Annotated in this window: 199 protein-coding genes, 2 tRNA genes, 3 rRNA genes, 3 pseudogenes and 1 riboswitch (1 of these 208 cut by a window edge); of the genes and pseudogenes, 112 read left to right on the top strand and 95 right to left on the bottom strand. The window is 72.0% G+C overall.

Annotated features, from left to right (window positions below; translation table 11 throughout):
• Positions 1 to 222: the 3' portion of an acyl-CoA thioesterase gene (locus V1258_RS12530; RefSeq protein WP_329749994.1), read on the top strand. Its footprint begins 294 nt before the window's first position; 222 of the gene's 516 nt are visible here — the last part of the coding sequence; its start codon lies off the left edge, out of view; it ends in the stop codon at positions 220 to 222.
• A 55-nt stretch (positions 223 to 277) separates the two neighbouring features.
• Here V1258_RS12530 and V1258_RS12525 read toward each other — a convergent pair whose 3' ends face one another.
• The 6 genes from V1258_RS12525 to V1258_RS12500 form a co-directional block, all read right to left on the bottom strand.
• Positions 278 to 721, bottom strand: coding sequence for a globin (locus V1258_RS12525; RefSeq protein WP_329749993.1), 444 nt, complete (start codon positions 719 to 721; stop codon positions 278 to 280).
• Positions 722 to 810: 89 nt separating this feature from the next.
• Positions 811 to 1,752 (bottom strand): mechanosensitive ion channel family protein, encoded by a 942-nt coding sequence (locus V1258_RS12520; RefSeq protein ID WP_329749992.1) that lies wholly within the window; start codon positions 1,750 to 1,752, stop codon positions 811 to 813.
• A gap of 104 nt (positions 1,753 to 1,856) precedes the next feature.
• Positions 1,857 to 4,406 carry an aminopeptidase N gene (pepN, locus tag V1258_RS12515; RefSeq protein ID WP_329749991.1) on the bottom strand — a complete coding sequence of 850 codons (2,550 nt, stop codon included), beginning with the start codon at positions 4,404 to 4,406 and terminating at the stop codon, positions 1,857 to 1,859.
• Positions 4,407 to 4,473: 67 nt separating this feature from the next.
• Positions 4,474 to 5,127, bottom strand: a complete 654-nt coding sequence (locus tag V1258_RS12510) for a DUF402 domain-containing protein (RefSeq protein ID WP_329749990.1) — start codon at positions 5,125 to 5,127, stop codon at positions 4,474 to 4,476.
• A gap of 177 nt (positions 5,128 to 5,304) precedes the next feature.
• Positions 5,305 to 6,399, bottom strand: a complete 1,095-nt coding sequence (locus V1258_RS12505) for a fatty acid desaturase family protein (protein ID WP_329749989.1) — start codon at positions 6,397 to 6,399, stop codon at positions 5,305 to 5,307.
• 63 nt (positions 6,400 to 6,462) lie between these two features.
• Positions 6,463 to 8,274 (bottom strand): sensor histidine kinase, encoded by a 1,812-nt coding sequence (locus tag V1258_RS12500; protein WP_329749988.1) that lies wholly within the window; start codon positions 8,272 to 8,274, stop codon positions 6,463 to 6,465.
• Between the two features lie 38 nt (positions 8,275 to 8,312).
• Between V1258_RS12500 and V1258_RS12495 the strand changes: the two genes are divergently transcribed.
• Positions 8,313 to 8,993: a response regulator transcription factor gene (locus tag V1258_RS12495; RefSeq protein WP_329749987.1), complete on the top strand. Its 681-nt coding sequence runs from the start codon at positions 8,313 to 8,315 to the stop codon at positions 8,991 to 8,993.
• Between the two features lie 9 nt (positions 8,994 to 9,002).
• On the opposite strand, the gene V1258_RS12490 is transcribed toward V1258_RS12495, so the two are convergent.
• The gene (locus V1258_RS12490) at positions 9,003 to 10,346 is read right to left on the bottom strand and encodes a serine/threonine-protein kinase (RefSeq protein WP_329749986.1); all 1,344 of its coding nucleotides are present in this window, start codon (positions 10,344 to 10,346) and stop codon (positions 9,003 to 9,005) included.
• A 177-nt stretch (positions 10,347 to 10,523) separates the two neighbouring features.
• Between V1258_RS12490 and V1258_RS12485 the strand changes: the two genes are divergently transcribed.
• Positions 10,524 to 11,723, top strand: a complete 1,200-nt coding sequence (locus tag V1258_RS12485; protein ID WP_329749985.1) for a hypothetical protein — start codon at positions 10,524 to 10,526, stop codon at positions 11,721 to 11,723.
• Between the two features lie 32 nt (positions 11,724 to 11,755).
• On the opposite strand, the gene V1258_RS12480 is transcribed toward V1258_RS12485, so the two are convergent.
• From V1258_RS12480 to V1258_RS12470, 3 genes and pseudogenes are all read right to left on the bottom strand, one after another.
• Complete coding sequence (locus V1258_RS12480; protein ID WP_329750018.1) at positions 11,756 to 13,636, bottom strand: ABC transporter ATP-binding protein; 1,881 nt, start codon at positions 13,634 to 13,636, stop codon at positions 11,756 to 11,758.
• Positions 13,633 to 14,334, bottom strand: coding sequence for an ABC transporter ATP-binding protein (locus tag V1258_RS12475; RefSeq protein ID WP_329750017.1), 702 nt, complete (start codon positions 14,332 to 14,334; stop codon positions 13,633 to 13,635). Before V1258_RS12475 ends, V1258_RS12480 begins: the two co-directional genes overlap by 4 nt.
• Positions 14,335 to 14,797: 463 nt before the next feature.
• Positions 14,798 to 15,469, bottom strand: a pseudogene (locus V1258_RS12470) (ABC transporter transmembrane domain-containing protein); the annotation flags it as partial.
• A 223-nt stretch (positions 15,470 to 15,692) separates the two neighbouring features.
• Between V1258_RS12470 and V1258_RS12465 the strand changes: the two are divergent.
• The 5 genes from V1258_RS12465 (at position 15,693) to V1258_RS12445 (ending at position 19,541) form a co-directional block, all read left to right on the top strand.
• Positions 15,693 to 16,310, top strand: coding sequence for a mycothiol-dependent nitroreductase Rv2466c family protein (locus tag V1258_RS12465; RefSeq protein WP_329749984.1), 618 nt, complete (start codon positions 15,693 to 15,695; stop codon positions 16,308 to 16,310).
• Positions 16,311 to 16,406: 96 nt separating this feature from the next.
• Positions 16,407 to 16,877 carry a ribose-5-phosphate isomerase gene (locus V1258_RS12460; protein ID WP_329749983.1) on the top strand — a complete coding sequence of 157 codons (471 nt, stop codon included), beginning with the start codon at positions 16,407 to 16,409 and terminating at the stop codon, positions 16,875 to 16,877.
• Positions 16,877 to 17,950, top strand: a complete 1,074-nt coding sequence (locus V1258_RS12455; RefSeq protein WP_329749982.1) for an Fpg/Nei family DNA glycosylase — start codon at positions 16,877 to 16,879, stop codon at positions 17,948 to 17,950. Before V1258_RS12460 ends, V1258_RS12455 begins: the two co-directional genes overlap by 1 nt.
• The gene (locus tag V1258_RS12450) at positions 17,947 to 18,999 is read left to right on the top strand and encodes an alpha/beta fold hydrolase (protein WP_329749981.1); all 1,053 of its coding nucleotides are present in this window, start codon (positions 17,947 to 17,949) and stop codon (positions 18,997 to 18,999) included. Before V1258_RS12455 ends, V1258_RS12450 begins: the two co-directional genes overlap by 4 nt.
• Before the next feature lie 5 nt (positions 19,000 to 19,004).
• On the top strand, positions 19,005 to 19,541 hold the full coding sequence (locus V1258_RS12445) for a GNAT family N-acetyltransferase (protein WP_329749980.1): 537 nt from the start codon (positions 19,005 to 19,007) through the stop codon (positions 19,539 to 19,541).
• Between the two features lie 15 nt (positions 19,542 to 19,556).
• Here V1258_RS12445 and V1258_RS12440 read toward each other — a convergent pair whose 3' ends face one another.
• The 6 genes from V1258_RS12440 to V1258_RS12415 form a co-directional block, all read right to left on the bottom strand.
• Positions 19,557 to 19,991 (bottom strand): ankyrin repeat domain-containing protein, encoded by a 435-nt coding sequence (locus V1258_RS12440; protein ID WP_329749979.1) that lies wholly within the window; start codon positions 19,989 to 19,991, stop codon positions 19,557 to 19,559.
• Positions 19,992 to 20,032: 41 nt separating this feature from the next.
• Positions 20,033 to 22,240, bottom strand: coding sequence for an ATP-binding cassette domain-containing protein (locus tag V1258_RS12435; protein WP_329749978.1), 2,208 nt, complete (start codon positions 22,238 to 22,240; stop codon positions 20,033 to 20,035).
• A 7-nt stretch (positions 22,241 to 22,247) separates the two neighbouring features.
• Positions 22,248 to 22,841 carry an ECF transporter S component gene (locus V1258_RS12430; RefSeq protein ID WP_329749977.1) on the bottom strand — a complete coding sequence of 198 codons (594 nt, stop codon included), beginning with the start codon at positions 22,839 to 22,841 and terminating at the stop codon, positions 22,248 to 22,250.
• A gap of 46 nt (positions 22,842 to 22,887) precedes the next feature.
• A riboswitch (TPP riboswitch) is annotated at positions 22,888 to 22,993 on the bottom strand.
• A 34-nt stretch (positions 22,994 to 23,027) separates the two neighbouring features.
• Positions 23,028 to 23,594 (bottom strand): hypothetical protein, encoded by a 567-nt coding sequence (locus tag V1258_RS12425; protein WP_329749976.1) that lies wholly within the window; start codon positions 23,592 to 23,594, stop codon positions 23,028 to 23,030.
• Positions 23,591 to 25,636 carry a M13 family metallopeptidase gene (locus tag V1258_RS12420; protein ID WP_442878621.1) on the bottom strand — a complete coding sequence of 682 codons (2,046 nt, stop codon included), beginning with the start codon at positions 25,634 to 25,636 and terminating at the stop codon, positions 23,591 to 23,593. The genes V1258_RS12425 and V1258_RS12420 overlap by 4 nt, the downstream gene beginning before the upstream one ends.
• A 172-nt stretch (positions 25,637 to 25,808) precedes the next feature.
• Positions 25,809 to 26,630 (bottom strand): hypothetical protein, encoded by an 822-nt coding sequence (locus tag V1258_RS12415; RefSeq protein ID WP_329749975.1) that lies wholly within the window; start codon positions 26,628 to 26,630, stop codon positions 25,809 to 25,811.
• 84 nt (positions 26,631 to 26,714) lie between these two features.
• On the opposite strand from V1258_RS12415, the gene V1258_RS12410 reads away from it, so the two are divergent.
• Both V1258_RS12410 and V1258_RS12405 read left to right on the top strand, forming a co-directional pair.
• Positions 26,715 to 27,794, top strand: coding sequence for an ADP-ribosylglycohydrolase family protein (locus V1258_RS12410; protein WP_329749974.1), 1,080 nt, complete (start codon positions 26,715 to 26,717; stop codon positions 27,792 to 27,794).
• Entirely contained in the window at positions 27,791 to 28,507 is a 717-nt protein-coding gene (locus V1258_RS12405) for an endonuclease/exonuclease/phosphatase family protein (RefSeq protein ID WP_329744897.1), read from the top strand. The genes V1258_RS12410 and V1258_RS12405 overlap by 4 nt, the downstream gene beginning before the upstream one ends.
• Positions 28,508 to 28,543: 36 nt before the next feature.
• Here the strand turns inward: V1258_RS12405 and V1258_RS12400 are convergent, their stop codons facing one another.
• A complete protein-coding gene (locus V1258_RS12400) occupies positions 28,544 to 29,338 on the bottom strand; it encodes a PIG-L family deacetylase (protein ID WP_329749973.1) in 795 nt (264 codons plus the stop codon).
• Positions 29,335 to 30,549, bottom strand: coding sequence for a glycosyltransferase (locus V1258_RS12395; protein WP_329749972.1), 1,215 nt, complete (start codon positions 30,547 to 30,549; stop codon positions 29,335 to 29,337). The genes V1258_RS12400 and V1258_RS12395 overlap by 4 nt, the downstream gene beginning before the upstream one ends.
• A gap of 150 nt (positions 30,550 to 30,699) precedes the next feature.
• Between V1258_RS12395 and V1258_RS12390 the strand changes: the two genes are divergently transcribed.
• On the top strand, positions 30,700 to 31,299 hold the full coding sequence (locus V1258_RS12390) for a class I SAM-dependent methyltransferase (protein WP_329749971.1): 600 nt from the start codon (positions 30,700 to 30,702) through the stop codon (positions 31,297 to 31,299).
• Positions 31,300 to 31,320: 21 nt separating this feature from the next.
• On the opposite strand, the gene V1258_RS12385 is transcribed toward V1258_RS12390, so the two are convergent.
• From V1258_RS12385 to V1258_RS12375, 3 genes are all read right to left on the bottom strand, one after another.
• Positions 31,321 to 31,962, bottom strand: a complete 642-nt coding sequence (locus V1258_RS12385; protein ID WP_329749970.1) for a response regulator transcription factor — start codon at positions 31,960 to 31,962, stop codon at positions 31,321 to 31,323.
• Complete coding sequence (locus tag V1258_RS12380; protein WP_329749969.1) at positions 31,950 to 33,287, bottom strand: sensor histidine kinase; 1,338 nt, start codon at positions 33,285 to 33,287, stop codon at positions 31,950 to 31,952. The genes V1258_RS12385 and V1258_RS12380 overlap by 13 nt, the downstream gene beginning before the upstream one ends.
• Before the next feature lie 90 nt (positions 33,288 to 33,377).
• Complete coding sequence (locus V1258_RS12375; RefSeq protein WP_329749968.1) at positions 33,378 to 33,734, bottom strand: hypothetical protein; 357 nt, start codon at positions 33,732 to 33,734, stop codon at positions 33,378 to 33,380.
• A gap of 165 nt (positions 33,735 to 33,899) precedes the next feature.
• Here V1258_RS12375 and V1258_RS12370 point away from each other — a divergent pair, with 165 nt between their 5' ends.
• The gene (locus V1258_RS12370; RefSeq protein WP_329749967.1) at positions 33,900 to 34,319 is read left to right on the top strand and encodes a VOC family protein; all 420 of its coding nucleotides are present in this window, start codon (positions 33,900 to 33,902) and stop codon (positions 34,317 to 34,319) included.
• Between the two features lie 20 nt (positions 34,320 to 34,339).
• On the opposite strand, the gene V1258_RS12365 is transcribed toward V1258_RS12370, so the two are convergent.
• Both V1258_RS12365 and V1258_RS12360 read right to left on the bottom strand, forming a co-directional pair.
• The gene (locus tag V1258_RS12365) at positions 34,340 to 35,095 is read right to left on the bottom strand and encodes a phosphotransferase (RefSeq protein ID WP_329749966.1); all 756 of its coding nucleotides are present in this window, start codon (positions 35,093 to 35,095) and stop codon (positions 34,340 to 34,342) included.
• Positions 35,096 to 35,181: 86 nt separating this feature from the next.
• Entirely contained in the window at positions 35,182 to 36,030 is an 849-nt protein-coding gene (locus V1258_RS12360) for a spermidine synthase (protein ID WP_329749965.1), read from the bottom strand.
• Between the two features lie 72 nt (positions 36,031 to 36,102).
• Between V1258_RS12360 and V1258_RS12355 the strand changes: the two genes are divergently transcribed.
• The 5 genes from V1258_RS12355 to V1258_RS12335 all read left to right on the top strand — a co-directional run bounded on the left by V1258_RS12355 (position 36,103) and on the right by V1258_RS12335 (position 39,775).
• A complete protein-coding gene (locus V1258_RS12355; RefSeq protein WP_329749964.1) occupies positions 36,103 to 36,585 on the top strand; it encodes a GNAT family N-acetyltransferase in 483 nt (160 codons plus the stop codon).
• A 149-nt stretch (positions 36,586 to 36,734) separates the two neighbouring features.
• The gene (locus V1258_RS12350; protein WP_329749963.1) at positions 36,735 to 37,019 is read left to right on the top strand and encodes an FmdB family zinc ribbon protein; all 285 of its coding nucleotides are present in this window, start codon (positions 36,735 to 36,737) and stop codon (positions 37,017 to 37,019) included.
• A gap of 58 nt (positions 37,020 to 37,077) precedes the next feature.
• Positions 37,078 to 38,334, top strand: coding sequence for a formamidase (fmdA, locus tag V1258_RS12345; protein WP_329749962.1), 1,257 nt, complete (start codon positions 37,078 to 37,080; stop codon positions 38,332 to 38,334).
• Between the two features lie 155 nt (positions 38,335 to 38,489).
• Positions 38,490 to 39,056 carry an AAA family ATPase gene (locus tag V1258_RS12340; protein ID WP_329749961.1) on the top strand — a complete coding sequence of 189 codons (567 nt, stop codon included), beginning with the start codon at positions 38,490 to 38,492 and terminating at the stop codon, positions 39,054 to 39,056.
• Complete coding sequence (locus V1258_RS12335; RefSeq protein ID WP_329749960.1) at positions 39,053 to 39,775, top strand: DNA alkylation repair protein; 723 nt, start codon at positions 39,053 to 39,055, stop codon at positions 39,773 to 39,775. The genes V1258_RS12340 and V1258_RS12335 overlap by 4 nt, the downstream gene beginning before the upstream one ends.
• A 4-nt stretch (positions 39,776 to 39,779) precedes the next feature.
• Here V1258_RS12335 and V1258_RS12330 read toward each other — a convergent pair whose 3' ends face one another.
• The 6 genes from V1258_RS12330 to V1258_RS12305 all read right to left on the bottom strand — a co-directional run bounded on the left by V1258_RS12330 (position 39,780) and on the right by V1258_RS12305 (position 46,532).
• Positions 39,780 to 40,796 carry an endonuclease/exonuclease/phosphatase family protein gene (locus V1258_RS12330; RefSeq protein ID WP_329749959.1) on the bottom strand — a complete coding sequence of 339 codons (1,017 nt, stop codon included), beginning with the start codon at positions 40,794 to 40,796 and terminating at the stop codon, positions 39,780 to 39,782.
• Entirely contained in the window at positions 40,793 to 41,230 is a 438-nt protein-coding gene (locus V1258_RS12325) for an MmcQ/YjbR family DNA-binding protein (protein ID WP_329749958.1), read from the bottom strand. Before V1258_RS12325 ends, V1258_RS12330 begins: the two co-directional genes overlap by 4 nt.
• A 12-nt stretch (positions 41,231 to 41,242) precedes the next feature.
• On the bottom strand, positions 41,243 to 42,013 hold the full coding sequence (locus V1258_RS12320; protein WP_329749957.1) for a hypothetical protein: 771 nt from the start codon (positions 42,011 to 42,013) through the stop codon (positions 41,243 to 41,245).
• 510 nt (positions 42,014 to 42,523) lie between these two features.
• The gene (locus V1258_RS12315; RefSeq protein WP_329744912.1) at positions 42,524 to 42,835 is read right to left on the bottom strand and encodes a putative quinol monooxygenase; all 312 of its coding nucleotides are present in this window, start codon (positions 42,833 to 42,835) and stop codon (positions 42,524 to 42,526) included.
• A gap of 7 nt (positions 42,836 to 42,842) precedes the next feature.
• Entirely contained in the window at positions 42,843 to 43,391 is a 549-nt protein-coding gene (locus V1258_RS12310) for a type 1 glutamine amidotransferase domain-containing protein (RefSeq protein WP_329749956.1), read from the bottom strand.
• A 462-nt stretch (positions 43,392 to 43,853) separates the two neighbouring features.
• On the bottom strand, positions 43,854 to 46,532 hold the full coding sequence (locus tag V1258_RS12305; RefSeq protein WP_329749955.1) for an excinuclease ABC subunit UvrA: 2,679 nt from the start codon (positions 46,530 to 46,532) through the stop codon (positions 43,854 to 43,856).
• 224 nt (positions 46,533 to 46,756) lie between these two features.
• Between V1258_RS12305 and V1258_RS12300 the strand changes: the two genes are divergently transcribed.
• Positions 46,757 to 47,950: an alcohol dehydrogenase catalytic domain-containing protein gene (locus V1258_RS12300; protein WP_329749954.1), complete on the top strand. Its 1,194-nt coding sequence runs from the start codon at positions 46,757 to 46,759 to the stop codon at positions 47,948 to 47,950.
• A 206-nt stretch (positions 47,951 to 48,156) separates the two neighbouring features.
• On the opposite strand, the gene hxlA is transcribed toward V1258_RS12300, so the two are convergent.
• Together hxlA and hxlB are read right to left on the bottom strand one after the other, a co-directional pair.
• The gene (gene hxlA / locus V1258_RS12295) at positions 48,157 to 48,780 is read right to left on the bottom strand and encodes a 3-hexulose-6-phosphate synthase (RefSeq protein WP_329749953.1); all 624 of its coding nucleotides are present in this window, start codon (positions 48,778 to 48,780) and stop codon (positions 48,157 to 48,159) included.
• A 54-nt stretch (positions 48,781 to 48,834) separates the two neighbouring features.
• Positions 48,835 to 49,407, bottom strand: coding sequence for a 6-phospho-3-hexuloisomerase (gene hxlB, locus V1258_RS12290; RefSeq protein ID WP_329749952.1), 573 nt, complete (start codon positions 49,405 to 49,407; stop codon positions 48,835 to 48,837).
• Positions 49,408 to 49,499: 92 nt separating this feature from the next.
• Here hxlB and V1258_RS12285 point away from each other — a divergent pair, with 92 nt between their 5' ends.
• The gene (locus V1258_RS12285; RefSeq protein WP_329749951.1) at positions 49,500 to 50,351 is read left to right on the top strand and encodes a helix-turn-helix transcriptional regulator; all 852 of its coding nucleotides are present in this window, start codon (positions 49,500 to 49,502) and stop codon (positions 50,349 to 50,351) included.
• Positions 50,352 to 50,560: 209 nt separating this feature from the next.
• Here V1258_RS12285 and nhaA read toward each other — a convergent pair whose 3' ends face one another.
• Positions 50,561 to 52,405 carry a Na+/H+ antiporter NhaA gene (gene nhaA / locus V1258_RS12280; RefSeq protein ID WP_329749950.1) on the bottom strand — a complete coding sequence of 615 codons (1,845 nt, stop codon included), beginning with the start codon at positions 52,403 to 52,405 and terminating at the stop codon, positions 50,561 to 50,563.
• 622 nt (positions 52,406 to 53,027) lie between these two features.
• On the opposite strand from nhaA, the gene dnaK reads away from it, so the two are divergent.
• From dnaK to V1258_RS12260, 4 genes are all read left to right on the top strand, one after another.
• Positions 53,028 to 54,881 carry a molecular chaperone DnaK gene (dnaK, locus tag V1258_RS12275; protein WP_329749949.1) on the top strand — a complete coding sequence of 618 codons (1,854 nt, stop codon included), beginning with the start codon at positions 53,028 to 53,030 and terminating at the stop codon, positions 54,879 to 54,881.
• Positions 54,881 to 55,558 (top strand): nucleotide exchange factor GrpE, encoded by a 678-nt coding sequence (locus V1258_RS12270; RefSeq protein WP_329749948.1) that lies wholly within the window; start codon positions 54,881 to 54,883, stop codon positions 55,556 to 55,558. The genes dnaK and V1258_RS12270 overlap by 1 nt, the downstream gene beginning before the upstream one ends.
• Before the next feature lie 97 nt (positions 55,559 to 55,655).
• On the top strand, positions 55,656 to 56,675 hold the full coding sequence (locus V1258_RS12265; RefSeq protein ID WP_329749947.1) for a DnaJ C-terminal domain-containing protein: 1,020 nt from the start codon (positions 55,656 to 55,658) through the stop codon (positions 56,673 to 56,675).
• 79 nt (positions 56,676 to 56,754) lie between these two features.
• Positions 56,755 to 57,192, top strand: a complete 438-nt coding sequence (locus tag V1258_RS12260; protein WP_329749946.1) for a heat shock protein transcriptional repressor HspR — start codon at positions 56,755 to 56,757, stop codon at positions 57,190 to 57,192.
• Here V1258_RS12260 and V1258_RS12255 read toward each other — a convergent pair.
• The 3 genes from V1258_RS12255 to V1258_RS12245 are packed head-to-tail and all read right to left on the bottom strand — an operon-like array spanning position 57,110 to position 60,534.
• Positions 57,110 to 58,369, bottom strand: a complete 1,260-nt coding sequence (locus V1258_RS12255) for a glycosyltransferase (protein WP_329749945.1) — start codon at positions 58,367 to 58,369, stop codon at positions 57,110 to 57,112. The genes V1258_RS12260 and V1258_RS12255 overlap by 83 nt on opposite strands.
• Before the next feature lie 27 nt (positions 58,370 to 58,396).
• Complete coding sequence (locus V1258_RS12250) at positions 58,397 to 59,125, bottom strand: TVP38/TMEM64 family protein (RefSeq protein WP_329749944.1); 729 nt, start codon at positions 59,123 to 59,125, stop codon at positions 58,397 to 58,399.
• A complete protein-coding gene (locus tag V1258_RS12245; RefSeq protein WP_329744926.1) occupies positions 59,122 to 60,534 on the bottom strand; it encodes a glycosyltransferase family 4 protein in 1,413 nt (470 codons plus the stop codon). The genes V1258_RS12250 and V1258_RS12245 overlap by 4 nt, the downstream gene beginning before the upstream one ends.
• Before the next feature lie 264 nt (positions 60,535 to 60,798).
• Between V1258_RS12245 and V1258_RS12240 the strand changes: the two genes are divergently transcribed.
• Together V1258_RS12240 and V1258_RS12235 are read left to right on the top strand one after the other, a co-directional pair.
• Positions 60,799 to 62,106, top strand: coding sequence for a carboxylate--amine ligase (locus tag V1258_RS12240; protein ID WP_329749943.1), 1,308 nt, complete (start codon positions 60,799 to 60,801; stop codon positions 62,104 to 62,106).
• A 32-nt stretch (positions 62,107 to 62,138) separates the two neighbouring features.
• A complete protein-coding gene (locus V1258_RS12235) occupies positions 62,139 to 62,924 on the top strand; it encodes an aspartate/glutamate racemase family protein (RefSeq protein WP_329749942.1) in 786 nt (261 codons plus the stop codon).
• Positions 62,925 to 62,931: 7 nt separating this feature from the next.
• On the opposite strand, the gene V1258_RS12230 is transcribed toward V1258_RS12235, so the two are convergent.
• From V1258_RS12230 to V1258_RS12205, 6 genes are all read right to left on the bottom strand, one after another.
• A complete protein-coding gene (locus V1258_RS12230; protein WP_329749941.1) occupies positions 62,932 to 64,200 on the bottom strand; it encodes a carboxylate--amine ligase in 1,269 nt (422 codons plus the stop codon).
• 192 nt (positions 64,201 to 64,392) lie between these two features.
• On the bottom strand, positions 64,393 to 66,078 hold the full coding sequence (locus tag V1258_RS12225; protein WP_329749940.1) for a glycoside hydrolase family 13 protein: 1,686 nt from the start codon (positions 66,076 to 66,078) through the stop codon (positions 64,393 to 64,395).
• 74 nt (positions 66,079 to 66,152) lie between these two features.
• Entirely contained in the window at positions 66,153 to 68,153 is a 2,001-nt protein-coding gene (locus V1258_RS12220) for a glycoside hydrolase family 13 protein (RefSeq protein WP_329749939.1), read from the bottom strand.
• 8 nt (positions 68,154 to 68,161) lie between these two features.
• A complete protein-coding gene (locus V1258_RS12215; protein ID WP_329749938.1) occupies positions 68,162 to 69,061 on the bottom strand; it encodes a sugar ABC transporter permease in 900 nt (299 codons plus the stop codon).
• Between the two features lie 14 nt (positions 69,062 to 69,075).
• Positions 69,076 to 70,656: an ABC transporter permease subunit gene (locus tag V1258_RS12210; protein WP_329749937.1), complete on the bottom strand. Its 1,581-nt coding sequence runs from the start codon at positions 70,654 to 70,656 to the stop codon at positions 69,076 to 69,078.
• Between the two features lie 283 nt (positions 70,657 to 70,939).
• Positions 70,940 to 72,229 carry a sugar ABC transporter substrate-binding protein gene (locus V1258_RS12205; RefSeq protein ID WP_329749936.1) on the bottom strand — a complete coding sequence of 430 codons (1,290 nt, stop codon included), beginning with the start codon at positions 72,227 to 72,229 and terminating at the stop codon, positions 70,940 to 70,942.
• 160 nt (positions 72,230 to 72,389) lie between these two features.
• On the opposite strand from V1258_RS12205, the gene V1258_RS12200 reads away from it, so the two are divergent.
• Complete coding sequence (locus tag V1258_RS12200) at positions 72,390 to 73,409, top strand: LacI family DNA-binding transcriptional regulator (RefSeq protein ID WP_329749935.1); 1,020 nt, start codon at positions 72,390 to 72,392, stop codon at positions 73,407 to 73,409.
• The gene (trpS, locus tag V1258_RS12195) at positions 73,406 to 74,482 is read left to right on the top strand and encodes a tryptophan--tRNA ligase (protein ID WP_329749934.1); all 1,077 of its coding nucleotides are present in this window, start codon (positions 73,406 to 73,408) and stop codon (positions 74,480 to 74,482) included. The genes V1258_RS12200 and trpS overlap by 4 nt, the downstream gene beginning before the upstream one ends.
• A gap of 27 nt (positions 74,483 to 74,509) precedes the next feature.
• Here trpS and V1258_RS12190 read toward each other — a convergent pair whose 3' ends face one another.
• Together V1258_RS12190 and V1258_RS15255 are read right to left on the bottom strand one after the other, a co-directional pair.
• Complete coding sequence (locus tag V1258_RS12190; RefSeq protein WP_329750015.1) at positions 74,510 to 75,589, bottom strand: DUF5129 domain-containing protein; 1,080 nt, start codon at positions 75,587 to 75,589, stop codon at positions 74,510 to 74,512.
• Positions 75,562 to 76,074 (bottom strand): annotated as a pseudogene (locus V1258_RS15255) (DUF5129 domain-containing protein); the annotation flags it as partial. The pseudogene V1258_RS15255 and the gene V1258_RS12190, both read right to left, overlap by 28 nt.
• Positions 76,075 to 76,386: 312 nt before the next feature.
• On the opposite strand from V1258_RS15255, the gene cysK reads away from it, so the two are divergent.
• Together cysK and epsC are read left to right on the top strand one after the other, a co-directional pair.
• Positions 76,387 to 77,316 carry a cysteine synthase A gene (gene cysK / locus V1258_RS12180; RefSeq protein WP_329749933.1) on the top strand — a complete coding sequence of 310 codons (930 nt, stop codon included), beginning with the start codon at positions 76,387 to 76,389 and terminating at the stop codon, positions 77,314 to 77,316.
• A gap of 65 nt (positions 77,317 to 77,381) precedes the next feature.
• Entirely contained in the window at positions 77,382 to 77,942 is a 561-nt protein-coding gene (gene epsC, locus V1258_RS12175; RefSeq protein WP_329750014.1) for a serine O-acetyltransferase, read from the top strand.
• 8 nt (positions 77,943 to 77,950) lie between these two features.
• Here the strand turns inward: epsC and V1258_RS12170 are convergent, their stop codons facing one another.
• Genes V1258_RS12170 through V1258_RS12160 form a run of 3 tightly spaced genes read right to left on the bottom strand, consistent with a single transcriptional unit; the run spans position 77,951 to position 80,188 of the window.
• Positions 77,951 to 78,733 (bottom strand): SIR2 family NAD-dependent protein deacylase, encoded by a 783-nt coding sequence (locus V1258_RS12170; protein ID WP_329749932.1) that lies wholly within the window; start codon positions 78,731 to 78,733, stop codon positions 77,951 to 77,953.
• Complete coding sequence (locus V1258_RS12165; protein ID WP_329749931.1) at positions 78,730 to 79,569, bottom strand: aldo/keto reductase; 840 nt, start codon at positions 79,567 to 79,569, stop codon at positions 78,730 to 78,732. The genes V1258_RS12170 and V1258_RS12165 overlap by 4 nt, the downstream gene beginning before the upstream one ends.
• Before the next feature lie 43 nt (positions 79,570 to 79,612).
• Entirely contained in the window at positions 79,613 to 80,188 is a 576-nt protein-coding gene (locus V1258_RS12160; protein WP_329744940.1) for a GNAT family N-acetyltransferase, read from the bottom strand.
• A gap of 210 nt (positions 80,189 to 80,398) precedes the next feature.
• Between V1258_RS12160 and gcvT the strand changes: the two genes are divergently transcribed.
• From gcvT to V1258_RS12125, 7 genes are all read left to right on the top strand, one after another.
• Positions 80,399 to 81,529: a glycine cleavage system aminomethyltransferase GcvT gene (gcvT, locus tag V1258_RS12155; RefSeq protein WP_329749930.1), complete on the top strand. Its 1,131-nt coding sequence runs from the start codon at positions 80,399 to 80,401 to the stop codon at positions 81,527 to 81,529.
• A 58-nt stretch (positions 81,530 to 81,587) separates the two neighbouring features.
• Positions 81,588 to 81,959: a glycine cleavage system protein GcvH gene (gene gcvH, locus V1258_RS12150; RefSeq protein WP_329749929.1), complete on the top strand. Its 372-nt coding sequence runs from the start codon at positions 81,588 to 81,590 to the stop codon at positions 81,957 to 81,959.
• Positions 81,960 to 82,078: 119 nt separating this feature from the next.
• On the top strand, positions 82,079 to 85,039 hold the full coding sequence (gene gcvP, locus V1258_RS12145; RefSeq protein WP_329749928.1) for an aminomethyl-transferring glycine dehydrogenase: 2,961 nt from the start codon (positions 82,079 to 82,081) through the stop codon (positions 85,037 to 85,039).
• A 96-nt stretch (positions 85,040 to 85,135) separates the two neighbouring features.
• Positions 85,136 to 86,347: a cobalamin-independent methionine synthase II family protein gene (locus V1258_RS12140; protein ID WP_329749927.1), complete on the top strand. Its 1,212-nt coding sequence runs from the start codon at positions 85,136 to 85,138 to the stop codon at positions 86,345 to 86,347.
• Between the two features lie 135 nt (positions 86,348 to 86,482).
• A complete protein-coding gene (locus tag V1258_RS12135; RefSeq protein ID WP_329749926.1) occupies positions 86,483 to 87,628 on the top strand; it encodes a glycosyltransferase family 4 protein in 1,146 nt (381 codons plus the stop codon).
• 198 nt (positions 87,629 to 87,826) lie between these two features.
• Complete coding sequence (locus V1258_RS12130) at positions 87,827 to 88,576, top strand: gamma-glutamyl-gamma-aminobutyrate hydrolase family protein (RefSeq protein WP_329749925.1); 750 nt, start codon at positions 87,827 to 87,829, stop codon at positions 88,574 to 88,576.
• A gap of 65 nt (positions 88,577 to 88,641) precedes the next feature.
• Positions 88,642 to 88,884 carry a hypothetical protein gene (locus V1258_RS12125; protein ID WP_329744947.1) on the top strand — a complete coding sequence of 81 codons (243 nt, stop codon included), beginning with the start codon at positions 88,642 to 88,644 and terminating at the stop codon, positions 88,882 to 88,884.
• A 142-nt stretch (positions 88,885 to 89,026) separates the two neighbouring features.
• Here V1258_RS12125 and deoD read toward each other — a convergent pair whose 3' ends face one another.
• A complete protein-coding gene (gene deoD, locus V1258_RS12120) occupies positions 89,027 to 89,752 on the bottom strand; it encodes a purine-nucleoside phosphorylase (RefSeq protein ID WP_329749924.1) in 726 nt (241 codons plus the stop codon).
• Positions 89,753 to 89,837: 85 nt separating this feature from the next.
• On the opposite strand from deoD, the gene V1258_RS12115 reads away from it, so the two are divergent.
• Positions 89,838 to 91,172 (top strand): MFS transporter, encoded by a 1,335-nt coding sequence (locus V1258_RS12115; protein WP_329749923.1) that lies wholly within the window; start codon positions 89,838 to 89,840, stop codon positions 91,170 to 91,172.
• A gap of 94 nt (positions 91,173 to 91,266) precedes the next feature.
• Here the strand turns inward: V1258_RS12115 and V1258_RS12110 are convergent, their stop codons facing one another.
• Together V1258_RS12110 and V1258_RS12105 are read right to left on the bottom strand one after the other, a co-directional pair.
• A complete protein-coding gene (locus tag V1258_RS12110; protein ID WP_329749922.1) occupies positions 91,267 to 91,902 on the bottom strand; it encodes an L-threonylcarbamoyladenylate synthase in 636 nt (211 codons plus the stop codon).
• A gap of 103 nt (positions 91,903 to 92,005) precedes the next feature.
• Complete coding sequence (locus V1258_RS12105; RefSeq protein WP_329749921.1) at positions 92,006 to 92,371, bottom strand: DUF952 domain-containing protein; 366 nt, start codon at positions 92,369 to 92,371, stop codon at positions 92,006 to 92,008.
• 24 nt (positions 92,372 to 92,395) lie between these two features.
• Between V1258_RS12105 and V1258_RS12100 the strand changes: the two genes are divergently transcribed.
• The 4 genes from V1258_RS12100 to V1258_RS12085 are packed head-to-tail and all read left to right on the top strand — an operon-like array spanning position 92,396 to position 95,179.
• The gene (locus tag V1258_RS12100; RefSeq protein WP_329749920.1) at positions 92,396 to 92,755 is read left to right on the top strand and encodes a GNAT family N-acetyltransferase; all 360 of its coding nucleotides are present in this window, start codon (positions 92,396 to 92,398) and stop codon (positions 92,753 to 92,755) included.
• The gene (locus V1258_RS12095; protein ID WP_329749919.1) at positions 92,752 to 93,246 is read left to right on the top strand and encodes a low molecular weight protein-tyrosine-phosphatase; all 495 of its coding nucleotides are present in this window, start codon (positions 92,752 to 92,754) and stop codon (positions 93,244 to 93,246) included. Before V1258_RS12100 ends, V1258_RS12095 begins: the two co-directional genes overlap by 4 nt.
• Positions 93,243 to 94,712: an amidase gene (locus V1258_RS12090; RefSeq protein ID WP_329749918.1), complete on the top strand. Its 1,470-nt coding sequence runs from the start codon at positions 93,243 to 93,245 to the stop codon at positions 94,710 to 94,712. The genes V1258_RS12095 and V1258_RS12090 overlap by 4 nt, the downstream gene beginning before the upstream one ends.
• Entirely contained in the window at positions 94,709 to 95,179 is a 471-nt protein-coding gene (locus V1258_RS12085; RefSeq protein ID WP_329749917.1) for an RNA-binding S4 domain-containing protein, read from the top strand. Before V1258_RS12090 ends, V1258_RS12085 begins: the two co-directional genes overlap by 4 nt.
• A 66-nt stretch (positions 95,180 to 95,245) precedes the next feature.
• On the opposite strand, the gene V1258_RS12080 is transcribed toward V1258_RS12085, so the two are convergent.
• Positions 95,246 to 96,709: a PrsW family intramembrane metalloprotease gene (locus V1258_RS12080; protein WP_329749916.1), complete on the bottom strand. Its 1,464-nt coding sequence runs from the start codon at positions 96,707 to 96,709 to the stop codon at positions 95,246 to 95,248.
• Between the two features lie 269 nt (positions 96,710 to 96,978).
• Between V1258_RS12080 and V1258_RS12075 the strand changes: the two genes are divergently transcribed.
• Positions 96,979 to 99,651 carry an ATP-dependent Clp protease ATP-binding subunit gene (locus tag V1258_RS12075; RefSeq protein ID WP_329749915.1) on the top strand — a complete coding sequence of 891 codons (2,673 nt, stop codon included), beginning with the start codon at positions 96,979 to 96,981 and terminating at the stop codon, positions 99,649 to 99,651.
• 34 nt (positions 99,652 to 99,685) lie between these two features.
• On the opposite strand, the gene V1258_RS12070 is transcribed toward V1258_RS12075, so the two are convergent.
• From V1258_RS12070 to panD, 7 genes are all read right to left on the bottom strand, one after another.
• Positions 99,686 to 100,867 (bottom strand): WXG100 family type VII secretion target, encoded by a 1,182-nt coding sequence (locus tag V1258_RS12070; RefSeq protein WP_329749914.1) that lies wholly within the window; start codon positions 100,865 to 100,867, stop codon positions 99,686 to 99,688.
• Between the two features lie 203 nt (positions 100,868 to 101,070).
• Positions 101,071 to 103,992: a leucine--tRNA ligase gene (leuS, locus tag V1258_RS12065; protein ID WP_329749913.1), complete on the bottom strand. Its 2,922-nt coding sequence runs from the start codon at positions 103,990 to 103,992 to the stop codon at positions 101,071 to 101,073.
• A gap of 267 nt (positions 103,993 to 104,259) precedes the next feature.
• On the bottom strand, positions 104,260 to 105,675 hold the full coding sequence (locus V1258_RS12060; protein ID WP_329749912.1) for an extracellular solute-binding protein: 1,416 nt from the start codon (positions 105,673 to 105,675) through the stop codon (positions 104,260 to 104,262).
• On the bottom strand, positions 105,672 to 106,595 hold the full coding sequence (locus V1258_RS12055) for a carbohydrate ABC transporter permease (protein WP_329749911.1): 924 nt from the start codon (positions 106,593 to 106,595) through the stop codon (positions 105,672 to 105,674). Before V1258_RS12055 ends, V1258_RS12060 begins: the two co-directional genes overlap by 4 nt.
• Before the next feature lie 13 nt (positions 106,596 to 106,608).
• Positions 106,609 to 107,622, bottom strand: a complete 1,014-nt coding sequence (locus V1258_RS12050; RefSeq protein ID WP_329749910.1) for a carbohydrate ABC transporter permease — start codon at positions 107,620 to 107,622, stop codon at positions 106,609 to 106,611.
• Positions 107,623 to 107,819: 197 nt separating this feature from the next.
• Complete coding sequence (locus V1258_RS12045; protein ID WP_329749909.1) at positions 107,820 to 108,746, bottom strand: AEC family transporter; 927 nt, start codon at positions 108,744 to 108,746, stop codon at positions 107,820 to 107,822.
• Between the two features lie 104 nt (positions 108,747 to 108,850).
• Positions 108,851 to 109,276, bottom strand: coding sequence for an aspartate 1-decarboxylase (panD, locus tag V1258_RS12040; protein ID WP_329749908.1), 426 nt, complete (start codon positions 109,274 to 109,276; stop codon positions 108,851 to 108,853).
• Positions 109,277 to 109,345: 69 nt separating this feature from the next.
• On the opposite strand from panD, the gene V1258_RS12035 reads away from it, so the two are divergent.
• Together V1258_RS12035 and V1258_RS12030 are read left to right on the top strand one after the other, a co-directional pair.
• Positions 109,346 to 110,998: a DEAD/DEAH box helicase gene (locus V1258_RS12035; protein WP_329749907.1), complete on the top strand. Its 1,653-nt coding sequence runs from the start codon at positions 109,346 to 109,348 to the stop codon at positions 110,996 to 110,998.
• Positions 110,995 to 112,398, top strand: a complete 1,404-nt coding sequence (locus V1258_RS12030) for an L-serine ammonia-lyase (RefSeq protein WP_329749906.1) — start codon at positions 110,995 to 110,997, stop codon at positions 112,396 to 112,398. Before V1258_RS12035 ends, V1258_RS12030 begins: the two co-directional genes overlap by 4 nt.
• Here V1258_RS12030 and V1258_RS12025 read toward each other — a convergent pair.
• From V1258_RS12025 to V1258_RS12015, 3 genes are read right to left on the bottom strand one after another with little or no spacing between them, the layout of a single operon-like run.
• Complete coding sequence (locus V1258_RS12025; protein ID WP_329749905.1) at positions 112,379 to 113,500, bottom strand: AMP-binding protein; 1,122 nt, start codon at positions 113,498 to 113,500, stop codon at positions 112,379 to 112,381. The two genes, V1258_RS12030 and V1258_RS12025, sit on opposite strands and share 20 nt — an antisense overlap.
• The gene (locus V1258_RS12020) at positions 113,497 to 114,303 is read right to left on the bottom strand and encodes an SDR family NAD(P)-dependent oxidoreductase (protein WP_329749904.1); all 807 of its coding nucleotides are present in this window, start codon (positions 114,301 to 114,303) and stop codon (positions 113,497 to 113,499) included. Before V1258_RS12020 ends, V1258_RS12025 begins: the two co-directional genes overlap by 4 nt.
• The gene (locus V1258_RS12015; protein ID WP_329749903.1) at positions 114,300 to 115,406 is read right to left on the bottom strand and encodes an NADH:flavin oxidoreductase/NADH oxidase; all 1,107 of its coding nucleotides are present in this window, start codon (positions 115,404 to 115,406) and stop codon (positions 114,300 to 114,302) included. Before V1258_RS12015 ends, V1258_RS12020 begins: the two co-directional genes overlap by 4 nt.
• A gap of 138 nt (positions 115,407 to 115,544) precedes the next feature.
• On the opposite strand from V1258_RS12015, the gene acs reads away from it, so the two are divergent.
• Positions 115,545 to 117,521: an acetate--CoA ligase gene (gene acs / locus V1258_RS12010; protein WP_329749902.1), complete on the top strand. Its 1,977-nt coding sequence runs from the start codon at positions 115,545 to 115,547 to the stop codon at positions 117,519 to 117,521.
• Positions 117,522 to 117,689: 168 nt separating this feature from the next.
• Here acs and V1258_RS12005 read toward each other — a convergent pair whose 3' ends face one another.
• The 3 genes from V1258_RS12005 to V1258_RS11995 are packed head-to-tail and all read right to left on the bottom strand — an operon-like array spanning position 117,690 to position 120,702.
• Positions 117,690 to 118,628 carry a DUF4097 family beta strand repeat-containing protein gene (locus V1258_RS12005; protein ID WP_329749901.1) on the bottom strand — a complete coding sequence of 313 codons (939 nt, stop codon included), beginning with the start codon at positions 118,626 to 118,628 and terminating at the stop codon, positions 117,690 to 117,692.
• Positions 118,628 to 119,281, bottom strand: a complete 654-nt coding sequence (locus V1258_RS12000) for a response regulator transcription factor (RefSeq protein WP_329749900.1) — start codon at positions 119,279 to 119,281, stop codon at positions 118,628 to 118,630. The genes V1258_RS12005 and V1258_RS12000 overlap by 1 nt, the downstream gene beginning before the upstream one ends.
• Positions 119,278 to 120,702 carry a sensor histidine kinase gene (locus tag V1258_RS11995; RefSeq protein ID WP_329749899.1) on the bottom strand — a complete coding sequence of 475 codons (1,425 nt, stop codon included), beginning with the start codon at positions 120,700 to 120,702 and terminating at the stop codon, positions 119,278 to 119,280. The genes V1258_RS12000 and V1258_RS11995 overlap by 4 nt, the downstream gene beginning before the upstream one ends.
• A gap of 97 nt (positions 120,703 to 120,799) precedes the next feature.
• On the opposite strand from V1258_RS11995, the gene V1258_RS11990 reads away from it, so the two are divergent.
• The 4 genes from V1258_RS11990 to rlmB all read left to right on the top strand — a co-directional run bounded on the left by V1258_RS11990 (position 120,800) and on the right by rlmB (position 124,910).
• Positions 120,800 to 121,906, top strand: a complete 1,107-nt coding sequence (locus V1258_RS11990; protein ID WP_329749898.1) for a LacI family DNA-binding transcriptional regulator — start codon at positions 120,800 to 120,802, stop codon at positions 121,904 to 121,906.
• 85 nt (positions 121,907 to 121,991) lie between these two features.
• Positions 121,992 to 122,474, top strand: coding sequence for a phage holin family protein (locus V1258_RS11985; protein WP_329749897.1), 483 nt, complete (start codon positions 121,992 to 121,994; stop codon positions 122,472 to 122,474).
• A 29-nt stretch (positions 122,475 to 122,503) separates the two neighbouring features.
• Positions 122,504 to 123,943, top strand: coding sequence for a cysteine--tRNA ligase (gene cysS / locus V1258_RS11980; RefSeq protein WP_329749896.1), 1,440 nt, complete (start codon positions 122,504 to 122,506; stop codon positions 123,941 to 123,943).
• Positions 123,944 to 123,956: 13 nt separating this feature from the next.
• Positions 123,957 to 124,910 carry a 23S rRNA (guanosine(2251)-2'-O)-methyltransferase RlmB gene (gene rlmB, locus V1258_RS11975; RefSeq protein ID WP_329749895.1) on the top strand — a complete coding sequence of 318 codons (954 nt, stop codon included), beginning with the start codon at positions 123,957 to 123,959 and terminating at the stop codon, positions 124,908 to 124,910.
• Positions 124,911 to 124,939: 29 nt separating this feature from the next.
• Here the strand turns inward: rlmB and yczE are convergent, their stop codons facing one another.
• The 3 genes and pseudogenes from yczE to V1258_RS11960 all read right to left on the bottom strand — a co-directional run.
• Positions 124,940 to 125,677: a membrane protein YczE gene (gene yczE / locus V1258_RS11970; protein ID WP_329749894.1), complete on the bottom strand. Its 738-nt coding sequence runs from the start codon at positions 125,675 to 125,677 to the stop codon at positions 124,940 to 124,942.
• A 10-nt stretch (positions 125,678 to 125,687) separates the two neighbouring features.
• Entirely contained in the window at positions 125,688 to 126,929 is a 1,242-nt protein-coding gene (locus tag V1258_RS11965) for a DUF4032 domain-containing protein (RefSeq protein WP_329749893.1), read from the bottom strand.
• Positions 126,930 to 127,065: 136 nt separating this feature from the next.
• Positions 127,066 to 128,148: pseudogene (locus tag V1258_RS11960) on the bottom strand (ABC transporter ATP-binding protein); the annotation flags it as partial.
• 173 nt (positions 128,149 to 128,321) lie between these two features.
• Here V1258_RS11960 and V1258_RS11955 point away from each other — a divergent pair.
• The gene (locus tag V1258_RS11955; protein WP_329749892.1) at positions 128,322 to 129,017 is read left to right on the top strand and encodes a peptide deformylase; all 696 of its coding nucleotides are present in this window, start codon (positions 128,322 to 128,324) and stop codon (positions 129,015 to 129,017) included.
• Between the two features lie 55 nt (positions 129,018 to 129,072).
• Positions 129,073 to 129,813, top strand: a complete 741-nt coding sequence (locus tag V1258_RS11950) for a hypothetical protein (RefSeq protein WP_329744981.1) — start codon at positions 129,073 to 129,075, stop codon at positions 129,811 to 129,813.
• Between the two features lie 133 nt (positions 129,814 to 129,946).
• Here V1258_RS11950 and V1258_RS11945 read toward each other — a convergent pair whose 3' ends face one another.
• Positions 129,947 to 130,459 carry an inorganic diphosphatase gene (locus tag V1258_RS11945; protein WP_329744982.1) on the bottom strand — a complete coding sequence of 171 codons (513 nt, stop codon included), beginning with the start codon at positions 130,457 to 130,459 and terminating at the stop codon, positions 129,947 to 129,949.
• A 67-nt stretch (positions 130,460 to 130,526) separates the two neighbouring features.
• On the opposite strand from V1258_RS11945, the gene V1258_RS11940 reads away from it, so the two are divergent.
• The 15 genes from V1258_RS11940 to V1258_RS11870 all read left to right on the top strand — a co-directional run bounded on the left by V1258_RS11940 (position 130,527) and on the right by V1258_RS11870 (position 144,924).
• Positions 130,527 to 131,936, top strand: coding sequence for a D-alanyl-D-alanine carboxypeptidase/D-alanyl-D-alanine-endopeptidase (locus V1258_RS11940; protein ID WP_329749891.1), 1,410 nt, complete (start codon positions 130,527 to 130,529; stop codon positions 131,934 to 131,936).
• Positions 131,936 to 133,030 carry a tRNA lysidine(34) synthetase TilS gene (gene tilS, locus V1258_RS11935; protein WP_329749890.1) on the top strand — a complete coding sequence of 365 codons (1,095 nt, stop codon included), beginning with the start codon at positions 131,936 to 131,938 and terminating at the stop codon, positions 133,028 to 133,030. The genes V1258_RS11940 and tilS overlap by 1 nt, the downstream gene beginning before the upstream one ends.
• Before the next feature lie 41 nt (positions 133,031 to 133,071).
• Entirely contained in the window at positions 133,072 to 133,626 is a 555-nt protein-coding gene (gene hpt / locus V1258_RS11930) for a hypoxanthine phosphoribosyltransferase (RefSeq protein ID WP_329744985.1), read from the top strand.
• Between the two features lie 2 nt (positions 133,627 to 133,628).
• Entirely contained in the window at positions 133,629 to 135,698 is a 2,070-nt protein-coding gene (ftsH, locus tag V1258_RS11925) for an ATP-dependent zinc metalloprotease FtsH (RefSeq protein WP_329749889.1), read from the top strand.
• Position 135,699: 1 nt separating this feature from the next.
• On the top strand, positions 135,700 to 136,269 hold the full coding sequence (gene folE, locus V1258_RS11920; RefSeq protein WP_329744987.1) for a GTP cyclohydrolase I FolE: 570 nt from the start codon (positions 135,700 to 135,702) through the stop codon (positions 136,267 to 136,269).
• Between the two features lies 1 nt (position 136,270).
• Entirely contained in the window at positions 136,271 to 137,131 is an 861-nt protein-coding gene (folP, locus tag V1258_RS11915; RefSeq protein WP_329749888.1) for a dihydropteroate synthase, read from the top strand.
• Positions 137,128 to 138,051 carry a 2-amino-4-hydroxy-6-hydroxymethyldihydropteridine diphosphokinase gene (folK, locus tag V1258_RS11910; RefSeq protein WP_329749887.1) on the top strand — a complete coding sequence of 308 codons (924 nt, stop codon included), beginning with the start codon at positions 137,128 to 137,130 and terminating at the stop codon, positions 138,049 to 138,051. Before folP ends, folK begins: the two co-directional genes overlap by 4 nt.
• Positions 138,048 to 138,557, top strand: a complete 510-nt coding sequence (locus V1258_RS11905; protein WP_329749886.1) for a DUF3180 domain-containing protein — start codon at positions 138,048 to 138,050, stop codon at positions 138,555 to 138,557. The genes folK and V1258_RS11905 overlap by 4 nt, the downstream gene beginning before the upstream one ends.
• 134 nt (positions 138,558 to 138,691) lie before the next feature.
• Entirely contained in the window at positions 138,692 to 139,363 is a 672-nt protein-coding gene (locus V1258_RS11900) for a PH domain-containing protein (protein WP_329749885.1), read from the top strand.
• Positions 139,360 to 140,979 (top strand): PH domain-containing protein, encoded by a 1,620-nt coding sequence (locus V1258_RS11895; protein ID WP_329749884.1) that lies wholly within the window; start codon positions 139,360 to 139,362, stop codon positions 140,977 to 140,979. The genes V1258_RS11900 and V1258_RS11895 overlap by 4 nt, the downstream gene beginning before the upstream one ends.
• Entirely contained in the window at positions 140,976 to 141,878 is a 903-nt protein-coding gene (locus V1258_RS11890; protein WP_329749883.1) for a Rossmann-like and DUF2520 domain-containing protein, read from the top strand. Before V1258_RS11895 ends, V1258_RS11890 begins: the two co-directional genes overlap by 4 nt.
• Complete coding sequence (gene panC / locus V1258_RS11885) at positions 141,875 to 142,738, top strand: pantoate--beta-alanine ligase (protein ID WP_329749882.1); 864 nt, start codon at positions 141,875 to 141,877, stop codon at positions 142,736 to 142,738. Before V1258_RS11890 ends, panC begins: the two co-directional genes overlap by 4 nt.
• A 43-nt stretch (positions 142,739 to 142,781) precedes the next feature.
• The gene (lysS, locus tag V1258_RS11880) at positions 142,782 to 144,290 is read left to right on the top strand and encodes a lysine--tRNA ligase (RefSeq protein WP_329749881.1); all 1,509 of its coding nucleotides are present in this window, start codon (positions 142,782 to 142,784) and stop codon (positions 144,288 to 144,290) included.
• 1 nt (position 144,291) lies between these two features.
• Positions 144,292 to 144,495 (top strand): hypothetical protein, encoded by a 204-nt coding sequence (locus tag V1258_RS11875; RefSeq protein WP_329744996.1) that lies wholly within the window; start codon positions 144,292 to 144,294, stop codon positions 144,493 to 144,495.
• A gap of 90 nt (positions 144,496 to 144,585) precedes the next feature.
• Positions 144,586 to 144,924 carry a histone-like nucleoid-structuring protein Lsr2 gene (locus V1258_RS11870; RefSeq protein WP_329744997.1) on the top strand — a complete coding sequence of 113 codons (339 nt, stop codon included), beginning with the start codon at positions 144,586 to 144,588 and terminating at the stop codon, positions 144,922 to 144,924.
• 116 nt (positions 144,925 to 145,040) lie between these two features.
• On the opposite strand, the gene V1258_RS11865 is transcribed toward V1258_RS11870, so the two are convergent.
• The 6 genes from V1258_RS11865 to V1258_RS11840 form a co-directional block, all read right to left on the bottom strand.
• Positions 145,041 to 145,997, bottom strand: a complete 957-nt coding sequence (locus V1258_RS11865) for an aldose 1-epimerase family protein (protein ID WP_329749880.1) — start codon at positions 145,995 to 145,997, stop codon at positions 145,041 to 145,043.
• Positions 145,994 to 146,770, bottom strand: coding sequence for a LutC/YkgG family protein (locus tag V1258_RS11860; RefSeq protein ID WP_329749879.1), 777 nt, complete (start codon positions 146,768 to 146,770; stop codon positions 145,994 to 145,996). Before V1258_RS11860 ends, V1258_RS11865 begins: the two co-directional genes overlap by 4 nt.
• Positions 146,767 to 148,356: a lactate utilization protein B gene (locus V1258_RS11855; RefSeq protein ID WP_329749878.1), complete on the bottom strand. Its 1,590-nt coding sequence runs from the start codon at positions 148,354 to 148,356 to the stop codon at positions 146,767 to 146,769. The genes V1258_RS11860 and V1258_RS11855 overlap by 4 nt, the downstream gene beginning before the upstream one ends.
• Before the next feature lie 49 nt (positions 148,357 to 148,405).
• A complete protein-coding gene (locus V1258_RS11850) occupies positions 148,406 to 149,200 on the bottom strand; it encodes a (Fe-S)-binding protein (RefSeq protein ID WP_329749877.1) in 795 nt (264 codons plus the stop codon).
• Positions 149,201 to 149,240: 40 nt separating this feature from the next.
• Positions 149,241 to 150,725 (bottom strand): malate:quinone oxidoreductase, encoded by a 1,485-nt coding sequence (locus V1258_RS11845; protein ID WP_329749876.1) that lies wholly within the window; start codon positions 150,723 to 150,725, stop codon positions 149,241 to 149,243.
• A gap of 84 nt (positions 150,726 to 150,809) precedes the next feature.
• Positions 150,810 to 151,538, bottom strand: a complete 729-nt coding sequence (locus tag V1258_RS11840; RefSeq protein WP_329749875.1) for a DUF624 domain-containing protein — start codon at positions 151,536 to 151,538, stop codon at positions 150,810 to 150,812.
• Between the two features lie 81 nt (positions 151,539 to 151,619).
• Between V1258_RS11840 and V1258_RS11835 the strand changes: the two genes are divergently transcribed.
• The gene (locus V1258_RS11835; protein WP_329749874.1) at positions 151,620 to 152,906 is read left to right on the top strand and encodes an alpha-L-fucosidase; all 1,287 of its coding nucleotides are present in this window, start codon (positions 151,620 to 151,622) and stop codon (positions 152,904 to 152,906) included.
• An 87-nt stretch (positions 152,907 to 152,993) separates the two neighbouring features.
• On the opposite strand, the gene V1258_RS11830 is transcribed toward V1258_RS11835, so the two are convergent.
• The 4 genes from V1258_RS11830 to V1258_RS11815 all read right to left on the bottom strand — a co-directional run bounded on the left by V1258_RS11830 (position 152,994) and on the right by V1258_RS11815 (position 158,648).
• Positions 152,994 to 154,742 (bottom strand): extracellular solute-binding protein, encoded by a 1,749-nt coding sequence (locus V1258_RS11830; RefSeq protein ID WP_329749873.1) that lies wholly within the window; start codon positions 154,740 to 154,742, stop codon positions 152,994 to 152,996.
• A gap of 58 nt (positions 154,743 to 154,800) precedes the next feature.
• Entirely contained in the window at positions 154,801 to 156,612 is a 1,812-nt protein-coding gene (locus tag V1258_RS11825) for an extracellular solute-binding protein (RefSeq protein WP_329749872.1), read from the bottom strand.
• 67 nt (positions 156,613 to 156,679) lie between these two features.
• On the bottom strand, positions 156,680 to 157,696 hold the full coding sequence (locus tag V1258_RS11820; RefSeq protein ID WP_329749871.1) for an ABC transporter permease: 1,017 nt from the start codon (positions 157,694 to 157,696) through the stop codon (positions 156,680 to 156,682).
• A gap of 7 nt (positions 157,697 to 157,703) precedes the next feature.
• On the bottom strand, positions 157,704 to 158,648 hold the full coding sequence (locus V1258_RS11815; RefSeq protein WP_329749870.1) for a carbohydrate ABC transporter permease: 945 nt from the start codon (positions 158,646 to 158,648) through the stop codon (positions 157,704 to 157,706).
• Positions 158,649 to 158,933: 285 nt separating this feature from the next.
• Between V1258_RS11815 and V1258_RS11810 the strand changes: the two genes are divergently transcribed.
• The 4 genes from V1258_RS11810 to V1258_RS11795 are packed head-to-tail and all read left to right on the top strand — an operon-like array spanning position 158,934 to position 163,371.
• Positions 158,934 to 160,256: an enolase C-terminal domain-like protein gene (locus tag V1258_RS11810; protein WP_329749869.1), complete on the top strand. Its 1,323-nt coding sequence runs from the start codon at positions 158,934 to 158,936 to the stop codon at positions 160,254 to 160,256.
• Positions 160,240 to 161,544 carry an alpha-L-fucosidase gene (locus tag V1258_RS11805; protein WP_329749868.1) on the top strand — a complete coding sequence of 435 codons (1,305 nt, stop codon included), beginning with the start codon at positions 160,240 to 160,242 and terminating at the stop codon, positions 161,542 to 161,544. Before V1258_RS11810 ends, V1258_RS11805 begins: the two co-directional genes overlap by 17 nt.
• A complete protein-coding gene (locus tag V1258_RS11800; protein WP_329749867.1) occupies positions 161,541 to 162,476 on the top strand; it encodes an aldo/keto reductase in 936 nt (311 codons plus the stop codon). Before V1258_RS11805 ends, V1258_RS11800 begins: the two co-directional genes overlap by 4 nt.
• Complete coding sequence (locus V1258_RS11795) at positions 162,469 to 163,371, top strand: amidohydrolase family protein (RefSeq protein WP_329749866.1); 903 nt, start codon at positions 162,469 to 162,471, stop codon at positions 163,369 to 163,371. The genes V1258_RS11800 and V1258_RS11795 overlap by 8 nt, the downstream gene beginning before the upstream one ends.
• A 55-nt stretch (positions 163,372 to 163,426) precedes the next feature.
• Here the strand turns inward: V1258_RS11795 and V1258_RS11790 are convergent, their stop codons facing one another.
• The gene (locus tag V1258_RS11790) at positions 163,427 to 164,119 is read right to left on the bottom strand and encodes a FadR/GntR family transcriptional regulator (protein WP_329749865.1); all 693 of its coding nucleotides are present in this window, start codon (positions 164,117 to 164,119) and stop codon (positions 163,427 to 163,429) included.
• A gap of 158 nt (positions 164,120 to 164,277) precedes the next feature.
• Positions 164,278 to 164,517: a DUF6458 family protein gene (locus V1258_RS11785; RefSeq protein WP_329745014.1), complete on the bottom strand. Its 240-nt coding sequence runs from the start codon at positions 164,515 to 164,517 to the stop codon at positions 164,278 to 164,280.
• 211 nt (positions 164,518 to 164,728) lie between these two features.
• Between V1258_RS11785 and V1258_RS11780 the strand changes: the two genes are divergently transcribed.
• The 3 genes from V1258_RS11780 to V1258_RS11770 all read left to right on the top strand — a co-directional run bounded on the left by V1258_RS11780 (position 164,729) and on the right by V1258_RS11770 (position 168,900).
• Complete coding sequence (locus V1258_RS11780; protein WP_329749864.1) at positions 164,729 to 167,311, top strand: ATP-dependent Clp protease ATP-binding subunit; 2,583 nt, start codon at positions 164,729 to 164,731, stop codon at positions 167,309 to 167,311.
• A gap of 174 nt (positions 167,312 to 167,485) precedes the next feature.
• A complete protein-coding gene (locus V1258_RS11775; protein ID WP_329749863.1) occupies positions 167,486 to 168,388 on the top strand; it encodes a DedA family protein in 903 nt (300 codons plus the stop codon).
• Positions 168,385 to 168,900: an amino-acid N-acetyltransferase gene (locus V1258_RS11770; RefSeq protein WP_329749862.1), complete on the top strand. Its 516-nt coding sequence runs from the start codon at positions 168,385 to 168,387 to the stop codon at positions 168,898 to 168,900. Before V1258_RS11775 ends, V1258_RS11770 begins: the two co-directional genes overlap by 4 nt.
• 19 nt (positions 168,901 to 168,919) lie before the next feature.
• Here V1258_RS11770 and V1258_RS11765 read toward each other — a convergent pair whose 3' ends face one another.
• The 5 genes from V1258_RS11765 to V1258_RS11745 form a co-directional block, all read right to left on the bottom strand.
• Complete coding sequence (locus tag V1258_RS11765) at positions 168,920 to 169,861, bottom strand: A/G-specific adenine glycosylase (RefSeq protein WP_442878617.1); 942 nt, start codon at positions 169,859 to 169,861, stop codon at positions 168,920 to 168,922.
• Positions 169,862 to 169,951: 90 nt separating this feature from the next.
• Positions 169,952 to 170,359, bottom strand: a complete 408-nt coding sequence (mscL, locus tag V1258_RS11760; RefSeq protein ID WP_329749860.1) for a large conductance mechanosensitive channel protein MscL — start codon at positions 170,357 to 170,359, stop codon at positions 169,952 to 169,954.
• 60 nt (positions 170,360 to 170,419) lie between these two features.
• Positions 170,420 to 171,058, bottom strand: a complete 639-nt coding sequence (locus tag V1258_RS11755) for an SAF domain-containing protein (RefSeq protein ID WP_329749859.1) — start codon at positions 171,056 to 171,058, stop codon at positions 170,420 to 170,422.
• Between the two features lie 85 nt (positions 171,059 to 171,143).
• Positions 171,144 to 171,470: an FmdB family zinc ribbon protein gene (locus V1258_RS11750; protein ID WP_329749858.1), complete on the bottom strand. Its 327-nt coding sequence runs from the start codon at positions 171,468 to 171,470 to the stop codon at positions 171,144 to 171,146.
• A gap of 83 nt (positions 171,471 to 171,553) precedes the next feature.
• Positions 171,554 to 172,288: a 5-formyltetrahydrofolate cyclo-ligase gene (locus tag V1258_RS11745; RefSeq protein ID WP_329749857.1), complete on the bottom strand. Its 735-nt coding sequence runs from the start codon at positions 172,286 to 172,288 to the stop codon at positions 171,554 to 171,556.
• A gap of 63 nt (positions 172,289 to 172,351) precedes the next feature.
• On the opposite strand from V1258_RS11745, the gene V1258_RS11740 reads away from it, so the two are divergent.
• The 7 genes from V1258_RS11740 to V1258_RS11710 all read left to right on the top strand — a co-directional run bounded on the left by V1258_RS11740 (position 172,352) and on the right by V1258_RS11710 (position 179,256).
• Complete coding sequence (locus V1258_RS11740; protein WP_329749856.1) at positions 172,352 to 172,978, top strand: GNAT family N-acetyltransferase; 627 nt, start codon at positions 172,352 to 172,354, stop codon at positions 172,976 to 172,978.
• 36 nt (positions 172,979 to 173,014) lie between these two features.
• Positions 173,015 to 173,959, top strand: a complete 945-nt coding sequence (locus V1258_RS11735; protein WP_329749855.1) for a hypothetical protein — start codon at positions 173,015 to 173,017, stop codon at positions 173,957 to 173,959.
• Position 173,960: 1 nt separating this feature from the next.
• Entirely contained in the window at positions 173,961 to 175,181 is a 1,221-nt protein-coding gene (locus V1258_RS11730) for an alanine racemase (RefSeq protein WP_329749854.1), read from the top strand.
• Positions 175,182 to 175,220: 39 nt separating this feature from the next.
• Positions 175,221 to 176,549: a D-arabinono-1,4-lactone oxidase gene (locus V1258_RS11725; RefSeq protein ID WP_329749853.1), complete on the top strand. Its 1,329-nt coding sequence runs from the start codon at positions 175,221 to 175,223 to the stop codon at positions 176,547 to 176,549.
• Positions 176,550 to 176,573: 24 nt separating this feature from the next.
• A complete protein-coding gene (locus V1258_RS11720; RefSeq protein ID WP_329749852.1) occupies positions 176,574 to 177,476 on the top strand; it encodes an inositol monophosphatase family protein in 903 nt (300 codons plus the stop codon).
• A 77-nt stretch (positions 177,477 to 177,553) separates the two neighbouring features.
• Positions 177,554 to 177,626: transfer RNA gene (locus tag V1258_RS11715), tRNA-Ala, on the top strand.
• Between the two features lie 121 nt (positions 177,627 to 177,747).
• The gene (locus V1258_RS11710; RefSeq protein WP_329749851.1) at positions 177,748 to 179,256 is read left to right on the top strand and encodes an Hsp70 family protein; all 1,509 of its coding nucleotides are present in this window, start codon (positions 177,748 to 177,750) and stop codon (positions 179,254 to 179,256) included.
• A gap of 106 nt (positions 179,257 to 179,362) precedes the next feature.
• On the opposite strand, the gene V1258_RS11705 is transcribed toward V1258_RS11710, so the two are convergent.
• Together V1258_RS11705 and V1258_RS11700 are read right to left on the bottom strand one after the other, a co-directional pair.
• Positions 179,363 to 180,487 (bottom strand): Gfo/Idh/MocA family protein, encoded by a 1,125-nt coding sequence (locus V1258_RS11705; RefSeq protein ID WP_329749850.1) that lies wholly within the window; start codon positions 180,485 to 180,487, stop codon positions 179,363 to 179,365.
• Positions 180,484 to 181,308 carry a sugar phosphate isomerase/epimerase family protein gene (locus V1258_RS11700; RefSeq protein ID WP_329749849.1) on the bottom strand — a complete coding sequence of 275 codons (825 nt, stop codon included), beginning with the start codon at positions 181,306 to 181,308 and terminating at the stop codon, positions 180,484 to 180,486. The genes V1258_RS11705 and V1258_RS11700 overlap by 4 nt, the downstream gene beginning before the upstream one ends.
• Positions 181,309 to 181,425: 117 nt before the next feature.
• Between V1258_RS11700 and V1258_RS11695 the strand changes: the two genes are divergently transcribed.
• The 3 genes from V1258_RS11695 to V1258_RS11685 all read left to right on the top strand — a co-directional run bounded on the left by V1258_RS11695 (position 181,426) and on the right by V1258_RS11685 (position 183,738).
• Positions 181,426 to 182,151: a TetR/AcrR family transcriptional regulator gene (locus tag V1258_RS11695; protein WP_329749848.1), complete on the top strand. Its 726-nt coding sequence runs from the start codon at positions 181,426 to 181,428 to the stop codon at positions 182,149 to 182,151.
• Positions 182,152 to 182,257: 106 nt separating this feature from the next.
• Positions 182,258 to 182,971, top strand: a complete 714-nt coding sequence (locus V1258_RS11690) for an alpha/beta fold hydrolase (RefSeq protein WP_329749847.1) — start codon at positions 182,258 to 182,260, stop codon at positions 182,969 to 182,971.
• Positions 182,968 to 183,738, top strand: a complete 771-nt coding sequence (locus tag V1258_RS11685; RefSeq protein WP_329749846.1) for an alpha/beta fold hydrolase — start codon at positions 182,968 to 182,970, stop codon at positions 183,736 to 183,738. The genes V1258_RS11690 and V1258_RS11685 overlap by 4 nt, the downstream gene beginning before the upstream one ends.
• A gap of 27 nt (positions 183,739 to 183,765) precedes the next feature.
• Here the strand turns inward: V1258_RS11685 and V1258_RS11680 are convergent, their stop codons facing one another.
• Positions 183,766 to 184,179 (bottom strand): hypothetical protein, encoded by a 414-nt coding sequence (locus tag V1258_RS11680; RefSeq protein WP_329749845.1) that lies wholly within the window; start codon positions 184,177 to 184,179, stop codon positions 183,766 to 183,768.
• A gap of 151 nt (positions 184,180 to 184,330) precedes the next feature.
• On the opposite strand from V1258_RS11680, the gene V1258_RS11675 reads away from it, so the two are divergent.
• The 4 genes from V1258_RS11675 to V1258_RS11660 all read left to right on the top strand — a co-directional run bounded on the left by V1258_RS11675 (position 184,331) and on the right by V1258_RS11660 (position 187,373).
• Complete coding sequence (locus tag V1258_RS11675) at positions 184,331 to 185,401, top strand: hypothetical protein (RefSeq protein ID WP_329749844.1); 1,071 nt, start codon at positions 184,331 to 184,333, stop codon at positions 185,399 to 185,401.
• Positions 185,402 to 185,480: 79 nt separating this feature from the next.
• A complete protein-coding gene (locus V1258_RS11670) occupies positions 185,481 to 186,296 on the top strand; it encodes a hypothetical protein (RefSeq protein WP_329749843.1) in 816 nt (271 codons plus the stop codon).
• Between the two features lie 26 nt (positions 186,297 to 186,322).
• Complete coding sequence (locus tag V1258_RS11665; protein ID WP_329749842.1) at positions 186,323 to 186,868, top strand: LysR substrate-binding domain-containing protein; 546 nt, start codon at positions 186,323 to 186,325, stop codon at positions 186,866 to 186,868.
• 31 nt (positions 186,869 to 186,899) lie between these two features.
• Positions 186,900 to 187,373 carry an S-ribosylhomocysteine lyase gene (locus tag V1258_RS11660; protein WP_329749841.1) on the top strand — a complete coding sequence of 158 codons (474 nt, stop codon included), beginning with the start codon at positions 186,900 to 186,902 and terminating at the stop codon, positions 187,371 to 187,373.
• 70 nt (positions 187,374 to 187,443) lie between these two features.
• Here V1258_RS11660 and malQ read toward each other — a convergent pair whose 3' ends face one another.
• Both malQ and V1258_RS11650 read right to left on the bottom strand, forming a co-directional pair.
• On the bottom strand, positions 187,444 to 189,591 hold the full coding sequence (gene malQ / locus V1258_RS11655; protein ID WP_329749840.1) for a 4-alpha-glucanotransferase: 2,148 nt from the start codon (positions 189,589 to 189,591) through the stop codon (positions 187,444 to 187,446).
• A gap of 56 nt (positions 189,592 to 189,647) precedes the next feature.
• The gene (locus V1258_RS11650; protein ID WP_329749839.1) at positions 189,648 to 191,258 is read right to left on the bottom strand and encodes a dolichyl-phosphate-mannose--protein mannosyltransferase; all 1,611 of its coding nucleotides are present in this window, start codon (positions 191,256 to 191,258) and stop codon (positions 189,648 to 189,650) included.
• Positions 191,259 to 191,301: 43 nt separating this feature from the next.
• On the opposite strand from V1258_RS11650, the gene rsmI reads away from it, so the two are divergent.
• Positions 191,302 to 192,144 (top strand): 16S rRNA (cytidine(1402)-2'-O)-methyltransferase, encoded by an 843-nt coding sequence (gene rsmI, locus V1258_RS11645; RefSeq protein WP_329749838.1) that lies wholly within the window; start codon positions 191,302 to 191,304, stop codon positions 192,142 to 192,144.
• A 95-nt stretch (positions 192,145 to 192,239) separates the two neighbouring features.
• Here rsmI and rpmF read toward each other — a convergent pair whose 3' ends face one another.
• On the bottom strand, positions 192,240 to 192,410 hold the full coding sequence (gene rpmF / locus V1258_RS11640) for a 50S ribosomal protein L32 (protein WP_329745042.1): 171 nt from the start codon (positions 192,408 to 192,410) through the stop codon (positions 192,240 to 192,242).
• 240 nt (positions 192,411 to 192,650) lie between these two features.
• On the opposite strand from rpmF, the gene V1258_RS11635 reads away from it, so the two are divergent.
• From V1258_RS11635 to V1258_RS11620, 4 genes are all read left to right on the top strand, one after another.
• On the top strand, positions 192,651 to 193,652 hold the full coding sequence (locus V1258_RS11635; protein ID WP_329749837.1) for a TatD family hydrolase: 1,002 nt from the start codon (positions 192,651 to 192,653) through the stop codon (positions 193,650 to 193,652).
• Entirely contained in the window at positions 193,649 to 194,572 is a 924-nt protein-coding gene (gene rsmA / locus V1258_RS11630) for a 16S rRNA (adenine(1518)-N(6)/adenine(1519)-N(6))-dimethyltransferase RsmA (RefSeq protein ID WP_329749836.1), read from the top strand. The genes V1258_RS11635 and rsmA overlap by 4 nt, the downstream gene beginning before the upstream one ends.
• Positions 194,569 to 195,570: a 4-(cytidine 5'-diphospho)-2-C-methyl-D-erythritol kinase gene (locus V1258_RS11625; protein WP_329749835.1), complete on the top strand. Its 1,002-nt coding sequence runs from the start codon at positions 194,569 to 194,571 to the stop codon at positions 195,568 to 195,570. The genes rsmA and V1258_RS11625 overlap by 4 nt, the downstream gene beginning before the upstream one ends.
• 369 nt (positions 195,571 to 195,939) lie before the next feature.
• A complete protein-coding gene (locus V1258_RS11620; protein WP_329749834.1) occupies positions 195,940 to 197,532 on the top strand; it encodes an HNH endonuclease signature motif containing protein in 1,593 nt (530 codons plus the stop codon).
• Between the two features lie 41 nt (positions 197,533 to 197,573).
• Here the strand turns inward: V1258_RS11620 and V1258_RS11615 are convergent, their stop codons facing one another.
• From V1258_RS11615 to V1258_RS11605, 3 genes are all read right to left on the bottom strand, one after another.
• Complete coding sequence (locus tag V1258_RS11615; RefSeq protein ID WP_329749833.1) at positions 197,574 to 199,442, bottom strand: ABC-F family ATP-binding cassette domain-containing protein; 1,869 nt, start codon at positions 199,440 to 199,442, stop codon at positions 197,574 to 197,576.
• An 89-nt stretch (positions 199,443 to 199,531) separates the two neighbouring features.
• Complete coding sequence (locus V1258_RS11610) at positions 199,532 to 200,053, bottom strand: MarR family winged helix-turn-helix transcriptional regulator (RefSeq protein ID WP_329749832.1); 522 nt, start codon at positions 200,051 to 200,053, stop codon at positions 199,532 to 199,534.
• Positions 200,054 to 200,076: 23 nt separating this feature from the next.
• Entirely contained in the window at positions 200,077 to 200,736 is a 660-nt protein-coding gene (locus V1258_RS11605; RefSeq protein ID WP_329745049.1) for a TetR/AcrR family transcriptional regulator, read from the bottom strand.
• A 211-nt stretch (positions 200,737 to 200,947) separates the two neighbouring features.
• On the opposite strand from V1258_RS11605, the gene V1258_RS11600 reads away from it, so the two are divergent.
• From V1258_RS11600 to V1258_RS11590, 3 genes are all read left to right on the top strand, one after another.
• Positions 200,948 to 201,019 (top strand) — tRNA-Gln (locus V1258_RS11600).
• Between the two features lie 60 nt (positions 201,020 to 201,079).
• Positions 201,080 to 202,567, top strand: coding sequence for a bifunctional UDP-N-acetylglucosamine diphosphorylase/glucosamine-1-phosphate N-acetyltransferase GlmU (gene glmU / locus V1258_RS11595; RefSeq protein WP_329749831.1), 1,488 nt, complete (start codon positions 201,080 to 201,082; stop codon positions 202,565 to 202,567).
• Positions 202,564 to 203,544, top strand: coding sequence for a ribose-phosphate diphosphokinase (locus V1258_RS11590; RefSeq protein ID WP_329745051.1), 981 nt, complete (start codon positions 202,564 to 202,566; stop codon positions 203,542 to 203,544). The genes glmU and V1258_RS11590 overlap by 4 nt, the downstream gene beginning before the upstream one ends.
• Positions 203,545 to 203,701: 157 nt before the next feature.
• On the opposite strand, the gene V1258_RS11585 is transcribed toward V1258_RS11590, so the two are convergent.
• The gene (locus V1258_RS11585) at positions 203,702 to 204,259 is read right to left on the bottom strand and encodes a hypothetical protein (RefSeq protein ID WP_329749830.1); all 558 of its coding nucleotides are present in this window, start codon (positions 204,257 to 204,259) and stop codon (positions 203,702 to 203,704) included.
• 391 nt (positions 204,260 to 204,650) lie between these two features.
• Between V1258_RS11585 and V1258_RS11580 the strand changes: the two genes are divergently transcribed.
• The 12 genes from V1258_RS11580 to V1258_RS11525 all read left to right on the top strand — a co-directional run bounded on the left by V1258_RS11580 (position 204,651) and on the right by V1258_RS11525 (position 218,424).
• Positions 204,651 to 205,271, top strand: coding sequence for a 50S ribosomal protein L25/general stress protein Ctc (locus V1258_RS11580; RefSeq protein ID WP_329749829.1), 621 nt, complete (start codon positions 204,651 to 204,653; stop codon positions 205,269 to 205,271).
• A 116-nt stretch (positions 205,272 to 205,387) separates the two neighbouring features.
• Positions 205,388 to 206,002: an aminoacyl-tRNA hydrolase gene (gene pth, locus V1258_RS11575; RefSeq protein WP_329749828.1), complete on the top strand. Its 615-nt coding sequence runs from the start codon at positions 205,388 to 205,390 to the stop codon at positions 206,000 to 206,002.
• Entirely contained in the window at positions 205,999 to 209,628 is a 3,630-nt protein-coding gene (mfd, locus tag V1258_RS11570; protein ID WP_329749827.1) for a transcription-repair coupling factor, read from the top strand. Before pth ends, mfd begins: the two co-directional genes overlap by 4 nt.
• Positions 209,629 to 209,637: 9 nt before the next feature.
• Entirely contained in the window at positions 209,638 to 210,468 is an 831-nt protein-coding gene (locus tag V1258_RS11565) for a MazG nucleotide pyrophosphohydrolase domain-containing protein (protein ID WP_329749826.1), read from the top strand.
• Positions 210,469 to 210,534: 66 nt separating this feature from the next.
• A complete protein-coding gene (eno, locus tag V1258_RS11560) occupies positions 210,535 to 211,818 on the top strand; it encodes a phosphopyruvate hydratase (RefSeq protein ID WP_329749825.1) in 1,284 nt (427 codons plus the stop codon).
• A 29-nt stretch (positions 211,819 to 211,847) separates the two neighbouring features.
• Complete coding sequence (locus V1258_RS11555; protein ID WP_329749824.1) at positions 211,848 to 212,519, top strand: FtsB family cell division protein; 672 nt, start codon at positions 211,848 to 211,850, stop codon at positions 212,517 to 212,519.
• Positions 212,516 to 213,046, top strand: coding sequence for a DUF501 domain-containing protein (locus tag V1258_RS11550; RefSeq protein ID WP_329749823.1), 531 nt, complete (start codon positions 212,516 to 212,518; stop codon positions 213,044 to 213,046). The genes V1258_RS11555 and V1258_RS11550 overlap by 4 nt, the downstream gene beginning before the upstream one ends.
• Complete coding sequence (locus tag V1258_RS11545) at positions 213,043 to 213,996, top strand: Ppx/GppA phosphatase family protein (RefSeq protein ID WP_329749822.1); 954 nt, start codon at positions 213,043 to 213,045, stop codon at positions 213,994 to 213,996. The genes V1258_RS11550 and V1258_RS11545 overlap by 4 nt, the downstream gene beginning before the upstream one ends.
• Before the next feature lie 97 nt (positions 213,997 to 214,093).
• The gene (locus tag V1258_RS11540; RefSeq protein WP_329745061.1) at positions 214,094 to 215,467 is read left to right on the top strand and encodes an NAD(P)/FAD-dependent oxidoreductase; all 1,374 of its coding nucleotides are present in this window, start codon (positions 214,094 to 214,096) and stop codon (positions 215,465 to 215,467) included.
• Between the two features lie 209 nt (positions 215,468 to 215,676).
• A complete protein-coding gene (nagB, locus tag V1258_RS11535; RefSeq protein WP_329749821.1) occupies positions 215,677 to 216,432 on the top strand; it encodes a glucosamine-6-phosphate deaminase in 756 nt (251 codons plus the stop codon).
• Positions 216,433 to 216,484: 52 nt separating this feature from the next.
• Positions 216,485 to 217,987 carry an NCS2 family permease gene (locus tag V1258_RS11530; protein WP_329749820.1) on the top strand — a complete coding sequence of 501 codons (1,503 nt, stop codon included), beginning with the start codon at positions 216,485 to 216,487 and terminating at the stop codon, positions 217,985 to 217,987.
• Positions 217,984 to 218,424 (top strand): MarR family winged helix-turn-helix transcriptional regulator, encoded by a 441-nt coding sequence (locus V1258_RS11525; RefSeq protein WP_329749819.1) that lies wholly within the window; start codon positions 217,984 to 217,986, stop codon positions 218,422 to 218,424. Before V1258_RS11530 ends, V1258_RS11525 begins: the two co-directional genes overlap by 4 nt.
• Positions 218,425 to 218,515: 91 nt before the next feature.
• On the opposite strand, the gene serC is transcribed toward V1258_RS11525, so the two are convergent.
• Positions 218,516 to 219,673 (bottom strand): phosphoserine transaminase, encoded by a 1,158-nt coding sequence (gene serC / locus V1258_RS11520; protein WP_329749818.1) that lies wholly within the window; start codon positions 219,671 to 219,673, stop codon positions 218,516 to 218,518.
• A gap of 131 nt (positions 219,674 to 219,804) precedes the next feature.
• Here serC and V1258_RS11515 point away from each other — a divergent pair, with 131 nt between their 5' ends.
• The 4 genes from V1258_RS11515 to rrf all read left to right on the top strand — a co-directional run bounded on the left by V1258_RS11515 (position 219,805) and on the right by rrf (position 226,214).
• Positions 219,805 to 220,518 (top strand): ubiquinone/menaquinone biosynthesis methyltransferase, encoded by a 714-nt coding sequence (locus tag V1258_RS11515; RefSeq protein WP_329749817.1) that lies wholly within the window; start codon positions 219,805 to 219,807, stop codon positions 220,516 to 220,518.
• Positions 220,519 to 221,039: 521 nt separating this feature from the next.
• Positions 221,040 to 222,558 (top strand): 16S ribosomal RNA (locus V1258_RS11510).
• Between the two features lie 367 nt (positions 222,559 to 222,925).
• Positions 222,926 to 225,985: ribosomal RNA gene (locus V1258_RS11505) — 23S ribosomal RNA — on the top strand.
• 112 nt (positions 225,986 to 226,097) lie between these two features.
• Positions 226,098 to 226,214 (top strand): 5S ribosomal RNA (gene rrf / locus V1258_RS11500).
• The 16S, 23S and 5S rRNA genes sit together here, the layout of an rRNA operon.
• Positions 226,215 to 226,249 lie beyond the last annotated feature (35 nt).

Genomic DNA, 226,249 nt, shown 5'->3' with positions numbered 1-226,249 from the left:
GCCGTGGTGCGCCTGTGGATCTCCCGCCTCGGCGGGGCGTCGATCGCGGTCGACTACCTCGTGCTCACCCGCGACGATCCGGGCGGCACCTCGCCCTACGCGCGGGCCCGCACCGTCGTGGTGATGGTCGACGCGGTCAGCGGCCGGCCGGTGCGGCTCGATGCGGACTCTCGCGAACGCCTCGCGCCCTTCACCGGCGAGGGGCTCGTCTTCCGCGACTGAGCGCGGCATGAGCGGCCGCCGGCCCGGTGGCCGAGGGAGTCGAGCCCCCGACGGGTCAGGAGAGCTGATCGGGGACGGTCTGACCCGCCATCGGCGCCCGGCCGCCGTCGACCGTGTTGACCAGGGAGTGCGCGGCCCGTTCGAGGTAGTCCCACAGGGTCTCGCGATGCAGGGGCGCGAGCTCGAGGGAGTCGACCGCGTCGCGCATGTGCCCGAGCCACGCGTCGCGGGCCGTGGGGGAGACGGGGAAGACCCCGTGGCGGATCCGCAGCCGGGGGTGGCCGCGCTCGGCGCCGTAGGTCTTCGGACCGCCCCAGTACTGGGCGAGGAAGGTCGCCAGGCGGTGCTTCGCCCCGGTGAGGTCCTCCTCGGGGTACATCGGCCGCAGCAGCGGATCCTCCGCGACGCCCGCGTAGAAGCGGTCCACGAGGGCGAGGAAGGTGGGCTCGCCGCCCACCGCCTCGTAGAAGCTGATCTGTGCTGCGGGATCTCCGGTCATGGGGGTCCTCCGGGACTCTGGGGTGACGATGCGGGACGAGATGACACGAAACGGGACGGGACGATACGGGTCGGGGCGGGTGGAAGCGATCAGGCGGGCTTGACGGCGTCCACGAAGCGGGGCACCGCGAAGGCGATGTCGGCGCTCGCGAAGGCGGTGCGGATCCGGCCGCGCAGCTCCCGCTCGAGCGCCCACTGCTCGCCGGGGGCGGTCTGGATGATCACCCGGCGCTGGTAGCGGGTGCCGTCCACGCCCAGCATGCCGGAGACGTCTGCGGGGCCCAGGATCACGGGCTTCCACGTCTCGTCGGCCGCGAGCTCGGCGGTGACCTGCTCGAGCACGGCGGTGACCTGCTCGTCGTCGGCGCCGGCGTCGATGTCCAGGGTGACCACGGCGTTGGAGAAGCCGCGGGACCGGTTGCCGATGCGGATGATCTCGCCGTTGCGGACCGTCCACAGGGCGCCGTCGATGCCGCGCACCTGCGTGACGCGCAGGTTGATCCCCTCGACGGTGCCCTCGGCGTACTCGAGATCCACGTAGTCGCCGACCGCGACGATGTCCTCGAAGAGCATCACGATGCCCGCGACGACGTCCTTGATGATGGTCTGCGCGCCGATGCCGGCGGCGAGGCCGATCACGCCGAGCGAGGCGATGACCGGGGCGATGTTGACGCCCAGCTCCGACAGGACCATCACCAGGGCGACCGCCCAGATCACCATCCGGGCCACGTTGATCGCGACGTTCGAGAGGGTCTCGGCGCGCTGCTCCCGACGGGCCTGCGCGGCCTTCTGCGCACGGGCGTCGCGCCGGACGACGGCGCCGGTCACCGAGGACAGCTTCGTCGACGAGTCCGCCATGGTGCGGAAGAAGCGGCGCAGCAGCCATGCCACGACGCCGCTGATGATGGCCGCGGCGACCAGCACCACGACGATCCGCACGCCGCTGGTGAGCAGCCAGCGCAGCAGCGAGTCCATGACGTTCAGCGCCTCGTCGGCGCTCGGGGCGGAGAGCAGCGGGGTCAGATCAGGCATGCCGCCACGGTAACGTCCGCCCCTGGCCGCTGTCCGTGACGGAGGCCCGCCCCGGCGCCGTGCGACTGCTCACGATGCGGGGCGGGCCTGCGGGGTGCGGGTGCTCAGTCGCGGTCGGCGGCGCGGACCCGCTCCTGACGGGCGACGGTGTCGCGGCCCTCGACGACGATGCGGCGCAGGCCGAAGGGCGCGTCCTCGTTCTCCTCGAGCCACGAGTCGGCGTCGTCCAGCACCGTCTGACCGCCGAACTCGGAGGGGAAGTAGCCCTGCGCGAGCCGGTTCGCGATCTCGTTGCTGCGCTCCGCCCAGATCTGGCGCAGCGCCGCGAAGTAGCGCCGACGGTACGGCGCGACCAGCGACTCGTCGGCCGTGCGACGGAAGCCGAGCACGACGGCCGTGACCGACTCGTTGGCGAGCTCGTCCTGCTCCATCGTGGTCCGCCACGCCTCGGCCTTCGCCGCGGCGGTCGGGCGGGCGGCCCGCGCCGTGAGGGCGGACTTGCGGCCCGACTGCGTGTCGTCGGTCGCGAGGACCGCGTCGATCCCCGCGTCGTCGAGGCCGCCGAGGGCCGTGAGCGCGATGACGAGCTTCCAGCGCAGGTCGGTATCGATGCTGCGGCCGGGGAGGGTGCGCTCGCCGGCGAGCAGACCGGCGAGGATCTCCCGGTGCGGGTCGGTGCTCGCGAGGCGCGCGAACGCCTCGAGGCACTGCAGCTGCGTGTCGGACCCGGCCTCGGCCTGTTCCGTGAGCTCCCACAGGGCGGACGCCGCGGCGGCGGTGCGCTCGGCGCGGTCCGCCGCGGCGGCGTACGGGCCGGCGACGGACTCGAGCTGCTGCAGCAGGGTGCGGATCACGGAGGAGGACTGCTCGCCCGTGAGGTTCGCGAGCACGAGCTGCTGGAAGCGGCGGCTCGGCAGCTCGCCGTCGCGCACCATGTCCCAGGCGGCGGACCACAGCAGGGTGCGGGCCAGCGGGTCCGCGAGGTCGCGCAGGTGCTCCATCGCGACGGTGAGGGACGCGGGATCCAGGCGCACCTTCGCGTAGGCGAGGTCGCCGTCGTTCACGAGCCACAGGTCGGCGCGCTTCCCGACGAGGGCGGGCACCTCCGTGAGGGCGCCGTCGACGTCGAGCTCGACGCTCTCGGTGCGCTCGAGCCGGCCGCCCGTGAGCGAGAAGCCGCCCACCTGCAGGCGGTGCGGGCGCAGGGTGGGGTGCTCCGCGGGGGCGGTCTGCGCGATCGCGAAGCGGGTGAGGGTGCCGTCGGCGTCCTGCTCGAGGACGGGGGAGAGGGTGTTCACCCCGGCGGTCTGCAGCCACAGCGCCGACCAGGAGGTGAGGTCGCGGCCGGAGGTCGCCTCGAGCTCGACGAGCAGATCGCGCAGCTCGGTGTTGCCCCACGCGTGCTTCGCGAAGTAGGCGCGGACGCCCGCGAAGAACTCCTCGCGGCCCACATAGGCGACGAGCTGGCGCAGCACCGAGGCGCCCTTGGCGTAGGTGATGCCGTCGAAGTTCGTCTCGACCGCCTCGAGGTCGACCATGTCGGCGACGATCGGGTGGGTCGAGGGCAGCTGGTCCTGGCGGTAGGCCCAGCCCTTCTCGGAGACGGCGAAGGTGGTCCAGGAGTCGGTCCAGTCGGTCGCCTCGGCCGAGGCGAGGGTCGAGGCGTACTCGGCGAAGGACTCGTTCAGCCACAGGTCGTCCCACCAGCGCATCGTGACGAGGTCGCCGAACCACATGTGCGCGAGCTCGTGCAGGATCGTGAGGTCGCGCCGCTCGCGGATCGCGTCGGACACCTCGGAGCGGAACACGTAGGACTCGACGTAGGTGACGGCGCCGGGGTTCTCCATCGCGCCCATGTTGTACTCCGGCACGAACACCTGGTCGTACTTGCGGAACGGGAAGTCCTGGTCGAAGGCCTCCTCGTAGAACTCGATGCCGCGACGGGTCACGTCGATGACGTAGTCCGCGTCGACGTGCTCGGCGAGCGAGGCGCGGGCGAAGACGCCCATCGGGATGGTGCGCCCGTCGCGGGTGGTGACTGCGCCCTCGCCGCCGCGGTAGTCGCCGGCGATGAGCGCGACCAGATAGGTGGACATCCGCTCCGTGGGATCGAAGGCCCAGGTCGCGGTGTCCTCGGCGCCGGGCGTCGGGACGGGGGTGGGGGCGTTGGAGATCACCCGCCAGTGGGCGGGGGCGGTCACGGTCAGCGCGAAGGTCGCCTTGAGGTCGGGCTGCTCGAAGCAGGCGAACATGCGCCGCGCGTCGGAGACCTCGAACTGGGTGTAGAGGTACACCTCCTCGTCGACCGGGTCCACGAAGCGGTGCAGGCCCTCGCCGGTGTTCATGTAGCGCCCCTCGGCGAGGATGCGCACGGTGTTCTCGCCCTCGCGCACGGCCGGCAGGTGCACCCGGGCGCCGTCGAAGCGGGAGGCGGGGTCCTCGAGCAGCTCGCCGTTGAGCTCGATCTCGGTCACCTCCTCGGCGATCAGGTCGAGGAAGGTCTCCTCGGTGGACGAGGAGCGGAAGCGGAGCGTGGTCTCGGTGAGGAAGGTCCGCTCGTCGGTGGTGAGGTCCAGGCGGATCTCGTAGGAGTCGGTGCTGAGGAACGAGGCGCGGCTGCGGGCCTCGTCGCGGGTGAGGTTCTCGGAGGACATGGTGACCATCCTGCCACTGACCGGGGGGTCACCTGGGGCCGTCGGAGCGGACTCCCGGCCCTCGAGCTCACCGCCGGGTGAGGTCCAGCTCCCAGGTGTAGTGCTCGGGGAGGGTGGGCAGGGGCCAGGACGGGTCCGGGAAGAAGTACTCGTAGCCGGCGGAGAAGGGGTAGGCCCAGTCGGCGATGTGCCGCTCGGCGAGGCGACCCGCCTCGCGGATCCCCGAGACCTCCTCGGCGGAGAAGTAGCCGGTGCGCTCGGCGCCCTCGAGCTCGTCCTCGTCCTTGTAGTGCCAGTCCCGGCGGGGCAGCACCACGAGGTCCAGCACGAGGTCGCGGGTGCGGATGCCCTCCTCGGTGCGCTCGTAGGGCGTCTCGAGGTTCACGTAGTAGCAGCCGAGCGAGCCGTCGTCCTTGTAGAACAGCCACACCGAGTACGGGGTGTCGGGCAGGCCGATCATGAGGATGCCGTTGCCGGTCCACAGCTGCTTGGACTGCACGCGGGGGGCGGTGAACATGCCCTCGTCGCCGGCGCGGCGCAACGCCGCCCCGGACTGCAGCACGGGCAGCAGCACCTCGGTGCCGGGGGCGATCCACACCACCACGCCGCGGTCGTCGTCGAGCACGACGGTGCCGGGGCGCACGGTGCGCGTGGGGTGCTGAGGGGTGTAGTAGGTCCAGGTCACCTGGTCGCCGGGCGACCAGCGCGGGGTGGAAGACATGGTGGGGGTCCCGGCCGGATCGGCCTCCACGGACGCCCCGTACCGACCGGCCACCGGGCCGGGGCTGCGCTGCCCGTGAAGGGGTAGGCGTATGGGGCGACCATACCGCCTCCCGGGGAGCGGGGCGTCAGGCGCGCCGGTCCCGGTGCCGCGGACGCGCCGCTCGGACGGACCGGTTCAGGCCCGTCGCAGCTGGGCCGCGACCGGGCAGTCCATCGGGTCGGCGTAGCCGAGCCCCACCCGGTTGAGGTACTTGATGACGATGATGTAGGAGCGAAGCAGGGACGTCTCGGTGTAGACGATGCCCTTCTCGGCGCAGAACTCCTTGACCAGTGGCCGCACCTTGCGCAGATGTCCGGACGGCATGCGCGGGAACAGGTGGTGCTCGATCTGCAGGTCGAGCCCGCCCATCGCCCAGGTCATCAGCCGCCCGCCGGTGATGTTGCGGGAGGTGAGCACCTGGCGGCGCAGGAAGTCGACCTCGAGATCCTCAGGCAGGATCGGCATGCCCTTGTGGTTCGGGGCGAAGGAGCCGCCCATGGTGATGCCGAAGACGGCCAGCTGCACCGCGAGGAAGCCCACCGCCCATCCCGGGGACATGGTCGCGAAGGCCAGCACGGGGAAGCCGAGGATCCGGATCCCGCAGAGCACCGCCTCGGCGAGGCGGTGCTTCATCCTGGTGTCGCGGACGACGCTGGAGATCGCCTCGTAGTGGAGCACGAAGGCGAACAGGCTCAGCAGGGGCAGGAAGGCCCATCCCTGGCGCTTCGCCAGCCAGGCCATGAACCCGGACCGGCCCTGCTCGTCGCCGGGGACGAACACGAGCACCCCGCCGGAGATGTCGCCGTCCTTGCCGATGGTGTTCGGGTGGGCGTGGTGCTTGCCGTGCTTGCGGTTCCACCAGGCGACGCTCAGGCCCACCACGAGGTTGCCGATGATCCGCGCGAACCACTGGTTGCGGCGGCCGGAGGCGAACACCTGCTGGTGCGCTCCGTCGTGCGCGAGGAAGGCGAACTGGGTGAAGAGCACGCCGAAGCCGGCGCCGAGCAGCAGCAGCCAGGGGGAGTCGGGGATCAGCGCCATGCCGGCGATCCCGGCGGCGAGGACCACGGTGAGCAGGGCGGTGCGCAGCACGTAGGTGCGCACGTCGCGCCCCATCAGGCCCGCGGCCTTCACCCGCTCGGTGAGCTCGAAGTAGTCGCGGTTGGCGGCGGCCCGGGGCCGGGAGGGGGTGCCGGGCGTCGGCTCCGGCAGCGTGTCGAGAGCGGTCATGGCCGCGACACTAAGGAGGTGGTCGCCCCGTGCGCGTCACCCGCGGGAGCGAAACTGCACCCCCTACCGGGGTAGGGGGTCGGCGATCGGGATCAGGGCCCGGACCGTGAAGCCGCCGTCCTCCCGCGGTCCCGCCGCGAAGGTGCCGCCGAGCGCCGCGACCCGCTGCCGCGCCCCGTCCAGTCCCAGCCCCGATCCCGGGATCGGGGCGTGATCGGCCCGCGGGGCGTCGTTGCCGACGTGGACCGCGAGCGCACCGTCCCCGGCGGTGACGCGCACCGTGATCGGGGCGCCCCGGGCATGGCGCAGCGCATTGGAGAGCGCCTCCTGCACCACGCGGAAGGCGGTCAGACCCACCGTCGGCGGGACCTCGACCGGGTCCAGCTCGGCGTCGATCCGCGCCCCTGTCGCCCGGCTCGCGTCGATCAGCTCCGGGAGGTCCGCGAGGCCCGGCTGGGGCAGGTCCTCGGGGCCCTCGTCGGTGCGCAGGGTCGCGAGCAGGGCGCGCATCTCGGCGAGGGCCTGACGGGAGGAGGCGGCGATGTCCTCGAACTCCTGCTCGGTGCGGGCGTCTAGACCGCCGAGGCGGAAGCGAGCGGTGCCCGCCTGCACCGTGATGACCGACATCGAGTGCGCGACCACGTCGTGCAGCTCGCGGGCGATGCGGTGGCGCTCCTCGAGCTCGATGCGGCGCCGCATCTCCTCCGCGGTGACGGTCTGCGCCTCCTCGACCCGCTCGCTGACCAGCACCAGCTGGCGGACCGTGAGGCCCAGCAGCACGACCGCTCCGCTGATCGCGACCTGCACCACGGCATTGGTCGAGACCTGCCGCAGCACCGGTCCCGGCAGTTCGACCGGCAGGGTCCCGACGAGGGCGAGGAGCGTGAGCACCGCCCCCGCCGACCACCCGGCGAGCGACCAGTACCAGCGGTGCAGCACGGCGAGGACCGCCAGCACGAGGCAGTGCGCGATCAGCGCCGTGACCGCCCAGGGCCACGGCTCGAGGGCCTGGGCGGGAGCGGTGACGAGCATCGTTCCCGCCGCCACGAGGACCGACAGGGCGAGCCCCTCGCGGGGTCGGCCGACGGCGACCAGCGGCGCCGCGGACGCCGCGACCGCGACGAGCATGGCGAGCGCCGGATGCACGTCGTACAGCGCGGCGGTGACCGGCCAGCCGACGGCCAGCAGCACGACCCCCAGGAAGGCCACCGTCATCCGGGTCCACGCCTCCTCGTGGAGGACCGTCGCCGGACCGGGGGCGGCGGAGCGAGGACCGGGGGCCGGACGGGAGCCGGGCTCCTCCCCACCCAGCAGCGGCACCGTCACCAGCACGTCGAGCCGGGCCAGCTGATGCACGACCGCGGGGAAGGAGAGGGCGAGGACGATCCCGAGGGCGAGCGCCACCGCCCACTGCCCGCCGAGCGGCAGGGGCGCGGCGGGCAGCGCCCGTCCCCAGGCCCAGAAGGTGAGCCCGCCGAGCGCCGCGCCCGCCCAGGCGACCGCCGCGCCCGCGGTAGCGGCCCGCACCGGCAGCGCGATCAGCGCCTCGAAGGCGAGGTCCAGCCAGCGTCGCGGATCCCCGAGCAGGGGCAGCAGTCCGCGCACCCCGCTGCCACGCGGCCGGTAGTCCGGCGGGGCCACCCGGATCCCCCAGCGCACCAGCCGGGCCCGGTCCCAGCCGGCGATCATGGCCGCGAGCCCGAGGGTGACGGGGAGCAGCACCACGCCGACCCACACCACCGCGAGAGCGGCGGAGACGGCGCCCAGGGGCAGCAGCATGATCGCGGCGAGCAGCGTCAGGCCGAGCCCGGTCATCACCAGGTCGAGGTCGTGGCCGAGGCGCCGCAGCGCCCGCCGATCAGGGACGAGAGCCATCGCAGGTCCCTCCCGGGGACCGGCGGTACCGTGTCGCCATGCCCCCCGCCTCCCCCTCCGAACTCCGCGTGCTGATCGTCGACGACCAGTCGATGATCCGGGCCGGCTTCGAGGCGCTCCTGGACGCGCAGGACGGCATCACCGTGGTGGGCACCGCGGGGGACGGAGCCGGGATCACCGAGGTGGTGCGCCGCACGCGGCCCGATGTGGTGCTCATGGACATCCGCATGCCCCACGTCGGCGGGCTCGACGCGACCCGGGCGGTGCTCGCCATGCCCGGCACGCCTCCGCGGATCATCATGCTGACCACCTTCGACGCCGACGAGTACGTGTTCGCCGCCCTGCGCGCGGGGGCCAGCGGCTTCCTGCTCAAGGATTCCACACCGGAGGAGCTGGTCCACGCGGTGCGGGTGGTGGCGGCGGGGGAGTCCCTGCTCGCTCCGCGCGTGACCCGCGCCCTGATCGAGGACTACGTCTCCCGCCCGGAGCCGGCGGTGCGCACCTCCCCGCGGCTCGCCGATCTCACCGAGCGCGAGCTCGAGGTGCTCCGCGGGGTCGCGCGCGGTCTCGCCAATCGGGAGATCGCCGCGGAGCTGGTGATGGCCGAGCAGACCGTGAAGAGCCACGTCTCGCGGATCCTCGCCAAGCTCGGCGCGCGGGATCGCACCCAGCTGGTGGTCACCGCCTACGAGACCGGCCTCGTTCGCCCCGGCGCCTGAGCGGCCTGGTCAGAAGGCGGCCCAGAGCAGGCCGCCCGAGCAAGTGAGCAGCGCGGCGGCGAGCAGCAGCAGACCGAGGCCCAGGCCACGGCGGGATCCCCGCGGGGTCCCGGCCGACGGCGGAGGACCGGCGGGAGCCGCCGACGGGCCGAGCGCCGGAGCCGACCATCCGGTGCCGGGCGCGGGAGAGCCAATCGCAGGTGCAGGTGCAGGTGCAGGTGCAGGTGCAGGTACCGGCGATCCTGCACCGGAGGACGGCGAGCCGATCGCGGGCGCGGGTGAGGCCGCCGGGGAGACCGCACCGAGTGCCGGGGGAGAGCCGAGCGGATCCCGCGGCGTGGGCCTGCGGACGAACAGCTCGGTGGGGGAGTCGGCGCCGGAGCTCGCGGTCGAGCGCGCCGTCAGCCGCTCGTGCAGCCCCGGCGCGAGGCCCGCGAGCGAGGCCGGCCCCTCGAGCGGCACCCCTCGGCGCCCGTCGGCCCCCTCGACCCGGTCCGGCACCGTGACCCGGGCCCCGGAGCGGGTGAGCGCCCAGTGCTCCGGGGGCGCCGAGAACTGCGGGATGGTCTCCCGCGCCTCCGCGGCGCTCGGGCGGTCGGCCGGATCGGCGCTCAGCATGGCGTGCAGCAGCGCGCCGAGCGGGCCCGCCGCCGGATCGGGACTGCCGGCGAGCGCAGCGTCGAGGCGAGCGGGCAGCTGCCCCGCCGTCGGACGTTCACGCGGTGCGGACGGGACGAGGGCCTCGAGCGCGCAGGCCGCGGCGGCCCAGACGTCCTGCGCGGTGGAGGTGGTCTGCCCGGCGATCGCCTCGGGGGCCTGGAAGCCGGGCGTGCCCTGGACCAGGCCCGTCTCCGTGAGGCGGATGTCGGAGGTGTGCAGGGCGATGCCGAAGTCGGCCAGCAGCAGGTGCGGGGCGGCCGCGCCGGTCGCGGCGAGGAGCAGGTTCGCGGGTTTCACGTCGCGATGCACCCAACCGGACTCGTGCAGCGCCGCGAGGGCGTCGAGCAGCTGGCGCAGCAGGTGCGCGACCAGGGCGGGGGAGAGCGGGCCGTGCTCCGCCGTCAGCGAGGCCAGGGTGCCGCCGTGGACGAGGGGCATCACCAGCACGATCGTGTCGTCCTCGGCGACCCAGGTGTACGGGGGCAGCAGATGCGGGTGCCGGCCCAGGTCCTGCGCGGTGCCGACGCTCTGCTCGCGCACGAACCGCAGCACCTCGGCGCCGTCGCGCTGCCGCATCACCTTCGCGGCGCAGATCGCGCCGTAGCGACGGTCGACCGCGCGCCACAGCGACCCTGAGGCGCCTCGGGCCAGGGGGTCGAGCAGCTCGATGCGGCCTGCGATGACATCGGACATGATGGGGCCATGCTAGGGCACCTCCTCCCCCTCCCGATCCGGTCCGCGCCGCCTCGTGGGGACCGCCGCGCGCCCGCAGGAGGACCCCCGCGGAGCGGACGCCTCGTCCTGGGCGGCGCGCTCGCCGTACTGCTCGCGACACTGGGCTCGCCGTCGGCGCTCGCTGACCCCGCGGCGGTGGACGAGGTGCCGGAGCACGCCTACCGGGTCGAGGGCACGGAGGTCTCGGGCGGGGCCTCGCTCGCCCAGGCCCCGGAGATCACCCCCGGCATCGTCCGCGACGTCCTCGAGGACGGCGCGACGGGCGACTCCGCCGTGGGCACCGCGAAGTACTACCGGATCGGGGTCGCCGACGGGCAGCGGGTGCATGCGGCGGCGACGATCGCCGCGCCGCCGTACGCGGACGGCCTGCCCGAGGAGCGGGAGTCGCTCGACGTCGACGTCGACCTCGTCACCGCGCAGGGGGCGGACTGCGTCGACGGCAGCACGCGCACCGCGGGGGAGACCTTCGACGGTGACGGCCCGCTCACCTCCGCCCGGGTCTCGGCCGAGGTCGGGCCCGACGGGTGCGCCGGCGAGGCCCTGTACCTGCGCGTCCAGCGCCTCGGCGCACGGGACGCCGAGCGTCCCCTGCCCGTCGAGATCCAGGTCGCGATCCAGCCGGCGGGCCTCGGCGGCGGAGCCCCCGCCGTCGAGGAGGAGATCGAAGACGACGGGGCCGCGCCCGTCGCTCCCGCCGACACCGAGCCGATCACGCCGGGCCGCTCCTTCGCGACCGCGACCCGCGTCGAGCCGGGCTCGACCGTGCTCGAGCTGCAGCCGGGGGAGACCGCGCTGCTCGCCGTCGACGTGCAGGAGGGCCAGCGGCTGCGCTGGCGCACCGAGGTGACGGCCCTGCCGTCCGAGGGCAGCGCCGACATCGGGCTGCGCGTCTTCGACGCGGTCCGCGGACTGGTCGCCGTGGACGGCGGGATGTGGACCGTGCACAGCACCGCGACCATCCACGGCGGCGGCATGGTCGCGCCCGTCGACCTCGGCAACCGCAGCTCGGAGACGGAGTCGATCCGCTCCGCCTGGCTCCCGGGGACCCACACGGTGCAGCTCCAGCGCCGGCAGCTCCCCGAGGGCGCCCCCGCCGAGGCGGCCGAGCCGGTGCGCCTGATCCTCACCCTCGAGGTCGAGGGCGAGGTCGCGGAGGACGCCGCCGAGGGCGATGTGCTCGAGCTCGGCGACGCCTCGCCGGCGACGCGCCGGGGCCCGCTCGGCGGGGACTGGACCGCCGGACGGATCGCCCTGCTGGCCGGGGCCGGGGTGCTCGGCGTCCTCGGCCTCGGGACCGGGCTCGCCGGCGTGCTCGTGCTGAGCCGCCGCCGCTGATCCTCGCGCCCGGCCGGTTCAGCCGGACCGGTTCAGCCGGACCAGGCCTCCCACAGGCGCGCGTACACGCCGCCGCGATCCACCAGCTCCTGGTGCGGGCCCTGCTCGACCACGCGGCCGCCCTCCATCACCAGGATCCGGTCGGCGACCATCGCCTGCGAGAGGCGGTGCGCGACGATGATCGTCGTGCGCCCGCGCGCCACCTCGAAGGCGGCGCGCTCGAGGGTGCGCGCCCCCGAGGAGCCCTCGTCGGCCGTGGCCTCGTCGAGCACCAGCACCGCGGGGTCCTGGAGCACGATCCGGGCGAGGGCCAGCTGCTGGGACTGCTCGGCGGTGAGCCGCTCGCCCTTCTCGCCCACCTCGGTCTCCAGCCCCTGCGGCAGCGCGAGGGCCCAGGTCTCGGCGTCGACCAGGCGCAGCGCCGCGCGCAGCTCCTGATCGGTGGCGTCGGGGCGGGCCAGGCGCAGGTCCTCCGCGAGGGTCCCGCGGAAGACGTGCACGTCCTGGCTGACGATGCTGGAGTGGCGGCGGATCGCCTCGAGATCGGCGCGGGCGAGGTCGGCCCCGCCATGGCGCACCCGGCCGTGGCGCGGCTCGAGGGTCCCGGCGATGATCGCCGCGAGGGTCGACTTGCCGGCGCCCGAGGCGCCCACGAGCGAGACGGTCTCGCCGTCGGCGATCGTGAGGTCGATCGGATGCAGGACGGTCCGCTCGCGCCCCTCCTCGTCGGTGCCGTAGGCGTGGGAGACGCCCTCCAGCCGGATCGAGCCGTCGGAGGGGACCTGCTCGCCGGGGGAGGCGGCGGGGTCGATCGACTCGATCACGCCGACCATGCGGGTGAGCGAGGCGGCCGCGGACTGCACGTCGTCGAGGCTGAAGATGAGGTTCATCATCGGCCACAGCAGCGAGATCAGGTACAGCGCGGCGGCCGTCACCAGGCCCACGGGGGCGCCCGAGACGTTGACCATCACGTAGCCGAGCACGAGCACCAGGGCGATCGCGATGTTCTCGGGCCACACCATCACCTTGACCAGCTTGGTCACCAGGGTCATGACGCGCATGCCGAGCACGACGGCGGTCTCGGAGAGCACCGCGACGTGGCGGGTCTCGCGCCGCTCGATGCCGTAGGCGTGCACGGTCGGGATGCCGTGGATCGCGGAGAGCAGGCCCTGGGCGCGGGCGCCCATCGCGACCCGCTCGCGGCGGTAGATGGGCGCCGTGCGGCGCAGGTACCAGACCCCCGCGCCGACGTACATCGGCACCACGACGACCACCAAGATCAGCAGCCACGGCGAGAGGGTCGCCATGCCGATCAGGGTCACGAGCACGTAGAAGCCCATCTGGATGATGTTGGGCACCACGTTGTTCACGGCGCGGGCGGTGACGTCCACGTCGTCGGCGACGCGCGAGAGGGCGTCGCCGATACCGGTGATCTCCATCGTCTGCGCCGGCAGGTCGAGGGCGCGGTCGATCACGTCCTCGCGCATCCCGGCGAGGACCCGCTGGCCGAGGCTCGACACGAGCGCCCAGCCGAGCGCGGCGAGGATCGCCTGCAGCACGCCGGCGAGCATGATCAGCCCGCCCTGGCGCCACAGGTCGCCGGACGTCGCGCCGGACTGCACCAGGTCGACGGCCCCGCCGATCAGGCGCGGCATCCAGGCCGCGGCCGCGGCACCCGCGATGACCACCAGCAGGGTCAGCACGGTCATCCCGCCGAAGCGGCGCAGCCGCGCGCCGACATGGCGCACGGAGGTGGGGACGTCGGCGATCGGCAGGATCTGGGCGTGCTCGTCGAGCTGACGGCGCGCGGTCGCGTCGACCGCGAGCAGCTCCTCGGGGGAGGCGTCCCAGTCGATCAGGGTCAGATCGGCCACCGGGGCGGGGGCCGACGGGGGCGTGCTCGAGCGGGTCATCGCTGCACCATCTCCCGGTAGTCGTCGCGGTCCATGAGGTCGAGGTGGTCGCCCTGCGCGGCGAGGCGGCCGCCGCGCACGTAGACCACCTCGTCGGCGGCGCGCAGGAGGGCCGGTGAGCGGGTGACCAGCAGGGTCGCCCGGTCTTCGTCCCGGCGCGCCGCGACGAGCGCCTCGGCGATGTGCTGCTCGGTCACGGCGTCCACCGCGGTGGTGGGGTCGTGGAGCACGAGCACCGGGGCGTCGGCCGCGACCGCCCGGGCGAGGGCGATGCGCTGGCGCTGGCCGCCGGAGAGGTTCGCGCCGCGGTCGAGGATGCGGGTGTCGTAGGACTCGGGCAGGATCCGCAGCAGGTCCTCGGCGCCCGCGGCGTGCAGGGCCCGCTCCTCCCAGCCCTCCTCGCTGCCCTCGGGCAGACGGGTCGCGAGCTGCTCGCGCAGGGTCCCGTCGAAGAGGTCCACCACGTGCGGCTCGACCAGCAGGTCCGCGCGGGTCGAGAAGCGGGTGCGGGTGGTGACCTCGAGGGAGGACCGCTCGGGATTCGTCGGATCGCCGAGGTGCACGCCCGTGCTCTCGCCCTTCCCGCCGACGGCGGCGATCACCGCGTCGGCGTCCCGCGGGTCGGCGCAGGCGAGCGCCACGATGCGGCCGTCGGGGACGGTGAGATCGAGCCTCGTCTGGGACGGAGAAACAAGCACGACAGACGGGGCGCCCTCTCTTGTCGGCGCGGACGAGCGCCACGATGCGTCCGTAGGGGAAGTTGAGATCGACCCTCGTCGTGGCCGGCACGCCGGCCACGACGTCGGCGCCGTCCTCATCGGCCCCGTCGGCCTCGCCCTCCGCAGCCGGCACCGCGCCGAGCGGGAGGCCCCGCAGGTGCAGGCCGCCCACCCCGGCGCGGCGCTCGCCGCGGCGGGCCTCGCCGCGATCGTCGCGGGCGCGGGCGAGGTGGTCGATGCTCAGCTCGGGGTCGTCGATGGTGCGGCCGAGGTCCGCCAGCAGGTCGCGCACGCGGCGGCCCGAGGTGGACATCGACGCCCACCACACGGGCAGGCCGGAGAGGCCCTGCAGCATGCCCATGTTGTTGCGGGCCACGCCGACGACGGCGATCAGGGTGCCGATGGTCATGTCGCCCGCGATCGTGCGCTGGGCGGCGATGATCACCACGGCCGCCATCATCGCGGCGGTGACCAGGGTCGTCAGGCCGCCCGCGACGCCGGAGAAGCGAGCGTTGACGAGCGCCGCGTCGAGCGCGATGCGGGAACGCCGGCGGTACTGGGCGCGGGCCCTCGACTGCACGCCGAGGCCCTGCAGCACGCGCAGGCCGTGCACCAGGTCGGTCGCCGTCGCGGCGGCGTCGGCGGCCTTGGACTGCTGGGCGTCGTAGCGGGCGGAGAGGATCGGCGAGATCACCCGGATCACGAGGACCATCACCAGGATCCCGACGAGGGTCGCCACGCCGAGCCAGGGATCGAGGATCGCGAGCCAGGCACCGGCGGCGAGCACCACGGCACCCGCGGGGAAGGCCCACGGCAGCATGTCCATGACGTCCGAGGCCTTGTCCGCGTCGGACGTCGCGATCGAGAGCACCTCGCCCGAGGGCCGCTGGATCGGCCGGGACCGGGGGTCCAGGACCGCACCGGTCACGGCGACGCGCAGACGGTGCCGCTCGAACATGCGCGCCTTCTGCGAGAGCGCGAACATGATCGTCCACGCCCAGGTGCTCAGCAGCCGCAGCACGAAGATGCCCGCGGCGCCGGCCAGCACCAGCGCCAGGTTCCCCCGGACGATGCCGGCGTCGATGATCAGGCCCACCAGCACGGGGACCAGCATGTCGACGCCCTCGACGAAGAAGGAGACGGCCATGATGCCGGGGATCCGGCGACGGTGACCGCGCACGATCGACCGCATCACCGAGGGGGCGTCGGAGCGGGAGGGCGCGGAGGCGGGGGAAGCGGAGGACACCAGAGAATCCAACCCCGGCGGACGGACCGGCGCAACGGGATTTGCGCGATGACAGAATGGAGCGCATCACCCCCGAACCCGAGGAGCCGAAATGACCGCCCGCCGTGTCGAGCTGTTCGTCGATCCCGCCTGCCCCTTCGCCTGGATGACCAGCCGCTGGCTGCAGCACGCCGCCCAGGTCCGCGAGGTGGAGCCGTTGTTCTCCGTCATGTCCCTCTACGTGCTCAACGAGGGCAACGACCTCGATCCCGACTACCGCGCCTCCACCAACCAGACCATCGGCGCCGCGCGCCTCGCGATCGAGATCCGCCGCACCGAGGGCGCCGAGGCCTTCTCCCGCTGGTACACCGCCTGGGGCGAGCGCTATCACGTGGGCGGGAACAAGGATCGTCGCGCCGTCGCCGTCGAGGCTCTCGCGGCCGCCGAGCTGCCCGCCTCGCTGATCGACGTCTACGAGGACGTCCCCGGCGACGAGACCGATCAGGCGCTGCGCGCCTCCCACCAGGACGCGATCTCCCGCGTCGGCAACGACGTGGGCACGCCGGTGATCTCCTTCGGCGAGGGCACCGCCTACTTCGGACCGGTCCTCTCCCCGGCTCCGAAGGGCGAAGACGCCGGCCGCCTGCTGGACGCGCTCGCGACCATGTCCGAGCTGTCGGGCTTCTACGAGCTCAAGCGCCAGCGCACCGGCGGCATCGACCTCTCCTGAGCCGAGCGGGCCGGCCGGCCCCGACCGGCCGTTCCAGCCCGCTCCCGCTCCGCCCCGCGACTTCTCCGACCCCGCTCCCGAAGGAACCCCCACCCCATGCGCGTGCACATCGGCACCGACCACGCCGGCTTCGAGCTCAAGAACCGCCTCGTCGCCAACCTGCAGAACAAGGGCCACGAAGTCACCGACCACGGTGCCCACGAGTACGACGCCCTCGACGACTACCCGCCCTTCTGCACCGCCGTCGGCGAGGCCGTCGTCGCGGACCCGTCGGCGCTCGGCATCGTCATCGGCGGCTCGGGCAACGGCGAGCAGATCGCTGCGAACAAGGTCGCCGGGGTGCGCGCGGCCCTCGTGTGGAATGAGGACACGGCGCGTCTCGCCCGGCAGCACAACGACGCCAACGTCATCTCGGTGGGCGCCCGCCAGCACGACGAGGAGGAGCTCGAGCACCTCATCGACGTCTTCCTCGCCGAGCCGTTCTCCGGCGAGGAGCGCCACCAGCGGCGCATCGAGCTGATGGCGCGCTACGAGCGGACCGGCGGGTACGAGGCGCCCGGCGCCTGATGCCCGAGGGACACACCGTCCATCGGCTCGCCGCAGCGCTGCGCCGCGGCTTCGGCGGGCGCCGCGTGCTGGCGTCCAGCCCGCAGGGGCGCTTCCCGGAGGCGGCGGCGCTCTCGGGCTGGACCCTGCTCGAGGCCGAGGCGGCCGGCAAGCACCTGCTGCTCCATCTCGCGCCGACGGCCGACGTGCCCCTCGGCGACGCCGTCATCCGGATCGTGCACGTCCATCTGGGCCTGTACGGCTCGTGGACCTTCGCCGGGGACCCCGGCTTCGCCACGGCCCACGCGATCGGCGCCCCGCGGCTGCGGATCGGCGAACGGGAGGAGGCACTCGCGGCAGACGGCTCGGCCGACGGCTCGGCGGACGGGGCGGCGGATGGGGCGGCCGACGATTCGTGGCGCCGCCTCGTGCCGCGCGAGACGGTGCGCCTGCGCCTGGTGGGCGAGCACGGGCTCGCCGACCTCACCGGGCCGACCGCGTGCGAGATCTACGACGCCGCGCAGCGCACCGCGCTCCTCGAGCGGCTCGGGCCGGACCCGCTCCGGACGGACGCGGACCCGGGCCGCTTCGTGGACCGGGTACTGCGCTCCCGCACCGCGATCGGCACCCAACTGATGGACCAGTCGGTGGTGGCCGGGATCGGCAACATCTACCGCGCCGAGCTGCTGTGGCGCGCCCGGCTCGACCCCTGGGTGCCCGGCCGGGAGCTCGGCCGCGGTCTGGTCGAGGGGCTCTGGGAGGACCTGGTGCCGCTGATCGCCTACGGCGCGCGGACCGGTCGCATCGTCACCACGCAGCCGGAGCACCGCGAGATCGAGGCGCAGATCCTCGAGCCCCGTCGGCGCACCCGGCAGAACGGGGACGAGGACCCGGACGTCATCCCGCGCGAGCAGTCCTTCTACGTCTACCACCGGCAGACCCTGCCCTGCCGGGTCTGCTCCACCGTCATCCGGAGCGCCGCGATGGCGGGCCGCACCGTGTACTGGTGCCCCCGCTGCCAGGGGATGCGCAGCCGTCGCGCCCCGTGGACCCGGCAGCATCCCGCCGCGCCCTGGGCGCTCGCTGCGCCGTGATCCCCCAGCCTGACCCTGCCCCGCTGCTCGGCACCGGCCGGCTCGCCGTCGGCGAGGGCCACGAGATCGCCGTCGAGACCTCCGGCAGCGAGGGCGGGGTCCCCGCCCTGTACCTCCACGGTGGCCCGGGCGGGCGGCTCACGCCCGGCTACCGGCGCAACGTCCCCGCCGAGCGCATCCGCCTCGTCGGCCTCTCGCAGCGCGGCGCGGGCGAGAGCACTCCGCCCGCCGGAGCCCCCGGGGCCGTGGACCTCGGCGCCCAGACCACCGGTCACCTGATCGCCGACCTCGAGGCGCTGCGCGAGCACCTCGGGATCGAGGCGTGGATCCTCCAGGGCGTCTCCTGGGGGTCGACCCTCGCGCTCGCCTACGCCCAGAGCCACCCCGACCGGGTGCTCGGCATCGTGCTGATGGCGGTGACCAGCACCTCCCGCGCCGAGGTCGACTGGATCACCGAGCAGGTCGGGGCGATCCACCCCGAGGTCTGGGACGAGCTGGCCGACCTCGCCGAGCACCGCACCGCCTATCGGCGCGGCGGGCCGCTGCGGCTGATCGAGGCCTACCGGCAGATGCTCACCGCCGCGGATCCCGCCCTCGTCGACGAGGCGGTGCGGGCCTGGACCGCCTGGGAGGACGAGCACATCCGCATCGGCACCGGCGCCACCGTGCGCTCGCACTCGGTCCCCGCCGACCAGTCCGTCACCGAGCAGGCCCGGGGCTTCGCGCGGCTGGTCGCCCACTACTGGGCCCATGACGGCTTCGTCGCCGATCACGCCGTGCCCTGGGGGGCCGAGCCCGGCTCCGGGCTGCTCGGCGGGATGCCCCGCATCGCGCACCTCCCGGCCGTGCTGATCCACGGGCGTCGCGACGTCTCGGGACCGCTGCGCACCGCCTGGGAGCTGCACCGCGCCTGGCCCGCCTCCCGTCTCGAGGTCGTCGAGGAGGAAGGGCATGGCGGCCCCGCGATGGTCGCGGCCTGGCGGCGGGCGATGGAGGAGATGATCACCCGGGTCGAGACCGCTGCGGGCGGTGACCGCTCAGTACAGTGAGCGGCATGTCCGATCCCGTGATCCATCCCGCGGCCTCCGCCGCCGATCCCGCGACCGGAGCGGTGCTGCGCCGCGCCCCCGTCCGCGAGATCGACCCCCGCACGCTCTACCTCCTCGCGAAGCTCCGCCAGGACGTCTTCTCGATCGAGCAGGGCGCCACCGATCCCGACCTCGACGGCCGCGACCTCGAGCCCACGACGATCCTGTTGTGGATCGAGGTGCCCGGCCCGGAGGCCGAGGCAGCCGGCCTCGAGCGAGAGCCCGCCGCGCACATCCGCATCATGCGCGAGGCCGACGGCACGTTGCGCATCGGCCGCCTCGCGGTGCGCGCCGCGAACCGCCGCGACGGGTTCGGCGGCCGCATCATGCGCGCCGCCCTCGACGTCACCCACGAGCTCGACCCGCGCGCCGAGGTGCACATCGACGCGCAGGCGTATCTCGAGCGGTGGTACCTGGGGATGGGCTACGAGAAGGCCGGCGAGATGTTCCTCGAGGCCGGGATCGAGCACGTGCCGATGGTGTACCGCCACCCGCAGGACTGACCGGGGGGCAGAGCGTCAGGCGGCGTCCGGGCCGCCCGCCTCATCGAGCAGCGCGACGATCTCGGCGCGCTCGAAGTAGCGGGCAGTCTCGCGCGCATCGGGCGTGCCGAGGCTCGGATCCGCGCCGGCCGCGAGCAGCGCCCGCGCCACGGCCGCATCGCCCTTGAACGCGGCGCCCGCGAGCGGGGACTGGCCGCGGTCGTTCAGCAGGTCGACATCCGCCCCGCGCGCCGCCAGCTCGGCGACGAGCTCTGCGTGCCCGTGGTAGGCGGCGAGCATCAGCGCCGAGTTCCCGGCGCCGTCGCGGAGGTTGACCGGAGCGCCCTGATCCACGAGGGACAGCAGGGTCGCCGCGTCGCCCTGCCGAGCGGCGTCCAGCATCGTGCGCGCCAGCTCGAGAACGGCCTCGTCCTCGGGGGTGGGGGTGGGGTTCAGCGTGTCATCGTCCATCGCCCCAGGCTACGGCCCTGCGGTCTGTCATGCGCGTCCGCTCAGCGCACCAGCAGCTCCGCCGCGGCCGGCCAGACGAGCAGCCACACGGCGAGGAGCAGGCCCAGCAGGTCGGCGCGGCCCAACGGGCTCGGCACCGACCAGGTGCGGTGCCGGGCCGTCGCGAAGCCGCGGGCATCCATCGCGAGCGCCTGCTGCTCGGCGCCGCGCAGGGTGTCGACCAGCAGCGACAGCGTCGCCCCGGCGAGCAGTCGCGGCGAGCGGGCGGTGCCGAGGCCCCGCAGGATCCGCGTGCGGACGATCAGGTGCCACTGCCGCTGCAGATGACCGACCCGCACGAGCGCCGCGACGGCGGCCGCGACCGGACGGCCGGGCCAGCGCAGCCGACCGCCTAGGGCGTCGCCGAGCGCGCTCGGATCCACGCTGCCGAGCGCGAGCACCCCCGGCGCGACGAACGTCGTCAGCCGCAGCGCCTCGGCGAGGCCCCGCCGCCAGCCCTCCGCGGAGAGTGCGGCCGCCTCGCCCAGCAGGGCCGTGGTCCAGGCGAGTCCCGCGGCGGCGAGCAGCACCGGCACGAGGCGCAGGAGACCGCCGCGGAGGCTGCGCACCGTGAGCGGGGCGAGCACCACGAGCGGCAGCAGGGCGAGGAGGCCGCCCTGCCAGGTGCTCACGGCGAACGACCCGATCGCGGCGAGGATCCCGATCAGGCACAGGGTCAGCGGGTTCAGGGCGTCGGCGGGGACGCGCCGCGGCGCGGGCGGACGGGCGGGCGCCGACGGGGCGGGCAGGTGGACGCGCGCGTCGGCCGCCGCGACGAGTGCCGGGTCATGCGTCGCGGCGAGCACGGCGCAGCCCTCGTCCGCCGCATGGTGCAGCAGGGCGAGCACGGCGCGGGAGCGGCCCGCGTCGAGGCCGACGGTCGGCTCGTCGAGCACGAGCAGCCGGGGCCGCTGGGCGAGGGCGGCGGCGAGGGCGAGCCGCCGCTGCTCCCCGCCGGAGAGCCGGTGCGGATGCACGTCGGCGAGCGGCGCGAGATCGGCGAGGCGCAGCAGCTCGCCCGCCCGCTCCGGATCCGCGAACGGGGACGCGGTCAGCTCCTCCCGCACCGTCGCGGCCACGACCCCGAGCGACGGGTCCTGGGGGACGGCCGCGATGCCGCCCGGTCCGGGCCGGTCGACGGCGCCCAGAGCGTCGGGCTCGTCGGGCGCGCGACGCGTCGGGGCGGTGCTTGGAGCGCGGGAGGGATCGAGGAGCAGGTCCAACAGGGTCGACTTCCCCGCGCCGCTCACTCCGGTCAGCACGGTCAGCTCGCCCGACCGGGCGACGAGGTCGACGGGGGTGCGCAGGCCCCGCGCGGGGACCCGCACCCCGCGCAGCGCCGCGACGACCTCGCCGCGGGACACCCCGGGCCGGGTCCCGGCGGTGGCCGACCCGTCGGCGGGATCCGGGGATCCCGCGGGCGGACGCGCCGACGGCGGCGGGACCTCGGCGCGCGGCAGCACGCCCGCCGCCTCGAGCACCTCGTGGTGCGTGGCGAGAACGGCGGCGGGGGAGCCGTCGGCGAGGATCCGGCCCTGCGCCCCGAGGACGACGAGGCGATCCACCCGGTCCGCCCAGGCGGCGACGTCGTGATCGGCGACGACGAGGGTCCGGCCGTCGGCGGCGCGCAGGATCTCGTCCCGCACCGCGGCGGCGGTCGCCGGGTCCAGCATGCTCGTCGGCTCGTCGAGCAGCAGCGCCCCCGGGTGCAGGGCGAGCGCCCCGGCGAGCGCGATCCGCTGCTGCTGCCCGCCCGAGCAGTCCAGGGGCGGGCGCCCCGCCTCGACGTCCACGCGGGCGGCCTCGAGCGCCGCGGCGACCCGCTCGTGGATCTCCTGCCGGGGCAGGGCCGCGTTCTCGGGACCGAACGCGGCATCGCGGGTGACGGTCGCGCCGACCATCGCCTGCGACGGGTTCTGCAGCAGCAGCCCCCGCTGCCCGGCGCGCTCGGCGGGCCCGGGGGCGGTGCCGGCGAGCTCGCCGTCCTCCGGGTCGAGGAGGCCGGCGAGGGCTCGCAGCACCGTCGACTTGCCGCTCCCGCTCGGCCCCGCGAGGAGGACCCGCTGCCCGGCGGGGATCCGCAGGGTCAGGCCGTCGAGCGTCGGGTCGGGCCGGGTCCACGGTCGCCAGCGGAGCTCGCGCAGCACGAGCTCCTCCGGCGCGGCGCCCTCCTCGGCCCCGAGGACGACGGCGGGGCGAGCGGTCGTCATGGCGTCATCATCTCGTCGGCGCCGCGGCGGGCCGGCGGGCGTGCTCCCGACCCGCGGCGAGGGAGTCCACGGCACCGGTGGCGACGAGGGCGCGGGTCGCGACCCAGCCGAGCGCCCCGGCGAGCAGCGCCCCCGAGATCAGGAAGAAGCCGAGCATGATCAGCGAGAACGACCAGCTCATCTCCTGGTAGTAGACGAGCTTCTCCCAGCCCCATTCGAGAGCCGCGCCGAGCACGCCGCCGAGCATCGCCACGGGGAGCGTGAAGCGGCGGTACCCGACGAGCAGGAAGGCCAGCTCCACGCCGCCTCCCTGCACGAGGCCCGAGATGGCCGTGCCCCAGCCCCACTGGGAGCCCAGCAGCATGGACAGCACCGCGGCGACCATCTCGGCGAGCAGCGCCGCACCCGGCTTGCGGACGATGAGCCCCGCGAGCACGGCCGGCAGCAGCCAGATCCCCGCGAGCAGCCCCTGCGCCGGCGCGAACGCCGAGGTGAGGGGGTCGATCAACGAGTACAGCAGTCCGTAGCCGATGAACGCGACCCCGAAGGCCGCGCCGATCAGGACGGTGACCAGCAGGTCGATGGTGCGATAACGGTTCATCACGTCTCCTTCCGATCCCGGAAGGGGCGTGCGGGACGCGGGGTCCCGCACGGAAATCCCGACTCCCTCCGCCGGTGTGACCCGGATCAGGTTCGAGGGTCTGCGCCTGCGCGCACTCTCAGCACCCCGGTGGTGCTCCCCTGTCAGTGGATGACCGACGGGCAGTCTACCGCGAGCCGGGGGTGCTCAGCGCCGCGCGCGGATCGCCTGCTCGATCGCCGCGGCGGTGGCCTCCACGTCGACGGGGGAGAGGAGGTAGTGATCGCCCTCGCGAGAGATGATCTCCACCTGGGTGCCCGAGCGGGTCACCAGCAGCCGGTACCGCGCCTGCACCTCCCCGAGGGTGTACACCTTCAACTTGCCGACGGGGCGCACCTGCTCGGGGGTCGCGGCCATCGCGCGGCCGCGTCGCCAGCCGAAGCCGCCGACGGTGACCCCGACGCTCGAGGACGGGACCTCCCGCAGCTGCACGGTGCGGAAGTCGGCCAGCGGCCACGGGGCGCGCGGCAGGAACCCGCCGAGGCTCACGGTCACGCCGTGGCCGTCGACGATGAAGCGCGTCCACTGGCCCATCCAGGTCCACAGGGCCAGCAGCGCGAAGACGGCGCCGGCGGCGACGGCCACCGGCATCGGCAGCTGGCCGGCGACGAGCACGACCGCCACGACCCCGGCGACCAGGGTCAGGGCGATGCGGGTCCAGCCCACCGAGGAGGGGCGGGTGGTGCCGACGTAGAAGGGCGCCTCCGGCCTCACCAGATCCGCACCCGGTCCTCGGGCGCGAGGTACATCCCGTCGCCCGCCACGGTGCCGAAGGCCTCGTGGAAGGCGTCCAGGTGCGAGGCGACCGTGTTGCAGCGGAACTCCATGGGGGCGTGCGGGTCGATCGCGAGGCGGCGGATCGCCTCCTGCTCCCGGCTCTTGCCGCGCCACACCGTCGCCCAGGACAGGAAGAGCCGCTGCAGACCCGTGAACCCGTCGAGCTCGGCCGCCGCCTCCTCCTCCGGGCGGGTCGCGAGATAGGCGGCCACGGCGATGGTGAGGCCGCCGAGGTCGCCGATGTTCTCCCCGATGGTCAGCCCGCCGTTGACGGTGCGGGAGTCGTCCAGATCGCGCGGGGAGAGGCCGTCGTACTGGGCGATGAGGCGGGCGGCACGGGCCTCGAAGGCCTCGCGGTCCTCCTCGGTCCACCAGGAGACCAGCGCGCCCGTGCCGTCGTACTTCGAGCCCTGGTCGTCGAAGCCGTGACCCACCTCGTGGCCGATCACGGCGCCGATCCCGCCGAAGTTCACCGCGTCGTCGGCCTCGGCGTCGAAGAAGGGCGGCTGCAGGATCGCCGCGGGGAAGACGATCTCGTTCGCCCCCGGGTTGTAGTACGCGTTGACCGTCTGCGGGGTCATGTGCCACTCGGTGGGGTCGACGGGACCGGAGAGCTTCGCGAAGTCGAACTCGGCGTCGAACCGGCGCACCGCGCGGACTGTGCCGACCAGGTCGCCGGGGACGATCTCGAGACCGGAGTAGTCCCGCCACACCTCGGGGTAGCCGATCTTGGTGGTAAAGGCGGAGAGCTTCTCGAGGGCCCGCTCGCGGGTCGCCGGGGTCATCCAGTCCAGGGTCGAGATCGAGCGGCGGTACGCGTCCAGGAGCGCCTCGACGAGCTGCTCCATGCGCTCCTTGTGCGCGGGCGGGAAGTGCCGTTCGACGTACTCGCGTCCCACGGCGAAGCCCACCGCGCCCTCGACGAGGCCCACGCCCCGCTTCCACCGCTCCCGCAGCTCCTGCGCGCCCGAGAGCACCGTGCCGGAGAAGGTGAAGTCCTCGTCGACCAGGGCGGCGGGCAGGTAGGGGGCGTAGGAGGAGACGGCGTGCAGCGCGAGCCAGCTGCGCAGCACCGCGAGATCCTCCCCGGCCAGCAGCTCGGCCGCGGCGGCGACGTACTCGGGCTGGCCGACGTTCACGACCTCGACGGCGCTCGCCGGCGCTCCGGTCCCCTCGAGATAGGCGTCCCAGGGGAAGGCGGGGGCGAGCTCGGTCCGGGCGGCGGCGTCCATCGGGTTCGCGGACTTCTCCCGGTCGCGCAGGCGCACCACGTCGACGTGGCAGGCGGCGAGCCGGGTCTCGAGCCCCCAGACGGCGTCCGCGAGGGCCTCGGCATCGCCCTCGACGAGGCCGGGCCGCCCCGGCAGCTCCGCGAGCCGGGCGAGGTTCGCCAGATGACCGCGGTAGGCCTCGCGGATCTCCGCGTAGTGCTCCTCGCGGTAGTACGACTCATCGGGCAGGCCCAGACCGCCCTGGTGCAGGCGCACCTGGTAGCGACTGGGATCGTGGTCATCGGTCCACACGTAGGCGAGCAGCGCGCTGGTCCCGGCATCGGGGGCGGCCATGGTGCGCACGATCGCGGGGAGGTCCGCCGCCCCGCCGATGGAGTCGAGCAGGGCGGTCAGCCCGCCGAGACCCGCCGCCTCGATCGCCTCGGTGTCCATGAAGAGGCGGTAGATCGCGCCGATCCGCTGGGCGTCGGTGGTGACGGGGGCCGCGGGGTCCAGGGCGTCCGCCGCCTCCTCCACGATCTCCCGCACCCGCTCCTCGGAGAGGTCCCGCAGCGCGTGGAAGGCGCCGTCGGTCGAGCGGTCGGCCGGGATCTCGTGGCGCGCCAGCCAGCCGCCGTTGACATGGCCGAACAGGTCGTCCTGGACCCGGATGCCGGTGTCGACCGAGGACAGGTCGAGGCCGGAGGGAGCAGGGACTGCGGGGTCAGCGGAGTCCATGGAGTTCACGGGCGGCGTCGCAGAGGTCATCATCGGCTCCTGGAGGTTCGGGGCGGGAAACGGTGCGGCGGGCCCGGCCGGGCCCGCCCTGGAGGGGGCGCCCTTTGGCGAGGGCCCAGGCAGTGAAGGGGCCGGTGGTGTCCCCGGAGGTTTGGGGGAAAAAAAAGGGAGGACAGACACGCCCTTCCCCGCCGCGGAGGGGTCACATCGGGGCGAGGCCCAGGGCGGCGAGGGCGAGGGTGAGCACGCCGATCGCGAGGGGGACGTAGGCCCACGGGGTGCGGGCGCGCTCGGCGGGCGGGCGGCGCTGCAGCACGAGGGTCGACAGGCCGGAGCCGACCGACAGCACGGCGGTGCCGATCACGAGCACGGGGGAGAGGATCACCAGCACGGTCGCACTGACCTGGAAGAGCACCACACCGAGCACGTCCAGCAGGCGCATGATCACGGTCGAGCGGGCGCCGACGCGCTGCGCGAGCAGGGTCCCGACCGCCTCCGTGGACCACTCCGAGGGTCGCGCGATGCGGCGCCGTGTGGTGACCGTCTGCACGGTGGCGAGGGCGAGCCACACCAGCGCCGCGCCGGCCCCGATCCAGATGCCGAGCTCGGCGCGGAAGTCCCCGGGCCACAGCACGAGGGCGAGGAGGACCGCGGCGACGCGCAGCAGCTCCTCGACGGCGCTGCGCACCGCGAGCAGACCGGGGTTCACGGCCAGCTGGCGGCGGGTGCGGGCGACGAAAAGGCTGGTCGCGACGAGCGAGGCGAGATGCGCGGCGCCCAGCAGGATGCCGATGAGCAGGGTCACCGGGCTGGTGGGCGCGAAGGGCAGGATCGCGAGCAGCAGCAGGACGCCGAGGAAGGGGATCAGCAGAGCCTGGATCGACAGGCCGCGGACGAGGTCCCGCACGAGGTCCGCGCCGGTGGGCGGATGGTCGTGACCGGTGTGGTCGTGGGGGTCGTCGCAGTGCGGGTCGGCGGCGGGGGCCGACGCGGGGGTCCCGAGGGCGTCGGGGGTCTCGGTCATGGAGCTCCTTCGATATCCCCTCCAGGGTACCGGGATCAGGCATCACCCCAGGAAGCGCGGGAGAGGTGTGGAACGATGTGGCTCGTGAGAACCGATGCAGCCAGGACCGACAGCAGCGGGCTCGACCCCCGACAGCGTCGGCGCGCCGTCGGGACGGTGGTCGCCGCGGCGACCGGCGACGCCCTCGGAGCGCCCTACGAGTTCCAGGCCCCGGTGCTGGACTCGGAGGACATCGACATGATCGGCGGCGGCATCCTCGGCTGGCAACCGGGGGAGTGGACCGACGACACCTCGATGGCGATCGTGGTCCTGGAGGCCGCCGCCGCCGCCTCGGACGGCCACGACCTGCGGGTCGAGTCCGCCCAGGACCACATCGCCCGGGAGTGGTACTCCTGGTCGCTCGGAACCCCCGACATCGGCACCCTGACCTCGACCGTCGTGCGCCGTGCCGCGGACCACGCACGAGCCGCGGGCCACTACGCGCCCCGTGCCGCCGACTTCCGGGCCGCGGCGCAGGCCGCCCACGAGGACCTCCCCGCGAACGCTGGCAACGGCTCGCTCATGCGCGTGCACGCGAGCGTGCTGCCCTACCTGCTCTCCCCGGACGAGGACCTCGCCGAGGCGATCGAGTTCGTGTGTCGTCTCACACATGTGCACGAGGACACCCTCGAGGCGTGCCTGCTGTGGGGCTTCGCCGTGCGACACGCGATCCTCACCGGCGAGCTCGACGTGCGCGTCGCCCTCCCGCAGCTGCCCGAGGAGCGCCGACAGCTCTGGGCGGAGCGGATCGAGGAGGCCGAGCGCGCGCATCCGGCGCACTTCCGCCGCAACGGCTGGGTGGTCGGCGCCTTCCAGGCGGCGTGGTCGGCGATCACCCTTGCCGGTCCCATCCCCGAGGGGAAGTTCGCCCAGCGCGAGATGCTCGTGCGCGCGCTCGACGCGGCGGCCCGCGCCGGCTACGACACCGACACCGTCACCTGCATCACCGGCTCCCTGGTGGGGGCGGCCCTCGGCGACAAGGCGGTCCCGCCCGAGTGGCGCCGGGTGCTCTTCGGCTGGCCCGGGTACGAGGTCGACGAGCTCGAGGGCCTCGTCGAGCGGGTGATCGCCCCGATGGTCGCCCCCGAGTCAGCGCCGGCAAGCGGCGAGGGGCGGGCGCGATGACCGGCCACGGCTGGGACCTGCGGATCATGGCCTGGAACCTCTGGGAGCTGCGCGGGGACCTCGTGGCCCTGATCGAGGCCGTCGAGGATCTCGCGCCCGACGTGCTGCTCGTGCAGGAGGCCCCGCGCTTCGTGCTGCCGACCCTGCGCCTGCAGTGGCTCGCCCGCCGACTGGACCGGCGGATCCTGGTGGGCGGGGGTGGGGGCCGGGGTCTCGCGATCCTCGCCACCGACGCCGTCGCCGCCCAGGTGATCCGGCGGGGCGCCCATCCCGTCGCGCAGACCCTCTCGGACCTGAACTCGACCTACCCGCGCGGTGTCGCAGCGGTACGGCTGTCCGTGCCGGGCGGCGGAGCGGTCGTGGTCTCCTCGATCCACTTCGCGCTGCAGCAGGACAACCGCCTCGCCCACGCCGAGCACGTCGCGGCTCTGGTGCGCGGGGCGGGCGCTCCGGTGATCATCGGCGGCGATCTCAACGAGACGGCCGACGGCGCGGCGCGCACGCTGCTGGAGCCGCTGCTGCACGACCCCGCCGCGCAGAGCGAGTGGACCTTCCCGGCGGCCCGTCCGCAGCGTCGAATCGACGCGGTGCTCACCACGCCGGACGTGCGGGTGCGCGCGGCGCGCGCCGTGACGGCCACGACCCGGGTCCCCGCCGAGCGCCTCGCCGGCGCCTCGGATCACCTGCCGACGCTCCTCGACGTCACCCTCTGAGCGGCGCGGTGGGCGCGGTGGACCTGGTCGCGGCGGTCAGCAGCGCACGCGCAGGCCGGTGAGCATCCGCACCGCGTCGTCCTGGCCGCCGACGTGACGGATCCGCAGCGTGCCGTCGCCCGACGGGTCCTCCCCGAGGACGGTGAACTGCGTGCGATAGGCCTCCGCCGCACGGCGCACCGACGCGGCGACCCCGGGGTGCTCCCTCCAGGAGAAGCCGGCGGCTCCCTCGTCGGCCGCGGACGGCTCCTCGCCGCTCGCGATCTCGAGCATCGGCAGCCCCGCTCGCGCGCAGGCGGCCGCGGTCACCCGGTGGGCGTGCACGTGATCGGGGTGCCCGTAGGTGCCGTCGTCGTCGTAGCCGATCACGACCTCGGGTCGTACGTGGTCGAGGAGGGCGAGGAGGTCCGCGACGGCGTCCTCCTCGGGGCGTCGGGTGAAGGCGTCCTCCCCGGAGCTCACGGCCGGGCCCGCGAGGCCCTCCCGGATCCAGCGCATCCCCGAATCGCGGTAGATCCGCGGGGCGGCCCCCGCGGCGAGGGCCGGGGCGGTGCCGAGCTGGTGCCGCTCGGGGATGCCGAGGGCGGAGGTCGCCGCGGCGATCTCGTCGTCCCGGATCTCGGCGAGGGGACGCGGATCGGCGGGGTCGACGGCGCCGGGCACGATCTCGCCCTCCTCGCCGCGGGTCGCGGTCAGCAGCACCACGCGCGTGCCGCGGGCGGCGAGGTCGGCGAGCAGCGCCCCGGTGGACAGGGTCTCGTCATCGGGGTGGGCGTGGACGACCAGCACCGTGCGCGCAGCGTCCAGCAGCGCCCAGGGATCGGTGCTCATGCCGTCCCCTCCGGGCGCACGAGCCCCTGGTACAGGGCGGAGAGCTGGGCGGCCGCGGCATCCCAGGTGCGGGTCGCCGCGAACTCGCGGGAGGCGGCGACGGCGCGCTCGTACCCCTCGGCGTCACCGAGCAGGGTCTCCACGGACTCCGCCCAGACGTCGGGGTCGCGGGACTCGAGGACCACACCGCCCGGCCCCACCGCCTCCTTGACGCCACCGGCGCAGGACCAGGCGAGCACCGGGGTGCCCGAGGCCTGCGCCTCGAGCGCGACGAGGCCGAAGGTCTCGGACCAGCTGGTCAGCAGCAGGGCGCCCGCGCAGCGCATCGACTCGGCGAGCCGGTCGCGGTCCAGCGAGCCGACGAACTCGACGCGATCGGCGATCCCCAGATCCGCGGCGAGGCGCTCGAGCTCGTCGCGGTAGTCGCGGAAGTCCTCCGAGACCCCACCGGCCAGCAGCAGCCGGGCGTCGAGGGCCGGGTCGAGGCGGGCGAGCACCTCGAGCGCCAGATCGGGGGCCTTGAGCGGCTGGAGCCGCGCCGTGAACAGCAGCGTCGGCCGCTCGCGCCGGGAGGACAGATCGGGGCAGGGCCGGAAACGCTCGACGTCGACGCCCGGGCGGACCACGCTGAGCCGCTCCCCGGGCACGCCGTAGCGCTCGGCGACCGTGCGCGCCTCGGCCTCGGAGACCGCGACCACGAGGTCCGAGGCGGCGGCGGTGAGACGCTCCCCGGGGATGCGGCCCGCAGACTCCGCCGGTTCCCCGGCGTCGAGGGTCGTTGAGCCGTCGGGCGCGGCGACCGAGTGGAAGGACTGCAGGTGCGGGAGCCCCAGCTCCTGCGCCACCGGCAGGGCGGCCACCCCGCTGAACCAGTGGTGGGAGTGGACGAGGTCATGGCCGCCGGCGCGGAGCGCCGCCTGCAGCGCCTCGCGGAACGGGGGGATCGCCTGCTCCATCGCGCTCTTCGCGAGCGGGGCGGCGGGGCCGGCGTCGAGATGGTGCAACCGCACCCCCGCGGCCACCTCGACGACGGCCGGGGCGTCGGGATCGCGGCGGCGGGTGAACAGGTCGACCGCGTGGCCCCGCCGCGCGAGGGCGAGGGACTGCTCGAGGACCACCACGTTCATGCCGCCGGCGTCCGCGCCGCCGGGCTCCTCGAGCGGCGAGGTGTGCAGGGAGATCGCGGCGATCCGCGCAGGAGCGTCAGGCATGGCAGTCATAGTAGGCGGCGCCGTCCGACCCGATGTCGGGAAGCCGTGCGATGGGGGTTCGCGACGGGTTGTGTTCGCCTATGACGAAAACGGGGCGTCCTGGGTCACGAGAAGTTGAATAAGGAATCACGGTGGGACAGCCTGGCAGGCATGGATACGGCGCAGAAGGTGGACTGGGCGGCGCTGAACGCCCACGCGGCGGGTCGTCCTGCGCGCCGCCTGGTCTCGAAAGCGATCGCGGCCGCGGGCGGCCAGCGCCATCCCGGGGTGGTGCTGGACCTCGGTGCCGGTGCCGGTGCCGACTCCCTGCAGTTCGCGCGGCACGGCTGGACCGTGCACGCCTACGACACCGATGACACCCTCGCCGCCCGGCTCGTCGAGAACGAGCGGATGTCCGGCTCGGTGCGCTTCCACCACGGGGACATCGCCGAGGTCGAGGAGTTCCCCGCCGCGCAGATCGTCTACTCGACGTACACGCTGTCCCTGCTGGGACCCGAGGCGCTCGCGGTCACCTGGCAGCGCCTCGTGGACGCCCTGCCCCGCGGCGGGGTGATGGCGGTGGACGTCTTCGGCGTCAATGACACCTGGGCGGACCGACCGGACATCGCGACCCTCCCACTCGAGCAGGTCGACGAGATGTTCCGCGACTTCCAGGTGATCGACCGCTCGATCCGCGACGAGGACGGCCGCTTCCTCGAGGACCGCAAGCACTGGCACGTCATCACGACGCTGGCGCGCAAGCTGCGCTGAGCCCGGCGTCGGGCCCGGTCCTCACCGCCCCAGGAGCGTCAGCACCGCGGTCACGCGGCGGTGCACCCCGGAGTCCTCGCTCAGCCCGGGCTTCGCGAAGAGGCGCTGGGTGTGCTTCTCGACCGCCCCGGTGCTGAGGAACAGACGCTGCGAGATGCCGGCGTTCGTGAGCCCCTCGCCCATCAGCTCGAGCACCTCCCGCTCGCGCGGGGTGAGGTCGTCGAGCGGGGTGCGCCGCCGGGAGGCGAGCACCTGGGCCACCACGTCGGGATCGATCGCGACACCGCCCGCGGCGACCCGCTCGATCGACTCGAGGAAGCCGCGCAGGTCGAACACGCGATCCTTGAGCAAGTAGCCGGTCGCCCGCTCCCCGGACTCGATCAGCTCCGTCGCGTAGCCGACCACGACGTACTGGCTGAGCAGCACGATCGGCGCCTCGGGCCAGCTGGCACGGATCTCCTGCGCGGCCCGCAGCCCCTCGTCGCTGTGCGACGGCGGCATCCGGATGTCGGAGATGACCAGGTCCGGCCGCAGGTCCAGCGCCTTCACGACCAGTTCGGTGCCGGTCGCGGCGGTGCCCACCACCTCGTGGTCGGCCTCCTCGAGCAGGAGGCGCAGCCCCTCGCGCAGCAGCGCGGAGTCGTCGGCGATCAGGACCCGCACGGGATCACCGCCTCGATCCGGGTGCCGTGCCCGGCGGGCGACCGGACGTCGAGGCGGCCTTCGAGCGAGGCGACCCGCCCAGCGAGCCCGGCGAGCCCGCCGCCGATGCGGAGCTCGGCCCCGCCGCGTCCGTCGTCCTGGATCCTCACGCGCACATCCTCCCCGATCCGCGCCACCTCCACCACGACCTCGGTGGCGCCGGAGTGCTTGGCGGCATTGGTCAGGGCTTCGGAGGCGACGTAGTAGAGGCCGATCTCGACGTGCTCGGGCAGATCGAGCTCGGGCACCTCGACCCGTGTGAGGAGGGGGGAGATCGCGGCGAGCTCCTGCAGCGCGGCGGGCAGCCCCCGGTCCACGAGGATCGGCGGGGCGATGCCGCGGGAGAGCCGACGCAGCTCGTCCAGGGTCGAGCCGAGCTGCTCGCGGGTCTCGCGCAGCACCTGCTGCGCTCGCTCCGGGTCCTTGGCGGCGAGCGCCTCGACGCGCGCCAGATCCATCGAGGCGCGCACCAGGCGCTGCTGGGGGCCGTCGTGCAGATCCCGCTCGAGCCGTCGCAGGGCATTCGACTCGGCGGAGCGGCCCGCCGCGCGCGACTCCTCGGCGCGCACCAGGAGCTGCTGCTCCTCGTAGCGGGAGCTCAGCAGGCCGCGGCCGACGCTGCGGTGCAGAGTAGCCAGGCCCCTCGTCACCGGGCCGACGGTGAGCAGGAAGAGCAGGCCTACGACGACCTGGAGCGTGATGTCGATGGTCAGTGCCAGGGGCCCGGTGAAGCCGAGCAGGTCCGCGAAGGCGCTGCGGTCGTCGGCGGGCAGCACGTTCTCGAGGATCAGGGTCGCGAGCGGTCCGCCGACGGTCCCGATCGCGCCGAGGACCCAGGCGAGCGCGAGGGGGAAGGTGATCAGCGAGAGGAGGAAGTTCACCAGCACCCACAGCGAGTCCAGCCAGCGCTGGGGGTCGGTGAGCGGGGTGACCGTCCGCCGCATCCAGCCGGCTCCGGCCGGTGACCGCTTCGGCAGCGGGGTCGGCAGGTGGTGACCGAGGACGACGGACTGCAGTGCCCGTTCGGCGCTCGCGAAGCCGCGGGCCACGAGCACGCCGCCCACCAGGATCGGCAGGCCGATCCACACCACCACGGTGCCGATGCCGGCCGCGAGCAGCGTGATCACGAGGGAGAAGCCGACGGCGCCGAGCACCACGGCGAGGAACGAGTAGGCGAGGAAGCGGCCGATCCGGGAGGCCCAGGGGCCCGGCGTCCACCGCGGGACGGGGCGCGCCGGCTGCGCGGCGGGGTCCGACGACGGGTGGGGGAGGGTCATCGAGGTCATGGCTCCACTCTGGTGCCGGACGGCTCCGGCCCCCATCCTGCCACCGGGCCGGGCGATGTCGGGCTGGCCCGACACCGGCAGGGCCGGTGGTCAGCGCGGCGCGGGGCGATCCTGCCGCTCAGCGCGGCCCAGCGCCGCCAGCACGGTCCGCACCACGGCGGGGAGGGTCGCCGGCTCGTGCAGGTGGGCGCCGTCGGCCGTGGGAGCGGCGACCACCCAGCGCGCCACCCCGCGACGCCGCATCCGCCCGATCTCGATGCTGCGCCCCGGGGCGAGGGGGATGAGCAGGGCGCCGCTCGGCGAGACCTGCAGGCGACGGTGCAGATCCGGGCGGCTCTCGAGCAGCAGCGTGCGGATCCGCTCCCGCTCCGCCTGCGGGGAGGCGGGGCCGGTGGTGGGCCGTTGGGGGAGGACGGGGCGTGCGGGGGAAGGACGCGTGCGCGACATGCTCGCACCCTAGGGAGGGGGTCCGACGCCCGAGGGGGCGGTCGGAGGGGTCGGTCTCCGACGCGCCGCCGGTCTCGCCGGATCCCTTCCGCGGAGGATCCGCCGGGCCTACGGTGATCTCCTCGGACCCTGCACCGTGCACGGTCCCTGCCCCGGGAGGCCGCCATGAGGCTGCGCTGGTACACCGTCGTCCTCGACAGCATCGACCCGACCGCCCAGGCCCGCTGGTGGGCGCAGGCGCTCGAGGGCGAGGTGGTCTTCGAGTCCGCCGAGGAGGCAGTGGTGATCCCCGGCGACCTCCCGCCCGAGATCCGGGAGCGGGAGTCGGTCCCTGCCGCGGAGTGGCATCGGACGCCGCCGGGGCTGTGCTTCGTCGCGGTGCCCGAGCGCAAGGCCGTGAAGAACCGGCTGCACCTCGATCTCGCCCCGCATCTCGAGGACGACCGGGAGGCGCAGATCGAGAGGCTGATTGCGCTCGGCGCTCGCCGGGTGGACGTGGGTCAGGACGAGGACGAGGTCACCTGGACCGTCCTCGCCGATCCCGAGGGCAACGAGTTCTGCGTCCTCTCCTCCCGGGACTCCTGACCCCTCCGGCCCGCTCGCGCTCAGCGTCGCAGCGCCCCGGCCCAGACCTCCCGGTGCCGGGCGACGTGTTCGGCCACGGCGCGCCAGTGCGCGCCGTGCCCGGTGGTGAACATCGTCCCCCACGGCTCGCGACCCTCGGCATGGGAGCGGCGCAGGAGCTCGTGCATCGCCGTGGTGCGCTCCGCCATCGCCGCCGGGAGCTCGGCGCGCAGCGCGGGGCCTGCGCCGTAGCCGTCGACCAGCGCGGCCAGGCGGGGCGCCGCCGAGTGGGGACTCTCCTCCACGTCGTTGAGGGTGAAGGCCTGGGCGGAATACGCGAGGTCCCACAGGCGCGTGCTCGGCGCCGCACCGTCCCAGTCGATGAACACCCAGCGCTCGCCGATCACCAGGTTCCAGGGGGCGAGATCCCCGTGGCACACCAGATCCGCGTCGGCCCCCGGCTGCGGGATCAGCGGGACCCAGCCCGGCTCCTCCGCGGGGCGGAACCCCTCGCAGGCGTCATGGATGGCGCGGATCATCGCCCCGACCCGGGTCAGCTCGCTCTCGGAGAGCCGCGGCACTCCCAGGGCGAGGGCGCCGGGGACGTACTCGAGGATCTGTCTGCCCCGCTCGTCCCGTCCGAGCGGTGCGGGGACGTCGATCCCTGCGGCCGCAACGGTGCGCAGGAGCTCGTGGACCGCGGGCGTGGCGTGCTCCCAGGGCTTGCGCACCGTCGCGCCGACGCGGACCACCCCGGTGGTCGCGTTCCCTCCCTCGAGCGGCTCCTCGTGCTCCATGGCGTCACCGTAGCGCGGGCGCTCGTCGGAGCCGGGCACAGCCTCTCCGCCCGCCGCGCAGCTCTGTCTCCTCGCGCCGCGGCTGATCAGGTGCGCGGGCGCCCCGCCCCGAAGGCGCGCTCGGTCTCCACAGGGTCCAGCACGGCCGCCGGATGAGGTCCCGCCGCGAGCCAGGCCGCACGCCACTCCTCCACCTCGGGGGAGGCGAGCGCCCCGCCCGCGAGCAGCACGACGTTGCCGTCGGCCGGGCGGCTCAGCAGCTGCGCGTCGGTGAGCGCCCACACCCCGGGCAGGCCCGCGCCCGCCGCCGCCTCCTCCAGCTCGCGCACCTGCGCCGCGAGGAAGCGCTGGCCGGCGTCGTCCCCGACGTTCACCAGCAGCAGACCGTCCGCATCCAAGTGCGCGAGCGCCTCGGCGTAGAACGCGGCGGTCGCCAGATGGGCGGGGGACTCCTCCCCGGAGAAGACGTCGAGCACGATCGCATCGAAGCGCCTGTCCGTCCGGGCGGCGAGCTCCTCCCGCGCGTCCCCGATCACGACCTCGAGATCGGTCCCCTCCGGCAGCGGCAGCGCCGCGGTGACGAGGCCGGGCAGCTCCCGCTCGATCTCGACCACCAGCTGCTCCGAGCCGGGCCGGGTCGCCTGCACGTACCGGACCAGGGTCAGCGCCCCGCCGCCGAGGTGCGCGATGCGCAGCGGCTCCCCGGCCGGCAGCACCGCGTCGAGCACGTTCCCCATCCGTCGCAGGTACTCGTGGACCAGGCGCGTCGGGTCCTCGAGATCCACATGAGACTGCTCCACCCCGCCGATCAGCAGGGCCCAGCCGCCCACGACCTCGTCGGCCACGATCCAGGCGGGCTGATCGGAGAAGGACAGCTGCGCCTGCCGCGGCGAGCCGGGGAAGAAGGGCGTGGCGGAGGACGGGGACGCGTTCATGAGGCCATTGTGCCGAGGACGGGTACCCGGAGCGCGTGCCCACCTCCTGGCGGGCGCGCGCACAATGGCGTGATGACCGCTCTGGACATCCTGGAACTCCCCACCGGCCCCGTCGCACTGCACCGCGCGCGCGAGGCGGACCTGCCCGAGATCGTCGCCCTGCTCGCCGATGACGTGCTGGGCCGGGAGCGGGAGGCCTCGGAGCTCGGCCCCTATCGCCGGGCCTTCGCGGCGATCGACCAGGATCCCGCGCATCTCCTGCTCGCGGCGCGCGACGAGGCGGGCGCGCTGCTCGCCACGCTCCAGTTGACCCTGCTGCCGTCCCTCTCCCGCGAAGGGGCGATGCGCCTCCAGATCGAGTCGGTGCGCGTGACCGCCGACGCGCGGGGGAGCGGCCTCGGGACCGCGCTGATGCAGTGGGTCCATCGCTGGGGGCGCGAGCACGGCGCCGCCCTCGCCCAGCTCACCACCGATGCCGCCCGCACGGACGCCCACCGCTTCTACACCCGGCTCGGGTACGCCCCGAGCCACCTCGGGTTCAAGCTCCCGCTCTGAGCCGGCTCCCGCCCAGCCCCTGCTCCGCGCCCGGCACCGGCCCGGTCCCCTCCGGCGACCGCCCGATCGCCCGAGACGTCGCGGAACCGCCGCGAGTTGCCTATGGTGGGGTCATCACGGCGAAGTGATGCAGGCGACAGGAGGGCCCGGTGCCGATCTACGAGTTCCGCTGCGAGAGCGCGCACGAGTACGAGAGGTCGGTGCCCATCAGCGCCCGCGACGAGTACCCCGTCTGCCCCGACTGCGGGGCGCCGGCCCGCCGGCGGATGAGCGCCCCGCGCCTCGGCCGCCTCGGCTCGACCGCCGGGACGCTGCTCGACTCCACGGCGAGGAGCGCCCACGAACCCGCCGTCGTCGACCGCGTCCCCGGCGCCCGCCCCGCCGCGACCCGCACCTCGACGGACCCGCGCCACGCGCGGTTGCCGCGTCCCTGAACGCGGCCCAGGACCCGGCGGGGCCGATCCGCGGACCCGTCGCTGTGGAAGGAGAAGCATGCCCCAGAACGTGTTCCCCCTCGACTCCGCGAAGCCCTTCACCGAGCAGAAGATCCTCGGTCACAACCGCTGGCACCCGGACATCCCGCCGGCCGTCAGCGTCAGGCCCGGCGACACCTTCCGCGTGGACTGCCGCGAATGGTTCGACGGGTACATCAAGAACGACGACTCCGCCGAGGACGTCGCCACCGCGCCTCTGAACACGGTCCACACCCTCTCCGGCCCCTTCCGCATCGAGGGGGCGAAGCCCGGCGACCTGCTGATCGTGGACATCCTCGACGTCGGCCCGATCCCGCAGGAGGACGACGGCCCGCTCGCGGGGCAGGGCTGGGGCTACACCGGCATCTTCGCCAAGCGCAACGGCGGCAGCTTCCTCACCGACCAGTTCCCCGACGCCTACAAGGCCGTGTGGGACTTCCGCGGTGAGAGGGCGACCTCCCGCCACGTCCCCGGCGTCGAGTTCACCGGCATGATCCACCCCGGCCTCATGGGCACCGCCCCCTCGCCGGAACTGCTGGGGAGGTGGAACTCCCGCGAGGCGGCGCTCATCGCGACCGACCCGGACCGCGTGCCGGCCCTCGCCCTGCCGCCCGAGCCGGACGGCGCGATCCTCGGCGGGGTCCCCGACGGCGAGTTCGACCGGGTCGCGGGGGAGGGCGCACGCACCGCTCCGCCGCGCGAGAACGGCGGCAACCAGGACATCAAGAACCTCACCCGCGGCACGAGGATCTTCTACCCGGTGTTCGTGGACGGGGCGAACTTCTCCGTCGGCGACCTGCACTTCAGCCAGGGTGACGGCGAGATCACCTTCTGCGGCGGCATCGAGATGGGCGGGTTCATCGACCTGCACGTCGACGTGATCCCCGGCGGGATGGAGAAGTACAACGTCGCCGAGAACGCGATCTTCATGCCGGGCGACACCGCGCCGCAGCACTCGCGGTGGCTGAGCTTCTCCGGCACCTCGGTCACCCTCGACGGCGAGCAGCGCTATCTCGACTCGCACCTCGCCTACCAGCGGGCGTGCCTGCACGCGATCGAGTACCTGACCACCTTCGGCTGGTCGGCCGAGCAGGCCTACCTCCTGCTCGGCGCCGCGCCGATCGAGGGACGCTTCTCGGGCGTGGTCGACATCCCCAACGCCTGCGCGACCGTCTACCTGCCGCTGGACATCTTCGACATCGACATCCGCCCCGGGGCGGGCGAGATGCCGAGGATCGATCCGGGCATCGGCGCGCCGCGCGCGAGCGTCGGCTGATCCCGAGGATCCGGCCGGCAGCGGCGGGCAGAGCACCGACCGACGAGCGACGGCGGGGGGGGGGGGGGGGGAGGCGGGACTAGCCACAAAGTGGTAAGCAAAGACCGGGGCGCGCCCCGGACCCGCCGCCACGGCCGCCGCGAGAGACTGCCGGGATGAACGCCCCCGTCCTCCTGTTGCTCAACGGCGCGCCCGGCAGCGGCAAGTCCACCCTCGCCGCGCTCCTCGCGGCGCGGCGTCCCCTCGCGCTCGCCCTCGACGTCGACCAGCTGAAGCACTCCCTCGGGGAGTGGGAGGAGGACCTCCCGGCCGCGGGCCTCCAGGCACGGCGCCTCGCGCTCGCCCTCGCCGGTCGACACCTCGCCGACGGGCACGACGTGCTGATCGGTCAGTACCTCGCGCGCACCGCGTTCCTCGACCAGCTCGAGGCGCTCGCCGAGGAGCACGGGGCGCGCTTCGTCGAGGCCGCGCTCGTGGCCGATCCGTCGACTCTCGCCGAGCGCCTGGCCGCTCGGCGGGCCGCGCCCGACCGGCCCGAGCAGGCCGCCAACGATCGTCACGTCGGACCGGCCGACGCCGCCGTCCACGCCACCGCGCTCGACAGCCTCCTCGCGGGCCGTCCCCGGGCGCATCGGCTCGAGGCGGCACGCCCCCGCGAGGAGCTGGTCACGGCGCTCAGCCGTATCCTGGATGCCCCCGAGATCCCGCAGGAGCACCCATGACCGCCGCCCCGCAGCGCACCGAGTCCGAGCTCGCCGCCGAGGTCGCCGCGCTCCACGAGGAACTCTCCGCGCTCGCCGACGACCGCATGCGCGCGGTCAACGCGAAGCACGGCGACGACCACGCCGTGAACCTCACGAAGCTCCGCGCGGTCGCGAAGCGGTTGAAGACCCAGCCCGATCTCGCCCGCGCCCTGTGGCAGACCCCCGCCGAGGACTCCACCCCGAAGCTGCTCGCCCTGCTGATCTCCCGGCCCACGCAGTACAGCGAGGCGGAACTCGATGCGATGCTGCGCGAGGCACCCACCCCGAAGGTCCACGAGTGGCTCGTCAGCTACCTCGGGAAGAAGAGCCCTCACCGCGAGGCGCTCCGTACGGCCTGGTTCGCCGACGCCGATCCCGTCGTCGCGAGCGCCGGCTGGGCGCTGACCAGCGACCGGGTGGCGAAAGCCCCCTCCGGCGAGGTGCCGGACGGCCTCGATCTCGACGCCCTCCTCGATCAGATCGAGGCGGAGATGAAGGACGCCCCCGAGCGCCTGCAGTGGGCGATGAACCAGTGCCTCGCCGAGATCGGCATCCACGATGCGACCCGCCGCGAGCGCGCCATCGCGATCGGCGAGCGGCTCGAGGTGCTGAAGGACTACCCGACCCCGCCGAACTGCACCTCGCCCTTCGCCCCGATCTGGATCGGCGAGATGGTGCGCCGCGCCGAGAGCGCCTGAACTGTCAGGAGACCGCGTCGGTCGCGGTGCCTCCGAGCGCCGGGGCAGCGCGAACCAGCAGCGCCCGGTGGTCGGTGCCCGGAACGGTCAGGTAGGTCGGCACCGGGCCCGAGACGCCCTCCCCGGCGAGCGCGTGGTCGATCCGCGCGAAGGGTGGCGCGGTGCGGCCGACGGGCCACGTCGGCTCCCACAGCCCCTCGCCCCGCCCGCGCCCTGCGACGGCGAGGCTGTGCAGGGAACCGTCGGCCGTCAGCTCCCGCATCGTGTGATGCTGCTCGATCGCGTTGAAGTCCCCGACCAGCAGCAAGTTCTTCTGCGCGAACGGCGCGACCATCTCGCCGACCGCGGCGGCATCCCGCGTCCAGGCCTCGGCGCCCATCTGCGGCGGCGCGGTGTGGATCACGCCGAGGTGCCAGAGGCTGCCGTCGACCGTGGTGGTGGCGAGGAGGTTGTCGAAAACGGTGCCCTCGGTGCTGGCGACCAGGTCGACCGGGGTGCGGGAGAGCAGCATGGTCCCGCCGGCTCCCTCCCGGGAGGTGCCGACGCGGTGCGGGAAGGCCTCGAACATCCCGGCCGCGGCCAGGCTCGCCTCGAAGTCCGGGGTGATCTCCTGGATCGCGACGGCGTCCACCCCCTGCCGGGAGAGGCCGCGGAGCTCCTCCACGTCCGCACTGCCGTACTCGACATTGAGCGAGAGCACGCTCAGCGTCCCCGGCGCCATGATCTCGGGGACGGCCTCCCGCTCCGGACCGGGCAGCATCGGCCAGGCGAGGGTCACGGCGAGCGCGAGGGTCGCCGACGCGCCGAGCAGCCGCCACCACGAGCGGAGCACGAGCACCAGGCCGAGGCAGGCGATCAGCAGCGGCACCCACAGCAGGGGGATGAAGCTCGACGCGGCGATGAGGTACTCGTGCCACGTGTGCACCACGGTGACCTGGCGAAGGACGAGCAGGGCCGTGGCGCCGAGCAGGCCCGGGATCAGGAGCACCCAGCCCGCTCCGCGGAGCGCGCGGCCGATCATGCCGCCGGCCCGTCGACCGGTGCGACGGGCCCGTCGGCCCGTGGGGAGCCGGGGTCGCCGGCGAGGAAGGTCTCCGGGTCCACCGGCCGACGCGCTCTCGGCAGCGTCTCCACCACCAGCAGGTACGAGTCGGTCACCAGCTCCCGCACGAACTCCTCGGTGAGCGTGCCGCCCGGGTTCAGCGTGATCCAGTGCCGCTTGTTCATGTGATAGCCGGGGGTGATCTCCGGATGGGTCGCGCGCAGCACCTCCGCATCGCGCGGCTCCGCCTTCAGCACCACGACGGGGATCTCCTGGACCGGGATGAGCAGGAGGAACACCTTCCCCAGCACCTTCGCGACGTCGACCTCGGGGCCGAAGGGCCGCTCGAAGCCGGCGGCGGGCAGCTCCAGCGCCCGGGCCCGGGCGATCTCCTGCAGGTCGACCCCGTCCATCCGCGTCCCCTCTCAGGCCTGTTGCTGGATGATCCCGATCTTCTGCCACACCTTACGGGCCATGTCCGAGGTCAGCGCCTCGATCCCCTCGACCGCGTCGAGCACGTCCCCGTCGGTGGTGTGCTCCGCGAACAGGGCCGCGCTCTTGCCCACGAGCGAGAGCATCTCGGTGCAGAAGTCGAGATAGCGGGTCAGCTCCGCGCGGTCGAGGTCCAGCCCGCCGTCCTCCCGGGAGCCCCGCTCGAGCCGCTCGGGCACCTTGGTGAGCTGGTGCATGTCGATCACGTGGGCCAGCGAGCGCAGTCGGTGCAGGATCCGCAGCACGCGCGCCCGCTCCATCCGCTCGGGGATCCGTAGCAGGAAGAACACCGCGATCCCGCCGAACACGAGGTCGTTGATGATCGTCTCGAGCAGCGGGAGCATGTCCAGCGGGCCCAGCACGTCGCGCTCCGCGAACAGGTCCACCGTCGCGAGCGCGACCGCACCACCGAGGAACAGCGCGACCGCGAGCATCGCGAGCCGTGAGAGCAGTCGGGCGAGCCGCACCCGTCGGCGGCTGATACCGGTGCCGGCGTTGATCTCGTCCACGAGCCCCACCACCTCCCGGCACACCTCCCACAGAGTGCGATCGGGGAAGCGGGTCATGATGCGGTGTTCGAGTGCCGCGGCCGAGCGGCGCACCGCCTGCCCGTCCAGGCGCTGGAAGCGGCTCGAGGAGGGCGGCTCGTCGGAGTGGTCTTCAGGGCGGGGCGCGGGGGCCGACGGGTCGGTGGTCGGAGACATGCAGCGAGGCTAAGGGATCCGACGGGAACGGGAGTGCGTCGACCCCGAGCCCACCTGGGGACCCCTCGAGCGCCCGCAGGTCCGCGCCGGGACCGTCGGCCTCGGCGACGGCCATCGAGCGCGCGCGGCGCCACGGAGGTAGCACTGTCCTGCCGCCCATCGAGGAGGGCCTGATGCGACAGCGGGGCGGCATGGCGGTCTGGGTGCCCCGCTGAGAGGACCATCGGCCGCCAGCGGGCAGCGCACCTCGCACGGTCCTGGATCGGGACGCCCCGGGTATCGGGGGGGGGGGGGAGGGGGGGGGGGGGGGGATGGGGGAAGGGGGCGACACATGGTACGACCCCGGTGCATGGCGGTTTGGTTGCCCGACTGAGAGGACCATCGGCCGCAAGCGGGCAGCGCACCTCGCACGGTCCTGGATCGGGACGCCCCGGGTATCGGCTCCACAGCCGTGGCCACGGCTGTGGAGCCGATCGGGGCCGCACCCCGGTGTCAATCCAGGCTGATGCTTTAGGCGGTCTCGCCGGGCAGCTTATACGCGATCACATCGACGTTCTGGATGCTCGGCTCGGTGCTGAACAGATCCGCTCCCTGCGCAGCGAGTGCCTGTCCGACGCCACCGGAGAGATGGGTCTGGCGAGCCTCGTCGTCGGGGAACACGTCGAAGATCCCGAAGGTCGATTCGTCGAACTGCAGCGCGAACCAGGCCCGCGTACCCTCCTCCTGCTCGACGATGGGGCGGGCGCCGCGGAGGAAGTCCGCGACGTCCTGCTCCTTCCCCGGCTTGGCGTGCACGACGACTGACAATGCAGTGTTGATCATGGTTTCCTCACTTGTCCTGGCTGAACAGCTCGACCATCGCGGCGTTGAAGGCCGGGAGATCCTCGGGCGAGCGGCTGGTGATCAGGTTCCCGTCGCGCGCCACCTCTTCGTCGACGACGTTCGCCCCGGCATTGCGCAGGTCGGTGCGGATGCTCGGGTACGAGGTCAGCGTCCGACCCTTCGCGACACCGGCCTCGATCAGAGTCCACGGTCCGTGGCAGATCGCGGCGACCGGCTTGTCGGCGACCACGATGTCGCGCACGAATCCGACGGCGTCGGTGTCCATGCGCAGCTGATCGGGGTTGACCGTACCGCCGGGAAGCAGCAGGGCGTCGTACTCATCGGCCGAGGCGGACTTCACCAGGGCATCGACCGAGAATGTCCCGGCCTCGTCCAGGTCGTTCTCGCGGGCCTTGATCTCGCCCTCGTGCAGCGAGAGCAGCACGGTCGTGGCCCCGGCGTCCTGAAGAGCCTGTCGCGGCTGCTCGAGCTCCACGCGCTCGACGCCGTCCGCGGCCAGGATCGCGATCCGCTTCCCTCGAAGTTCGTCTGCCATGTTCTGCTCCGTTCTGTGGGAGGTGACGGCCTGCCTGTACGGGCGGGCCGCACGCTGTCCGTACCGGGCAACGTGGTTCGGGTGCAGGACGACTCGCGTGCAGTCGTCGTTGCGCTCATCGGAGTGCCGGCGGGTGTCGGCTGCCGACTCTCGGGCCGGATCCCGGGAGACGGTGAAGAAACTTCGGCCCGGAGGTCGTCGCTGACGTTCCGCCATCGACGGTGGGCCTTCTTCGCCGGGGCCTGGCCGAATGTGAGCGCCTGACCCTTCGCCAGTGTAGACCTCGTACGTCAGGGGGCTCCGGGGCTCCGGGTTTCCGGGATGCCGGGGGCACGAGGGCGTCGACGCCGCAGCAGGACGTCCGGTCAGCGTCGTTCGAGGGTCACCGATCAGGTGACGCAGCCTGCTCGTCCGATGCGCTCCCTGCGCGAGGTCATCGCCCTCGTCGCAGCCGTACGACTCTCACATCCGGGAGGTGGCCTCCTGGAGCGCGGCCTCGAGGTACGGTGCCGACGCACCGGCTCCGGACGAGGCGACCTGCGCGGGCGTGCCCGAGGCGACCACCGTGCCGCCATCGTCCCCCGCCCCGGGTCCGAGGTCGATGACGTGGTCGGCCACGGCGACGATGCGCATGTCGAGCTCGACCGCGACGACGGTGTTGCCTGCGTCCACGAGGGTCTGGAGATGCGTCACGAGCCGGTCGGAATCGGCGCTGTGCAGCCCGGAGGTCGGCTCGTCCAGGACGTAGAGGGTGTCCCCGCGCTGGGATCGTTGGAGCTCGGAGGCGAGCTTCACCCGCTGCGCCTCACCTCCGGACAACTCGGTGGCCGGCTGCCCGAGACGGAGATACCCGAGGCCGACGTCGACCAGCGCCGCGAGTGACCGCATGATGTCGAACTCGCCGTGGAAGAAGTCGTGGGCCTCCTCGACGCTCATGGCGAGGATCTCCGCGATGTTGCGGCCGCGCCAGGCGATCTCCAACGTGCTGGACTGGTAGCGGGTGCCGTGGCAGTCAGGGCACTCGGTGTAGACCGAGGGGAGGAAGAGCAGCTCCACCATGACGGATCCTTCGCCCTTGCAGGTAGGGCAGCGTCCGCCGGTGACGTTGAAGGAGAATCTGCCCGCCTTGTACCCGCGAGCGCGAGCCTCGGGCGTCTCCGCGAACCTCCGCCTCACGTGGTCGAACAGTCCCGTATAGGTGGCGACGTTCGAGCGTGGGGTGCGACCGATGGGCTTCTGGTCGATGCTCACGACGCGGCGCACCCCGGCGACGTCGCCGCGGATCTCTCCCTCGAGCTCGTCGGGCTCGTCCGACAGCAGGAGCTCGTCCCCTTCGGCGGGGGCGGCGTCCTCCGCCTGGTCTGCTCGTCCCTGCCGTTCGCCGAGCAGCGCGGGCAGTGCCTGGCTGACCAGGCTGGACTTGCCTGATCCCGACACTCCGGTGACGGCGGTGAACACCCCGAGCGGGAAGGAGATCGACACGTCGCGCAGGTTGTTGCGCGTGACGTGCTCGAGCCTCAGCCATCCCTTCGGTTCGCGAGGCGTCCGGCGGGGCAGGCCGCTGCCCCCGAAGACATAGCCGCGGGTGACGGACTCCTCCACCTCGGCGAGCCCTTCGAAGGGCCCGCTGTAGACGACACGCCCGCCGCGCTCACCCGCGCCGGGCCCGATGTCGACCAGCCAGTCCGCGTGCCGCATCACATCGATCGAATGCTCCACCACGAACAGGCTGTTGCCCCGGCGCTTGAGCCCGTCGAGGATGCCGAGCAGGGCGCTGACGTCCTGCGGATGGAGACCCGCGGAGGGCTCATCGAGCACATAGACCACACCGAACAGCTCAGAGGTCAGCTGGGTCGCGAGCCGCAGTCGCTGCAGCTCGCCGCCGGAGAGGGTGGGGGTGGTGCGGCCCAGGGAGAGGTACGCCAGACCCAGATCGATGATCGGACGCATTCTGTTGACGAGCTCCGCGCCTAATCGCGCTGTCGCGGCCAGCTTCTCGACCGAGCGGTCAGGGGACATGCGCGCGTCCTCGACGGCCGCGGGGGCGGATCCTCCGGCGTCGATCCGCTTCCCGGCGTCGGGTCGGTCAGCCTGGCCACCTGTGCGGCCCGCCGACTCAGCCCCGTCGAGAGCGCCGGCAGCTCGCTCGACCGCCTGGTCGATCAGCGTCGAGAGCTCCGCGAGGGGCAGAGCGGAGAGATCTGCGATGTCGAGGCCGTCGAACGTCACGGACAGGGCCTCCGGCTTCAGCCGCTTCCCCTGGCAGGCGGGGCAGGGAGCAACCGAGAGGAATTCCGCCACGCGCCGCTTCATCGACTCGCTCTTGGTGTTCGCGAACGTGTCGAGCACGTACCGACGCGCGCCGACGAAGGTGCCCGAGTAGCTCGGTTCGACGCCCGCCGCGGTCGCGGCCCGGGCCTCGGAGAGTGTGAGCCGCGAGTGGACCGGGACATACGGCGTCTCGTCCGTGTAGAGGATCCAGTCCCGATCCTCCTTCGGCAGATCCTTCCAGGGCACATCGACGTCGTAGCCGAGCGCGACGAGGACATCGCGCAGCTGATGGCCGTGCCAGGCCGTCGGCCAGGAGGCGATGGCCCGCTCGCGGATCGTCAAGGAAGGGTCCGGCACCATCGTGTCCTCGGTGACCTCGTACACGCGGCCGATGCCGTGGCATTCCGGGCATGCGCCCTGCACCGTGTTGGCGGAGAAGTCCTCGGCGTAGAGCATCGGCTGATCTTCGGGGTAGTGGCCGGCCCGGGAGTAGAGCATGCGCACCAGCGAGGAGAGCGTGGTGATGCTGCCCACCGAGGACCGTGCGCTGCGACCTCCACGCTGCTGCTGAAGAGCGACGGCCGGCGGCATGCCCGTGATGGAGTCGACGTCCGGGACGCCGGCCTGGTCGATCAGGCGACGAGCGTAGGGAGCGACGGACTCGAGGTAGCGGCGCTGGGACTCCGCGAACAGGGTTCCGAAGGCCAGGGAGGACTTCCCCGAGCCCGAGACGCCGGTGAACACCACCAGCGCGTCACGAGGCACCGTCAGGTCGATGTCCTGGAGGTTGTGCTGGCGAGCGCCGAGAACCTGCACGTCGGGCTGAACGGGTGTGGAGTCCGACGATGCGGACCTGCGTGCTTCGACCATGCCGGCGACACTAGCAACGCGTTCCACCGATCGGTCGGTGCATGCCCCGGTCCTCCACGGTCCATCTGCCCGTGGCGCCTGTCGCCGCAGCCGCGGCGGGCAACTCGGTGGACGCGAGGTTCCGTCTGCCCTACGCTCGAAGAGAGCCGAGGTCACGGGCGACGGGCATCCGTATGACCGTGGCACTTCCGTGACCGGGCCATCCCCAACTGGAGGAGAACGTCATGGCAAGCAGCAACCGCGCCGTCGTGTTCCAGAACGTCAAGGACATGCGCGTCGAGTCCCTCGACTTCCCGAAGCTCGAGATGCCGAACGGTAAGAGCGCCCCGCACGGCGTCATCCTCAAGATCGTCGCCACCAACATCTGCGGTTCCGACCTGCACATCTACCGCGGGTCCTTCCCCGTCCCCCAGGGCATGGTGATGGGGCACGAGATGACCGGCGAGGTCATCGAGGTCGGCCCGGACGTCGAGTTCCTCTCCGAGGGCGACCTGGTCTCGGTCCCCTTCAACGTCGCCTGCGGCCGATGCCGGAACTGCCGCGCCCGCCACACCGAGGCGTGCGAGACCGTGAACCCCGACGCGGCCTGCGGCGCCTACGGGTTCAACCTGGGTGATTTCCAGGGCGGGCAGGCGGAGTACCTGTTCGTCCCCTACGCCGACTTCCAGCTGCTCCGCTTCCCGGACAAGGACCAGGCCATGGAGAAGATCCGTGACCTCGCCCTTCTGTCGGACATCCTGCCCACCGCGTTCCACGGCCTCATGGAGGCCGGGGCCAAGCCCGGATCAACCGTCTACATCGCCGGCGCCGGACCTGTGGGACGCTGCGGCGCCGCGGCGGCCCGTCTCCTGGGCGCTTCCTGCATCATCGTCGGTGACTACCATCAGGACCGGCTGGACCTGGTGAAGAACAACGGCTGCGAGACCATCGACCTGAACCAGGACGTGCCGCTGACCGACCAGATCGAGGCCATCCTCGGCGAACCCATGGTGGACTGCGCCGTCGACTACGTCGGCAACGAAGCCCACGGGATCGGCCGCGAGGCCGAGGACATGAACCCGGCCCACGCCATCAACCAGGTCATGGATGCCACCCGCGCAGGCGGTGCCACCGGCATCGTCGGCGTCTACGGCCCCGACCCGCTGGCCTCCTCCAAGGCCGAGCAGGAGGGCACCTTCTCGCTCGACTTCGGCAAGGCGTGGATCAAGTCGCCTCGGATCTCCGGCGGCCAGGCCCCGATCATGCACTACAACCGTGAGCTGATGATGTCGATCCTGTGGGACCGCATGCCGTACCTCAGCGACATGCTCAACACCCAGGTCATCAGCCTCGACGAGGCCCCCGACGCCTACGCGAAGTTCGATGCCGGTGCCTCGGAGAAGTTCATCATCGACCCGCATGGCATGATCCCCGCCTGATTCAGGGATGTCATACAGCCGGCCCGCGATCGTCGCTCCAGCGACGGCCGCGGGCCGGCTGCCCCCGCATCGGGGAGGAGGATCACGTGGCGGTCTGTGCGACGCCGTGATCGCCTGCGGCATCAGTCCACCGCATCCGGTGGGAGGGGGCAGGGTCCGCGCGTGCCGTTACCTGCTCCCTCTCCACGGGATGCGGTGGGTGGTGGTCACCTGATGGCGGAGCGGATGGCGGCGGCCGCGGCGGCGACGTCCGATGCGCTGTAGATGGCGCTGCCCGCGACGGCCACGTCTGCTCCCGCCTGCTGGACGTCTTCGACGGAGTCCGCGCTGACGCCGCCGGCGACGGAGAACGGGACCTCGGCGGCCTCGCCGGCGGCGAGCAGGGCGTCGAGGCTGTAGCCGTCCTCCGCCTGCTCGTCGAGGCCGGCGTGCATCTCCACGAACACGGCGCCGAGGGCGACGACCTCTCGGGCCCGTGCGGCCTTGTCGACCACACCGATCAGATCGACGACGATGCCCTTGCCGTGCTTGGTCGCCGCGGCGACCGCGCCGGCGATCGTGCTGTCACCGGCGACGCCGAGCACGGTGACCAGATCCGCTCCGGCAGAGAAGGCGATGTCAGCTTCCAGCTCTCCGGCATCCATGGTCTTGAGATCGGCGAAGACGGTCTTGTCGGGGTGGGCGGCCTTGACCGCCGTGATCGCCGCGAGGCCCTCGCTCTTGATCAGAGGGGTGCCGAGCTCGAGGATGTCGACGTAGGGGGCGGCCTTCGCGGCGAGGTCGAGGGCGGACTCGGTGGTCAGGGTGTCCATGGCGAACTGCAGTCGCATGTCAGGGTGTCTCTTTCTCGTGGGGGTGTCGATGATGGAAACGGGGAAGAACGGTCATTCGAGGTTGGCATGACGGGGCCAGAGCGCATCCGCACTCTGACCGCTCTTCTGCCACAGGACGTCGAAGAGAGCGTCGCCGACGAGGACGAGGAGCTGCTCGAAGAGGCTGCCGGCGTACTGGGCCGACTGCTGCTCGGACCGGTCTGTCTTCGTCGCCGCACGGATGACCAGGACGGCGTGGGACAGCTGAGCCAGCGGTGACTCGGGGTCGGTCGTGATGCCGATCACGCGGGCGCCGACGGATCGCGCCGTCTCAGCCGCGCTCACCACTCCCGAGGTCGTGCCGGAACCGCTGGCGGTCAGGAGCAGGTCGCCCTCTCCGATCGCCGGGGTCGTCGTCTCACCGACGACGTGGACCTGCAGCCCGAGGTGCATGAGGCGCATGGCCGTCATCCGCAGCGCGAGACCGGAGCGTCCGGCGCCGTGGACGAAGACCCGCCGGGCGTTGGCTGTCAGCTCGACGGCAGCCGCGATCGCGGGCGCGTCGGGCAGGGCAGCTGCCCCCTCGATCTCGTGGACGATCCGCGTCAGCGAATCCTGGATGCTTCGTTCTTCCATGCCGACCATCTTGGGCCGGTCTGCGGTGGTCCACTGCTGCCCGATGAGCGGAGCGCCCCGTTCGATCGGGTGGGCCTCCCAGGTCGGGCTAGAGTAGCGGAGTGAGCGACCTCCCGACCCCGCTGGAACGTGCCCGCTCCCTGTCGCGGGACCGTGCCCTGACCGAGCAGGCTGATCAACATGCGATCACCCTCGAATCGATCCTCGCCGTGCTCCGCTCCCGCCGACTCGCGGATGCGGCCGCGCGCAGGGAGGCCACGGAGATCGCCTCCTCCGCACTCATCCGTGCTCGTTCGATCCATGAGCAGCAGGAGAGCGTGCTCGAGCCGGTAGCCGAGGCATTCTCGCGCCTGCGCACCGAACTGCGTCCTCTGATCCGCTCCGGGCCGCTGCAGGTCCAGTTCGCAGAGCCTCCTGCGCGAGGACGGGCGCTGCCGGGCCCGGTCGCCCGGGAAGCCCGCGCCATCTCCCGCACAGCAGTGCTCTCGCTCATGGACCGCGCAGACGCTGCACGCGCCCGGATCGGCTGGGACTGCGATGGCCGCAACCTGCTGATGGAGGTCCGTGACGACGGGGGAATCGCGGTGACAGCGCACGACGACACACTGCGTCCGATCGTGGAGCGAGTGGCGGCGCTCGACGGAACCATGGACGTGGAGACGACCCCGGGATGGGGGACGACGCTGCGGATCGAGATCCCACTGGACCCACCCAGCGCAACGCTCACCGTGGAGGGCGCCGAGGAACTCACCGACCGAGAGAAGCAGGTGCTGCGCCTGGTCGCGACCGGGATCTCGAACCAGCGCATCGGCGACCAGCTCGGGATCACGGCCAACACCGTGAAGTACCACGTGGCCAACTTGCTGCGGAAATACGGCGCCCGCACGCGCGCCGAGCTCGCAAGCATCGCTCACTCCCATGATGCGCACTCTCCGAGCGCCGAGACTCGATAGCGGGCCTCGGTCCGGACGTCGGCAGCGGTGTCGCACCCACTGCGCTGCGAGCCTCATGGCCGTGACCTCGAGGAGCTGGTGGCCGGCGGTGAAGGCGATGCCGCACGCCGTCCAGGACCAGCCCGCGCCAAACCGGTGAACGCGCAGCTGTGACTGATACGCGCCGGCACGGCCCACGTCCCACCGTGTTCCGGGTTCGCGGATCGTCCTCAGGCCTTCGCCGCCTGGGTGCGGCCCCCGCGACGGCTGGATTCCAGCATCTCGGTCAGGGAGCGCGCGTCATAGCTGCCCACCATCCGACAACCATCGATGAAGAACGTCGGGGTCATCTTGGCGCCGCTCGCCTCCGCGCTCGCGATGTCCCGCTGCACCCTCGCAGCAACCTCGTCGCTGTCGAGATCCTTGATGAACGCCTCGACATCGAGGCCCAGCTCAGCCGCGTAGCCGATGAGATCCTCCCTCTCCAGCGCGTGCTGCCGAGTGAAGACGAAGTCGAGCCACGGCCAGAACATCTCCTGCTTCGCGGCCGCCTCGGCGGCCCGTGCGGCGAGGGGGCCGTGAGGATGGTGAGGCAGATGCCGCACGACGTAGCGCAGATCGTCACCGAAGCGCCCGTGAAGGTCTTCCCATGAGCCAGTGGCGTGCGCGCAGTACTCGCACTCGAAGTCCACGAACTCCACGAGGGTGAGCCGGGCGTCCTCCGGTCCGCGGATGTGATCCACCTCGGGGTCCACCGGGGAGTCGAGCGTCATCGGGAGATCCGCCGTCTCCTCTCCCCACCGACGGGCTGCGATCTTGAAGATCGACCAGCCCAGAACGGTGGCGAGCACCATCGCCACGAGCACGCCCAGCGTCGCCTGGCGCCCCAGATCCGAGGAGGAGTCGAAAGCGAGGCCGATGACCAGCAGCGACACGGTGAAACCGATGCCCGACAGCGCTGCCCCGCCGAACACGCTGCCCATTCCGACCCCCTCCGGCAGTCGGCCTGCGCCCATCCGAACGGCGAGGAGCGTCGCGATCCCGATTCCGAGGAGCTTGCCGAGCACGAGCCCCGCGATGACGCCCCACGTCACCGGCGAGCCCAGCGAGTCGGCCACCACCCCGCCGCGCAGGTCGATTCCGGCATTGGCCAGAGCGAAGATCGGCACGACCAGCAACGCCGTGGGGAGACGGAGGTACTCGTACAACCGCTCGTTGACCGACACGCCTTTGGACAGCCCCCGTCCGACGGCACGCGCCGAGGAAGCGCTCGGGGATTGCCAGAAGTCGCGGAACAGCTGCCGGGCGGCGACCACCTCCTGCCGCTGGGTCGGGTAGGCGGGGATCAGAAGGCCGGCGATCATGCCCGTCAGCGAGGCGTGGATGCCGGAGGACAGAGTCGCCAGCCACAGCACGATGACGATCCCGACGTACGGAGCGGCACTCCACTGTCGGGAACGGCCCACCAGCCACAGGGCGACGAGGCAGCCGAGAGCGACCAGCAGTGGGACGGGTCGGATCTCGTCGCTGTAGAACACCCCGATGATCGACACCGCAAGGAAGTCGTCGACCACCGTGAGGGTCAGGAGGAAGACGCGCAGCTGCCCGGAAAGCCGGGGGCCGACGATCGCGAGAGCACCGAGCATGAACGCCGTGTCCGTTCCGACGACCGCCCCCCAGCCGCGAAGCCCCTCGCCACCGGATGCGCCGACGACCAGGACGTATATCAGCGCGGGCAACGCCACACCCGCGACGCCCGCGATCGCCGCCAGACGGGCGCGACTGCTGTCCCGCAGAGCCCCGTGTGCGAACTCCTGGCGCACCTCGAGACCCACGACGAAGAAGAACACGACCATCAGTCCGTCGTTGATCCAGTGGTGCAGATCCAGGTGCAGGCCGAACGGGCCGACGTCGATCCCGACGCCCTGTTGCCACAGCTCGACATAGGAGTAGGACAGCGGTGAGTTCGCCCAGAGGAGAGCGAAGGCCGTGACGACGATGAGCAGGACGGCCGAGCCCGACTCCGTGCGGAGTCTTCCGGCTATTCCGCGCGCGGGCGAGGGTGAGTGGGGCACGGCGCGATTCTGCCTGAACGTGCTGGCCTGCGCGACTGAGTCGGCCCGGGTCCGATGCCGCTGCTGTTCGGGGCCGAGGGGGTGGACGGGCGGCCGTGGGAGATCGATCCCCAGCTGCGCGCGAGGTGCGTGCGGCTCGTGCAAGAGCTCCCGCGGGAGTTCCCCTCCCACTTCGCCGCAGCGGTCGCGACCGCTCGGCACGACGGCGTCCCGTGGGGCCCGCTCAGCCAGCGATCCTGGCGTTCGGCGACGTGATGAGAGGCGAGGGCTGCGCGGAGCTGCCGGGCCTGGAGGCGTCCGGCCCGTATCGCAGCCCGCACCGTCATCGATGCCCTGGGCGAAGACGAGAGCCGTGATCCGGACACGTCGCTGACAGATCGGAGAGATCACTGCCACCTCGTCGAGAACCTGTGGATGTGGCCTCCGTCACGATCAATCGCACCGGGAATGAACCTGATCGGATCAGAGTTGAGTCGGGTGTACTCAAGAACGGAGCTGCTGAGATTGACATCATCGATCTCGGGTTCTCTACTTGAGTCCGTACAGCTCAAGTCTCGTCGTCGGCCGTCGGCCGGTAGCGAAGATCCCGTGCGGCGAATCCGTCGCAGAAAGGCAGGCACCCATGTCCCGTGTCGTCGGAATCGATCTCGGCACCACCAACTCCGCCGTCGCCGTCCTCGAGGGCGGTCAGCCCACCGTCATCGCGAACGCCGAGGGCTCCCGCACCACCCCGTCGGTCGTCGCCTTCTCCAAGCAGGGCGAGGTCCTCGTCGGCGATGTCGCCAAGCGTCAGGCCGTCACCAACGTCGACCGCACCATCTCCTCCGTCAAGCGCCACATGGGCACCGACTGGAGCGTCGAGATCGACGGCAAGAAGTACACCGCGCAGGAGATCTCCGCGCGCACCCTCGGCAAGCTCAAGAAGGACGCCGAGTCCTACCTGGGCGAGACCGTGACCGACGCCGTCATCACCGTCCCCGCCTACTTCTCCGACTCGGAGCGCCAGGCCACCAAGGACGCCGGCACCATCGCGGGCCTCAACGTCCTGCGCATCATCAACGAGCCCACCGCCGCGGCCCTCGCCTACGGTCTCGAGAAGGGCAAGGACGACGAGCAGATCCTGGTCTTCGACCTCGGCGGCGGCACCTTCGACGTGTCCCTCCTCGAGGTGAGCAAGGACGAGGACGGCTCGACCATCCAGGTCCAGGCCACCGCGGGCGACAACCGGCTCGGCGGCGACGACTGGGACCAGAAGATCGTCGACTGGCTGATCACCCAGGTGAAGAACAAGGACGGCGTGGACCTCGGCAAGGACCGCATCGCCCTGCAGCGCCTCAAGGAGGCCGCCGAGCAGGCGAAGAAGGAGCTGTCCTCCTCGACCTCCACCTCGATCTCGCTGCAGTACCTGTCGATGACCGAGAACGGCCCGCTGCACCTCGACGAGAAGCTCACCCGCGCCCAGTTCGAGGACATGACCAAGGACCTCCTCGAGCGCACCAAGGCCCCGTTCCACCAAGTCATCAAGGACGCCGGCATCAAGGTCTCCGACATCGACCATGTGGTCCTCGTCGGCGGCTCGACCCGCATGCCCGCCGTGACCGAGGTCGTCAAGGAGCTCACCGGCGGCAAGGAGCCCAACAAGTCCGTGAACCCGGACGAGGTCGTCGCCGTCGGCGCCGCCCTCCAGGCCGCGGTCATCAAGGGCGAGCGCAAGGACGTCCTGCTCATGGACGTCACCCCGCTCTCCCTCGGCATCGAGACCAAGGGCGGCGTGATGACCAAGCTCATCGAGCGCAACGCCGCTATCCCGACCAAGACCTCCGAGGTGTTCTCGACCGCGGACGACAACCAGCCGTCCGTGGCGATCCAGGTCTTCCAGGGCGAGCGCCAGTTCACCCGCGACAACAAGCTCCTCGGCACCTTCGAGCTGACCGGCATCGCCCCGGCCCCCCGCGGCATCCCGCAGATCGAGGTCACCTTCGACATCGACTCCAACGGCATCGTGCACGTCACCGCGAAGGACCGCGGCACCGGCAACGAGCAGTCCATCCAGATCACCGGCGGCTCCGCGCTGTCCGACGAGGACATCGACCGCATGATCAAGGACGCCGAGGCGCACGCCGCCGAGGACGAGGAGCGCCGCAAGAACGCCGACGCCCGCAACACCCTCGAGCAGCTCGTCTACCAGGGCGAGAAGCTGCTCGCGGACAACGCGGACAAGATCTCGGACGGCGACAGGACCAAGGCCGAGGACGCCATCAAGGAGGCGAAGGACGAGCTGGCCAAGGAGGACGCGGAGACCGCGGACCTCGAGGCCAAGCGCGACTCGCTGAACGAGGCGCTCCAGGCCGTCGGCACCGCGATCTACTCCCAGGCCCAGGCCGAGGGTGCCCCCGAGGGCACCGAGGCGCCGTCGTCCGATGACGACGACGTGGTCGACGCCGAGATCGTGGACGAGGACGAGGAGAAGAAGTGATGACCGAGGACCAGAGCACTCCCGACGACGCGCAGCGCCCCGAGGGCGAGCCGCGGTTCTCGTTCACCGACAAGCGGAAGGTGAACCCGGAGGACGGCACGGTCCGTCCCTCCGGGGACGCCCCCGCCCCCGAGGTCCAGGGCGCCCAGGGACCCGCCGACCCGATCGACGCCGAGGCGGCCGAGCTCTTCGAGCAGGCCGCGCATGAGGGCGCGGGCACGTCGGCGCCCGCCGACGCGGGCCGCGTCGCCGAGCTCGAGGGCCAGGTCACTGCGCTCACCGAGCAGCTGCGCCGCGAGCAGGCCGAGTACGTCAACTCGCGCCGACGCATCGAGGCCTCCGCTGAGGCGGGCAAGGAGGCGGCGGCCGGCCGCGTCCTCAGCTCGCTGATCGGCGTCCTCGACGACATCGAGCTGGGCCGTCAGCACGGCGACATCGTCGAGGGCACGCCCTTCCACTCGATCGCGCAGAAGCTCCAGGAGGTCCTCGCCTCCCAGGGGCTGACCCGCTTCGGGGAGGTGGGGGAGGAGTTCGACCCCGCCCGCCACGAGGCGCTGATGCACGAGGACTCCGCGGAGGCGGAGACCACGACCATCACCCTGGTCATGCAGCCGGGCTACGCGCTGAAGGAGCGGATCCTCCGCCCCGCCCGCGTGGGCACCCGCGGCCCCGCCTGACCACCCCGGCGGGGCGGGCCGTCGTCCCCGACGGTCCCGCCCCGCCCCCGCACATCACCGCAGAAGCCCCTGATCCCTCCCCGGAAGGAGACGTCCCATGTCCCAACAGGACTGGCTCGAGAAGGACTTCTACGCGGTCCTCGGCGTCTCCAAGGACGCGACCGCGCAGGAGATCAAGAAGGCCTACCGCTCGCAGGCCAAGAAGCACCACCCCGACCGCCACCCCGACGACCCGTCGGCGGAGGAGCGCTTCAAGGAGATCGGCGAGGCGTACTCCGTCCTCTCCGACGCCGAGCAGCGCCAGCAGTACGACGCGATCCGCGCCATGGGCGCGGGCGGCGCCCGCTTCTCCGCAGGCGCCGGCGGGGCCGGCGGCGCGGGATTCGAGGACATCTTCTCCTCGATGTTCGGTGGCCAGGGCGGCTACTCGACCGCGGGTCCAGGCGGGCCCGCCCCCGACATCGACGACCTGCTGCGCATGTTCGGCGGCGGCGGCGGGGCGGGCGGGTTCGGCGGCTCCGGCGGCGGTTCCGGCTTCCCGACGGGCTTCGCCCCGAACGCGGCGTCCCAGAAGGGCCAGGACGTCTCCGCGCGCACACGCATCCCCTTCCGTGATGCCGCGCTCGGCGCCGAGGTGCGCCTGACCGTCGATGGCAAGCCCCTCACCGTCCGCATCCCCGCGGGCGTCCACGACGGGCAGAAGATCCGCCTGCGCGGCAAGGGACGCCCCGGCCCCGGCGGCGCCCCCGCCGGCGACCTGCTGCTCACCCTCGACGTCGAGCCGCACCCGCTGTGGACGATGGACGGCGCGAACCTGCGCCTCACCGTGCCGCTTCGCTTCGACGAGGCGGTGCTCGGCACGACCCTCACCGTGCCCCTGCTCGAGGGCGGCACCGTGAACCTCAAGGTCGCGCCCGGCACCCCGAGCGGCCGCACCCTGCGCGCCCGCGGCAAGGGCGTCCGCACCGCGAAGGCGACCGGCGACCTGCTCGTGACCGTCGAGGTCGCCGTCCCCGCGCACGTCGAGGGCGCGGCGCGGAAGGCCGTCGAGGACTTCCGCGACGCCCTCGGCGACGAGGACCCGCGCGCCGGCCTGCTGGAGACAGCCGCCCGCTGAGGCGCGTCGGCACCCGTCGGCCGTGGCCCGGAGAACCGCATCGACCCGCAGACCCGCACCGCACGGAAGGAGACGTCCCATGGTCACCCCGCACCGCCTCGACGAGCGGGCGCCGGTCTTCGTCATCTCCGTCGCCGCGGAGCTCTCCGGCATGCACCCGCAGACCCTCCGCCAGTACGACCGGATGGGCCTCGTCTCGCCGCAGCGCACCGCCGGGCGGGGCCGCCGCTACAGCTCCCGCGACATCGCGACGCTGCGCGAGGTGCAGCGCCTCTCCCAGGAGGAGGGCATCAACCTCGCGGGCATCAAGCGGATCCTCGAGCTGCAGGAGGAGGTCCGGGCGCTCGCCGCGCAGCTCGACGACGTGCGCGAGGCCCTCGAGTCCCTCAACCCGGCGCAGCGGCGGGTCTTCACCGCCGGCCGCGACGGGGAGATCAGCGCCCTGCGGCGAGGGGAGCGCCCGCGGCGTCCGGCCGGCGGAGCGCTGGTGCTGTGGCGGCCGAACCGCCGCCCCTGAGCCCGCCGCGCGGCCGACGATGCGGCTGCACCCCGGTCAGCAGGTAGATGTACCGCAGTCGCTGCGCGACCTGGCGCAGGTCGACCTCCTCGGCCGCGCGACGACCGGCTCCGGTGAGATCGGTGAGCCGCCCCGCGAGCAGGTCCTCGAGACGGGACGCGGCGCGGGCCGCGAAGTCCGGGTCGTCGCCGTCGACCTGATGGGTCAGCACCCCGTCGGGCATCCGGTCGCGGTACAGCTCGATGCCGCGCACCAGGGCAGGCACGCCGCAGGCGAGCGCCTCCCAGAGCACGATGCCTTCCGTCTCCTCCTTGGTCAGGAAGCAGAAGGCGTCCGCGCCGCAGTATGCCTCGCGGAGCTGGTCCGCCCGGAGGTAGCCGGGGAAGATCGCGTTCGACGGGGCAGTCGCGAGGGCCCGCTCGACCTCCGCCGTGAGCAGCCGCTCGTCCGTCCGGCCGTACCAGACGAAGGTCACCTCGGGCAGGCGCCGGGCCACCTCGACCCAGTCGAGGATCCCCTTGCGCACCAGCTGCATGCCGACGCTGATCACGACCTGCGCGTCAGGGGCGAGTCCGAGGCTCTCCCGCAGCCGGCCCCGCGCCGAGGGATCGGGGCGGAAGAAGGTCGTGTCCACGCCGTTGGAGAGCACGTGGATGGGGCGGGTGATCCCGTACTTCGGGGCGGACACGAGCGCCTTGGAGTAGTCGCTGGGCGTGATCACGGCGTCGCCCTGGCGGTACAGGTGGGCGATCCAGCGGCGGAAGGTGGGGGCCAGCGCGTTCGAGCCGGGGAAGGAGTCGCGGAAGTCGTCCTCCGTGGAGTGCGCCCACACGAGCACCGGCCGACGCCACAGCCGCGCCCAGCGGGCCAGCAGCGGCGTGTCCGGGAACGGGGTGTTCAGGTGCACCACGTCGAAGGGGCGCAGCGGATTGGTGACCACCACATGGCCCAGGGAGCGCACCACCGTCTCCTGATGGCGCATGGCGGCGCCGATCCCGGACTGGTGGGCGGCGCGGGCGAGACCGCGGGGCATCAGCACGCGCAGCGGCTCGTCCCCGCGCACGTCGCGACGGGGGTGGCGGCCGGGCAGCACGGTGTGCACCAGGCGGTCGGCCCAGCGCCGCAGCGGGTCGGGCGCAGGACGGGGGCGCCTCACGGCGCGGGATCTCATCAGCATCTCGGTCCTCCTCTCACCGGGGCGGTCTCACCAGGGCAGGAAGCGCAGCAGCAGTGCGCTGACGCCCAGTCCGTACGCGAGCAGGGCCCACGGCTTGCACAGCAGGATGATCGCCGCGTAGGTCCGCCAGCGCATCCGGGTGGTCCCGGCGATGTAGCAGAGCAGATCGTCGGGGGCGACGGGCAGCACGATGGCGGTCGCGAAAGCGCGGGTGAAGTGGCGGTTGCGGGTCCAGCCGAGGAACTTCTCGACCGTGCGGGCCGGGAAGATCCGCTCGATGAGGGCGAGGCCCACGTGCCGGCCGATCGCGAAGTTCAGCATCGAGCCCGCGCTCACCGCGATGTAGTTGTAGAGCGTCCCCTCGATCGGCCCGAAGAGCACCGGCCCCGCGATCACCAACAGGCCGCCGGGCACGATCGGGAAGACTACCGAGGCCGCGGAGACGAGCAGGAAGGCGGCAGGTCCCCAGGCTCCGAGCGAGTCGATGAAGGCCTGCAGGTTCTCGAGGGACTGCAGCACCCCGGCCTCGAGGCCCCACCAGACCAGCCCGATGCTGAGGGCGAGGCCGAGCAGCGGGGAGAGCCGGGCGGCGGTGCGCAAGGGATCGCGTCGCGGTCGATCCTGCATCGAGGCGGTGTCGGTCGCGGAGGTGACGGACGTCGGATCCGGCCCGGCGGATGCGGGGCGCTGGGGGCGGCGGGGCCGGGACAGCGGGACCGCCCTCCCGGGGGCGACGGGACGCTCGACGATGCTCATGCGACGGCCCTCGCCGGCAGGGCGAGCACGCGCGGGGAGCGGCGGGCGCGGGCCTGCTGGTAGACGTCCAGCACGGACCGGCCGAACTCGCGGGCACCGCAGGTGGCCCCCGCGTGCGCGACGGACTGCGCGGCCATCGCCGCGCGGGCGGGGCGATCGCTCACCAGGGCATCGAGGTGGCGCGTGAACTCCGCGGCGGTCTCGTACTGCCAGCCGGTGCGGCCGTCGAGCACGACGCTCGCGATCGACGGGTCCCGACGGCACAGCAGCGGCAAGCCGCAAGCGAGCGCCTCGATGAAGGTCAGGCCCTGGGTCTCGCTGAGAGAGGCGGAGACGAAGACGTCGCCGATCCGGTACCAGCGCTGCACCTCGCCCGGATCGACCACGCCCGTGAAGCGGACCCGGTCGGTGATGCCCAGCTGTTCCGCTCGCTCCTCGAGCTCTGCCCGGTACGGGCCGTCGCCGACGATCACCAGGACGGTGTCCGCGCGATCGGCCTCGGCGACCATGTCCAGCACCTCGTCGAGGTTCTTCTCCTTCGCCAGCCGGCACACGGAGACCAGCACCGTCGTGTCCGGGGCGATGCCGAGGTCGGCGCGGAGCCGGGCGGCGTCGGCGCGCTCGGCGGCGTCCTGTGCGGGGCGGAAGCGGTTCAGGTCCAGGCCTGTCGGGATCACGTGCACCGGTCGGCGCACCCCATAGCCGGAAAGCAGCCGGGCGACCTTCGCGGTGGGCACCACCACGGCATCGGTCCCCGCGAGCACCCGCCGCGAGAAGGAGGCGACGACCGCGCGTCCCATCGTGCGGCTCGGCGAGTAGTAATGGGTGTAGTCCTCGTAGATGGTGTGGTAGGTGTGCACTAGGGGGACGCCCAGGGTGCGGGCGATGCGCCGCGCCCAGACGTAGGTGGAGAACTCGCACTGGGAGTGGATCACGTCGGGCCGCCAGCGCAGGATGTCCCGCAGCACGCGGCGGCTCGCGGGCATGCCGATCCGGGCGCGGTCGTAGACCATCGCCGCGGAAACTGATCCGATGCGGTAGACGCCGGGCTCGCGCCGCGTGCGCAGACCCTGGGAGAGGGTCAGCACGCGCACGTCGCAGCCGAGCGCGATGAGCTCGCGGCGCAGGGTCGCGACGGAGGCGACGACGCCGTTGACGACCGGCTCCCACCAGTCGGTGGTCAGCAGCACCCGCAGCGGGCGGTGCTCGCCGCCGGGACGCTCGCCGGGGAGCCCCGGGCGGCCGACGAGGCGGTCGGCGGACGGGACGACGGGGCGCAGCGGGATCGCGGTCACGTCCCGAGCCTCGCACGGGCGGGGTCCGGTGGCGTCCTCCGAGCGGATGACCGCGATCAGACCCTGGTCTGATCTGTGGTCCTGTCCCGCGCCGGCGGCGTTCGTCGTGGTCATGCCTCGAGACTACGGTCGGCCCCGCGGGGCCTCGACGGGGCACGCCCGAGCCGTCGCGGAGATTTCCCCCCTTGTGCGCCCCCTGGACACCTGATAGAAGACCGGGAGCCGACTGGGACCTCGCGACGCGGCGGTCGCGCGCTCGCCGGGGCATCCACCGGAGCACGTGCCGGAGCGCTCGTCGGAGCGTTCGACGGAGCACACTCCGGCCCGTCCTCGCCCGGCCTCCCCGGTGCCCCCGGGCGCCGTCGATACACTGCCGCCATGCCTGACCAGAGCCCCAGCCCGCGCCGCGAGGCGTCCGCCGCCCGGCCGTTCACCCCGGTGATCGTGGGGGGCGACATCGGCGCGTACTCCCTCGCCCGCGCCTTCCACGAGGCCTACGGCCGGCGCAGCGTCGTCATCTCCCGCGCGGCCGGCTGGCACGTCGCGGACTCGGCGTTCATCACCAACGTCCCCTGTGCGGACCCCTTCGACCCCGCGGCGCTGGCGCCCGTGCTCGCCGAGGTCGCGAGTTCGCACCCGGAGGGAGCGCTGCTCCTGCTCGGCTCGGCCGATGCGACCGTCAAGGCCATCATCCGTGTGCGGGACGAGCTCGCCGCCCTCGGGGACCGCTGGATCGCTCCCTACGTGGACATGGACACCTTCCGGGCCGGCACGGAGAAGCAGAACTTCAGCGCCCTCTGCGAGGAGCTCGGCGTCGACCACCCCCTGACCCGGGTCGTCGACCTCGCCGAGGAGGTCGATCCCGCCCTCGAGGTGCCCTTCACTTATCCGGTGATCGCCAAGCCGGCGGAGGTCTCCGAGTGGAAGGACGTCGACTTCCCCGGCAAGCAGAAGGTGCACACGGTCGAGAGCCCGCAGGAGCTCGTCGCCCTGCTGCAGCGGATCCGCGCGGCGGGGTACCGCTCGAGCATCATCGTCCAGGACCGCATCCCGGGCGATGACCAGGAGATGCGCATCCTGACCTGCTACTGCGACGAGAACTCGGTGGTGCGCTTCGCGTCCTTCGGCCGCACCCTGCTCGAGGAGCACACGCCCGGTGCGATCGGGAACCCTGCCGCGATCCTCACCGACCACGACCCGCGCGCCGTCGAGCAGGCGCAGCGTCTGATCACCGCCCTGGGGTGGACCGGCTATGCGAACTTCGACCTCAAGCACGACCGCCGGGACGGCGCGACCAAGTTCTTCGAGCTCAACCCGCGGCTGGGCCGTTCCAACTACTACGTCACCGCGGGCGGCAACAACCCTGTCGAGTGGTACGTCCGTGACCTGCTCGAGCACTCGCTGCCCTCCGAGGGCCCAGGCTCCGGCGTGGGGGAGGACGGCATCCTGCAGCAGCAGCAGGAGGCGCTCTACACCGTCGTGCCCGTCGCCCTGGTGAAGAAGTACACCACCCAGCCGGACGCGAAGGAGCAGCTGCGCCGCGCCCTGCGCGCGGGCGGCGCCCGCAACCCGCTGATCTACCCCGCGGTCGAGAGGCACCCGAAGCGTCTCGCGTACACGGCCGCGGCGCTGCTCAACTACGTGCGCAAGTTCCGGCGGTACTACCGGCCGGAGCGGGTCTCGTGACCGCGGCGGTCCCCGAACCCGCGGAGAGTCCGATGTCGGAGCGGCTCGGCGGCCGACTGGATCCCGCCTCCTGGGGCGGGCCGACCGTCGGCGTGCTCGGCGGGCTGGGGCCCGCTGCGACCGCGGTCTTCCTCGACGTGCTCGTGCGGGCGACCGCCGCGGACACCGATCAGGACCACCTGGACCTGCTGGTCTCGCAGCATTCCTCGACCCCGGATCGCACCGCCTCGATCCTCGACCCCGCCGCCCCGGACCCCGGACCGGTGCTCGCCCGCGATGCGGCGATGCTCGCGCGCACCGGGGTGGAGATCCTGGTGCTGCCGTGCAACACGGCCCACCACTTCGTGAGCGAGGTCGAGCAGGCCGCGGCACGGACCGGCATCACCTTCGTGAACATCGTCGAGCGCACCGTGGCGACGGTCAGCGCGAGCCTCCCGGACCGCTCCCGGCCTGTGGCCGTCCTCGCGACCGCCGGGACGGTCCACGCGCGGGTCTATCAGGACGCGCTCGAGCGGACCGGGCTCGAGGCCCTGATCCCCGGGCCCGCGCTGCAGGCGGATCTCAACACCCTCATCTACGAGCAGGTCAAGGCCAATCGCCCGGTGGACCGGGACCTGTACGCCTCGTGCCTGGAGCGGGTCGCACAGCTCGGGGCGGGGGCCGCGGTGCTCGGCTGCACCGAGCTGTCCGTCATCCACGACCGCTTCCGGTCGGACCCGGTCGAGGTCGAGGGCCTCACGGTCCTCGACTCCCTCACCGAGCTCGCGACGGCCACCATCCGCGCCGCCGGCAAGCAGGTCGCCGCCGACTTCCGCTGAACGCGGCTCAGAACCCGTCGGCCGAGGGCTCCGGGTAGTGGCGGCGGAACTTCCGGATGTGGTTCAGCGGCACCGCGTACGAGTAGCCGCGCAGCCACAGCCCCTCCGCCCGGTACCGCCACGGGTTCACCGTGCGGGCGCGGGCGATGCGCTTGACCTGGGCGGCGAGCTGCGGATCGGTGATGTAGCGCAGCAGCAGGCGGAAGGGCACGATCGAGTACAGCACCTCGTCCAGGCCCACGCGCGGTTCGGGGTCGCGACCCTCGATCGCATCGGCCACCATCACCTCGGCGACGTTCGCACCGCCGCCGGTGACGTAGTAGCTGTTGCGGCCGATCCGCGGATTGATCTCGAGGAAGCGGGCGACCCCGTCGCGCGGGTCGACCTTGATGTCCGCATTGGCGAAGCCGACGTAGCCGACCTCGTCGAGGATCCGCCGCATCTGCGCGAACTGCTCCGGGAGGTCCTGCGTGATCATCGCCGCGGGACGGCCGAGCGCCTCCGGCGTGTGCTCCTCGAGCAGCACGCGGGCGCCGCCCATCAGGGTGATCGTGCCGGAGGCGGAGCGGTAGGCGGTCAGCGACAGCATCGAGGTGTCGTCGCCGGGGATCATCTCCTGCACCACGAAGCGGTTGCGGAAGCCCGCGGCGTGCAGCCGCGAGATCAGGTCGCGCAGCTCCTCGGCGCTGTGCAGCGGATAGATCTTCTTCTTGCCCGGCATCCTCACGTGCACGTGGGGCTCCGCCTGGGCGGGCTTGGCCACCACCGGGTAGTCGAACGGCAGCGCGGGCAGCTCGGGGAGGGTGCCGTCGCGGAAGTCGACCACCTCGGTCGCGGGGATGTCGATGCCCAGATCGGTGCACACCTCGGCGAAGGAGGCCTTGTCCGCGAGGCGCTCGACCACTTCGAGGGAGGGGTAGCGCAGCGCATAGTGCTGCGAGAGCACCTCGGCGTTGCGGGCCACGAACTCGACGTTCCCGTCGCTGTTGCACAGCAGCACGGCGGGCCGGCCGGCCGGGCGCGCCTGCGCGAGCTCCACGAGGCGGGCGACGCGCGCGGCGTCGTCGGCCCCCGCGGGGAGGTCCACGACGCGCGAGGTCACCGAGCGCCGCAGCGGCTCGGGCGCGTTCGCCGCGAGCACCGTGGCGACCGTGCCGTACGCCTCGTGGTACGCCCGGGTGAGGGCGTAGATGCCGAGCCCGGCGCCGATCGCGACGACGTCGAAGCCGGGATCGGAGGCGGCGCGGGCGGGCGCGGGTGCGGACGTGCCGGACATGCAGGGTCTCCTTCGCGGGACGGGCGCTGGAGCGGGAGGCGGGCCGAGGGCGACGGCGCGGGGCGAACGAGCCCGAGCGGGGCCTCACCGCAGCGGGCTCACGCTACCAGCCGCGCCGTGGCGCGCCCGCCCGCCACGCGCGAACGCGCCCGAGCTCCGTCCCGTGAGGGAGGGGCCCGTCCGCTCCACCCCTCAAGCGGTGCGGAGCCAGACGGCGGTGTCCGCCGGCAGCACGCCCCGGGCGACCCCGGGACCCGAGGCGACCAGCAGGGTCGCCGCGGCGAGAGGAGCGGGCAGCTCGACCGCCGCGTCGCCGGTGTTCACCAGCACCCACACGCTCCCGCGGCGCACCGCGAGGACGCCCTCCGGGAGGCCGTCCGGGAACTCGACGCCCTCGACATGGCGCCCCAGGCCCAGCTCCCCTCGTAGGCGCAGCGCGAGCCGGTACATCTCCAGCGTGGAGGTGGGATCGCCGGCCTGCACGTCCGCCGCGAGCTCGGCGAAGACCGCCGGCTGGGGCAGCCAGGAGGCGCCGGTGGGGGAGAAGCCGTAGGCAGGGGCGTCCTTCTCCCAGGGCAGCGGCACGCGGCACCCGTCGCGGCCCGGGACCCCGGCCCGGTGGTGCGAGGGGTCCTCGCGCAGCTCGTCGGGGATGTCGGCGACCTCGGGCAGACCCAGCTCCTCGCCCTGGTACAGGTAGGCGGAGCCGGGCAGGGCGAGCATCAGCAGGGTCGCCGCGCGGGCGCGCCGCCGGCCGAGCTCCGTGTCGGGGACCTCCTCGCGGGAGAGGCCCTCGCCGAAGCGGTGCTCCGGCGGGAAGCCGTAGCGGGTCGCGTGGCGGATCACGTCGTGGTTGGAGAGCACCCAGGTGGTGGGGGCGCCGACGGCATCGGCGAGCGCCAGCGGCTTCTCGATCGCGGCCCGCATCGTCGGAACGCCCCAGCGGGCCTGCAGGAATCCGAAGTTGAAGGACTGGTGCGCTTCCTCCGGGCCGATGTACAGCGGGAGGCGGTGCTCGGGGATCCACGCCTCGAGCACCATCATCCGATCTCCCGCGTAGGAGTCGACGATCGGCCGCCACTCGCGGTAGATGTCCAGCACCCCGTCGTTGTCGAAGTAGACCGGCACCTCGCCCTCGGGGATGTCGATGAGCCCCTCGGCGTTCACCGTCGCATCCGGCAGGCCCTCGGGCTTGACCATGCCGTGGGCCACGTCGACCCGGAAGCCGTCGGCCCCGCGGTCGAGCCAGAAGCGCAGCACTCCGCGGAACATCTCGTGCACGGCGGGATTGTCCCAGTTCCAGTCCGGCTGGGAGGTGTCGAAGATGTGCAGGTACCACTGGCCGGGGGTGCCGTCGGCCTCGGTCACGCGGGTCCAGGCCGGACCGTGGAAGATCGAGGTCCAGTTGTTCGGCGGCAGCTCGCCGTGCTCGCCGCGTCCCTCGCGGAAGACATACAGGTCCCGCTCGGGGGAGCCGGGGGCCGCCGCGAGCGCCTGCTGGAAGAGGACGTGCTCGCTCGAGGAGTGGTTCGGGACCAGGTCGACGACCACGCGCAGGCCGAGCTCGTGGGCGCGGGCGATCAGGGCGTCGGCGTCGGCGAGGCTGCCGAAGCGGGGGTCGACGTCGGTGTAGTCGGCGACGTCGTAGCCGCCGTCGTGCTGCGGGGAGGTGTAGAAAGGCGAGAGCCAGATCGCGTCCACCCCGAGATCGCGCAGGTACGGCAGGCGCGCCGTGACCCCGGGAAGGTCGCCCATGCCGTCGCCGTCCGAGTCGGCGAAGGAGCGGGGGTAGACCTGGTAAACCACGGCATCGCGCCACCACTCGGGGGCGCCGTGGGTCGCGGGGGCGCCGGTGAGGGCGGAGTCAAGCTGGGTCATGAGGGTCCTTCCGATGGTGCAGTGGTGCAGAGGTTCAATGGCAGTGGGAGTCGGCGTGGGCGGCCGGCGAGAGGTCAGGCCAGAGACGGCGTCGCGGCGCTGTGGCTGAGGCGGAACAGCGAGGCTCCTGCCTCGTCGGCGCGGAGACGCAGCTCCGGTGGTCCGGAGTCGACCTGAGAGGACGCCCCGCCGACGGAGCGCAGCACGTCCACAGCGCCGACGTCGGGGAGCGTGGAGAGATCCAGGGTGATCTCCTCGTGCGCGCTGCGGGCGAGATGGACGAGAACGTCCCCGTCGGGATGCGTGCGCAGCAGCACCAGGGCGTCGTGCCCGATGTGCAGCCAGCGCAGCCCACCGCGCCGGAGCGCGATCTCGGCACGCCGGAGACCGAGCAGCGCCTCCGTCTCCTCGAGCACCTCGAGATCGATCACCGACCCGTCGCGGTCCTCGATCGCAGTCCAGGGCATCGGGATGCGCGAATGCTCCCCGGTGAGCCCCTCCGCGCCGAGCTCATCGCCGGCGAACACCGTGGGCACACCCGGCAGCGCCGCGAGCGCGGCGAGTGCGGTGAGCTGGCGTTCGCGCGTCCCGACCACTGTGCGGGTGCGCGGGGTGTCATGGCTGGAGAGCTGGTTCTGGGAGTGGAGTCGGGAGGGCCAGGGCAGCTGCGCGTTGTACGAGCGAAGCGTCCGTGCCACGGAGGATCCCGGCAGCTTCGGCAGAGCCATCGGCAGACCCAGCCAGTTCAGGGTGCTCTCCGGGTCGGCGAGCCATGCCCACAGAGGCCGGGTGAAGCCGGTGTAGTTCATGGTCCCGTGCCAGCCATCACCGGCGAGATCGCCGCTCGCATCATGCCCGTGCTCCGCGACGAGCCAGGTCTCCCGCGCTGTTGCCGCAGCGGCGTCGCGCAGAGTCCCGCGGATCTCCCGGGCGACCTCGTGCGTGAGGTCGACCGCGCCGTGACGGCCGGTCATGTTCGCCACGTCGATCCGCCAGCCGTCGGCGTTGAAGGGCGGAGCGACATAGCGTCCCACGACGCTCTTCGGCCCCCGCGTCAGGCGGCTCCGCAGCTCGGCGGAGCGGAGGTCCAGCTTGGGCAGGGACGCCACATCGAGCCAGCTGACGTATCGGTGGGGGTGGTCCTCGAAGAGGTAGAAGCCTGCCTCGGGGGAGTCCGCGTCCGCGCAGGCGGTGCGGAACCACTCGTGGGTGTCTCCGGTGTGGTTGGTGGTGAGGTCCAGCACCAGGCGCATGCCGCGGGCATGGACCGCCTTGACCAGCCGCACGAGTGCCTCGTCGCCGCCGAGCAGAGGATCGACCTGGTCGAAGGTGGAAGCGTCGTAGCGGTGCACGGAACCGGCCGGGAACACCGGGGTGAGGTAGATCGTGTCCGCCCCGAGTCCGGCGATGTGATCCAGGCGCTCGATGATCCCGTCGAGGTCGCCCCCGTAGTACTGACGACCGGTGATCTCGCCGTGCGCCGCGGGTTCTTCATCCCATGCGCGCGGCAGAGCCCATTCGGGCAGTTCCGCAGGGGCGGGACGTCCGTCGGCATCGGTCGGTGACTGCGCGCTGCGCGCGAAGCGGTCCGGGAAGATCTGGTACACGATGGCGTCGGCCACCCACTCCGGTGCGGGCTCATGCGCCACCAGGCGGAAGTCCGTCACGTCCGACACGTCCCAGGGCACCAGTCCGGCTGCGGTGAGCCAGGCATAGGCCGGGACCGGTGCGCCGGACGCCGTGCGTGCACCCTCCTTCGCGAGCACGCAGAACCGGTAGGGGACCAGTGGGTTCGCGGCCACGAGCTCCGCTTCCCACCAGGCACCTGCGGGGTCCTCCGCGACGCGCTCCAGCTCCGCTGTGCGGATCTCGCCATCGATGATCCACCGCATCGCGAGGCCGCTCGCCGGATAGGCGGCGGGGACGTGCACTCGCACTCTTGCCAGGTCACCGAGGCGACGCGGGGCCAGAGGGAGGAAGGCGGGTCCGCTGTCGTGGTGCGGCTGCTCCAGCAGCGGCACCTCAGTGCCCTCGGCGAAGGACACTGGGGAGGTGGACGAGGAATGCAGCGGCATGGAGACGATCAACCCTTCACCGCGCCGGCGGTGGAGCCGCCCACGATGTAACGCTGCAGGAACTGGTACAGGATGATCACCGGGATCATGATCATCACGGATCCCGCCGCGAACACTCCGAGGTTGTTGGAGCGGTCGCCGAGCAGCATGCCGTACATGCCCACCGCGAGTGTCTTCTTGTCATCCGCAGTGAGGAAGATCGAGCCCAGCAGGAACTCGCTGAGCACGCCCACGAGGGCCAGCAGGACCGTCGTGGCGAGGATCGGGGTGAGCGTGGGCAGCAGGATCTTCGTGAAGACCTGCCAGTGCGTGCAGCCGTCGATCGTGGCAGCCTCGTCCAGTTCCTTCGGCACGGTGTCGAAGAACCCCTTGATGAGCCACACCTGGCCCAGCGAGCCGCCCAGCAGCACCACGATGTAGCCGGGCAGGGAGTTCAGCCCCAGGAACGGGATGATCTGGCCCAGGCCGGAGATCATCGTGTACACCGCGATCATCGCGAGGATCGCCGGGAACATCATCACCAGCAGCAGCGAGAGCAGGCCGATCCTGCGGCCGGAGAACCGGAAGCGGCTGAAGGCATAGGCTGCGAGGGTGGACAGGAAGACCTGCACCAGCGCGACGATCCCGCACACGATGATCGTGTTCAGGTACCACTGGAGGAAGGGGCCCCGAGCGCCGCTGATCAGCGTCTGGTAGTGGACGAGGCTGAAAGCGCGGGGGAGCAGCCCCGAGGAGGACACGGTCCCCAGCGGGTTCACCGACGCGGAGATGACGAAGAGGATCGGGAAGGCCGCGAAGGCCATCGCGGCGATGCCCACGAGGTGCCGCCAGCCGACCTCGGCCATCCAGCGGCGGAACGGCAGCCGGCGCGTCGTCACCGGAGTACGGGGTGCAGTGGAAGTGCTCATCTCGAAGTCCCCTCTCAGTTGACGTCTTCGAGGACGTTGGTGAATCGGAACTGGATCGCCGCGAGCACCCCGGTGAGGGCGAACAGAGCGACGGAGACTGCCGAGGCGAACCCGAAGTCCGCTCCCGAGCCGCCGAAGGCGATGCGGTAGATCATCGAGATCAGGATGTCGGTACCACCACGGGTGTATTCGCCCGGTAGGAAGGGCCCGCCCTCGGTGAGCAGCTGGATCGCATTGAAGTTGTTGAAGTTGAAGGCGAAGGACGCCACGAGCAGCGGGGCGACGGCCACGAGCAGGAGCGGGGTGACGACCTTGATCGTGGTCTGCAGTCGGCTCGCTCCATCCATGCGCGCCGCCTCCATGACGTCGCTCGGGATGGACTGCAGCGCGCCGGTGGAGACGATGAACATGTAGGGGAAGCCCATCCACAGGTTCGTCAGCAGCACGGCGGCCTTCGCCAGGGTGGGATCGCCCAGCCAGTTGAGATCCAGTCCCAGCGTCTCGTTGATCAGCCCGAAGTCGCGGTTGTAGAAGTTGGACCAGACCAGGAGCGAGATGAATCCGGGCACCGCGTACGGCATGAGGAGGACGGAGCGGTAGAGGCGGCGCCCGGCCAGCCGCTCGTCGTTGAGCACGAGTGCGAGAGCGAAGCCCACCACGAAGGTGAGGAGCACCGAGCCGAGCGCGAAGACCAGAGTCCACGCGAAGGCTGCGCCGAACTGCTTGGCGATGTTCGCGTTGGTGAACAGCCGCTCGTAGTTGTTCAGGCCGACGTTCTGAAGCCACGACTGGCTGAAGGCTCGCTCTCCATCGGCGTTGACGAAGTACTCGGTGTCACCGACCTTGCCGACGGTGAAGGTCTCACCCGTGCGGGAGTTGGTGAGGGTATCGGTGGCCTCGTCGTAGCTGAGCACGGTCGTGCCCTCGAAGGCCTGGTTCGCGCCCTGGATCTTGACCGCGGAGGAGTCGGTGATGGGCACTGCGAGCTGCTGGAGGGTGTCGTAAGCGGTGTTGATCTCGCGCGCGTCGAGGATCTCGTAGCCGCTGGCATCGGTGACGAAGCCGGAGGTGACGGTGACGTCCGAGGCAGGGATCTCCTCCAAAGGAAGATCTTCGGACCCGGTGTAGACGGTGCCCGTCTCAGGGTCGACCAGGAACAGGGTGAAGGGACCCTCGACCGGGTCTCCCTGGGTGGCGACGGAGAGGTTGTACCAGGTGGAGTCCTCCGTCTGCTGCACGGAGTTCGCGACGATCGAGTCGATCGCCTGCTCCTTGGTCCCGCGCGTTCCATCGCCGAAGTTCGTGAACGAGTAGCCCACCGTCAGGATGATCGGGGTGATCAGGAAGACCACCAGGAAGAAGGTGCCGGGGAAGAGGTACTTCCCGGGCACGAAGCGTCGGGTGGAGTACAGCAGGAAGATCGCGGCAGCGGCGAGGACGGTGACGCACAGCCACATCCACTGCTGGAGCTGGATCATCACCGGGATCGTGAAGGCGGCCACGGCGAGGACGGCGCCGAGGAACGCCACCCGTGCCAGCACTGCTGGGATCGTGGTGGTTCGCTCGCGGAGAGCGGGCGCATGGGTGGAGGACATGGCGTCGCTGCCTTTCGGGAGGACGTGCGCGCCGGAGCAGGCGCGGGATGAGAGCGGAGGGGGACGGGGTGCCGCGAGGGTGGGCTGTCGCAGGGCGCGAAGGAGGGGCGGGGGGGGGGGGGGGGGGGGGGGGGGACAACAACTCACCCGCCCCCCGTCCCACCTTCCTTCTTTCTGTCTTTCAGGGGGACGGGGTGCCGCGAGGGTGGGCTGTCGCAGGGCGCGAAGGAGGGGCGCGCGGGCCGGCGGGAGGTCGAGAACCCACCGGCCCGCGCGTCGCGGGTCAGCCGATCTGGCTGGTGATCTCCTCGCCGGCCGAAACCATGGTGGACTCGGGATCGGCGCCGCCGACGATGTTCGCCTGGGCCTGGCCGAGCGGCTGCCAGATGGCGGCCATCTCGGGGATCGAGGGCATCGGCTCGCCGCCCCCGGCGAGCTCCGCGATCTTGACGATCTCGGGGTAGTCCGCAGCGAGCTTGTCCTGCAGTGCGAGGTTCACCGGCGGCAGCTCGTTCTTCGGGAACATCTGCTCGACGATGTCGGGAGAGGAAGCGACGGCAGTGGCGAACTGCTGGGCGATCGCCGGGTTCTTGCCACCTGCCGCGACGTAGAAGGCGTTGACGCCTGCGAAGGGCACGGCCGGGTTGAGGCCTTCGAAGCCGGGCACCGCAGCCATGGTGAAGTCGATCTCGGCGGTGCGGATGTCCTCGAGCGCCCACGGGCCGGAGACCAGGTAAGCAGCCTTGCCGTCGGTGAACAGGGAGATCGCGTTGTCGCCCGAGATGGACGTGGAGAGCACACCCTGTTCACCGAGCTCCTTGATCTTCTCCCCGGCGACGATCGAGCCTTCCTGGCCGACACCCACGTCCGAGGGATCGAGGTTGCCCTCGGAGTCCCTGCCGAACAGGTAGCCGCCAGCAGAGGTGTAGAACGGCTCCATGTGGTAAGCGTCGCCCTGCTCGCCAACCGGCAGCGACAGCACATGCTCGGCGCCGCCAGCCTTCGCCGCCTCGACCATCTCCTCGACCGTGGCCGGCTCGGGGACATCGGTCAGGGCGTTGTTCGCGAACATCACGAGGGTCTCGACCGCGTAGGGGACGCCGTAGGTCTGGCTGTCGTAGGTCACGGCCTCGATGCCGATCGGCGCGATGTCGGTGGTGGCGTTGCCCGGCAGCTGGATGGGGGAGATCGAGCCGTTCTGCACGAGGTTCCCGATCCAGTCATGCGCGGCGACGATCATGTCCGGGCCGTTGCCGGCCTGGTTGGCGGTGACGAAGTTGCCCTGGAGGTCGTCGGCGACGATCTGCACGGCGACGGTGAAACCGTTGGCCTCGCCCCACGCGGCGGCCGGCTCCTCGAGGGACGCGGCCTTCACCTCGTCGGTCCAGATGACGAGGTCGGCGTCGGCGCGAGTGGGCGCCGCGCCGTCGGCCGCAGCGTCGCCGCCGGCGTCGGACGCGCCGGAGCCGGTGGTGCCCGAGTCGCCGGAGTCGGAGCCGCCGCACGCGGCGAGCATGGTGGTGGTGGCGGCGAGGCCGCTGAGGGCGAGGAAGCTCTTTCGACGGATCTGCACGTCTTCTCCTTTGAATCGTGGTCGTACTCGACCGGGGCAGGCCTGTGCCTGGTGGCGTCACTGTAGAACCGAACCGCCCGGATGTGCAAGAATACGCAAGATCTTGCAGATTACGATCCGGCAACGGCGAGGACGCCGCGGGTCAGGAAGGGGCGGCCTGATGGCGCGGCTCATCGATATCGCCCGTGAGGCCGGGGTCAGCGAGGCCACGGTCTCCCGCGTCCTGAACGGCAAGTCCAGGGTCAACGAGGCCACGCGCACCGCGGTCCTCGACGTCGCCCGGCGCCTCGGCCGCGTCGTGGAGCCCTCCGCCGTGGGGCACGGCCCCGTGGTCGGGCTGCTCGTGCCGGACCTCAGCAACCAGGTCTTCGCCGCCTGGGTCGAGCGCCTCGAGGCGGAGCTCTTCGAGCGCGGCGCCTCCACTCTCGTGGGCATCCGTGCCCGGACCGTGGAGCGCGAGCGAGAGATCTTGCAACGCTTCGTGCATGCCGGGGTCACCGCGGTCATCGTCGTCTCCGGCCACCACGCGCAGCAGAGCGCCCCGCTGGACCACTACCGCGAGGTGACCAGCGCCGGGATCCCACTCGTCCTCATCAACGGCGTGCAGCCGGACCTCGACGCCGCCTTCGTCTCCACCGACGACGAGCATGCCGTGGACATCGTCCTCGCCCACCTCCACGAGCTCGGCCACCGCCGCGTGGGCCTCGCCGTGGGCGATGAGCACACGTGGCCCGTGCGCGAGAAGCTGCGCGCCTTCGAGGCCGGCACCGCCCGTTGGGGCGAGGAGGGCCAGCCGGTCGCCTTCACCGACTTCTCCTATGCGGGCGGCTACGAGGCGGCGCGCGAGCTGTTGGACCGCGGCGTCACCGCGATCGTCTGCGGCTCCGACGTCATGGCCGTCGGCGCCTTCGAAGGAGTGCGCTCCCGCGGCCTCGAGGTCCCGCGCGATGTCTCGATCGTGGGCTACGACGACGTCTTCTGGGCCTCCCTCACCCACCCGGCGCTGACCACCGTGCGCCAGACCGTCCCCTCGATGGCCCGCGCCGCCGTGCGGACCGCCCTCGGCGGCGGGGAGGACAGCCGGCGCCCCGCCCGCACCGAGGTCGTCGTGCGGCCCCAGCTGATCGTGCGCGGCTCCACTGCGGCCGCCCCCGGCGCGGCCGCTAGCATGGACCGGTGACCGCTTCGAACACCCCTCGCACCAGCTACGACACCGCCCAGGAGCGCAGCGACGCGATCTGGGAGCAGATCGCGACCGATCCCTCGGGACTGCGCATGCTCACCGGTGACCGTCCCACCGGCGCCCTGCACATCGGGCACTACTTCGGCTCGCTGCGCAACCGCGTGCGCCTGCAGGAGGTCGGCGTGGAGACGTGGCTGATCGTCGCGGACTACCAGGTCATCACCGACCGCGAGGTCCTCGGGGACATTCGCGGCTCGGTGCGCGAGCTGCTCACCGACTATCTCGCGGCGGGCATCGACCCCGAGCGGGCCACGATCTTCACCCACTCCGCGGTGCCGGCGCTGAACCAGCTGATGCTGCCGTTCCTCTCGCTCGTCACGCAGCCCGAGCTCGAGCGGAACCCCACCGTGAAGGCCGAGCTGCAGGCCGCCGGCAAGACCGCCATGGGCGGGCTCATGCTCACCTACCCGGTGCACCAAGCCGCGGACATCCTGTTCTGCCACGGCAACCTCGTCCCGGTCGGCAAGGACCAGCTGCCCCACATCGAGCAGACCCGCGTCATCGCGCGACGCTTCAACGAGCGCTACGCCGGCGGGGAGGAGTTCTTCCCGCTGCCCGACGCCCTGCTCTCCGAGGCGCCGACGATCCTCGGCCTCGACGGTGCGGCGAAGATGAGCAAGTCCCTCGGCAACACCGTCATGCTGCGGATGACCCCCGACGAGACCCTCGCGAAGATCAAGAAGGCCAAGACGGACTCCGAGCGGCGGATCACCTTCGACCCCGAGGGCCGTCCCGAGGTCGCGAACCTGCTGACCATCGCCGGGCTGTGCACGGACCGCGACCCCGCGCAGATCGCCGAGGAGATCGGCGACGCCGGCTCCGGCACCCTGAAGATGCTCACCGCAGAGGCGCTCAACGAGCACCTCGCGCCGCTGCGGGCCCGTCGTGTGGAGATCGAGCAGAACCCCGATCACCTGTTCGCGGTCCTGCGCGCCGGCAACGAGCGGGCGAACGAGGCCGCCGAGGCGACCCTCGCGCGGGTCCGCGAGACCATGGGGATGGTCTACTGACCGCTCCCTGACGGCTGTCGCCCGCGCTCAGAAGCGGCTCGAGCTGCCCGCCCCGGAGAAACCGCCCGAGGAGCCCGCGGAGAAGCCGGAGACGCTCGAGCTCGCGTTCGACGGCGGGTTGCGGTGCTGCTGCAGGCTGCGGTCCGACGTGTGCTGCCAGCTGGAGTACCAGAGCACCGGGTTCAGGTGCCAGGGCTGGCCGGCGTACGCCGACGCCGAGCCGTCGAGGGCGTGCCGCCGTGCCCGCAGCGAGCGGTAGCGCCGCTGGCCGCGCGGGTTCTCCTCGGCGCGGGCGAGGAGCTCCTGCTCGGTGTCGTCCTGCGCGAGCCGGGAGATGCGGCTGCTCTGCAGCATTACGGTCGCGGCGGAGAGCTCGCGGGTGAGCGTGTCGAGGCGCTCGAGCGCCTCGTCCGGCGAGGTGCGCCGCTCCTCGAGGGTGGCGGTGAGCTCGCCGATCTCGGCGTCGGCCTGCCGCGCGAGGTCGTGCAGCGAGTCCGCCGCCTCCGTCTCCACCGCCGAGGCGGAGCGGTCGGTGAGCGGGGACTGCTCGAGCTCCGCGATCGCGTCGCGCAGCGGGGCGGTCTCGCGGTCCCACGCCTCGCGCCAGTCGCCGGTGCGGGTGAGCAGGTCCCGCGCCTCGACCACGAGGTCGTCGACGCGGTCGGCCTCGGAGACCGCCTCCTCGAGCGCGGTGGCCCGCGCGCGCTCGGCGCCCCGCAGCCCCCACGACCAGTGGCGGGCCGACCGGGAGGGGATCTCGGAGCGCACGGCGAGGGCGCGCTCGACGCTGTCCACGAACGTCCGGTGGTCCGCCTGCGCCGCCCGCGCGTACTCGGAGGCCTCCGGGAGGTCGCGGGCGGCCGCCTCGGTGCGCAGGCGTGCGCCCTCGATCTCGGCCAGGCGCGCGAGGGAGTCGTCGACCCGGCGCCGGGGGGGGGTGGGTGAGGAGGAGACGGAGGACGGGTCATGGTGACTTCGGAGGGGTAGGGGAGGGGGTTTTCGCCCTGTTGCCGGACGGCGCCGCGCAGGCCGAGCAGGGCGAGCGTGCCGGCGAGGGCCCCGGCACCGCCGAGCACGAACGCGACCAGGCTCGCCGGGTGCTGCCACCACGGGCGCAGCAGCAGCGTCGCGTACCGCTCGGCCCCGGCCTCGATCGCGCTCTCCCAGAACCGGGAGCGGGCCGGCTCCCGCATCGCGTCCTGCACGGACTCGAACTCGGAGTCGGTGAGCTTCACGTCCTCCCCGGCGTAGGTGCCGAGGAAGCGGTTCTCGGGATCGAGGGCGAGGATCATCGTTTCGTCGGCCCAGACGTCCCCGGAGTCGGCGATGAGGGAGGGGTCCTGGAGCCGGGCGTACTGGAGCACGGCGTCGTTCAGGGCGAGGTCGTCGGCGGGATCGAAGCCGTCGTCCGTCACGTCCACGACCAGCACGACGAGCCGCACGTCGGTGCGGAAGTCGGTGCCCTCGAGAGCCGTCTCGAGCCGCTCCTCGTCCAGGACGCCCGCGATGTCGCGAACGTCCACCTCCGTCGGCGGCTGGGCGTGGGCAGCGGGGCCGGCGAGCGCGCCGCCGAGTCCCAGCACCGCGAGCATGCCGAGCAGCATCAGCAGGAGCGGCGCCGCGGGCCGGACTCGGGGCACGGCCTCGTGCCCGTCGGCCCGTGCGGCGGGGGAGGACGGGGTCGTGCAGCGGGCATCGTCGAGGGCGAGCATGGCCCCGACCTTAGGGACTTCCCGGGCGGTCCGCCTCCGACCTGCGTCGATCCCGGGCGTGTCGATCGGCCGGTCGGCAGGATGGGGCTGGACGGTCCCGCGGAGGCACGGCGGGATCAGGTTATGATCGCGCCTAGCAGTGCTTTGCAGGGGCCGTGTGCCCACGGTCCTGTCTGAATCGAGGAGGAACCCATGCCCGTGTACGAGAACGTCTCCGAGCTCGTCGGCCGCACCCCGCTGGTCAAGCTCAACCGGCTCGGCGATGGTGTGAAGGCGACCGTGCTCGCCAAGCTCGAGTTCTACAACCCCGCCAACTCTGTCAAGGACCGCATCGGCGTGGCCATGATCGACGCCGCGGAGAAGTCCGGCGAGCTGCAGCCCGGCGGCACCATCGTCGAGGCCACCTCCGGCAACACCGGCATCGCACTCGCGATGATCGGCAGCTCCCGCGGCTACCAGGTCGTGCTGACCATGCCCGAGTCGATGTCCAAGGAGCGGCGGATGCTGCTGCGCGCCTACGGGGCCGAGCTCGTGCTCACCGAGGCCGCCAAGGGCATGAAGGGCGCGGTCGAGAAGGCCCAGGAGATCGCGGCCGAGCGCGGCGCGGTCCAGGTGCGCCAGTTCGACAACCCCGCCAACCGCGAGATCCACCGCCGCACCACCGCGGAGGAGATCTGGGCCGACACCGAGGGCGCGGTCGACGCGCTGGTCGCGGGCATCGGCACCGGCGGCACCATCTCCGGCGTCGGCCAGGTGCTCAAGGAGCGCAAGGGCGAGGTGAAGGTCTTCGCGGTCGAGCCCGAGGAGTCCGCGATCCTCAACGGCGGCGCCCCCGGCCCGCACAAGATCCAGGGCCTCGGCGCGAACTTCGTGCCCTCGATCCTGGACCGCGAGGTCTACGACGAGGTGCTCGACATCGACGCCGAGACCGCGATGGAGCGCGCCCGCTCCGTCGCCCGCACCGAGGGCCTGCTCGTCGGCATCTCCTCCGGCGCCGCGATCGAGGCCGCCGCCCGCGTCGGCTCCCGCGAGGAGTTCGCCGGGAAGACCATCGTGGTGATCGTGCCGTCCTTCGGCGAGCGTTACCTCTCCACCCCGCTGTTCGCGCAGTACGCGGACTGACCGGCCACGCCATGTCCCGTCTGCGCGAGGCGAGCTCGATGCCGGCTCGGCTGACCGACCGGGTGATGGGTGTCGTCGCGACGGTCCGGGAGGATCTCGCGGCGGCACACCGCCGGGACCCGGCGGCGACCGACGACCTGTCGATCCTGCTGACCTCCCCCGGCCTGCACGCCATCTGGACGCATCGCCTCGCGCATCGGCTCTGGGAACGGGGGGCGAGGCGCAGCGCGCTGATCCTCGCCCAGGGCGCCCGCTCGATCACCGGGGTGGAGATCCACCCCGGGGCGAGCATCGGCCGCCGCTTCTTCATCGATCACGGCATGGGCGTGGTCGTGGGGGAGACCGCCGAAGTCGGCGACGACGTCATGCTCTACCACGGCGTGACCCTCGGCGGTCGCTCCATGGAGCGGGTCAAGCGCCATCCCACCGTCGGCGACGGCGTGACCATCGGGGCGGGCGCCCGCGTGCTCGGTCCGATCCTCATCGGCTCCGGAGCCCAGGTGGGCGCGAACGCCGTCGTCGTCAAGGACGTGCCGGCCGGCGCGACGGCCGTCGGCATCCCCGCGACCGTGCGCAGCGGCGCCGCACACCCCGAGGAGAACGTCGACCCGGCGATCTGGATCTGACAGGCGGGTCAGAAGGGATCGAGGAACGAGGCCGACGAGCGCCCGTTCGCCGAGCGCTCCCAGTCCGGGAGCACCTCGTGGGCGTCCTCGGCGATCACGTGGTCGAAGGCGGCGCGCAGCGCACCGCCGGGCGGCGGGTCGATGTCGATCAGCACCGTCGTCGCCCCGTGGGCCCGGGCGAGCGGCGCGAGCTGCGCCGCGGGGAAGACGACCCCGCTCGTGCCGACGGCGACCAGCAGGTCCGCCCGCTCGGCCAGCCGCATCCCCAGCTCGAGGTCGGTCGCGGGCAGCATTTCGTCGAAGAGCACGACGTCGGGCCGGGTCCGCTCCCCGCAGCGCGGGCAGCTCCCGGGCACCCCGTGGTCCTCGGCGCGCGGGCCGTCCCCGGGGGTGAGCTGCGCCCGCCAGGTGCACTCCGCGCCGAGGCACACCGCGTGCAGGGCGCTGCCGTGCAGCTCGGCGACGATCTCGCTGCCCGCCGCCTGATGCAGGCCGTCGATGTTCTGCGTGATCACGGGCGCGCCCATCCGGGCGATCGCCCGATGGCCGGGCGTCGGCCCGTGAGCGGTGGCGATCCGGGCCATCCGGCCCCATACGCGCCACAGCTGCGGCAACGAGTCCGGCAGGTGCTCGGCATGCATCGCCCGCTCGGTCTCGGGCTCGAGGGCCCACAGACCCTGCGGGCCGCGGAAGGTCCCCAGGCCCGTGCGTGCGCTGAGCCCCGAGCCGGTGAGGAAGACGATCTCGCGGTGCTCCGGACCGGGGGCGAAGCGACCTCCCGGTCCGGTCACCACTCCTCGTGCTCCCGGGAATCCCAGGCGGCGTCCTCCCCGAGGTCCAGGCTCGCCAGCAGCGCGCGGTCCTCGTCGTCCAGGCGCACGTGATCCAGCGACGCGTTCTCGAGCTGGCGCTGGGCATCGCCCGACTTGGGGATCACGACGATGTCGCGGTCGATGGTCCAGCGCAGCGTGACCTGGGTGAGGGTCGCATCATGCTTCTGGGCGACCTTGCGCAGGGCGTACTGGGTGCCGAGCCCGTCGCGGCCGCCGAGCGGGCCCCAGGCCTCGGTGACGATGCCGTGCTCCTGGTGGAAGGCGACGGTGTCGTGGCGCGCGAGGGCGGGGGAGAGCTGGATCTGGTTGACCTCGGGCCACACGCCGGTCGCGTCGACCAGCTCCTGGATCTGCTCGGGGCGGAAGTTGGAGACGCCGATGTGCAGCGCCCGCCCCTCCTCCTTGAGATCGACCAGCGTGCGCCACGTGTCGAGCGCGAGGCCGCGCGACGGGTTCGGCCAGTGGATCAGGACGAGGGCGGCGCGCTCGAGGCCGAGGCGGCGCAGCGACTCGAGGTACCCCGTGCGTGCGGCCTCGCGACCCTGGTCGCCGCCGGCGATCTTCGTCGTCACGAGCACCTCGTCGACGTCCAGCCCGGAGAGCCGGATCGCCTCGCCGACCGCCGCCTCGTTGCCGTACTGCGCCGCGGTGTCCAGGAGCCGGTAGCCGGCGCCGAGGGCGGTCGCGATCCGCTGCGCGCCGTCGGGGCCCTTGAGCCCGCCCGTGCCGAAGCCGATCAGCGGGAACGCGCTGCCGTCGGCGAGCGTGGTGGTGGGGATGGTCAGCGCGGTCATGGGGTCCTCCGACGACGGGGGTGAGCGGACCCGGCCAGCCTACCTAGTGGGCGCGCGCGGGCGGCGGCGGGTCCTGCTCGGTCTGCAGGGAGTCGACGCGCTCGGGGAGCGGCTCCGCGAGGCTCCGCTCGAGCAGCAGCTGCTGCGTGCCGAACTCCTCGAGGCCCTTGCGGACGGTGAAGCCGAGCTTGCGCAGCAGGGCGACGCTGCGCTTGTTGCGGGTCTGGCTGACAGCGATGACGTGGTCGTCCTCGAGCGCCTCCCGCGCCCAGGCGAGCAGCGCGGCGCAGGCCTCCGCGGCATAGCCGCGGCCCGTCCACTCCGGCAGGAGGGCGTAGGAGAGCTCGAGCTCGCCGCGGTCGTAGTCCAGGGTGATGGATCCGATCATCCGGTCGTCGTCGAGGGTCGCGAGCACCCAGCGGCCCCAGGTCAGTCCCAGGGGCGAGAGCTCGAGCGCCTGGCGGGACGCGTAGTCGACGGTGCCGCCCAGGTACTCCCGCGTGACGGGGTCGGTCATCAACCGGATCATGGCCGCGCGGTCCGCCTCGCCCGGCGCTCGGATCGCCAGCCTCTCGCTGCGGATCTCGACCGGCCAGTCGGGGGTTCCTTCACGTGTCACGGGGACCACCGTACCCGTCCCGCGGCGCTCGGCCCGGGCCGTTCGGGTCGGTTGCCGGGTGTTCCGCGGGGAACCGGCGAGAGTGCCGCCCGACCTCGGGACGGGCGGTAGGGTGACCCTGCGGCACGAGGGCGTGCTGCGGCGCCCGAGGACTCGGGAGGCGCACGGTGCGGGGCGGGAGTCCGTCCCCGGTGAGGATGAAGGAGCACCATGGTCGAGGAGTCGCTGCGCAGCACGGCATTGGAGTCGGTCCACGAGGCGTCGGGGGCGACCTTCACGGACTTCGCGGGATGGCGGATGCCCGTCCGCTACGACTCGGATCTGCGCGAGCACGCCGCGGTCCGCGAGCGGGCCGGGATCTTCGACCTCAGCCACATGGGCGAGATCCACCTGCGCGGTCCGCAGGCCGGGGAGGCGCTCGACCACGCGCTCGCCGGGAAGATGTCCGCTATGGCCGTCGGCCGGGCGAAGTACTCGTTGATCCTCGCGGAGGACGGCGGCGTGATCGACGACGTCATCGCCTACCGCCTCGCGGAGGACCACTTCCTGGTGGTCGCCAACGCCTCCAACGCCGAGGTCGACGCCGGCGAGCTCATCGCCCGCGCCCACGGCTTCGACGTCGAGGTCGACGACGCCTCCGCAGCGACCGCGCTGATCGCCGTGCAGGGGCCGCTCAGCGAGGACATCCTGCTCGAGGCGCTCCTCGGTGACGAGGACGTCGCGGGGCTGACCGCCGAGGACCTCACCGCGCTGCGCTACTACCGCGTCCTCGAGGGCACTTACCGGGGCGAGCAGCTGCTCGTCGCCCGCACCGGCTACACCGGGGAGGACGGCTTCGAGCTGTACGTGCCCGCCGAGCTCGCCGTCCCGCTCTGGGAGCGCCTCGTCGCCGTCGGCGGCGAGCGGCTGACCCCCTGCGGCCTCGCCTGCCGCGACACCCTCCGCCTCGAGGCCGGCATGCCGCTGTACGGTCATGAGCTGGGCCGCGCGCTGAAGCCGGTCCAGGCCGGTCTCGGCAAGGTCGTCGCCCTCGCGTCGAAGGGCGACTTCGTGGGTCGTGCCGCCCTCGAGGGTGCGGACCACGGGGACCTGCCCGTGCTCGTCGGCCTCTCCGCCGAGGGCCGGCGCGCCGCTCGCGCCGACGCGGTGGTCCGCGACGCCGACGGCGCCGAGGTCGGGGTGATCACCTCGGGGGCGCTCTCGCCGACCCTCGGGCACCCGATCGCGATGGCCCTCGTCCGCCCCGACCTGACGGAGATCGGCACCGAGCTGATCGCCGACGTGCGCGGCAAGGACCTGCCGGTCCGCGTCGTCTCCCTGCCCTTCTACTCCCGCGCCTGACGCTCCGCGCCGGACGCACCCCTCCCCGAATCCCGATCCCCTGACGGAAGGACACCCCATGACCGCAGAGCTTCTGTACAGCAAGGACCACGAGTGGGTCCGCGTCGAGTCCGAGGGCGTCGCCCTCGTCGGCGTGACCGACTACGCCGCCGAGCAGCTCGGCGACGTCGTCTACGTCGACCTGCCCGAGGAGGGCGCCGAGGTCACCGCCGGCACCGAGATGGGCGAGATCGAGTCGACCAAGTCGGTCTCGGACCTCTTCTCCCCGCTCACTGGCTCGGTCACCGAGGTGAACCAGGCCGTGGTGGACACCCCCGAGCTGGTGAACTCCTCGCCCTTCGAGGACGGCTGGCTGATCCGCGTGAGCTTCGCGGAGCTGCCCGAGGATCTGCTGTCCGCCGAGGACTACCAGGCCTTCACCGCCTCCTGAGCCGGCCGGCGGCGGCCGCCCCGTGCGGCCGCCGCCGAGCGCGCTCGCCCGCGCCGCCGCGGCGCCCGTCGGCCCCGTCGCCACCCATCCGCTCTCGCACCACCCAGGGAAGCCCGTCCATGACCTCCTCGTCCGTGTTCGCCCACGACTCCTTCGTCTCCCGCCACGTCGGCACCGATCCCGAGGCGCAGCGGCGCATGCTCGAGGTGCTCGGCTACGAGAGCCTCGACGAGATGCTGCGGTCCGCCGTGCCCTCCACGATCCTGCTCGAGGAGGACGTCGACACCGACGTCCCCGCGGCCGTGACCGAGCCTGCCGCGCTCGCCGAGCTGCGCGCCCTCGCCGATCGCAACACGGTGCGCCGCTCGCTCATCGGGCTCGGCTACCACGGCACCCACACGCCGGCGGTGATCCAGCGCAACGTGCTCGAGAACCCCGCCTGGTATACGGCCTACACCCCGTACCAGCCGGAGATCTCGCAGGGCCGCCTCGAGGCGCTCCTGACCTTCCAGACGATGATCTGCGATCTCACCGGCATGGACGTCTCCAATGCGTCCACCCTCGACGAGGCGACCTCCGCCGCCGAGGCGCTGATGCTCGCCCGCCGCACCGCGAAGCGCAACGGCGACGTCTTCCTCGTCGACACCGACGCCCTGCCCGCCACCAAGGCGGTGCTCCAGGGCCGGGCCGACGGGCTCGGCATCACGCTGCGCGAGGTCGACTTCGCCCGCGACGGCGCCCCCGAGGGCGAGTACTTCGGGGCCCTGATCCAGTACCCCGGCGCCTCGGGCCGCGTGTGGGACCCGAGCGAGGTCATCGCTGCGGTGAAGTCCACCCGGGCCGTCGCGATCGTCGCCGCGGACCTGCTCGCCCTGACCCTGCTCGCCTCCCCGGGCTCCCTCGGCGCCGACGTCTCGGTCGGGACCTCCCAGCGCTTCGGCGTGCCGCTCGGCTTCGGCGGCCCCCACGCCGGCTTCGTCGCCGTCCGCAAGGGCCTCGAACGGCAGCTGCCGGGCCGTCTCGTCGGCGTCTCCCTGGACGCCGACGGCAACCCCGCCTTCCGCCTCTCGCTGCAGACCCGCGAGCAGCACATCCGCCGCGAGAAGGCCACCAGCTCGATCACCACCGCGCAGGTGCTACTCGCCGTGATGGCGGCGATGTACGCCGTCTACCACGGTCCCGAGGGCCTCACCCGGATCGGCCGACGGGTCGCGGATCGCACCACCGCCCTCGCCGACGTGCTGCGCCGCAGCGGCTACGAGCTGGTCTCGGACTCCTTCTTCGACGCCCTCGAACTGCGTGTGACCGGGCGCGCCCGGGAGATTGCCGCCGGTGTCGCGGAGGCCGGTTATCTCGTGCACGCCGTCGACGACGACCTGGTCCATCTCGCCCTGGACGAGACGATCACCCGTTCCGATCTCGAGGCCATCGCCGCCGCCTTCGCGCCCTACGCCCCGCAGCCCGGGGCCGAGCTCGCCGCCGAGCCCGCGGAAGGGGCCGACGGGGACGCCGGCGTCACCTCGGGTGCGGGCTGGGAGCGCCTGGTGCGCCAGGACGCGATCCTCCGCCACCCGGTGTTCTCCTCCTTCCGCTCGGAGACCGCGATGATGCGCTACCTGCGCCGCCTCTCGGACCGCGACTTCGCGCTCGATCGCGGCATGATCCCGCTGGGCTCCTGCACGATGAAGCTCAACGCCGCGACGGAGATGGCGGGCATCACCTGGGAGGCGTTCAACGGCGTCCATCCCTTCGCCCCGCGCGAGGACGTCGAGGGCTATCTCGAGCTGATCGGTCAGCTCGAGACCTGGCTGACCTCGCTCACCGGCTACGACACCGTCTCCCTCCAGCCCAACGCCGGCTCGCAGGGCGAGTACGCCGGCCTGCTCGCGATCCGCGCCTATCACGCCTCCCGCGGCGAGTCCGCCCGCGAGGTGTGCCTCGTGCCCTCCTCGGCGCACGGCACCAACGCCGCGAGCGCCGTCAACGCGGGTCTGCGCGTCGTGGTCGTCGACTCCGACGACCGCGGCAACATCGACCTCGACGACCTGAAGCAGAAGATCAAGGATCACGGCGACGAGCTCGCGGCGATCATGATCACCTACCCCTCGACGCACGGCGTGTACGAGGAGGAGGTGCGCACCGTGTGCCAGCTGGTGCACGACGCGGGCGGCCAGGTATACGTCGACGGCGCGAATCTCAACGCCCTGCTGCAGGTGGCGCGCCCCGGCGAGTTCGGCGGCGACGTCTCCCACCTGAACCTGCACAAGACCTTCTGCATCCCCCACGGCGGCGGCGGCCCCGGGGTCGGACCGGTCGCGGCCAAGGCGCATCTCGCGCCATTCCTGCCGGGCCACCCGGCGATCCAGGAGGAGGAGCACCAGGTCGTGGGGCAGGGCGCGATGGTCCACGGCGGCGCCCCCGTCTCCCAGGCACCCTACGGCTCCCCGTCGATCCTGCCGATCACCTGGACCTACATCCGGCTGATGGGCCCCGACGGGCTGCGCCATGCGACCGCCTCCGCGGTCCTCGCCGCGAACTACATGGCCCGCCGCCTCTCCGAGGCCTACGAGATCCTGTACACCGGCGAGAACGGCTTGGTCGCCCACGAGTGCATCGTGGACCTCCGCCCCTTCACCGCCCGCACCGGGATCACGGTCGACGACGTCGCCAAGCGGCTCATCGACTACGGCTTCCACGCCCCGACCATGTCGTTTCCGGTCGCCGGGACGCTCATGATCGAGCCGACGGAGTCCGAGGACCTCGCGGAGATCGACCGCTTCGTCGAGGCGATGCTGATGATCGCCAAGGAGGCCGACGAGGTGCTCGCCGGCACCTGGCCCGCCGACGACAACCCGCTCGTCAACGCCCCGCACACGGCAGCGTCGATCGCGACGGGGGAGTGGACCCACCCCTACTCCCGCGAGATCGCCGTCTACCCCGGCTCCTGGACCGCGCCGGAGGACGAGTCGGTGCACGACAGCGCGCAGATGAGGATCCAGTCGAAGTACTGGCCGCCGGTGCGCCGCATCGACCAGGCCTACGGCGATCGCAACCTGGTGCCCACCTGGCCGCTGGACTGAGCCCGCGCGGCGCCTCCTCGGCCCGGGGAGGCGCCGTGTGAACGGCTGTGGCGCCGCGATTCCCGCTCTCGAGGACCGGGCTCCTACTCTCGGGGCATGACCGACATCCTCACCACCCACGCCGGCTCCCTGCCCCGCAGCCCGGAACTGATCGCCGCGAACGCCGCCCGCCCCGTCGGCGAGGACGGCCTGACCCCCGCCCCCACTGACGAGTTTCGCGAGGTGCTGCGCCAGGCCGTCGTCGACGTCGTCGCGAAGCAGCGCGAGATCGGCATCTCGATCCCCAACGACGGCGAGTACGGGCACCTCATGGGCTCCGCCGTGAACTACGGCTCCTGGTGGTCGTACATCTTCGACCGCGTCAGCGGCCTCGAGATCACCGGCAGCGACATCTTCTCCTCCGAGCCGGTCCGCTCGAGCCCCGGGAACGTGCGCCTGACCACCTTCCCCGACCGCCGCGACTGGACGATCTTCGCCGACGCGTACCAGGACCCGACCTCCGGCATCACCGTCGGCTCCCAGCCGACCTTCCCGGCCGCGACCTCCCAGATCGCCTACTCGGAGACGGGCCGCGAGCTCGTCGCCCAGGACGTGGCGAACTTCCGCGCCGCCCTCGAGTCCGCCGGATACTCGGGCGGTTATCTCGCCGCGCTCTCCCCGGGCTCCGGCTCCCGCATCAACGACGACCACTACGGCGACGAGGACGCCTTCCTCGACGCCTGGGTCGAGGTGATGCGCCCCGAGTACGAGGCGATCGCCGCCGCGGGCCTCACCGTCCAGATCGACGACCCCTCCATCGCCGAGAACTGGGACCAGATCAACCCCGAGCCGTCCATCGCGGACTACGTCGAGTTCACCCGCAAGCGAGTCGACGCCGTCAATCGCGCGCTCGTGAACGTGCCGACCGAGCAGACCCGCTTCCACCTGTGCTGGGGCTCCTGGCACGGCCCGCACACGACCGACATCGAGTTCCGCCACATCGCGCCGTTGCTGCTCGAGATCGACGCGAAGTACTACTCCTTCGAGGCCGCGAACGTGCGCCACGAGCACGAATGGACCGTGTGGCAGGACCTCGAGCTGCCGGACGACAAGGTGATCGTGCCCGGCATCGTCTCCCACGCCACCAACGTCGTCGAGCACCCCGAGCTGGTCGCGCAGCGCCTCGAGCGCTTCGCCCGCATCGTCGGCCCGGAGCGCGTGATCGGCTCGACCGACTGCGGCCTCGGCGGGCGCATCCACCCGCAGATCGCGTGGGCGAAGCTCGCCTCTCTCGTCGAGGGCGCGGCGATCGCCTCGGCCCGCCTCTGAGCGGTCCCAGAACCCGTCGCGGAAGGGCTCGCCGAGCGCGGCACGACGGCCCGGTGGGCGAGAGTTCACCGGGCCGTCGACGACTCGTCACGGGGACGTGGTCCGCGGGCGCGGCCGACGGCGCATGATCGAGGCGTGAGGATCCTTGTCGTCGCCGAGTCCTTCCTGCCGCACATGAACGGAGTCACCAACTCGGTGCTCCGCGTCGTCGACCACTTCGCCGCCGCGGGCGACGATCTGTCGATCATCGCCCCCCAGTGGCCCCGCGCGGACAAGTTCCTGCGCACGGCCTGCGGGCGCAAGATCCGGGTGCGCCGCATCGCTTCCGCGCCCCTGCCCGGCTACGCCGAGGTGCGCATCGCGACGACGAGCGCCGGGACCCTGCGCCGTCGCATCGAGGACTTCCAGCCGGATGTGGTCCACCTCGCCTCGCCCACCATCCTCGGCGGGCGCGCCGTGGTCGCGGCGCAGAAGGTCGGGGTGCCGACGGTCGCCGTCTACCAGACCGACATCCCCGGCTACACCGCCCGCTACGGCATGCCCTTCCTCGAGGCCGCCTCTTGGCAGCTGCTGAAGGACGTCCACAACCGGGCAACCCTCAACCTCGCCCCGTCCACCGCCACCCGCGACCAGCTCGTCGCGCACGGCATCGAACGCGTCTCGCTGTGGCGCCGCGGCGTCGACACCTCGCTGTTCTCTCCCTCGCTGCGCAGCGAGAAGCTGCGGGCGAAGTACGCCGATGCCGACGAGAAGCTCGTCGTGTACGTCGGCCGGCTCGCCCCCGAGAAGCAGGTCGAGGACCTGCGGGTCATCCACGACATGCCCGGGGTGCGGCTGCTGATCGTCGGCGACGGCCCGGAGAAGGATGCTCTGCGCCGGGCCATGCCCCGGGCCCGCTTCGCCGGGTTCCGCTCCGGCACCGACCTCGCGACCCACCTCGCGAGCGCCGATCTGTTCATCCATCCGGGTGAGCTCGAGACCTTCGGGCAGACGATCCAGGAGGCCATGGCCTCGGGCCTGCCCGTCATCGCCCCCCGCCGCGGCGGCCCCGTCGACCTGGTCACCCCCAGCCGCACCGGCTGGCTCTACACCCCGGGCATGCTCGACGAGATGCGCGAGCATGCCGGGGACCTGCTCTTCGACGACGCCAAGCGCCGTGCCTTCGGGGAGGCCGCACTGGACTCCGTGCGCAAGCGCACCTGGCCGGTCCTCGCGGAGCAGCTGCGCGGCTACTACGGCCAGGCGATCGCGCAGCACGCCGCCGTGACCGCACCGAGCTGACCGCAGAGATTCGACCGCGCAGAGCCGGCCGCACCGAGCTGACCACCCAGAGCTGACTGCACAGAGCGGACCGCTCAGAACTGACTGCGTCCCGTCGTCACATTCCGCCACAGAGTTCGCCCGGATCGGCCCTGCCGGGGTGGACTGGGTCCCGTCGCCGTCACCGGGCGGCAGGGATCTCCGCGGAAAGGACCACTCATGGCGCAGCGCACCACCACCCGTCGCCCGCTCATCGGCGTGACTGCAGGGACCCGCACCATGATGTCCGGCGCCTGGGCGGGCCATGACGCCGTGGTGGTCACCGAGCACTACGTCCGCGCGCTGCGCGAGGCCGGGGCCCGCCCCGTCATCATCGCGCCGCAGGACGACTGGACCACCGAGGAGATCGCCGAGCTCGACGGCCTCGTGCTCACCGGCGGCACCGACCTGGACCCCGCGGTCTGGGGCGAGAACGCCCTGGAGACCGACATGACCCCGGACCCCGCGCGGGACGCCTTCGAGACCGCCCTGTACCGCACCGCCCGTGCGGCGGGCGTGCCGGTGCTCGGCATCTGCCGCGGCCTGCAGATCATCGTCGTCGCCGAGGGCGGCTCGCTGCACCGCCACCTCCCCGCGGACCTGCCGGCCCATCCCGTGACGGGGGAGCGGCCCACGGCCGTGACCACCGCCATCGAGGCCGCGAGCGATCTCGCGCTCGCCCTCGGAACGAGCGCGGAGGTCACCGCCTTCCACCACCAGGGGGTGCGCGAGGTCGCGGGGGATCTGCGCATCGTCGCGCGGCACGAGAGCGGTCTCCCGCTCGCCGTCGAGTCGGGATCCGGCTCGAGCGTGCTGGGCGTCCAGTGGCATCCGGAGATCGACGGTGCCGAGGGCCTCGCCGTGTTCGGCACCCTGCTCGCCGCGGTCCGCCATCGCGCCGCGTCGGACGAGGTGCCCGCCCTGGTCTAGGATGGTGCCCGTCGCCCGCGTCCCGGACCGGACGCGATCGAGAGCCGAAGCGGAGGACACAGCAGATGAGCAACGAGCAGGTCGACGCCACGAGCGAGGCCGCCGCGCCGCGTGCGCGCAACCAGACCTCAGCGGGCAACAGCCTGCCCCTGTCGGTGGTGCTGTTCGTGCTGCTCTTCGGGCTGTTCGTCGCCGGTCTCTACGTGATGGCGATGTTCACCCCGGTGACCTTCCTGGCGGGCCTCGGCATGTGCCTCGTCGCCCTCTTCATCACCTTCGACCTGGTGCCGCGCTTTCTCACGAAGTGAGCGCCGCCCGCAGCGCGCGGGCCCTCGAACACAGCACAGTGCCCGGCACCTGGAGGTGCCGGGCACTGTGCTGTCCGGAGCCGTAGCGGCAGGGGGCGGCCGGGGGCAGCCGGTCTCCCGTCCGTCCCGCCCGCTCCGCGGGTCAGCTGGAGGAGTTCGCGTCCAGGCGGACGATCGTCTCGAGCGCCACCTCGATCATGTCCTCGAAGGACTCCTGCCGCTCGAGGGAGCTGGTCTCCTCGCCGGTGGTCAGGTGGTCCGAGACGGTGCACAGGGCGAGCGCGCGGCGACCGAACTGCGCGGCGAGCGTGTACAGCGCGGCGGCCTCCATCTCCACCCCCAGGACGCCGTACCGCGCGAGGATCCCCGCGATCTCGGTGTCCGGGTTGTAGAACTGGTCCGAGGAGAACAGGCCGCCGGGGACCACCGGCAGCAGCCGCTCCTCGGCGACATCCGCCGCGAGGCGCAGCAGCTCGAAATCTGCGGCCGGCGCATAGGAGACGTGGCGGAAACGGGGCACGTTCATCGCCGAGTCGGTCGAGGCGGCGACGCCTAGGATCACGTCGCGCACCTTCACCCGCTCGGACAGGGCGCCGCAGGTGCCGACGCGGAGGATCGCCTGCACGTCGTAGTCGGAGAACAGCTCCTGGGCGTAGATGGCCATCGAGGGCTGGCCCATCCCGGAGCCCTGCGCGGAGATGCGCACTCCGGCGAAGGTGCCGGTGTAGCCCAGCATCCCCCGCACGTCGTTGTACTGGACGGGGTCCTCGAGGAAAGTCTCGGCGATCCACCGCGCACGGTAGGGGTCACCGGGAAGGAGCACGTACGGAGCGATCTGGTCGGGCGAGGCACCGATATGTGTCGACATGGCGCCAGCGTACGTCCGGGGCCGACGCAGGCGGCGCGGACGCACCGCATGTCGCGGCCCCGGGAGTCAGGCACAATGGCGTCTCGTGAACGCTCACTCCGCGCCGTCCCGTCGGCCCGCCCCGGTCCCCGCCGATGCGCGCCGCGCCCGCTGGGCCGTGTCCCTGCTGTTCCTGCTCAACGGGGCGTCGTTCTGCGCGATCCTGCCCCGCTACCCGGAACTGGTCGAGAGCATCGGGCTGAGCAACACCGCCTTCGGGCTCGCCGTGGGCATCGGCCCGATCGGTGGGCTCGTCGCCGGTCTCGCGGCCGCGCGCCTGATGCGTCGCTGGGGGAGCGCTTCGGTCGCGGTGATCGCGCAGGTGGTCGCCTCGACCAGCCATCTGCTGGTGTACGTCGCGAGCTCCTGGCTGTGGCTCGCGGGGGCGCTGATCATCGCCATGGCGGCCGACGCGATCACCGACATCTCGATGAACTCGCACGGCATGCGGGTCGAGCGTCGCTACCGCCGCTCGATCATGAACAGCTACCACGGCTGGTGGTCCCTCGGCGCGGTGGGCGGCGGCCTGTTCGGCTCCGCCGCCGCCCAGCTGGGGGTGGCGCTGTGGCTGCAAGGCCTGGTGGGCCTCGTGGTCTTCGGCGCCGCCGCGGTGGTCTCCCGGTGGTTCATGCTCGCCGGGGACGACGCGACCGAGCGGACTGCGCCGACTCCCGCTCCCGCCGGCGCGGTCGCGGGCCCCGCCCCGGGTTCCGCGGGGGAGGTGCCCGCGACGCCGGTCCCGGGCGGGATGCGGATCGCCGGGATGACGCTGCGCTCCCTCGGTCTGGTGTGCGCTCTGGGCATGATCCTGGTTTTCGCGGGCTCCACCGAGGACGCGGGCAGCACCTGGGGTGCGCTGTTCATGCTCGACACCTTCGAGGTGACGCCCTTCGCGGCCGGCCTCGCCTTCGTGGCGCTGCAGGGGGCGCAGACCATCGGGCGCTTCACCGGCGATGCCGTCGTGGATCGGCTCGGCGACCGCGCGACCGCTCGCCTCGGCGCGGCGGTGAGCGCCCTCGGCATGACGCTCGCCCTGCTGGTGCCCAGTCCGGCGACGGCGATCATCGGCTTCGCCGCCGCCGGCTGGGGCGTGGCGACGCTGTTCCCCGCCGCCTACCGGGCGGCCGATGACATGCCCGGGGTGCCCCAGGGCGTCGGCCTCACGGTCGTGGGCTGGTTCGCGCGCCTGGGCTTCTTCGTCTCGCCGCCGATCGTCGGTGCCCTCGCCGATGCGCTGACCCTCCGCTACGCCCTGTGGATGGTGCCGCTGTACGCGGTGGGGATCCTGGTGTTCTCGGGAGCCCTGTCGGGGCGGTTCGACCGTCACGGCACCGGGGCCGAGGCATCCGGGAGATCGGGGACCGCCGACGCCGAGCGCTGACGTCGACCGCCGAGCGCTGACGCCTCGGCTCATGCGGCCGAGCAACCGCTGCGACCCGGCCGAGGAGCCTCCGCGACCCGGCCGGCCGGCCGGCTCAGAAGCGGCTCGTGTCCCCGGCGCCCTCGCGCGCGATCACCAGCTCGCCGCCGGTGAGGTCCACGACGGTGGTCGGCTCGATGCCCACCTCGCCCGCGTCGATGATCGCGTCGACCTGGTCGCCGAGCAGGTCCTGCACCACCCAGCCCTCCGACGGCGGATCCTCCTGCCCCGGCAGCAGCAGCGTCGAGGAGACGATCGGCTCGCCGAGCGCCTCGACGAGCGCATGGGCGACCTTGTGGTCGGGGATGCGCACGCCGACCGTGTGCTTCTTGGGGTGGGCCATCTTCCGCGGCACCTCCTTGGTGGCCGGGAGGATGAAGGTGTAGGGGCCCGGGGTTGCGTTCTTGACCAGGCGGAAGGTGGGGTTGGAGACGATCACGAACTGCCCCAGCTGCGCGAAGTCGGCGCACACCAGGGTGAAGTGGTGGTCCTTGCCGACCTGCCGGATGCGGCGGATGCGCTCGAGACCCTCCAGCGCCCCGAGGGAGCAGCCCAGGGCGTAGCAGGAGTCGGTCGGGTAGGCGATCAGCCCGCCGTCGCGCAGGACGGCGACGGCCTGCTCGAGCAGGCGGGGCTGCGGGTCGACGGGATGGATGTCGAGGTACCGGGCGGAGCCGGAGGATCTGGCCATGCTCGATGCTACGTCGGCACGTCCTGCGGCGCGACGGGACCGGGACGGACGTCGAGGGAGCGTGGGTGCGCCGAGCGGGCACGCGCCGCGCGTCAGGGAACGCTCAGGCGACGACCACGAACTCGCGACCGATCCACTTCGTGCGGCGCAGGCGCAGCACGGCGCTGACCGGCAGCGGACCCTTGATATGCGGGTAGCCGCGACCGCGGCCGTCCTCGTCCGCCTCGATGTCCACGGCGACCCCGGCGGCCTCGACCCGCGCCACGTCGATCTCCAGGATCACGAGGTCCGCGGGGCGGTCCGGGTACACGCGCTTGGCGACCCCGGAGACCTGCTCCGGCCACGACGCATGGATGTAGCCGACCTCCGCGAGGTCGCGACCACGGGTCGCCTGGGTGTAGGTGCCCGCCCGTGCGGCCGCCTCCCAGGCGGCCAGCTCGGTGATGTGCCAGATCAGGGGCGCGGGCATGAGCGGCAGTGTACCGTGACCGGCATGGATGGGACCTCCCCGGCTCCGGGCGCGGTGCGCCTGCTCCACGACGACGACCGCGACCGGTACCAGGCGCTCGACGGCGAGGAGGTGGTGGCCGTCCTCTACTACGAGGACGAGCATCCGCCCGCGACCGCCCCCGCGGAGGGGAGCGCCCCGGATCCGGCGCCGCGCACGCTCCGTGACCTGCGCTCGACCGTCGTCACGCCGGCCCGCTCCGGCCGCGGTCTCGGCTCCGCCCTGGTGCGCTTCGCCCTCGACGACATCCGTGCGCAGGACCTCCGTGTCCGGGCCACCTGCTGGTTCGTGCACGGATGGATCGAGCGCCATCCCGAGTACGCCGACCTGCTGGAGACCCCGTGAGCTATCGCGTCCTCACCGTCTGCACCGGCAACATCTGCCGGTCCCCCATGGCGGAGTACGCCCTCCGTGCCGCCGCTCGGGAGGCGGGCCTCGAGGACCGGGTGGAGGTCGCCTCCGCGGGCACGACCGGCTGGGAGGAGGGCAATCCCGTCGATCCCCGGGCGGGAGCGCTGCTGGCCCGCCACGGGCTCGACGCCTCCGCCCACCGGGCCCGGGCGATCGATGCGCAGGAGCTCGCCGAGGCCGATCTGGTGCTCGCCCTGGACCATGACCACGTCGAGCCGCTGCGTCGCCTCGGTGGCGCGGACCTCGCGGGGCGCCTGCACATGGTGCGCGACTTCGCGCCCGCGCCTGTCGAGGACACCGGCATCCGCGACCCCTGGTACGGGGATGAGAGCGACTTCGAGACCGTCTGGGAGCAGATCCAGGAGTCCGTCCCCGGGATCCTCGACCGGATCCGGGAGGATCTCGGCGTCCGGGGCGCACGATGAGCGCGGAGTCTCTACCGGACGCCGACGCACCGCTCTCGGCCCTCGGCACCGCCGCCGCGCTGCGTCGCGGGGAGCTCGACGTGCGCGAGCTCGCCGAGGTCGCCCTCGAGCGGGCCCGCTCCGTCGGCGCGCGCGTGGGCGCCTTCGCCCATGTCCTCGAGGACCTCACCCGGCGCCAGGCCGAGGAGGTCGCCGCCCAGCTCGAGGACGCCCGTCGCCACGGCCGCCTCGAGGAGCTCGCGGCCGAGCGGCCGCTGCTCGGCGTCCCTCTGCCGATCAAGGACCTCTCCCGCATCGCGGGGGAGCCCTTCGAGGCCGGCAGCCTCGCCCTGCGCGGCACGGTCGCCGAGGTCACCGACGGCGTCGCCCAGCGGCTGCTCGACGCCGGCACCCTGACCGTCGGCAAGACCAGCACCCCCGAGTTCGGGATGCCCTGCTACACCGAGCCCGCCACCGGCGCCCCCGCGCGCACCCCCTGGGACCTGCGGCGCACCGCCGGGGGATCCAGCGGGGGAGCGGGCGCCGCCGTCGCCTCGGGCATCGTCCCGATCGCGCACGGTTCCGACGGGGGCGGCTCGGTCCGGATCCCGGCAGCCTGCTGCGGCGTGCTCGGTCTGAAGCCCTCGCGCGGCCTCGTCTCGCCCGGCCCCTACGGCACCGAGGGCATGGGGCTGGTGACCGACGGGATCCTCGCCCGCACCGTCGCCGACGTCGCCGCCGGACTCGACGTGATCGCCGCGCAGCTCCCGGGGGACGCCACCCCGCTCCGGGCGGAACCCGGCGGCTATCTCGCCGGGCTCGCCGGCCCGCTGCGCCCGCTGCGGATCGGGGTGCTGCGCGAGCCGCTCGCCGCCGAGACCGTGATCCATCCCGCCGCGCTGCGCGGCGTCGACCGCGCGGTGGGGCTGCTGCACGAGCTCGGCCACGAGCTGATCGAGGTGCCCGCCCCGTTCACCGCCGAGGAGTGGACCACGTTCATGCCCCTGTGGACCGTCGGCGCGGCGACCCTGCCGCTCGCCGCGGAGCAGGAGGCGCAGCTGCTCGAGCTGACCCGTTGGCTGCGGGAGCGCGGGCGGGCATACTCCGGGGCGGAGCTCGCCCTCGCCCACTCCGGGGTGCAGTCCCTCGCGCGCCGCACCGGGGAGGCCTTCGCCCCCTTCGACGTGATCCTCTCCCCGGCGCTCGCCGGACCGCCCGCCCTGCCCGAGACCCTGCAGCTGGACCGCGGCGAGGACGACTTCGACGCGCAGCGCGCGTTCACCCCGTTCACGAGCACCTGGAACATGACCGGCAGGGCCGCCCTCGCCGTGCCGCTGCACCGGGAGCGGATCGACGGGGTCGAGCTCCCGCTCGGGGTGCAGCTCGGGGCGACCCAAGCGGGCGATGACCTGCTCCTGCTGCGGCTCGCGGCCCAGCTCGAGGCCCATGATCCGTGGCCGCTCGTGCGCGAGCCCGTCGACGCATGACCGGGGACGGGACGACCTCCGAGGCGGCTTCCTCCCGGCCGCTGCCCCCACCCGGGGCGACAGGGCCGACGTCGGTGCGCCTGGACGTCTGGCTGTGGAGCGCCCGGCTGATGCCCACCCGCTCCGCGGCCACGGCCGCCTGCCGTGCCGGGCACGTGCGCCGGAACGGGGAGCCGGTCAAGGCCGCCCAGCGCATCGTCGTCGGGGACGAGCTGCGGATCCGCACCGCGGGCCGGGAGCGGATCGTGGTGGTCACGATGATCCTCGTCAAGCGGGTCGGGGCGCCCGTGGCCCGGACCGCCTACGTGGACCACAGCCCCGAGCCGCCCCCGCAGCTCGCCGCGGCGCCGCCCCGCCGGGACCGCGGCAGCGGGCGTCCCACCAAGCGCGAGCGTCGCGCCCTGGATCGGCTGCGCGGCCGCGACGAGCAGTTGCGCCTGCTCGAGGACGAGCCCGAGGACGCGTGAGGGCGGGCGCCCCGATCGGGATCCGTCGGATCCGCCCCGGAGGGCCCGCCCTCGTCGTCTGTGCGCTCAGCCGGAGTACGAGAGCAGCTCCTGGCGATTGGCGGTCAGGCGCTGCAGCAGCATCGACTCCGTCGAGACCACCTTCGGGTTCGCGCCGTCGGCCAGCAGCCGCTGACGGATCGAGGCGAGATCCGCGCTCTCGCGGATGAACCGCTTCATGACCTTGCGGGCGCCGATCTGGTCCGCCCAGCGCTTGCCCTCGCGGCGGCCCTTCCAGGTGGCGAGCATCGCCACCTCCTCATGGGTGAGCCAGCCCTGGTTCGCGTAGTCGCCCAGGCGCACCTTGGTCAGCCGCGATTCGTCCCAGATGAGCACGACGATGAAAATCAGCCAGATCAGCGAGAGCAGCATCTCGGCGCCGAACATCACCACGAGCAGCCCGAGGCCGCCGCCCATCGAGGCGAAGAAGTTCCAGGCGGCGTGCAGCAGCATGCCCGGGATAAGCGCGGGCAGGAACACCAGGAAGCCCGTGATCGTGCCCCACTTGCGGACCACGAAGCCCACGATCACGCCGGTCAGCGAGGTGTAGATGGCGTGGCCGAAGATGTTCAGGATGCCGCGCATCCCGAAGTTCATCAGCAGCCCGATCTCGCCTGCGGCCTCGAGCATGCGGGTGTAGTAGAGGATGTTCTCGGTGAAGGCGAAGCCCGCGCCGATCAGCGTCCCGTAGATCATGCCGTCGAGCGGGCCGTTGAAGTAGCGGCGGGCGAGGATCAGCAGCAGCAGCAGGCCCAGGCCCTTGGTGAGCTCCTCGACGATCGGCGCGCTGACCACGGCCCCGACCCAGTTCGCGAGCTCTCCGTTGCCCGTGACCGTGTAGACGATGGTGCTGTTCAGCGTGTTGAAGATGTAGCTCAGGCCCGCGGCGATCGCCGCGCCCCAGAAGACCGCGATGAGCAGCAGCGGGAACGGCTGGGGGTCCCAGCGGTCGGCCAGGAAGATCATGCCGCTGATCAGCACCAGTGAGATCAGGGCGAGGAAGGCGCTGATCGGCCACCAGATCGGGTTCGAGCTCGAGCCGGTGACGAACTGGAGGAAGAAGTACCCGAGCACCACGAGGGCCAGGAAGCCGAGCACGATGAGGGAGAGCCACACCACGATCGAGACGGCGGGCGGCTGGACGGGCGCCTGGGCGACCTCCTGGACGCGCCGGGTCTGCGTGGCCCAGGCGGACTGCGGCTGGGCCTGCTGCGGCCGCTGGATCTGCGCCGGGGCGTAGCGGGCGGCGGTCAGCCCGGAGGCGGGGCGCACGGAGGTGTCGTACGCACGCGGATTGCCGTAGTCGACGTAGCGGGGCTGGGACTGGAAGGACGGGGCGCCGGGGGCCGAGGAGGGCGCGCCGGGGCGCGGCCGCCCGTTGGGCATGTACTGGCCGCCCTGCGGCGGGTACGGGGACTGGGTCATGAGGGCCTCGGTTTCGACGTCGAGCAGGTCAGGGATCATCCCGGGGACGAGGTCGGCGTTGTGCACCCCCACACGACACGCACCGGGCTCCGATGCGATGCTACAGGCCGGGGGTGTCCCCTCCGCGATCCAGGGCACCCGGGACGGGTCCCGCGGTGGGCGGACGGCCGCCCGGACCGCCCCGCCCCGCCCCGCGAGATTCGCCAGGGTTGAGCGGAATAGACTCAACTCTGGAGTCGTTGCAGAGACCGTGGAGGCCACCGGGAGCGGCGGCATCCACCGCGGAGCGCTCGCCCGAGCCTCCGCGCCGCCCGTCCCGGACAGGAAGGAGCCCCGTGGAGTTCCAGTTCACCACCCGTTCCCAGGAGGCCGTCACCGCGGCCGCCCAGCAGGCCGCCGAGCTCGGCAATCCCCAGATCAGCTCCCTGCACCTGCTCGCGGCGCTGTGCGCGCAGGCCGACGGCATCGGCCGCGCCGCGCTCGAGGCCGTCGGTGTCGACCCCGAGCAGGTCCGTGCCCGGGCCGAGGCCGCGATCGCGGACCTCCCGCGGGTCAGCGGCGCCTCCGCCGCCTCGCCCACCTTCGTCGGCACCGGCTTCGACGCCCTCGAGGCCGCGCGCCACGAGGCCGACCGCGTCGGCCGCACCTATCTGTCCACCGAGCACCTGATGATCGGCATCGCGCTCGGCCGGGACGCCGCAGCCCGCCTGCTGACTTCGAGCGGCGCGAGCCCCGCCGCTCTCCGCGATGCCGTGACCCGACTGTCCCCAGGAGATGACCGCATGAACCAGATGGACTCCCAGAACCCCGAGGGCACCTTCCAGAGCCTCGAGAAGTTCGGCATCGACCTCACCGAGCAGGCCCGCGAGGGCCGCCTCGACCCGGTGATCGGCCGCGACGCCGAGATCCGCCGCGTGATCCAGGTGCTGAGCCGCCGCACCAAGAACAACCCCGTGCTGATCGGCGAGCCGGGCGTCGGCAAGACCGCCGTCGTCGAGGGGCTCGCCCAGCGGATCGTGGCCGGGGACGTCCCCGACTCGCTGCGCGGCAAGCGGCTGATCTCGCTCGACCTCTCCTCGATGGTCGCGGGATCCAAGTACCGCGGCGAGTTCGAGGAGCGGATGAAGGCGGTGCTCGACGAGATCCGCACCAGCAACGGCCAGATCATCACCTTCATCGACGAGCTGCACACCGTCGTCGGGGCCGGTGGCTCGGGCGACGGCGCGATGGACGCCGGCAACATGCTCAAGCCCATGCTCGCCCGCGGCGAGCTGCGCATGGTCGGCGCGACGACGCTCGACGAGTACCGCGAGAACATCGAGAAGGACCCCGCGCTCGAGCGCCGCTTCCAGCAGGTCTTCGTGGGGGAGCCGAGCGTCGAGGACACCATCACGATCCTGCGCGGGCTCAAGGACAAGTACGAGGCGCACCACAAGGTCTCGATCACCGATGCGGCGCTCGTCGCTGCGGCGACGCTGTCGAACCGCTACATCTCCGGTCGGCAGCTGCCGGACAAGGCGATCGACCTGGTCGACGAGGCCGCGTCCCGGCAGCGCATGGAGCTGGACTCCTCGCCGGAGCAGCTGGACATCCTGCGCCGCCAGGTGGACCGGCTGAAGATGGAGGAGCTCGCGCTCGCCGGCAGCGACGATCCCGGCAGCGTGGCGCAGCTCGAGTCCGTGCGCGCCCAGCTCGCCGATCGCACCGAGGCGATGACCGAGCTCTCGGCCCGCTGGGAGCGGGAGAAGGCCGGGCTGAACCTCGTGGGCGATCTCAAGGCGCAGCTCGAGCAGCTGCGCATGCAGGCCGACCGCGCCCAGCGCGAGGGCGACCTGACCGCCGCCTCGAAGATCCTCTACGGCGACATCCCCGCGCTCAAGGCGCAGCTCGTCGAGGCCGAGGAGGACGAGGCCGCGGGCGCCTCCGAGCAGTCGCGGCCGCTCGTCTCCGAGCGCGTGGGACCGGACGACATCGCCGACGTGGTCGGCAGCTGGACCGGCATCCCTGCCGGGCGGCTGCTGCAGGCCGAGAGCGAGAAGCTGCTCGAGATGGAGGACATCATCGGGCAGCGGCTGATCGGTCAGCGGCGCGCCGTCCAGGAGGTCTCCGACGCGGTGCGCCGGGCCCGGGCCGGAATCGCCGACCCGAACCGTCCCACCGGCTCCTTCCTGTTCCTAGGGCCGACGGGCGTGGGCAAGACCGAGCTCGCCAAGGCGCTCGCCGACTTCCTCTTCGACGACGAGCGGGCGATGGTCCGCATCGACATGTCGGAGTACGGCGAGAAGCACACCGTCTCCCGCCTGGTCGGAGCGCCCCCCGGGTACGTCGGCTACGACGAGGGCGGCCAGCTGACCGAGGCGGTCCGGCGCCGCCCCTACTCGGTGGTGCTGCTGGACGAGATCGAGAAGGCCCACCCCGATGTCTTCGACGTGCTGCTGCAGGTGCTCGACGACGGCCGCCTCACCGACGGCCAGGGGCGGACCGTGGACTTCCGCTCCTCGATCCTCATCCTGACCTCCAACCTCGGGGCGCATCTCCTGCAGGATCCGCAGCTCGGGGAGGCGGAGAAGCACGAGAAGGTGATGCAGGTGGTGCGGGCCTCCTTCAAGCCCGAGTTCCTCAACCGCCTGGACGACGTGGTGATGTTCGAGTCGCTCTCGCGCGAGCAGCTCTCCTCAATCGTCACGCTGCAGATCCAGGAGGTGGCCGGGCGGCTGAGCGATCGTCGGATCCGGCTCGAGGTCGACGGGGCGGCGACCGCCTGGCTCGCCGAGGCCGGCTTCGACCCGCTGTACGGGGCACGCCCCCTCAAGCGGCTCGTGCAGAAGGAGATCGGCGACGCCCTCGCCCGGCTCATCCTGCGCGGCGCCGTCCACGACGGCGAGTTGGTGAGGGTCACCGTCGCGGAGGACCGCGGCGGGCTGCGCCTCGACGTGGTCGGCGACGCCGAGCCGGAGGCGGGGAGCGCGGCTCCGTCCGCTCCGGAGGCCCCGGGCGACAGGGACTGACCCCCGCCGACCGACGCCCCGGCCGCGGTGCGGATCACCGGGGATCCCAGGGCATCCGCACCGCGGAGCGGCGTCGGTCGTACCAGGTCTCGGCATCGATCGCGGCCTGCCAGCGCGCCTCGTCCCGCTCGAGCCGTGCCATCTGGTTCTGCTCGAACTGCTCGAGGCGGGCGGCGGCCTCGGGGCTGAACGGCGCGATCCCCTCCCCGAGGTGCCCGCTCGCGCTCGCGACGGCCTCCACCGCCGAGGGGAGGGGATTCGCGGTCACGGTGTCCACCGCGATCTCCGCGTGGCGGAAGCCGCCCCGCTCGACCGCACGCACCACGCCCCCGAGGTCCCGGTCCCCGATCGCCGTGGAGACGTCCGCGGTGGTCTGGGAGACGTTGGCGATCCCGCGGTCCACCCCGTCGATGTACTGGGCGAGCATCGAGCGCTCGCCGAGGGCGGCGCCGCCGAGATCGTGCCCGATCTGCACCAGCGAGATGCCCCCGGTGTAGGCGCCGAGCCCCGCCTCCTCCATCCGATGACGGGCCGCGTCGTAGTACCCCTCTCCCGCCTCGTAGAACGTCGGCAGCGAGGCGACGTCGCCGACCACCGGGATCTTGCTCAGCCACAGACGGCGATCGGCCTCCGCCTCCTCGAGCCGGCTCCCGTCGGGGGCGAACGCCTCGCCCTCGGGGAGCTCGCCCGGACCGTAGGCGCCGTGCAGCGCCCCCGGGTCGAGGGGAGCGGCGAAGGGCCCGCCGATCAGGGGGCCGAGCGGCCCGTGCTCCGCCTCGTACTCCTGCACCCGGTCCTCGAGGTCGCGGAAGAGCCCGATCGGGTCGTGGTGGGCCATCGGGCCGCCGACCTCCGGCATGACGGGATCCGAGCCCGGGAGCGACGGCGGGATGCTCCCGCCCCGCGGCGGGAAACCGGCGCGCACCCCGGCGAGCGGGTCGCCGAGGCCGTCGGCGGCCGAGGCCCGCTCCTGCTCGGCGGCCTCCTCCCGGATCTGCGCACCCCTCTCGTCGAGCGCTCGGCAGGCGGCGAGGAGATCGCCGTCGACCTGGCCGAAGCGTGCCCGATGGGCCTCGGCGTCGGGGCCCTCCCAGCGGAGGGCGGCGGTGCGCTCGCGGAGGCGGTCGAACAGCTCGCGCAGCTGCTCGGCCCTCTCGAGGATGGTCTCGGCGAGCTCGTCCATGGCGGTGGGATCGGATCCCCAGATGCTGGTCATGTCGCGACCGTAGGAGCCGGGACCCCCGCACGTCCGCCCTCCTCCCGCCGTTGTGGATACCGGGGCAATGGGGAGGAACGGTTCCGCGCGCTCGGGGTTCCGCCCCGCCGACATGCCGCCGGGCCCGGGAACCCTCGGTCCCGGGCCCGGCCGGTCACCCGTCGCGGAGGACGGATTCTGCTGCGTCAGTGCCGGTCAACGACTCACACGACGATGTTGACGATCTTCGGCGCGCGCACGATGACCTTCCGCACCGTCTGCCCCGCGAGCAGCTCCTGGACCCGCGGCTCGGCCAGCACCAGCGCCTCGAGGTCCGACTCGGAGATCTCCGGATCGACTTCGACGCGGTGGCGCACCTTGCCCTTCACCTGCACCACGCAGGTGACCGCGTCGGCCTTCAGCAGCTCCGGGTCCGCGGTCGGGAAGGGCTCGCGCGAGATGCCGCCGTCGTGCCCGAGCCGGGACCACAGCTCCTCCGCGAGGTGCGGGGCGAGCGGCGCGACCATCAGCACGAGCGGCTCGATCGCCGCACGCGGCGAGACGCCCGCCTTGGTGAGGTGGTTGACCAGCTCGATCAGCTTCGCGATCGCCGTGTTGAACTGCATGCCGGCCATGTCCCGGCCCACCCCGTCGATCGCCCGATGGGTGGCCCGCAGGGTGTCGCGGTCCGCGGGATCCTCGGAGACCAGCAGCTCGCCGCTCTCCTCGTCGACCACGAGGCGCCACAGCCGCTGCAGGAAGCGCTGCGAGCCGACCACGGAGCGGGTCTCCCACGGACGGGACAGGTCCAGCGGGCCCATCGACATCTCGTAGACGCGCAGCGTGTCCGCCCCGTACTCCTCGTACATGTCGTCCGGGGTCACCGAGTTCTTCAGCGACTTGCCCATCTTCCCGTACTCCTGGGTGACCGGCTCGCCCCGGTAGGTGAAGGTGCCGTCCTCCTCCGCGACGACCTCCTCCGCGGGCACGTGCACCCCGCGGGAGTCGGTGTAGGCGAAGGCCTGGATGTAGCCCTGGTTGAACAGGCGGTGGAAGGGCTCCTGGCTCGAGACGTCACCGCGGTCGAAGAGCACCTTGTGCCAGAAGCGCGCGTACAGCAGGTGCAGCACGGCGTGCTCGACGCCGCCGACGTACAGGTCGACGCCGCCGACCGCGCCCTCGCCCTGCGGGCCGAGCCAGTACTCCTCGTTCTCGGGCCGCACCAGCACCTCGTCCTCGGTGGGGTCGATGTAGCGCAGGTGGTACCAGGAGGAGCCCGCCCACTGCGGCATCGTGTTGGTCTCGCGCAGGTAGGTCTTCGGGCCCTCGCCGAGGTCGAGCTCGACCTCCACCCAGTCCTCCGCACGGGACAGCGGGGTCTGCGGCTCGGTGTCGCGGTCCTCGGGGTCGAAGGTCTTCGGGGAGAAGTCCGCGACCTCCGGCAGGTCCACGGGCAGCAGCGACTCCGGCAGCGGGATCGGGGTCTGCGGATCCGCGGGGTCGTAGACGATCGGGAAGGGCTCGCCCCAGTAGCGCTGGCGCGAGAACAGCCAGTCGCGCAGGCGGTAGGTGGTCCGGGCCCGGCCGAAGCCGCGCTCGGTCGCGAAGGCGGTCGCCCGGGCCTTGGCCTCCTCCTTGCCGAGGCCGTTCAGGTCCAGATCGGCGGAGGCGGAGTTGATCTTCTCGCCGTCGCCGGTCCAGGCGCCGCCGGCGAAGTCCTCGGGCGGGCGCACGGTGCGGATGACCGGCAGCTCGAAGCGCTCGGCGAAGGCGAAGTCGCGCTCGTCCTCGGCGGGCACGGCCATGATCGCGCCGGTGCCGTAGCCGGTCAGCACGTAGTCGGCGGTGAACACCGGGACCTCGCGGCCGTCCATGGGGTTCACCGCGAACCAGCCGGTGAACACGCCGGTCTTCTCGCGGTCCTCGGCGGTGCGCTCCTCGGCGCCCAGCGCCGCGGCGCGCACCTGGTAGGCGGTGACGGCCTCGCGGGGGGTCGCGGCGCCGCCGGTCCAGGCGTCCTTCGTGCCCTCGGGCCAGGCCGCGGGCAGGGCGGAGGGGTCCTCGAGCAGGGGGTGCTCGGGGGACAGGACGGTGAAGGTCGCGCCGAACAGGGTGTCCACGCGGGTGGTGAAGACGTCGAAGGAGCCCTCCGCGGAGCCGGCGAGGGCGAAGCGGACCTCGGCGCCCTCGGAGCGGCCGATCCAGTTGCGCTGCATGGCGCGGATCGACTCGGGCCAGTCCACGCGGTCCAGGTCGTCGATCAGACGGTCCGCATAGGCGGTGATGCGCATGTTCCACTGCCGCAGGCGCCGCGTGAACACGGGGAAGTTCCCGCGCTCGGAGCGGCCGTCGGCCGTGACCTCCTCGTTGGCCAGCACGGTGCCGAGGCCCGCGCACCAGTTCACCGGCGTCTCGGAGATGTAGGTCAGGCGGAAGGCATCGGCCAGGCGCGAGATCTCCGCGTCGCTCGCGGCGGGGACCTCGGCGGCGGTGCGGCCGGCCCACTCCGCGGGCAGCTCCAGGCCCTGGCGCGCGGCGAGCGCGAAGGGGTCGACGGCACCGGTGCGCAGCTCCTCGCGCAGCTCGGCGATGGGACGGGCGCGGCCGGTCACGCCGTCGGCGTTGGGGGCCTCCGGGTCGTACCAGGAGTCGAAGATGCGCAGGAAGATCCACTGCGTCCACTTCACGAAGGCTGGGTCGGTGGTGGCGAGCGACCGGCGGGCGTCATGGGACAGGCCCAGGCGGTGCAGCTGGCGGCGCATGTTCGCGACGTTCGCCTCGGTGGTCACCCGCGGGTGGGTCCCGGTCTGGACGGCGTACTGCTCGGCGGGCAGGCCGAAGGCGTCGTACCCCATCGTGTACAGCACGTTGCGGCCCAGCATGCGGTGGTGACGGGCCACGACGTCGGTCGCGATGTACCCCAGCGGGTGGCCGACGTGGAGCCCCGAGCCCGAGGGGTACGGGAACATGTCCATGATGTAGGACTTGGCGCTCGCATCGGCCGGGGCCGCGGACTCCTCCCCGCCGTGCAGCGCGCCGACGGGATTGTCGGCGTGGAAGGTGCCTTCCTCGTCCCAGCGACGCTGCCAGCGGCGCTCGATCTCGTCGGCCAGCGCGGCGTTGTAGCGGTAGGGGGCCTCGCTCATGGGTGTTCGTCCTTCAGGTCGGTACGGCTCGGATGGAGGGGCTTCTGACATGGGAAAGCCCTCGCGCGGGCGAGGGCTGCCGCATCGGTGCCGACGGGGGAGCGGCGCGGACCGGCCGCGCCGGGAGGTCCCGGGGTCGGCGTACCCCGATGCGGCTAGAGGAGCAGAAGTCGACGAGCCACGGGCTCAGTGTACGACCCCGCGCACGGGCGTGCCCCGTCTCCGCCGGGCGGCGGTGACGGGGCACGCGGGGGGACGGAGCGGGGATCAGCCGACGTCCGCGGCATCCTCCTGGGTGAAGTTCGGGTCCGGCTCGCCGAAGCCCTCGGGCAGGGAGATCGGGCAGAACTGCTGCATCGTCGGGTCCACGTACTGCTGGGCCTCCTTGACCAGGTTCTCCGGGGTGTCGGAGCCCTGGTTGAGGCTGCCCTGCATGGTGAACATGGCGTCCCACAGCTTGGTGCCCACCGGCAGCGGCGGCCGGGACTTCGCCACGCCCATCAGTTCCACGAAGAACTTGATGTCTGGGCTCCACCCCTCGGGGTCCTTGATCGTCTCGATGTTCGTGGGGATGTTCGTGAGCTTCGGCATGAGGATCTTCTGGCCCTCGTAGCCCGCATAGAACTTGAAGAAGTCCCAGGCCGCCTTCGACATGCTCGCGCCCTTCGGCATCGCGAGCGCGAAGCCGCCGGCCCAGGTGAAGGGGTCGTCGCCTTCGTTAGGAACGGGGAGATACGTGAGCCCGTAGTCCATGTCGGGCTTGTACTGCTTCAGGCCCTTGACCGCCCAGGACCCGGTGATCTGGAACAGCTGACGGTCGGAGAAGAAGCTGGTCTGCGTGGGCGGTGCGTTGGGCGGCTGGTACGTGGCCTTGAACGCATCGAGGCGCGCGAAGTCCAGGCGCTCGACCCATCCGGCGTACATCTCCGCGACCGAGAGCATCTCCGGCGAGTCCAGCAGCACGTGGCAGGACTCGTTGGAGAACATCGGGACGTCGTTCGCCATCGCCCACATGAGCAGCGACGCCTGATCGTCCCAGGGGATCCAGGTGACCTTCTCGTAGGTGCCGCGGTCGTCCTGGACGTTGAACTGGTCGTTGATCTCCCAGATCTGGTCGTAGGACATCGGTCCGTTGGCGGGGTCCAGGAGCGCCGGGTCGATCCCGGCCTCCGTCGCGAGAGTCCTGTTCACGAACAGGGCACGGGTGTCGGTGTCCACCGGGAGCCCGAAGTACTGCCCGTCGTAGAACAGCTCGTCGGTGGCGAACTTGATCCACTGGGACATGAACTCCTCGACGCTGACGCCCTCGTACTCCTCGATGAGGGAGTCGATGGGCTCGAGCAGGCCGAGGGAGGCGAACTGGGCGCCGTTGAAGCGGTCCACGAAGTACACGTCCGGGCCGGTGCGACCGCGGACCGCGGTGATCGCGCTGGACGCATCGCCCTGACCGTTCGACGGGACCTGGGAGACCTCGATCTTCACGTCGGGGTTCTGCTCGGTGAAGGCCTCGATGATGAGGGCCTCGAGCTCGGCATTGGTGCCGCCCTGGCCCCACAGCTTGACGACGTTGGGGTCGCGCTGGTCCCCGACGGGACGGCTCGTGCAGCCGACGATCGAGCCGCCGGCGACGGTGACGCTGGCTCCGGCGCCGAGGGCGCGCAGCAGGGTGCGACGGTTGATCACTTGAAACCTCCGAGGGTGATGCCGCTGATGAAGTAGCGCTGGAACATGAAGAACAGGAGCACCAGCGGGAGGAGCACGAGGAACGAGGCCGCCATGAGCAGGTTGAACTGGATGTCCTGCGAGTTGACGGAGCGGAAGACCTGCATACCGATGGAGAGCGTCTGCTTGTCCTGGTCCTGCAGGTAGATCAGCGGACCCATGAAGTCGTTCCAGGTGCCGACCGCGGAGAAGATCGCGATCACGGTGACCGCGGGGCGGGCGGTGGGGAACACGATCCGCCAGGCGATCGTCCACTCGCTGGCGCCGTCCACCCGGGCGGCGTCGAGCATGTCGCGCGGGGTCTGCAGCATGAACTGGCGCAGCAGGAAGGTGAAGAACCCGCCGGCGAAGAGCGCCGGGGCGATGAGCGGGACGAAGGTGTTCACGAAGCCCAGCCCGGCCCACATGTCGAACATCGGGATGAGGGTCACGGGGAAGGGCAGGAACAGGGTCGCGAGCACGATGAAGAAGACCCGGTTGCGCCCGGGCCAGTCGATGCACGCGAAGCCGTAGGCCACGATGAAGTTCGAGACCACGCTGAAGACGACCACGCAGATCGTGATGATGGCGCTGTTCCGGAAGAAGGTCCAGAACGGCATGATCGTCACGGCGTCCGAGAAGTTCTGCCAGCGCAGCTCCGTGGGGAACAGCGTGGGCGGGAACTGCGCGAGCTCCTCGGGGGTCTTCAGCGCCGAGATCAGCATCCAGTAGAGGGGCAGCGAGAAGAGCAGCAGCACGACGAGCATGACGAGGCGCGAGATCCAGGCGCTCAGCGAGCTGGGCCGGGAGCCGTCGGGGTTGCGCCCGTAGTTCGAGCGGGACTTGAGCGAGGCGCCGGAGCCGAGATTCTGCGCTCCGGTGCTGACGGTGTTGATAGCCATGTCGGGGTCCTCCTCAGCCGGCCGAGACGTCGTAGTTCACGAACCGGCGGGAGAGCCAGTAGATGAGTCCGGCGAGCACCATGCCGAACAGGAACAGCAGCACCGCGAGCGCCGAGGCGAAGCCGAGCTGACCGTAGGAGAAGGCGTTCCGGTAGAGGTACAGCATGTAGAACAGCGTCGAGTTGTCGGGACCACCGTTGGTCATGATGTACGCCTCGGTGAACACCATCATCGCGCCGGAGACACCTGTGATCAGGTTGAACAGGATCGTCGGGGTGAGCAGCGGCAGCGTGATCGCGGTGAACTGACGGAAGCGGGAGGCGCCGTCGATGCGGGCCGCCTCGTAGAGGGTGTCGGGGATGTTGCGCAGGCCCGCGAGGTAGATCAGGGCGGCGTTGCCCGCACCCAGCTGGGCCATCACGATCATCACGATCTTCGCGTACCGCGGCTCGCCCAGCAGGTTCGTGTCGGGCATGCCGAACAGGCCCAGGAACTGGTTGACGATGCCGAACTGCGGGTTGACGAAGACGATGAAGATGAACGACATGGCGAACATCGGGATGAGCGAGGGCAGGTACAGCAGCGTCCGGTAGATCGCCACCTCCCGCACGTTGCGGTTCATCGCGATCGCGAGCAGCAGGGCCACGACCATGCCCACCGGCACGGCCAGCAGCATGTAGTAGACGGTGTTGCCGACCGAGGTACGGACCATCGGGTCCATGAAGGCCGAGATGTAGTTCTGCAGGCCGATGAAGGTCGGCGTCTGCATCCCGGAGTACTGGGTCAGGCTGATCACGAAGGAGTAGATCAGCGGATAGATCACGAACACTGCGACGCCGATGATCCACGGCGAGATGAACAGCAGTCCGTTGCGGAGGTTGCGCTTCTCCCGTCCGGTGAGGGACCGGCGCTTCGGCCGCCCGCCTCCGGAGGGTGCTCGCGCCCCCGTCCCTGTGCTCTGGTCGCCGACGGGTGCGGTGCCCGGAGTGCCCGGTCCGCCCGTCGCGACGGCGTTGCTCGCGCTCATCGCTCTCCCTTCGCTGGGCCGCCGCACCCTCGTTGGTGCGGTGGAGGGATCAGGGCCGACCGGCCCCCGGCCGCCCGCGATCACGGGACGGCCGAACCCTGTGACGGAGGTTACTCACAACGATGGACTAATGCAATGGGTGCAGGACGGCGCGCCGGAACGTCCGGCGGACGGTGGCGGAGGAGTGCGCGCCGGGCTCAGATCCCGGCGACGCCGGAGATCAGCAGCAGCACGAGCACGGTGCCGATCGTCGTGATCAGCACGGTGTCGCGGGCGAGGTTCTCGGCGGCGCGGTACCGGGCGGCGGCGACGAAGACGTTCTGCGCCGTCGGCAGGGCCGCCATCACGACCACCTCGTAGAGGCCGGCGCCCCGCAGTCCCAGGGCGAGCCCGACCCCGAGGGCGATCACGGGCATGGCGAGCAGCTTCGCCGAGGAGGCGACGGCGATCAGGCCGCGGTAGCCGTCATCCTTCGCGAGCGGCTTCGATCCGTACAGCGAGAGGCCGTACGCGAGCAGCATCGCGGGGATCGCCATGTCCCCGAGGGACTGGAAGGGGTCCAGCACCACCTGCGGGACCCGCACATGGAGCAGGGCGAGGGTCACGCCGACGGCGGCCGCGATGATGGTTGGGTTGGCGCCGATGCTGCGCAGGATCCCGGCGGGCCCCTGCGCATCCTTCTGGGTCACGTGGTGCAGCGCGAAGAGATAGAGCGGCGTGTAGATCGCCTGCTGGAAGAGGATCACCGGCAGGGCGTGCGAGATGTCCCCGAGCACGTACGCCGCGATCGGGAATCCCATGTTCGCGCCGTTGACCACGGAGCCGCTGATCGCCGTGACCACGAGCTCGGCGCCGCGACGCTTGGTGAACAGCCGTATCCCGATCAGCAGCAGGGCGCCGGTGAGCAGGCCCGAGATCCCGGCGACCGCCATCGGTGCGGAGAAGATCTCGGCGAGCTCGGAGTCGAGCAGCCCCACGAGCACGAGCGCGGGGGAGCAGAGGAAGAAGGTCGAGCGGTTCAGCACGTAGCGACCGTGCGGACCGAGGATCCCGGTGCGGCCGGCGATCCAGCCGACGCCGATGATCGACCAGACGATGAAGAACCCGGCGAGGACCCCGCTCATCGGCGACGGAGGGGCTGGGTGCGGGTCACCCGCGAAATCCTATCGGGTTCGCCGTGGGCGAACGGGCCGCGTCCGGGTCCCGGACCGCTCGCCGCCGTCGGGCGTCAGTGACGGCCGACGGAGGTGCGGCCGTTGATCTGGTCGGGCATGCCGGGGACCGGCTCGGCGCCGTCGTCCCCGATCGCCACGATGCGGTTCTCGCCGTCGACGTGCACCACGCGCGGGTGGTGCGCGGGGATCTCGGCGGCCTCGAGCTGCCCATAGGCCATGATGATCACCAGGTCGCCGGGGCTGACGAGGTGGGCGGCCGCGCCGTTGATCCCGATCACACCGCTGCCGCGCTCGCCGGCGATCACATAGGTGACGAGCCGGGCGCCGGAGGTGATGTCGGCGATGGTGACCTGCTCGTGCTCGACCAGGCCCGCGGCCTCGACGAGGTCGGCGTCGATCGTCACCGAGCCGACGTAGTGCAGGTCAGCCTGCGTGACCGTGGCCCGGTGGATCTTCGAGGTCATGAGAGTGCGCATCATCGGGACCAGTCTCCCACGCCCCGTCCATGCGCGATGATGGGCACTGCCCGCTTCGTCAGGAGGATCACCATGCCCAAGGCCCGCCGCCGCTCGGCGCACAGCTCCGAGCGCTTCGAGGACATGGCACTGCCGGACGAGCTGCTCGGCGTGCTCGCCGAGCAGGGACTCTCGCGCGCCTTCGAGATCCAGGCCGCGATCCTCCCCGACGCCCTCGCGGGACGTGACGTCCTGGCCCGCGCGGAGACCGGATCCGGCAAGACCCTCGCCTTCACCCTCGCCATGACCAGCCGGTTCCGGGGGCGCAAGCAGCACCGTCGGCGTCCGCTCGGCGTGGTGCTGGTGCCCACCCGCGAGCTCGCGGTGCAGGTGGTCGACACCATCCATCCGTTCGCGCGCGCGGTGGGGCTGCGGGCCCAGCTCGTGGCCGGCGGCATGAACATCGAGAAGCAGGCCGAGGCCGTCGCGCGCGGCGTGGCGATCGTGGTCGCCACGCCGGGCCGGCTCATCGACCTCGCCGAGCGGGGCGCCCTTCAGCTCGACCTGGTCGAGACGACGGTGATCGACGAGGCCGATCACATGGCCGACCTCGGCTTCCTGCCGGCGGTGCGGGACATCCTCGCCGCGACCACGATGGGCACCCAGAAGATGCTGTTCTCCGCGACGCTCGACGGCCAGGTCGAGGAGCTCGTGGACAGCTTCCTGGTGGATCCGATCAGCCACGAGACCACCCCCGTCGCGGCGGCGGTGAAGACCATGGAGCACCAGGTGCTCGCGATCGCCCCCGCGGCGAAGCGCGAGGTCACCGCCCAGCTCGCCGCCCGGAAGGGCCGCACGCTGATGTTCACCCGCACCCAGCTCGGCGCCGAGCGCGTGGCGCAGGAGCTCGTCGAGGTCGGCGTGCGCGCCGCGGCGCTGCACGGCAACAAGCAGCAGGGCCTGCGCACCAATGTGCTCGCCGGCTTCCGCGAGGGCGCCTATCCGGTGCTCGTCGCGACCGACGTCGCCGCCCGCGGCCTGCACATCGACGACGTGACGATGGTGGTCCACGTCGATCCGGCCGACGACGTCAAGGAGTACGTGCACCGCTCGGGCCGCACCGCCCGCGCCGGGGCGCGGGGCACCGTGGTGACCCTCGCGCTGCCGCACCAGACCGGCTCGACCCGGCAGATCCTCGAGGCCGCCGAGGTCGAGGGCGTCTGGTCCGACGTCGCCGAGGCGGCGGATCCCGCGCTCGAGCGGCTCGGCGGCCGCGCCCCGAGCGGCGAGCCGGCGGAGGACCCCGCCCTCGAGAAGCACAAGGGCGCGCCGCGCAAGCTGGACCTCAAGCGCGGCGGCGCGAACCGGCGCCTCGCCGAGGAGCGCCGTGCCAACGAGGAGCGGCGCGCCTCCTGGGAGGAGGAGCCCGAGGCGGCGCCGGGGGATCGCCGCGGCGTCCGATCCGGGCAGGGCGGCGGCCGCGGGGCGGCCTCGCGCGGCGCCTCGCGCGGCGCGAGCGGATCCCGCGGCGCGGCCGGCGGGCGCGGCGCGACGGGCCGGTCCGCCGGCACTCGCGGTGCCGGCACCCGCGGCGAGACTCCCCGGGACGGCGGCGCGCGCGGAGCCGGGGGCCGCGGCAGCGGTGCCGGGGGGCGCGGAACGGGCGGCGCCGGCGGGCGCGGAGCCGGCGGCGCCGGCAGGCGCGGCACCCGGGGACGCGGCGGCGGACGGGGCGGTCGCGGATGAGCATCAGCACCTTCGACCTGTTCAAGATCGGGATCGGCCCCTCGAGCTCCCACACCGTCGGCCCCATGCGCGCGGCTGCGACCTTCGCCCGCGAGGTTCTCGCCGATCCCGCGATCGGACCGCGCGTCGCCGACGTGGCGGTGCACCTCTACGGCTCGCTCGCCGCGACCGGCGCGGGGCACGGCACCCTCGATGCCGTGGTGATGGGGCTCGAGGGCGCTGACCCGGAGACCGTCGATCCGGTCGCCGGGCGGGAGCGGGTCGCACGGATCGAGGCCGAGGGCGGTCTCCTCCTGGACGGGCGGGTGCCGGTCTCCCTACGGCCCTCGACGATCGTGCTGCATCCCCTGACCTTCCTGCCGCAGCACTCCAACGGCATGACCTTCGTGGCCCTGGACGCCGCGGGGGACCAGCTCCTGCGCCGGCCCATGTTCTCCGTAGGCGGCGGCTTCGTGGTCGACGAGGCGGACATGGACCAGTCCATCGCCGAGGTCGCCGCCGAGGAGCAGGGGCGCACCATCTTCACCACCGGCGCCGAGCTGCTGCGCGTGTGCGAGGAGCGGGGGATCTCGATCTCCGAGGCGATGCTGCTGCGCGAGCGGCAGTGGCGCAGCGACGAGGAGATCCGGGCCGGTCTGCTGGTGATCTGGCGCGCCATGCACGACTGCATCGAGCGGGGGATCCGCACCACCGGGATCCTCCCCGGCGGGCTCGAGGTGCGCCGTCGCGCCGCCTCCTGGTACGACTCGCTCTCCGCCGAGGACCCGGTGCGTCTGCCGATGAACTCCTTCGAGTGGGTCTCCCTCGCCGCACTCGCCGTGAACGAGGAGAACGCGGCGGGCGGCCGCGTGGTCACCGCGCCCACCAACGGCGCGGCCGGGATCATCCCGGCGGTGCTGTTCTTCGCCACCACCTACATCGAGGGCGTCGACCCCGACGAGATCGCCGTGCGCTTCCTGCTCACGGCCGGGGCGATCGGCTCGCTGTACAAGGAGCACGCGTCGATCTCGGGCGCCGAAGTGGGCTGCCAAGGCGAGGTCGGGTCGGCCTGCTCGATGGCCGCCGCCGCCCTCTGCGAGGCGATGGGCGGCAAGCCCGCCCAGGTGGAGAACGCCGCCGAGATCGCGATGGAGCACAACCTGGGCCTGACCTGCGACCCCGTCGGCGGGCTGGTGCAGGTTCCGTGCATCGAGCGCAACGCCATGGCGGCGGTCAAGGCGATCACCGCCGCGCGCTTCGCCCTGCGCGGCACGGGCGAGCACTTCGTCTCGCTCGACACGGTCATCGAGACCATGCGGCAGACCGGCAAGGACATGAACGAGCGGTACAAGGAGACGGCGACGGGCGGCCTCGCGATCACCGTCGGCCAGGGCGTCCCGGTCAGCGTCCCGGACTGCTGAATCGCACCTCGCGGGGTACCGCGGCCGCCCCGAGCCGGTCCCGCACCAGCGCCCGCAGCGCGGCGGGCGACAGGTCGTCGGCCTGCAGCGCCGCGGCGTTCTCGGGGCTCAGCGAGGGATCGAGGGTCACCTCGGCGACGGTCCGAGCACCGAGGCGCGCATCCTCCACGACCCGCAGCCGGACGGTGTCCACGCCGCGCTGAGCACGCAGCAGACGCACCACCTCGGCCGGGTGGTGGATCATCCCGCCCGAGGCGATCGAGCCGTCGGCCCGGCCCAGCACCCGCACCCTCCCGCGCGCATCGACCGTGCCGCGGTCGGTGACCAGCTCCCTGCCCGCGGTGAAGGGCGTGCGCGCCCGGAGCAGCCCGTCGACGGCGCGGATCCGCACCCCGGCGAGCGGTCGGCCGTCGACCGTGAGCGATCCGGTCTCGGTGGTGCCGTAGACGTCGTGCACCCGGGCCCGGAAGCGGCGTGCGAGGTCGGCCCGGAGGGTGGGGGTGAGGACATCGGATCCGGAGACCACGCGCGGGATCCGCAGGGCCCGGTTGCCACCCCAGGTCTCCTCCGCTTCCAGCAGGTCGTACAGGTGCACGGGCAGCCCGGTGAGGACATGCGGTCCGGTGCGCTGCAGCAGCTCGATCCGGTGGCGGGGCGGCAGATGGGTGAGGTCCACGAGAGGGCAGCGCAGGGCGAGGGCGCCCAGCGCCATCAGGAGGCCGTGCCCGTGCACACCCGGGGCGAGGGAGGCGACCACGCGCCCGGGGCGCATCCCGATCCGACGGGAGAGGTCGAGGAGCTGGGCGAGCTGGGCGGGGGTGACCGGGCCTCGGCGCTGGGTGCGCGGGGTACCGGTGGAGCCCGACGAGCGGGGCTCGAGGGTACCGTCCCCGGCGAGCACCGTGAGTAGCACCTCCCGCAGCGGTGCCTGCGGGGGAAGATCCGCCAGGCGCACCGGGGCGGCACCGCGCCGCGAGCGCAGGTGCACCTGCCCGAGCAGGTCCCCGGCGCGCAGCTCCCCGCGGTCATCGAGGAGCACGACCGCCCGGGGACGCGTCGCCGCGCGCAGTCGCAGCGCCGTGCCGGCCTGCAGCAGCCTCATCGTCGCCCGTCCCGGCGCAGGCCGCGCTCGGCGAACCGACCGGCGAGGCCCACGCCCCGCGCGGACAAGGTGGGGGCGGCCTGGGCGAGCACCGCCCCGAGGCGGGCCCAGGCGGGGGAGGCGAGGTCGGTGCCCCGGTCGAGGCAGCGCAGCACCCGCTCGGCCGCCTGCTCCGGACGGAGCGCCCCGCGCGGAGCGGTCCCGTAGACGGGCTCCGCCATCGAGGTCGCGACGAGCGGGAGCTCGAGGATCGAGATGCCGACCCCGGCCGCGGCGGCCTCGGGGCGGAGGGCCCGCAGCCAGGAGTCCAGGCCCGCCTTGGACGCACCGTAGGCGGCCCAGCCGGGGGCGGGGATGCGCGCCGTCGCGCTCGTGACGGCGAGGATCCGGCCGCGTCCGGCCGAGATCATCGGCCCCAGCAGCCCGAGGATCAGCGTGGCCGGGCCGAGCAGGTTCGTGCCCGTGAGCCGCACCAGGTCGTGGGGCCGGCCGAGGGTGTCGGCGAGGGGACGGCGGATCGAATGCCCCGCGAGGGAGAGCACCGCGGCGGGCGCGCCCAGCTCGGCGGGGATCCGGGCGGCGAGATCCTCGACCGCGGGCTGGTCGCGCAGATCGCAGGGGTGCACCACGGCGCTCCCGCCGCGGGAGCGCACCTGGTCCGCGAGCGCCGCGAGCCGGGTCTCGTCGCGGGCGGTGAGCACCAGGAGCTCGCCGCGCTCGGCGAGGCGCAGCGCGAGGGCGGCGCCCACGCCGCCGGTCGCCCCGGTCAGCACGATCGGCGCCCGTGCGCCCGGGGAGCTCACCACGAGCCGCGTCGGTAGGCGCCGGGGTAGAGGGAGGCGTCGCGCACCCCGAGCTCGTGGGCGGCGCGCAGCGGCCAGGCGGGCTCGCGCAGGGCCGCGCGTCCGATCGCCACGAAGTCCGCGTCGCCCCGGTCGAGGACCGCCTGCGCGCCCGTCGGATCGGTGATCAGCCCGACGGCGGCGACCGGCAGGGACACCGCCTCGCGCAGGGTGCGGGCGAATCCCACCTGGTACTCGGGGCCCACGGCGATGTCGGCGATGACCGCCCCGCCGGTGGAGACGTGGAGGGCGTCGACGCCGACCTCCTCGAGCTCCCGGGCGAGCTCGGCGGACTGCTCGATGTCCCAGCCGCCGTCGATCCAGTCGGTCGCGCTGAGGCGCACGATGAGCGGGCGGTCGGCGGGCCAGCGCTCCCGCACCGCGACGGCGATCTCCCGGGCGAGGCGGCGTCGGCCCGGGCCGTCGCCCCCGTACTCGTCGGTGCGGGTGTTCACGAGCGGGGAGAGGAACTCGTGGACGAGGTAGCCGTGGGCGAAGTGCAGCTCGAGGGCGTCGAAGCCGGCCTCCTCGGCACGCCCGGCGGCGGCCACGAAGTCCGCGACGACCCCGGCGATCTCTTCCCGGCTGAGGGCATCGGGGGCGTCGAGCCCCGGGAAGGGGTCCGTGGTCGGGCCGACGGTCCGCCAGCCGGCGGCGAACTCTGGCACGGTGCCGCGGCGGCGGGAGTAGGCGGGCAGTGCCGGCCAGGTCGAAGCCTTCCGGCCCGCGTGCGCGAGCTGCACGGCGATGCGGGAACCCTGCTCCCGGCAGAAGCGCACGATGCGAGCCCAGGCGCGGGCCTGCTCGTCGCTCCACAGTCCCGTGTCGCGCGGGCTGATCCTCCCCTCGGGGGAGACGGCCGTCGCCTCGGTGATGACGAGGCCGAAGCCGCCGGCGGCGCGGGAGCCGAGGTGCACCAGGTGCCAGTCCGTGGGCACCCCGTCCTCCGCCTCGACCATGTACTGGCACATCGGCGCGAGCCAGATCCGGTTGCGCAGCGAGAGCTCGCCGAGTCGGACCGGCGCGAGGAGCGAGGGGGAGGGGTCCCCGGGGGAGAGCTGCATGACCCCACGGTAGTCGCCCGGGCGCTGCCGGCCCCGGGGTGCCCGGCGGCGGACGACAGGCGTGACGTGCATCTCCTGCGATACGGTGACCCCGTCCATCCCGCCCCGCACGTCGGGGCCCGTCCAGCAGGAGAGCCGATGTCCGACGCAGCCCCCGGGATCGAGAACCTCAGCCAGGAGAACCGCACCTTCTCCCCGACCTCCGAGTTCGTGCAGAACGCGGTCGCGCGTCCCTCGCTCTACGCCGAGGCCGAGCGCGACCGCCTCGCCTTCTGGCGCTCGCGCGCGAGCCTGCTGAGCTGGAAGACCCCCTTCACCGAGACCCTGGACTGGTCCAACCCGCCCTTCGCCCGCTGGTTCGGCGACGGCACCCTCAACGCCGCCTACAACTGCGTGGACCGCCACGTCGAGTCCGGGCACGGCGGCCAGGTCGCCCTGCTCGCCGAGTACGAGGACGGCTCCGACGCCCGCTTCACCTACGCCGACGTCAAGGACGAGATCTCCCGCATGGCCAATGTGCTCGCCGACCTCGGCGTGCGCACCGGTGACCGGGTCGCGATCTACCTGCCCATGGTCCCCGAGGCCGTCTTCGCGATGCTCGCGTGCGCGCGGCTCGGCGCCCCGCACTCGGTGGTCTTCGGCGGCTTCAGCGCCGAGGCGCTGCGCAGCCGCATCGAGGACGCCGAGGCGCGCGTGGTGATCACCGCCGACGGGCAGAACCGCCGCGGCAAGCAGATGCCCCTCAAGCCCGCCGTCGACGAGGCGCTCGCCGGGGGCGCCTCCTCGGTGCAGAAGGTGCTCGTGGTGCGCCGCACCGGCGGCGAGGTCGACTGGACCGAGGGTCGGGACGTGTGGTGGCACGAGGCGCGCGAGACCGCCTCGACCGAGCACGAGCCGGTGTGGGTCGAGGCCGAGCACCCGCTGTTCATCCTCTACACCTCGGGGACCACCGGGAAGCCCAAGGGCATCGTCCACACCACCGGCGGCTATCTCACCCAGGCGGCCTACACCCATCGCAACGTCTTCGACCTCAAGCCGTCCTCGGACGTCTACTGGTGCACCGCGGACGTCGGCTGGATCACCGGTCACTCGTACGTGGTGTACGGGCCGATGGCCAATCGCAGCACCCAGGTGATCTACGAGGGCACCCCGGACACCCCGCACCAGGGCCGCTGGTGGGAGATCGTGGAGAAGTACGGCGTCTCGCTGTTCTACTCCTCGCCCACCGCGATCCGCACCGCCATGAAGTGGGGCGAGGACATCCCGGCGAAGCACGACCTCTCCTCGCTGCGCCTGCTCGGCAGCGTCGGCGAGGCCATCAACCCCGAGGCCTGGATGTGGTACCGCCGCGTCATCGGCCAGGACCGCTGCCCGATCGTCGACACCTGGTGGCAGACGGAGACCGGCGGCATCATGATCTCGCCGCTGCCCGGCATCACCGCCGCCAAGCCCGGCTCGGCCCAGGTGCCGCTGCCCGGCATCAGCGCCGACGTCATCAACGACGCGGGCGAGTCGGTCGGCAACGGCGAGGGCGGCTACCTCGTCCTCGACCAGCCGTGGCCGGGCATGCTGCGCGGCATCTGGGGCGATCCGGAGCGGTTCAAGGAGACCTACTGGTCGCGCTTCCCCGGCTACTACTTCGCCGGTGACGGGGCGAAGCGCGACGAGGACGGCGACATCTGGCTGCTGGGCCGGGTCGACGACGTCATGAACGTCTCCGGGCACCGCCTCTCCACCATGGAGATCGAGTCGGCGCTGGTCAGCCACGAGTGGGTGGCCGAGGCCGCCGTCGTCGGTGCGGCCGACGACACGACCGGCCAGGCCCCGGTCGCCTTCGTGATCCTCCGCTCAGGGAACGATGCGGCGATCGAGGCGGCGGGCGGCGAGGAGAAGGTCCCCGAGCTGCTGCGCGCCCATGTCGGCAAGGAGATCGGCCCCATCGCGAAGCCGAAGAAGGTCCTCCTGGTCACCGAGCTGCCGAAGACCCGCTCCGGGAAGATCATGCGGCGCCTGCTCCGCGACGTCGCCGAGAACCGCGCGGTGGGCGACACCCAGACCCTCGCCGACGCCTCGGTGATGGATCTGATCCAGCAGGGACTCCAGCCCAAGGGCTGACCCGTCCCGCAACCGAGGGGAACCAGGGGCACACACAGGGCACGGGGTTCTCTGCCGCCTAGCTCGACCTACCAAAAAACAAAGGAAAACCAAGCCCCACCACGCCACCCCGGGGTCCTCTGCCATCCGGTGCGGGTCATCCGGTACCCCGTTGTGCGGGGCTCGGGCTCAGCGGGTGACGATGACGTCCCCCACGGAGGAGTCCACGCGCAGGGTCCCGACGATCTCGCCCGCGGCGCCGGTGATGCGGGAGTCGATACGGGTCTCGCCCACTTCCGCGGTGACCTCGACCTGCCGCCGTGCCGAGCCGGGCACCTGGACCGTGACGTCCCCGGTCTCCGCGGTGATGTCGGCATCACCCTCCGCATCGGGGGCGAGGCGCAGCGTCACGTCGCCGATCGAGGTCGACAGGTCGATGCCGCCGGGCACGGGGCCGGCGAGGGAGACGTCGATCCCGCCGACCTCGGCGCGGATCCCGAGGCCGTCGGGGGCGGTGACCTGATCGAGGGTCACGTCGCCGAGTCCCGCCTCGACGGTGAGCGAGGAGAAGTTCCCGGTCAGGTCGATGTCGCCGACGTCCGCGGTCAGCGTGAGCGCGGGCGCGAGGGCCGCGGGGACGACCACGAGCAGATCGTGGTTCTGCCGCTCCCAGGGGAGTGCGGAGTCGCGCAGCGGCTCCCGCACCGTGACGCTCCGCGAGGTCCCGTCCGTCTCGACGGCCAGCTCGGCCCGGACCACGGTCCCCTCGGGCGGGATGGTGCTCGCCCCCTTCTCGACCAGCGACACCGTCACCTCCGTGGCGTCGTCGCTGCGGATCACGCGGACGTCGTTCACCTCGCTGTCGATCTGCAGCGCGGTGGGGGAGCCGAGATGCGCGGTCGCCGGGACGTCGGAGTAGGTGCGGGCGTCGAGCCGCGGGGCGAGCGACCAGCCGGCGAGACCGACCAGCAGGAGCAGGACGATCAGCGCCGCGCCGATCGCGGCGGCCACGCGCCACAGCGCGTCCAGTCCGGGGTCGGGGCGGAGCCTGCGGGCGGGATCCAGGCGGGTCCCGCGCTGGTCGTCCGGTGCGGTGCGGGGATCGGGGGCGAGATCTGTGGGGGTCATCATCGGTCCTCGGACTCCAGGTAGCGCAGCACGGCCATGACGCGTCGGTTCTCGCCGTCGACGGGCGGGAGATCGAGCTTGGTGAGCAGCGAGGAGATGTGCTTCTCGACGCTGCCGGCAGAGACGAACAGTGTGTCGGCGATGGCCTGGTTGGAGCGGCCCTGCGCCATGAGCGAGAGCACCTCCCGCTCGCGCGGGGTGAGCGCCTCGAGCACCCGTCGGCGACGGGAACGGACGAAGATCTGCTGGACGACCTCGGGGTCGAGCCAGGTGCCGCCGGCCCCGACCTCGTCGACCACGCCGAGGAAGTCCTCGACGTCGGCGACGCGGTCCTTGAGGACGTAGCCGAGGGAGCGGGGCGAGTCGGCGATGAGCTCCGAGGCGTAGCGCTCCTCGACGTACTGGGAGAGGACCAGCAGCGCGACGTCGGGGTCCTGGCGGCGGATCAGGGTCGCCGCGCGCACGCCCTCGTCGGTGAACGTGGGCGGCATGCGCACGTCGATCACGGCGAGGTCCGGGTGGTGCTCGGTCACCGCGGAGAGCAGCGCGGTCGCATCGCCGACGGCGGCGAGCACCTCGTGCCCGGCCTCGGTCAGGAGGCGCTCGAGCCCTGCCCGCAGCAGCACGGCGTCATCGGCGATCACGATCCTCATCGGGGGTCCTCCTGGGCGGGGGTGTGGGCGGGAGCGGCAGCGGGCACAGCAGCGGGCACAGCAGCGGACACTGCGGCGGGCACCGGGGCGGGGTCCGCGACACGCACGGCGGCGGGCAGCGCGCGGGGACGATCCGAAGCGGATGCGGCGGTCGCGGCGGCCGACGGGGGCGTCGTGGGGATCTCGGCGAGAAGGACGGTGCCGCCGCTCGCGGGGCTCGTCACCTCGAGCCGGCCGCCGGTGGCGCGCACGCGGTCGGTGAGCCCGGCGAGCCCGGTGGAGACCCCGTCGCGGCGCACCTGGGCGCCGCCGCGGCCGTCGTCCTCGATGCGCACTCGCAACGTCGACGGATCCTGGGTCACGCTGACCCGAGCCCGCTGGGCACCGGCGTGCTTGGCGATGTTCGTCAGCGCCTCGGAGACCACGAAGTAGGCGACGGCCTCCCGTTCGGCGTCGAGGGAACCGTGCAGCTGCACCTCGAGGTCCACGGGGGTGACCGAGCGGGCGGCGAGGGCGGAGAGCGCCGCGTCCAGACCGCGGTCGGTGAGCACGGCCGGGTGGATGCCGCGCGCCAGCTGGCGCAGATCGGTGATGACGGCCTTCGCCTCGGAGTGCGCCTCGGTGACCAGCTCGGTGGCCCGATCGGGGTCGGTGCGGATCGCGGAGCGGGCCATGCCCAGGGTCATCGCGAGGGCGACGAGCCGCGGCTGGACCCCGTCGTGCAGATCGCGCTCGATCCGCAGCCGCTCCTGGGCGGCGGCGTCGACCGCGCCCTGTCGCCGGGTGGCGAGCTCGGCCACCTGGCCCCGCAGGTCCTCCTCGTTGCCCGAGATCAGGCCGCGGGCGAGGCCGCGGTCGGCGAGTCCGCCGAGGACCAGCGCCAGGATCGCCAGCAGGATGCTCCCCCCGCCGATCAGACCCAGACCCCAGCGCGGCAGGGTGGCGGACCCGAGCTCGAGCGCGCCGTGGCGCAGCGCGATGTCGGTCGCGGTCCAGCCCGTCCAGGCCAGGACGAGGGCGAGTCCGGCGAAGACCGCGGCGACCAGCAGGGACAGGTGATGGTGCAGGACCCCGCGCCAGTACGGGCCGGAGGAGATCTCGAGCCAGGCGTCGTGGATCCAGCCACCGAGACCGGTGCGCCGGCTCCGGCGGCGCTGCGGGACGATGACCTCCATGCGGTGCACGGCGACCACTCGTCGGCGCTCCAAGCGCACGACCACGCGCATCAGCAGCAGCCAGGGCACGAGCAGCAGCACGCCGGCGCCGAGGGCGGCGAGGCCGCCGAGACCGGACAGCAGCAGGGTGATGCTCACGACCCCCCAGGTCCAGGCGAGGAGCGAGGCGGGGAGCACGCCGAGCACGGCGGTGAAGGTGAGCCGCGGTGGGCGCGAGCGGGGCGGCGCGGCGGAGGTGTCGTCCATGGCATCGACAGTATGGCCGGGCGGGGCGCCGACCCACCGGGAGCGCCCGCCGTTCCGCCGGGGGATATCCCCCGCAGGGATGCGGTTCAATGGACCCATGAGCACCCAGGACAGCACCTCCGCCGACGAGCCCCAGTCTTCCGCCGAGCCGGCCGGCTCCCGCGCGACCCTCCGCGACGTCGCGGACTCGGTCGGCATCTCGAGCGCCGTGGCACTGCGCGCCCTGCGCGGCTCGGACGAGATCAAGCCGGTCATGGCCCGGCGCGTGCGCGAGGCCGCCGAGCGGCTCCGCTTCCCGCTCGAGGAGCTCAGCGACGCGGACGACCACCGCGGCGTCGTCGCGGTGCTCGTCAACACCATGCGCAATACCTGGATCTCCGATCTCGTGCGCGCGATCCGCATCGAGCTCGCCGCGACCGGCCGCTCGGCCGTGGTCGTCCCCACCCGGCGTCGGCTCCCCGAGTACCCGATCGCCGCGGACACCGAGGCGATCGAGTCGCTCGTGAGCCTCGGCGTCGACGGCTTCCTGATGATCTCGGACCTCGCGGACATGGACGGCGTGCTCGCCGCGACCGGGGACCGCCCCTTCGTCGGCATTGGCTGCTCCCAGGAGTTCGTGGGGCGCTTCGACACGGTCCGCATCGACGACGAGGTCGGGCAGGGGCTGCTGGTCGATCACCTGGTGGGCCTCGGGCATCGCGAGATCGCCCACGTCGGCGGGGTCGGCGCGGCCGTGGCCCGCGAGCGCGCCGACGCCTTCCGCAAGGCGATGGCCCGCCACGGCCTCGAGGACACCGCCCGCGTGGAGCCGGGCGACTTCACGGAGCAGGTGGGGCAGACCGCCGGCTCGATGCTGCTGCGCGGCAGCCGCGTCCCCACGGCCGTCACCTGCGCGAACGACGTGACCGCCCTCGGCGTCCTCTCCGCCGCGCGCGACGCCGGCTACTCGGTGCCGGATCAGCTGGCGGTCGCCGGCTACGGCAACACCTCCCTCGCCGACTCCGGGATCTCGCAGCTCACCAGCGTCGATCCCAACTCCGACCGGCTCGGCGCGATCGCCGCGCAGTTCCTCGTCGAGCGCGTCTCCGGCCACGAGGTCGCCCCCCGCGATCTCGCGGTCGCCCCCTCTGTGGTGGTGCGCCGCTCGACCTCGGCCGGCCCCCGTCCCGAGTCCACGCAGCGGAAGCGCATCTCCGTCGACTGACCCGCCAGCGGCCGCGCGCCCCGGCCCGTTCGTCGGCGCCCGAGGCGTTCCCGTCACCTGCTCATCCCTGCGATAGGCTCCGACCATGATCAACACCACGAACGACCCGAGCACGCCGCCCACCCAGCGGTCCATCGGCGAGCTCGTCCAGTCCATCCGCGACGAGGCCCTCGGCGTCGTCCACCACGAGATCGACATCGCGAAGAAGGAGCTCACCGCTCTCGGCATCAAGGTCGGCATCATCGCCGCCTGCGCCGCGGTGCTGCTCTTCCTGCTGCTCTCGGCGTGGGTGATGCTGCTGTTCGCCGCGGCGAGCGGGCTCGAGGCCGCCGGAATCCCCGCCTGGGGCGCCTACCTGATCGTCGCGGGCGTGTTCATCCTCCTCGGCGCGATCGCCGGCCTCATCGCGTTCCTCGTCGTGAAGCGGCTGAGGGCCCCTGAGACCACGATCGAGACCGCGCAGTCCGCGGTCCAGGCCGTCCAGGGCAAGCGCCGCACCGCGGCGGTGTCCTACGACGACACCTTCGAGGAGCTCTACGGCAAGCAGGTCAGCGCGCGCTCCGAGTGAGCCCCCACCAGGGCAGTACCCTGGTCCCTGTGACTCTCCATCTGCACGACACCGCCACCCGCACCACTGCACCGTTCACCCCGGTGTGCGAGGGGGCGGTGTCGCTGTATGTCTGCGGTCCCACCACGCAGGGCGCCCCGCACCTCGGCCACCTGCGCACCTTCCTCGCCTTCGACGTGCTGGTGCGCTGGCTCGAGCGCAGCGGGTACGCGGTCACGCACGTCCGCAACGTCACCGACATCGAGGACAAGATCCTCGCGAAGTCGGCGGAGGCCGACACGTCCTGGTGGGCGTGGTCGCTGCGTTTCGAGCGCGAGTTCCAGGACGTGCTGGACCGCATCGGCAACCGTCGCCCCACCTACGAGCCGCGCGCGACCGGGCACGTCCCGGAGATGATCGAGCTGATGCAGCGCCTCATCGAACGGGGCCACGCCTACGCCGACGGGGAAGGCTCGGTCTACTTCGACGTCGCCTCCTTCGCGGACTACGGCGCGCTGACCCGTCAGTCCCTCGAGGACATGCAGGACGCCGGCGAGGAGATGGAGCCCGGCAAGCGCGACCGGCGCGACTTCGCCCTCTGGAAGGCCGCGAAGGCCACCGAGCCCGAGACCGCCTCGTGGGACACCCCCTTCGGACGCGGCCGACCCGGCTGGCACCTCGAGTGCTCCGCCATGAGCCGCAAGTACCTCGGGGAGACCTTCGACATCCACGCGGGCGGTCTCGACCTGCGCTTCCCCCACCACGAGAACGAGCAGGCCCAGTCGCGCGCCGCGGGCTACGGCTTCGCCCAGCGCTGGATGCACTCGGGCGTGCTCACCGTGGACGGGCTGAAGATGGGCAAGAGCCTCGACAACTTCGTCACCGCCGCCCGCGCCCTCGCCGACCACCCCACCCCCGCTGTGCGCCTGGCGCTGGTCAGCGGGCACTACCGGGCGACCGTCGAGTACAACGCCCGCGCGATGGCCGAAGCGGAGGTGGTGTGGGAGCGGTTCACGCAGACCGCCCGCCGTGCCGCCGAGCTGCTGGCCGGGCACCCCCTGGCCGCCGTCGACGCCCCGCTCGCGGAGGTCGAGCTCCCGGCCGCTTTCGTGGCCGCGATGGACGACGACCTCGCGGTCCCCGAGGCGCTCGCGGTGATCCACCGGGAGCAGTCCGCCCTGAACACGCTGCTCTCCGAGGGATGGGCCGAGGGCCCCGTCGCCGCGGGCCTCGGCCGGCTGCGTGCGATGCTCGACGTGCTGGGGCTGGACCCGCTCGGGGCCCGCTGGGCCGCGGCCGCGGGGGCCTCCGGCGCCGAGCACGCCGCGCTCGACGCCCTCGTCACCACCCAGCTCGCCGCCCGCGAACAGGCCCGCGCCGCGAAGGACTGGGCCCGCGCCGATGCCCTCCGCGATGCGCTGGTCGCCGCGGGGATCCGCATCGAGGACGGTCAGGGCGGCGCCCGCTGGACTCTCGAGACCACCCACTGAGGAGAATCACCCCATGGCAGGAAACAGCTCGCGCCGTGGCGCCATGCGCCACAGCAAGAAGGGCGCGACCGTCGGCTCCGGCGGCGTGCGCCGTCGCGCCCTCGAGGGGAAGGGCCCGACCCCCAAGGCCGAGGACCGGCCCTACCACAAGGCCTACAAGGCACCCGCCAAGGGCGGCGCCGGCCGGGGCGGCAAGAACGCCCGCAAGGTCCCCGGCAGCGATCAGGTCGCCGGCCGCAACGCGGTGCTCGAGGCCCTCTCCGAGAACGTCCCCGCGACCCAGCTGACCATGATGCAGCGCCTCGAGGTCGACGAGCGCGTGCGCGAGATCATGCGCCTGGCGACCGCGCGCGGCCTGCCCATCGCGGAGGCCTCCCGCACCGACCTGGACCGCCTCACCGACCACGCGGTGCATCAGGGCGTGGCCCTCACCATCCCGCCGTACGAGTACGCGAGCCTCGACGACCTGCTGCAGATCGCCTCCGACGCCTTCGAGCCGCCGCTGCTGGTGGCCCTCGACGGCATCACCGATCCGCGCAACCTCGGCGCGATCCTCCGCTCGGCCGACGCCTTCGGCGCGCACGGCGTGATCCTGCCCGAGCGCCGCAGCGTCTCGATGACCGCGAGCGTGTGGAAGGTCGCCGCGGGCGCGGCCGGCCGGGTCCGCGTCGCCCAGGTGACCAACCTCAACCGGGCGCTCGTCGAGCTCAAGGAGCGCGGCGTGTTCGTTCTGGGCCTGGATGCCGACGGCGACGTCACCTCGCGCGAGCTGAGCCTCGGCACCCAGCCGGCGGCGCTCGTCGTCGGCGCCGAGGGCAAGGGCATCTCGCGACTGGCGCGAGAGACCTGCGACCAGGTGGTGTCGATCCCCATGAGCGGCCGCACCGAGTCGCTCAACGCCTCGGTGGCCGCCGCGATCGCGCTCTACGAGATCTCGGGGGTGCGCGCGGAGAAGGGACGCGCCTGAGCTCGGGCGGGCAGCACCGCGTCTCCGTCTCAGGCGGGCAGCGCCGGGGGATCCTCCCCGGCGCCGTCCTCGTCGTCACGGCTCGGGCCCGCGGCCGGGCCGACCGGCCGCCCGCCGACGGTGCGCACCGGGATCGTCACCCAGGGGAGCGTCGCCTGGATCACCGGCCCCAGGCCCAGGGCGTAGACCACCGTCCCCACGCCGAGCGGACCGCCGAGGGCCCAGCCGGTGAGCAGCACGGCGATCTCGAGCACGATCCGCACCGGACCGACGGGTCGCCCCAGCCTCCGGCTGAGACCCGTCATGAGGCCGTCCCGGGCCCCCGGCCCGAGCTGCGCCCCGATGTACATCGCGGCGAAGATCCCATTGAGCAGCACGCCCAGCAGCATCATGCCGATCCCCGCGACCGGGCCCGAGACGCTCGGCAGCAGCCACAGGCCGAGGTCGATGCTGGCTCCCACCCAGATCGCGTTGGAGACAGTGCCGATCCCGACCTGCTCCCGCAGGGGGATCCAGGCGAGCAGCAGCATGAAGCTCACAGCGATGCTCATGACGCCGACGCTCGTGCCCAGCAGTCCCGCGAGCGCGGTGTGCAGCACGTCCCAGGGGGCCGCGCCGACGCCCGCCTCGAGGAGCAGCGCGAGGGAGAGCCCGAAGCCGGTCAGGCCCACCATCATCAGGCCGATCCGCTGGGGGAGGCGATCCACCCGGAGCTGATCGCTCAGGGACAGGTTCGCGAGCGGGCGGGGCCCGGTGGGTGACGCCATCGGGCCACGCTCAGCCCTCGAAGATCGGCAGGGCCGACGTCTCGGTGGTCATGAGCGACTTCTCGTCGGGCCGATGGATGAGCACGTTGAGGATGTAGTGCCGCACCGTGTCGTCGAGGCTGACGTCGTGCCCCGCCTCCTCGGAGAGGAACCACTTGTGCTCGAGGACCTCGTGGAAGAACTCCGGCGGCTGCAGCTTCGAGCGCATCGAGCGGGGGATCGCCCGCACCACCGGCTCGTACTGGCGCTGCAGCCACTCATGGGCCACGAACTCCTCCTCCTCGGCCTGCTGCTCGGTCGCGGCCCGGTACTGGTCGAGGTCGTTGAGCAGCCGACGGGCCTGGTTCTCCTGGGCATCGATACCGGTCAGCCGCATGAGCCGCCGGGCGTGATGACCCGCATCGACAACCTTCGGGCGGATGCTCAGCGAGGTGCCGTCGAGGTCGGTGGTGATCTCCAGCTCGCCCACGTCGAAGCCCAGCTCGTTGAGCCGCTCGATGCGGGCCGACACACGCCAGCGCTCATCGGCCGCGAAGCGCTCCCGCGCGGTCAGCGCATCCCACAGGGACTCGTAGCGACGCACCAGGTCGTCGCCCACCTCGACCGGATCCGCCTCGGGGTCGAACATCTCGCCGGCCTGGAGGTCCATCAGCTCGCCGATGATGTTGGTGCGGGCGAGGTCCACGTCGTAGCGGCGCTGGCCGTCGCTGAGCTTCTCGTAGAGGGTGCCCGTCTCGACGTCGACGATGAAGGCGGCGAAGGCCCCCGCGTCGCGGCGGAACAGGGTGTTGGACAGCGACACGTCGCCCCAGTAGAAGCCCTCGAGGTGCAGGCGCACCAGCAGCACGGCGAGGGCGTCCAGCAGGCGGTGCGCGGTCTCCTGCTGCGACACCTGGCTGAACAGGGAGCGGTAGGGGAGGGAGAACTGCAGGTGCCGGGTGATCAGCACCGCGTCGAGCGCGTCCCCGTTCGCGTCGATGCGGCCCGAGACGACGGCGAAGGGCTCGACGCACGGGATCCCGAGCCGGCCCAGGACGCGCAGCATGTCGTACTCGCGCCGTGCCAGCTGATGGTTGATCTCCTTGAGCGCGAGCACGCGCCCCGAGACCCGCACGAAGCGCACGACGTGGCGCGAGATGCCGCGGGGGAGCGCGGCGAGCATCTCCTCCGGCCAGTCCTCGAGCGGTCGTTCCCAGGGCAGGTCCAGGAGTGCCGGATCCGCCCGGGACGCAGTGATCTCCAGTGGTGCCATTGCTCCATTCTCCCCCGAACTGCCAACGGGTGCGCGCGGAAGCCCGCGGAAGGAGAAGATGTCCCTCCTCCCGCGGAGACGGCGACGGGGGTCCCGGCGAAACCGGGGCCCCCTTTGCTGCGGGGGGTAGGGGGTGGTCGCCCAGGCGCTGACCGGACTTCACGTCGAACAGGTGCAGGTGGCCCTGCTTCGGACGGAAGTAGACGGTCTCGCCCTTGGCCGGGGGACGACGGCCGTCGACACGCGCGATGAACGGCTTGGTCGTCTCGTCGCTGCCGGCGCGGCGCCCGTAGATGAACGCGTCGGCGCCGAGCTCCTCGACGACGTCGACCTCGACCGCTATGCCCTGCTCGTCGCTGACCAGCTCGAGGTCCTCGGGGCGGACGCCCACGGTGACCGAGGTCTGGTCGGTGCCCGAGAGGGTCGCACGATCCACGGGCAGCACGGCGCCGCCGAAGTGGACGCCCTGGTCGGTGAGGGACTCCTCGAGGAGGTTCATCGCCGGGGAGCCGATGAAGCCGGCCACGAACACGTTGTTCGGGTGGTCGTACATGCGGCGGGGCGAGTCGATCTGCTGGAGCACGCCGCGGTCGAGCACCGCCACGCGATCGCCCATGGTCATGGCCTCGGTCTGGTCGTGGGTCACGTACACGGTGGTGACGCCGAGTCGACGCTGCAGGGAGGCGATCTGGGTACGGGTCGAGACGCGGAGCTTGGCGTCCAGGTTGGACAGCGGCTCGTCCATGAGGAACACCTGGGGCGAGCGGACGATCGCACGACCCATGGCCACACGCTGGCGCTGACCACCGGAGAGCGCCTTCGGCTTGCGGTCGAGGTACTCGGTGAGGTCCAGGATCGCGGCGGCGTCCTCGACGCGCTTGCGGATCTCGGCCTTGGGGGTGCCCGCGATCTTCAGGGCGAAGCCCATGTTGTCCGCGACGGTCATGTGCGGGTACAGGGCGTAGTTCTGGAACACCATGGCGATGTCGCGGTCCTTCGGCGGGACGTCGGTGACGTCGCGATCGCCGATCAGGATGCGACCCGCGTCGATCTCCTCGAGACCCGCGAGCATGCGCAGCGAGGTCGACTTGCCGCAACCTGAGGGGCCGACGAGGACGAGGAACTCGCCGTCACCGATCTCGATGTTGAGGTTGTCCACCGCGGGGCGCTCCTGGCCCGGGTAGATGCGGGAGGCGTTGTCGAAAGTGACTGTTGCCATGGTGTTTCTCCTTCACCGGCAGGTACGTGCCGGACGATCCGTTGTGAAGTGAATAGGTCACCGGTCCAGGGGATTCGCATCCGTGAGGGTGCGTCCTTGCACCGGCGGAAAGAGTGTATCCCATCTCTCACCGGCTCCGGACGCGACCGTCCGGACTGCGGGATACTGGCGCGGTGGACATCACCCAGCTGACCCGGAAGATCCTCGATCGTCGCGCCCGACCGACGGACCCCCTGCGCATCGTTCAGGCCGGGCACCCGGCCCTGCGCCGCACCGCCGTCGACGCGCGCGATCGCCTCGAGCCAGAGCTGCTCGGCGAGCTCGTCCGGGCGATGGCCCTCACCATGCGCGAGGCGCCGGGCGTCGGCCTCGCCGCCCCGCAGGTGGGCCTGCCGCTGCGGCTGTTCGTGATCGAGGACCGCTACGCAGGCGAGGACGGCGACCCGGAGGACCGGCTGCTCGAGCGCACCCCCGTGCCCCTGCGCGCGCTCCTCGACCCCGTCGTCGAGCCCCTCGGCGACGAGCGCGTCTACGCTTGGGAGGGGTGCCTGTCGGTCGACGGCTGGAGCTCGATCGTGGCCCGCTCCCGCCGCGTGCGGCTCACCGCCCTCGAACTGCTCGGCGACGGGAGGATGCGCGAGGTTGACGAGGAGCACGTGGGCTGGCCGGCCCGCATCCTGCAGCACGAGACCGATCACCTCGCGGGCACCCTCTGCCATGACGTGTCCGTGCCGCGCTCCTTCATCGAGACCGGCTACGTGCACCACTACGCCGACCTCCCCGAGGCGGTGCGCCGCCTCCGGCTGACCGGCGAGATCACGTCGCTCGGCGAGGGCGAGGTGCGCATCTCGGGGCCCGCCCGGCGGTAGCGTGATCCTGTTCCCCGGAGCCCTCCGGGACCCGTCCGACGAAACGGAGCCGACCGTGACCTCGAGCCCCCAGCACCTGCCCGAGCCCTCTCAGCTCGCCGACGACGGCTTCGCCGAGCAGCTCGACGAGCGCTGGCTGGCCGTCCTCGACACCGCCCTGCGGGTCCAGGCGCCGCTCGCCCACTCCTACGTCCTGCGCCTGCGCGAGAAGCATCCCGAGGCGACCGATCGGGAGCTGCTGGAGAAGGTCACCGGGCGCTTCACCGGCCTGATGACCCTCACCGGGGCGGGCATCGGCGGCGTCGCCGCCCTGCCCGGTCTCGGCACCGCCGCCGCCGTCGGCCTGAGCATCGGCGAGGGCGTCTCCTTCGCCGAGGCGTGCGCCTTCCTCACCCTCGCCGCGGCGGACATCCATGGCCTGGACATGTCCGACCGCAACACCCGCCGCCTGGTGCTGATGAGCGTGCTGTCGGGGGAGCGGGGCGCCGAGATCATCGCGCGCTCGCTCGGCAAGCAGGGCGTGCGCTGGTCCTCGCTGCTCGGCGGGGGCGGCGGCGGGCTGATCCCCGGCTTCGTCTCGCGGGAGATCTCCCGTCGGGTGCGCCGCACCGTCGTCCGCCGCGCCGGCGGGCTGTGGCTGGTGCGCCTGCTGCCCTTCGGCATCGGTGCCCTGCTCGGCGGGCTCGGGGCGCGCGCCGTCTCGCGCTCGGTGGTCGAGGCGATGCAGGAGATCTTCTCCCAGGCCACCCTCCTCGAGGGCGAGATCGCGGGCGACCCCGGCCGCCTCGAGGCCTGAGCACGCGGGACTCCGCTACCGGCGCCACGGCCCACGGATCACGATGCGCGACGACATATAACGCAGGAGCGGGCCGCCCCGATCGGGGCGGCCCGCTCTCGCGTCGCGGGGACCGAGGACGGCCCCTCGGGGATCAGACGTCCTGCGTGAACTCGTTGGCGTGCTCGGTGCCGATCGCGCGCTGGTACGAGCGGCGGATCTCCGCCTCCGCGTCGGAGCGGCCCTCCCAGTGGGCGCCCTCGACGCTCTTGCCGGGCTCGAGGTCCTTGTAGACCTCGAAGAAGTGCTGGATCTCGAGGCGGTGGAACTCCGAGACGTCGGTCAGCTCCTGGCGGCGCACCTGGCGGCGGTCGCCCACCGGCACTGCGATGATCTTGTCGTCGCCGCCGGCCTCGTCGCGCATGCGGAACATGCCGAGCGCGCGGCAGCGGATCAGGCAGCCCGGGAACGTGGGCTCCTCGAGCAACACCAGGCAGTCCAGCGGGTCTCCGTCCTCGCCGAGGGTGCCCTCGATGAATCCGTAATCATCCGGATAGCGGGTGGCGGTGAACAGCATGCGGTCCAGACGGATGCGCCCGTTGTGGTGGTCCACCTCGTACTTGTTCCGGTTCCCGCGAGGGATCTCGATGGTCACGTCGAATTCCACGACAGCCGCTCCGTTGCTCCGGCCCTGAGGCCTTGGGTATTGACCGGGACACCATATCGTTAAGGCCATGGGCTTCAGGGCATCTGACCGGGTATGGCGGGCGACGGCGATCGTGCTGTGCGCCGCGGTGCCGGCGAGCTTCTACGTGCTCGGCGACCTCACCGACGCCTTCCCCGGTGTGCTCACCCTCGAGCGTCGGGAAGAGGGGACCGCGGCGGGTCCCCCGGCTCGCGCCGAGGGCTTCGAGCGCGTCACCCCCGCCGAGCCCGGCCCCACCATCACCTCCGGGGTCGACGCCGATCAGTCCGCTGACCTGGAGCAGCGCATGGCCGCGCATGCGGATCTGCCGGTGGTCGCCGGCGGTCTCGCCTTCTCCGTCGTCGACGTCGGGACCGGGGAGCAGATCGCCGCGCGGGACGCCGACACCGCGCGGATCCCCGCCTCCACCCTCAAGCTGCTCACCGCCGCCGCCGTGCTGCGGCTCTACACTGGCGAGGAGGTGCTCACCACGCGGGCGGTGGTGCAGGACGGCACCATCACCCTCCAGGGAGGGGGTGACATGACTCTCTCCGAAGAGGACCTGCGCGGGCTCGCCGAGGACGCTGCGGCCCTCGCCCGGGAGCAGGGCACGACCGAGGTGTCCCTCGTGCTCGACGCGGACTACATCGTCGGCGGGCAGAACCCGGCCTGGGGCGCGAACGGCACCGCCGGCGGCTGGGTCGCGCCCACCGCCTCCCTCGCCGTCGACGAGGGGTGGCTGGATGCGGAGCAGTACGGCCCGAAGTCCACCGACCCCGCGGGCGACGCCGCCGCGCTCTTCGCCCAGCTCCTCGGCGCGCAGGGCCTCACGGTGACCGGCGAGATCACCACGGGGCAGGCCCCGGCCGACGCCCCCGCCGCCGAGGTGCACTCCGAGAGCATCGGCGAGATCGTCCGGCACACCCTGGAGATCTCCGACAACACCACCGCCGAGCTCCTCGCCCACCTCGTGGCGCTGGGCCGCGGCGAGGCGACCACCCCGGAGTCCGCGGCCGCCGCCGTCGAGGCCGAGGTGCGCGAGCTCGCCGCCGAGGCGGGCGTCCCCGAGGCGGACCTCGAAGCGCTCGAGATCCGGGACGGCTCCGGACTCTCGCGCGACAACCGGGTCCCTCCCGCCCTGCTGGCCGCGGTCCTCGGCGAGGTGGCCGCGGGGACCGTCCCCCAGCTGCAGCAGATCCTCTTCGACGTCCCGATCGCCGGGCTCTCCGGGACCCTCGCCTCCCGCTTCGACGAGGAGGACACCGAGGTCGCCCGCGGCGTGGTGCGCGGCAAGACCGGCTACCTCGGCGGCGCCTCGACCCTCGCCGGGGTGACGGTGCTGCCCGACGGCCGCATCGTCGCCTACTCGATCGTCGTGCACGGATTCGACGGCGCCGACGCCGCGGCGGCCCGCGCCGCCGTCGACCAGGTCGCCGCCGAGATGGTGCAGGACTCCTGATGGCCGGTCCGCCCCCCGTCGTCGCCCGGGCCCGCACCGCGGTGCGCGCCGCGCTCACCGCGCGCCTTGAGCAGCTGGCCGACGACACCGCCGCCGGGACTCTCGCCCCCCGGCTGCTCGTGGGCGTGAGCGGCGGCGCGGATTCCCTGGCGCTGCTCGCGACCACCCGCTGGGTGGGGGAGCGGATGGGGCTGGAGACCGAGGCGGCGATCGTCGACCATGCCCTGCAGCACGACTCGGCGCAGGTCGCCGAGCGCGCCGCCAACCAGGCCGAGCGGCTCGGCGCCACCGCCCACGTGCTCCGCGTCGCCGTGGACCGCGACGCCCCCGGTGGACTGGAGAGCGCGGCCCGCGACGCCCGCCACGCCGCCCTCGAGCTCCTCCTCGCCGACCGGGGCGGCCTCGCCCTCCTCCTCGGCCACACCCTCGACGATCAGGCGGAGCAGGTGCTCATGGGACTCGCCCGCGGTGCCGGACCGCGCGCCCTCGCGGGCATCCCCCGGGCGCGCGGCCCGCTCCTGCGGCCCTTCCTGGGCACTGGCCGGGACGAGACCACGGCCCTGCGCCGCGGAGACACCGAGGAGATCTGCCGCCTCCACGACCTCGAGTGGTGGGAGGACCCGATGAACGCCGACGAGACCCTTCTCCGAGCGCGCGTGCGGCACCGGGCGCTGCCGCTGCTGCGGGAGATCCTCGGCGAGCAGATCGACGAGAACCTCGCCCGTACCGCGGACCTCGTGCGACCCGACGTCGACCACCTCGACGCCGCCGCCCGCGACGGGCTCGAGGCGCTGCGGCGGGACGGCGGCGCGCTGCGGACCGAGGACGATCTGCTGCTGCTCGACGTGCACGCCCTCGCCGCGCTGCCCGCCCCGGTCCGCACCCGGATCCTGCGCGACGCGACCCGCGCCGCACAGGCCGCGGCGCGCGAGCTCGGCGCCGTCCCCGCGACCAAGTCCCTGCTGCGCCGCCAGGTGCTCGCCCTCGATGCCCTCGTCGTCTCATGGCACGGTCAGGCAGGCGTGCCCGTTCCGGGTAGGATCGAGGTCGCTCGCCGCGACGGCCTGCTGGTGTGGCGCCGGTCGGATCCGTGAGCCGCGGCGGCGCACCCACACCTTCCACCGAGGAGTACCGCGTGCCCCAGACGCACATCCACCCCGATGTCGAGCGCGTCCTGCTGGATCAGCAGCAGATCAGCGACCGGCTGAGCGAGATCGGCGCACAGATCGCCGCGGACTACGCGGACGAGCCCCCGATCCTCGTGGGCGTCCTCAAGGGTGCGGTCATGGTCATGGCCGACCTCGCGCGCGCCGTGGACCTCACGGTGGAGATGGACTGGATGGCCGTCTCCTCCTACGGCTCGGGCACCAAGTCCTCCGGGGTCGTCCGCATCCTCAAGGACCTCTCCGCGGACATCTCCGGGCGCAACGTGCTCATCGTCGAGGACATCATCGACTCGGGCCTGACGCTCAAGTGGCTGCTCTCCAACCTCCGCTCCCGGGGGCCGAAGTCCGTCGAGATCTGCACCCTGCTGCGCAAGCCCGAGGCGGCGCGCGTCGAGATCGACGTCCGCTACGTCGGCTTCGACATCCCCAACGAGTTCGTCATCGGCTACGGGCTCGACTACGCCGAGGTGTATCGCAACCTGCCCTACGTCGGCGTCCTCAAGCGCTCCGTCTACGAGAGCTGATCATGGCCGAGACCTCCTCCCGCGGCCGCAGGAAGCGGCCGTTCACCTCGATCGCCCTGTGGATCCTGGTGGCCCTGCTCCTGGGCATGGCGCTCTTCACTCTCTTCGGCCGCGACGGCTACCAGCAGATCGACACCGAGCAAGGCCTCGCCCTGCTCGAGGGCGACACCGTCGAGCAGGCCCGCATCATCGGCGGCAACCAGCAGCGTGTCGACCTCGTGCTGACCGAGCCGTACGTCGACGGCGAGGAGGACAAGGGCACCCAGGTCCGCTTCAGCTACGTCGACGCCCGCGCCGAGGCCGTGGTGCAGGCCGTCGACGCGGCGCAGCCCGAGAAGGGCTACACCGACGAGATCGCCACCTCGTCCTGGTGGTCCACGCTGCTGCTGTCCTTCCTCCCGCTGCTGATATTCATCGGCCTGTTCTGGTTCCTGATCATGAACGCCCAGGGCGGCGGTCGGGCGATGCAGTTCGGCAAGTCCAAGGCGAAGCTGTTCAACAAGGAGGCCCCCAAGGTCACCTTCGCGGACGTCGCCGGCGCCGAGGAGGCCGTCGAGGAGCTCGACGAGATCAAGCAGTTCCTCGTCGACCCGGGCAAGTACCAGGCGGTCGGCGCGAAGATCCCCAAGGGCGTGCTGCTCTACGGCCCGCCCGGCACCGGCAAGACGCTGCTGGCCAAGGCCGTCGCCGGCGAGGCGAACGTACCCTTCTACTCGATCTCCGGCTCGGACTTCGTGGAGATGTTCGTGGGCGTCGGCGCGAGCCGCGTGCGCGACCTGTTCACCACCGCGAAGGAGAACGCCCCGGCGATCATCTTCATCGACGAGATCGACGCCGTCGGCCGCCATCGCGGCGCGGGCATGGGCGGCGGTCACGATGAGCGCGAGCAGACCCTGAACCAGATGCTCGTGGAGATGGACGGGTTCGACGAGAACCAGAACGTCATCCTCATCGCCGCGACCAACCGCGTCGACATCCTCGACCCGGCCCTGCTGCGCCCCGGCCGTTTCGACCGCCAGATCGCGGTGACCGCCCCGGACCTCAAGGGCCGCCTGCACATCCTCGGGGTGCACGCCAAGGGCAAGCCGCTCGCGCACGACGTCGACCTCGAGGCCGTCGCCAAGCGCACCATCGGCATGTCCGGCGCGGACCTGGCCAACGTGCTCAACGAGGCGGCGCTGCTGACGGCCCGCTCGGGCAACCAGATCATCGACAACCGGGCGCTCGACGAGGCGATCGACCGCGTCTCCATGGGCCCGCAGCGCTACTCGAAGGTCATGACGGAGCGCGAGCGCCAGATGACCGCGTACCACGAGGGCGGCCACGCCCTGGTCGCGGCGGCGATGAACAACTCCGCCCCGGTCACCAAGGTGACGATCCTGCCGCGCGGCCAGGCCGGCGGCTACACGATGGTCGTGCCCACCCAGGACCGCAACTACCAGTCCCGCAACGAGCTGCTGGACCGCCTCGCGTACGCGATGGGCGGCTACGCGGTGGAGGAGTCGATCTTCCACGACGTCACCACCGGCCCCAGCTCCGACCTGCAGAACGCCACCAAGATCGCCCGCACCATGGTCATGCAGCTGGGCATGAGCGAGGCCGTCGGCCAGGTCGCGCTCTCCGGCGACCAGGACGAGGTGTTCGTGGGCATGCAGCAGGGCCAGGCGCCCCGCTTCAGCGGCGAGACCGCGACCCTCGTCGACCAGGAGGTGCGCAAGCTCCTCGACGCCGCGCTCGACGAGGCCTGGGCCGTGATCGTGGAGAACCGGGACGTGCTGGACCGCCTGGTGGAGGAGCTCCTCGAGAAGGAGACCCTGAACGAGGCGGAGCTCGCCGAGATCTTCCGCGACGTGCGCAAGCGCCCGCTGCGCGAGGTGTGGGTCTCGAGCGCCGAGCGCCCGGCCCTCGAGGCCCCGACCGTCGGCGCGACCACCACCGCGACCGGCGCGGAGTCCCATGACGCGGGGGAGTCCCTGCAGCCCGGCGCTCCCGAGCTGCCGCATCCGGGCGGTGACGGCCCCGCGATCCCCGGCGCCCCGGGGCACGACGCGACCGGCGGGACGGACCACTGAGGTGGCCGTCGACCACGCCCGCGTCGAGGCCGCGGTCCGGGAGATCCTCGCCGGCATCGGCGAGGACCCCGACCGCGACGGCCTGAGAGACACCCCCGCCCGGGTCGCCCGCATGTACGCCGAGGTCTTCGAGGGCCTCGATCAGGATGCGCGCGAGCCGCTCTCGACCCGCTTCGAGATCGAGCACCAGGAGCTGGTGCTCGTGCGGGGCATCCGCTTCCACTCGATGTGCGAGCACCACCTGCTGCCGTTCATCGGCACCGCCCACGTGGGATACATCCCCGGCGGCGGTGCCGTGACCGGACTCAGCAAGCTCGCCCGCCTGGTGCACGTCTACGCCCGGCGCCCCCAGGTGCAGGAGCGCCTGACCTCCCAGATCGCCGATGCCCTCGCCGAGGAGCTGGGCGCCGCCGGGGTGATCGTCGTGATCGAGGCGGAGCACATGTGCATGTCGATGCGCGGCGTGCGCGCCGAGGGCGCCGACACCGTCACCAGCGCCGTGCGGGGCATGCTGCGCGACAGCGCGAGCACCCGTGCGGAGGCGATGAGCCTCATCCATCGAGGACGCTGAGATGGACCGCACCCCGCGACGCGGCCCCGACGGCCTGCCCGCCCGGCTCGGCGGCGACGACACCCTCGTCATGGGCGTCCTGAACGTCACGCCCGACTCCTTCTCTGACGGCGGGGAGCACGATCGCGCGCCGGAGGCGATCGCCCACGGTCGACGGCTCGTCGCCGAGGGAGCGGACATCGTCGACATCGGCGGCGAGTCCACCCGCCCGGGTGCGCCCCGCGTGGACGAGGAGGAGGAGCTGCGCCGGGTGGTCCCGGTGGTCCGCGCCCTCGCCGCGGAGGGCGTCGTGGTCAGCGTGGACACGATGCGCGCGGCCGTCGCGGTGGCGAGCGTCGAGGCCGGCGCCCTGATCGTCAACGACGTCTCCGCGGGGCTCGCCGACGCCGAGATGGGCACCATCGCCGCCACGCTGCGCACGCGCCTGGGCACCCCGCCGGTGTTCGTGGCGATGCACTGGCGCGGGCACAGCGACGTGATGAACCGGCTGACCGACTACGGCGACGTCGCGCGCGACAGCGCCGCCGAGCTCGAGGACCGGCTGACGGCCCTGCGCGCGGCCGGCGTAGAGGACCGCTTCCTGGTCGCCGACCCGGGGCTCGGGTTCTCGAAGACCGGCGAGCAGAACTGGGAGGTCCTCGCCGACTGGGACTCCCTGACCTCCCACGGTCTGCCGGTGCTGATCGGGGCCTCCCGCAAGCGATTCGTGAGCGCGCTCGGCGTGGATCGCGACGCCGCGACCGCGGCGATCAGCGCCTACAGCGCCGAACGCGGCGCCTGGGCCGTGCGCGTCCACTCCGTGCAGCCCACCGTGGCCGCGGTGCGGGTCGGGGATCGTCTGCGCCGGAGCAGGCGCGCATGAGCCCGATCGTGCAGAGCGTGCCGCGCGACGGCGCCGACGGCCTGCTGGACCGCATCGAGGTGTCCGGCATCCGCGCCTGGGGCCGCCACGGCGTGCTCGCGGCGGAGAAGGAGCTGGGGCAGGAGTTCGGCGCCGACGTCACGCTGCACCTGTGGACCGGCCCCGCGGGTCGGGCGGACGCCCTCTCGCGCACGGTGAACTACGCAGTGGTCGCCGAGGCGGTCGCCGAGGAGATCACGACCGGCTCCCACGACCTCGTGGAGACGCTCGCCGAGCGGATCGCCGCGCGGATCCTCGAGGACGTGGGACGTCCGCTGGTGCGCCGGGTGGGGGTGCGGATCCACAAGCCCGCGGCCCCCGTCGGCCGACCCATCGGCGATGTGACCGTCACGATCGAGCGCGACGCGGCCCCGGTGTCCGGCGTCCTCGCCCTCGGCGGCAACCTCGGCGACCGCGTGCAGATCCTCGAGCGGGCCCTCGCCTCCCTCGCCGCGCACCCGCTGGTGGACGTCGAATGGACCGGACCCGTGCTCGAGACGGCCCCCGTCGGCGGTCCCGACGGGCAGGGGGCCTTCCTGAACTCGGTCGTCGGCGTGCGAACCGCGCTGGGCCCCTTCGCCCTGCTGGACCTCGCCCACCGCCTCGAGCGGGAGGCGCGCCGGGAGCGGCTCGTGCGCTGGGGGCCGCGCACCCTGGACGTCGACCTGATCGCCTACGGCGACCTGCGCAGCGCGGACGAGGAGCTCACCCTCCCGCATCCGCGCGCCCACGAGCGCGCGTTCGTGCTCGCCCCGTGGCATGCGGCCCGGCCGGAGGCCGAGCTGCCCGGACACGGCTCGATCGCGGCCCTGCTCGAGGGCGCCGCGGATCGTGGCGATCTCGCCCCGGGCCCCGAGATCGCGGGATTCGGGCGTCCATGAAGCCGCTGAGCATCCCGGCGCTGGTGCTGATCACCGTCGTCGGCGCCGGACTGGGTGCGCAGATGATGGAGACCCTCGCCACGCGCGGCCACTCGCTGCCGATCGCCGGCTGGCTGACCACGCTGGTCGAGCTGGTGCTGTGCGCCGTCCTCCTCGCCTACGGCCTGCCGATGCGCCGTTATCTCGCCGAGAGCGAGGAGCGGCGCCTGCACCCCAGTCTCACCCGGCGCCGGCATCAGATCGACCTGCCCACCGCGTATCGCACGGTGCTGCTGGCCCGGGCCTGCGCGTACACGGGGGCGGTCGTCGGCGGGCTGTTCAGCGGCCAGGCGCTGTTCCTGACCATCACCGGCACCGGCGACCCGCTGAGCGGGATCCTGCCCACCGCCGCCGCGGCCCTCGCGGGGCTCGCCCTCGGGGTCCTCGGCGTGGTCGTGGAGCGCTGGGGGACGCTGCCGCCCGAGGACGGCGAGCAGGGTGCCGAGGGGGCCGGGGCCGGGTCCTGAGCCGGACCCCTTTCCCGGGTCGGCCCGGCGAGGCCGCGGGCCGACGATGATCGCCGCGGACATCGACCATCGACGGGTCATCCCGCGCCGGGCGTCGCAGGCCGGGTGCCCGCGAGGATGACACGATGGGGCGCATGACCGACGCGCCCGATCCGGCTCTGCCCGCGCCGCCGCCCGCCGCACCCCGACCCACGCCGCAGCCCGCCGCTCCGGTGCCGACGCCGCAGCCTGCCGCGCCGATGCCCGCGGCTGCGCCGCCAATGTCCGCCACGGCGCCGCACGAGCTCTCGCGGACGTCGCCGGAGATCTCCAACGCGCCGCCCGCCCGGCTCGGTGCGGCCGGGATGACCCCCGTCTCCGAGAAGCTGATCCCCGCGCGGTATCTCGGCGGGATCCCCGGCTATGCGTTCGGGCTGCTGCTGTTCGCCGGGGCGATCGTGGGCGCGGTCCTGACCTCCTGGTGGTGGATCGGGGCGCTCGGCGCGCTGCCGCTGATCGTGGTCGTGCAGGGACTGCTGTTCACCCCTCGGCGCGTGCGCGCCCTCGGCTATCGCGTGGGGGAGGAGGACCTCACCGTCGTCTCCGGCATCCTCTTCCGCACGGTCGAGACGGTCCCCTTCGGGCGCGTGCAGTCGGTCAACATCGGCGAGGGCCCCGTGGAGCGCCGCTACGGACTCGCCACGATCACCCTGGGCACCGCCCACAAGGACTCGGCCATCACGCTCCCCGGGTTGCCCCGTGAGGAGGCGGAGCGGCTGCGCACGCTGCTCACCGCGCGCGGCGTCGAGCTGATGGCGGCGCTGTGAGCACTTCCGAGCCCGCACCGGAGCGTGCCTCCGCCGCGGCCGGCGGATCCGATCCGATCCAGGCCCCGCCATCCGCTGCGGAGACTCCGCGACGGCGCACCCACCCGATCACCCCGCTGGTGACCGGATGGAAGGTTGTCGTCGGCATCATCGCCGTGGCCACGGCGCAGAACATCTCGCAGCTGGTCGGCGAGTTCGACCCGCGCCGCCTCCTGATCGGCCTGGGCCTGGTGACCCTCGCCATCGTGGTCGCGGTCCTGTTCTCGACGCTCAGCTGGTGGTTCACCACCTACGCGGTCGATGACGACGGGGTCTCCGTGCACCGCGGGGTGTTCAGCCGCTCGCGCGAGTATGCCCCGCGCGCCCGCATCGAGTCGGTCTCTGTCGAACGGCCGCTGCTGGCCCGGATCCTGGGCCTCGCGAAGGTGCGCGTCGAGGTCGCCGGCGGCGGCGAGTCCTCCCTGGACATCGAGTACGTGAGCTCCGCGCGGGCCGAGGAGCTGCGGCTCGGCATCCTCCAGATCGCGGCAGGCGGGCGCCCCGAGGGACCCGTGGCGGCGGCCGGCGGCGAGGCCGCTGCGCCGGACGCTGCCCCCGGACACCACGAGGGCGGTGCGGAGCCGACGGCGGCCCCTCGGGGCGGCCGGCTCGACGCGCTGCTGCACGACGGGGTCACCGACGGCGAGCTGATCGCCCGCATCCCCACCGAGCGCCTGGTGCGCTCCCTGCTGCGGGACCTCGGTTTCCTCACCGGCGTGCTCATGAGCATCCTCGGCGTGGCCGTCGCCATCGCCCTCGCGATCTGGCAGGAAGGGTTCTCGCCCGCGATCCTCCTCGCCCTGCTGCCCACGGTGATCGCCGTGCCGCGGTACGTCTTCGGTCGCATCGACGCCGGGTGGGGCTTCGTCTCCCGCGACACCGACCGCGGCCTGCGGATGCGGCGCGGCCTGCTGAACACCCGCACCGACAACATCGCGGCCGGCCGCATCCAGGGCCTCGAGCTGCGCCGACCCGTCCTCTGGCGGGCGCCGGGATGGACCGCCGTGACGGCGACCGTCGCCGGGATCGACGAGGACGACGAGAACGGACCGACGAGCGTGCTCCCCGTCGGCACCCGCGGGGAACTGCGCGACACCCTCCGTCGGCTCAGCACCCCGCTGGGCACGACGGACGACCTCGCCGTCGTCGAGCACCTGCTCACCGCCCCGGCGCGCAGCATCGAGGGCCTGCGCGCCCCCGTGCGCTGGGCCTGGATCGCGCGGCGCACCCGCGTCACCGTGCTCCTGCCGGGGGCCCTGGTGCACCGCAGCGGCATCCTCGCGCGCCGCCTCGAGATCGTGCCCCGCGAGCGGATCCAGCAACTCTCGGTCGGGGACGATCCGATCGCCCGTCGCCTCGGGATCCTCGACCTCACGGTCCGCACCGCGGGCGACGAGCTGACCCTGGACAGCCTCCCGCGGGCCGAGGTGCTCGGCCTCCACGCGACCCTCGCCGCCGACGCCCGCACGCTTCGCCGCTACCGCGATCGGGACAGCTGGCTGCAGCCGCTGCTCACCGCGGGCGCAGCCGGCGGCCCTGCCGAACCCGTGCATGCCGCCGAGGAGGCCGGGCGATGACCCCGCCCCGCCTCGGCATCGGCGTGATCGGCGCGGGTCGCGTCGGCGCCGTGCTCGGAGCGGCACTGCGCGCCCAGGGCCACGGGATCCTCGGCGCGTACGCCGTCTCCGACGCCTCGAGGGCCCGGGCCGCGGAGCTGCTGCCCGGCGTCCCTCTGCTCGACGTCCCCGCGATCGTCGAGCGCAGCGAACTGCTGCTGCTCGCCGTGCCCGACGACCAGCTCGGCCCGCTCGCGGCCGGGATCGCCGCGACCGGCCTCGCCCCCGGGGGACAGCTCGTCGTCCACACCTCGGGCCGCTACGGCACCGAGGTGCTCGCCCCGCTCGCCGAGGCCGGCTGCGCGCCGCTCGCCCTGCACCCCGCGATGACCTTCACGGGCACCTCCGCGGACCTCCCGCGTCTGGTCGGCTGCCCCATGGCGGTGACCGCCGCCGAGGAGTTCCTGCCCGTCGCGGCGGCTCTCGTCGTCGAGCTCGGCGGGGAGGCGGTGGTGATTCTCGAGGGGGACCGGCCGACGTACCACGCCGCGCTCGCCCATGCCGCGAACCACCTGGTGGTGCTCGTGGACCAGTCCCGCGAGGTGCTGCGCCGGCTCGGGATCGACGATCCCGGCGCCTATCTCCGACCGCTGCTCGAGGCGGCCCTGGACGAGTCTCTGCGCCGCGGGAGCCGGGCGCTCACCGGACCGGTCATCCGCGGCGACGCGGGCACCGTCGCCGCCCATCTCGCGGCCCTCGAGGACCTCGACGCCACTGCCGCGGACCCGGGCACGGCGGATCTCGGCGCGACCTACCGGGCCCTCGCGCTCGCGGCCCTCGCGCGTGCGACACTCGCCCCGGGCGACCGGGATGCGATCCGGGCGCTGCTCGCGGAGAGCACCACCGAGGAGGACGCATGACCCCTGCCGCCGGCACCACCCCCAGAACGACGCTCGTGAGGACGAAGGCGGAGCTGCGCACCCACCGCGCCGCGCTCCGCGGGAGCGTCGCCCTGGTCCCCACGATGGGTGCCCTGCACGACGGGCACCTCGCCCTCGTCGCCCGCGCCCGCGAGCTCTGCGACCACGTGATCCTCTCCGACTTCGTGAACCCCCTGCAGTTCGGGCCAGGAGAGGACTACGAGGCCTATCCGCGGGACCTCGAGGCGGACCTCGCCGCCGTCGACGGCCTCGTCGACCTGGTCTTCGCCCCCTCTGTCGAGGAGATGTACCCGGTCCTGCCGCCGACGGTCTCGGTCACCGCGGGCGCCGCCGGCACGATCCTCGAGGGTGCCGCCCGGCCCGGCCACTTCGACGGGGTCGTCACCGTGGTCACCAAGCTGCTCCAGCTGACCACCCCGGATGTGGCGGTCTTCGGGCGCAAGGACGCCCAGCAGCTCGCGATCATCCAGGCCCTCGTCGCCGATCTCGACCTGCCCGTGCGGATCGAGCCGGTCGAGATCCAGCGCGAGCCCTCGGGTCTGGCCCGCTCGAGCCGCAACGTGTACCTCAGCGACGCGGGACGCGAGCGCGCCCTCGTCCTCTCCCGCACTCTGGCCGCGGCCCGCGCCGCCGCCCCCTCGAACGCCGCCCTCCGCGCCGTGCTCCACGACGCCCTCCAGCGCGCCGAGATCGACTGGGCCTACGCCCTGGCGCTCGACCCGGCCACGCTCGAGGAGATCGACGCCGCGCATCGCGGCGAGGTGCTCGTGACGCTCGTCGGCCGCATCGAGGGAGTGCGCCTGCTCGACGCCGCTGTGGTGGTGGTGACAGAGGCCTGAGCCTGCAGGCATCGTCCGGGGCGCGGATGAGACAATCGCGGCCATGAGCGAGAACCTCCCTGCCCCGGACCAGACCGACACCTCCGATCAGGTGGCGGTCCGCAAGGCCAAGCGGGAGCGCCTGCTGGCGCGCGGGGAGGAGGCCTACCCCGTCTCCGTCCCGGTGACGACGAGCATCGCGGCGGTGCGCGCCGCGTACGGCCACCTCGAGGCGGGCCAGGAGACCGAGGACGTCGTGGGCGTCGCCGGGCGCGTCGTCTTCCAGCGCAGCACCGGCAAGCTCGCCTTCATCACCCTCCAGGACGGCGCCGGCGAGCGGCTCCAGGTGATGGCCTCCCTGGCCGAGATCGGGGAGGAGCGCCTCGCCGACCTCAAGGCCGATGTCGACCTCGGCGACCATGTGTTCTTCCACGGTCGCGTCGGCGCCTCCCGCCGCGGGGAGCTGAGCATCTTCGCCGACTCCTGGCAGATGGCCGCGAAGGCCGTCCGCCCGCTCCCGGTGCTGCACGCCGACCTCTCCGAGGAGTCGCGGGTGCGTCGCCGCTACGTCGACCTCATCGTGCGCCAGCAGGCGCGGGACACCGTCCGTCAGCGCGCCGAGGTCATGCACTCCCTGCGATCCTCCTTCCGCGAGCGGGACTTCGTCGAGGTCGAGACCCCGATGCTGCAGGTCGTCCCCTCGGGGGCGGCGGCTCGTCCGTTCGTGACCCACATGAACGCCTTCGACCTCGACCTCTTCCTGCGCATCGCCCCGGAGCTCTTCCTCAAGCGGGCCGCCGTGGGCGGACTGGAGCGGGTGTTCGAGATCAATCGGAACTTCCGCAACGAGGGCGCCGATTCGACCCATTCCCCCGAGTTCGCGATGCTCGAGGCATATCAGGCATACGGGGACTACGACTCGATCGGTGATCTCACCCGATCCCTCGTCCAGGAGGCCGCGGAGCAGGCGACGGGATCGCAGATCGTCACCCTCGCCGACGGCTCCGAGTACGACTTCTCCGGGGAATGGAGGCAGATCACCGTCTACGGATCCCTCTCGGAATCCCTCGGGCAGGAGATCACCCCCGAGACCTCCGTCGAGGAGCTGCGCGCGATCGCGCGATCGCTCGATCTCGACCTGGACCACCCGCGCTTCGGGCACGGAAAGCTGGTCGAGGAGCTGTTCGAGCATCGCGTGGGCGACCACCTGTACGAGCCGACGTTCGTGCGCGACTTCCCCGTCGAGACCAGCCCGCTGGTGCGCGCCCACCGCTCCACTCCCGGCGTGGTCGAGAAGTGGGACCTGTACGTGCGCGGCTTCGAGCTCGGCACCGGCTACTCCGAGCTCGTCGACCCCGTCATCCAGCGCGAGCGCTTCGCCCAGCAGGCGCAGCTCGCGGCCCAGGGCGACGACGAGGCGATGCGGCTCGACGAGGACTTCCTCGAGGCGATGGAGTACGCCCTGCCCCCGACGGGCGGGATGGGCATGGGCGTGGATCGGCTGCTGATGGCCCTGACCGGCCTCGGTATCCGCGAGACGATCCTCTTCCCGCTGGTGAAGCCGGGGGCCTGAGATGGACAGCGGATTCTGGTTCGAGGCGGGGTCGCTGCTCCCGTCGATCGGTGTGGGCCTGCTCTTCTGGTTCGTGATCCGGGCGATGATGCGCGCGGATCGCGGGGAGCGGGAGGCGGACCGAATTGCGGAACACGAAATCCGCGAGGCGATGTCCCGCGAGGATTCCGTGAAGAATCAGACCCCGACACGCGAAATGGATTGATTCTCGCTCGGAGCATGTGGATACTGTGTGCAATCTCGGACTGATTCGGTCCGGAGCGCATTGCACCCCCATCGACGAGGGAGAACCCCTGTGGCACGAAAGACTTTTGTGGAGCTCATCGACGACCTTGACGGCGGAAAGGCCGAGCAGACGGTGAGCTTCGCCCTGGACGGCGTGGCCTACGAGATCGATCTCTCCGAGGAGAACGCCGCGAAGTTCCGCGAGGAGCTCGGCGCCTGGGCCGAGAAGGGCCGCCGCGTGGGCGGTCGCCGCGGCGGTCGCGCCGGCGGCTCCGCCCCCGCCAAGTCGGGATCCAACGATTCCTCGCGCATCCGCGAGTGGGCCCGCTCGGCCGGCTACGAGGTCCCCGACCGCGGCCGTATCTCGGGCACCATCCGCAAGGCCTACGAGGACGCGCACAAGGACTGATCACCGGACGTACCGCGCGTCCCGGACAGCGCGCGAGGGCCTGTCGCCGATCGGTGACAGGCCCTCGTCGTGCGTCCAGGGGTGGGACTCACCCGGGGGATCCCCGGGGAGACGCCTCACCAGCCGCGGATGCTCCAGGAGGCCTCGTGCTGCTGGCCCGGGGCGAGGCGCACCACGTCCGTGCCCGAGCGGAAGGCATCCGGCGGGCAGGTCATCGGCTCGACCGCGAGTCCGAGGCGGTTCTCCTCGGGCTCGGGCCGGTCACCGGTGTGCACCTGGAGCCAGCTGCACTCGGTGCCCGCGCTCATCTCCACCCCGGTGCCGCCGGGGGCGTCCAGGCGCACGCGGAAGGTCCCGTCGTCCTCACGGACCAGATCGGTGAACGCGTGATCGATGAAGAGATCCGCGATCGGCCGCGGCGACCGGAAGTCGAAGGGGTCGCCCGGTCCGACCGGCGCCGTGCCCGTCGGCAGCAGGCGGTCCTCGGTCACGGTCATCACCGTGCCGGCGCCCATCGTCAGGCTCCAGGTGTCCAGCGGCTCGGGGCCTGCGACGAGGTAGGGGTGCGGGCACACGCCGTAGGGCGCGTCCTGGCCGCCGAGGTTCAGGGCGGTGACCGTGCTGACCAGCCCGGCCTCTGGCTCGACGGCGTGGCGGACGGTGAGCAGCAGATGGAAGGGGTAGCCGGGGGAGGGGAACAGCTCGGTCCGCAGCACCACCTCGTCCCCGGAGACGCTGACCGGGACGAAGGCCTGGAAGGACACCAGCCCGTGGAGGGCGTTGCCGCGGTCCGGCTCGGTCAGGGCGGTCTGGATCTCCTGCCCGTCCCAGGTGTAGCGGCCGTCGCCGATCCGGTTCGGCCAGGGGGCGACGACCGCACCCCGGTATAAGCGCATCGGCCCCGACTCGGGGTTGCGCACCAACAGATCGCGACCGTCGACGGTGAGGTGCTCGACGGTCGCGCCGACCAGCGAGATCCCGGCGCGGTAGGGGCCGGCCGCGATCTCGAGCAGGTCGCCGCGGTCACGGGCGGCGACGGGGGTGCGGTCGGCGGGGACGGGGGTCTCGCTCATGCGGTGCGCTCCTGGCGGGGACGGGCGGCGGGGGAGGGTGCTGCGTCGGCGGGCTCGGGCTCGGGCTCGGGCTCCGGTTCGGGGTCGATGAGGACCACGTCGAGCCGGCGCGGTCCGTGCACGCCCTCGACGCGGTCCAGCTCGATGTCGCTCGTGGCGCTGGGCCCGGAGATCATGGTCCATGCCGCGCGGGCGTCCTCGGCCATCCGCTCGATGCCCTTCGGGACGCCGAGCACGACCTGCTCCGCCTCGACGACGATCACGTGATGGTCGGGGACGAGCGAGATCGCGCGACGACCGCCGGTCCCGTCCCCGCGCAGCACGATGGTGCCGGTCAGCGCGATCGCCGTGTGGCAGCCGGTGAGCACGGCGTCGATCCGGTCGAGATCCCGCGGGGTGGCGGTGCCGTCGTCGGTGGTGATCTCGGCGGTGACCCCGCTCGTCCACTCCGTCGGCAGGTCGGCGGGGACCACCACGGTGCGGGCCTCGCCGAGAGCGGCGGCGATCGTGGACGCCACGCCGGAGGGCGTCGTGCGGTGCACGGTCGCGGTGTAGTCCTCGAGCCGCTGGACGAGGACGTCGCGGATCTTGCCGGGGTCGGTGGAGACCTCCTGCTTGTCGTCGGCCCGCTGGTAGTCGCGGGGGACGTCCTCCGCCTCGGTCACCGCATCGCGGCGCGGTGCGGCCAGCGCGGTGCGGACCCGCGCGAGGATCTCCTCTTTCGCGCTCATTCCCGGGGTGCGGGTGGGGCGGGAGTCGGACCACTCGTTCATGCCTGCTCCTGTCCGTCGGCCGTCGGCCCGTCGGCGCCGTCCTCGGTGGCGGGGGCGGCGGAGGTGCTCCCGCCGCGCGCCTTCTCCTTCTCCCGCGCGTCCCACCAGGAGCGGAAGGACTGCCCCGGCTTGGGGAGATCGCGGTGGTCGGTCCAGCCGGGCACGAGCGGCAGGATCCCGGGGAGCTTGCCGATGTTCGCGCCGGGCAGCACCTTGGCGAAGGTCCCCGCCGAACGGACCGCGGCGTCGTAGGCGCGGGGCGAGGACATGAGCCGGCTCGCCCCCTTCAGCGCCACGTCCCAGGTGCCGTGGAACTCGCCGCGGGTCTCCCGACGGCGGTCGACGTCCTCGGCGCGCAGGTGCACCAGGATCTCGGGGATGTTGATCTTCACCGGGCACACGTCGTAGCACGCGCCGCACAGGCTCGAGGCATAGGGGAGCGTCGAGTTCGGGTCGTCCGTGCCGGAGGTGCCGGTCATCTGCGGGGAGAGGATCGCCCCGATCGGTCCGGGATAGGTCGAGCCGTAGGCGTGGCCGCCGGCGCGCGCGTAGACGGGGCAGACGTTCAGGCAGGCCGAGCAGCGGATGCAGTGCAGGGCGCTGCGCCCCTCGGGGTCCTCGAGCACCGCCGAGCGGCCGTTGTCCAGCAGCACCAGGTGGAACTCCTCGGGGCCGTCGCCCTCGTGCACCCCCGTGAACAGGGTCGTGTACGGGTTCATCCGCTCACCGGTCGAGGACCGGGGGAGGAGCTGCAGGAAGACCTCGAGATCCTGGAAGGTCGGCACGATCTTCTCGATCCCGACCACGGAGATGAGGGTCTTCGGCAGGGTGAGGCACATGCGCCCGTTCCCCTCGGACTCCACGACCACCAGGGTGCCGGTCTCGGCGACGGCGAAGTTCGCCCCGGAGATCGCGACCGACCCCGGCATGTCCAGGAACTTCTCGCGGAGGAAGCGGCGGGCGGCCTCGGCCAGCTCCTTCGGCTCATCGGTGATCGACGGGTCCAGGTCGGGCATGGCGGCGAGGAAGATCTCGCGGATCTCGGCGCGGTTGCGGTGGATCGCGGGGACCAGGATGTGCGACGGGGTGTCGTCGGCGAGCTGCACGATGAGCTCGGCGAGATCGGACTCGATGGCCCGGATCCCGGCGTGCTCGAGGGTCTCGTTCAGGCCGATCTCCTGGGTGGCCATCGACTTGACCTTGAGCACCTCGGTGGCCTGCCGCTCGAGGCAGAGCCGGGTGACGATGTCCCCCGCCTCCTCGGCGTCACGGGCCCAGTGCACCACGCCGCCCGCGGCGACGACGGACTCCTCCAGCTGCTCCAGCAGCTCCGGGAGATGATCGGTGACCTGCCACTTCAGGGCCGAGCCGGCATTGCGGAGCTTCTGCCAGTCACGCACCTCGCGGACCACTCCGGCGCGCTTGGCCTGGATCGTGGTCGTGGCATGGCGGAGGTTGCCGCGAAGGGTCTCGTTGCCCAGCTCGTCATGGGCCGCGGCCGGGAAGCCGCGCCCCCCGCGCAGGTTCGAGGAGGGGGAGGCGTGCTGCGGGCGGATGGTGGGGATGCCCAGGTTCACCGTGTTCATCGGGTCATCTCCTCCCGCTCGTTCCCCGCAGTTCGTCGACCGACCGTGCTCATGAGACCGCTGCGCTCCGTCCGAGGATCGTCTCCGAGGGGATGAAGGGCTCCTCGCGGGTGGAGGCGAGGATCTGCGCGAGATGCACGGGGCGCGGAGCCGCCCCGGTGCGGCGGAGCTTCCCGCCGATGTTCATCAGGCACGAGGCGTCGCCCGCGACCACGAACTCGGCGCCGGAGGCGACGACGTTCTTCGCCTTGTCGGTGACCATCGCGTCGGAGGTGTCGGCGTTCTTCACCGAGAAGGTGCCGCCGAAGCCGCAGCAGGTGTCGGACTCGGGGAGGTTCTTCACCTCGATGCCCTCGACGGCCCGCAGCAGCTTGAGCGGACGCGGCCCCACCTTCAGCACGCGCATCGAATGGCACGTGGGGTGATAGGTCACCGAGTGGGGGAAGTAGGCGCCGACATCGGTCACCTTGAGCACGTCGACCAGCAGCTCGGAGAGCTCGTAGGTCTTCGCGGCGACCGCGGCGGCGCGCTGCTCCAGCTCCCCGTCCCCCTCGTGCCGCGCGACCAGCGCATGCTGGTCCCGCACGCAGCCGGCGCAGGACCCGGACGGCATGACGATCGCGTCGACCGTCTCGAGCGCCGGCTCATAGGTGTCCACGAACTGCCGCACCACGGGCGCGGCCTCCGTGTAGTAGCCGGTGTTGGTGTGCATCTGGCCGCAGCAGGTCTGCCGCTTGTCGAACACCACCTCGTGGCCGAGCCGTTCGAGCACGGTCACCGTGGCGCGCGCGACATCGGGTGCCATCACGTCGACCAGGCACGTGGTCATCAGGGAGATCCGCATGGGAGGTCCTTCTTCCGGGCCGCGGTCCGGCCGCGGCGGTTCAGGGGTGGTCGAGGCCGAGAGAGGCGGCGGTGTGCTCGAGGGAGCGGTGGGCGACCGCGGGGTCGTCCGAGAGACGCGTCCCCCAGCTCGGCACCATCTGCGTGATCATCGGGCGCCAGGCCTCGATCCGCTCGGGGAACATCCGGCCCAGCATCGTGAGCATGATGTCGGTCGCCGTGGACGCACCGGGCGAGGCGCCGAGCATGCCGCCGATCGACCCGTCGGCCGCGGTGATCAGCTGCGTGCCGAACTGCAGCACGCCGTGCTTGGTCGCGTCGGGCGCGATGACCTGCACCCGCTGGCCGGCGGTGACCTGCTCCCAGTCCGACTCGCGGGCCGAGGGCATGTACTCCCGCAGCGCCTCGAAACGCTGCTTCCGGGTCGCCGCGAGCTGCGAGCCGAGGTAGACCATGAGATCCAGGTTCGGCGGGGCGACCGCCATCATCTGGGTCACGTTCGAGGGCTTCACCGAGGCGAAGAGATCGGTGTAGCTGCCGGTCTTGAGGAACTTCGGGGACCAGCCGGCGTACGGGCCGAACATGAGCGCGCGCTGCCCGCCGATGTAGCGGGTGTCCAGGTGCGGGACGCTCATCGGCGGGGCGCCGACGGCGGCCTTGCCGTACACCTTCGCGTCGTGGCGGGCGATCACCTCGGGGTCGGTGCAGCGCAGCCACTGACCGGAGATGGGGAAGCCGCCGAAGCCGCGGATCTCGTCGATCCCCGACCTCTGCAGCAGCGGGAGGGCGTTGCCGCCCGCGCCGACGAACACGACGGGGGCCCGCAGCACGCGCACCGAGTCGTCGGCCGTGGAACGCACCATGACGCCCCAGTCGGTGCCGAGGCGGCGGAGGTCCACGACCTCGGAACCGGTGGAGACGGTGGTCCCGACGCGGGAGGCGAAGTCCAGCAGCAGCCGGGTCAGGCTGCCGAAGTCGACGTCGGTGCCGTCGGGCGACCAGGTCGCCGCGATGGTCTCGGTGACCGGGCGATCAGCGGCGACCAGCGGTGCCCACTCGGCCAGACGCGCGTGCTCGGTGGTGAACTCCATGCGGTCGAACAGGGGGTTAGCCGTGAGGGCCTCATGGCGCCGGCGCAGATAGTCGACGTTGTCGAGCCCGTGCACGAAGCTCATATGGGGCACGGAGTGGATGAAGGCCGACGGGTCGCCGATGCGGTCGTTCTCCACCAGGTGCGCCCAGAACTGGCGGGACACCTGGAACTGCTCGTTGATGGTGATCGCCTTCGCGGGGCTCACCGAGCCGTCCACGTCCTGCGGGGTGTAGTTGAGCTCGCACAGGGCGCTGTGGCCGGTGCCGGCGTTATTCCAGCCATCGCTGGACTCGAGGCCCAGGGCGTCGAGCTTCTCGAGGACGACGATCCTCCAGTCGGGCTGCAGCTCGCTCAGCAGCGCCGCCAGGGTGGCACTGGCGATGCCGCCTCCGATCAGCACCGCATCGGCACGCGTCACGTCCAGGTCAACCATGTCTCTCCGTTCCAGCTCGCAGATCACCCCCGGGGCGGTGGAGCCGTGCTCCTCGCGCGACCTCGGGCGGGCGTGCCGCCCAGCCTATCCCTCGTAACCCGGGGTCGCGTCCGGCGCTGCGCTCTGGGATCCGGCCTGGGCGGCACGGGTCGTCGCGCTCTTGTCCAGGTCCTCGAGCAGCACGCGGATGCGGCGCGAGAGCACCGAGACCGCCAGCAGCACTGCCACCGGCGCCCCGAGCAGCAGGGCGAGCGGCCAGGCGAGGGAGCACACCACGAGCCACACCATCAGCAGCAGGAGCAGACCGATCGAGCGCAGCGGCATCGCGCCCGGCAGCAGCAGGGCGAGACGCCAGGTGACGAGCAGGTCCTGACGGCGTACCCGCGGGGCGGCGACGATCACCGCGAGGCTCACGGTCGCCCAGGCGCCGCTCACCGCGGCGAGGACGCCCGTCGCGAGCAGGGCGAGCGGCCCGTCGGACAGCCCCGCCGAGACGGTCCAGAGCATCGAGCCGGCACCGGCCTGGACCAGCAGCAGCGGCAGCATCCGGAGGTTCCCCCGCACCAGCTCCTCCCGCCAGGTGGACCACATGCGCGAGACCACGCGGGGTCGCTCCCCGTCGCGCAGCGCGAGCTGGACGTCGGCCGCGGCGCTGGTCGCCGGTCCGATGCCGAGCACGACAAGTCCCAGGAGGGTGAGGGCCAGCCACATGATCCCGGTGAGCAGGAGGGTGAGGAGCAGCTCGATGGCCTCGTTCATGCGGACCGCCCAGCCGGGCATCTCCGTCGGGCCGGCGCGGCGGGTGTCTTCCATGTGAGGCAGGGTACACAGGAGGGTGGGGAGATTCCCGGACGCCCCCTTCCTCAGACACCCGATGTCTGATGGGATGGGCCCATGTCCACTGCTGCACATCCTCCCCTCCTCGCCCCGACTCCCAGCCAGCTCACCTGGCAACGGGACGGGCTCGGCGTGTTCTTCCACGTCGGCGTCAACACCTTCGCGGGCCTCGAATGGTCCGATGGGACGCTGTCCCCGGAGATCTTCGATCCCTCCGATCTCGATACCGACGAGTGGGTGCGCACCGCCGCGCGGCTCGGCGCCCGCTACGTGGTCCTCACCGCCAAGCACCACGACGGGTTCTGCCTGTGGCCGACGGCGACCACCGACTACTCCGTCGCCTCCTCCCCGTGGCGGCAGGGACGCGGCGATCTCGTGCGCGAGCTCGCGGACTCCTGCGCCCGCCACGACATGAAGCTCGGCCTCTACCTCTCGCCGTGGGACCGTCACGATCCCCGGTACGAGGACCCGGCCGCGTACGACGAGCTCTATCTCGCCCAGCTGCGCGAGCTCTGCACGGACTACGGCGAGCTCCATGAGCTCTGGTTCGACGGCGCGGGCTCCGCGGGCCGCGAGTACGACTGGGAGCGGATCGGGGAGCTCATCGAGGAGCTGCAGCCGCAGGCGATGGTCTTCAACATGGGCCCCGCGACGATCCGCTGGGTCGGCAACGAGGACGGCCTCGCCGCGGACCCCGTCGAGTACGTGACCACGAGCGCTGACCTCAACAACTACGACGAGGACACCATCGAGCGGGACGCCCCGCGGTACCTCCCGCCCGAGTGCGACGTGTCGCTGCGCAAGGGCTGGTTCTGGCAGGAGGGGGAGGAGCCCAAGTCCCTGCCCCATCTCCTCGCGATCCACGACCGCTCGATCGGCCTGGGGGCGAACCTGCTGCTGAACATTCCCCCGGACCGCCGCGGCCGGATCGACCCGGCCGACGCGGCCCGCGTCGAGGAGCTCGCGCAGGCGCTCGAGGAGCGATTCGGGCGGCCCGTGACCGGAGAGATCCTCGGTCAGGCCGACGGGGCCGTGCGGGTGCGTCTGCCGGAGGGCACCCGTCTCGACCACGTCGAGCTGCGCGAACGGCTCGAGGAGGGCCAGCGCGTGCGCGGGCACCGCGTCCGCACGGCCGACGGCGAGATGCTCGCCGAGGGCCTCACCGTCGGCGTGCGCCGGATCCACCAGCTCGGGGAGGCGCGGACGCTCTCGGAGCTGGTGATCGAGATCGACGGGGACGAGCCCGTGCTCGAGCAGGTGCTCGTGCACGATGCGACCGGGGCGCCGGTGCCGGACCTCGGCGACTTCTACGCCGCGAGCACCGAGCGGCCGGACGCGGGCTGAGCCCGCTCGGGACGACGCAGCGCCCCCGCCCGGACGGACCGGACGGGGGCGCTGTCTTCGGAGCCGGGCTCCGCTCGCGGGTGGCGCTCAGGCGCGCTCGCGGTCCGCCTCGGTGAGGACCTCGAGGTAGCGCTCGAGGCCCGCATTGGTGATCGAGGCGACGTAGGTCTCCCAGTCGGCGTCGTCGTTCGGGTCGAGGTCGCCGAGCACCATCTGCGTCGACACCTGTGCGAAGGCGCTGTCGATGTTGGTGCGCAGCTCGCCGATCTCCGCGGACTGGTTCGCGTCGAAGAAGGGGCTCGCGAACACCGCCGAGAGGTCGTTGCGGTACGGCTCGTACAGCTTGCCGGCGTCGTAGAGCATCGGCTCGATGGAGCTCTCGGGGTCCACCGCCTCGCCGTGCCGGACGTCCATCCCCAGGTTGTAGGGGCCGAACTCGGGCCAGGTGAGGTTCGAGGGGCCGTCCTCACCCTGGGGGATCTTCGTGTAGACGGCGCTCTTCCCGTCGATGCCGAGGTCGTCCGGGCTCGCCCAGGTCCACTGCTCCTCGAGGACTCCGAGGCGCATCTCGAGGGTGGGGAGGAGGCCCAGCTGGAAGTCGGCCCAGCGGACCAGCATCGCGGGATCCTCGCAGGCGTTCGTGATCACGAGGCCGGTCGCATCGCCGTGGGACTCGTTCCAGGGGATGATCGGATCGCCGTTCGGCCCCTTGAAGGGGGCGAGCGGCACGAACTCGCGGTAGCGCGCCGCGGGGTCGGAGTAGTCGATGTCGGCGAACCCACCCTGGGAGCCCATCTGGACCACGCCGGTCTTCGAGCCGGCGGGATCCATCGTGAGGCGCTTGAGCTGGTCGCCGTCCTGCGTGAACGCGTTCGGGTCGAGGAGGCCGTCGGCGACGAAGCGGTGCATCGTGATCAGCACCTGGCGGAACTTCTCGTCGACCGGCGTGTACACGATCTGGTCCCCGTCGCGGCGCAGCCAGTTGACGCCGATGTCCAGGAACGCCGCGCCGATCAGCCCGAACGGGGGCGTCGACTTCTCGCCGCTGAACGGGCGGTACGCCGGGTCGGAGCCCTTGAACGCGATGAGCATCTCCTCGAACTCGTCGAGAGTCGTGGGCTGGGAGCTGATCCCCACCTTGTCGAGCGTGGGCTGGTGGACCCAGGTCCGCACCGCCGACGAGGCGCAGTGGTAGCACTGGTTCACAGCGGGCATCGCGTACATGACGCCATCCGGCGCGGTCCAGGTCGCGCGGAGGTCCGGGTTCTGCTCGAAGAGCTCCTGGAGCTGCGGGGCGTACTCGTCGATCAGCTGGTCCAGCGGCTGGAAGAGCCCCTGCTGGCCGTAGACGTACAGCTGCGCCTTCGTGAAGCCGCCCATCCACTCCGGGCCGAGCATGAGCGCATCCGGGAGATCGCCGCTCGAGATGACCGCGTTGACCTTCGGGGCGCCCTCCTCGCCCTGGGGCACGGTCTCGTAGGTGATCTTCACGCCCGTCTTCTCCTCCAGATAGAGGGAGTGGGTGTTCTTCGCGAGGTCGAGGTTCGTCTCGCTCCGGGTGAGGATCGTGAACTCGGCGCCGTCGCCGAAGGGCTCGGACTCCCGTGCCTTCGGGCCGACATAGCCCTCCGGGTACGGGACGCCGTCGATCTCCGGGCCGAGCTCGAGCTTGAGCGAGGAAGAGCCCTGCACGTACTCCGCCTGCGGGACGTCGCCGCCGGATCCGCTGGATCCGCCGCCCGAGCAGGAGGCGAGGGCGGCGACGCCGGGCAGCGCGCCGAGGCCGATCAGCAGGCGCCGGCGGTCGAGGAGGGCGGCGGGGGTGGACGTGGTCATGGTGGTCTCCGAGGGGGTGAAGGGGTGGAAGGGGAGCACGGTCGGGGGCGGGGCGGTCTCAGGCCTGGGCGTCGTACGCCGACTGCGTGATCTCGAGATACCTCTCGAGCCCCATGGACGAGAAGGTCTCCACGAAGGCGGTCCAGTCGGCGTCCTTCGAGGCGTCGGCCTTCCCGGTGCCGAAGTTCGCGAAGCTCTGGGTGAGGTGCTGGTTGAGGTTCGCCTCGATCTCGCCGATCTCGGCAGACTGGTCGAGGTCGAAGGCGAGCTCGGGGATCTTGGACTCCTTGGCGATCCGGTAGGGCTCGTACGCCGCCGCCGACTCGTAGAGCGACGGCTCGATCGAGGTGGTGCCCTCCTGGACCGCCTCGCCGTGGCGCTGGCCCATCGACTTGTAGTACGGGCCCCACTCCCACCAGCCGGTGTTCTTCAGCTCGGTACTGCCGGGGACGACCTCGTAGACGGCCTGCTCGCCGTCGATGCCCAGCGTCCCCTCGCCCGCCCACACCCAGCCGGGGCCCTCCTGGCCGCGGCCCATCGCGGTCGTGAGGCTCAGCTCGAACTGGTAGTCGGCCCAGCGGATCATCGTCACGGGATCCTGGCAGGAGCTCGTGATGACGAAGTTCGGGGACCCGATCGAGTACCACTCCCAGTCGGTCGTGCGCACGCCGCGGGGGCCCTCCATCGGCGGCAGAGGCACCATGATCGCGGCGGGGTTGCGGGGATCCGACGGGTCTGCGGCGGAGCTGAACGAGCCCTGCGAGTTGCCGTAGGTGACGCCGAGCTGGGGCCCCTCGGGGGCGTCGGCGAGACGCTTGATCTGGTCCTCGGTGGCGGAGAACATCGCGGTGTCGAAATGCCCCTTCGAGAACTGCTCCTGGATCCAGATCATCCCCTCGCGGTACTCGTCGAGGGTGGGCAGCCAGGTGACCTTCCCGTCGCGCAGCAGGCGGCTGTCGGCGGAGATCTCGAGGAAGGAGCCGAGGAAGAAGGTGAACAGGCTCGTGACGGTGTCGGAGGTGGTGGTGACGAGCTGCGAGGAGGAGGTCCGCGAGGGCAGGCCCTTCCACTCCGCGAGCAGGGCGTCGAAGTCGTCGAGGGTCTGCGGCACCTCTGCCCCGACCTCGGTCAGCCAGTCGGTGTTGTACCAGGTGCGGACGGAGCCGATCTTGCAGTGGTAGCAGTCGTTCATCGACGGGACGGCGTACATGCGGCCGTCGGGCGAGGTGAACAGCGAGCGCATGTCGGGGAAGGTCTCGAACATCTCGCGGATGTGCGGGGCGTGCTCGTCGATGAGCTGGTCCACGGGCTGGAAGAGGCCCTGCTGGCCGTACACCGCGACCTGCGAGGTGCTGAACAGGCTCATGCCGGTCATCATCGCGTCGGGCAGATCGCCCGCGGAGAGGATCGCGTTGACCTTCGTCTGGCCGTCCTCGCCGAGCGGCACCTCGAGGTACTCGACCTTCACGCCGGTCTTCTCCTCGACGAGCCCGGCGTAGTAGTTGGTGGAGTAGTCGAGGTCCGGGATGGTGCGGCCCAGGATCGTGAAGGTGGTCTCGCCGTCCCCGAAGGGCTCGAGCTGCCGGGCCCGCGGCCCCTGATACCCCTCGGGGTAGAGCACTCCCTCGATCTCGGGACCGAGCTCGACCTGCAGCGGGGCGCTGCCCTGCTCGTAGTCGGCTCCGCCGCCCCCGTCGCCGCCGCTCCCGCCGGAGTCGGAGCAGGCCGCGAGGGCGCCGGAGCCGGCCACGAGGGCGGCGCCGCCGAGACCGGCGCGGGCGAGGAAGCCGCGCCGGGTCGTGCCCGGCGCCTGATCGGGGACGGTCCCGCTGCCGGGCAGCGAGGGGGTCGGATCGGTGGGTGCGGTCATGGCGGAGCTCCTGACGACGATGTCCGGTGTGCTGGTGAGGGTCGGCCGGGGCCTCCGGCCGGGAGGATCAGAACAGGCCGGCCTTCGTGACGCGGCGCGAGAAGGCGTTGACGGCGATGAGGAGGAGGAGGCCGACGATGCTGCGGAAGAGGCCGATCGCGGTGGCGTAGCTGTATTGGGGGATGGGGCTCTTGAGGCCGACCTCGTAGACGTAGGTGTCGATCACCTGGGAGGTGGTGAGGTTCAGCGGGTTCTGCATGAGCAGGACCTTCTCGAAGCCGACCGACATGATCGAGCCGACCGAGAGGATCAGGAGCACCATGGCGATCGGCATGATCGCGGGGAGGTCGATGTGCCACATGCGGCGGAGGTGGCTCGCGCCGTCGACCTTGGCGGCCTCGTGCAGCTCCGGCGGGACGGAGGAGAGGGCGGCGAGGTAGATGATCGCGCTGAACCCGGCGGTCTGCCAGATCCCCGACCAGACATAGGTGTGGCGGAACCACTGCGGGTCGGTGAGGAAGGCGGGCGGGTCGATGCCCAGCAGGGAGAGCGCGTGAGGCACGATGCCGGTCTGCGGGTCCAGGAGCATCACGAGGATGCCGACGACCACGACGACGGAGATGAAGTTCGGGGCGTAGGTGATGAGCTGGACGACGCGCGAGAAGTACTTCTGGCGGATCCCGTTCAGCGCGAGTGCCAGGATGATCGGGACGGGGAATCCGGCGATCAGCTCGTAGAACGCGAGGACGAGCGTGTTGCGGATCAGGGGCCAGAAGTTGTAGCTCTCGACGAAGCGCTCGAAGTGCTTCATCCCGACCCACTCGGAGCCGGTGATGCCGCCGACGGGGGTGAAGTCGCGGAAAGCGATCTGGATGCCGTACATGGGCCAGTAGGCGAAGATCGCGACCCACAGGATCGCAGGGATGAGCAGCAGGTACAGCTGCCAGGAGCGGAGGATCCGCTGAGAGAGCGGCCGCTTGCGCTGGGGGAGGACGGGCGGGGCGTCCTTGCCGCGGCGGCGCCTCGGGGTGTCGTCGACGCGGAGCTGGTCGACGAACGATGCCTGGGACTGGTCGGTGGTCATCTGTGTCTCAACCCTTCAGGGAGCCGATCATCATGCCCTTGACGAAGTGCTTCTGCACGAACGGGTAGGCGATGAGCGGGGGGACGGACGCGATGATGATCAGCGCGTACTTGAGCTTGTCCGCGAGCTGCTGCATCGCGGCGATCCTGGTCGGGTCGGCGTTGGCCATCTTCGAGGGGTCGAAGGTGTTCTCCAGGAGGATGTTCCGCATGACGAGCTGGAGCGGGTACAGCGACTCGTCGGTGAGGTAGATGAGGCCGTTGAAGTACGCGTTCCAGGTGGCGACGCCGTACAGCAGCAGGTTCACGGCGATGATCGGCTTGGACAGCGGGATCACCACCTGCGCGAAGAAGCGCAGGTCGTTCGCGCCGTCCAGGCGGGAGCACTCGAGCAGCTCGTGGGGGATGGTGACCTGGAAGAAGGTGCGGGTCACGATGAGCTGCCAGACGCTGACGGCGCCGGGCAGGATCATCGCCCAGATGGTGTTGAGCATCCCGAGGTCCTTGACCACGAGATAGGTGGGGATCATGCCGCCGGAGAACATCATGGTCAGCACGAAGATCATGGTGATCGGGCCGTTGCCGACGAGGTCTCTGCGCGAGAGGGCGTAGCCGCCCATCAGGGTCACGGCGGTGCCCACCAGCATCGCGGCCCCGGAGTACAGCAGCGAGTTGAGGAAGCCGCGGGTGATCGCCGGATAGTCGAGGACCGCCTGATACGCGTCGAGGCTGAAGCCGACGGGCCACAGCCACATCTCCCCCGAGATGACCGCGGTCGGATCGGAGAACGACGCGCTCACGATATAGACGAACGGATAGATGATCGTCAGCGTGAACAGGCACAGCAACGTCAGCATGATCGCGTGCAGGATCTTGTCCGACCGGGGCTCCCGGATGCGGCGGGGGGACGCCGTGGGGGCGTCCGGTGGTGCGACTGCGGTCTCGACGGCCATCGTTGTCCCATCTCTCTCCAGACCCTCCTCTCCGAGGGTCGGCGACATCATGGCACAGGTCCGAGGTCTTGCCAACGTCGGTGCCCGGGGCGTGGGATGACCATGCCGACTCTTCGGGCAGAAAGTCGGAATTCGCCGCTTAATCCGGAGATGGCATCCTTCGGCGGTGGACTCGCCGGCGAAACCGAGCCAGAGTTGTCCGATGTTTCGGCGAGCCCTACACTCCAAGACATCCGATCACTGGCGAACTTCTGCACGCCGTGACCATCTGGACCTGGAGACGCGATGACCACCCCCAGCACCCTGATCGACCTCCGCGTGAGCGACGTCCGCTTCCCGACATCCCGGGACCTCGACGGTTCCGACGCGATGAACCCCGACCCCGACTACTCCGCGGCCTACGTCGAGCTCCTCACCAGCGACGGCGACGCCGGCTACGGGTTCGTGTTCACGATCGGCCGCGGCAACGACGTCCAGTGCGCCGCGATCGACGCTCTCCGCGGGCATGTCGTCGGGCGCGACGTCGAGGCGCTGCTCGCGGATCTCGGCGGCTTCTCCCGCGAGCTGGTCGGCGACTCGCAGCTGCGCTGGCTCGGCCCGGAGAAGGGCGTCATGCACATGGCGATCGGGGCCGTGGTCAATGCCGCCTGGGACCTGAGGGCGCGCCGCGCGGGCCTGCCGCTGTGGAAGCTGCTCGCGACCATGACCCCCGAGGATCTCGTGGACCTCGTCGACTTCCGCTATCTCACCGACGCGCTCACCCGCGAGGAGGCGCTCGAGATCCTCCGCCGCGGCGCGGTGGGCAAGGCGGAGCGGATCACCGCCCTCGAGGCTCACGGCGTCCCCGCGTACACCACGACCCCCGGCTGGCTCGGCTACAGCGACGAGAAGCTCGTGCGCCTCCTGCGCGAGGCGCGCGACGAGGGCTTCCGGATGGTCAAGCTCAAGGTCGGCGCCGACGTCGAAGACGACGTGCGCCGCCTGCGCCTGACCCGCGAGACGCTCGGCGAGGACTTCCCCGTCGCGACCGACGCGAACCAGCGCTGGGACGTCGCCGACGCGATCGCGTGGCTCGAGCGGCTCGCGCCCTATCGCCCCGCCTGGATCGAGGAGCCGACGAGCCCCGACGACGTCCTCGCCCACGCCGCGATCCGCCGCGCCGTCGCGCCGCTGCCCGTCGCGACCGGCGAGCAGATGCAGAGCCGCATCGTCGCGAAGCAGCTGCTGCAGGCCGGCGCCGTCGACGTGCTCCAGCTGGACGCCGCCCGCGTCGGCGGCGTCAACGAGAACCTGGCCATCCTGCTGCTCGCCGCGAAGTTCGACGTTCCCGTCTGCCCGCATGCGGGCGGGGTCGGCCTCTGCGAGCTGGTCCAGCACTACGCCTTCCTCGACGCCGCGGTCATCGCGGGGGAGCGGGAGGACCGCTTCATCGAGTACGTGCACCACCTCCACGAGCACTTCGAGGACCCCGTGGTGATCGTCGACGGCAGCTACCGTGCCCCGTCCCTGCCCGGGGCGAGCGCCCGCATGCTCCCCGACTCCCTCGCGCCGCACCTGTTCCCGGACGGCGCCGTCTGGAAGGATCCCTACCATGTCCTCGCCGTCTGAGTGCTCGGTCGCCTGGTTCGACGAGGCCCGCTTCGGGCTGTTCATCCACTTCGGGCTGTACGCGATACCGGCCCGCCACGAGTGGGTCATGTCGCGCGAGCTGCGCGATCCCGACGAGTACGCCCGCTATGCCGAGGAGTTCGACCCGGACCGCTTCGACGCGGCGGACCTCGCCCGCACCGCCCGCGCGGCCGGCATGCGCTACGCCGTCCTCACCACCAAGCACCACGAGGGGTTCAGCCTCTTCGAGACCGCGCACAGCGACTACTCCGCCCCGGCGGTCTGCGGCCGCGACCTGGTGCGCGAGTTCGTCGACGCGATGCGGGCCGAGGGGCTGCGCGTCGGCCTCTACCACTCGCTCATCGACTGGCACCATCCCGACTTCACGATCGATGAGCACCACCCGCTGCGCGGCCGTGACGACGTCGACGCGCTGAACGCGACCCGCGACATGGACCGCTACCGCGCCTTCCTCCACGCCCAGGTGCGGGAGCTGCTCACCGGCTACGGGCAGATCGACTATCTCTTCTTCGACTTCACCTATCCCGGGCCGCACGGCAAGGGGCCTGAGGACTGGGACGCCGAGGCGCTGCTCGCGATGGTGCGCGAGCTGCAGCCGGGCTGCCTCGTCAACGACCGGCTCGGGCTCCCCGGCGACCTCGTCACCCCCGAGCAGTACCAGCCCGCCGCGCCGATGCGCGACGAGCAGGGCGAGCTCGTGCGCTGGGAGGCGTGTCAGACCCTCAACGGCTCCTGGGGGTACGACCGCGACAACCTCGACCACAAGAGCCCGGACCTGCTGGTTCGGATGCTCGTCGACTCCGTCGCGAAGAACGGGAACCTGCTGCTGAACATCGGGCCCGACGGCCGCGGCGCCCTCACCCCCGTCGACCGGGCGACGCTCGGCGCGCTCGGGGAGTGGATGGCGCTGCACGGCGACTCCGTGCACGGCGCCGGACCGGCCGACGGCGTCGACGCGGCGCAGGGCACCCTGCTCACCCGCCGCGGCGACCGCCTCTACGTCCACCTCACGGCCTGGCCGATGCAGCACCTGCACGTGCGCGGCCTCGCGGGGCGTGTCCGCTTCGCGCGGCTGCTGCACGACGGCTCCGAGGTGCCCTTCGAGACCATCGACCCGGAGCGGCGGGCCTGGAACACCACCGCCCGCGGCCTGGGTGCCGACGTCGTGACGTTCACGCTGCCGATCCGCCGCCCCGACGTGCTGCTGCCCGTCCTCGAGATCCGACTCGACGCCCCCGACGCCCCCGATGAAGGAGCGATGCGATGACCCCCGCCGCCCGCCTGCCGGAGCTCGGCTTCGGCGCCGCCCAGCTCGGCAACATCTTCCGTGTGACCACTGACGAGGAGGCGCGCGGCGCGGTCGACGCCGCCTGGGAGGGCGGGCTGCGGATGTTCGACACCGCCCCGCACTACGGCGTCGGCACGAGCGAGCGCCGCCTCGGCGCGCTCCTGCGGGACCGGCCCCGCGACGAGTACGTGCTCTCCACCAAGGTCGGCCGGCTCCTCGTCCCCGGCCCCGGCACCGGCGACGACATGGCCCACGAGTTCGCCGTCCCCGACGACCTCGTGCGGCGGTGGGACATGAGCGAGAAGGGGGTGCGGGCGAGCCACGAGCAGTCCCTCGAGCGCCTCGGCCTCGACCGCGTCGACGTGCTCTACCTCCACGACCCCGAGGAGGGGCCCGTCGACCAGGGCATCGAGGAGGCGCTCCCCGCCCTCGCCGCGATGCGCGAGGAGGGGCTGATCAGCCACGTCGGCGTCGGCTCGAAGGACGCGGACGTCCTCACCCGCGCCGTCCGCACCGGACTGCTCGACGTGGTCATGCTCTCCGGCCGCTACACGCTGCTCGAGCAGCCCGCCGCCGCCGAGCTGCTGCCCGCCTGCCTCGAGCACGACGTGCAGGTCGTGGCCGTCTCGGTGTTCAACTCCGGGATCCTCTCCCGTCCCGAGGTGCCCCAGGACTCCCACTACGAGTACGGGCAGGCGCCGACGGAGATGCTCGAGCGGGCCCGGGAGCTCGCCGCGCTCGCCGCCCGGCACGGCGTCGAGCTGCCGGACGTCGCCCTGCAGTTCCCGCGTCGCCACCCCGCGATCGGCTCCGTAGTGCTCGGCATGCGGACCGGGGCCCAGGTCCGCCAGAACCTCGAGCGGTTCCACCGGGAGATCCCCGCGGCGCTGTGGGAGGAGCTCGGTGCCTGATCACGCGGGTCTCACGGACACCCACCTGCACCTGTGGGACCTCTCCGGCGGCGGCTACGGATGGCTCGCGGGAGCGCCTGAGGGTCTGCGTCGCGATGTGCGCTGGGAGGACGTCGCCCCGCAGCTCGCCGTCGTCGGCGTGCGCCGCGTAGTGCTGGTCCAGGCCGACGACACCCGCACGGACACACTCGCGATGCAGGCCGCCGCCGAGCGGATCGAGGCGGGGACGATCCCCGGCGGCAGCGGCGGGGTCGAGCGGGTCGACGTCGTGGCCTGGCTGCCGCTCGACGACCCGCACGGGGTCGCCCAGCTGCTCGACGACTCCGCGGCGATGCACCGCGTCGTCGGCGTGCGGCACCTCGTGCACGACGACCCCGACCCGGGCTTCCTCGACCGGGCGACGGTGCGCCGCTCCCTGCAGCTGCTTGCCGCCCGCGGCCTGCCCCTTGACGTCCCCGACGCCTACCCTCGCCACCTGCGGCAGGCGACGCGGGTCGCCCGCGAGGTCCCCGATCTCACCGTCGTGCTCGACCATCTCGCCAAGCCGCCCTTCGGGGACGCCGCGGCGATGCGCCAGTGGGAGGAGCAGCTGCGCGAGGCCGCGGAGGTGCCCACGGTCGTCGCGAAGTTCTCGGGGCTGTCCACGAGCGGTCGCGGACCCGGCCCGGGGGACGTGGCCCGGGTGCTCGAGGTGGCGCTCGACGCCTTCGGAGCGGAGCGGCTGATGTTCGGCTCGGACTGGCCCATCGCCCCCGTGCCGCTCGACCTGCGCTCCGGCGTGCAGGAGCTGCTCGACGCGGTGGATGCGCTCGAGGAGCCGGCCCGCTCCCAGCTGCGGCAGCGGACGGCGGAGGGCGTCTATCGACGCGTCGAGGAGCAGACGACCTCACGCTAGGCAGGGGGCGCCGGAGGGGCGGCGCGCCCGCCTGTGATGCCCGCGTGCCCCGCGGTCAGCCGGCGTCGGCGCCCCGCTGGATCCAGGACTCCACGGCGGCGATGTGCGCCGCCGTGTGGACCCGGGCCAGATCCGCCCGGCCAGCCCGCAGTGCATCGAGGATGCGTCGGTGCTCGGCGAGGGTGCTCTCGACCGCCGAGTCCTCGGTCAGGCCTCGCCAGGTCCGCGCGCGGGCGGTCGCCGAGGCGAGGCCCTCGAGCATCGACGAGAGGTAGGCGTTGGGGCAGCGGGAGGTGATCCGCTGGTGGAACGCGAGATCGGCCGCGACCAGCTCCTCGACCGAGGAGTGCTCGGAGATGTCGACCATCAGCTGTTCGAGGACGGCGAAGTCCTCGTCTCCCAGGCGCGCGCAGGCCTGCTCCACCGCGACCGGCTCCAGCAGTCGGCGCACCTCGAGGATCTGCCCCTCGGCCGAGCCCTGGTGGAGGTCCAGCATGAAGGCGAGGGACTCGACCAGCAGCTCGGGGGCGAGCGAGGTGACATAGGTGCCGTCGCCCTGCCGGACGTCCAGCACCCGGATCACGGAGAGCGCCTTGACGGCCTCGCGCAGCGAGTTCCGGCTGACCCCCACTCGCTCCGCGAGCTCCTTCTCGGGCGGGAGCCGATGACCGGGGCCGAGCTCGCCCACGAGGATCATCTGCTTGATGGCGTCGATCGCCCGATCGGTCACCGCATGCGTCGTGGCCATCCGCGCCGTCCTCCCTGGAGTGCTGCTGGGTGTGCTCGAGGCGCACGCTGCGCTGCCGGGCACTGTCCGACGAGCCTAGTCGAGCAGACGGCCCGTGTCCGGGGGACACGGGCCGTCATGGCTGGTCTCGAGGGTGTGCTCGGGCCGAGCGTTCCGGCTCAGACGACGGGGGGATCCCGACGCTCGGAGACCGAACCGTTCGGTGAGGACTGCGTGCTCACCACGGTGCGGCGCGACTTCAGCGCGAGCAGGAGGCCCACGACGAAGAGGATCGCGCCGGCGACCATGAGGATGGTGCCGAGCGTGCCGGAGTCGAGACCGGGGAGGTCGAACTCGAGGGCGAAGCGCGCGATGGCTCCGAGGACGAACAGGATGATGCCGCCGACGATGGCGCCCATGGTGTGCTCCTAGCGGTGGGGGAGGGGAAGGGGTGCTGCGATGACCGCGGGAGCGGTCTCCGGCATCGTACGGCCGGGGCCCCTCCCGGGGAGGGAGAACGGCCGATGCGCGCGCGTGTCACCGGCCGTCACGCCCGCGGCGAACAGACGGGGAATCCCCGGGGATCGCGCGTACTCTCGATCCATCACCACCACCGGACGGGGGAGGACCATGTTCGAACGCTTCACCGATCGCGCCCGCCGCGTCGTCGTCCTGGCTCAGGACGAGGCACGGCTGCTGAACCACAACTACATCGGCACCGAGCACATCCTGCTGGGCCTGATCCACGAGAACGAGGGTGTGGGCGCGAAGGCGCTCGAGGCCCTCGGGGTCACGCTCGACGCCGTGCGCGAGCAGGTCCGGGACATCATCGGCGAGGGCAACCAGACCCCCTCGGGCCACATCCCGTTCACCCCGCGCGCCAAGAAGGTGCTCGAGCTGAGCCTGCGCGAGGCGCTGCAGCTGGGCCACAACTACATCGGCACCGAGCACATCCTGCTCGGCCTGCTGCGCGAGGGCGAGGGCACCGCCGTCAAGGTGCTCTCGCGCCTCAAGGCCGAGCCGTCGGCCGTGCGCCAGGAGGTCATCGAGCGCCTCTCGGGCTACCAGGGCAAGGAGCCGGCCACCGCCGGCGGCCCCGCCGAGGGCCAGCCCGCGGGCTCCCTCGTGCTCGACCAGTTCGGTCGCAACCTCACCCAGGCCGCCCGCGAGGGCAAGCTCGACCCGGTCATCGGCCGCGAGGCCGAGGCGGAGCGCGTCATGCAGGTGCTCAGCCGCCGCACCAAGAACAACCCGGTGCTGATCGGCGAGCCCGGCGTGGGCAAGAGCGCTGTGGTCGAGGGCCTGGCCCAGTCGATCGTGGCCGGCGACGTCCCCGAGACCCTCAAGGACAAGCAGCTCTACACCCTCGACCTCGGCTCCTTGGTCGCCGGTTCCCGGTACCGCGGCGACTTCGAGGAGCGCCTGAAGAAGGTGCTCAAGGAGATCCGCACCCGCGGCGACATCATCCTGTTCATCGACGAGATCCACACCCTCGTCGGAGCCGGTGCCGCCGAGGGCGCGATCGACGCCGCCAGCATCCTCAAGCCGATGCTCGCCCGTGGCGAGCTGCAGACCATCGGGGCGACCACCCTCGAGGAGTACCGCAAGCACATCGAGAAGGATGCCGCCCTCGAGCGCCGCTTCCAGCCGATCCAGGTGGGCGAGCCCTCGGTGTCCCACACCGTCGAGATCCTCAAGGGCCTGCGCGACCGCTACGAGGCGCACCACAAGGTGACGATCACCGACAGCGCCCTCGTCGCCGCCGCGAACCTCGCCGACCGCTACGTCAACGACCGCTTCCTGCCGGACAAGGCGATCGACCTGATCGACGAGGCCGGCGCCCGCCTGCGGATCCGTCGCCTCACCGCCCCGCCGGAGCTCAAGGCCTTCGACACTCGCATCGAGGAGACGCGGAAGAAGAAGGAGGAGGCGATCGACGGGCAGGACTTCGAGCTCGCCGCGAGCCTCCGCGACGAGGAGCAGAAGCTCAAGACCGAGCGGGACGAGAAGGAGAAGGCCTGGCGGCACGGCGAGTCCGATGCGGTCACGACCGTCTCCGAGGAGACCATCGCCGAGGTGCTCGCCGCCGCGACCGGCATCCCGATCGTGAAGCTCACCGAGGAGGAGTCCTCGCGACTGCTCCACATGGAGGACGAGCTGCACAAGCGGGTCATCGGCCAGGACGAGGCCATCAAGGCTCTCTCGCAGGCGATCCGCCGCACCCGTGCCGGGCTCAAGGATCCCAAGCGCCCCGGCGGCTCGTTCATCTTCGCGGGGCCCACGGGCGTCGGCAAGACAGAGCTCGCCAAGGCGCTCGCCGAGTTCCTCTTCGGTGACGAGGAGTCCCTCATCCAGCTGGACATGTCCGAGTTCGGTGAGAAGCACACCGCCTCGCGCCTGTTCGGCTCGCCCCCCGGCTACGTCGGGTACGACGAGGGCGGCCAGCTCACCGAGAAGGTGCGCCGCAAGCCGTTCTCCGTGGTGCTCTTCGACGAGGTGGAGAAGGCCCATGTGGACATCTTCAACTCGCTGCTGCAGATCCTGGAGGACGGCCGCCTCACCGACTCTCAGGGTCGCATGGTCGACTTCAAGAACACCGTGATCATCATGACCACCAACCTCGGCACCCGGGACATCGCCAAGGGCGTGTCGATGGGCTTCACCGCCGGCGGCGACCTCTCCACCGACTACGAGCGGATGAAGTCGAAGGTCCACGAGGAGCTCAAGCAGCACTTCAAGCCCGAGTTCCTCAACCGCGTCGACGACGTGGTGGTCTTCCCGCAGCTGTCGCAGCCCGAGATCGTCCAGATCGTCGACCTGATGATCGGGAAGCTCGAGACGCGCCTCGCGGAGAAGGACATGGCGATCGAGCTGACCGACGGCGCCAAGAAGCTCCTCGCGGAGAAGGGGTACGACCCCGTCCTCGGTGCCCGCCCGCTGCGGCGCACGATCCAGCGCGACATCGAGGACACGCTCTCCGAGAAGATCCTCTTCGGGCAGGTCCACGTGGGCGACACGATCGTCGTGGACGCCGAGGGCGAGGGTCTGCTGGGCGAGCTCACCTTCTCGCGACGGGACGGCGAGGGTCGCCTCGCGGCGATCTCCGAGACCGTCGATCTCGAGCAGATGACGCAGGCCCGCGCCGACGAGGTCTCGCTGCCGGACGCCTCGGGCTCCGAGGAGTCCGATGCGGCGGAGGCCAGCGCCTCCTGACCCCGGAGGAGGAGGGGGCCCCCCCCCCCACAGGGGGGGGGAAGGGTCTCCTGTTCCCCTCTCCACAGGGGGTTCCTCCCCCCTCTCACCGAGGTTGGTGCCCCCCGCTCCTCCGTTCAGCCGCTGCTGCTCCGCCGACGCGGGGGAGCCCGATCTCGCGGACGGAGGAGTCGCATGGGCGGACTCGTCGAGTGGGTGCTGTCCCTGACCGGTCAGGTCGAGGACTGGATCCTGCAGGTGGCCGACGCGTGGTGGGTCCACGGAGTCGTCTACCTCTTCGCCGCCTTCGACGGGTTCTTCCCCACGGTGCCCAGCGAGTCGACCATCGTCACGCTCTCCTCGCTGTGGTCGAGCTCGGGCCGGCCGTCGATCCTCCTCATCGGGATCGCGGCGTGGGCCGGAGCCTGGACCGGTGACAACCTCGGCTACTTCCTGGGGCGCCGGATCGGGTTCGAGCGCTTCCGCTTCCTCCGGGAGGGCAAGGGGCGGGCAGCCGTCGAGGCCGCCGAGCGCGGTCTCGACAAGCGCGCCCTGGTCTTCCTGATGACCGCCCGCTACATCCCCTTCGGTCGCACCGCCGTGAACCTCGTGGCGGGGGCCGTGCACTACCCGCACCGCCACTTCTGGCCGCGCTCGCTGCTGTCCACCTTCGTGTGGGCGGTCTACTCCTGTGCGATCGGCGCCGTGGCCGGGGCGTGGTTCGAGGACAACCACCTGCTGGCCATCACCGTCGCGCTGGTCGCCGCAGTGGTCATGGCCCTCGTGGTCGAGCGCCTGATCAACGCCCTGCATCGGGCCCTGGACCGCCGCGCCGCCCGACGATCCGCCGCCGGCACCGACGGTGAGGACGCTGCGGGGGAGGCGGACGAGCAGTCCTCTCCCGAGGCGGAGCCGACCGTGCAGGAGACGGCGGCCCCGGCCGAGGCTGTCTCCGCCGAGCCGGTTGCGGCCGAACCGGTCGCCGCAGAGCCGGTCGCCGCAGGGCCCGTTACCGCAGAGCCGATCGCCGCCGAGTCCGGCGCGACGGCGCGGCCGACCGTCGAGACCGTCCGTTCCCCCGAGGAGCCCACCGCATGAGCATCGTGATCCGTTCCGCCCTCCCCGCCGACGTCCGCGGCATCGACGCGCTCGTCGAGCCGATGGCGACTGCGGGGATCCTGCTGGGCAAGGACCTGGTCTCGTACTACGAGGCCGTCCAGGAATTCCTCGTCGCCGTCGAGGAGGGGACCGGACGGGTCCTCGGCTGCGGGGCGCTGCACGTCATGTGGGAGGACCTCGCGGAGGTCCGCACCCTGGCCGTCCACGAGGACCAGCGCGGCACCGGACTCGGCCACCGGCTGCTCGATCATCTCCTCGAGCGCGCCCGCGAGCTGGGCCTGCAGCGGGTCTTCTGCCTCACCTTCGAGGTCGAGTTCTTCGCGCGTCACGGCTTCGAGGTGATGGACGAGGCGGTCGACCCCGAGGTCTACAGCCAGCTGCTGCGCTCCCTCGACGAGGGCATCGCCGAGTTCCTCGACCTGGCCCGGGTCAAGCCCAACACCCTCGGTAACACCCGCATGATCCGGCAGCTCGAGCCGACCTCGGCCTGAGTCCCGGTCCGGGGACTCCTCACGGCAGGCGCAGCGTGGATCCTTCCTGCACCGCGAGGCCGTCGGCGACGAGCGACTCCCGGCAGCGCGCGACCCGTTCGGGATCCGCGGGATCGAGGTGGGCGAGGTCGGCGATCTCCACTCTGCTCGCATTGCGCAGCGCGGCCATGATCTTCCCGCGCATCTCGCGGTCGGTGCCCGCGAACGCCTGGCGGGGCCGCTTCTCGTCCTCCGGTGCCGCGGGTCGTCCGCGGGCGACCCAGGCACAGCGCCCGTCGGCCAGGGGGCACTGGTCGCAGCGCGGGGACCGGGCGGAGCAGACGAGGGCGCCGAGCTCCATCACGGCCTGGTTCCAGGCGACCGACAGCTCCCGGGACTCGGGGAGCACAGCGGTCGCGAGACGACGCTCGGCCGCGGAGTAGCTGGGATCGGGCAGGGGACGTCCGGTCGCGGCCCGTGCCAGCACCCGGCGGATGTTCGTGTCGACGACCACCGCCCGGTCGTGATGGGCGAACGCGGTGACGGCGGCGGCGGTGTACTCGCCGATCCCGGGAAGGGCACGCAGCGCCTGCTCGCCGCGGGGCACGATCCCGCCGTGCTCGCGGACGATCGCCCGGGCGCACTCCTGGAGCCGCAGCGCGCGGCGCGGATAGCCGAGGCGGTCCCAGGCGCGCAGCACCTCGGCGGTCGGTGCATCGGCGAGATCGGCCGGGTGCGGCCACCGCTCCATCCAGTCGAGCCAGCGCGGGAGGACCCGCACCACGGGCGTCTGCTGCAGCATGATCTCGGAGACCAGGATCGCCCAGGGCGAGGCGTCCGCGGACCGCCAGGGCAGGTCCCGGGCCCGCTCCTCGAACCAGGCGATGACCGCCTCCACGGAGCCGGCGGGGAGCGCACCGGGCGCATCCGGATCGACGACGGGAGCGGCGGGGGAGCGGGGCACCTCGGGACCGTACCTCATGGCGGGCCCTCGGGACGCACCGGGAGAGACGACGACGGGGCGGCACCATGCGGTGCCGCCCCGTCGGGGTGCGTGCTGATCCGGGTCGGATCAGACCTGCGGGTTCTGCGCCTTGAGCAGGTCGCGGATCTCGGAGAGCAGGACGACGTCCTCGGGGGCCGCCTCGACCTCCTCGTCGACGCCCTTGCGGCGGTTGGCCGCCTCGCGGGCCTTGGTCATCGGCATGACGAAGACGAAGTAGACGACGGCCGCGGTGATCAGGAAGGTGATGATCGCGGAGATGACGGCGCCGAAGTTGACGAAGGTCGCCTCGTTGTTCTCGAAGATCTGGAAGCCGAAGCCGCCGACGGAGTCGGCGCCGCCGGCCGCGGCGACGACGGGGTTGATGAGGTTGTCGACGAAGGCGGTGACCAGCGCGGTGAACGCTCCACCGATCACGACACCGACCGCGAGGTCGATGACATTGCCCTGCATGACGAAGTCCTTGAAGCCCTTCATGGCGGACGTCCTTAATGATTCGGGGGTCGGGGAGGGTCGCTTCCGCGACCCGCGGGAACTTTAACCGATCACCGAGACGCTTATGTATCCCTCGGCGAGGGCACTGGTCACACCGGCCGTGTCCCGTCGGTCGATCACCACGAGCACCTGCACTTCTCCGCTCGAGGTGGTTCCCGTCACGGACTGCGCCCCGGTCATTCCGCCCGGTGCCTCTAGGACGGTCGCCGGCACGCCTCGCGGCTCGGGGTCCAGGGCGGTGGAGGTGTGCAGCTCGAGCCGCGTACCGGCCCGCAGATGCGGGATCAGGACTGCGGGGGCCGGGACGGAGAGCAGCGCCGAGCCCTCGGGGACGGTCGTAGAGTCGGTCCGGTCCTCGAGCATCCCCTCCAGCAGCGGGGTGCCCGCGTCGAGGGGGAGCAGGATCTCGCGGCCGGCCGGATCGTCCGCGGCGGTGAGGGCTCCGACCGGGACCAGGTCGGCGGCGAGACGTTCGGTGCGGAGGTCTTCCCGCTGCAGCGGCTCGCCCGCCGGCACGTCCCGGCGCAGCACCAGCACCTCGACGCCCCGGTGGGAGACCGGCAGCAAGGCGGGCAGCAGCAGCGCAGCGGCGAGGGCGAGGCACAGCACCGTCAGGAGTCGACGGCGGCGGCGGAGGGCGCGGTGCCAGTGGGGGAGGCGGGCGAGGAGTCGCGAGAGCATGCCCCGACGCTAGGGCGCGCTCGGGCTCGGGGCAGGGTGGATCCGTCCGCTGTGGATCAGCGGGCGCTGGGGAGGAACGGTCCGGTCAGGACGCGGCGGCCTGGCTCGAGCTCGAGGAGCTCGAGGCCGACGACGACGTGCTCGAATCGCTGGAGGTGCTCGAGGAGCTCGTCGCGGAGGAGGTGTCCGTGCTGCTCGACTCGGAGGAGCTGCCGACGGTGCTCTTCCCGCTCGTGGAGGAGTCGGTGGAGTAGAAGCCCGGGCCCTTGAAGACGATGCCCACGGAGTCGAACACCTTGCGCAGCGCGTCCTGCGTGCACTCGGGGCAGGTCACGAGCGAGTCCTCGCTGAAGCTCTGGTACTGCTCGAAGCGGTGACCGCAGTTCTTGCAGGCGTAGACGTAGGTGGGCACGCGAGGTTCCTCCGGGGCGTTCTCTCTGGGGTCGCGAGCGGAGCGACCGGAGGCAGTCTACGGCGCGCACGGAGGCGTGGTCCTCACGGTGTGGTGAGGCAGACGCTCCCCACGGCCGTGAGAGCTGTGGCCACCGGCACGTCCCGGGGCCCGCGGGGCAGCGCCCCGGCGGGGAGCACCTCGTGGGGATGCACGACGACGAGCACCTCGGTGGTGGCGGGCAGGCGGCTCAGCGCTCGGTCGTAGTACCCGCCGCCGTGACCGATCCGGGTGCCCGAGCGGTCCACGGCGAGGGCCGGGGCGAGGACCAGGTCGACGCTCTCCACGGCCTCGGGGCCGAGCCGTTCACCGTCGGGCTCGCGGCCGAAGCCGCGGCCGGGGGAGGGGACAAAGTCCGACCGCCCGTCCCAGCGGATCCAGTCCAGCTCCTCGCCGGCCGCAGCGGGGAAGAGCAGCTCGGCGCCGTGCTCGGCGAGCGCGCGGACCAGCGGCAGAACATCGGCCTCGGTGGGGGTGGGGTGGAAGGCGGCGACCCGCAGGGGCTCGCCCGTCGGCCGCTCACGGCTGCGTTCGATCAGGGGGTCGCCCGCCGTGCGCAGCGCCGCGGCCTCCGCGGCCCGCCGCACAGCGCCCTCCGTCCCGCTGTAGCGGGCGCGTCGCTCGGCTCGCAGTCGGATCCGCAGCTCCTGCTTCTGTGCGGGGAGCGCGTCGCGCGCGGCGCCACCGCGGTGCACGGCGTCGTCCCCGCCGACGGTCCCCCTGACGTCTCCGTCGTCGTGCTCAGTCTCCGGGAGCTCGTGACCGGTCGCCTCGTCCATGCCTGCAGGGTCGCACATGCGCGTCGTCGGGGCAGGGGGTCCGCCCGGCCGTACGATGGCGCGATGGTGCACGTGTGGCCGCTGACGCTGCGGGACGGGGAACTGGTGCTGCGGCCGCTGCGTCGCCGGGACCGGGGCGCCTTCGAGCGTCTCCGCGAGCGCAACCGCGACTGGCTGCGCCCCTGGGACGCCGCCGACCCCGATCGTCCGCGCAGCACCCTGCCCTTCCCGGTGCTGCGCCGCTGGAACGAGCAGCAGGCGCGGCGCGGCGCGTACCTCCCCTTCGCCCTCGAGGTCCACGGCCGTCTGGTCGGGCAGATCACCGCGGGTCCGCTGCAGTACGGCGCGCTGCGCACCGCGGTGCTGGGGTACTGGATCGACCGCGATCAGGCCGGGGCGGGTCTCGTCCCCCGGGCCGCCGCGCTCGTCATCGACCACCTCTTCGCCGAGATGGGGATGCACCGGGTGGAGGTCACGGTCCGCCCGGAGAACGCCCCCAGCCTCCGGGTGGTCGAGAAGCTGCACCTGCGGCCCGAGGGACTGCGCCGCGGGGCGATCTTCGTGGACGGCGCCTGGCGGGACCATCTCGTCTTCGCCCTCACCGCGGAGGAGGTCGTGACCGACGCGGAGGGCCGCGGGGTGCTCGCGAGATTGCGGACGGAGTTCGGGGCCGACACGCCCGCGACGTGACCAGGGAAATCACATCGGTGTCATTACCCTGGGCTCGTGGAGACCATCAACCTCGGAGCCGTGCTGTTCGCTCTGCTGCTGCTGCTGTGGGTGGCGTACGCCCTCCCTCGCACCGCCGGCCGGCGCGAGGTGATGGGGCGCGCCCGCGCCCAGGAGATCGCCGAGATGTCCTCGGAGGCCCGGGATCTGTCCGAGGCCGTCCACGCCCGCCGCTCGCCCAGCCGTGAGGTGACCGCCCCCATGCCCCAGGACCGCCTGCTCCTGCGCCCCGCTGATCCCACCCGTCGGCCCCGGTTCGACGCGGACCCCGGGGTCCGCATCGACCTCTCCGAGGAGCGGCAGCGCTCCCGCCGCCTCATGCGCGTGCTGCTCGCGGCTCTCGCGCTCGGCACCGCGGCGCTCGTCGTGGCCGCGGTGATCGGCCCCGTGAGCTGGTGGGTGCCGCTGATCTCCGGGGGCGCCCTGCTGATCTACCTGGCGGGTCTGCGCCGTGCCGAGGTCCAGCGCCGCGCCCGGGCCACCCGGGCGGCGACCCTGGCGCGCCAGGAGCGCGCGGAGCAGGAGACCGCTCGCCGCGCCGCGGCCCGGGGTGCGGGCCCTGCGGAGGCTCCGCGTGCTCGCGAGTCGGTGCCGGGCACTGGATCTGTCGAGCCTGCCGCGACCGTCGCCAGGGTGTCCGGCGAGGAGTCCGAGGCGCCGGTGCGTCGCGCTCCCCTCGAGACCACCTCCGCCCGGGCCGCGGAGCAGGTCGCCGCGCCGGGCGAGTGGATCCCGCGCCCCGTGCCGCTGCCCACCTATGTCCTGCGCGGGGAGGTCGACGACCTCGCGACGCGCCACGCCGCCCACCGCGAGTCCCTGCGCGCCACCGCGGTGCCGCTCGAGCGGGACGGCGTCGAGGCGATCGAGGCGGCCGATGAGGCCGCCGCACCGCCGGCCCTCGACCTGGGCCTCGACGAGGTCCTCGCCCGCCGCCGCGCCTGAGATGACCACCCGCCCGGGGATCGCGGCGATCGCGGCGCTCCTCGACGCCGAGGGATACCGGGAGCGCCCGATCGCGGTGCTCGACCTCGACGCCTTCGACGCGAACCTCGAGGACCTCGCCCGCCGGGCGAGCGGGCGCCCGATCCGCATCGCCTCGAAGTCCCTGCGCGTCCGCGCCCTGCTCGAGCGGGCGCTCGCCCACCCCGCGACCCGAGGCGTGCTCGCCTACACCCTGCCGGAGGCGCTCTGGCTGGTGGACCACGGAGCCCGCGACGTGGTCGTCGCCTATCCCACCGCCGAGGCGGGAGCGCTGCGCCGCCTGTCCGCGCGGCCCGACGCGCTGCGCGCCATCACGCTCATGGTCGACGAGTCCGCTCAGGCGGACCTGATCCTCGCGGCGACCGCGGATCTCCGCCTCGGCCGCGACCGTCCGCCGCTGCGGGTCGCGCTCGAGGTCGACGTCTCCTACGCGCCGCTGCCCGGAGTCCGCGTCGGCGCGCACCGCTCCCCGGTCCGCACTCCGGCCCAGGCCGCCGCGCTGGCGCGCGAGATCCAGGACCGGCCGGCCCTGCAGCTGGTGGGGATGATGGCCTACGAGGGGCAGATCGCCGGGGTCGCCGACGCGGCCGCCACACCGTACGGCGCCGCGGTGCGGGCCATGAAGCGGCTCTCCCGTCCGGATGTCGCCCGCCGCCGCGCGGCGGCCGTCGCGGCCGTGCGCGAGGTGGCGGAGCTCGAGTTCGTCAACGGCGGCGGCACCGGCTCCCTCGAGTCCACGGCCGCGGAGAGCGCGGTCACCGAGGTCGCCGCGGGGTCCGGTCTCATCGGCCCGGGTCTCTTCGACGGCTTCCGGGACTTCTCCCCGCGACCGGCGCTGCATCTCGGCGTCTCGGTGGTGCGTCGGCCCGCGCCCGGGGTCGCCACCGTGCTCGGCGGAGGCTGGGTGGCGAGCGGCCCGCCGGGCCCGGACCGACTGCCCACGATCGCGCATCCGCCCGGTCTCCGTTACGCCCCGCAGGAGGCGGCGGGGGAGGTGCAGACCCCCGTCCTCGGCCCCGCGGCCGATCGACTCCGGGTGGGGGACACCGTCTGGCTGCGGCACGCCAAGGCCGGCGAACCGGCAGAGCACGCCCTGACCTATCTCCTCGTCGCCGGCGATCCCGAGCCCGCCCTCGTCGGCGCGGTCCCGACCTACCGGGGCGAGGGCGCCCTGTTCCTCTGACCTCACGACCGCCGTCATCCCGGTGCGAAGGAGCCCCGCATGACCCGTCGACCCGCCGTCCCCACCCGCACCTGGAGCGGAGGCCACCGCTGGTCCCCGCAGCAGATCCTCACCCCGCGCAGCGAGGCGGAGGTGCTCGCCGGGATCGCGGCCGCCCGGGCAGCCGGCCGGCCGCTGCGGGTGGTGGGAGGCGGTCACTCCTTCAGTCCCCTCGCCGCGACCGACGGCGCGGCGATGAGCCTGGACCACTACCAGGGACTGGTCCGCGCGGATCGGGCCAGTGGTCTCGTCACCCTCCGCGGCGGCACTCGGCTGTGGGAGATCGCGGACCTGCTCGCGCCGCACGGTCTGGCGCTCGAGGTGATGGGGGACATCGACCGGCAGTCGATCGCCGGCGCGATCCAGACCGGCACCCATGGCACGGGAGCGGCCTTCACCGGATTCGCCGGCATGGTGCGCGGCCTGCGCCTCGCCCTGCCCGACGGCAGCATCGTGGAGACCTCGCCCGCCGAGGATCCTGACCTCTTCGAGGCGGCGCGGCTGGGCCTGGGGGTCATCGGGGTCGTGCTCGAGGTGACGCTCGCATGCGTGCCGCGATTCCGGCTCGCGCTCACCGAGAGCACCGAGGACCTCGACGGCACCGTCCGGGCGTTCGCGGCCCGCTCCCGGGAGGAGGACCACCACGAGTTCTTCTGGTTCCCGCGCACCTCGCGGGCGACCGTGCGCACCGCCGTGCGCGTCCCGGCGGAGACTCCCGTCCTCCGCCCGGGGCGCGCGGCGGAGCTGCTGCAGCGGGAAGTGCTCGGCAACGGCGCCTGGGAGGTGCTGTGCCGCGCCGCCTCCGCCGTGCCCGCCGCGAGCCGGCCGGTCGCAGAGGTCGCTTCCCGCGTGTTCGCGGGCTCGGCCGTGACCGACGACTCCGCGGCCGTCTTCGCCGCCCCGCGCCGCGTGCGCTTCCACGAGTCGGAGTGGGCGATCCCTGCCGAGCGCTTCGAGGAAGCCTTCACGGCGCTGCGGCGCCGGCTCGAGGAGGAGCGGGTGCGCGTCACCTTCCCGCTCGAGATCCGCCGGGCCGCCGCCGATGACGTCTGGCTCTCCACCGCCTCGGGACGCGACACCGTGTACCTCGCCGCGCACCGCTACCACCGCGAGGACCCCGGCCCCTACCTGCTGCTGGTCCAGCGCACCCTCGCCCCTTTCGCGGCCCGGCCCCACTGGGGCAAGCGGCACTGGCTCGGCGCATGGGAGCTGGCGGCGCTGTACCCGCGCTTCGAGGACTTCCGGGCCGTGCGGGCGGCCGTGGATCCCGAAGGTCTGCTGCTCACCCCGTACCTGCGCCACCTGCTGGGCGTCGCACCCGCGGCCTGAGCGCCCCGCCGTAGGCTGGACGCGATGAGCATCCAGCCCGCCTCCGCCCCCACGCCCTCCGCCGACGAGCTGCTCCGCATCGCGGTCGCCGCCGCCCACGAGGCGGCCGAGTACCTCCGCTCGCTGGACCGCGACGCGCTCGACCGCGAGTACAAGACCTCGAGCCACGACATCGTCACCGTCCACGACCGTCGCAGCGAGGAGATCATCGTCGCCTCCCTGCGGGCCGCCCTGCCCGACTGCCGGATCGTGGGGGAGGAGGGCGGGGAGCGTCCCGCCGAGGAAGCGGGCCCGGACCAGGTCTCCTTCTACGTCGACCCGATCGACGGCACCAGCAACTTCGCGGCCGGCCTGCCGCTGTTCTGCGTCTCCATCGGGGTGGCGATCGGCACCGGCGAGGACGAGCGCCTCGTGGCGGGCGTCATCGACGTGCCGATCCTGCACCAGGTCTTCACGGCCGCCGACGGGCCCGCGTTCCTCAACGGGCGCGAGATCGCCCCCCGCGCCACGAAGCCGGCCGCGGATGCCCTGCTGGTCACCGGCTACCCCAGCCAGCGGATCATCTCCGAGGAGCCGGAGGTCGCCGCCCGCGCCGCGAGCGATCTGCACCTGGGGGTCTCCGCCGTGCGCCATCTCGGATCCGCCGCGATCGAGCTCGCCTACGTCGCCGCTGGCTGGGCGGATGGGACGGGACTCGGCTCGATCAACGCCTGGGACGTGGCGGCGGGCTTCCACCTCCTCGAGCGGGCCGGCGGCTCGCTGCGCACCTGGCCGGCGCTCGGCGATCCGCGCCGTCCGGCGCACCACCAGCCGGCCTACGCCGCCTGCACCGGCCCGGAGCGGATCGAGGTGCTCGACCGCCTGATGGACGAGCTGCAGGCGGCCCGCGAGGCGCGCGCCGCCGGGTCCACCCCGACGCCCATGTGATCCTCGTCAACGGCGGCTGACCTGGTGTGCGAGCATCCTCCCCGCAGTGCTAACCTGCTCTGGTCGCTCGACGACATGGGGCTATGGCGCAGTTGGTAGCGCGTCTCGTTCGCAATGAGAAGGTCGGGGGTTCGAATCCCCCTAGCTCCACCGCAGGCCGAGGCCGCGGCATCCTCCAGGGGTGCCGCGGCCTTCTGCGTCCCGCCCCGGAGCCGCCTCCACCCCTGGACACGCGGTGGTCCGGACTGCCGCTCCGGGTTAGCGTCAGGACATGCGCATCGGCATCGATCTGGGCACCACGCGAACCATCGTCGCGGGCGGCGACCGCGGCAACTATCCCGTCCTGACCGTCCCGGACCCCGACGGGGATCCCCAGGACCACGTGCCCTCCGTCATCGCCCTCGACGGGGACCGGCTGGTCCACGGTCACGCCGCGGTGCGGGCCGCGCAGGACGGCGCCCCGCACCTGCGGTCCTTCAAGCGCCTGCTCGCCGACCCAGAGGCACATCCGGGCATGATGGTGCGGATCGGCTCGCGGGAGCTGCCGCTGCTGGACCTGCTCACCGGCTTCCTCGCCGCGGTGCGCGCGGCGCTGCCCGCGGAGGTCGTCGGGCGGGGCGACGGCACCGTGCCGGCCGCGGTCTCGGTCCCCGCCCACGCCCACTCCGCCCAGCGCGTGATGACCCTCGAGGCCTTCCGGCGGGCCGGCTTCGAGGTGCTGTGCCTGCTCAACGAGCCCTCCGCGGCGGGCTTCGAGTTCTCCCACCGCCAGGCGCGCTCCCTCACCGCGCGCCGCACCCGCATCGCCGTCTACGACCTCGGCGGCGGCACCTTCGACGCGTCCCTGCTGGAGACCGACGGCACGCGCCACGAGGTGCTCGACAGCGTCGGCATCGCCCGGATCGGCGGGGACGACGTCGACGTGCTCCTCGCCGAGCTCGCCCTCCGCGGCACCGGGACCTCCCTCGAGGATCTCGACCCCGCTCCGCGGGCCGCGCTGCTCGAGGAGGCGCGCGGCGCGAAGGAGCGGATCGCCCCGCAGACCCGCCGGATCCTCGTCGAGCGTCCCGAGACGGTCTCCGACCAGCCGGCCCTGATCCCCGTCGAGGAGCTGTACGCGGCCGCCGCCCCGCTGGTCGACCGGACCATCGAGGAGATCGCCCCTCTCGTCGGCGCCCTGGACCGCGACTCCGCCCTCGCGGGGATCCACCTCGTCGGCGGCGCGACCGCCCTGCCGCTCGTGCCGCGGATGCTGCGCGAGCGCTTCGGACGCCGAGTGCACCGCTCCCCGTATCCCGCGGCGTCCACCGCGATCGGACTCGCGATCGCGGCCGACCCGGACGCGGGCGTGACCCTCACCGACAGGCTCTCCCGCGGCCTCGGTGTCTTCCGGGAACGGGAGGCGGGAGGCGGCGTCGCCTTCGATCCGATCCTGACCCGCGACGCGCCGCTGCCCGAGAGCGGGGTGCGGACGGTGACCCGCCGCTACCGGGCCGCGCACGACCTCGGCTGGTTCCGGGTGGTCGAGCACGGCGCCGTCGACGCGGCGGGGGAGCCGCGCGGCGACCTGGTGCCCTACGCCGATGTGCTCTTCCCCTTCGACCCCGCCCTGCAGCACCTCGACGGCGAGACCCTCCTGGGCCGGCCCGTGCGGCGCCGCGAGGACGGCCCCGAGGTGGAGGAGGTCTACACGGTGCACCCTTCGGGCATCGTCGGCCTGCGGATCACCGACCTCGACACCGGCCACTCGCGCGAGTACGGGCTCGCACAGCGCGGCTGACCCACGCGCGAACCGCACGGCATCCCACAGCACGACACCCCCTGCACCGTGCGGTGCAGGGGGTGTCGTCGCAGGCGGCGGCTCAGATCCTCAGATCCTCAGATCCTCAGATCGTCGCGGCGAGGGGGTCGAAGTCGACCGGGACCAGCGGGATCTCGCCGACCGAGCTGTTCACGGTGACGAACTCGCCCGAGGCGGCGGACTCCTCGGCGGAGAGCATCACGTCGAGCACGTGGTAGCCCAGCTCGCCGCTCGCGACGTGCGGACGGTCCTCGGCGATGGCCCGGACCATGTCCAGCAGGCCCATGCCGCGGCCGACGACGACGCCCTCCTGGGGCACCTCGATCCAGTTCTGCTCCGGCGGGCGCTCGCCGAAGGACTCGAACGGCTTCACGTAGGCGATCCGGCCCTCGAACATGTTCGGGTCGGGGACCACGAGGGAGCCCTCGGTGCCGTGGATCTCGACGATGCCCTGGCGGGCGAGCGGCGAGTCGAAGCTGACCAGGGAGGTGCCGGTCTGCCCGGCCTCGAACTGGGTCAGCACCGAGATGGTCGAGGGGACCTCGACGGGGAAGGTCTGCCCGGCGTTCGGGCCCACCTGGATCTCGCGCTCCTCGCGAGCCTTGAGGCCTACGGCGGCGACCTTGTCGACGGTGCCGAACAGGCTCACCAGGGTGGTGAAGTAGTACGGACCGATGTCGAGCAGCGGGCCGGCGCCCTTCGCGAAGAGGAAGCCGGGGTTCGGGTGGAAGACCTCGGGGCCCTGGTACTGCATCGAGGTCTGCGCGAAGAGGGGACGGCCGATGGTGCCCTTGGCGATCTCCCGCTTGGCGGTCTGCACACCGGGGCCGAGCACCGTGTCGGGGGCGCAGCCCACGCGCAGGCCCGCCTCGTCGGCGGCCTTCAGCAGCGCGGCGGTGGACTCGCGGTCCAGGCCCAGCGGCTTCTCGGTCCACACGTGCTTGCCGGCCGCGATCGCCGCGGAGGAGATCTCGGCGTGGACCGCCGGGATGGTCAGGTTGACGACCACCTGCACGCCCGGGTGGTCCAGGACGTCCTGGGCCGAGCCGTGCGCGGGCACGCCGTGCTTCTCCGCCTGGGATCGAGCGCGGTCGAGATCGAGGTCGCCGAGGATCAGCACCTCGACGTCCGGGAAGGAGTTCAGGTTCTCGAGGTAGGTGTCGGAGATGACGCCCACGCCGATGAAACCGACGCCGACGGGGGCGCTCATGCGACGAAGCCCCCCTCGACGAGGAAGGTGTAGCTGTCGCGGATGTCCTCGAAGACGTCGCCGGGGGCGTTGTCGTACTCGATGACGGCGTACTGCACGTTCTTCGCGGCCTTCAGGGCGGCCTCGGTGGGCACATCGCCCTCGCCGGCGTGACGCTGGTCGAGGTCGGCGGAGGAGAACTTGGGGGCGTCCGGGGCGAAGGGGTTCGAGGCCGGGGCCTTGCCGTCCTTCACGTGGATCGCGGTCACGCGGTCGCCGAGGCGCTCGATGAGGGCGACGACGTCCTGCTGGCCGGCGAGGGCCCAGAACAGGTCCAGCTCGATCTGGACCGACGGATCGACCAGCGAGATGAAGTACTCGTAGGCGGTGACGCCGTCGAAGGACGCCACGAACTCCTGGGAGTGGTTGTGGTAGCCGACGGCGAGGCCGAAGCCCTTGGCCTTCTCGGCGGCCGCGTTGAGGCGCTCGGCGATGTCCTTCACGCCGTCCTCGGTCAGCCAGCGATCGGCGGCGACCATGGGCTCGAAGACCGTCTTGATGCCGATCTCGGCGGCCGCCTCGAAGACGACCTCCTGGGCCGGGGTGGGGATGGAGCCGTCCGGGGTCCACAGCTCGTCGGAGAGCAGCGGGGCATGGCCGGTGGGGGAGGCCAGGCCGGCCTTGTCCAGGGCCTCGCGGATCTCCTGGGGGCGGCGCACGAAGTCGAAGGCCTCGACGTTCTTCAGGCCGATCTCGGAGAGCTTGGCGAGGGAGCCGTCCATGTCCGCCGAGAACTCGGCGGCGAGGGTGTAGAGCTGGATGGAGGCGAGGGGTGTCGTCACGAAGGTCCTCTTTCACGCGTCATCGTCGGGCGAGAGCCACGTCTCACCGACGTGGTGGAAGAACGCTAGCACGCAAAAACCTCCATGTGGAGGCTTTGGCGGGCTAGAGTTCGGCCCATGACGCCCGCGACGCCCCCAGAGCCCCCCTCGACGCCCCCGGACGGAGCCCCGGAGACGCACCCCGACGCACCTCTCGAGGCGACCCCCGAGGAACCCGTCGCGATCGGTCGCCCCGGGGCGTACTCCAAGGGCGTTGCGCGGCGGCAGGAGATCCTCGACCGGGCGATCGAGGTCTTCCGCGAGCGCGGCTCGGACGGCACCTCGCTGCGGCGCATCGCCACCTCGATCGGCGTCTCCCATGCGGCCCTGCTGCACTACTTCGACTCCCGCGAGCAGCTGCTGGTCGCCGTCTACCAGCACGCCGAGGCGCAGCGGGACGCCGCGGAGCGCGGGGAGGAGTACAGCAGCGGGGTCAGCCGGGCCGTCGACGAGATGGTGCGGGCCGCTGTGCTGAACGTCGAGATGCCCGGGCTGGTGAAGCTCTACTCGACGCTCGTCGCCGCCTCGCTCGAGGCCGACGCCGGCCCCTCGCGAGACTTCTTCGCCCCCCGCTTCGAGCACCTGCGGGAATCGCTCACCGCCGCCCTGCGCTCCGAGCAGGAGGCGGGGGCGGTCCGCGACGACGTCGATCCCGCGCACATCGCCGCGCTCGTCATCGCCGCCTCCGACGGCCTGCAGATCCAGTGGCTGCTGGAGCCCTCGATCGCCCTGCGCGACACCCTGGCGACTCTCGCGACGCTGCTCGCGCCGCCCCCGGTCCGGCAGCCGGCCACCGCCGACTGAGCCCGCCGCCCGATCGCTCACATCCCCGCGTCGTAGCCGTGCTCACTCCGGTACGCTCCCAGCGCAGCGCGGGCGGCCCGCGCGCTCATCGGGGGAGGGGATGGGGATGACGCACAGCATCGTGCTGATCCACGCCGTGCGCTCCTCCCGCAGCATGTGGGCGGGCCAGGTGCGCCGGCTCCGGAAGAAGGGCTTCGAGGTCCACGCCCCGGACCTTCCCGGGCACGGCACGCGCCGCGGCGAGCCGTTCACCGTCGACGCGGCGCTCGCGACGATCGACGCGGCCGTCGACGCCTGCGCCGAGCCGCCGCTGCTCGTGGGCCTGTCCCTGGGCGGCTATCTCACCCTCCACTGGGCGGGACGCTCCGCGGATCGCCTCGCCGGCGTCGTCGCGGCCGACTGCACGATCGTCCCCGGCCCCGCGCTCGCCCGCCTCTACGGGCTGTGGATGACCATGAAGGACTGGCTCCCCGGCGACTCCGACTCCCGCGTGGAGCGCTCCTTCGCCCGTCGGCACAGCCGCAAGGCGGCCCGCCGCTACTACGGCGGCGGTCGCGCCCACGGCGTGGTCGCCGCGGTGGTGCGCGCGATCGGCGGGATCGACCTGCTCGCGGACGTCGCCGCGATCTCCGTGCCGATCACCTTCGTCAACGGCGAGCACGATCCGTTCCGCCGTCATGAGGCGCTGTTCCTCGAGGCCGCGCGCGACGGGGAGCTGGTGGTGCTCGAGGACGCCGGGCACATCGCCAACCTCTCGCGACCTAAGCGGTTCACCAAGATCCTGCGCCGCTGCGCGGCCGGCGCGCCGCTGCCGGTATGAGCCCCTGGCCCGTCGTCCTGGTCCACGGGGCGCGCACCTCCCGCAGCCAATGGGATCTGCAGCTGCCCGGGCTGCGCGCCGCCGGGCACGAGGTGCTCACCCCGGATCTTCCCGGGCACGGCACGCGACGTGCGGAGCCCTTCCTCCTCGAGGCCGCGCTCGCGGGGATCGAGGACGCGCTCGCCACCGCCCCTGGTCAGGGGCCCGTGCACCTGGTGGGCAGCTCCCTCGGCGGGCTGCTGGCGATCGCGGTCGCCGGCCGACGCCCTGCCCGTCTCGGCTCGCTGACCGCCTGCGGCGCCGCCGTCCGCCCCTCGCCCCTGACCGCCCGCCTCTACGCAGCGCTGATCGCGGCGACCGATCGGCTGCCCGGCGCAGGGGCCGACGCGGATCCCCGCCTGCTCCGGCTCCTACTGGGCGCCGACGGTTCCCGGGCGTACCTGCGCGGGGGACGGGCGGATCTCGAGACGGTCGGCTCCGCGCTCCGCGCCGTCGGACCTCTCGATCCGCTCCGGGACCTTCACCGCACGCAGGCGCCCGTGACCTTCCTCCACGGTCGCTTCGACCAGCTGCGCTTGCACGAGCGCTCCCTCACCGCCGCGGCGGCGCACGGCCGCCTGGTGGTCCTGCCCTACGGCACCCATCTCGTGAACCTCACCCGGCCCGGGCGCTACACCGCCGAGCTGCTGCGGGTCCTCGCCAGCGCGGAGGGCGCCGCCCGTGCAGAGGACCCCGCTCGCGCCGCGCGCGGGTCGTCGGCCGCCTGAGCGCCGCGGCGCTCCGGAGCCGCCCCGTCAGCCGGGCAGGGACCCCGTGCGGAGGAGGTGGTCGAGCTCTCCCGCGAAGCGTTCGGCGTCGTCCTTGCGGTGGGGGAGCAGCCTCAGGTCGCGCTCGCCGTCGACCAGCAGCCGCAGCCGCGTGAAGGCACCCTTCTGGTACTCGACCCCCCGCACCTTCGCGGCGGGGATCGAGCGCAGCGCCTTCGCCCGGGCACGCCACCCGCCGACCCGAGAGAGCACCACCCGGGAATCGGTGACGATAAGGACCGTGGGGGCGTCGCTCGCGACGGCGGGGAGGGCCAGCAGCGCCCGCTCGGAAGGCTCGAGCACGTCTCCCGTGCGGCGCAGCCCCAGGTCCGCGTACAGCTCGTTGTGGGACAGCGCGGCGGCGTATCCGTTGTCGGCGGCTCGAGGATCCACGGTGTTCACGCGACGATCGTAGGGGACGGCGCGGCGCGGTCGACCGCCATGGGGAGTCCTCCCCATGGCCCTCCTCCGGGCGCCCCGCCTACGGTGGTCCCGGCATCACGAGGGCCGCACCGACCGGTGCGCGCCGGGGACGAACAGGGGCGTCAGGACGATGAGCGGTTTCTACGGAGCGGACACCGAGCAGCTGCGCGATCACGCGCAGTCGATGCTCGAGCGCGCGCGGCGGCTCGGCGAGCTGCGGGACGCGCTCGAACCGCTCGTGATGGATGACAGCATCTGGCGCGGCACTGATGCGGACGCCTTCCGCCAGGACTGGGCCTCCCGCATCGCCCCCTCCTTCTCGCAGGGCTCCGAGCGGATCCTGGAGAAGCGCAACGAGCTCGATCGGCACGCCGAGGAGCAGGACTCGGCCTCGGATGTCGGCGGGGCGGCTGGCAGCTCCGGCGGCGGCAGCGGCGAGGGCGGCGGCTGGAATCCGCTGGGCCTGCTGAAGGACGTCTGGCTGAAGGGCCAGGGGATCTACGGCGGCGTCCAGAAGATGATGAAGTTCATCGACGCGATCCCCAGCGCTGCCGACGAATTCGCGAAGCTCAGCGAGGCCGGGCTGTCGAAGCTCTGGAAGTCCGCCTACCTCGACGAGCTGTTCCAGGGCGGCAAGGGCTGGCAGGCGGCCGGTGAGAAGCTGCTCTCCAAGCTGGGCATCCCCAACGCCCTCGGTGATTTCAAGCCGCTCTCGGTCCTGAACAAGCTCGACGACGTCGCCCCCTGGCTGAAGACCGCCGGCCGGGGCCTCGGCAAGGTGCTGCCGGCCGTCGACGTGATCACCGGCGGCATCAATGCCTACAAGGGCTTCACCTCCGGCGACGTCTACGGCGGCGTGAGCGGCAGCCTCAGCGCCGTCGGCGGAGCCCTGCTGATCGCCGCGCCCTTCACAGGACCCGCCGCCCCGATCGTCGGCGCGATCGGTGCCGGTCTCGGGATCGTCTCCGTCGGCATGGACCTCGGGCGGGAGATCTACCGCAACTGGGACGGGATCACCTCGACCGTCGGCGGTGCCTTCTCGACCGCCGGCGACGTGATCAGCGGAGCGGCGACGACCGCGAGCGATGCCATCGGCGGGGCCGTCTCGACGGCGGGCGAGGCGATCGGCGACGCGGCCTCGACGGCGAGCGATGCGATCGGCGGGGCCATCGACGGTCTCGGCGACGCCTTCGGCTTCTGACCCCGACCCTCTTCGGCCATCCCTGACCAGCCATGACCAGCCCTGACCAGCCCCGCCCCCACCCCCTAGGATCGGTGACATGACCAGCCCCACCCTGATCTCCGAGCGCGACGCCGCCGGTGCCTACGCCCTGCTCGCCACCGCGGCCGAGGACCCCTCCGTGCTCGCCGTGCTCAGCGATGAGGAGCTCCTGGCCCTCGAGGGGCTGGAGGGCGCCGAGCTCGCCGGCAGCCCCTTCCTCGAGGCCTCCGGCTTCGATCGCGAGCAGGCCGCCGCGGTCGCCGCCCGCTCCCTCATCGCCCGCGGCCTGGTGGTGCTCGACGAGTCCCGGCAGCAGCCCGAGGGCGAGGACCTCGAGACCGGGCAGACCGTCACCCGCGCCGCCCAGCTCGATCCCACCCTCGCCGGACTCCTCACCCTGCGCGGTATGCCGCTCGCGATCCTCAACCTCACCCGCCAGGTCGAGGAGCAGGCGACGAGCCTCATGCTCTACGTCTTCCCGCAGGACGGCATCCTCGAGGAGCTGGTCACCGCGGACGGCTTCCACCACTTCAGCCTCCCCACCCGGTCCGTCGTCCCCGAGCGGCTCGCCCGCTATGTCGACCAGGCCCAGGTGGCAGGGGAGGAGGACGGCGAGTCCGTCACCGGCACCGCCGCCGAGCTCGAGGCCGACTCGCCGATCGGGCGCCGCCTCGCGGACACCCGCGCGCTGACCGTCATCACGAGCGCTTCCGGCGAGGGCTCCTCCCAGCTCTCCGTGATGGCGACCGCCACCTCGGTGCACGCCATGGACACCCCCTCCTCGCCCGAGGACCGGGTCGAGGTGCGGGAGATCTCGGCGGGGTCTCTGCGCGAGCTGCTCGCCCGGATCCTGCCCTCCGTCAGCGCCGCTTGACCCGGAGGGGGCCGTACGCTGGCCCCATGGACCACCCGCATCTCCGCGTGGGCTTCGTGCCCGGCGTCGAGCCCGACCGCTTCCTGCGCCGCTGGAGGACCGGACGTCGACCCGCGCGACTCGACCTGATCCCGGTGCCGCTCTCGCACCAGCGGGACGCCCTCGCCGCGGGCGAGGTGGACATGTGCTTCGTGCGCCTGCCCGTCACCGACGATGATCTGCACGTCGTCGCCCTGTGGGAGGAGCGGCCCGCGGTCGTGGTCGCGACGGAGAACGTCCTCAGCCTCCTCGAGGAGGTCACGGAGGACGATCTCGCGGAGGAGACGGAGATCCGGGCCGAGCATCCGGACGACGCCGCGGACCGCGTGGCCGTCGTCGCGACCGGCATCGGCTACACCCGCATGCCGCTCTCCCTCGCGCGGCTCCACCATCGCAAGGACGCCGCCCACCGGCCGCTGGTCGACGCCGAGCCCACCCGCATCGCGCTGGTCTGGCCCCGCGGCGCCGACGACCCGATCCGTCAGGAGTTCGTCGGCGTGGTGCGCGGCCGCACCGCGCGCTCGAGCCGCTGACCCGCCCCCACCCCCACCCCAGGAGAACCCCGTGACCGAGCAGCCCCGCATGAACGTCGAGAGCTTCAACCTCGACCACCGCACCGTCGCCGCCCCCTATCTGCGGATCGCCGACCGCAAGGAGCTGCCCGGCGGCGACGTGCTGACGAAGTTCGACATGCGCTTCACCCAGCCGAACGCCGAGCATCTCGAGTCCGAGACCGTGCACTCGCTCGAGCACCTGATGGCCGAGCATCTGCGCAACCACACCCGCGACGTCCTCGACGTGTCCCCGATGGGCTGCCGCACCGGCTTCTACGTGCTGCTGGTCGGCGACCACACCGTCGAGGACGTCGCCCCGCTGCTCGCGGCGACCCTCGAGGACGTCCTGGCGGCCACCGAGGTGCCCGCCGCGAACGAGGTCCAGTGCGGCTGGGGCGCCCACCACACGCTCGAGGGCGCCCAGGCCGCGGCCCGCGCCTTCCTCGCCGAGCGCGAGCAGTGGGGACAGGTCACCGCGGGCTGAGCTGACCCTCCCGGGTCAGCCCGGCAGTGTCGGGCCCCGCGCCGCTCAGCCTGACTCGACCCCGCGCCCTTCAGCCCAGCTCGGCCCGCACGGCGGCGAGCAGGCGAGCGGTGCGGGCGTCGGACGCGATCTGATCCACGCCGATCGGGCGCAAGTCCGGATCGGCGAGCGGGATGCGCCAGTTCGGGTATTCCTCGTCCGTGCCGGGCTGGTTCTGGATCCGCCGCTCGCCCACGCAGTCCACGAGCGAGACCCCGAGCAACATCGCGGGGGTGCGGGCCAGATGCCGGTGCAGCGCGACCACGATCTGCTCGAGCTCGAGCTCGTCGGTGGGCAGCGCGGGCAGCAGCTGCTCGGCGCGCAGCAGGTCGAGCACCTGTTCGCGCTGGGCGGCATCGGTCGCCCGCTCCTCGTCGAGGCCCCGCTCGAGCAGCCCCAGCTCGTGGCGCAGGGCGACGTGGTCGCCCGCCAGATAGCCCGCGGTCGGCGGGAGGTCATGGGTGTTCACCGAGGCCATGCACAGGGCGCGATAGTCCTCGGGACGCAGCGGCCGCCCCTCGCCGTCGTGCTCGAACCACAGGATCGAGGTCCCGAGGATCCCGCGATCCACGAGGCAGTCGCGCACCCAGGGCTCGAAGGTGCCGAGGTCCTCGCCGATCACCAGGGTGCCCGAGCGCTGCGCCTCGAGGGCGAGGATCCCGATCATCGCCTCGTGGTCGTAGGAGACGTACGCGCCGTCGGAGGCCTGATGCCCCGCGGGGATCCACCACAACCGGAACAGCCCCAGCACGTGGTCGATGCGCAGCGCCCCGGCATGGCGCATCAGGGTGCGCAGCATGTCCCGCCAGGGCCGGTAGGACGCCTCGGCGAGGCGCTGCGGGTGCCACGGCGGCTGGCTCCAGTTCTGACCCTGCTGGTTGTACTGGTCGGCCGGGGCGCCGACGGTCGCGCCGCGGGCCAGGACGTCGCCGAGGTTCCAGGAGTCCGCCCCGACCTGCTCGACGCCGACCGCGAGATCGTGCATGATCCCGATCCGCATCCCGGCCTCGCGCGCCGCCGTCTGGGCGGCCGCGAGCTGCTGGTCCAGCAGCCACTGCACCCACACGTGGAAGTCGACGCGGCCTGCGAGCTCCGTGCGGGCCCGCTCGCGATCCGCCTCGGTGAGCGCGCGCAGTCGTTCCGCGGCCGACGCCGGATCCGCCCCGGGCGCCGTCCGGGCCTCCTCGGCGAGGGCCGACCACACGGCGAAGTCCTCGAGCCCCTGCCCCTCTCGGGCGCGGAACGCCTCGAACAGCGCGCTGCGGGCGGGGGAGAGGCCGGCGGCGAAGAGCTCCTCGAGGGCGAGCAGCTTCGCGGCGAGCGGCCGGTCGCGATCCAACGACTCGACGGCTGAATTCAGCGGAGCGACCTCGGCGTGCAGCAGGTCGATCCGTTGACGGGCGTGGGCGGGCAGGTCGCGGTACTCGGCGATGTCCTCGATGCGCAGCATGAGCGGGCTCGGGAAGCGGCGGGTGACCGGGAGGTACGGGGAGGGCTCGACCGGAGGCGTCGGATACGAGGCGTGCAGGGGGTTGATCAGCAGGAAGTCCGCACCGTGACGGGCCCCGAGGATCGCGGCGAGATCCCGCAGGTCGGCGAGATCGCCGATCCCCCAGGAGCGCTCCGAGCGCACCGAGTACAGCTGCGCCTGCACGCCGACGGCCCGGCGGGCGCGGAACGCCTCGTGCACGGTGAGCCGCGCGGGCACGATGACCACGTCGGCCTCGTGGCGGCCGTCGGCGGCCTCGGCGACCAGTCGGTGCCAGCCGAGCGGCAGACCCGCCGGCAGCGCGAAGCGCGCCCGACCGCGCAGGGCCCCGTCGAGATCGACGGGAGGGGTGAAGTCCTCGACCTGGACGAGGTCCCGGCGCGAGCCGTCCTCGAGCTCGAGATGGACCCCCACGGCCGTTCCGTGCGGGACGTGCACCGGGATGCTCGTCTCCCGGTCCTCGCGCAGCACCGTCACGGCCGGCAGGGTGCGCCGCCAGCGCTCGGACTCCCGCTCCTCGCGATATCGCGCCACGTCGGCATCGGACTCGGCGTGCACGCCGAGGGCCGAGAGGACGGCGTGGAGGGTGTCGTCGGCGACGTCGCGCCGGATCCCGTCCCAGCCCCAGTAGTCGGTGCCGACGCCCAGGTCGCGGGCGAGATCGCGCAGTGCTGCGGAGTCCAGAGCCATGCGCACATCGTACGGGCGTCAGGTGCTCCGACGCGCCTGCTGACCGTGGTTTGCCGTCAGCTCCAGCTGGGCAGCCAAATGCGGTAGTGCCACTGCTCGGCGTCGATCACCTGGCCGGTCCACAGGGGCCAGAAGAAGGCCGAGACCAGCACGATCAGCACCATCAGGGAGCCGACGAAGAGACCGCCCGCGAGCCGGCGCTCACGGTCCGCGTCCTCCCCTCCCAGCACCAGGCCCAGCACGTAGGCGAGGCACAGCATCACCCAGGGGGTGAAGGCGATCGCGTAGAAGGTGAAGATGGTCCGGTCGAGGTACATCAGCCACGGCAGGTAGCCGGCGGCGATGCCGGAGAGCGCGGCCCAGGCGCGTCCGTCGCGGAACCAGACCGCGAGCACCAGTGTCACCACGACGGCCAGGGCACCCAGCCACCAGATCAGCGGGTTGCCGACGTTCAGGATCTGGGCGGCGCAGCGGGCGACCTCGCAGCCCTGCTCGCCGTAGTCGTAGGAGCGGTAGTAGAAGTTGGTGGGGCGGAGCATGATCAGCCAGCCCAGCGGGCTGGCCTCGTAGGGATGCTCCGAGTCGAGGCCGACGTGGAACTCGTAGGCCTGCCGGTGGTAGATCCACAGCGAGTGCAGCGCGTCGACGATCGGGGTGCCGGTCGCGACGCCCTGCTCGGCGGCGACCTGGCGGTGGTAGCCGATCGCGGAGGCGAACCAGCCGGACCAGCTCGCGACGTAGACGACCAGCGCCGTCCCCACCGTGGCGAAGAAGGCGGGGATCGCATCGCGCAGCAGCCCGGAGAGGAACCACCTGCGCCGGGCGACCGTGCGCCGCGCCCACCAGTCCCACAGCACGGTCATGATCCCGAAGACGGCCACGAACCACAGCCCGGACCACTTCACCGAGCAGGCCATCCCCAGCAGCACTCCGGCGAGCAGTCGCCAGGGCCGCAGACCGCCCGGGACGCCGAGCGGCGGCTCCGCCTCGGCGGAGGTCTGGATCCGGGCCATGGTCATGGCGAGGCGCGCGCGGAACCGGTCGCGATCGATCAGCAGCGCGCCGAAGGCCGCGAGCGCGAACACCATCACGAAGTTGTCGAGCAGGCTCGTGCGGGCATGCACGATCGCCATCCCGTCGACTGCCATGAGCAGGCCCGCGAGGAGACCGACGGCGGTGGAGCGGAACAGTCGCCGACCGATGAGGGTCACCATCAGCACGGCGAGGGAGCCGGCGAGGGCGGTCGAGATCCGCCACCCCCAGGGGCTGTCCGCTCCGAGCAGCATCATCCCGGCGCCGATCAGCCACTTCCCGAGCGGGGGATGGACCACGTAGGCGGGATCGCCCTCGAGGTACGTGTCGACGTCCCCGGCCTCGAAGGCGGCGTCGGGCTCCTCCGGCCAGTCCATCTCGACGCCCTCCTGGGTGAGGGCGTAGCCGTCCTTGACGTAGTAGGTCTCGTCGAAGATCAGCTCACCGATGCCGCCGAGGCCCCAGAGGCGGAGCACGAGCGCGAGCCCGAAGATCGCCATCGCCGCCGCCCAGGCGAGACGCCCGGCGGGGCGGTGATCGACGTGCAGTCGACGTCGCCAGGAGGCGAGGAGGGCTTCGGGCTCGTCGCCGATCTCGGCGCGATGCGTCGGGACCTGCTCCTCCTGCGTGTGCACGCGCACATGCTAGGTCATGGCCCTGCCTCGATAGCATGGCGGGATGTTGGAGCCCGGAGTCCTCACGCTCGCCGCGACCCCCATCGGGAATCCGCTCGACGCCTCGGTGCGCCTGGTGCGGGCGCTCGGCTCGGCGGACCTCATCGCCGCCGAGGACACCCGGCGCCTCCATCGCCTGCTCACCGATCTCGAGGTCGAGGCCGCCGGGCGGGTCCTCTCGTACCACGAGCACAACGAGGCGGAGCGCACGCCGCTGCTGCTCGAGGCCCTCGCGGCCGGGCAGCGGGTGCTGATCGTGACCGATGCCGGGATGCCGGTGGTCTCGGACCCGGGCTTCCGCGCGGTGCGCGCCGCGACAGAGGCCGGACACCCCGTCACCGTGCTGCCGGGCCCGTCGGCCGTGCTCACCGCCCTCGCCGCCTCCGGGATCGCCCCGGACCGCTTCGCCTTCGAAGGGTTCCCGCCGCGTCGGGACGGTCGGCGCGCCGCCGCCTTCGAGCCGCTCGCGGGGGAGGAGCGCACGCTGATCTTCTTCGAGTCGCCACGCCGCACCGCCGCGACCCTCGCGTCGATGGCCGCCGCCTTCGGCGCCGAGCGTCTGGCCGCGGTGGCTCGGGAACTGACGAAGACCCACGAGGAGGTGCTGCGCGGGACCCTCGGGGAGCTCACCGCCTGGGCCGAGGGCACGGAGGTGCTCGGGGAGATCGTGATCGTGGTGGCGGGGGCCGAGCCGACGACGGCGAGCGCCGAGGACCTCGTGGAGGCGGTGCTGGCCCGGGCCGCGGCGGGGGAGCGCCTCAAGGACGCCGCGAAGGAGGTCGCCCGAGGTCGCAGCGGGGTCACCGCGAGCGCGCTCTACGACCTCGCCCTGCAGCGGAGGGGCTGATCGTCACGCTGGACGTCACGAGGACGACGACGCCCCCGTCACCACGGAGGGTGACGGGGGCGTCGTGACAGCTGCGGGGCCGGGCCCGCGCGGGATCAGTCCTCGATCTGGAGGAGACCGCGCTGGTAGGCCTTGGCGAGGCGACGGGGCACATTGGCGGTGCGGCCACGCACGGTGACCTGCACGAGGCCGGCGTTGTCGGCCTTCCACTGCGCGCGGCGGGACCGCGTACGAGCGCGGGACATCTTGAACTTGGGCACTGCCATGGGAACGCTCCTTGACGGTCCGGAGGATGGTCGGGCGTCGGCATCCCGCCCGAGCAGCGACCCGAACCCACTCCAGCGGAATCGGGGCGCTCGGGTGCACGAAAGGGACGCGCAACGACGCCCCATCTTGCCACAGGACGCGCGCTCGCGCTCCCTCCGCTGCCCGTGAGCTATCCCACCGCGGCGCGCGGTCGCGGGGAACCCGGCGGACGACGACGGCCCGGCTCCTACGATGGTCGCATGCCGTCCCCGAACGAGACCGAGACCGCGTCGACCAGCGCAGCGCCGACCGTCGCGTCCGCCGCCCCCGAGCCGGTGCGCCGCCGTGAGGACATCGACCCGCGAAGCTCCTCCCGGGATCGCTCCTGGCCGCCGGAGCCCGAGCCGCTGCCGTTCCCGGTGATCGACAACCACTGCCATCTCGACTTCGCCGACGGCGAGCAGCACCTCACGGTCGGCGAGCACGTCCGCCGGGCGGCTCGAGCCGGTATCGACGGCCAGATCACGATCGGCTCCGACCTCGAGGCGGTGCGCTGGACGGCCGCACTGCTCGCCGATCCCGCCTGCCCCCCGAGCCTCGTCGGCGGCGTCGCGATCCACCCCAACGAGGCGGCGCTCCACGCCCGCGGCACCGACCATGACGGCCGCCCGCTCGTCGACCTCGACACCGCGCTCGCCGAGGTCGCCGAGCTCCTCCGCGGACCGCGGATGGTCGTGGTGGGGGAGACGGGCCTGGACTGGTTCCGCACCTCGCGGAAGGACGAACGCGCCCGCGCCGCCCAGATCGACGCCTTCCGCGCCCACATCGCGCTCGCCAAGGAGCTCGATCTCCCGCTGCAGATCCACGACCGCGATGCGCACCGCGACGTGCTCGAGATCCTCGAGGCCGACGGCGCTCCCGAGCGCACGGTTTTCCACTGCTTCTCCGGTGACGCCGAGTTCGCGCGCGCCTGCGCCGACCGCGGCTGGTACCTGTCCTTCGCCGGCACCGTGACCTTCAAGAACTCCGTCCCGCTGCGGGAGGCGCTCGCCGAGGTCGGGCTCGACCGGGTGATGGTCGAGACCGACGCCCCCTTCCTCACCCCGGTGCCCTACCGCGGCCGCCCGAACTCCTCGTACCTCATCCCGCTGACGATGGCCACGATCGCCGAGGTCACGGGGACCGAGCTGACCGAGGCGTGCCGACGGGTGCGGGCCACGACGGAATCGGTCTACGGCGCGCTGTGGACGGCGGCGGCATGAGCCGGGACGCAGGGGCCGGCGCCGCGAGCGCGGCGGGTGCCGAGCGCGAGAACGCGGGCCTGCTGCTCACCCACCGGGACATCCGGGAGCTGGCCGAGGCCGCGGGCATCCGGCCCTCGAAGCAGCGGGGCCAGAACTTCGTGATGGACCCGAACACCGTGCGCACGATCGTCGGCCGGGCGCGCCTCGAGCCGGGCCGGTCCGTGCTCGAGGTCGGTCCGGGCCTCGGCTCCCTCACCCTCGGCCTGCTCGAGGCGGGAGCCGACGTGGTCGCCGTCGAGCTGGACCGCGGACTCGCCGAGCTGCTGCCGCTCACCCTGCGGGCCCGCGGTGTCGCGGAGGACCGCTTCCGACTCGTGCATGCCGATGCGCTGCAGGTGACCGAGCTGCCGTCGCTGCCCCGTGCGGGCGAGCCCACGGCGCTCGTCGCGAACCTGCCCTACAACGTCGCGACCCCGATCCTGCTCACCGTGCTCGAGCGGTTCCCCTCGATCCGCACGGCGCTCGTGATGGTGCAGTCCGAGGTGGTGGACCGCCTCGCCGCCGGCCCTGGCTCGCGCACCTACGGCGCCCCGAGCGTGAAGGCCGCCTGGTACGGCCGCACCGAGCATGCCGGTCGGATCTCCCGGCAGATCTTCTGGCCCGTGCCCAACGTCGACTCGGCCCTCGTCGAGCTGGTCCGCCACGAGACCCCGCTCGGGGACGACGCGGAACGCGCCCGGGTGTTCGCCGTGGTCGACGCAGCCTTCGCGCAGCGGCGCAAGACCCTGCGGGCGGCTCTGGCCGGATGGGCCGGTTCCGCACCCCGTGCCGAGGCAGTGCTGCGCGCGGCCGGCGTGGACCCGTCGGCCCGCGGCGAGACCCTCGAGATCGCGCAGTTCCAGGCCATCGCCCGCGCCGCCGACGAGGTGCCCGCATGAGCGGGGTCCCGGCGTCGGGTGCGGACCAGGGGACGGGTGCGGGATCGGGGGCCGGTGCGGGCTCGGGCGCCGGTGTGGGCCTCCCGCGGCGGGTCGTCGTGCGGGCACCGGGCAAGATCAACCTCTCGCTCGCGGTCGGCGCCGTGGACGCGCGGGGCTATCACGTGCTCGAGACGCTCTTCCACGCCGTCGACCTGGCCGAGACCGTCACCGCCGTCCCGGCCGACGAACTCTCTCTCACGGTCGACTCGGCCGTGCCCGGGGAGATCCCGCTCGACGGCCGCAACCTCGCCCTGCGCGCCGCCGAGCAGCTCCGCGCCGAGCACGACGTGAGCGCCGGCGCGGAGCTGCACATCCGCAAGGAGGTCCCGGTCGCAGGCGGGATGGGCGGCGGATCGGCCGACGCCGCCGCGACCCTCGTGGCCCTCGACCGACTCTGGGGCTTGGGGCTGAGCGAGGCGCAGCTGCGCGCCCACGCGGCGCGGCTGGGGGCCGACGTGCCCTTCGCACTCCGCGGACGCACCGCGCTCGGCCGCGGCAACGGGGGAGACCTCTCCTCGGTGCTCACGGCGATGCACCCCACCTGGCTGCTCGCCGTGCCGGGCGGACACCTGTCGACCCCCGAGGTCTACCGCCGGCACGACGAGATCGCCGCCGCCCGCGGACGAACGCTCGCCCCCGCGCCACGGATCGACCCGCGCCAACTCGAGGCCCTCGCGAGCGGAGACCTCGAGCTGCTCGGACGCACGCTCCACAACGATCTCCAGGACGCCGCTCTCGCCCTCCATCCCGGGCTCGAGCCGGTCCTCGCCGCCGCGCTGCGCGAGGGCGCCCTGGGTGCGCTGGTCAGCGGCTCGGGGCCGACGATCGCCGTGCTGGTCGCCGACGAGGCCCAGGCGCGGGGCGTAGCGGCCGCCCTGCAGTCGGCGGGGCTCGTCGAGAGCTGCCTGATCGCGGAGGGCAACGCCCCGGGGGCACGGGTGCTCGAGGAGAGCTGAGGGGCTCCCGCTCGTCTCCCGGCGGGCCTCTCTGTCGTCTTCCAGTGGGCCCCCGTCCGTCTTCCGGCGGGCCTCCCGCCGTGTGCCACGCGCTATCACCTGCGCGTCCGATGGAAGAATTCTCCTGCATATCAGGGACGCGCCGCCTGCTTCGTCGTTCCTGCACCCGAGAAATCCCTCTTCTCACGCCGCGCGTCGCGCTCGAGCGGGCCAATCGTGCAGCGTGCGGCGTGCGGGCCCACGGGTGAAGAATGGGGGCCAGTAAGAATCGTTCCTCCCCAGTGGGTAGTTATCCACAAAAGGAAACTACTGCCCAGTAGATAGGCGATTCCCCTTGCTCTATTCGAAAGGGTGTACGAGACTGGAGGCATGACATCTTCGGGGGACGGCGCGAGCAGGGTCGCCGGTGGGGCGGTGCTGGAGGACCAGCACATCCGCCTCGCCGAGGTCGACCTCTCTGCTGCTCGCGACGCTCTCGCCCGGATCGGCGCCGAGGGTTCCGAGACGCTCGACGCCCTCACCGCGCCGGAGTCCATCGCCCTGCTCGCCGAGCTCACTCGGATCGACGGCGCGCTCGAGGCGATCCGCGCCCGCGCCCTCATCCGTCTCGAGGAGGCCGTGCGCGAGGACTGCGCCGAGCGCGGCGAGAGCCCGCGCCGCGCCGTCGACATCGCCCGCACCGAGGCGTCCTTCGCCCTGCGCTCCTCCCGCGCGGTGGCCGGTCGCAGCCTCGCCACCTGCCGCCGGCTCGTGCTCTCGCTGCCCGGTCTGCTGCGGAGCCTCGCGGAGGGCACTCTGTCCCCCGAGGCGGTGCATCAGGTCGGCGTCGTGCTCGGCCCGGTCGAGCCGGAGATCCGTCGGCAGGTCGACGAGATCCTCACCTCCCGGCTGGAGGAGCACCAGGACTGTGGCCCCCGGGAGTGGTCGGACCTCGCCGAGAAGGTGCTCCACAGCCTCGATACCGCGGGAGCCGCGCCCCGGCATCATCGGGCCCGCCGAGAGCGGCACGTGCGGATCCGTCGCGCCCCGCACGGGATGGCGAAGGTCTCCGCGCTGATCCCCGCGGCGGACGGCGCCAGGATCCGCAAGGGTCTCTCCGTCGCGGCGGAGGCCGCGCGTGCCGGCGGCGACCGACGCGGGCACCAGCAGATCATGGCCGACCTCTTCGCGGACGCCCTCGTCGGCCGCGGCGACGGCGTCGACCCCGCGACTCTCGAGCTCGGGATCATCATCACCGACCGCTCCCTCCTCGCGCCGGAGCATGCCGACGCCGCGATCCTCGAGGGCTTCGGGGCCGTGCCCCTCGAGCACGTGCGCGAGGAGATGCGCCGCACCGCCAGGGACGCCGAATCCGCGGATCCCGAGCTCGCGCACACGCTGCGCCGCCTGTACACCGATCCGGAGGACGGTCAGCTGGTCGCGGTCGAGTCCCGCTCCCGTGCCTTCCCGCCCGCGCTGCGCCGCTTCCTCACCTATGCCCACCAGAGTTGCCGCGCCCCGCACTGCGATGCCGACATCCGGCAGATGGACCACATCGTCCCCTGGTCCGAGGGTGGGGAGACCTCCCTCGCCAACGGCAACGGACTGTGCGCCGCGGACAACGCCAAGGAGAGCGCCGGGGTGCGTGCCCGCGTCATCGAGGACGAGACGAGCGTGCGCCGCGGCGTCCGCTGGATCAGCCGCTACGGGCAGGTCGCAGAGCGCGGAGCCGTGGACCTCGACCCCCTCGGGACCTACCGGAACCGGGTCCGGCGAGAACCGGCAGACCACGAGCGACGGCGGGATGAACCCGCCCCGCAGCCCCAGACAGACCCCGGGTCACAGCCCCTGCCCACGCTGCAGCACGCCCTCGAGGCCCTCGTGATCCCGCTCCGGGACGGCACGAGGTCCCACCCGCAGGGCTCCCGAGGATCGGCGTCTCGCCGTGTCGATCTCTACTGCCTCCGGTCCGAGGCCGCCTGAGCCTCCGCGAGACCCGACGGACCGCCCGTCCGGCCCCGCGGTCAGCCGATCTGCTCGGACAGCTCGAGCCAGCGCTCCTCGAGCTCCTCGTTCTCCTGCTCCAGCGCGCGCAGCTGATCGGTCAGCCCCTGCAACCCCTGATAGTCGGACTGGTCGTGGTCGGCGAGCTTCGCGTGCAGCGTCTCGGTCTGCGCGGAGATCTTCTGCATCCGTCGCTCCACCGCGGAGAGTTCCTTCCGCGCGGCGTGCGCCTCGGCACCCGAGAGCGCCGGGGCGCCTCCCGCAGAACTCCCGTCGGCCGGGCCCGTCGCCGCCGCCGTGGACTCTGCACCTGCGGACCGGGCGCTCGCCGACGAGCCGGTGACCCCAGCTCCGGCCCCTGACCCGGCCCCCGCTCCGGCCGCCTCCGCCGCCGCGCGCAGTGCGAGATACTGCTCGACCCCGCCCGGCAGATGCCGCACCGCCCCGTCGAGCACCGCGAACTGCAGATCCGTGACCCGCTCGAGCAGGTACCGGTCGTGGGAGACGACGAGCAGCGGCCCCGGCCAGGTGTCGAGCAGGTCCTCCATCGCGGCGAGCATGTCGGTGTCCATGTCGTTCGTCGGCTCGTCGAGCACCAGCACATTGGGCTCCTCGAGCAGGGTCAGCAGCAGATCGAGCCGCCGCTGCTGCCCACCCGACAGCTCCTTGACCTGCACCTTCTGGTGAGCCGAGGTGAAGCCGAGCCGCTCGAGCAGCTGTCCGGGGCTGACCTCGTCCTTCCCGGCGCGGAAGGTCGTGCGGTAACGGCCCACGAGGTCGCTGATGCGCTCGTGCATGTGCTCCTGCAACCCGTCGAGACGCTGGGTGACCTCCTTGACGGTCACCGTCTTCCCGCGCTTGACCCGGCCGGCCTGCGGCGACACCGAGCCCGTCACGAGCCCCAGCAGCGTCGACTTCCCGGCACCGTTGGGGCCGAGGATGCCGATCCGGTCCGCCGGCCCGATGTGCAGGGTGACGTCGCTCAGCACGGTCCGGTCGCCGTAGCCGGCGTCGACGTCCACGATGTCGATCACGTCGCGGCCCAGGCGCGAGGTGGCCAGCTGGGTCAGCTCGACGGCGTCGCGCACGGGCGGCTCGCCGGCGATCAGCTCGTTCGCGGCGTCGATGCGGAACTTCGGCTTCGAGGTGCGGGCCGGGGCGCCGCGCCGCAGCCAGGCCAGCTCCTTGCGCATCAGGTTCTGCCGCTTCGCCTCGATGGCGGCGGCCTGCCGATCGCGCTCGACGCGCTGGAGCACGTAGGCGGCGTATCCGCCCTCGAACGGGTCGACCACCCCGTCGTGCACCTCCCACATGCGCGTGCACACGGCGTCGAGGAACCAGCGGTCGTGGGTGATGACGACGAGGCCGCCGTCCTTCGGGCTCCACCGGCGGCGCAGATGCTCGGCGAGCCACGCGATGCCCTCGACGTCGAGGTGGTTCGTCGGCTCGTCCAGCAGCAGCACCTCCCAGTCGCCCACGAGCAGCTCGGCGAGGTGCACGCGGCGCAGCTGCCCGCCCGAGAGCGCGTCGAGCTGCGCGTCGAGGTCGATCCCGCCGAGCAGCCCCGCGAGGACGTCGCGGATCCGCGCGTCCGACGCCCACTCGTACTCGGGCCGATCACCGACGACGCGCTCCCGCACCGTCGCCCCGACCGTCGCCTCGTCCTGCTGGCTGAGCACGCCCACGCGCACCCCGCCGCGCACCGTGACCCTCCCGCCGTGCGGCTCCTGCGCGCGGGAGAGCAGCCGGAGCAGCGTCGATTTGCCGTCGCCGTTGCGGCCGACGACGCCGATCCGGTCGCCCTCGTCGATCCCGATCGTGACGTCGTCGAGGAGCACCCGGTCGGGGAGCGCGACGTGGAGGTTCTGGGTGCCGAGCAGGTGGGCCATGCGGTGGGGGTTCCTCTGAGGATGTCGAAGGGCGGATCGCGGGCGCGGGTCCGTCGTGGGGCGGGGCGCAGGACGCCGCCCGGCGGAGGTCAGTCGCCGGGAGGGTCCTCGACCTCGAAGGTCAGCAGCAGGACGCGCAGGGTCTGCGCGAGGTCCCGCTCCGCGTGGGCGTCCAGCGGGGCCAGGAGCTGGCGCTCCGCGGCGAGCAGGCTCTCCATCGCGGTGTCGACGCGGGCGACGCCCTCGGGCTGCAACCGCACCTCGACCGCACGGCCGTCCCGGGGGCTGCGGTTCTTGGAGACCAGTCCGCGGGAGACGAGCTTGTCGATGCGGGTGGTCATCGTCCCGCTCGTGACGAGGGTCTGATGCATCAGTGCGCTGGGGGAGAGCGCGTCGTCCCCGCTGCGACGCAGCGCCGAGAGCATGTCGAACTCCCAGCCCTCGAGGCCCGCGGCGGCGAAGGCCGAACGGCGCGCCGTCTCGAGATAGCGGGAGAGGCGCGAGATGCGCGAGAACACGGCGAGGGGGCTGACGTCCAGCTCGGTGCGCGCCCGCTGCCAGCCCTCGATGATGCGGTCGACCTCGTCGCGGGGGTCGGTGGGAGCAGGCATGGGGGCGAGTCTACGGAACCTGCTCAGCCCGACTGACGGGGGCCGGACTCCTGGCGCAGCGTCGGGGCCTTCTGCAGCGCTCCGAGGCCGAACCAGGACAGGTTGACCATCCGTGCGGCGACGACCTCCTTGGCGGGACGACGCGTCTCGAGCCACCACTGCCCGGTGTACGCCACCATGCCCACGAGCATCTGCGCATAGAGGGTCGAGTCCTTCGCGGGATAACCGTGGCTCGAGAGCTGGGTCGAGAGGATCACCTCGACCCGCCGGGCGACGTCAGTGAGCAGGGCCGAGAAGGTCCCTCCGGCCTGCGAGACCGGGGAGTCCCGCACCAGGATCCGGAAGCCGTCCTCGTTCTCGTCGATGTAGGACAGGAAGGCGAGAGCCGCCCGCTCCATGAGCTGTCGCGGATGGGCGCGCTGGTCCTGCAGCGAGTCCTCGAGAGCCCGCAGCAGGCTCGAGACCTCGCGGTCGACGACGACCGCGTACAGCCCCTCCTTGCCGCCGAAGTGCTCGTACACGATAGGCTTGGAGACCTTGGCCCGGGCCGCGATCTCCTCGACGCTGGTCACGTCGAAGCCCTTCTCCGCGAAGAGCCGACGGCCCACGGACACCAGCTGCTCGCGCCGCTCCTGGCCCGTCATCCGGGTCGACCGCCCCCGAGGGGCTCCCTTCTCCGCCATGCGGCGAGTCTCGCACAGAGCGGCGCAGAGCTCGGGCGTGGCACGGCGGGCGGCTCGGGTCGAGCGCTGCGGTCGAGCCGGGCACGGCGCTGCGGGCGGCGAAGCAGGTGGGCGGCCCTCGGGCGCTAGGATCGAGCCGCGCCGACGGCGCCGCCGGACCCGGCCCTGCTCCCTCGGAGCAGGACCGATCTTCGCGGCGGTGGCGTCGCCCTCCGCCATGGTGTAATCGGCAACACCTCAGATTTTGGTTCTGAAGTTTCAGGTTCGAGTCCTGATGGCGGAACGCCCATCGCCGACCGGCGGTGCCGCAGCCCAGACCCGTCGACCTCGAGGAGCTGCCCCCGTGGAAGCCTCTGCCCCCGCCGCCGTGATCGTCCTGGCCGCCGGTGCCGGGACCCGCATGAAGTCCCGGACCCCCAAGGTCCTCCATGAGATCGGCGGCAGGTCGCTGCTGGCCCACGCCGTGATCGCCGCCGAGGGCACCGGGCCCGCCGAGCTGGTCGTCGTCGTCCGGCACGAGCGGGAGAAGGTCGCCGCCCACCTGTCCGAGCACGCCCCCGAGGTGGCGATCGCCGACCAGGACGACGTGCCCGGCACCGGCCGCGCCGTCCAGTGCGGGCTCGAGAAGGTCGCCGCGGACTCCGGCACGGTGCTCGTGACCTACGGCGACGTGCCGCTGCTCGAGGCCGCCACGCTGCGCGAGCTGGTCACCGCCCATGAGGCGGCCTCCGCCGCGGTGACCGTCCTCACCGCCCGCGTCGGCGATCCGACCGGCTACGGGCGGATCCTGCGCAGCGACGACGGCTCCGAGGTGCTCGGCATCGTCGAGCACAAGGACGCCACCGAGGCCCAGCGGGCGATCGACGAGATCAACTCCGGCATCTACGCCTTCGACCTCGCCGTGCTGCGCGACGCCCTCTCGCGGGTCAGCACCGACAACGCCCAGGGCGAGATGTACCTCACCGACGTCCTCGAGATCGCCCGATCCGACGGCCGCTCCGTGCGGGCCGTGGTCACCGACGACGAGATGATGGTCGAGGGCGCCAACGACCGCGTCCAGCTGGCCCAGCTCGGCGCGGAGATGAACCGTCGCACCCTCGAGCGCCACATGCGCGCCGGCGTGACGATCATCGACCCGGCCACCACCTGGATCGATGCGGACGTCACCATCGGCCAGGACGCCCGCATCCTCCCCGGCGTGCAGCTGCACGGCGCGACCGACATCGGCGAGGACGCGATCATCGGTCCCGACACGACCCTGCGCGACACCGAGGTCGGCGCCGGTGCCGAGGTGGTCCGCTCCCATGCGCTGCTCGCCCAGATCGGCGCGGGCGCCACCGTCGGACCGTTCTCCTACCTGCGTGCCGGCACCGAGCTCGGGGCGAAGGGCAAGATCGGCGGCTTCGTCGAGACGAAGAACGCCCGCATCGGGGACGGCGCGAAGGTGCCGCACCTCAGCTACGTGGGCGACGCCGAGATCGGCGAGGGCACCAACATCGGCGCCGCCACGATCTTCGCCAACTACGACGGCGTCACCAAGCACCGCACGACCGTCGGCAAGCACGTGCGGATCGGCTCCGACAACGTGCTCGTCGCCCCCGTGACGATCGGTGACGGCGCCGCGACCGGCGCCGGGACCACGGTCCGCAAGGACGTGCCCCCGGGCGCTCTCGGAGTGAACGCCGTCGCGCAGCGGAACGTGGAAGGATGGACCCTGCGGCGCCGAGCGGGGACCGCGGCCGAGGCAGCGGCGCGTGCCGCCCTCGAGGCCGGTCCCGCGGCCACCGCAGCACCTGCCGTCGAGGACAACGAGGAGCACCAGCAGCGATGAGCGGAATCGTCACGACGGGGGAGAAGCGCCTGGTCCTCGCCTCGGGAAGGGCTCATCCGGTCCTCGCCCAGGAGGTCGCCGCAGAGCTCGGCGTCGAGGTCCTCCCCATGGATGCCTGGGACTTCGCCAACGGCGAGATCTACGTTCGCTACGGCGAGTCCGTGCGCGGCACCGATGTCTTCGTGCTGCAGTCGCACCCCGCGCCCATCAACACCTGGGTGATGGAGCACCTGATCATGATCGACGCGCTCAAGCGCGCGTCGGCCAAGCGCATCACCGCGATCGCGCCGAGCTTCCCGTACGCGCGCCAGGACAAGAAGCACCGCGGCCGCGAGCCGATCTCGGCCCGCCTCATGGCGGACCTCTACGAGACCGCCGGTGTGGACCGCATGATCTCCGTGGACCTGCACGCACCGCAGGTGCAGGGCTACTTCAACCGCCCGCTGGACCACCTCATGGCGCTGCCGATCCTCGCGGACTACATCTCCGCGAAGTACGGCCACGAGGACATCGCCGTGGTCTCGCCCGACGCCGGCCGCATCCGCGTGGCCGAGCAGTGGTCCAAGCGACTCGGCGGCGCGAACCTCGCCTTCATCCACAAGACCCGCGACACCACGCGCCCGAACCAGGCGGTGGCCAAGCGCGTGATCGGCGACGTCGAGGGCAAGACCTGCATCCTCGTCGACGACATGATCGACACGGCGGGCACCATCGTGCAGGCCGCCGATGCTCTGGCCGCCAACGGCGCGAACTCGGTGGTCATCGCGACCACGCACCCGATCCTGTCCGACCCCGCCACCGAGCGGCTGCGCAACAGCCAGGTCCGCGAGGTCGTCGCGACCAACACGCTCCCGGTGCCGCCCGAGAAGCAGTTCGACCGGCTCACCCTGCTCTCGATCGCGCCGCTGCTCGCCCGAGCGATCCGCGCGGTCTTCGACGACGGCTCGGTGACGTCGCTCTTCGACGGCGAGGTCTGAGCACCGCCCCGGGGAGCCGAGGTCTCCGGGACGAGGAGGACATGAGGAAGGGGCCGCTCCTGGGGGAGCGGCCCCTTCGTCGTGTCTCTCGGGGGGGGGAGTTCGTCATGGGGTGGGAGACGGTGCCGGACAGCCGGACCGGCACAGGCCTGCCGCCTCAGATCAGGTACGGAGCCTTCCGTCCGACGAGGGCCTTCCACTGCTTCCCCAGGCCCAGGTACTCACCGGCGCCGAGGCCGGCCAGGGCGACCATCAGCACACCGAGGATGACATGGTCGTCGATGATCGGGTTGGTGGTCATGGGGAAGGCGGCGAGGTACATGAGGCCGTAGAGGGCGGCGCCGGAGACGGCCGCGATCCGCATGCCGATGCCGAGGAGCAGAGCGATGCCGATGCCCAGCAGGCCCGCCATGAACAGGATGTTGGTGATCGGGTTGAGGCTCAGCCAGAACTGCCAGAAGCCGGCGAACGGGTTGCCGCCCTCGATCGAGCCGCCGAGGAAGCCGGCGGTCGGGGAACCGCCGTTGATCCAGGCCCGCTCCGCGGGGGTGGAGAAACCGAGGCCGAACAGCTTGTCGAGGAAGGCCCAGAGGAAGTAGAAACCGAGGAGAATGCGCACGACGCCCAGGACCGTGAAGCCCCACCCGCGGGCGGAGCCGGCGGCCGCGGGAGCGGCGGGGGCGGTGGTCGGGGAGGAGGGAGCGGCGGTGGCCATGAGAGATGTTCCTTCGCTGTCGCGAGTTCCGTGCCGGTCGTGTTCGACTGACAAGAACAGGTTAGGGTCGCGAGGCGCTCGCAGCGGGGGACCAAGGTCACGACTTTCCCTCTCTGACCTGCAGGGACGTTGGTCCTTGCGGGGGCGGTGACGGTGACGGAGGGGCGCGGCGGCGCCGGGGACGGACCGCTCGGGGATCCTCCGATGCGAGGGAGGTCACCCGGCCGATGAGGAGCCTGCCTCCGCGTGCTAGCCTTCCCGCGTCACTTCGGCGAGGGAACGGGCTCGGCCCGCTCCGTGATCGACGCGGTGCGGCAGTGCGGGCCCCGAGCGGGCCCCCGCTCCCGTGGCGTCGCTCATCGCCGAGCCCCACCCCACCAAGGAGCATCCCATGGCTGAGAAGCTGAACGTCGAACTGCGCGAGGACTTCGGCAAGGGCGCCGCCCGCCGTCTCCGCGTCGAGGGCCGCGTGCCCGCCGTCCTCTACGGCCACGGCCAGGACCCCGTCCACCTGTCGCTGCCGGGCCACGAGACCGCCCTCGCCGCCCGCAACCCCAACGCCCTGCTCGAGCTCGCGCTCGCCGACGGCACCACCCACCTCGCCCTGATCAAGGAGATCCAGCGTCACCCGCTCAAGCGCTCGCTGGCTCACCTGGACCTGATCATCGTCCGCAAGGGCGAGAAGGTCGAGGTCGACATCCCCGTCGTCCTCACGGGCGAGCCCGTCGCCCCGGCCATCGCCGTGGTCGACGCCCAGACGCTGACCCTCTCGGTGGACGCGCTGAACGTCCCCGAGCAGATCGAGATCTCCGTCGAGGGCGCCGAGGACGGCCTCCAGCTGTTCGCCGGCGACGTCACCCTGCCGGGCGACGCCGAGCTGGTCACCGACGCCGAGCTGCTCGTCGTCGCGGTGCAGATCCCGCGCGTCGAGGAGGAGCCCTCCGAGGACGAAGAGGCCGCCGAGGGCGAGCAGGCCGAGGGCGGCGCCGAGGAGTCCTCCGAGCAGGAGTGAGGATCCTCGGATCACACCGACCCGCCGGGGCGTCGCGCAGGAGCGCGGCGCCCCGGTAGGTTTCTCGGGGGCCCCGGTGCGCCGGAGGCCCCTGTCGTCATGTTCAGGAGGAGCACGTGAGCACGTCCGACCGCAGCGCGGGCACGTATCTGGTGATCGGCCTCGGCAATCCCGGGGACCGCTACGCCGCGACCCGGCACAACGTCGGCCAGATGGTGCTGGATCACATCGCCGCGAGCACCGGGTCGAGGTTCTCGGCAGCGCGGCGTGCCCAGGCCGTCGTCGTGGAGGGCCGGCTCGGGCTACCCGGCGCCGACGAGCGCGTGATCCTCGCCAAGCCCACGACCTACATGAACACCTCCGGCGGGCCGGTGAAGGCGCTCGCCGCCTACTACGACGTCCCGCCCGAGCGGGTGGTGGTCGTGCACGACGAGGTCGACATCCCCTTCGACACCGTGCGGCTCAAGCGCGGCGGCGGCGAGGGCGGGCACAACGGCCTGCGCGACATCACCAAGGCCCTCGGTACGAAGGACTACCTGCGGGTGCGCGTCGGCGTGGGCCGCCCGCCGGGCACGAAGGACACCGCGGACTTCGTGCTGTCCCCGTTCTCCTCCACCGAGCGGAAGTCGCTCGAGCTGCTCGTCTCCGACGCCGCCGACGCCGTCGAGGCGCTCGTCCTCAACGGCCTCACCGCCGCCCAGCAGCGATTCCACGCACCGGAGGGCCGATGAGCACCACCCCGCAGACCGCCGCATCGCAAGCCGCCGCCCCGCACAGCGTCGCGCCGCTCGCCCCGCTGCTCGATCAGCTCGCCGCCGGCGCCGATCTCACCGCGATCCGCCGCCTTGTCGAGGAGGGCTCCGCCTCGGGCGACGGCGGCGATGTCGTCGCCGCGACCGGGCTCTTCCCTTTCGTCGTCGCTGATCTCGCACGGCAGGCGACCGCCGAGCAGCCGCTCGTCGTCGTCACCCCCACCACCCGGGCGGGCGAGGACCTGAGGGCCGCGCTCGCGGCCCTCGTCGGCACCGACCACGTCGCCGAGCTGCCGGCCTGGGAGACGCTCCCGCACGAGCGGCTCTCGCCCCGCGCCGACACCGTCGCGCGCCGCCTCGCGACCCTCCGCCGCCTCGCGCATCCCGAGTCCGAGACGCCCGTGCACGTCCTGCTCATGCCGGTGCGCACCCTGCTGCAGCCGATCGCGACCGGTCTGGGCGACCTGCAGCCGGTCCGGGCCCGGATCGGCGACGACCGCCCGCTCGAGCGCCTCGTCGAGGAGCTCGTCGATGCCGCCTACGTGCGCGTCGACATGGTCGAGAAGCGCGGCGAGTTCGCCGTGCGCGGCGGCATCCTCGACGTCTTCCCGCCCACGGAGCCCCATCCCGTGCGCGTCGAGCTGTTCGGGGACGAGATCGACGAGATCCGCTACTTCTCCGTCGCCGACCAGCGCTCGCTCGACGCCGCCCCGCAGAGCCTCGACGCCCCGCCCTGCCGCGAGATCCTGCTGACCCCCGCCGTGCGCGGCCGCGCCCGCGCGATGGCCGAGGAGCTGCCCGGCGTCCGCGACCTGCTGCTGCGCATCGCCGACGGCATCGCGGCGGAGGGGATGGAGTCCCTCAGCCCCGTCCTGGTCGACGGCATGGAGCAGGTCGCGGACGTGCTCCCCGCCGGTGCCCGCCTTCTTGTCCTCGATCCCGAGAAGGCCCGCGCCCGCGCCGCCGAGCTGGTCGCCACCACCGACGAGTTCCTCGCCGCGGCCTGGTCCAGCGCCGCCGCGGGCGGGGGGCTGCCGATCGACGTCGGCGCCGCGAGCTTCGTCCCGCTCTCCGAGGCGCGCGAGCACGCCGAGGCCGGGGGGAGGGCCTGGTTCACCCTCGCCGCCTTCGGGCTCGACACCGACGTCGACGTCACCGCGGGCGCCACCACCCACCCCGGCTACTCCGGCAAGCCGGGCGACGCCGCGAAGGATCTGGAGCGCCGCCGCGCGGACGGCTGGAGCGTGCTCGCGACCATGGTCGGGCCCGGCGGCGCCCGACACGTCGCCGAGAACCTCCGCGCCGAGGGCCTGCCCGCCGTGTTCGCGCCCGATCTCGAGGGACCGGTCGGCCCGGGCGAGGCTGTCGTCACCGTCGGCCCCTTCCCCGAGGGGCTCGTCGTCCCCGACCTCAAGCTCGTCCTCGCCTCCGAGCGCGACCTCACCGGCAAGTCCGGGGCGCGCCGCGGCGAGGAGCGGAAGATGCCGTCGCGGCGCCGCAACGTCGTCGACCCGCTGCAGCTGCGCCCCGGCGACCACGTCGTCCACGCGCACCACGGCGTCGGCCGCTTCGTCGAGATGACCAGCCGCACCGTCGGCACCGGCGCGAAGCGCACCACCCGCGAGTACCTCGTCATCGAGTACGCGGCGTCCAAGAAGGGCCAGCCGGGTGATCGGCTGTACGTCCCCTCCGACCAGCTCGACCAGGTCACCAAGTACGTCGGCGGCGAGGAGCCGAGCGTCAACCGCATGGGTGGCGCGGACTGGGCGAAGACCAAGTCGAAGGCCCGCAAGGCGATCCGCGAGATCGCCGACGAGCTGGTCCGTCTGTACTCGGCGCGGCAGTCCGCCCCCGGGCACGCTTTCGCGCCCGACACGCCGTGGCAGCGCGAGCTCGAGGACGCCTTCGAGTTCGTGGAGACCCCGGACCAGCTCTCGACCCTCGACGACGTCAAGGCCGACATGGAGAAGACGGTCCCGATGGACCGCCTGATCCTCGGCGACGTCGGCTATGGCAAGACCGAGATCGCCGTGCGCGCCGCCTTCAAGGCCGTGCAGGACGGCAAGCAGGTCGCGGTCCTCGCGCCGACCACCCTCCTCGCCCAGCAGCACCTCGACACGTTCAGCGAGCGGTACACCGGCTTCCCCGTCACCGTGCGCGGGCTGTCCCGCTTCCAGAGCCCCGCGGACTCGCAGGCGACCATCGAGGGTATCGCCGACGGCACCGTCGACGTCGTCATCGGGACCCATCGTCTGCTCACCGGGACGGTGCGCTTCAAGGACCTGGGTCTGCTGATCATCGACGAGGAGCAGCGCTTCGGCGTCGAGCACAAGGAGACTCTCAAGGCGCTGCGCACCGATGTCGACGTGCTCGCCATGTCCGCGACCCCGATCCCGCGCACCCTCGAGATGGCCGTCACGGGCATCCGCGAGATGTCGATCCTGGCGACCCCGCCCGAGGAGCGCCACCCGGTGCTGACCTATGTCGGCGTGCAGGAGGACAAGCAGGTTACCGCCGCGATCCGGCGCGAGCTGCTGCGCGAGGGCCAGGTGTTCTACATCCACAACCGCGTCGAGGACATCGACGCCGTCGCCGCCCACCTGCGCGAGCTGGTGCCCGATGCCCGGGTGCGGGTGGCCCACGGCAAGATGAACGAGGCGCAGCTCGAGCGGGTCATCGTCGACTTCTGGGAGCGGGAGTTCGACGTCCTGGTCTGCACCACGATCGTGGAGACCGGCCTGGACATCGCCAACGCCAACACGCTCATCGTCGAGAACGCGGACCGCTTCGGCCTCTCCCAGCTGCATCAGCTGCGCGGCCGCGTGGGCCGCTCGAGCGAGCGGGCGTACGCCTATTTCCTCTACAACGGCTCGAAGCCGCTCACCGAGACGGCCCACGACCGCCTCACCACGCTCGCCACCAACACCGATCTCGGCGCGGGCATGCAGGTGGCGATGAAGGACCTCGAGATCCGCGGCGCGGGCAACCTGCTCGGCGGGGAGCAGTCCGGGCACATCGCCGGAGTCGGCTTCGACCTGTACGTGCGCATGGTGGGCGAGGCCGTGGCGGCCTTCCGCGGCGAGTCCGCGGCTCCCGAGAAGGAGATCCGCGTCGAGCTGCCGCTGGATGCGCACATCCCGCACGACTACATCGGCTCCGAGCGGCTGCGGCTCGAGGCCTACGCGAAGCTCTCGGCCGTCCGCACGGTGGAGGAGATCGCGCAGGTCCGCGCCGAGCTCACGGACCGCTACGGCACGCCGCCGGAGCCGGTCGAGGTGCTGCTGGACGTCGCGCGCTTCCGCATCGACGCGCGCGCCGCGGGCGTCGACGAGGTCCAGGCGCAGGGCAAGATGATCCGCTTCGCGCATCTCGAGGTTCCCGACTCCGTCGCGATGCGGATGACGCGCCTCCATCCCGGCACGCTGCTCAAGCCGGCGATCCGTCAGGTGCTCGTGCCTCGTCCGATGACCAGCCGCTTCGGCGGCACGGAGCTGCGGGATCACGAGCTGCTCGAGTGGGCGCGGGACGTGCTGCGCACCCTCGTGCCCTCGGCGATGCTGACCGAGGCGCCGGCACCGGTGCCGGCGACGAGCCCGACCGCGTAGCCTCGCGTCGTGAGCACCGCACGGCGACCCGACCCGTCCGACCCCGTCCCGTCCCCGGACGGCGGGGGAGGGCGTCGGGGGAGCGAGCTGCTGCGCGCCGTGGAGGTGATGGAGTCCCTGCGCGGCGAGCACGGCGACGCCTGGACCCACCAGCAGACCCACGCCTCCCTCGCCCGCTACCTGCTCGAGGAGACCCACGAGGTGCTCGAGGTGATCGAGGCGCCCCGGGCGCACGGCCCCGGGGCTCTCGCCGACGAGCTCGGCGATCTCCTCTTCCAGATCCTCTTCCACGCCCGGGTCGGCCAGGAGGCCGAGGTGCCGTGGGACATCGATGACGTGGCCCGCGCCTTTGTGGCCAAGATGGAGCGGCGCAACCCGCATGTCTTCGGCGACCGCGAGGCGGGGGAGCAGCCCCTCGAGGACCCCGCGGACGTCGACGCGATCATCGCCCAGTGGCACGCCGTCAAGGCCGCCGAGCGCCGCGCGGCGGGGGAGCGCGAGAAGGGCTGGCTCGACGGCGTCCCGTCGGGCCTGCCGGCGCTGCAGACCGCCGCGAAGGCGGTCCACCGCGCCCGGTCCGCGGGGCGGCTGCCCGAGCTGCTCGCGGCGGCCGACGGGGTCGCCGGGGAGCCCGGGGAGGATCCCGACGGCTGGGGCGGGGACCTCGCCCGGCAGCTGCTCGACCTCGTCGTCGAGGCCGAGGCGCGGGACGTGGACCCCGAGTCCGCCCTGCGCGCCCTGCTCACGCGGCTGCGCGGTGAGCTCCCCCGCCAGGGCGCTGAGCCGGGTCCCGACGGCAACAGCGGCCACCGCGGCGGTGCGGGCACGGGTACCGCCTAGACTGTCCGCGGACGGTCAGCGCCGACCGGACGATTCGAACTTCATCCCCGAAGGAAGGAAATGCCCATGGCTGCCATCATCGATGCCGTCCACGCCCGCGAGATCCTCGACTCCCGCGGCAACCCCACCGTCGAGGTCGAGATCCTCCTGGAGGACGGCACCGTCGCCCGCGCCGCCGTGCCCTCGGGCGCCTCCACCGGCGCCTTCGAGGCCGTCGAGCGCCGTGACGGCGACAAGGACCGCTACCTCGGCAAGGGCGTCGAGCTCGCCGTCGCCGCGGTCATCGAGGACATCCAGCCCAAGATCCTCGGCTTCGACGTGCAGGAGCAGCGCGCGATCGACGCCGCCATGATGGAGATCGACGGCACCCAGAACAAGGGCGCCCTCGGCGCCAACGCCATCCTCGGCGTGTCCCTCGCCGTGGCCCGCGCCGCCGCGGACTCCGCCGGTGTCCCGCTGTATCAGTACGTCGGCGGCCCGAACGCGCACATCCTGCCCGTCCCGATGATGAACATCCTCAACGGTGGCTCGCATGCCGACTCCAACGTCGACATCCAGGAGTTCATGATCGCCCCGATCGGTGCGGACTCCTTCGCCGAGGCGCTCCGCATCGGCGCCGAGGTGTACCACGCGCTGAAGTCCGTGCTCAAGGAGCGCGGCCTCGCCACCGGTCTCGGCGACGAGGGCGGCTTCGCCCCCAACCTCGAGTCCAACCGCGCCGCGCTCGACCTGATCGTCGAGGCCATCGGCAAGGCCGGCTTCGAGGCCGGCAAGGACGTCGCGCTCGCGCTCGACGTCGCCGCCTCCGAGTTCTTCGAGGACGGCTCTTACACCTTCGAGGGTGCGAAGAAGACCTCCGCCGAGATGATCGAGTACTACGCCGAGCTCGTCGACGCGTATCCGCTGGTCTCCATCGAGGACCCGCTGAACGAGGAGGACTGGGAGGGCTGGAACGCCATCACCGCGAAGCTGGGCGCCAAGGTCCAGCTCGTGGGCGACGACCTGTTCGTCACCAACCCCGAGCGCCTCGGCCGCGGCATCGCCGAGGGCTCCGCGAACGCGCTCCTGGTGAAGGTCAACCAGATCGGCTCGCTCTCCGAGACCCTCGACGCCGTGGACCTCGCGCACCGCGCAGGCTTCAAGGCGATGATGTCGCACCGCTCCGGTGAGACCGAGGACACCACCATCGCGGACCTCGCGGTCGCCACCAACTGCGGCCAGATCAAGTCCGGCGCCCCCGCCCGCGGCGAGCGCGTGGCGAAGTACAACCAGCTGCTGCGCATCGAGGAGGAGCTCGGGGACGCCGCCCGCTACGCCGGCGCCTCCGCCTTCCCGCGTTTCTCCGCCTGAGGCCCAGCCCCAGGCTGTAGCCTTCCGGCATGACCAGCAGACGACCGGGCGCCCCGCGGACCGCGAGGCGCCCGGTCTCCGCGTCCGGGGGCTCCGGCACCTCGGCGCGGAAGGCCGCGCGCTCCGCGTCGAGCTCCCGCTCCGCCTCGAGTTCCCGCAACGCCTCGAACTCGCGCTCTGCGTCGAGCTCCCGCCCGGCGGCCGCCTCCAGGCCGCGCACGACCGCTCCGCCGGCGCCGCCGGCCGACGGGCCGGGCGTCACCATCACCCGTCGCACCCTCGCCCTGATCGCCGTCGTGGTCGTCGCCCTCGCGGCGCTCGTCCCGACCGTGAACTCCTACGTCGCCCAGCGGCAGCAGCTCGCGCAGCTGCGCGAGCAGGTCGCGCAGCAGGAGCAGGACGTCGAGGCGCTGCGCGCCCAGGTCGCCCGCTGGGACGATCCTGCCTATGTGGCGGCGCAGGCTCGTGAGCGCCTGCTCTTCGCCATGCCGGGGGAGACCCAGTACCGACTCACCGACACCTCGGGCCGGGACGTCCCCCTGACCGAGGAGCAGCAGTCCGCCGCCGCGGCGGAGCAGGGCGAGTGGTACTCGACCCTGTGGACCTCGGTGGAGGGCTCGAGCCGCCTCACCCCCGAGGACATCCCCGACGAGACCGGCGCCACCGACGAGGACGCCGCCGACCAGGACAGCACCCCGTGACCCCACTTCCCCCGCTCCCGTACGAGACCCCCGCGACCGCGCAGGACCTCGAGGTGATGAGGGCGCAGCTCGGACGCGACATGCGCGGCGTCGTCTCGATCGCCCGCCGCTGCGGCTGCGGCCGTCCCGCCGTCGTCCGCACCGCCCCCCGCCTCGAGGACGGCACGCCCTTCCCCACGTCGCTCTACCTCACGCTGCCCTGGCTGACCCTGGACCTCTCCCGCCTCGAGGCGGTCGGCACCATGGCCGAGCTGACCGAGCGGCTCGGTCAGGACGAGGAGCTGGCCGCGGGCTACCGCGCCGCCCACGAGCGCTACCTGGCCCGGCGCGAGGAGGTCGGCGACGCCGAGGAGGTGCGCCACGTGAGTGCGGGCGGAATGCCGACCCGCGTGAAGTGCCTGCACGCCCTCGCCGGTCAGGCCCTCGCCGAGGGACCGGGGGTCAACCCCGTCGCCGACGAAGTGCTCGCCATGATCCCCGGGGCGGTCCCCGAGCTGGTCTGCCGCTGCGAGGAGGCGGACGCGTGAGCCGTACCGTCGCCGCGATCGACTGCGGCACGAACTCGATCCGACTGCTCGTCGCGCAGCCCGAGGCGGGCACCGGCCGCCTGCTCGACCTCGAGCGCCATCTCGAGATGGTGCGGCTCGGCCTGGGCGTGGACCGCACCGGTCGCTTCGACCCCGTCGCCGTCGAGCGCACCCTCGACGCCGCGCGCCGCTACGCCCGACTGATCGAGCACCACGGCGTCGACCCGCAGGACATCCGCTTCGTCGCCACCTCGGCGACCCGCGACGCGTCCAACCGGGACGTCTTCATCGAGGGGATCGAGTCGATCCTCGGCGTGCGCCCCGAGGTGATCTCGGGACGGGAGGAGGCGGAGCTCTCCTTCCGCGGTGCGGTGACCACGCTCGACGGCCTGCCCGACGGGCCGCGCCTGGTCGTCGACATCGGCGGCGGCTCGACCGAGCTGGTTCTCGGCACCGAGTCCCCCACCCATCGCATCAGCCTCGACATCGGCTCGGTGCGGCTGACCGAGAGGCACCTCGGGGAGGACCCTCCGACCGCCGAGCAGATCACCGCCGCCACCGCCGACATCGAGGAGCTCCTGGACCGGGCCGCGGCGGAGATCCCTCTCGAGCGGGCCGCCGCGCTCGTCGGCGTCGCCGGGACCGTGACCACCCTGACCTCCGTGGCCCTCGGTCACACCGAGTACTCGCCGGAGGACACCCATGGGGCGACGCTGAGCGTGGACGCCTCGCTCGCGCTGTGCGACCGGCTGCTACAGGAGAGCCGCCAAGAGCGCTCGGCGCACCCCACCATCCACCCCGGCAGGATCGACGTGATCGGCGCGGGAGCGCTCATCTGGTCCCGGATCCTCCGTCGCGTCCACGAGGCGGCGGGACTCACCTCGGTCCGTACGAGCGAGCACGACATCCTCGACGGCATCGCCCTGGCCCTCGCCGACCGCTCCCGCTGACCGTCGGCAGGCGCTCCGGAACCGGGTCGCTCGCGAGCGGTGTCCATTCCACCGGCAGGTTTTTGTCCGGGGGCACATTCGCCCTAAGGTTGACCCCATGAACACCACCTTCGGCGGCAAGCCCCATGTCCTGATCCTCGGCGGCGGGTCCGTCGGGATGACGACCGCGTCCGAGCTGCGCAAGACCCTCGGCTCCGAGGTCGCGATCACCATCGTCGACCCGCGTCCCTACATGACCTACGCCCCCTTCCTCCCCGAGGTCGGCGGCGGCTCGATCGATCCGCGCAACGTCCTCGCGCCCCTGCGCAAGGTCCTCGCCGGCACCAAGGTCGTGACCGGCTCGGTGTCCCAGATCCGCTCGGCGGAGAACACCGTCGTGGTGACCACCGAGGACGACAGCAAGCTCGAGATCGCCTACGACTACCTGGTCGTCGGCCTCGGCGCCGTCCCGCGTCTGCTCCCGATCCCCGGCCTGGCCGAGAACGCCATCGGCTTCAAGCAGGTCGAGGAGGCCGTGGCCGTGCGCGACCGCATCCTCGCCAACCTCGCCGAGGCGGCGTCCACCAAGGACCCCAAGGTCCGCAAGCGCCTGCTCACCTTCACCTTCATCGGCGGCGGCTTCGCCGGCGGCGAGGCCATCGCGGAGACCGAGGACATGGTCCGCGACGCTCTGCGCTACTACCCCGACCTGCACGCCTCCGACATCCGCTTCGTGCTCGTCGATGCGGCGCCCTTCGTGTTCCCGGAGCTCACCGAGGACCAGCGCGCCTACGTGCTGAACCAGCTGCGCGAGCGCGGCATCGAGGTCAAGCTCGAGACCTTCCTGAACTCGGCCGAGAACGGCGTCATCAAGACCTCCGACGGCGACGAGTACGAGACCGGCCTGCTGGTCTGGAACGCCGGTGTGAAGCCGAACCCGGTCCTCGGCGACGCGGAGTCCTCGGACCTCCCCACCGTCACCGAGCGCGGCCCCCTCATGGGCAAGCTCGAGGCCCTCGCGGATCTCCGCGTCAACGGCACCGACGGCCCGCTGGACAACGTCTTCGCCGCCGGCGACTGCGCCGCCGTGCCGGACCTCGCCTCGGGCGAGGGCAAGTTCTGCCCGCCGAACGCCCAGCACGCCGTGCGCCAGGGCAAGCGGGTCGCGGACAACATCGCCCGCTCCGTGCAGGGTCGTCCGCTGGTGGACTACTACCACAAGAACCTCGGCGTCATGGCGACCCTGGGCATGTACAAGGGCGTCGGCCGGCTGATGCTGGGCGACAAGGAGATCGACGTGCGCGGCGTGCCGGCGTGGGCCATGGCCCGTGCCTACCACGTGTACGCCATGCCGACCCTGGGGCGGAAGGCCGCGGTCCTCGCGGGCTGGGCCACCACCCTGATCTCGCGCCGCGACATCATCGGCATCCCCGAGACCACCACCCCGCGCGCCGCTTTCGAGTACGCGGCGAACTCGGGCAAGAAGAAGTGATCGGAGCGCTCCTGCCGCGCTGAGGCGCGGAGGAGCGCACCGTCTCGACGGCACCGTCGCACCTTCGGGTGCGGCGGTGCCGTTCGCCGTGCGCGCTGCGGCGCGCGTTGACCGGGTCGAGAATCCTCGAGTATGCTCGCAAATGAGAGAAAACGAGCAAATTCACGCAACTCCTTCGGGGACGCGGTCGGCACCGGGAGGAGCACAGCATGCAGGTCCACATCGTTCCCGACGCCGCCGCCGGCGGAGCGCTCGTCGCCGACCTCTTCGAGGAGGTCATCCGCGAGGCGGGGGAGGCGGGCGCGGTCCTCGGGCTCGCCACCGGGTCCTCTCCGCTGACCGCCTACGCGGAGCTGATCCGCCGCCACCGCGAGCGTGGGCTCTCCTTCGCGCACTCCCGCGCCTTCACGCTCGACGAGTACGTGGGACTGTCGGGCGATCATCCCCAGAGCTACCGGCGCTTCATCCACGAGCACCTGGTCGATCAGGTCGACCTGCCCGCCTCCGCCGTCGACACCCCGGACGGCGCCGCCGCGGACCCCGACCTCGAGGCGATCGCCTACGAGCGCCGGCTGCAGGACGCGGGCGGCGTGGACCTCCAGATCCTCGGCATCGGCTCGAACGGGCACATCGCCTTCAACGAGCCGGGCAGCGATCGTGCCTCCCGCACCCGGGTGGTGGACCTCGCGCCGTCGACGATCGCGGACAACGCCCGCTTCTTCCGAGACCCCTCCCAGGTGCCGGTGCGCGCCATCAGCCAGGGCCTCGGCACCCTCGCCGAGGCACGTCGCATCGTGCTCACCGCGAGCGGCGCCGGGAAGGCGGAGGCCATCGCCCATCTGCTGGAGGGCGAGATGACCGACCAGTGGCCGGCGACCGCGCTGCAGCAGCATCCGCAGGTCACCGTGGTCGTGGACGAGGCGGCCGCGTCCCGGCTGACCCGGTCCGACACACGTCACAGCTGAGGGGGCGGCCCGGGGGAGAGGGGCGCGCCCGCTGCCGGATACGATCGCAGCCATGCAGCAGGCAGATCCCCACCCCTCCTCGGCGCCCGAGGCGCCCACGCCGGTCGCTCCGCGCTCCGGACTCGACCGTTTCTTCCATCTCAGCGAGCGCGGCTCGACCGTCCCTCGCGAGATCCGCGGCGGCCTCGTCACCTTCTTCTCGATGTGCTACATCGTGGTGCTCAACCCCCTGATCATCGGGACCGTCCCGGACTCCCAGGGCAACTATCTCGGCGGCGGCACCGAGCCGAACCTGGCCGCGGTCGCCGCCGGCACCGCTCTCGTCGCCGGCCTGCTGAGCGTGCTCATGGGAGCGTGGGCCAAGTTCCCCCTCGCCCTCGCCGCCGGGCTCGGCCTCAACGCCTATCTCGCCTACTCGGTCGTGTCCCTGCCCGGCATGACCTGGCCCGGCGCGATGGGACTGGTGGCGATCTCCGGCCTGCTGATCCTCGTGCTCGTGCTGACCGGCTTCCGCAAGGCGGTCTTCGATGCGGTGCCGCCCTTCATGAAGACCGCGATCAGCGTCGGTATCGGCCTGTTCATCGCGTTCATCGGCCTCTACAACGCGCGCTTCGTCACCCACGCGGCCGGGACGCCCGTGCAGCTCGGCAACGACGGCTCGCTGACCGGGTGGCCGACGCTGGTCTTCGTCGTCGGCCTGATCCTGATGTTCGTGCTCTGGGTGCGCAAGGTGCCCGGCGCGATCCTGATCGCGATCCTCGTCGCCACGGCGCTCGCGGTCATCCTCGAGGCGGTCAAGGGTCTCGGCGCGTACTCCGACGGCTCCTTCGCCCCCGAGAACCCCAGCGGCTGGTCGATGAACGTGCCCGCGCTCGAGGGCTCCCCCATCGCCCTGCCGGACTTCTCGACGCTGTTCCACGTCGATCTCCTCGGCGGCATCCAGGCCGTGGGCGTGATCGGCGCGTTCGTCATCGTCTTCTCGCTGCTGCTGGCGGACTTCTTCGACACCATGGGCACGATGGTGGCTGTGGCCGCCGAGGGCGACCTGCTGGACGAGAAGGGCGACATCCCCTATTCCCAGCGCATCCTCGTCGTGGACTCCCTCGGCGCCTTCGGCGGAGGTATCGGCGGTGTCTCCTCGAACACCAGCTTCGTGGAGTCGACCTCGGGGGTCGCCGATGGCGCGCGGACCGGTCTCGCGGCCGTGACCACGGGTCTCGCCTTCCTGCTCACCACCTTCCTGGCACCGCTGGTGGAGGCGGTCCCCTACGAGGCGGCCACCCCGGCACTGGTCATGGTCGGCTTCCTGATGATGACCACGGTGACCTCGATCGACTTCCGCGACCCGGAGATCGCCATCCCGGCGTTCTTGACGATCATCCTGATGCCGTTCGCGTACTCGATCACCGTCGGCATGGGCGCGGGCTTCGTGATGTACGTGGTGATCCGGCTCGTGCGCGGCAAAGCCCGGGAGGTGCACTGGCTGATGTACGTCATCGCCGCCCTGTTCATCGCCTACTTCCTCCGCGGTGCGATCGAGGGTCTCCTGCTGTGACCGCCGGCGACCCCACCGCGGAGCTGGCCGCCGACCTGCGTCGCTCGCTGCTGGTCTCCTCCCGGGTGCTGCGCTCGCGCACGTCCTCGGAGGAGATCTCGGCCTCGCAGTTCTCGGTCCTCGCCTATCTCCAGCGGGAAGGGGACGCCACCCCGGGCGTGCTCGCCGATTTCGAGCGCGTCACCCCTCCGGTCATGACCCGGATGCTCCGTCGACTCGAGGACGCCGGACACGTCACGCGGTCGGCGCATCCACGCGACGGGCGCCAGGTGCTGGTGACCCTCACCGATCAGGGCCGACGCCTCGTCGAGACCGGGCGCGCCGAGCGCGACGCCTGGCTCCGCTCCCGGATCGCGACCGCCGATCCGGAGGACCGGGAGATCCTGCGCCGTGCGGCGCAGGTCCTGCGCGAACTCCTCGTCGAGCACCGCGACTGATCGGGCACCGCGCAGCGGACGACGACGGCCGGACCACCCCTCGGGGCGGTCCGGCCGTCGTGTTCCCGGCCTGGGCCGGGGTGGGCGCTGCTCAGGCGGTCGCGTCGAGCACGTGGTCCAGCACGGCGATCAGCGCCTCGGTGTCCTCCACCGTGACCGCGGGGAAGGTCGCGATGCGCAGCTGGTTGCGGCCCAGCTTGCGATAGGGCTCGATGTCGACGATGCCGTGCGCCCGCAGGACCGCGGTGATCGCGGTGGCGTCGATGCCCTCGTCGAGGTCGAGCGTCGTGACGACCTGCGAGCGGGCGGCGGGATCGGACACGAAGGGCGTGACCTCCTCGCGGCGTGCGGCCCACTGCTGGAGCAGACCGCTTGTGGTGCGGGTCCGCTCGTCGGCCCAGGCCAGCCCTCCCTGCTCGAGCATCCAGTCGATCTGCTCGGCGAGGAGCACGAGGGTCGCGACCGCGGGGGTGTTGAGCGTCTGGTCCTTGCGGGAGTTCTCGATCGCACTGGTGAGCGAGAGGAACGACGGGATCCAGCGGGATCCGTCCGCTGCGAGGCGCTCGGCGCGGGCGATGGCGGCGGGGGAGAGGAGCGCGAGCCAAAGACCACCGTCGGAGGCGAAGGACTTCTGCGGGGCGAAGTAGTACGCGTCAGCCTGGGAGACGTCGACGGACACCCCGCCGGCTGCGGACGTGGCATCGATCAGGACCAGCTGGTCGTCGCCCGCCCCGGAGGGCCGGACCACCGGGGCCATCACGCCCGTCGAGGTCTCGTTGTGCGGCCAGGCATAGGCGTCGACATCGGCCGAGGCCACCGCGGCGGTCAGAGAACCCGGGGCCGCGGAGAGGACCTCCGGCTCATCGAGGTGCGGAGCACCCTTCGCCTCGGCCGCGAACTTCGAAGAGAACTCGCCGAAGGTCAGGTGCTGGGAACGCGCGGCGATCAGACCGTAGACAGCCACATCCCAGAACGCGGTGGAACCACCGTTGCCGAGGACCACCTCGTAGCCCTCGGGCAGCGAGAAGAGCTCGGCGAGACCCGTACGGACACGAGCCACCTGCTGCTTGACCGGCGCCTGCCGATGGGAGGTGCCGAGCACCGTGCGGGAGAGTCCGGAGAGGGCCTGCACCTGGGCGTCGCGGATCCGCGAGGGTCCGGAGCCGAAGCGCCCGTCCTGCGGGAGGAGCGCGGCCGGGAGGGCGAGGCCGCGGATGGCCTCGGCGCGAGCAGTGCGGGCATCGGACATGAGGTGCTCCTCGGAGGACGACGGACCGGAGCCGGGGTTCCGGCGGCGGGCGGGCACCATCCTGCCAAAGAGGCGTCGGGACGAGATCGGTGGTCCGTCCCCGACAGCGGGAGCGTGGGAGGATCTGCCCCATGAGTCGCGCAGATCTGAAGAAGCAGCCCTATGACGTCGCCGGGATGTTCGACAGCATCGCCGGGCGCTACGACCTCATGAACGATCTGGCCGCGTTGGGACAGGTGCGCCTGTGGCGGGGCGCCATGGTGGAGGCGCTCGGACTCGAGGAGATCGCCGTCGACGGTGAGGCGCGGGTCCTGGATCTCGCCGCCGGCACGGGGACCTCCTCGGCAGCGATCGCGCGGGCGGGGGCGAAGGTCGTGGCCGCCGACTTCTCCCTGGGGATGATGTCCGAGGGACGACGCCGCGGGGCGCCCGTGCCCTTCGTCGGCGCCGATGCCCAGCACCTCCCGTTCGCGGATGGCTCCTTCGACGCCGCCGTCATCTCCTTCGGACTGCGCAACGTGCAGGATCCGCGGCAGGGTCTGGCCGAGATGGCCCGCGTGGTGCGCCCCGGAGGTCGGGTGGTCGTGTGCGAGTTCTCGACGCCGACCTCCCCCCTCTTCTGCACGGTGTACGAGAGGTACCTGCTGCGGGCGCTGCCGGCCGTCGCGCGCCGGGTCGCCACGAGCGCTGACGCCTACGACTACCTGGCGGAGTCGATCCTCGACTGGCCGGACCAGACGCAGCTGCGCGGCTGGTTCCGGGACGCGGGCCTGGTCCGCACCCAGTTCCAGAACCTCTCCGGGGGGATCGTGGCCCTGCACCGGGGCGTCGTGCGCCACATTTGACGGGTGCTCAGGGGGTCGCCACCGGGGGATTCCGGGGCGAGGTCCGGCCTATCAAGCCGGTTCTCCCGTCGCATTCCTACGATCGTACGCCTCTGACCTGGGCTTTTGTAGATCAGACAGGAATGTGGCGCAGGACACCCCCGAAAAGGCCGTTCTGGCTTGACGGTCCCCCCGGATCCCCGTAATGTTCTTCCTCGTGCCCAGCAGAACGGGACAGCGAGAAGGTCGAGAGACCGGACAGCGAAACCGGTACTGAGCAGGCACTTCGGATCTCTCCGAAGAGCAGTGAGGCGCGGATCACACCGCACCGAGTTGACAAAGAGAACCGGAAGCCCTAAGTTATAAGGGTTGCCCCGGAGCGAAGAGCTGAAAGGCTCGGAACACCGAGTGCGCGTGTTGCTTGATATCTCAATAGCGTGTCTGTTTGTTGATGCCAATATTTTAAGTTGGCAAACATTTTATACGGATGATTAGCAGTTATATGCTGGTTGTTTGTTGTTTGTCAGGATTTTTTCTATGTTTTCATGGAGAGTTTGATCCTGGCTCAGGACGAACGCTGGCGGCGTGCTTAACACATGCAAGTCGAACGATGACGACCGTGCTTGCACGGTCTGATTAGTGGCGAACGGGTGAGTAACACGTGAGTAACCTGCCCCTCACTTCGGGATAACCTCGGGAAATCGTGGCTAATACCGGATACGAGTCTTCACCGCATGGTGGTGACTGGAAAGTTTTTCGGTGGGGGATGGACTCGCGGCCTATCAGTTTGTTGGTGAGGTAACGGCTCACCAAGGCGATGACGGGTAGCCGGCCTGAGAGGGCGACCGGCCACACTGGGACTGAGACACGGCCCAGACTCCTACGGGAGGCAGCAGTGGGGAATATTGCACAATGGGCGAAAGCCTGATGCAGCGACGCCGCGTGAGGGATGACGGCCTTCGGGTTGTAAACCTCTTTCAGTAGGGAAGAAGCGAAAGTGACGGTACCTGCAGAAGAAGCGCCGGCTAACTACGTGCCAGCAGCCGCGGTAATACGTAGGGCGCAAGCGTTGTCCGGAATTATTGGGCGTAAAGAGCTTGTAGGTGGCTTGTCGCGTCTGCCGTGAAAACCCGAGGCTCAACCTCGGGCGTGCGGTGGGTACGGGCAGGCTAGAGTGTGGTAGGGGAGACTGGAACTCCTGGTGTAGCGGTGAAATGCGCAGATATCAGGAAGAACACCGATGGCGAAGGCAGGTCTCTGGGCCATTACTGACACTGAGAAGCGAAAGCATGGGTAGCGAACAGGATTAGATACCCTGGTAGTCCATGCCGTAAACGTTGGGCACTAGGTGTGGGGGACATTCCACGTTTTCCGCGCCGTAGCTAACGCATTAAGTGCCCCGCCTGGGGAGTACGGCCGCAAGGCTAAAACTCAAAGGAATTGACGGGGGCCCGCACAAGCGGCGGAGCATGCTGATTAATTCGATGCAACGCGAAGAACCTTACCAAGGCTTGACATGCACCGGACGACTCCAGAGATGGGGTTTTCTTCGGACTGGTGCACAGGTGGTGCATGGTTGTCGTCAGCTCGTGTCGTGAGATGTTGGGTTAAGTCCCGCAACGAGCGCAACCCTCGTTCCATGTTGCCAGCGCGTAATGGCGGGGACTCATGGGAGACTGCCGGGGTCAACTCGGAGGAAGGTGGGGACGACGTCAAATCATCATGCCCCTTATGTCTTGGGCTTCAAGCATGCTACAATGGTCGGTACAATGGGTTGCGATACTGTGAGGTGGAGCGAATCCCAAAAAGCCGGCCTCAGTTCGGATTGGGGTCTGCAACTCGACCCCATGAAGTCGGAGTCGCTAGTAATCGCAGATCAGCAACGCTGCGGTGAATACGTTCCCGGGCCTTGTACACACCGCCCGTCAAGTCACGAAAGTCGGTAACACCCGAAGCCAGTGGCCCATCCTCGTGAGGGAGCTGTCGAAGGTGGGATCGGTGATTGGGACTAAGTCGTAACAAGGTAGCCGTACCGGAAGGTGCGGCTGGATCACCTCCTTTCTAAGGAGCATCACCAATGATTGGTGGCCATCTTCCTGCCCGAGTGTGGTGGGGGTGGTTGCTCAAGGGTGGAACATCAACGGATGGGCGCTTCGCCGGCCGGCAGGGCTGCGCTAGTACGACTCTTCGGGGTCTGGAACGTGTGGTTGTTCGGGTGGTTTGAGGTGGAGACACGCTATTGGGTTGTGAGGCTGCACGCGGCCTGCTGAGGGTCCTTCGGGATGCTGGGTGGGTGTGTGGCTGGTCCTCCCTGATTCTTGCTGCCTGTGTGGGTGGTGGGGGTTGGTGTGGGGTTGTTTCTTGAGAACTACATAGTGGACGCGAGCATCTTGTAAGCAATTTTTAAGATTTTGGTCTTTGTTGTGTTGCCTAAGTTGTAAAGGGCGCACGGTGGATGCCTTGGCACAAGGAGCCGAAGAAGGACGTGGGAGTCTGCGAAAAGCCTCGGGGAGTTGACAACCGAACTGTGATCCGAGGATGTCCGAATGGGGAAACCCACCAGGGGTCATGCCCTGGTACCCGCCACTGAATGTATAGGTGGTGTGGAGGGAACGCGGGGAAGTGAAACATCTCAGTACCCGCAGGAAGAGAAAACAAATAGTGATTCCGTGAGTAGTGGCGAGCGAAAGCGGAAGAGGCTAAACCTGGTTTGTGTGATACCCGGCAGGGGTTGCAGGTCAGGGGTTGTGGGACGTGTCTGATGGGTCTGCCGGCTCATCGACGTGGACGTGCAGCGGTAGTCGAAGTCGTGATGAGTGCGACGGCGTAGAGGGTGTGACCCCCGTAGACGAAACCGATGTGCGGCGTGACGCTGTTCCCGAGTAGCACCGGGCCCGTGAAATCCGGTGTGAATCTGCCAGGACCACCTGGTAAGCCTGAATACTACCTTGTGACCGATAGCGGACAAGTACCGTGAGGGAAAGGTGAAAAGCACCCCGGGAGGGGAGTGAAATAGTACCTGAAACCGTGCGCTTACAATCCGTCGGAGCCTTGAGGGGTGACGGCGTGCCTTTTGAAGAATGAGCCTGCGAGTTAGTGGTCGGTGGCGAGGTTAACCCGTGTGGGGTAGCCGTAGCGAAAGCGAGTCTGAACGGGGCGTTCAGTCGCCGGCTCTAGACCCGAAGCGAAGTGATCTATCCATGGGCAGTGTGAAGCGCGGGTAAGACCGCGTGGAGGCGCGAACCCACTTCAGTTGAAAATGGAGGGGATGACCTGTGGATAGGGGTGAAAGGCCAATCAAACTTCGTGATAGCTGGTTCTCCCCGAAATGCATTTAGGTGCAGCGTTGCGTGTTTCGTGTCGGAGGTAGAGCACTGGATAGGCGATGGGCCCCACCGGGTTACTGACCTTAGCCAAACTCCGAATGCCGATACGTGAGAGCGCAGCAGTGAGACTGTGGGGGATAAGCTTCATAGTCGAGAGGGAAACAGCCCAGAACATCAGCTAAGGCCCCTAAGCGTGTGCTAAGTGGAAAAGGATGTGGAGTTGCTTAGACAACCAGGAGGTTGGCTTAGAAGCAGCCACCCTTGAAAGAGTGCGTAATAGCTCACTGGTCAAGTGATTCTGCGCCGACAATGTAGCGGGGCTCAAGCACACCGCCGAAGCTGTGTCATTCAGATTTTTGTCTGGATGGGTAGGGGAGCGTCGTGCAGCCAGCGAAGCCGCGGGGGAACCCAGTGGTGGAGGCTGCACGAGTGAGAATGCAGGCATGAGTAGCGAAAGACGGGTGAGAAACCCGTCCGCCGATTGATCAAGGGTTCCAGGGCCAGGTTTATCCGCCCTGGGTTAGTCGGGACCTAAGGCGAGGCCGACAGGCGTAGTCGATGGACATCGGGTTGATATTCCCGAACCGATCGTAGGAGGACCCATACCGAGGCAGTCGATGCTAACCACCCGAGTCTTCCCCATGCCCTTCGGGGCGTGGAGGTTGATGAGGCTGGGAACCAAGGTTGTAGTAGGTCAGCGCGAGGGATGACGCAGAGAGGTAGCTTCCGCGGACTTAATGGAATAGTCCGTCTAAGCGAGCAGCCCGAGCACCGGTAATGCGGTGCCGTATTGGGTGAGACGTGATGGGGATCCCGTATGGGCGTAGGTGAGTGATCCTGTACTGCCAAGAAAAGTTCCGGCGTGACGAATACGGTCGCCCGTACCCTAAACCGACTCAGGTGATCAGGTAGAGAATACCAAGGCGTTCGAGAGAATCGTGGTTAAGGAACTCGGCAAAATGCCCCCGTAACTTCGGGAGAAGGGGGGCCCGAACCGTGAGAGCGGTGAGGGCCGCAGAGACCAGGGAGAAGCGACTGTTTACTAAAAACACAGGTCCGTGCGAAGTCGTAAGACGCTGTATACGGACTGACGCCTGCCCGGTGCTGGAAGGTTAAGAGGACCGGTTAGATCTTCGGATCGAAGCTGAGAATTTAAGCCCCAGTAAACGGCGGTGGTAACTATAACCATCCTAAGGTAGCGAAATTCCTTGTCGGGTAAGTTCCGACCTGCACGAATGGCGTAACGACTTCTCCACTGTCTCAACCGCGAACTCGGCGAAATTGCATTACGAGTAAAGATGCTCGTTACGCGCAGCAGGACGGAAAGACCCCGGGACCTTTACTATAGTTTGATATTGGTGTTCGGGACGGCTTGTGTAGGATAGGTGGGAGACTGGGAAGCATTCACGCCAGTGAGTGTGGAGTCATTGTTGAAATACCACTCTGGTCGTTCTGGATTCCTAACCTCGGTCCGTGATCCGGATCAGGGACAGTGTCTGATGGGTAGTTTAACTGGGGCGGTTGCCTCCCAAAAAGTAACGGAGGCGCTCAAAGGTTCCCTCAGCCTGGTTGGTAATCAGGTGTTGAGTGTAAGTGCACAAGGGAGCTTGACTGCGAGACAGACATGTCGGGCAGGTGCGAAAGCAGGAACTAGTGATCCGGCACCTCATTGTGGAATGGGTGTCGCTCAACGGATAAAAGGTACCCCGGGGATAACAGGCTGATCTTGCCCAAGAGCTCATATCGACGGCATGGTTTGGCACCTCGATGTCGGCTCGTCGCATCCTGGGGCTGGAGTTGGTCCCAAGGGTTAGGCTGTTCGCCTATTAAAGCGGTACGCGAGCTGGGTTTAGAACGTCGTGAGACAGTTCGGTCCCTATCCGCTGCGCGCGTTGGATATTTGAGAAGACCTGTCCCTAGTACGAGAGGACCGGGATGGACTGACCTCTGGTGTGCCAGTTGTTCTGCCAAGGGCATGGCTGGTTGGCTACGTTGGGAAGGGATAACCGCTGAAAGCATCTAAGCGGGAAGCCTGCTTCAAGATGAGATATCCATGCACTTTGTGTGAGAGGCCCCCAGTAGACCACTGGGTTGATAGGCCAGATGTGGAAGCGCAGCAATGCGTGGAGCTGACTGGTACTAATGGCCGATGACTTATTCAACACTTCTTTTGCTGTGAGTGTTCGCGTCCACTGTGTGGTTCTGGGGAAGCAATCCCTGCCACTGTCGCCCTGTGTGGGTGGTGGTGTGTGGGCTGGTTGTGTCTCATAGTGTTACGGCGGTCATAGCGTCGAGGAAACGCCCGGTTCCATTCCGAACCCGGAAGCTAAGCTCGATTGCGCCGATGGTACTGCACTCGGGAGGGTGTGGGAGAGTAGGTCGCCGCCGGACATCTTTGTGGGAGTGGGAGTGAGCTGGAGACCCTT

Source organism: Brachybacterium sp. J153 (assembly GCF_036311905.1).
Classification (GTDB): domain Bacteria; phylum Actinomycetota; class Actinomycetes; order Actinomycetales; family Dermabacteraceae; genus Brachybacterium.
This window is presented reverse-complemented; position numbering and strand designations above follow the sequence as displayed.

Excerpts from the sequence above, each read along its gene's own strand:
- V1258_RS12525 (WP_329749993.1), bottom strand. The coding sequence starts at position 721 with ATGACCGGAGATCCCGCAGCACAGATCAGCTTCTACGAGGCGGTGGGC.
- V1258_RS12520 (WP_329749992.1), bottom strand. The coding sequence starts at position 1,752 with ATGCCTGATCTGACCCCGCTGCTCTCCGCCCCGAGCGCCGACGAGGCG.
- pepN (WP_329749991.1), bottom strand. The coding sequence starts at position 4,406 with ATGTCCTCCGAGAACCTCACCCGCGACGAGGCCCGCAGCCGCGCCTCG.
- V1258_RS12510 (WP_329749990.1), bottom strand. The coding sequence starts at position 5,127 with ATGTCTTCCACCCCGCGCTGGTCGCCCGGCGACCAGGTGACCTGGACC.
- V1258_RS12505 (WP_329749989.1), bottom strand. The coding sequence starts at position 6,399 with ATGACCGCTCTCGACACGCTGCCGGAGCCGACGCCCGGCACCCCCTCC.
- V1258_RS12500 (WP_329749988.1), bottom strand. The coding sequence starts at position 8,274 with ATGGCTCTCGTCCCTGATCGGCGGGCGCTGCGGCGCCTCGGCCACGAC.
- V1258_RS12495 (WP_329749987.1), top strand. The coding sequence starts at position 8,313 with ATGCCCCCCGCCTCCCCCTCCGAACTCCGCGTGCTGATCGTCGACGAC.
- V1258_RS12490 (WP_329749986.1), bottom strand. The coding sequence starts at position 10,346 with ATGTCCGATGTCATCGCAGGCCGCATCGAGCTGCTCGACCCCCTGGCC.
- V1258_RS12480 (WP_329750018.1), bottom strand. The coding sequence starts at position 13,636 with ATGACCCGCTCGAGCACGCCCCCGTCGGCCCCCGCCCCGGTGGCCGAT.
- V1258_RS12465 (WP_329749984.1), top strand. The coding sequence starts at position 15,693 with ATGACCGCCCGCCGTGTCGAGCTGTTCGTCGATCCCGCCTGCCCCTTC.
- V1258_RS12460 (WP_329749983.1), top strand. The coding sequence starts at position 16,407 with ATGCGCGTGCACATCGGCACCGACCACGCCGGCTTCGAGCTCAAGAAC.
- V1258_RS12455 (WP_329749982.1), top strand. The coding sequence starts at position 16,877 with ATGCCCGAGGGACACACCGTCCATCGGCTCGCCGCAGCGCTGCGCCGC.
- V1258_RS12445 (WP_329749980.1), top strand. The coding sequence starts at position 19,005 with ATGTCCGATCCCGTGATCCATCCCGCGGCCTCCGCCGCCGATCCCGCG.
- V1258_RS12440 (WP_329749979.1), bottom strand. The coding sequence starts at position 19,991 with ATGGACGATGACACGCTGAACCCCACCCCCACCCCCGAGGACGAGGCC.
- V1258_RS12435 (WP_329749978.1), bottom strand. The coding sequence starts at position 22,240 with ATGACGACCGCTCGCCCCGCCGTCGTCCTCGGGGCCGAGGAGGGCGCC.
- V1258_RS12430 (WP_329749977.1), bottom strand. The coding sequence starts at position 22,841 with ATGAACCGTTATCGCACCATCGACCTGCTGGTCACCGTCCTGATCGGC.
- V1258_RS12420 (WP_442878621.1), bottom strand. The coding sequence starts at position 25,636 with ATGACCTCTGCGACGCCGCCCGTGAACTCCATGGACTCCGCTGACCCC.
- V1258_RS12415 (WP_329749975.1), bottom strand. The coding sequence starts at position 26,630 with ATGACCGAGACCCCCGACGCCCTCGGGACCCCCGCGTCGGCCCCCGCC.
- V1258_RS12405 (WP_329744897.1), top strand. The coding sequence starts at position 27,791 with ATGACCGGCCACGGCTGGGACCTGCGGATCATGGCCTGGAACCTCTGG.
- V1258_RS12400 (WP_329749973.1), bottom strand. The coding sequence starts at position 29,338 with ATGAGCACCGATCCCTGGGCGCTGCTGGACGCTGCGCGCACGGTGCTG.
- V1258_RS12395 (WP_329749972.1), bottom strand. The coding sequence starts at position 30,549 with ATGCCTGACGCTCCTGCGCGGATCGCCGCGATCTCCCTGCACACCTCG.
- V1258_RS12390 (WP_329749971.1), top strand. The coding sequence starts at position 30,700 with ATGGATACGGCGCAGAAGGTGGACTGGGCGGCGCTGAACGCCCACGCG.
- V1258_RS12380 (WP_329749969.1), bottom strand. The coding sequence starts at position 33,287 with ATGACCTCGATGACCCTCCCCCACCCGTCGTCGGACCCCGCCGCGCAG.
- V1258_RS12375 (WP_329749968.1), bottom strand. The coding sequence starts at position 33,734 with ATGTCGCGCACGCGTCCTTCCCCCGCACGCCCCGTCCTCCCCCAACGG.
- V1258_RS12370 (WP_329749967.1), top strand. The coding sequence starts at position 33,900 with ATGAGGCTGCGCTGGTACACCGTCGTCCTCGACAGCATCGACCCGACC.
- V1258_RS12365 (WP_329749966.1), bottom strand. The coding sequence starts at position 35,095 with ATGGAGCACGAGGAGCCGCTCGAGGGAGGGAACGCGACCACCGGGGTG.
- V1258_RS12360 (WP_329749965.1), bottom strand. The coding sequence starts at position 36,030 with ATGAACGCGTCCCCGTCCTCCGCCACGCCCTTCTTCCCCGGCTCGCCG.
- V1258_RS12355 (WP_329749964.1), top strand. The coding sequence starts at position 36,103 with ATGACCGCTCTGGACATCCTGGAACTCCCCACCGGCCCCGTCGCACTG.
- fmdA (WP_329749962.1), top strand. The coding sequence starts at position 37,078 with ATGCCCCAGAACGTGTTCCCCCTCGACTCCGCGAAGCCCTTCACCGAG.
- V1258_RS12340 (WP_329749961.1), top strand. The coding sequence starts at position 38,490 with ATGAACGCCCCCGTCCTCCTGTTGCTCAACGGCGCGCCCGGCAGCGGC.
- V1258_RS12335 (WP_329749960.1), top strand. The coding sequence starts at position 39,053 with ATGACCGCCGCCCCGCAGCGCACCGAGTCCGAGCTCGCCGCCGAGGTC.
- V1258_RS12330 (WP_329749959.1), bottom strand. The coding sequence starts at position 40,796 with ATGATCGGCCGCGCGCTCCGCGGAGCGGGCTGGGTGCTCCTGATCCCG.
- V1258_RS12325 (WP_329749958.1), bottom strand. The coding sequence starts at position 41,230 with ATGGACGGGGTCGACCTGCAGGAGATCGCCCGGGCCCGGGCGCTGGAG.
- V1258_RS12320 (WP_329749957.1), bottom strand. The coding sequence starts at position 42,013 with ATGTCTCCGACCACCGACCCGTCGGCCCCCGCGCCCCGCCCTGAAGAC.
- V1258_RS12315 (WP_329744912.1), bottom strand. The coding sequence starts at position 42,835 with ATGATCAACACTGCATTGTCAGTCGTCGTGCACGCCAAGCCGGGGAAG.
- V1258_RS12310 (WP_329749956.1), bottom strand. The coding sequence starts at position 43,391 with ATGGCAGACGAACTTCGAGGGAAGCGGATCGCGATCCTGGCCGCGGAC.
- V1258_RS12305 (WP_329749955.1), bottom strand. The coding sequence starts at position 46,532 with ATGGTCGAAGCACGCAGGTCCGCATCGTCGGACTCCACACCCGTTCAG.
- V1258_RS12300 (WP_329749954.1), top strand. The coding sequence starts at position 46,757 with ATGGCAAGCAGCAACCGCGCCGTCGTGTTCCAGAACGTCAAGGACATG.
- hxlA (WP_329749953.1), bottom strand. The coding sequence starts at position 48,780 with ATGCGACTGCAGTTCGCCATGGACACCCTGACCACCGAGTCCGCCCTC.
- hxlB (WP_329749952.1), bottom strand. The coding sequence starts at position 49,407 with ATGGTCGGCATGGAAGAACGAAGCATCCAGGATTCGCTGACGCGGATC.
- dnaK (WP_329749949.1), top strand. The coding sequence starts at position 53,028 with ATGTCCCGTGTCGTCGGAATCGATCTCGGCACCACCAACTCCGCCGTC.
- V1258_RS12270 (WP_329749948.1), top strand. The coding sequence starts at position 54,881 with ATGACCGAGGACCAGAGCACTCCCGACGACGCGCAGCGCCCCGAGGGC.
- V1258_RS12265 (WP_329749947.1), top strand. The coding sequence starts at position 55,656 with ATGTCCCAACAGGACTGGCTCGAGAAGGACTTCTACGCGGTCCTCGGC.
- V1258_RS12260 (WP_329749946.1), top strand. The coding sequence starts at position 56,755 with ATGGTCACCCCGCACCGCCTCGACGAGCGGGCGCCGGTCTTCGTCATC.
- V1258_RS12255 (WP_329749945.1), bottom strand. The coding sequence starts at position 58,369 with ATGCTGATGAGATCCCGCGCCGTGAGGCGCCCCCGTCCTGCGCCCGAC.
- V1258_RS12250 (WP_329749944.1), bottom strand. The coding sequence starts at position 59,125 with ATGAGCATCGTCGAGCGTCCCGTCGCCCCCGGGAGGGCGGTCCCGCTG.
- V1258_RS12245 (WP_329744926.1), bottom strand. The coding sequence starts at position 60,534 with ATGACCACGACGAACGCCGCCGGCGCGGGACAGGACCACAGATCAGAC.
- V1258_RS12240 (WP_329749943.1), top strand. The coding sequence starts at position 60,799 with ATGCCTGACCAGAGCCCCAGCCCGCGCCGCGAGGCGTCCGCCGCCCGG.
- V1258_RS12235 (WP_329749942.1), top strand. The coding sequence starts at position 62,139 with ATGTCGGAGCGGCTCGGCGGCCGACTGGATCCCGCCTCCTGGGGCGGG.
- V1258_RS12230 (WP_329749941.1), bottom strand. The coding sequence starts at position 64,200 with ATGTCCGGCACGTCCGCACCCGCGCCCGCCCGCGCCGCCTCCGATCCC.
- V1258_RS12225 (WP_329749940.1), bottom strand. The coding sequence starts at position 66,078 with ATGACCCAGCTTGACTCCGCCCTCACCGGCGCCCCCGCGACCCACGGC.
- V1258_RS12220 (WP_329749939.1), bottom strand. The coding sequence starts at position 68,153 with ATGCCGCTGCATTCCTCGTCCACCTCCCCAGTGTCCTTCGCCGAGGGC.
- V1258_RS12215 (WP_329749938.1), bottom strand. The coding sequence starts at position 69,061 with ATGAGCACTTCCACTGCACCCCGTACTCCGGTGACGACGCGCCGGCTG.
- V1258_RS12210 (WP_329749937.1), bottom strand. The coding sequence starts at position 70,656 with ATGTCCTCCACCCATGCGCCCGCTCTCCGCGAGCGAACCACCACGATC.
- V1258_RS12200 (WP_329749935.1), top strand. The coding sequence starts at position 72,390 with ATGGCGCGGCTCATCGATATCGCCCGTGAGGCCGGGGTCAGCGAGGCC.
- cysK (WP_329749933.1), top strand. The coding sequence starts at position 76,387 with ATGCCCGTGTACGAGAACGTCTCCGAGCTCGTCGGCCGCACCCCGCTG.
- epsC (WP_329750014.1), top strand. The coding sequence starts at position 77,382 with ATGGGTGTCGTCGCGACGGTCCGGGAGGATCTCGCGGCGGCACACCGC.
- V1258_RS12165 (WP_329749931.1), bottom strand. The coding sequence starts at position 79,569 with ATGACCGCGCTGACCATCCCCACCACCACGCTCGCCGACGGCAGCGCG.
- gcvT (WP_329749930.1), top strand. The coding sequence starts at position 80,399 with ATGGTCGAGGAGTCGCTGCGCAGCACGGCATTGGAGTCGGTCCACGAG.
- gcvH (WP_329749929.1), top strand. The coding sequence starts at position 81,588 with ATGACCGCAGAGCTTCTGTACAGCAAGGACCACGAGTGGGTCCGCGTC.
- gcvP (WP_329749928.1), top strand. The coding sequence starts at position 82,079 with ATGACCTCCTCGTCCGTGTTCGCCCACGACTCCTTCGTCTCCCGCCAC.
- V1258_RS12140 (WP_329749927.1), top strand. The coding sequence starts at position 85,136 with ATGACCGACATCCTCACCACCCACGCCGGCTCCCTGCCCCGCAGCCCG.
- V1258_RS12130 (WP_329749925.1), top strand. The coding sequence starts at position 87,827 with ATGGCGCAGCGCACCACCACCCGTCGCCCGCTCATCGGCGTGACTGCA.
- V1258_RS12125 (WP_329744947.1), top strand. The coding sequence starts at position 88,642 with ATGAGCAACGAGCAGGTCGACGCCACGAGCGAGGCCGCCGCGCCGCGT.
- deoD (WP_329749924.1), bottom strand. The coding sequence starts at position 89,752 with ATGTCGACACATATCGGTGCCTCGCCCGACCAGATCGCTCCGTACGTG.
- V1258_RS12110 (WP_329749922.1), bottom strand. The coding sequence starts at position 91,902 with ATGGCCAGATCCTCCGGCTCCGCCCGGTACCTCGACATCCATCCCGTC.
- V1258_RS12105 (WP_329749921.1), bottom strand. The coding sequence starts at position 92,371 with ATGCCCGCGCCCCTGATCTGGCACATCACCGAGCTGGCCGCCTGGGAG.
- V1258_RS12100 (WP_329749920.1), top strand. The coding sequence starts at position 92,396 with ATGGATGGGACCTCCCCGGCTCCGGGCGCGGTGCGCCTGCTCCACGAC.
- V1258_RS12090 (WP_329749918.1), top strand. The coding sequence starts at position 93,243 with ATGAGCGCGGAGTCTCTACCGGACGCCGACGCACCGCTCTCGGCCCTC.
- V1258_RS12085 (WP_329749917.1), top strand. The coding sequence starts at position 94,709 with ATGACCGGGGACGGGACGACCTCCGAGGCGGCTTCCTCCCGGCCGCTG.
- V1258_RS12070 (WP_329749914.1), bottom strand. The coding sequence starts at position 100,867 with ATGACCAGCATCTGGGGATCCGATCCCACCGCCATGGACGAGCTCGCC.
- leuS (WP_329749913.1), bottom strand. The coding sequence starts at position 103,992 with ATGAGCGAGGCCCCCTACCGCTACAACGCCGCGCTGGCCGACGAGATC.
- V1258_RS12055 (WP_329749911.1), bottom strand. The coding sequence starts at position 106,595 with ATGGCTATCAACACCGTCAGCACCGGAGCGCAGAATCTCGGCTCCGGC.
- V1258_RS12050 (WP_329749910.1), bottom strand. The coding sequence starts at position 107,622 with ATGAGCGCGAGCAACGCCGTCGCGACGGGCGGACCGGGCACTCCGGGC.
- V1258_RS12045 (WP_329749909.1), bottom strand. The coding sequence starts at position 108,746 with ATGAGCGGGGTCCTCGCCGGGTTCTTCATCGTCTGGTCGATCATCGGC.
- panD (WP_329749908.1), bottom strand. The coding sequence starts at position 109,276 with ATGATGCGCACTCTCATGACCTCGAAGATCCACCGGGCCACGGTCACG.
- V1258_RS12035 (WP_329749907.1), top strand. The coding sequence starts at position 109,346 with ATGCCCAAGGCCCGCCGCCGCTCGGCGCACAGCTCCGAGCGCTTCGAG.
- V1258_RS12030 (WP_329749906.1), top strand. The coding sequence starts at position 110,995 with ATGAGCATCAGCACCTTCGACCTGTTCAAGATCGGGATCGGCCCCTCG.
- V1258_RS12025 (WP_329749905.1), bottom strand. The coding sequence starts at position 113,500 with ATGAGGCTGCTGCAGGCCGGCACGGCGCTGCGACTGCGCGCGGCGACG.
- V1258_RS12015 (WP_329749903.1), bottom strand. The coding sequence starts at position 115,406 with ATGCAGCTCTCCCCCGGGGACCCCTCCCCCTCGCTCCTCGCGCCGGTC.
- acs (WP_329749902.1), top strand. The coding sequence starts at position 115,545 with ATGTCCGACGCAGCCCCCGGGATCGAGAACCTCAGCCAGGAGAACCGC.
- V1258_RS12005 (WP_329749901.1), bottom strand. The coding sequence starts at position 118,628 with ATGACCCCCACAGATCTCGCCCCCGATCCCCGCACCGCACCGGACGAC.
- V1258_RS12000 (WP_329749900.1), bottom strand. The coding sequence starts at position 119,281 with ATGAGGATCGTGATCGCCGATGACGCCGTGCTGCTGCGGGCAGGGCTC.
- V1258_RS11995 (WP_329749899.1), bottom strand. The coding sequence starts at position 120,702 with ATGGACGACACCTCCGCCGCGCCGCCCCGCTCGCGCCCACCGCGGCTC.
- V1258_RS11990 (WP_329749898.1), top strand. The coding sequence starts at position 120,800 with ATGAGCACCCAGGACAGCACCTCCGCCGACGAGCCCCAGTCTTCCGCC.
- V1258_RS11985 (WP_329749897.1), top strand. The coding sequence starts at position 121,992 with ATGATCAACACCACGAACGACCCGAGCACGCCGCCCACCCAGCGGTCC.
- rlmB (WP_329749895.1), top strand. The coding sequence starts at position 123,957 with ATGGCAGGAAACAGCTCGCGCCGTGGCGCCATGCGCCACAGCAAGAAG.
- yczE (WP_329749894.1), bottom strand. The coding sequence starts at position 125,677 with ATGGCGTCACCCACCGGGCCCCGCCCGCTCGCGAACCTGTCCCTGAGC.
- V1258_RS11965 (WP_329749893.1), bottom strand. The coding sequence starts at position 126,929 with ATGGCACCACTGGAGATCACTGCGTCCCGGGCGGATCCGGCACTCCTG.
- V1258_RS11940 (WP_329749891.1), top strand. The coding sequence starts at position 130,527 with ATGGGCTTCAGGGCATCTGACCGGGTATGGCGGGCGACGGCGATCGTG.
- tilS (WP_329749890.1), top strand. The coding sequence starts at position 131,936 with ATGGCCGGTCCGCCCCCCGTCGTCGCCCGGGCCCGCACCGCGGTGCGC.
- ftsH (WP_329749889.1), top strand. The coding sequence starts at position 133,629 with ATGGCCGAGACCTCCTCCCGCGGCCGCAGGAAGCGGCCGTTCACCTCG.
- folP (WP_329749888.1), top strand. The coding sequence starts at position 136,271 with ATGGACCGCACCCCGCGACGCGGCCCCGACGGCCTGCCCGCCCGGCTC.
- folK (WP_329749887.1), top strand. The coding sequence starts at position 137,128 with ATGAGCCCGATCGTGCAGAGCGTGCCGCGCGACGGCGCCGACGGCCTG.
- V1258_RS11905 (WP_329749886.1), top strand. The coding sequence starts at position 138,048 with ATGAAGCCGCTGAGCATCCCGGCGCTGGTGCTGATCACCGTCGTCGGC.
- V1258_RS11900 (WP_329749885.1), top strand. The coding sequence starts at position 138,692 with ATGACCGACGCGCCCGATCCGGCTCTGCCCGCGCCGCCGCCCGCCGCA.
- V1258_RS11890 (WP_329749883.1), top strand. The coding sequence starts at position 140,976 with ATGACCCCGCCCCGCCTCGGCATCGGCGTGATCGGCGCGGGTCGCGTC.
- panC (WP_329749882.1), top strand. The coding sequence starts at position 141,875 with ATGACCCCTGCCGCCGGCACCACCCCCAGAACGACGCTCGTGAGGACG.
- lysS (WP_329749881.1), top strand. The coding sequence starts at position 142,782 with ATGAGCGAGAACCTCCCTGCCCCGGACCAGACCGACACCTCCGATCAG.
- V1258_RS11875 (WP_329744996.1), top strand. The coding sequence starts at position 144,292 with ATGGACAGCGGATTCTGGTTCGAGGCGGGGTCGCTGCTCCCGTCGATC.
- V1258_RS11865 (WP_329749880.1), bottom strand. The coding sequence starts at position 145,997 with ATGAGCGAGACCCCCGTCCCCGCCGACCGCACCCCCGTCGCCGCCCGT.
- V1258_RS11860 (WP_329749879.1), bottom strand. The coding sequence starts at position 146,770 with ATGAACGAGTGGTCCGACTCCCGCCCCACCCGCACCCCGGGAATGAGC.
- V1258_RS11855 (WP_329749878.1), bottom strand. The coding sequence starts at position 148,356 with ATGAACACGGTGAACCTGGGCATCCCCACCATCCGCCCGCAGCACGCC.
- V1258_RS11850 (WP_329749877.1), bottom strand. The coding sequence starts at position 149,200 with ATGCGGATCTCCCTGATGACCACGTGCCTGGTCGACGTGATGGCACCC.
- V1258_RS11845 (WP_329749876.1), bottom strand. The coding sequence starts at position 150,725 with ATGGTTGACCTGGACGTGACGCGTGCCGATGCGGTGCTGATCGGAGGC.
- V1258_RS11840 (WP_329749875.1), bottom strand. The coding sequence starts at position 151,538 with ATGGAAGACACCCGCCGCGCCGGCCCGACGGAGATGCCCGGCTGGGCG.
- V1258_RS11835 (WP_329749874.1), top strand. The coding sequence starts at position 151,620 with ATGTCCACTGCTGCACATCCTCCCCTCCTCGCCCCGACTCCCAGCCAG.
- V1258_RS11830 (WP_329749873.1), bottom strand. The coding sequence starts at position 154,742 with ATGACCACGTCCACCCCCGCCGCCCTCCTCGACCGCCGGCGCCTGCTG.
- V1258_RS11825 (WP_329749872.1), bottom strand. The coding sequence starts at position 156,612 with ATGACCGCACCCACCGATCCGACCCCCTCGCTGCCCGGCAGCGGGACC.
- V1258_RS11820 (WP_329749871.1), bottom strand. The coding sequence starts at position 157,696 with ATGACCACCGACCAGTCCCAGGCATCGTTCGTCGACCAGCTCCGCGTC.
- V1258_RS11815 (WP_329749870.1), bottom strand. The coding sequence starts at position 158,648 with ATGGCCGTCGAGACCGCAGTCGCACCACCGGACGCCCCCACGGCGTCC.
- V1258_RS11810 (WP_329749869.1), top strand. The coding sequence starts at position 158,934 with ATGACCACCCCCAGCACCCTGATCGACCTCCGCGTGAGCGACGTCCGC.
- V1258_RS11805 (WP_329749868.1), top strand. The coding sequence starts at position 160,240 with ATGTCCTCGCCGTCTGAGTGCTCGGTCGCCTGGTTCGACGAGGCCCGC.
- V1258_RS11800 (WP_329749867.1), top strand. The coding sequence starts at position 161,541 with ATGACCCCCGCCGCCCGCCTGCCGGAGCTCGGCTTCGGCGCCGCCCAG.
- V1258_RS11790 (WP_329749865.1), bottom strand. The coding sequence starts at position 164,119 with ATGGCCACGACGCATGCGGTGACCGATCGGGCGATCGACGCCATCAAG.
- V1258_RS11785 (WP_329745014.1), bottom strand. The coding sequence starts at position 164,517 with ATGGGCGCCATCGTCGGCGGCATCATCCTGTTCGTCCTCGGAGCCATC.
- V1258_RS11780 (WP_329749864.1), top strand. The coding sequence starts at position 164,729 with ATGTTCGAACGCTTCACCGATCGCGCCCGCCGCGTCGTCGTCCTGGCT.
- V1258_RS11775 (WP_329749863.1), top strand. The coding sequence starts at position 167,486 with ATGGGCGGACTCGTCGAGTGGGTGCTGTCCCTGACCGGTCAGGTCGAG.
- V1258_RS11770 (WP_329749862.1), top strand. The coding sequence starts at position 168,385 with ATGAGCATCGTGATCCGTTCCGCCCTCCCCGCCGACGTCCGCGGCATC.
- V1258_RS11765 (WP_442878617.1), bottom strand. The coding sequence starts at position 169,861 with ATGAGGTACGGTCCCGAGGTGCCCCGCTCCCCCGCCGCTCCCGTCGTC.
- mscL (WP_329749860.1), bottom strand. The coding sequence starts at position 170,359 with ATGAAGGGCTTCAAGGACTTCGTCATGCAGGGCAATGTCATCGACCTC.
- V1258_RS11755 (WP_329749859.1), bottom strand. The coding sequence starts at position 171,058 with ATGCTCTCGCGACTCCTCGCCCGCCTCCCCCACTGGCACCGCGCCCTC.
- V1258_RS11745 (WP_329749857.1), bottom strand. The coding sequence starts at position 172,288 with ATGGACGAGGCGACCGGTCACGAGCTCCCGGAGACTGAGCACGACGAC.
- V1258_RS11740 (WP_329749856.1), top strand. The coding sequence starts at position 172,352 with ATGGTGCACGTGTGGCCGCTGACGCTGCGGGACGGGGAACTGGTGCTG.
- V1258_RS11730 (WP_329749854.1), top strand. The coding sequence starts at position 173,961 with ATGACCACCCGCCCGGGGATCGCGGCGATCGCGGCGCTCCTCGACGCC.
- V1258_RS11725 (WP_329749853.1), top strand. The coding sequence starts at position 175,221 with ATGACCCGTCGACCCGCCGTCCCCACCCGCACCTGGAGCGGAGGCCAC.
- V1258_RS11720 (WP_329749852.1), top strand. The coding sequence starts at position 176,574 with ATGAGCATCCAGCCCGCCTCCGCCCCCACGCCCTCCGCCGACGAGCTG.
- V1258_RS11710 (WP_329749851.1), top strand. The coding sequence starts at position 177,748 with ATGCGCATCGGCATCGATCTGGGCACCACGCGAACCATCGTCGCGGGC.
- V1258_RS11705 (WP_329749850.1), bottom strand. The coding sequence starts at position 180,487 with ATGAGCGCCCCCGTCGGCGTCGGTTTCATCGGCGTGGGCGTCATCTCC.
- V1258_RS11695 (WP_329749848.1), top strand. The coding sequence starts at position 181,426 with ATGACGCCCGCGACGCCCCCAGAGCCCCCCTCGACGCCCCCGGACGGA.
- V1258_RS11690 (WP_329749847.1), top strand. The coding sequence starts at position 182,258 with ATGACGCACAGCATCGTGCTGATCCACGCCGTGCGCTCCTCCCGCAGC.
- V1258_RS11685 (WP_329749846.1), top strand. The coding sequence starts at position 182,968 with ATGAGCCCCTGGCCCGTCGTCCTGGTCCACGGGGCGCGCACCTCCCGC.
- V1258_RS11675 (WP_329749844.1), top strand. The coding sequence starts at position 184,331 with ATGAGCGGTTTCTACGGAGCGGACACCGAGCAGCTGCGCGATCACGCG.
- V1258_RS11670 (WP_329749843.1), top strand. The coding sequence starts at position 185,481 with ATGACCAGCCCCACCCTGATCTCCGAGCGCGACGCCGCCGGTGCCTAC.
- V1258_RS11665 (WP_329749842.1), top strand. The coding sequence starts at position 186,323 with ATGGACCACCCGCATCTCCGCGTGGGCTTCGTGCCCGGCGTCGAGCCC.
- malQ (WP_329749840.1), bottom strand. The coding sequence starts at position 189,591 with ATGGCTCTGGACTCCGCAGCACTGCGCGATCTCGCCCGCGACCTGGGC.
- rsmI (WP_329749838.1), top strand. The coding sequence starts at position 191,302 with ATGTTGGAGCCCGGAGTCCTCACGCTCGCCGCGACCCCCATCGGGAAT.
- rpmF (WP_329745042.1), bottom strand. The coding sequence starts at position 192,410 with ATGGCAGTGCCCAAGTTCAAGATGTCCCGCGCTCGTACGCGGTCCCGC.
- V1258_RS11635 (WP_329749837.1), top strand. The coding sequence starts at position 192,651 with ATGCCGTCCCCGAACGAGACCGAGACCGCGTCGACCAGCGCAGCGCCG.
- rsmA (WP_329749836.1), top strand. The coding sequence starts at position 193,649 with ATGAGCCGGGACGCAGGGGCCGGCGCCGCGAGCGCGGCGGGTGCCGAG.
- V1258_RS11625 (WP_329749835.1), top strand. The coding sequence starts at position 194,569 with ATGAGCGGGGTCCCGGCGTCGGGTGCGGACCAGGGGACGGGTGCGGGA.
- V1258_RS11620 (WP_329749834.1), top strand. The coding sequence starts at position 195,940 with ATGACATCTTCGGGGGACGGCGCGAGCAGGGTCGCCGGTGGGGCGGTG.
- V1258_RS11615 (WP_329749833.1), bottom strand. The coding sequence starts at position 199,442 with ATGGCCCACCTGCTCGGCACCCAGAACCTCCACGTCGCGCTCCCCGAC.
- V1258_RS11610 (WP_329749832.1), bottom strand. The coding sequence starts at position 200,053 with ATGCCTGCTCCCACCGACCCCCGCGACGAGGTCGACCGCATCATCGAG.
- V1258_RS11605 (WP_329745049.1), bottom strand. The coding sequence starts at position 200,736 with ATGGCGGAGAAGGGAGCCCCTCGGGGGCGGTCGACCCGGATGACGGGC.
- V1258_RS11590 (WP_329745051.1), top strand. The coding sequence starts at position 202,564 with ATGAGCGGAATCGTCACGACGGGGGAGAAGCGCCTGGTCCTCGCCTCG.
- V1258_RS11585 (WP_329749830.1), bottom strand. The coding sequence starts at position 204,259 with ATGGCCACCGCCGCTCCCTCCTCCCCGACCACCGCCCCCGCCGCTCCC.
- V1258_RS11580 (WP_329749829.1), top strand. The coding sequence starts at position 204,651 with ATGGCTGAGAAGCTGAACGTCGAACTGCGCGAGGACTTCGGCAAGGGC.
- mfd (WP_329749827.1), top strand. The coding sequence starts at position 205,999 with ATGAGCACCACCCCGCAGACCGCCGCATCGCAAGCCGCCGCCCCGCAC.
- eno (WP_329749825.1), top strand. The coding sequence starts at position 210,535 with ATGGCTGCCATCATCGATGCCGTCCACGCCCGCGAGATCCTCGACTCC.
- V1258_RS11555 (WP_329749824.1), top strand. The coding sequence starts at position 211,848 with ATGACCAGCAGACGACCGGGCGCCCCGCGGACCGCGAGGCGCCCGGTC.
- V1258_RS11540 (WP_329745061.1), top strand. The coding sequence starts at position 214,094 with ATGAACACCACCTTCGGCGGCAAGCCCCATGTCCTGATCCTCGGCGGC.
- nagB (WP_329749821.1), top strand. The coding sequence starts at position 215,677 with ATGCAGGTCCACATCGTTCCCGACGCCGCCGCCGGCGGAGCGCTCGTC.
- V1258_RS11530 (WP_329749820.1), top strand. The coding sequence starts at position 216,485 with ATGCAGCAGGCAGATCCCCACCCCTCCTCGGCGCCCGAGGCGCCCACG.
- serC (WP_329749818.1), bottom strand. The coding sequence starts at position 219,673 with ATGTCCGATGCCCGCACTGCTCGCGCCGAGGCCATCCGCGGCCTCGCC.
- V1258_RS11515 (WP_329749817.1), top strand. The coding sequence starts at position 219,805 with ATGAGTCGCGCAGATCTGAAGAAGCAGCCCTATGACGTCGCCGGGATG.